General features: G+C 72.3%; 188 protein-coding genes, 2 tRNA genes, 2 pseudogenes and 1 riboswitch. Of the genes and pseudogenes, 88 read left to right on the forward strand and 104 right to left on the reverse strand.

What is annotated here, in order from left to right:
- The coding region (locus ACZ63J_RS29045) for a DMT family transporter (protein WP_465439678.1) at nt 1-922 on the reverse strand (922 nt) is incomplete at its 3' end.
- Between the two features lie 85 nt (nt 923-1,007).
- On the opposite strand from ACZ63J_RS29045, the gene ACZ63J_RS29050 reads away from it, so the two are divergent.
- Both ACZ63J_RS29050 and ACZ63J_RS29055 read left to right on the forward strand, forming a co-directional pair.
- On the forward strand, nt 1,008-1,541 hold the full coding sequence (locus tag ACZ63J_RS29050) for a CGNR zinc finger domain-containing protein (RefSeq protein WP_465401033.1): 534 nt from the start codon (nt 1,008-1,010) through the stop codon (nt 1,539-1,541).
- A gap of 175 nt (nt 1,542-1,716) precedes the next feature.
- A complete protein-coding gene (locus ACZ63J_RS29055) occupies nt 1,717-2,421 on the forward strand; it encodes an ANTAR domain-containing response regulator (protein WP_465336728.1) in 705 nt (234 codons plus the stop codon).
- On the opposite strand, the gene ACZ63J_RS29060 is transcribed toward ACZ63J_RS29055, so the two are convergent.
- The 3 genes from ACZ63J_RS29060 to ACZ63J_RS29070 form a co-directional block, all read right to left on the reverse strand.
- Nucleotides 2,396-3,343: an RNA polymerase subunit sigma-70 gene (locus ACZ63J_RS29060; protein ID WP_465401034.1), complete on the reverse strand. Its 948-nt coding sequence runs from the start codon at nt 3,341-3,343 to the stop codon at nt 2,396-2,398. The two genes, ACZ63J_RS29055 and ACZ63J_RS29060, sit on opposite strands and share 26 nt — an antisense overlap.
- Nucleotides 3,344-3,348: 5 nt before the next feature.
- Nucleotides 3,349-4,071 (reverse strand): SDR family oxidoreductase, encoded by a 723-nt coding sequence (locus ACZ63J_RS29065; protein WP_465401035.1) that lies wholly within the window; start codon nt 4,069-4,071, stop codon nt 3,349-3,351.
- An 82-nt stretch (nt 4,072-4,153) separates the two neighbouring features.
- Nucleotides 4,154-5,032 (reverse strand): MurR/RpiR family transcriptional regulator, encoded by an 879-nt coding sequence (locus ACZ63J_RS29070; RefSeq protein ID WP_465401036.1) that lies wholly within the window; start codon nt 5,030-5,032, stop codon nt 4,154-4,156.
- 134 nt (nt 5,033-5,166) lie between these two features.
- On the opposite strand from ACZ63J_RS29070, the gene ACZ63J_RS29075 reads away from it, so the two are divergent.
- Genes ACZ63J_RS29075 through ACZ63J_RS29085 form a run of 3 tightly spaced genes read left to right on the forward strand, consistent with a single transcriptional unit; the run spans nt 5,167 to nt 8,194 of the window.
- Complete coding sequence (locus ACZ63J_RS29075) at nt 5,167-6,558, forward strand: MFS transporter (RefSeq protein WP_465401037.1); 1,392 nt, start codon at nt 5,167-5,169, stop codon at nt 6,556-6,558.
- Entirely contained in the window at nt 6,555-6,989 is a 435-nt protein-coding gene (locus ACZ63J_RS29080; RefSeq protein ID WP_465401038.1) for a GAF domain-containing protein, read from the forward strand. Before ACZ63J_RS29075 ends, ACZ63J_RS29080 begins: the two co-directional genes overlap by 4 nt.
- Entirely contained in the window at nt 6,986-8,194 is a 1,209-nt protein-coding gene (locus ACZ63J_RS29085; protein WP_465401039.1) for a metal-dependent hydrolase family protein, read from the forward strand. The genes ACZ63J_RS29080 and ACZ63J_RS29085 overlap by 4 nt, the downstream gene beginning before the upstream one ends.
- A gap of 368 nt (nt 8,195-8,562) precedes the next feature.
- Here ACZ63J_RS29085 and ACZ63J_RS29090 read toward each other — a convergent pair whose 3' ends face one another.
- Nucleotides 8,563-11,838, reverse strand: a complete 3,276-nt coding sequence (locus ACZ63J_RS29090) for an AfsR/SARP family transcriptional regulator (RefSeq protein WP_465401040.1) — start codon at nt 11,836-11,838, stop codon at nt 8,563-8,565.
- Between the two features lie 40 nt (nt 11,839-11,878).
- On the opposite strand from ACZ63J_RS29090, the gene ACZ63J_RS29095 reads away from it, so the two are divergent.
- Nucleotides 11,879-13,000 (forward strand): hypothetical protein, encoded by a 1,122-nt coding sequence (locus ACZ63J_RS29095; RefSeq protein WP_465401041.1) that lies wholly within the window; start codon nt 11,879-11,881, stop codon nt 12,998-13,000.
- Between the two features lie 296 nt (nt 13,001-13,296).
- Here ACZ63J_RS29095 and ACZ63J_RS29100 read toward each other — a convergent pair whose 3' ends face one another.
- The 4 genes from ACZ63J_RS29100 to ACZ63J_RS29115 all read right to left on the reverse strand — a co-directional run bounded on the left by ACZ63J_RS29100 (nt 13,297) and on the right by ACZ63J_RS29115 (nt 18,883).
- Nucleotides 13,297-15,369 (reverse strand): tetratricopeptide repeat protein, encoded by a 2,073-nt coding sequence (locus ACZ63J_RS29100; protein WP_465439680.1) that lies wholly within the window; start codon nt 15,367-15,369, stop codon nt 13,297-13,299.
- A 66-nt stretch (nt 15,370-15,435) separates the two neighbouring features.
- Nucleotides 15,436-15,786, reverse strand: a complete 351-nt coding sequence (locus tag ACZ63J_RS29105) for a helix-turn-helix domain-containing protein (protein WP_465401043.1) — start codon at nt 15,784-15,786, stop codon at nt 15,436-15,438.
- Nucleotides 15,787-16,168: 382 nt separating this feature from the next.
- A complete protein-coding gene (locus ACZ63J_RS29110; RefSeq protein WP_465401044.1) occupies nt 16,169-17,239 on the reverse strand; it encodes an aldo/keto reductase in 1,071 nt (356 codons plus the stop codon).
- Between the two features lie 117 nt (nt 17,240-17,356).
- Complete coding sequence (locus ACZ63J_RS29115; RefSeq protein WP_465401045.1) at nt 17,357-18,883, reverse strand: tannase/feruloyl esterase family alpha/beta hydrolase; 1,527 nt, start codon at nt 18,881-18,883, stop codon at nt 17,357-17,359.
- 147 nt (nt 18,884-19,030) lie between these two features.
- Here ACZ63J_RS29115 and ACZ63J_RS29120 point away from each other — a divergent pair, with 147 nt between their 5' ends.
- A complete protein-coding gene (locus ACZ63J_RS29120) occupies nt 19,031-22,144 on the forward strand; it encodes a helix-turn-helix transcriptional regulator (protein ID WP_465401046.1) in 3,114 nt (1,037 codons plus the stop codon).
- A gap of 94 nt (nt 22,145-22,238) precedes the next feature.
- A complete protein-coding gene (locus tag ACZ63J_RS29125; RefSeq protein WP_465401047.1) occupies nt 22,239-23,255 on the forward strand; it encodes an alpha/beta fold hydrolase in 1,017 nt (338 codons plus the stop codon).
- A gap of 95 nt (nt 23,256-23,350) precedes the next feature.
- On the opposite strand, the gene ACZ63J_RS29130 is transcribed toward ACZ63J_RS29125, so the two are convergent.
- The 3 genes from ACZ63J_RS29130 to ACZ63J_RS29140 all read right to left on the reverse strand — a co-directional run bounded on the left by ACZ63J_RS29130 (nt 23,351) and on the right by ACZ63J_RS29140 (nt 27,019).
- Complete coding sequence (locus tag ACZ63J_RS29130; RefSeq protein WP_465401048.1) at nt 23,351-24,949, reverse strand: ABC-F family ATP-binding cassette domain-containing protein; 1,599 nt, start codon at nt 24,947-24,949, stop codon at nt 23,351-23,353.
- Between the two features lie 189 nt (nt 24,950-25,138).
- Nucleotides 25,139-25,402, reverse strand: a complete 264-nt coding sequence (locus ACZ63J_RS29135; RefSeq protein ID WP_465401049.1) for a hypothetical protein — start codon at nt 25,400-25,402, stop codon at nt 25,139-25,141.
- A 657-nt stretch (nt 25,403-26,059) separates the two neighbouring features.
- Complete coding sequence (locus ACZ63J_RS29140) at nt 26,060-27,019, reverse strand: ArsR/SmtB family transcription factor (protein ID WP_465303577.1); 960 nt, start codon at nt 27,017-27,019, stop codon at nt 26,060-26,062.
- A gap of 276 nt (nt 27,020-27,295) precedes the next feature.
- Between ACZ63J_RS29140 and ACZ63J_RS29145 the strand changes: the two genes are divergently transcribed.
- Genes ACZ63J_RS29145 through ACZ63J_RS29165 form a run of 5 tightly spaced genes read left to right on the forward strand, consistent with a single transcriptional unit; the run spans nt 27,296 to nt 31,705 of the window.
- Entirely contained in the window at nt 27,296-29,536 is a 2,241-nt protein-coding gene (locus ACZ63J_RS29145) for a HAMP domain-containing sensor histidine kinase (protein ID WP_465401050.1), read from the forward strand.
- Between the two features lie 23 nt (nt 29,537-29,559).
- Complete coding sequence (locus ACZ63J_RS29150) at nt 29,560-29,970, forward strand: roadblock/LC7 domain-containing protein (RefSeq protein WP_465303581.1); 411 nt, start codon at nt 29,560-29,562, stop codon at nt 29,968-29,970.
- Complete coding sequence (locus ACZ63J_RS29155; RefSeq protein WP_465303583.1) at nt 29,967-30,344, forward strand: DUF742 domain-containing protein; 378 nt, start codon at nt 29,967-29,969, stop codon at nt 30,342-30,344. The genes ACZ63J_RS29150 and ACZ63J_RS29155 overlap by 4 nt, the downstream gene beginning before the upstream one ends.
- The gene (locus ACZ63J_RS29160; RefSeq protein ID WP_465303585.1) at nt 30,325-30,912 is read left to right on the forward strand and encodes a GTP-binding protein; all 588 of its coding nucleotides are present in this window, start codon (nt 30,325-30,327) and stop codon (nt 30,910-30,912) included. Before ACZ63J_RS29155 ends, ACZ63J_RS29160 begins: the two co-directional genes overlap by 20 nt.
- Nucleotides 30,913-30,931: 19 nt before the next feature.
- Nucleotides 30,932-31,705 (forward strand): MHYT domain-containing protein, encoded by a 774-nt coding sequence (locus tag ACZ63J_RS29165; protein ID WP_465304218.1) that lies wholly within the window; start codon nt 30,932-30,934, stop codon nt 31,703-31,705.
- On the opposite strand, the gene ACZ63J_RS29170 is transcribed toward ACZ63J_RS29165, so the two are convergent.
- The 10 genes from ACZ63J_RS29170 to ACZ63J_RS29215 all read right to left on the reverse strand — a co-directional run bounded on the left by ACZ63J_RS29170 (nt 31,674) and on the right by ACZ63J_RS29215 (nt 40,677).
- On the reverse strand, nt 31,674-32,291 hold the full coding sequence (locus tag ACZ63J_RS29170; protein ID WP_465401051.1) for a PaaI family thioesterase: 618 nt from the start codon (nt 32,289-32,291) through the stop codon (nt 31,674-31,676). The genes ACZ63J_RS29165 and ACZ63J_RS29170 overlap by 32 nt on opposite strands.
- A 25-nt stretch (nt 32,292-32,316) precedes the next feature.
- A complete protein-coding gene (locus tag ACZ63J_RS29175; protein WP_465401052.1) occupies nt 32,317-32,580 on the reverse strand; it encodes a hypothetical protein in 264 nt (87 codons plus the stop codon).
- Between the two features lie 11 nt (nt 32,581-32,591).
- Nucleotides 32,592-33,044: a luciferase domain-containing protein gene (locus ACZ63J_RS29180; RefSeq protein WP_465401053.1), complete on the reverse strand. Its 453-nt coding sequence runs from the start codon at nt 33,042-33,044 to the stop codon at nt 32,592-32,594.
- Nucleotides 33,045-33,063: 19 nt separating this feature from the next.
- Nucleotides 33,064-33,546, reverse strand: a complete 483-nt coding sequence (locus tag ACZ63J_RS29185; RefSeq protein ID WP_465401054.1) for a flavin reductase family protein — start codon at nt 33,544-33,546, stop codon at nt 33,064-33,066.
- On the reverse strand, nt 33,543-34,919 hold the full coding sequence (locus ACZ63J_RS29190; protein ID WP_465401055.1) for a dihydroorotase: 1,377 nt from the start codon (nt 34,917-34,919) through the stop codon (nt 33,543-33,545). The genes ACZ63J_RS29185 and ACZ63J_RS29190 overlap by 4 nt, the downstream gene beginning before the upstream one ends.
- Nucleotides 34,916-36,043 carry an acyl-CoA dehydrogenase family protein gene (locus ACZ63J_RS29195; protein WP_465401056.1) on the reverse strand — a complete coding sequence of 376 codons (1,128 nt, stop codon included), beginning with the start codon at nt 36,041-36,043 and terminating at the stop codon, nt 34,916-34,918. Before ACZ63J_RS29195 ends, ACZ63J_RS29190 begins: the two co-directional genes overlap by 4 nt.
- Nucleotides 36,025-37,065, reverse strand: coding sequence for a PrpF domain-containing protein (locus ACZ63J_RS29200; protein ID WP_465401057.1), 1,041 nt, complete (start codon nt 37,063-37,065; stop codon nt 36,025-36,027). Before ACZ63J_RS29200 ends, ACZ63J_RS29195 begins: the two co-directional genes overlap by 19 nt.
- Nucleotides 37,065-38,861 (reverse strand): asparagine synthase (glutamine-hydrolyzing), encoded by a 1,797-nt coding sequence (gene asnB / locus ACZ63J_RS29205; protein ID WP_465401300.1) that lies wholly within the window; start codon nt 38,859-38,861, stop codon nt 37,065-37,067. Before asnB ends, ACZ63J_RS29200 begins: the two co-directional genes overlap by 1 nt.
- 5 nt (nt 38,862-38,866) lie before the next feature.
- Nucleotides 38,867-39,652 carry a cupin domain-containing protein gene (locus tag ACZ63J_RS29210; protein WP_465401058.1) on the reverse strand — a complete coding sequence of 262 codons (786 nt, stop codon included), beginning with the start codon at nt 39,650-39,652 and terminating at the stop codon, nt 38,867-38,869.
- Between the two features lie 440 nt (nt 39,653-40,092).
- Nucleotides 40,093-40,677: a TetR/AcrR family transcriptional regulator gene (locus tag ACZ63J_RS29215; protein ID WP_465401059.1), complete on the reverse strand. Its 585-nt coding sequence runs from the start codon at nt 40,675-40,677 to the stop codon at nt 40,093-40,095.
- 253 nt (nt 40,678-40,930) lie between these two features.
- Here ACZ63J_RS29215 and ACZ63J_RS29220 point away from each other — a divergent pair, with 253 nt between their 5' ends.
- From ACZ63J_RS29220 to ACZ63J_RS29235, 4 genes are read left to right on the forward strand one after another with little or no spacing between them, the layout of a single operon-like run.
- The gene (locus ACZ63J_RS29220; RefSeq protein ID WP_465401060.1) at nt 40,931-41,356 is read left to right on the forward strand and encodes a GlcG/HbpS family heme-binding protein; all 426 of its coding nucleotides are present in this window, start codon (nt 40,931-40,933) and stop codon (nt 41,354-41,356) included.
- A 32-nt stretch (nt 41,357-41,388) separates the two neighbouring features.
- Nucleotides 41,389-42,603 (forward strand): Cmx/CmrA family chloramphenicol efflux MFS transporter, encoded by a 1,215-nt coding sequence (locus ACZ63J_RS29225; protein WP_465401061.1) that lies wholly within the window; start codon nt 41,389-41,391, stop codon nt 42,601-42,603.
- On the forward strand, nt 42,563-42,748 hold the full coding sequence (locus ACZ63J_RS29230; protein ID WP_465401062.1) for a tautomerase family protein: 186 nt from the start codon (nt 42,563-42,565) through the stop codon (nt 42,746-42,748). Before ACZ63J_RS29225 ends, ACZ63J_RS29230 begins: the two co-directional genes overlap by 41 nt.
- A gap of 52 nt (nt 42,749-42,800) precedes the next feature.
- On the forward strand, nt 42,801-44,306 hold the full coding sequence (locus ACZ63J_RS29235; protein WP_465401063.1) for an FAD-binding oxidoreductase: 1,506 nt from the start codon (nt 42,801-42,803) through the stop codon (nt 44,304-44,306).
- Here the strand turns inward: ACZ63J_RS29235 and ACZ63J_RS29240 are convergent.
- Nucleotides 44,281-45,690 carry an FAD-dependent monooxygenase gene (locus ACZ63J_RS29240; RefSeq protein ID WP_465401064.1) on the reverse strand — a complete coding sequence of 470 codons (1,410 nt, stop codon included), beginning with the start codon at nt 45,688-45,690 and terminating at the stop codon, nt 44,281-44,283. The two genes, ACZ63J_RS29235 and ACZ63J_RS29240, sit on opposite strands and share 26 nt — an antisense overlap.
- Before the next feature lie 67 nt (nt 45,691-45,757).
- Between ACZ63J_RS29240 and ACZ63J_RS29245 the strand changes: the two genes are divergently transcribed.
- Nucleotides 45,758-46,258 carry a MarR family winged helix-turn-helix transcriptional regulator gene (locus ACZ63J_RS29245; RefSeq protein WP_465401065.1) on the forward strand — a complete coding sequence of 167 codons (501 nt, stop codon included), beginning with the start codon at nt 45,758-45,760 and terminating at the stop codon, nt 46,256-46,258.
- A gap of 3 nt (nt 46,259-46,261) precedes the next feature.
- Here ACZ63J_RS29245 and ACZ63J_RS29250 read toward each other — a convergent pair whose 3' ends face one another.
- Nucleotides 46,262-47,020, reverse strand: coding sequence for an SDR family NAD(P)-dependent oxidoreductase (locus ACZ63J_RS29250; RefSeq protein WP_465401066.1), 759 nt, complete (start codon nt 47,018-47,020; stop codon nt 46,262-46,264).
- 60 nt (nt 47,021-47,080) lie between these two features.
- Here ACZ63J_RS29250 and ACZ63J_RS29255 point away from each other — a divergent pair, with 60 nt between their 5' ends.
- Complete coding sequence (locus ACZ63J_RS29255) at nt 47,081-47,611, forward strand: ferritin (RefSeq protein ID WP_465401067.1); 531 nt, start codon at nt 47,081-47,083, stop codon at nt 47,609-47,611.
- 207 nt (nt 47,612-47,818) lie between these two features.
- Here ACZ63J_RS29255 and ACZ63J_RS29260 read toward each other — a convergent pair whose 3' ends face one another.
- Genes ACZ63J_RS29260 through ACZ63J_RS29280 form a run of 5 tightly spaced genes read right to left on the reverse strand, consistent with a single transcriptional unit; the run spans nt 47,819 to nt 53,321 of the window.
- Entirely contained in the window at nt 47,819-49,942 is a 2,124-nt protein-coding gene (locus ACZ63J_RS29260) for an alpha/beta hydrolase family protein (protein ID WP_465401068.1), read from the reverse strand.
- Nucleotides 49,939-51,048, reverse strand: a complete 1,110-nt coding sequence (locus ACZ63J_RS29265; protein ID WP_465401069.1) for an alpha/beta hydrolase family protein — start codon at nt 51,046-51,048, stop codon at nt 49,939-49,941. The genes ACZ63J_RS29260 and ACZ63J_RS29265 overlap by 4 nt, the downstream gene beginning before the upstream one ends.
- A 19-nt stretch (nt 51,049-51,067) precedes the next feature.
- Nucleotides 51,068-52,051 carry a transporter gene (locus tag ACZ63J_RS29270; RefSeq protein WP_465401070.1) on the reverse strand — a complete coding sequence of 328 codons (984 nt, stop codon included), beginning with the start codon at nt 52,049-52,051 and terminating at the stop codon, nt 51,068-51,070.
- Nucleotides 52,048-52,929 (reverse strand): ABC transporter ATP-binding protein, encoded by an 882-nt coding sequence (locus tag ACZ63J_RS29275; RefSeq protein WP_465303601.1) that lies wholly within the window; start codon nt 52,927-52,929, stop codon nt 52,048-52,050. The genes ACZ63J_RS29270 and ACZ63J_RS29275 overlap by 4 nt, the downstream gene beginning before the upstream one ends.
- The gene (locus ACZ63J_RS29280; RefSeq protein WP_465401071.1) at nt 52,926-53,321 is read right to left on the reverse strand and encodes a GntR family transcriptional regulator; all 396 of its coding nucleotides are present in this window, start codon (nt 53,319-53,321) and stop codon (nt 52,926-52,928) included. The genes ACZ63J_RS29275 and ACZ63J_RS29280 overlap by 4 nt, the downstream gene beginning before the upstream one ends.
- A 229-nt stretch (nt 53,322-53,550) precedes the next feature.
- Here ACZ63J_RS29280 and ACZ63J_RS29285 point away from each other — a divergent pair, with 229 nt between their 5' ends.
- The gene (locus ACZ63J_RS29285; protein WP_465401072.1) at nt 53,551-55,056 is read left to right on the forward strand and encodes an alpha/beta fold hydrolase; all 1,506 of its coding nucleotides are present in this window, start codon (nt 53,551-53,553) and stop codon (nt 55,054-55,056) included.
- Here ACZ63J_RS29285 and ACZ63J_RS29290 read toward each other — a convergent pair.
- Nucleotides 54,984-56,396: an NAD(P)/FAD-dependent oxidoreductase gene (locus ACZ63J_RS29290; RefSeq protein WP_465401073.1), complete on the reverse strand. Its 1,413-nt coding sequence runs from the start codon at nt 56,394-56,396 to the stop codon at nt 54,984-54,986. The two genes, ACZ63J_RS29285 and ACZ63J_RS29290, sit on opposite strands and share 73 nt — an antisense overlap.
- A gap of 355 nt (nt 56,397-56,751) precedes the next feature.
- On the opposite strand from ACZ63J_RS29290, the gene ACZ63J_RS29295 reads away from it, so the two are divergent.
- Both ACZ63J_RS29295 and ACZ63J_RS29300 read left to right on the forward strand, forming a co-directional pair.
- Nucleotides 56,752-57,441, forward strand: a complete 690-nt coding sequence (locus tag ACZ63J_RS29295; RefSeq protein ID WP_465401074.1) for a hypothetical protein — start codon at nt 56,752-56,754, stop codon at nt 57,439-57,441.
- A 499-nt stretch (nt 57,442-57,940) separates the two neighbouring features.
- A complete protein-coding gene (locus tag ACZ63J_RS29300) occupies nt 57,941-59,485 on the forward strand; it encodes a DNA polymerase Y family protein (RefSeq protein WP_465401075.1) in 1,545 nt (514 codons plus the stop codon).
- Here the strand turns inward: ACZ63J_RS29300 and ACZ63J_RS29305 are convergent.
- Nucleotides 59,476-59,970, reverse strand: a complete 495-nt coding sequence (locus tag ACZ63J_RS29305; RefSeq protein WP_465401076.1) for a DinB family protein — start codon at nt 59,968-59,970, stop codon at nt 59,476-59,478. The two genes, ACZ63J_RS29300 and ACZ63J_RS29305, sit on opposite strands and share 10 nt — an antisense overlap.
- A gap of 238 nt (nt 59,971-60,208) precedes the next feature.
- On the opposite strand from ACZ63J_RS29305, the gene ACZ63J_RS29310 reads away from it, so the two are divergent.
- From ACZ63J_RS29310 to ACZ63J_RS29330, 5 genes are all read left to right on the forward strand, one after another.
- Nucleotides 60,209-61,042: an isocitrate lyase/PEP mutase family protein gene (locus tag ACZ63J_RS29310; protein WP_465401077.1), complete on the forward strand. Its 834-nt coding sequence runs from the start codon at nt 60,209-60,211 to the stop codon at nt 61,040-61,042.
- Between the two features lie 54 nt (nt 61,043-61,096).
- Complete coding sequence (locus tag ACZ63J_RS29315; protein WP_465401078.1) at nt 61,097-61,705, forward strand: CGNR zinc finger domain-containing protein; 609 nt, start codon at nt 61,097-61,099, stop codon at nt 61,703-61,705.
- A gap of 3 nt (nt 61,706-61,708) precedes the next feature.
- Nucleotides 61,709-62,251 (forward strand): G/U mismatch-specific DNA glycosylase, encoded by a 543-nt coding sequence (mug, locus tag ACZ63J_RS29320; protein ID WP_465401079.1) that lies wholly within the window; start codon nt 61,709-61,711, stop codon nt 62,249-62,251.
- Between the two features lie 133 nt (nt 62,252-62,384).
- On the forward strand, nt 62,385-65,693 hold the full coding sequence (locus ACZ63J_RS29325) for an error-prone DNA polymerase (protein WP_465401080.1): 3,309 nt from the start codon (nt 62,385-62,387) through the stop codon (nt 65,691-65,693).
- An 81-nt stretch (nt 65,694-65,774) separates the two neighbouring features.
- Nucleotides 65,775-67,754: a cellulose binding domain-containing protein gene (locus ACZ63J_RS29330; RefSeq protein WP_465401081.1), complete on the forward strand. Its 1,980-nt coding sequence runs from the start codon at nt 65,775-65,777 to the stop codon at nt 67,752-67,754.
- Here the strand turns inward: ACZ63J_RS29330 and ACZ63J_RS29335 are convergent.
- Nucleotides 67,720-68,355 (reverse strand): DUF3159 domain-containing protein, encoded by a 636-nt coding sequence (locus ACZ63J_RS29335; RefSeq protein ID WP_465401082.1) that lies wholly within the window; start codon nt 68,353-68,355, stop codon nt 67,720-67,722. The two genes, ACZ63J_RS29330 and ACZ63J_RS29335, sit on opposite strands and share 35 nt — an antisense overlap.
- Nucleotides 68,352-69,563, reverse strand: coding sequence for an FAD-dependent oxidoreductase (locus ACZ63J_RS29340; protein ID WP_465401083.1), 1,212 nt, complete (start codon nt 69,561-69,563; stop codon nt 68,352-68,354). Before ACZ63J_RS29340 ends, ACZ63J_RS29335 begins: the two co-directional genes overlap by 4 nt.
- 80 nt (nt 69,564-69,643) lie before the next feature.
- Here ACZ63J_RS29340 and ACZ63J_RS29345 point away from each other — a divergent pair, with 80 nt between their 5' ends.
- Nucleotides 69,644-70,237, forward strand: coding sequence for a TetR/AcrR family transcriptional regulator (locus ACZ63J_RS29345; RefSeq protein WP_465340919.1), 594 nt, complete (start codon nt 69,644-69,646; stop codon nt 70,235-70,237).
- A 3-nt stretch (nt 70,238-70,240) separates the two neighbouring features.
- Here the strand turns inward: ACZ63J_RS29345 and ACZ63J_RS29350 are convergent, their stop codons facing one another.
- Nucleotides 70,241-70,657, reverse strand: coding sequence for a MarR family winged helix-turn-helix transcriptional regulator (locus tag ACZ63J_RS29350; RefSeq protein ID WP_465401084.1), 417 nt, complete (start codon nt 70,655-70,657; stop codon nt 70,241-70,243).
- A gap of 53 nt (nt 70,658-70,710) precedes the next feature.
- Here ACZ63J_RS29350 and ACZ63J_RS29355 point away from each other — a divergent pair, with 53 nt between their 5' ends.
- Nucleotides 70,711-71,115, forward strand: a complete 405-nt coding sequence (locus ACZ63J_RS29355) for an SRPBCC family protein (protein WP_465401085.1) — start codon at nt 70,711-70,713, stop codon at nt 71,113-71,115.
- Between the two features lie 159 nt (nt 71,116-71,274).
- On the opposite strand, the gene ACZ63J_RS29360 is transcribed toward ACZ63J_RS29355, so the two are convergent.
- Nucleotides 71,275-73,290, reverse strand: coding sequence for a glycogen debranching N-terminal domain-containing protein (locus ACZ63J_RS29360; RefSeq protein ID WP_465401086.1), 2,016 nt, complete (start codon nt 73,288-73,290; stop codon nt 71,275-71,277).
- A gap of 116 nt (nt 73,291-73,406) precedes the next feature.
- On the opposite strand from ACZ63J_RS29360, the gene ACZ63J_RS29365 reads away from it, so the two are divergent.
- The 4 genes from ACZ63J_RS29365 to ACZ63J_RS29380 are packed head-to-tail and all read left to right on the forward strand — an operon-like array spanning nt 73,407 to nt 77,481.
- Nucleotides 73,407-74,402, forward strand: a complete 996-nt coding sequence (locus ACZ63J_RS29365) for a LacI family DNA-binding transcriptional regulator (protein ID WP_465401087.1) — start codon at nt 73,407-73,409, stop codon at nt 74,400-74,402.
- Nucleotides 74,403-74,427: 25 nt separating this feature from the next.
- A complete protein-coding gene (locus ACZ63J_RS29370) occupies nt 74,428-75,663 on the forward strand; it encodes a sugar ABC transporter substrate-binding protein (RefSeq protein WP_465401088.1) in 1,236 nt (411 codons plus the stop codon).
- A 1-nt stretch (nt 75,664) separates the two neighbouring features.
- A complete protein-coding gene (locus ACZ63J_RS29375; protein ID WP_465340914.1) occupies nt 75,665-76,669 on the forward strand; it encodes a carbohydrate ABC transporter permease in 1,005 nt (334 codons plus the stop codon).
- A complete protein-coding gene (locus ACZ63J_RS29380) occupies nt 76,666-77,481 on the forward strand; it encodes a carbohydrate ABC transporter permease (protein ID WP_465401089.1) in 816 nt (271 codons plus the stop codon). The genes ACZ63J_RS29375 and ACZ63J_RS29380 overlap by 4 nt, the downstream gene beginning before the upstream one ends.
- A 1-nt stretch (nt 77,482) precedes the next feature.
- On the opposite strand, the gene ACZ63J_RS29385 is transcribed toward ACZ63J_RS29380, so the two are convergent.
- A complete protein-coding gene (locus tag ACZ63J_RS29385; protein WP_465401090.1) occupies nt 77,483-78,340 on the reverse strand; it encodes an LLM class flavin-dependent oxidoreductase in 858 nt (285 codons plus the stop codon).
- Nucleotides 78,340-79,359 carry an aldo/keto reductase gene (locus ACZ63J_RS29390; RefSeq protein ID WP_465401091.1) on the reverse strand — a complete coding sequence of 340 codons (1,020 nt, stop codon included), beginning with the start codon at nt 79,357-79,359 and terminating at the stop codon, nt 78,340-78,342. Before ACZ63J_RS29390 ends, ACZ63J_RS29385 begins: the two co-directional genes overlap by 1 nt.
- A 92-nt stretch (nt 79,360-79,451) precedes the next feature.
- Between ACZ63J_RS29390 and ACZ63J_RS29395 the strand changes: the two genes are divergently transcribed.
- The 5 genes from ACZ63J_RS29395 (at nt 79,452) to ACZ63J_RS29415 (ending at nt 83,099) form a co-directional block, all read left to right on the forward strand.
- A complete protein-coding gene (locus ACZ63J_RS29395) occupies nt 79,452-79,994 on the forward strand; it encodes a TetR/AcrR family transcriptional regulator (protein WP_465340909.1) in 543 nt (180 codons plus the stop codon).
- Nucleotides 79,991-81,094, forward strand: coding sequence for a cytochrome P450 (locus ACZ63J_RS29400; protein WP_465401092.1), 1,104 nt, complete (start codon nt 79,991-79,993; stop codon nt 81,092-81,094). The genes ACZ63J_RS29395 and ACZ63J_RS29400 overlap by 4 nt, the downstream gene beginning before the upstream one ends.
- 4 nt (nt 81,095-81,098) lie before the next feature.
- Complete coding sequence (locus ACZ63J_RS29405) at nt 81,099-81,530, forward strand: pyridoxamine 5'-phosphate oxidase family protein (RefSeq protein ID WP_465401093.1); 432 nt, start codon at nt 81,099-81,101, stop codon at nt 81,528-81,530.
- 120 nt (nt 81,531-81,650) lie between these two features.
- Nucleotides 81,651-82,853: a cytochrome P450 gene (locus tag ACZ63J_RS29410; RefSeq protein ID WP_465401094.1), complete on the forward strand. Its 1,203-nt coding sequence runs from the start codon at nt 81,651-81,653 to the stop codon at nt 82,851-82,853.
- Nucleotides 82,854-82,898: 45 nt separating this feature from the next.
- Entirely contained in the window at nt 82,899-83,099 is a 201-nt protein-coding gene (locus ACZ63J_RS29415; protein ID WP_465340905.1) for a ferredoxin, read from the forward strand.
- Nucleotides 83,100-83,106: 7 nt separating this feature from the next.
- Here the strand turns inward: ACZ63J_RS29415 and glmS are convergent, their stop codons facing one another.
- Together glmS and ACZ63J_RS29425 are read right to left on the reverse strand one after the other, a co-directional pair.
- Nucleotides 83,107-84,930 carry a glutamine--fructose-6-phosphate transaminase (isomerizing) gene (gene glmS / locus ACZ63J_RS29420; protein ID WP_465401095.1) on the reverse strand — a complete coding sequence of 608 codons (1,824 nt, stop codon included), beginning with the start codon at nt 84,928-84,930 and terminating at the stop codon, nt 83,107-83,109.
- Between the two features lie 30 nt (nt 84,931-84,960).
- A complete protein-coding gene (locus ACZ63J_RS29425) occupies nt 84,961-85,221 on the reverse strand; it encodes a hypothetical protein (protein WP_465340903.1) in 261 nt (86 codons plus the stop codon).
- A gap of 178 nt (nt 85,222-85,399) precedes the next feature.
- Between ACZ63J_RS29425 and ACZ63J_RS29430 the strand changes: the two genes are divergently transcribed.
- Both ACZ63J_RS29430 and ACZ63J_RS29435 read left to right on the forward strand, forming a co-directional pair.
- Nucleotides 85,400-85,528, forward strand: coding sequence for a hypothetical protein (locus ACZ63J_RS29430; protein ID WP_465401096.1), 129 nt, complete (start codon nt 85,400-85,402; stop codon nt 85,526-85,528).
- The gene (locus tag ACZ63J_RS29435) at nt 85,525-86,016 is read left to right on the forward strand and encodes a hypothetical protein (protein ID WP_465401097.1); all 492 of its coding nucleotides are present in this window, start codon (nt 85,525-85,527) and stop codon (nt 86,014-86,016) included. The genes ACZ63J_RS29430 and ACZ63J_RS29435 overlap by 4 nt, the downstream gene beginning before the upstream one ends.
- Before the next feature lie 343 nt (nt 86,017-86,359).
- On the opposite strand, the gene ACZ63J_RS29440 is transcribed toward ACZ63J_RS29435, so the two are convergent.
- Together ACZ63J_RS29440 and ACZ63J_RS29445 are read right to left on the reverse strand one after the other, a co-directional pair.
- Complete coding sequence (locus ACZ63J_RS29440; RefSeq protein WP_465401098.1) at nt 86,360-87,589, reverse strand: HNH endonuclease signature motif containing protein; 1,230 nt, start codon at nt 87,587-87,589, stop codon at nt 86,360-86,362.
- A gap of 54 nt (nt 87,590-87,643) precedes the next feature.
- On the reverse strand, nt 87,644-90,244 hold the full coding sequence (locus ACZ63J_RS29445) for a CHAT domain-containing protein (RefSeq protein ID WP_465401099.1): 2,601 nt from the start codon (nt 90,242-90,244) through the stop codon (nt 87,644-87,646).
- Between the two features lie 45 nt (nt 90,245-90,289).
- Here ACZ63J_RS29445 and ACZ63J_RS29450 point away from each other — a divergent pair, with 45 nt between their 5' ends.
- Nucleotides 90,290-91,402, forward strand: coding sequence for a S8 family peptidase (locus tag ACZ63J_RS29450; RefSeq protein ID WP_465401100.1), 1,113 nt, complete (start codon nt 90,290-90,292; stop codon nt 91,400-91,402).
- Nucleotides 91,403-91,725: 323 nt separating this feature from the next.
- Here the strand turns inward: ACZ63J_RS29450 and ACZ63J_RS29455 are convergent, their stop codons facing one another.
- The 5 genes from ACZ63J_RS29455 to ACZ63J_RS29475 are packed head-to-tail and all read right to left on the reverse strand — an operon-like array spanning nt 91,726 to nt 95,435.
- Nucleotides 91,726-92,331: a TMEM175 family protein gene (locus ACZ63J_RS29455; RefSeq protein WP_465401101.1), complete on the reverse strand. Its 606-nt coding sequence runs from the start codon at nt 92,329-92,331 to the stop codon at nt 91,726-91,728.
- 22 nt (nt 92,332-92,353) lie between these two features.
- Nucleotides 92,354-92,695: an STAS domain-containing protein gene (locus ACZ63J_RS29460; protein WP_465401102.1), complete on the reverse strand. Its 342-nt coding sequence runs from the start codon at nt 92,693-92,695 to the stop codon at nt 92,354-92,356.
- Nucleotides 92,692-93,909 (reverse strand): PP2C family protein-serine/threonine phosphatase, encoded by a 1,218-nt coding sequence (locus ACZ63J_RS29465; protein WP_465401103.1) that lies wholly within the window; start codon nt 93,907-93,909, stop codon nt 92,692-92,694. Before ACZ63J_RS29465 ends, ACZ63J_RS29460 begins: the two co-directional genes overlap by 4 nt.
- Nucleotides 93,909-94,709, reverse strand: a complete 801-nt coding sequence (locus ACZ63J_RS29470; protein WP_465401104.1) for an alpha/beta fold hydrolase — start codon at nt 94,707-94,709, stop codon at nt 93,909-93,911. The genes ACZ63J_RS29465 and ACZ63J_RS29470 overlap by 1 nt, the downstream gene beginning before the upstream one ends.
- 48 nt (nt 94,710-94,757) lie before the next feature.
- Nucleotides 94,758-95,435 carry a TetR/AcrR family transcriptional regulator gene (locus ACZ63J_RS29475; RefSeq protein ID WP_465401105.1) on the reverse strand — a complete coding sequence of 226 codons (678 nt, stop codon included), beginning with the start codon at nt 95,433-95,435 and terminating at the stop codon, nt 94,758-94,760.
- 52 nt (nt 95,436-95,487) lie between these two features.
- Here ACZ63J_RS29475 and ACZ63J_RS29480 point away from each other — a divergent pair, with 52 nt between their 5' ends.
- A complete protein-coding gene (locus tag ACZ63J_RS29480) occupies nt 95,488-96,504 on the forward strand; it encodes a hypothetical protein (RefSeq protein WP_465401106.1) in 1,017 nt (338 codons plus the stop codon).
- 134 nt (nt 96,505-96,638) lie between these two features.
- Nucleotides 96,639-97,763 carry an MFS transporter gene (locus ACZ63J_RS29485; protein ID WP_465401107.1) on the forward strand — a complete coding sequence of 375 codons (1,125 nt, stop codon included), beginning with the start codon at nt 96,639-96,641 and terminating at the stop codon, nt 97,761-97,763.
- Nucleotides 97,764-97,775: 12 nt separating this feature from the next.
- Here ACZ63J_RS29485 and ACZ63J_RS29490 read toward each other — a convergent pair whose 3' ends face one another.
- Entirely contained in the window at nt 97,776-99,137 is a 1,362-nt protein-coding gene (locus tag ACZ63J_RS29490) for a beta-1,3-glucanase family protein (protein ID WP_465401108.1), read from the reverse strand.
- A 291-nt stretch (nt 99,138-99,428) separates the two neighbouring features.
- Nucleotides 99,429-102,110 (reverse strand): AfsR/SARP family transcriptional regulator, encoded by a 2,682-nt coding sequence (locus ACZ63J_RS29495; protein ID WP_465401109.1) that lies wholly within the window; start codon nt 102,108-102,110, stop codon nt 99,429-99,431.
- A gap of 210 nt (nt 102,111-102,320) precedes the next feature.
- Between ACZ63J_RS29495 and ACZ63J_RS29500 the strand changes: the two genes are divergently transcribed.
- Complete coding sequence (locus ACZ63J_RS29500; protein WP_465401110.1) at nt 102,321-103,121, forward strand: S1 family peptidase; 801 nt, start codon at nt 102,321-102,323, stop codon at nt 103,119-103,121.
- Nucleotides 103,122-103,171: 50 nt separating this feature from the next.
- Here ACZ63J_RS29500 and ACZ63J_RS29505 read toward each other — a convergent pair whose 3' ends face one another.
- Together ACZ63J_RS29505 and ACZ63J_RS29510 are read right to left on the reverse strand one after the other, a co-directional pair.
- On the reverse strand, nt 103,172-103,609 hold the full coding sequence (locus ACZ63J_RS29505; RefSeq protein ID WP_465401111.1) for a DinB family protein: 438 nt from the start codon (nt 103,607-103,609) through the stop codon (nt 103,172-103,174).
- Nucleotides 103,606-104,184 (reverse strand): class I SAM-dependent methyltransferase, encoded by a 579-nt coding sequence (locus ACZ63J_RS29510; RefSeq protein WP_465401112.1) that lies wholly within the window; start codon nt 104,182-104,184, stop codon nt 103,606-103,608. Before ACZ63J_RS29510 ends, ACZ63J_RS29505 begins: the two co-directional genes overlap by 4 nt.
- A 67-nt stretch (nt 104,185-104,251) precedes the next feature.
- On the opposite strand from ACZ63J_RS29510, the gene ACZ63J_RS29515 reads away from it, so the two are divergent.
- Nucleotides 104,252-104,824, forward strand: coding sequence for a helix-turn-helix domain-containing protein (locus tag ACZ63J_RS29515; RefSeq protein ID WP_465401113.1), 573 nt, complete (start codon nt 104,252-104,254; stop codon nt 104,822-104,824).
- A 107-nt stretch (nt 104,825-104,931) separates the two neighbouring features.
- Here ACZ63J_RS29515 and ACZ63J_RS29520 read toward each other — a convergent pair.
- The 3 genes and pseudogenes from ACZ63J_RS29520 to ACZ63J_RS29530 form a co-directional block, all read right to left on the reverse strand.
- A pseudogene (locus ACZ63J_RS29520) lies at nt 104,932-105,408 on the reverse strand (SDR family oxidoreductase); the annotation flags it as partial.
- A gap of 100 nt (nt 105,409-105,508) precedes the next feature.
- Entirely contained in the window at nt 105,509-106,864 is a 1,356-nt protein-coding gene (locus ACZ63J_RS29525) for a dihydrolipoyl dehydrogenase family protein (RefSeq protein ID WP_465401114.1), read from the reverse strand.
- Nucleotides 106,865-107,050: 186 nt separating this feature from the next.
- Complete coding sequence (locus ACZ63J_RS29530; RefSeq protein ID WP_465401115.1) at nt 107,051-107,623, reverse strand: VOC family protein; 573 nt, start codon at nt 107,621-107,623, stop codon at nt 107,051-107,053.
- Between the two features lie 168 nt (nt 107,624-107,791).
- Here ACZ63J_RS29530 and ACZ63J_RS29535 point away from each other — a divergent pair, with 168 nt between their 5' ends.
- Nucleotides 107,792-110,527, forward strand: a complete 2,736-nt coding sequence (locus ACZ63J_RS29535) for an ATP-binding protein (RefSeq protein ID WP_465401116.1) — start codon at nt 107,792-107,794, stop codon at nt 110,525-110,527.
- Nucleotides 110,528-110,530: 3 nt separating this feature from the next.
- Here ACZ63J_RS29535 and ACZ63J_RS29540 read toward each other — a convergent pair whose 3' ends face one another.
- A complete protein-coding gene (locus ACZ63J_RS29540) occupies nt 110,531-111,280 on the reverse strand; it encodes a TetR/AcrR family transcriptional regulator (protein ID WP_465401117.1) in 750 nt (249 codons plus the stop codon).
- A 98-nt stretch (nt 111,281-111,378) separates the two neighbouring features.
- Here ACZ63J_RS29540 and ACZ63J_RS29545 point away from each other — a divergent pair, with 98 nt between their 5' ends.
- The gene (locus ACZ63J_RS29545; RefSeq protein ID WP_465401118.1) at nt 111,379-112,101 is read left to right on the forward strand and encodes a DUF2306 domain-containing protein; all 723 of its coding nucleotides are present in this window, start codon (nt 111,379-111,381) and stop codon (nt 112,099-112,101) included.
- Between the two features lie 746 nt (nt 112,102-112,847).
- Here the strand turns inward: ACZ63J_RS29545 and ACZ63J_RS29550 are convergent.
- Nucleotides 112,848-113,189, reverse strand: coding sequence for a VOC family protein (locus tag ACZ63J_RS29550; protein ID WP_465401119.1), 342 nt, complete (start codon nt 113,187-113,189; stop codon nt 112,848-112,850).
- Between the two features lie 145 nt (nt 113,190-113,334).
- On the opposite strand from ACZ63J_RS29550, the gene ACZ63J_RS29555 reads away from it, so the two are divergent.
- Complete coding sequence (locus ACZ63J_RS29555; protein WP_465401120.1) at nt 113,335-115,725, forward strand: glycoside hydrolase family 32 protein; 2,391 nt, start codon at nt 113,335-113,337, stop codon at nt 115,723-115,725.
- 2 nt (nt 115,726-115,727) lie between these two features.
- Here the strand turns inward: ACZ63J_RS29555 and ACZ63J_RS29560 are convergent, their stop codons facing one another.
- Both ACZ63J_RS29560 and ACZ63J_RS29565 read right to left on the reverse strand, forming a co-directional pair.
- Entirely contained in the window at nt 115,728-116,978 is a 1,251-nt protein-coding gene (locus ACZ63J_RS29560) for a NucA/NucB deoxyribonuclease domain-containing protein (RefSeq protein WP_465401121.1), read from the reverse strand.
- Between the two features lie 49 nt (nt 116,979-117,027).
- Nucleotides 117,028-118,029 carry a hypothetical protein gene (locus ACZ63J_RS29565; RefSeq protein ID WP_465401122.1) on the reverse strand — a complete coding sequence of 334 codons (1,002 nt, stop codon included), beginning with the start codon at nt 118,027-118,029 and terminating at the stop codon, nt 117,028-117,030.
- Nucleotides 118,030-118,212: 183 nt separating this feature from the next.
- Here ACZ63J_RS29565 and ACZ63J_RS29570 point away from each other — a divergent pair, with 183 nt between their 5' ends.
- Nucleotides 118,213-119,070, forward strand: a complete 858-nt coding sequence (locus tag ACZ63J_RS29570) for an oxidoreductase (RefSeq protein WP_465401123.1) — start codon at nt 118,213-118,215, stop codon at nt 119,068-119,070.
- Nucleotides 119,071-119,074: 4 nt separating this feature from the next.
- Nucleotides 119,075-119,695: a TetR/AcrR family transcriptional regulator gene (locus ACZ63J_RS29575; protein WP_465401124.1), complete on the forward strand. Its 621-nt coding sequence runs from the start codon at nt 119,075-119,077 to the stop codon at nt 119,693-119,695.
- A 57-nt stretch (nt 119,696-119,752) separates the two neighbouring features.
- Here the strand turns inward: ACZ63J_RS29575 and ACZ63J_RS29580 are convergent, their stop codons facing one another.
- Genes ACZ63J_RS29580 through ACZ63J_RS29595 form a run of 4 tightly spaced genes read right to left on the reverse strand, consistent with a single transcriptional unit; the run spans nt 119,753 to nt 122,515 of the window.
- On the reverse strand, nt 119,753-120,478 hold the full coding sequence (locus tag ACZ63J_RS29580) for a hypothetical protein (RefSeq protein WP_465401125.1): 726 nt from the start codon (nt 120,476-120,478) through the stop codon (nt 119,753-119,755).
- A 12-nt stretch (nt 120,479-120,490) separates the two neighbouring features.
- A complete protein-coding gene (locus ACZ63J_RS29585) occupies nt 120,491-120,667 on the reverse strand; it encodes a 2Fe-2S iron-sulfur cluster-binding protein (protein ID WP_465401126.1) in 177 nt (58 codons plus the stop codon).
- A 10-nt stretch (nt 120,668-120,677) separates the two neighbouring features.
- Nucleotides 120,678-121,826: a chromate efflux transporter gene (gene chrA / locus ACZ63J_RS29590; RefSeq protein WP_465401127.1), complete on the reverse strand. Its 1,149-nt coding sequence runs from the start codon at nt 121,824-121,826 to the stop codon at nt 120,678-120,680.
- The gene (locus ACZ63J_RS29595; RefSeq protein ID WP_465401128.1) at nt 121,823-122,515 is read right to left on the reverse strand and encodes an arsenate reductase/protein-tyrosine-phosphatase family protein; all 693 of its coding nucleotides are present in this window, start codon (nt 122,513-122,515) and stop codon (nt 121,823-121,825) included. Before ACZ63J_RS29595 ends, chrA begins: the two co-directional genes overlap by 4 nt.
- Nucleotides 122,516-122,674: 159 nt before the next feature.
- Between ACZ63J_RS29595 and ACZ63J_RS29600 the strand changes: the two genes are divergently transcribed.
- Together ACZ63J_RS29600 and ACZ63J_RS29605 are read left to right on the forward strand one after the other, a co-directional pair.
- Complete coding sequence (locus ACZ63J_RS29600; protein WP_465401129.1) at nt 122,675-123,994, forward strand: GH25 family lysozyme; 1,320 nt, start codon at nt 122,675-122,677, stop codon at nt 123,992-123,994.
- Nucleotides 123,995-124,017: 23 nt separating this feature from the next.
- Nucleotides 124,018-124,758 (forward strand): D-Ala-D-Ala carboxypeptidase family metallohydrolase, encoded by a 741-nt coding sequence (locus tag ACZ63J_RS29605; protein ID WP_465340873.1) that lies wholly within the window; start codon nt 124,018-124,020, stop codon nt 124,756-124,758.
- 59 nt (nt 124,759-124,817) lie between these two features.
- On the opposite strand, the gene ACZ63J_RS29610 is transcribed toward ACZ63J_RS29605, so the two are convergent.
- The 3 genes from ACZ63J_RS29610 to ACZ63J_RS29620 all read right to left on the reverse strand — a co-directional run bounded on the left by ACZ63J_RS29610 (nt 124,818) and on the right by ACZ63J_RS29620 (nt 127,127).
- A complete protein-coding gene (locus tag ACZ63J_RS29610; RefSeq protein ID WP_465401130.1) occupies nt 124,818-125,783 on the reverse strand; it encodes a helix-turn-helix domain-containing protein in 966 nt (321 codons plus the stop codon).
- 115 nt (nt 125,784-125,898) lie between these two features.
- A complete protein-coding gene (locus ACZ63J_RS29615; RefSeq protein ID WP_465401301.1) occupies nt 125,899-126,723 on the reverse strand; it encodes a DUF72 domain-containing protein in 825 nt (274 codons plus the stop codon).
- A gap of 236 nt (nt 126,724-126,959) precedes the next feature.
- Complete coding sequence (locus tag ACZ63J_RS29620; RefSeq protein ID WP_465401131.1) at nt 126,960-127,127, reverse strand: hypothetical protein; 168 nt, start codon at nt 127,125-127,127, stop codon at nt 126,960-126,962.
- A gap of 551 nt (nt 127,128-127,678) precedes the next feature.
- Between ACZ63J_RS29620 and ACZ63J_RS29625 the strand changes: the two genes are divergently transcribed.
- Nucleotides 127,679-127,939 carry a hypothetical protein gene (locus ACZ63J_RS29625; protein ID WP_465340870.1) on the forward strand — a complete coding sequence of 87 codons (261 nt, stop codon included), beginning with the start codon at nt 127,679-127,681 and terminating at the stop codon, nt 127,937-127,939.
- 90 nt (nt 127,940-128,029) lie between these two features.
- Here the strand turns inward: ACZ63J_RS29625 and ACZ63J_RS29630 are convergent, their stop codons facing one another.
- Entirely contained in the window at nt 128,030-129,094 is a 1,065-nt protein-coding gene (locus tag ACZ63J_RS29630; protein ID WP_465401132.1) for a phosphotransferase family protein, read from the reverse strand.
- A 27-nt stretch (nt 129,095-129,121) separates the two neighbouring features.
- Here ACZ63J_RS29630 and ACZ63J_RS29635 point away from each other — a divergent pair, with 27 nt between their 5' ends.
- Genes ACZ63J_RS29635 through ACZ63J_RS29645 form a run of 3 tightly spaced genes read left to right on the forward strand, consistent with a single transcriptional unit; the run spans nt 129,122 to nt 132,153 of the window.
- Nucleotides 129,122-130,072 (forward strand): MerR family transcriptional regulator, encoded by a 951-nt coding sequence (locus tag ACZ63J_RS29635; protein ID WP_465401133.1) that lies wholly within the window; start codon nt 129,122-129,124, stop codon nt 130,070-130,072.
- An 18-nt stretch (nt 130,073-130,090) separates the two neighbouring features.
- Nucleotides 130,091-131,002 carry a dihydrodipicolinate synthase family protein gene (locus ACZ63J_RS29640; protein WP_465401134.1) on the forward strand — a complete coding sequence of 304 codons (912 nt, stop codon included), beginning with the start codon at nt 130,091-130,093 and terminating at the stop codon, nt 131,000-131,002.
- Complete coding sequence (locus ACZ63J_RS29645; protein ID WP_465401135.1) at nt 130,999-132,153, forward strand: MalY/PatB family protein; 1,155 nt, start codon at nt 130,999-131,001, stop codon at nt 132,151-132,153. Before ACZ63J_RS29640 ends, ACZ63J_RS29645 begins: the two co-directional genes overlap by 4 nt.
- On the opposite strand, the gene ACZ63J_RS29650 is transcribed toward ACZ63J_RS29645, so the two are convergent.
- A complete protein-coding gene (locus ACZ63J_RS29650; protein WP_465401136.1) occupies nt 132,147-132,914 on the reverse strand; it encodes a tyrosine-protein phosphatase in 768 nt (255 codons plus the stop codon). The two genes, ACZ63J_RS29645 and ACZ63J_RS29650, sit on opposite strands and share 7 nt — an antisense overlap.
- 514 nt (nt 132,915-133,428) lie before the next feature.
- Nucleotides 133,429-133,501: transfer RNA gene (locus ACZ63J_RS29655), tRNA-Lys, on the reverse strand.
- Between the two features lie 166 nt (nt 133,502-133,667).
- On the opposite strand from ACZ63J_RS29655, the gene ACZ63J_RS29660 reads away from it, so the two are divergent.
- Nucleotides 133,668-134,852 (forward strand): L,D-transpeptidase, encoded by a 1,185-nt coding sequence (locus tag ACZ63J_RS29660; protein ID WP_465401137.1) that lies wholly within the window; start codon nt 133,668-133,670, stop codon nt 134,850-134,852.
- Here the strand turns inward: ACZ63J_RS29660 and ACZ63J_RS29665 are convergent.
- On the reverse strand, nt 134,849-135,187 hold the full coding sequence (locus tag ACZ63J_RS29665; protein ID WP_465303810.1) for a winged helix-turn-helix transcriptional regulator: 339 nt from the start codon (nt 135,185-135,187) through the stop codon (nt 134,849-134,851). The two genes, ACZ63J_RS29660 and ACZ63J_RS29665, sit on opposite strands and share 4 nt — an antisense overlap.
- Nucleotides 135,188-135,262: 75 nt before the next feature.
- Between ACZ63J_RS29665 and ACZ63J_RS29670 the strand changes: the two genes are divergently transcribed.
- A complete protein-coding gene (locus ACZ63J_RS29670) occupies nt 135,263-135,937 on the forward strand; it encodes an alpha/beta fold hydrolase (protein ID WP_465401138.1) in 675 nt (224 codons plus the stop codon).
- Here ACZ63J_RS29670 and proP read toward each other — a convergent pair.
- The 3 genes from proP to orn all read right to left on the reverse strand — a co-directional run bounded on the left by proP (nt 135,934) and on the right by orn (nt 138,314).
- Nucleotides 135,934-137,385 carry a glycine betaine/L-proline transporter ProP gene (gene proP, locus ACZ63J_RS29675; protein ID WP_465340863.1) on the reverse strand — a complete coding sequence of 484 codons (1,452 nt, stop codon included), beginning with the start codon at nt 137,383-137,385 and terminating at the stop codon, nt 135,934-135,936. The genes ACZ63J_RS29670 and proP overlap by 4 nt on opposite strands.
- A 167-nt stretch (nt 137,386-137,552) precedes the next feature.
- A tRNA-His gene (locus ACZ63J_RS29680) sits at nt 137,553-137,628 on the reverse strand.
- A gap of 77 nt (nt 137,629-137,705) precedes the next feature.
- Nucleotides 137,706-138,314, reverse strand: a complete 609-nt coding sequence (gene orn, locus ACZ63J_RS29685) for an oligoribonuclease (RefSeq protein WP_465303816.1) — start codon at nt 138,312-138,314, stop codon at nt 137,706-137,708.
- Between the two features lie 103 nt (nt 138,315-138,417).
- Here orn and ACZ63J_RS29690 point away from each other — a divergent pair, with 103 nt between their 5' ends.
- Nucleotides 138,418-139,956 carry a helicase HerA-like domain-containing protein gene (locus ACZ63J_RS29690; protein ID WP_465401139.1) on the forward strand — a complete coding sequence of 513 codons (1,539 nt, stop codon included), beginning with the start codon at nt 138,418-138,420 and terminating at the stop codon, nt 139,954-139,956.
- Nucleotides 139,957-140,023: 67 nt separating this feature from the next.
- The gene (locus tag ACZ63J_RS29695; RefSeq protein ID WP_465401140.1) at nt 140,024-140,401 is read left to right on the forward strand and encodes a DUF3224 domain-containing protein; all 378 of its coding nucleotides are present in this window, start codon (nt 140,024-140,026) and stop codon (nt 140,399-140,401) included.
- A gap of 114 nt (nt 140,402-140,515) precedes the next feature.
- Here the strand turns inward: ACZ63J_RS29695 and ACZ63J_RS29700 are convergent, their stop codons facing one another.
- From ACZ63J_RS29700 to ACZ63J_RS29710, 3 genes are all read right to left on the reverse strand, one after another.
- Nucleotides 140,516-141,538, reverse strand: coding sequence for a S1C family serine protease (locus ACZ63J_RS29700; RefSeq protein WP_465401141.1), 1,023 nt, complete (start codon nt 141,536-141,538; stop codon nt 140,516-140,518).
- Nucleotides 141,539-141,636: 98 nt separating this feature from the next.
- Nucleotides 141,637-142,959 (reverse strand): M20 family metallopeptidase, encoded by a 1,323-nt coding sequence (locus ACZ63J_RS29705; RefSeq protein ID WP_465401142.1) that lies wholly within the window; start codon nt 142,957-142,959, stop codon nt 141,637-141,639.
- A gap of 39 nt (nt 142,960-142,998) precedes the next feature.
- A complete protein-coding gene (locus ACZ63J_RS29710; RefSeq protein ID WP_465401143.1) occupies nt 142,999-143,742 on the reverse strand; it encodes a class I SAM-dependent methyltransferase in 744 nt (247 codons plus the stop codon).
- Between the two features lie 163 nt (nt 143,743-143,905).
- Between ACZ63J_RS29710 and ACZ63J_RS29715 the strand changes: the two genes are divergently transcribed.
- Nucleotides 143,906-144,808 carry a DNA-3-methyladenine glycosylase family protein gene (locus ACZ63J_RS29715; protein WP_465401144.1) on the forward strand — a complete coding sequence of 301 codons (903 nt, stop codon included), beginning with the start codon at nt 143,906-143,908 and terminating at the stop codon, nt 144,806-144,808.
- A 117-nt stretch (nt 144,809-144,925) separates the two neighbouring features.
- Here ACZ63J_RS29715 and ACZ63J_RS29720 read toward each other — a convergent pair.
- Nucleotides 144,926-145,060: pseudogene (locus ACZ63J_RS29720) on the reverse strand (valine dehydrogenase); the annotation flags it as partial.
- 1,393 nt (nt 145,061-146,453) lie between these two features.
- Here ACZ63J_RS29720 and ACZ63J_RS29725 point away from each other — a divergent pair.
- The 8 genes from ACZ63J_RS29725 to ACZ63J_RS29760 all read left to right on the forward strand — a co-directional run bounded on the left by ACZ63J_RS29725 (nt 146,454) and on the right by ACZ63J_RS29760 (nt 157,050).
- Complete coding sequence (locus ACZ63J_RS29725) at nt 146,454-150,407, forward strand: Pls/PosA family non-ribosomal peptide synthetase (protein WP_465401145.1); 3,954 nt, start codon at nt 146,454-146,456, stop codon at nt 150,405-150,407.
- The gene (locus ACZ63J_RS29730) at nt 150,404-151,207 is read left to right on the forward strand and encodes a dimethylarginine dimethylaminohydrolase family protein (protein WP_465401146.1); all 804 of its coding nucleotides are present in this window, start codon (nt 150,404-150,406) and stop codon (nt 151,205-151,207) included. The genes ACZ63J_RS29725 and ACZ63J_RS29730 overlap by 4 nt, the downstream gene beginning before the upstream one ends.
- Entirely contained in the window at nt 151,204-151,866 is a 663-nt protein-coding gene (locus tag ACZ63J_RS29735) for a BPL-N domain-containing protein (protein WP_465303840.1), read from the forward strand. The genes ACZ63J_RS29730 and ACZ63J_RS29735 overlap by 4 nt, the downstream gene beginning before the upstream one ends.
- Nucleotides 151,863-153,074, forward strand: coding sequence for a heparan-alpha-glucosaminide N-acetyltransferase domain-containing protein (locus tag ACZ63J_RS29740; RefSeq protein WP_465401147.1), 1,212 nt, complete (start codon nt 151,863-151,865; stop codon nt 153,072-153,074). Before ACZ63J_RS29735 ends, ACZ63J_RS29740 begins: the two co-directional genes overlap by 4 nt.
- On the forward strand, nt 153,071-153,802 hold the full coding sequence (locus ACZ63J_RS29745) for a BPL-N domain-containing protein (protein ID WP_465401148.1): 732 nt from the start codon (nt 153,071-153,073) through the stop codon (nt 153,800-153,802). The genes ACZ63J_RS29740 and ACZ63J_RS29745 overlap by 4 nt, the downstream gene beginning before the upstream one ends.
- A gap of 162 nt (nt 153,803-153,964) precedes the next feature.
- Complete coding sequence (locus ACZ63J_RS29750; protein WP_465303846.1) at nt 153,965-154,747, forward strand: M50 family metallopeptidase; 783 nt, start codon at nt 153,965-153,967, stop codon at nt 154,745-154,747.
- Nucleotides 154,748-154,791: 44 nt separating this feature from the next.
- The gene (locus ACZ63J_RS29755) at nt 154,792-155,742 is read left to right on the forward strand and encodes an aldo/keto reductase (protein WP_465401149.1); all 951 of its coding nucleotides are present in this window, start codon (nt 154,792-154,794) and stop codon (nt 155,740-155,742) included.
- A gap of 75 nt (nt 155,743-155,817) precedes the next feature.
- A complete protein-coding gene (locus ACZ63J_RS29760; RefSeq protein WP_465303850.1) occupies nt 155,818-157,050 on the forward strand; it encodes an aldehyde dehydrogenase family protein in 1,233 nt (410 codons plus the stop codon).
- A 6-nt stretch (nt 157,051-157,056) separates the two neighbouring features.
- On the opposite strand, the gene ACZ63J_RS29765 is transcribed toward ACZ63J_RS29760, so the two are convergent.
- Nucleotides 157,057-157,308, reverse strand: coding sequence for a hypothetical protein (locus ACZ63J_RS29765; RefSeq protein ID WP_465401150.1), 252 nt, complete (start codon nt 157,306-157,308; stop codon nt 157,057-157,059).
- 54 nt (nt 157,309-157,362) lie between these two features.
- On the opposite strand from ACZ63J_RS29765, the gene ACZ63J_RS29770 reads away from it, so the two are divergent.
- Nucleotides 157,363-158,457 (forward strand): dihydrofolate reductase family protein, encoded by a 1,095-nt coding sequence (locus tag ACZ63J_RS29770; protein ID WP_465401151.1) that lies wholly within the window; start codon nt 157,363-157,365, stop codon nt 158,455-158,457.
- Between the two features lie 35 nt (nt 158,458-158,492).
- Here the strand turns inward: ACZ63J_RS29770 and ACZ63J_RS29775 are convergent, their stop codons facing one another.
- From ACZ63J_RS29775 to cobN, 6 genes are all read right to left on the reverse strand, one after another.
- Nucleotides 158,493-159,701, reverse strand: a complete 1,209-nt coding sequence (locus ACZ63J_RS29775) for a chitinase (RefSeq protein WP_465401152.1) — start codon at nt 159,699-159,701, stop codon at nt 158,493-158,495.
- Between the two features lie 216 nt (nt 159,702-159,917).
- On the reverse strand, nt 159,918-161,000 hold the full coding sequence (locus tag ACZ63J_RS29780) for a sensor histidine kinase (protein ID WP_465401153.1): 1,083 nt from the start codon (nt 160,998-161,000) through the stop codon (nt 159,918-159,920).
- The gene (locus tag ACZ63J_RS29785) at nt 160,997-161,653 is read right to left on the reverse strand and encodes a response regulator transcription factor (protein WP_465401154.1); all 657 of its coding nucleotides are present in this window, start codon (nt 161,651-161,653) and stop codon (nt 160,997-160,999) included. Before ACZ63J_RS29785 ends, ACZ63J_RS29780 begins: the two co-directional genes overlap by 4 nt.
- 35 nt (nt 161,654-161,688) lie before the next feature.
- Nucleotides 161,689-163,500, reverse strand: coding sequence for an ArnT family glycosyltransferase (locus tag ACZ63J_RS29790; protein ID WP_465401155.1), 1,812 nt, complete (start codon nt 163,498-163,500; stop codon nt 161,689-161,691).
- Nucleotides 163,501-163,544: 44 nt separating this feature from the next.
- Nucleotides 163,545-163,970: a hypothetical protein gene (locus ACZ63J_RS29795; RefSeq protein ID WP_465401156.1), complete on the reverse strand. Its 426-nt coding sequence runs from the start codon at nt 163,968-163,970 to the stop codon at nt 163,545-163,547.
- 392 nt (nt 163,971-164,362) lie between these two features.
- On the reverse strand, nt 164,363-167,929 hold the full coding sequence (gene cobN / locus ACZ63J_RS29800) for a cobaltochelatase subunit CobN (RefSeq protein WP_465401157.1): 3,567 nt from the start codon (nt 167,927-167,929) through the stop codon (nt 164,363-164,365).
- Between the two features lie 49 nt (nt 167,930-167,978).
- A riboswitch (cobalamin riboswitch) is annotated at nt 167,979-168,050 on the reverse strand.
- A 92-nt stretch (nt 168,051-168,142) separates the two neighbouring features.
- Here cobN and ACZ63J_RS29805 point away from each other — a divergent pair.
- Nucleotides 168,143-168,871, forward strand: coding sequence for a hypothetical protein (locus tag ACZ63J_RS29805; RefSeq protein ID WP_465401158.1), 729 nt, complete (start codon nt 168,143-168,145; stop codon nt 168,869-168,871).
- A gap of 190 nt (nt 168,872-169,061) precedes the next feature.
- Here ACZ63J_RS29805 and ACZ63J_RS29810 read toward each other — a convergent pair whose 3' ends face one another.
- From ACZ63J_RS29810 to ACZ63J_RS29820, 3 genes are read right to left on the reverse strand one after another with little or no spacing between them, the layout of a single operon-like run.
- A complete protein-coding gene (locus ACZ63J_RS29810; protein WP_348955493.1) occupies nt 169,062-169,301 on the reverse strand; it encodes a helix-turn-helix transcriptional regulator in 240 nt (79 codons plus the stop codon).
- Nucleotides 169,302-169,303: 2 nt separating this feature from the next.
- Nucleotides 169,304-170,155, reverse strand: coding sequence for an ABC transporter permease (locus tag ACZ63J_RS29815; protein WP_465340842.1), 852 nt, complete (start codon nt 170,153-170,155; stop codon nt 169,304-169,306).
- Nucleotides 170,152-171,078, reverse strand: coding sequence for an ABC transporter ATP-binding protein (locus ACZ63J_RS29820; protein WP_465401159.1), 927 nt, complete (start codon nt 171,076-171,078; stop codon nt 170,152-170,154). Before ACZ63J_RS29820 ends, ACZ63J_RS29815 begins: the two co-directional genes overlap by 4 nt.
- Before the next feature lie 107 nt (nt 171,079-171,185).
- Between ACZ63J_RS29820 and ACZ63J_RS29825 the strand changes: the two genes are divergently transcribed.
- The 4 genes from ACZ63J_RS29825 to ACZ63J_RS29840 are packed head-to-tail and all read left to right on the forward strand — an operon-like array spanning nt 171,186 to nt 174,685.
- Complete coding sequence (locus tag ACZ63J_RS29825) at nt 171,186-171,500, forward strand: DUF6191 domain-containing protein (protein ID WP_465401160.1); 315 nt, start codon at nt 171,186-171,188, stop codon at nt 171,498-171,500.
- A gap of 4 nt (nt 171,501-171,504) precedes the next feature.
- Nucleotides 171,505-172,578, forward strand: a complete 1,074-nt coding sequence (locus ACZ63J_RS29830) for a precorrin-3B synthase (RefSeq protein WP_465401161.1) — start codon at nt 171,505-171,507, stop codon at nt 172,576-172,578.
- On the forward strand, nt 172,575-173,198 hold the full coding sequence (locus ACZ63J_RS29835) for a precorrin-8X methylmutase (RefSeq protein ID WP_465401162.1): 624 nt from the start codon (nt 172,575-172,577) through the stop codon (nt 173,196-173,198). The genes ACZ63J_RS29830 and ACZ63J_RS29835 overlap by 4 nt, the downstream gene beginning before the upstream one ends.
- On the forward strand, nt 173,195-174,685 hold the full coding sequence (locus tag ACZ63J_RS29840) for a precorrin-2 C(20)-methyltransferase (protein WP_465401163.1): 1,491 nt from the start codon (nt 173,195-173,197) through the stop codon (nt 174,683-174,685). Before ACZ63J_RS29835 ends, ACZ63J_RS29840 begins: the two co-directional genes overlap by 4 nt.
- Here the strand turns inward: ACZ63J_RS29840 and ACZ63J_RS29845 are convergent.
- Nucleotides 174,679-175,287: a LuxR C-terminal-related transcriptional regulator gene (locus ACZ63J_RS29845; protein WP_465401164.1), complete on the reverse strand. Its 609-nt coding sequence runs from the start codon at nt 175,285-175,287 to the stop codon at nt 174,679-174,681. The two genes, ACZ63J_RS29840 and ACZ63J_RS29845, sit on opposite strands and share 7 nt — an antisense overlap.
- An 89-nt stretch (nt 175,288-175,376) precedes the next feature.
- Here ACZ63J_RS29845 and ACZ63J_RS29850 point away from each other — a divergent pair, with 89 nt between their 5' ends.
- Both ACZ63J_RS29850 and ACZ63J_RS29855 read left to right on the forward strand, forming a co-directional pair.
- The gene (locus ACZ63J_RS29850) at nt 175,377-179,039 is read left to right on the forward strand and encodes an nSTAND1 domain-containing NTPase (protein ID WP_465401165.1); all 3,663 of its coding nucleotides are present in this window, start codon (nt 175,377-175,379) and stop codon (nt 179,037-179,039) included.
- The gene (locus tag ACZ63J_RS29855) at nt 179,036-179,758 is read left to right on the forward strand and encodes a GNAT family N-acetyltransferase (RefSeq protein ID WP_465401166.1); all 723 of its coding nucleotides are present in this window, start codon (nt 179,036-179,038) and stop codon (nt 179,756-179,758) included. Before ACZ63J_RS29850 ends, ACZ63J_RS29855 begins: the two co-directional genes overlap by 4 nt.
- A 1-nt stretch (nt 179,759) precedes the next feature.
- Here the strand turns inward: ACZ63J_RS29855 and ACZ63J_RS29860 are convergent, their stop codons facing one another.
- From ACZ63J_RS29860 to cbiE, 6 genes are read right to left on the reverse strand one after another with little or no spacing between them, the layout of a single operon-like run.
- Complete coding sequence (locus ACZ63J_RS29860) at nt 179,760-182,855, reverse strand: arabinosyltransferase domain-containing protein (RefSeq protein WP_465401167.1); 3,096 nt, start codon at nt 182,853-182,855, stop codon at nt 179,760-179,762.
- An 18-nt stretch (nt 182,856-182,873) separates the two neighbouring features.
- Nucleotides 182,874-183,533 (reverse strand): 5,6-dimethylbenzimidazole synthase, encoded by a 660-nt coding sequence (gene bluB, locus ACZ63J_RS29865; RefSeq protein ID WP_465401168.1) that lies wholly within the window; start codon nt 183,531-183,533, stop codon nt 182,874-182,876.
- Nucleotides 183,530-184,249 carry a cobalt-precorrin-6A reductase gene (locus tag ACZ63J_RS29870; protein ID WP_465401169.1) on the reverse strand — a complete coding sequence of 240 codons (720 nt, stop codon included), beginning with the start codon at nt 184,247-184,249 and terminating at the stop codon, nt 183,530-183,532. The genes bluB and ACZ63J_RS29870 overlap by 4 nt, the downstream gene beginning before the upstream one ends.
- Nucleotides 184,246-185,262, reverse strand: coding sequence for a Gfo/Idh/MocA family protein (locus ACZ63J_RS29875; RefSeq protein WP_465340831.1), 1,017 nt, complete (start codon nt 185,260-185,262; stop codon nt 184,246-184,248). Before ACZ63J_RS29875 ends, ACZ63J_RS29870 begins: the two co-directional genes overlap by 4 nt.
- Nucleotides 185,259-186,020: a precorrin-4 C(11)-methyltransferase gene (gene cobM, locus ACZ63J_RS29880; protein ID WP_465401170.1), complete on the reverse strand. Its 762-nt coding sequence runs from the start codon at nt 186,018-186,020 to the stop codon at nt 185,259-185,261. The genes ACZ63J_RS29875 and cobM overlap by 4 nt, the downstream gene beginning before the upstream one ends.
- Nucleotides 186,017-187,144 carry a precorrin-6y C5,15-methyltransferase (decarboxylating) subunit CbiE gene (gene cbiE / locus ACZ63J_RS29885; protein ID WP_465401171.1) on the reverse strand — a complete coding sequence of 376 codons (1,128 nt, stop codon included), beginning with the start codon at nt 187,142-187,144 and terminating at the stop codon, nt 186,017-186,019. The genes cobM and cbiE overlap by 4 nt, the downstream gene beginning before the upstream one ends.
- Before the next feature lie 149 nt (nt 187,145-187,293).
- Between cbiE and ACZ63J_RS29890 the strand changes: the two genes are divergently transcribed.
- The 6 genes from ACZ63J_RS29890 (at nt 187,294) to ACZ63J_RS29915 (ending at nt 194,052) form a co-directional block, all read left to right on the forward strand.
- Entirely contained in the window at nt 187,294-189,255 is a 1,962-nt protein-coding gene (locus ACZ63J_RS29890; protein ID WP_465401172.1) for a putative cobaltochelatase, read from the forward strand.
- A complete protein-coding gene (gene cobO, locus ACZ63J_RS29895; RefSeq protein WP_465303894.1) occupies nt 189,255-189,869 on the forward strand; it encodes a cob(I)yrinic acid a,c-diamide adenosyltransferase in 615 nt (204 codons plus the stop codon). Before ACZ63J_RS29890 ends, cobO begins: the two co-directional genes overlap by 1 nt.
- The gene (locus ACZ63J_RS29900; RefSeq protein WP_465401173.1) at nt 189,863-191,194 is read left to right on the forward strand and encodes a cobyrinate a,c-diamide synthase; all 1,332 of its coding nucleotides are present in this window, start codon (nt 189,863-189,865) and stop codon (nt 191,192-191,194) included. Before cobO ends, ACZ63J_RS29900 begins: the two co-directional genes overlap by 7 nt.
- Entirely contained in the window at nt 191,187-192,218 is a 1,032-nt protein-coding gene (cobC, locus tag ACZ63J_RS29905) for an Rv2231c family pyridoxal phosphate-dependent protein CobC (protein WP_465439684.1), read from the forward strand. The genes ACZ63J_RS29900 and cobC overlap by 8 nt, the downstream gene beginning before the upstream one ends.
- Before the next feature lie 298 nt (nt 192,219-192,516).
- Entirely contained in the window at nt 192,517-193,590 is a 1,074-nt protein-coding gene (locus tag ACZ63J_RS29910; protein ID WP_465401175.1) for a hypothetical protein, read from the forward strand.
- 105 nt (nt 193,591-193,695) lie between these two features.
- Nucleotides 193,696-194,052: a VOC family protein gene (locus tag ACZ63J_RS29915; protein ID WP_465401176.1), complete on the forward strand. Its 357-nt coding sequence runs from the start codon at nt 193,696-193,698 to the stop codon at nt 194,050-194,052.
- On the opposite strand, the gene ACZ63J_RS29920 is transcribed toward ACZ63J_RS29915, so the two are convergent.
- From ACZ63J_RS29920 to ACZ63J_RS29945, 6 genes are all read right to left on the reverse strand, one after another.
- Entirely contained in the window at nt 194,036-194,737 is a 702-nt protein-coding gene (locus tag ACZ63J_RS29920) for a helix-turn-helix transcriptional regulator (RefSeq protein WP_465401177.1), read from the reverse strand. The genes ACZ63J_RS29915 and ACZ63J_RS29920 overlap by 17 nt on opposite strands.
- Before the next feature lie 37 nt (nt 194,738-194,774).
- Nucleotides 194,775-195,251 (reverse strand): hypothetical protein, encoded by a 477-nt coding sequence (locus tag ACZ63J_RS29925; RefSeq protein ID WP_465401178.1) that lies wholly within the window; start codon nt 195,249-195,251, stop codon nt 194,775-194,777.
- Complete coding sequence (locus ACZ63J_RS29930) at nt 195,248-195,733, reverse strand: SigE family RNA polymerase sigma factor (RefSeq protein ID WP_465401302.1); 486 nt, start codon at nt 195,731-195,733, stop codon at nt 195,248-195,250. The genes ACZ63J_RS29925 and ACZ63J_RS29930 overlap by 4 nt, the downstream gene beginning before the upstream one ends.
- Nucleotides 195,734-195,776: 43 nt before the next feature.
- Nucleotides 195,777-196,499, reverse strand: coding sequence for an adenosylcobinamide-GDP ribazoletransferase (locus ACZ63J_RS29935; protein ID WP_465401303.1), 723 nt, complete (start codon nt 196,497-196,499; stop codon nt 195,777-195,779).
- Between the two features lie 87 nt (nt 196,500-196,586).
- Complete coding sequence (cobT, locus tag ACZ63J_RS29940) at nt 196,587-197,600, reverse strand: nicotinate-nucleotide--dimethylbenzimidazole phosphoribosyltransferase (protein WP_465401179.1); 1,014 nt, start codon at nt 197,598-197,600, stop codon at nt 196,587-196,589.
- A 13-nt stretch (nt 197,601-197,613) separates the two neighbouring features.
- The gene (locus tag ACZ63J_RS29945) at nt 197,614-198,216 is read right to left on the reverse strand and encodes a bifunctional adenosylcobinamide kinase/adenosylcobinamide-phosphate guanylyltransferase (protein WP_465401180.1); all 603 of its coding nucleotides are present in this window, start codon (nt 198,214-198,216) and stop codon (nt 197,614-197,616) included.
- A gap of 36 nt (nt 198,217-198,252) precedes the next feature.
- Here ACZ63J_RS29945 and ACZ63J_RS29950 point away from each other — a divergent pair, with 36 nt between their 5' ends.
- The gene (locus tag ACZ63J_RS29950) at nt 198,253-199,185 is read left to right on the forward strand and encodes a cobalamin biosynthesis protein (RefSeq protein WP_465401181.1); all 933 of its coding nucleotides are present in this window, start codon (nt 198,253-198,255) and stop codon (nt 199,183-199,185) included.
- On the forward strand, nt 199,182-200,663 hold the full coding sequence (locus ACZ63J_RS29955) for a cobyric acid synthase (RefSeq protein WP_465401182.1): 1,482 nt from the start codon (nt 199,182-199,184) through the stop codon (nt 200,661-200,663). Before ACZ63J_RS29950 ends, ACZ63J_RS29955 begins: the two co-directional genes overlap by 4 nt.
- Here the strand turns inward: ACZ63J_RS29955 and ACZ63J_RS29960 are convergent.
- Entirely contained in the window at nt 200,660-201,217 is a 558-nt protein-coding gene (locus ACZ63J_RS29960) for a TetR/AcrR family transcriptional regulator (RefSeq protein ID WP_465401183.1), read from the reverse strand. The genes ACZ63J_RS29955 and ACZ63J_RS29960 overlap by 4 nt on opposite strands.
- An 85-nt stretch (nt 201,218-201,302) precedes the next feature.
- Between ACZ63J_RS29960 and ACZ63J_RS29965 the strand changes: the two genes are divergently transcribed.
- Nucleotides 201,303-202,043, forward strand: coding sequence for an SDR family oxidoreductase (locus tag ACZ63J_RS29965; protein ID WP_465401184.1), 741 nt, complete (start codon nt 201,303-201,305; stop codon nt 202,041-202,043).
- 8 nt (nt 202,044-202,051) lie between these two features.
- On the opposite strand, the gene ACZ63J_RS29970 is transcribed toward ACZ63J_RS29965, so the two are convergent.
- The 3 genes from ACZ63J_RS29970 to ACZ63J_RS29980 form a co-directional block, all read right to left on the reverse strand.
- Nucleotides 202,052-202,567 (reverse strand): DUF4190 domain-containing protein, encoded by a 516-nt coding sequence (locus ACZ63J_RS29970; protein WP_465401185.1) that lies wholly within the window; start codon nt 202,565-202,567, stop codon nt 202,052-202,054.
- Nucleotides 202,568-202,630: 63 nt separating this feature from the next.
- A complete protein-coding gene (locus ACZ63J_RS29975; RefSeq protein ID WP_465303920.1) occupies nt 202,631-203,386 on the reverse strand; it encodes a CbtA family protein in 756 nt (251 codons plus the stop codon).
- Nucleotides 203,387-203,404: 18 nt separating this feature from the next.
- Nucleotides 203,405-203,614, reverse strand: coding sequence for a CbtB domain-containing protein (locus ACZ63J_RS29980; protein ID WP_465303922.1), 210 nt, complete (start codon nt 203,612-203,614; stop codon nt 203,405-203,407).
- A 197-nt stretch (nt 203,615-203,811) separates the two neighbouring features.
- On the opposite strand from ACZ63J_RS29980, the gene ACZ63J_RS29985 reads away from it, so the two are divergent.
- The gene (locus ACZ63J_RS29985) at nt 203,812-204,705 is read left to right on the forward strand and encodes an ROK family protein (protein ID WP_465401304.1); all 894 of its coding nucleotides are present in this window, start codon (nt 203,812-203,814) and stop codon (nt 204,703-204,705) included.
- A 48-nt stretch (nt 204,706-204,753) separates the two neighbouring features.
- On the opposite strand, the gene ACZ63J_RS29990 is transcribed toward ACZ63J_RS29985, so the two are convergent.
- Nucleotides 204,754-206,151 carry a Dyp-type peroxidase gene (locus ACZ63J_RS29990; RefSeq protein ID WP_465401186.1) on the reverse strand — a complete coding sequence of 466 codons (1,398 nt, stop codon included), beginning with the start codon at nt 206,149-206,151 and terminating at the stop codon, nt 204,754-204,756.
- Nucleotides 206,152-206,344: 193 nt separating this feature from the next.
- Nucleotides 206,345-206,974 (reverse strand): RICIN domain-containing protein, encoded by a 630-nt coding sequence (locus ACZ63J_RS29995; protein ID WP_465401187.1) that lies wholly within the window; start codon nt 206,972-206,974, stop codon nt 206,345-206,347.
- Between the two features lie 281 nt (nt 206,975-207,255).
- On the opposite strand from ACZ63J_RS29995, the gene ACZ63J_RS30000 reads away from it, so the two are divergent.
- Entirely contained in the window at nt 207,256-208,242 is a 987-nt protein-coding gene (locus ACZ63J_RS30000) for an ArsR/SmtB family transcription factor (RefSeq protein ID WP_465401188.1), read from the forward strand.
- Nucleotides 208,243-208,384 lie beyond the last annotated feature (142 nt).

Below are 208,384 nucleotides of genomic sequence, written 5' to 3' on the forward strand. Positions count from 1 at the left end.
TTCGCCCCCCCCCCCCCCCCCCCCTCCCCACCCCCCCCCCCCCCCCCCCCCCCCCCCCCCCCCCCCCCCCCCCCACGCCCCCCCCCCCCCCCCCCCCCCCCCCCCCCCCGCCGAGGACCAGGCCGGTGATGGTGACGGCGTCCAGGGTCTGGCCGTTGATCAGCCAGGCCAGCAGCGCCGTGACGGCCGGGGTCAGGAAGAACAGCGTGCCGACGCGGCTGGCGGCCTGCTTGCGCAGCATGAGGTTGAGCAGCAGGAACGTGCCGACCGAGTTGACGAGCACGATCCACGTCAGCGAGAGGCCGAACGCCGTCCAGTTGCCGACGTGCTGCGTCTCGAGCAGCAGCGACCCGAGCCCGACGACCGGCGCGCTGACCAGGAACTGCACCGCCGTGCTGCTGCGGACGTCGGTGCCCGTGGCGAAGCGTTTCTGGTACACCGTCCCGAAACTGAGGCCGAGGAGGCCGACGAAGCACAGGACGATGCCGAACGCCGAGACGTGCAGCTGGTCGGCCACGGCCAGCGCGACCCCGGCGCCGCCGATCGCGAAGCCGAGCCACTGCGCGCGGGTGATGCGCTCGCCGAGCACCCCGCCCGCCAGCAGGGCGATGACCACGGGGTTGAGGCCTTGGACGAGGGCGACGACCCCGCCGGGCAGCCCGTGCGCGATCGCGACGTAGAACGCGCCGAACTGCACGGCCTGCATGAGCAGCCCGGTGACGGCGACGTGCAGCAGCTGCTTCCCGCGCGGCCACGGCGAGCGCGTGACGAGGGCGATCCCGGCGAGCAGCACCCCCGCGAGGGCGAACCGCCAGAAGGTCAGCAGCAGCGGCGGCACCGCGCCCGTCCCGAACACGGCGGCGATGAAGGCGCTGCTCCACAGCACCACGAACAGCGGGCGGACGGCCTGTTCTGCCTTCATCGGACTCCCCCGGTAACCGGTCTGTGTAGTTACCGAGAAGCTAACAGTCTTGGCGGTAACCTGTCCAGGGGGTTACGCTCACGGGGTGGAGCTCAAGTTCGGCACCGGCAACCTCGCCCTGGACCTGGTCGGCACGGTCGGCCACCGCCGCAGCGACGTCCAGGAACTGCTCGCGACCCCGGCCGACCTGGCCCGCTGGGTGGCGGGCGCGGACCTGGTCAGCCGCCCGGTGACGGTGTCGGAGGAGGGGCTGGCAGCGGCCGTGCGGCTGCGCGAAGCGGTGTACCAGCTGGCGTTGGCGTCGATCGGCGGAACCGGCTTCCGGGCGGCCGACCGGAGGGTGCTGAACGAGGTGGCGGCGGGCCCGGTGGTGCGGACGAGCCTGGCGGAGGACGGTTCGGTGCGCCGGAGCGGCGACCTGGAGGCGGTGCTGACGACGGTGGCGCGCGCGGCGGTGGACCTGCTCGGCGGCCCGGCGACGATCAAGGAGTGCGCGGCTCCGGACTGCACTCGGTTGTACGTCGACAACTCCCGGAAGCAGGCCCGGCGGTGGTGTGACATGCGGTCGTGCGGGAACCGGGCGAAGGTGGCGGAGTTCCGGGCGCGGCAGAAGGTCTGACCCGCGCCGCCCCGAGCGGCGGCCTGCGTTCATCCCAGGGCAACGGCCGGTAGAGTCTTCGCGGACCCGTTGAAACGCCAGCGGTGGTCTCGGTTGACGCTGCTGGCGAGCCCCTTCCCGTGCTCGCCGCTTGACGCATGGGGAGAGGTGGGCTGTGCCGAGCACCGGTGACGGCATGGCGGAGCGGGTCGACGAGCTGAACGCCGTGCTCGCCGACCTTGTCGGGGTCCTCGAATCGGCGTCCGGCACTCCGGGCCTGCTCGACGCCGTCTGCGGCGAAGCGGTCCGCGTGGTGCCCGACGCGGACCTGGCCAGCATCCTGGTGGTCCGCGACGGTTCGACGCAGACCGCGGCCTTCACCGACGAACGCGCGCGGCGCATCGACGACGCCCAGTACGCCGCGGGGGACGGGCCCGGCCTGCTCGCCGCGCTGACCGGCGAGGTCGTGCGGGTCGCGGTCGGCGAGACCGGGGCACGGTGGCCCGAGTTCGTCGCCGCCGCGAAGGAGCTCGGGGTCGGCAGCTACCTCGCGGTGCCGCTGCGCGTGGACGACACGCTTGTCGGCGCCGTCACGCTGTTCGGCTTCGGGGCGCACGGTTACCACGAGTTCGACACCAAAGTGCTGCGGCTGTTCACCCTCTGCGTGGAGACGGTCCTGCGCCTGACCCGCCGTTACCGCGAAGCCCGCGGCCTCGCCGACGAGCTCAGCAACGCGATGGAGAGCCGCGCGGTGATCGAGCAGGCCAAGGGCATGCTGATGCTGATCCACCGGGTGAGCGAGGACGCCGCGATGCAGCGGCTGATCGTGGAGTCGCAGCACACGAACACCAAGCTGCGCGACGTCGCGGCGCGGTTCACGAAGCGGATGAGCCGGCAGTAGGTCCCAGGGCGAACGCCGCGACCAGCGTCGCGTCGTTGAACGCCGTGATCCGCGCGATCCGGTCGCCGCGCAGCGTCAGCACCTGGACGCCGTGGGCTTCGAACCGCCCGTCACTCGCGGCCGCGTACTCCAGCAGCGCGGGCTGGCCGTTCGCGCGTGTCGGCGTCAGCCGCCACCTTCCCGGGCGCAGCACCCGATGGCGGAGGAAGCCGACAACCGCGTCGCGGCCGGTGAACCACGTCGGGATCGGGGGCATCTCCAGCTCGACGTCGGCGCGCAGCAGCCGCACCAGCGCATCCGGGTCGGCTCGGGCGAACGCGTCGACGTACCGGTCGAGCACCGCGCTCTGCCCCGCCGGTTCGGCCAGATCCGCTTCCACCGGGTTCGCCTGGGCCAGCCGGTCGCGGGCGCGGCGCAGCGTGCTGTCGACCGCCGCCGACGTCGTGTCGAGCATCTCCGCGACCTCCGCGGTGTGGAACGCCAGCACGTCGCGCAACGTCAGCACCGCCCGCTGCCGGGCCGGCAGCAGCTGCAGCGCCGCGATGAACGCCAGCCGGATCCCGGCGCGGCCGGTCACGACCGCCGCCGGGTCGAAGCGCGCGTCCGGGGCCGGCTGGAGCCACGGGACCGACGGCTCCGCGGCCGCCACCGCCATCCGGTGGTCCTCGGACGGCGCACCCAGCCCCGACGGCAGCGGCCGCCGGGCGCGGGTTTCCAGCGCCGTCAGGCAGGCCGTCGTGGCGATCTTGTACAGCCAGCGCCGCACCGACGAACGTCCCTCGAACCCGGCGAACCCGCGCCACGCGCGCAGGTACGTCTCCTGCACGAGGTCCTCGGCGTCGTGGATCGAGCCGAGCAGGCGGTAGCAGTGCGCGAGCAGCTCCGGCCGGAACGGCTCGGTCTCCGCGGCGAAGTCGGGCATGGCTTTCAGAGCGTACGCAGTCCGGCGCCGCTGACCTGGTACTCCGCGGCGTCGCCGTCGACCACCTCGAGAACGGCCTTGGCGACCTGCTCCGGAGTCAGGATCGAAGGCATCTTCGCGACGAAGGTGTCGCGGTCGACGCCGGTGCGCGCGGCGTACCCGTCGACGCCGGCCGTGCCGAGGCCGGTCGCCGGGGTCAGCTGGGGCAGCAGCGTGGCGAACCGGAGGCCGAGGTCCGCGCGGTCCGACTCCTCCGCGGCGTACGCGCGCAGGTACCGGATCGCGGCCTTCGCGCTCGCGTACCCGCCGCTGAGCGGTGAGCCGCCGATGGCCGCCCCGCTGGACATCGAGACGACCACGCCGCCGGGCGCGAGGGGCTGCCGCAGCGCGGCGCGCGTCCAGGTGAAGACGTGCCGCGTGTCGACGTGCCAGTTGCGGCTGAAGGTCTCCCAGGTCTGCTCGTGCACCGGCGCCAGGTGCGGCACGGCGCCGGCGTTGAGGACGAGCAGGCCGGGCCGGTGCTCGCGGAGCACGTCTTCGGCGAGGTTCTCCTCGGTGACGTCGGCGGTGACCGGGACGAACTTCGCGCCGAGCTCGTCTCGCACGGCTTCGAGGTCGCTTCCGGTGCGCGCGATGCCGACGACGGTGTGTCCGGTGGCAACGAGGGCGGCGGCGATCGCGCGGCCGAAGCCGCGGCCGGCTCCGGTGACAACGGCGGTGGCAGGCATCAGGCTCTCCCGGGTGGTTGACGCGGTGTGGACCGGATCAAGACCTGGGGGAGCGCGGAAAACCGTCGCGAGGTGACTCAGGTCACACGGACCTGGCGGACGGCCGCCGGTGCAGCAGGTCGAACCGCGACCACATCGCCTCGGCCGCCTCGATGGACTCGCTCGTGCGCGCCGGGTCGACCGCCGCCAGCTGGGCGACGATCGCCTGGGCCAGCGCCATGCCCGCGGTCAGCGACGGGAAGAACGTCACGCCCTCCGCGGGCACCATCAGCACGTGCTCCGCGGCGCTCGCCAGCGCCGGACTGGCCGCGTCCGTGATGGCGAAGACCCGCGCGCCGCGGCTCTTCGCCTCGTTCGCGGCCAGGACCGTGCTCTCGTACAGGCGCCAGAAGCTGATCGCCATCAGGACGTCGTCGGCGGTGAGCTTCGCGGTCTGGTTCGCGAGCTCCGCGTCGCCGCCCGTGACGGCGTGGACGTCGTAGCCCGCGAGCCGTGCGTTGTGCGCCAACGCGATCCCGACGGCCGCGTAGCTGCCGTCCGCGATCACCAGCGTGCGGCGCGCCGCGGCGATCGCGCGGGCGACCTCGCGCAGCACGCCTTCGTCGAACCGGCGGTTCAGCAGGGCCAGGCTGTCGAGGTCCCGGCGCAGCGACGCCGAACCCGGCGAGTCGACCCCGCGGTGCTCCTCGGCGACCTGCGGCGCGCTCAGTGACGACATGTACCGGGCCCGCAGTTCCTGCTGCAGCGCCGGCCAGCCGGCGAAGCCCAGCGCCTGGGCCGTGCGGGTCACCGTCGCGACGTTGACGCCGGCGAGCTGCGCCAGCTCGGCCGTCGAACCGAAGGAGGCCCGCCTCGGCTGGGAGACCAGCACTTCCAGCACCGCGGCCGACTTCGGCCGCAGCCCGCGTGCGGGCATCCGGTCCCGCAGCCAGCCCTCGAAACCGTCGTCGGTCTCCGTCACCTCGGCCCCTCCCTCGATCGCGTAGACCGTAACGCAGGGATGTCGTCCTGCAATGAACGTTGCAAAACTGCGAAAACGCAGTATACGTTGTCCGCACTCCCCACCCTCGACGCTGGACACGGAAGGCGTTCCCCATGACGCTGCTGGCTCGACTGGATCGGCTCCCGCTGAGCCGGCCCCACTACAAACTGCTGCTCATCGGCGGCCTCGGGTACACCTTCGACGGCATGGACTCCGCGGTGGTCGCCTTCCTGCTGCCCAGCGCGAAGGCGGCCTGGGGCCTCGACAACGGCCAGCTCGGCCTGATCGGCTCGGCGACGCCGTTCGGCTTCCTCTTCGGCGCCGTCGCCGCCGGGCTGCTCGGCGACCGCATCGGCCGCAAGAAGGTCATGATGTACGCGCTGGCCTTCTACGCGCTGTTCTCCGTCATCGCGTCGTTCTCGCCCAACTACGAGATCTTCCTCGGCGCCCGGGTGCTGGCCGGGGCGGGCGCCGGCGCGGAAAGCGCGATCATCGCGCCGTTCCTCTCGGAGTTCGTCCCGGCCAAGCGGCGCGGCTGGTTCGTCGGCGCGCTCGCCGGGTTCTTCTCCTTCGGTTTTGTCGCGGCCGCGTTGATCGGGCGGTTCGTGGTGCCGTCGTTCGACGAAGGCTGGCGGGTCGCGCAGCTCGTCACCGCGTTGCCGATCGTGATGCTGCTGTGGTGGCGGCGTTCGCTGCCCGAGTCACCGCGGTTCCTGCTCGCCCAAGGCCGGACCGCCGAGGCCGAGAACGTCGTCGCGAAGATGGAGCGAGACGTCGAAAAGGCCACCGGCGCGGCACTCCCGCCGGTGCCGCCCGCCGACGCCCAGCCCACGACCGAAACCCCGAAGGTCAACCTCTTCAGCGCGCTGAAGTTCCTGTGGAGTCCCGCGATGGCGCGCCGGACGGCGGTGATCTGGACCGTCTGGTTCGTGATCACGTTCTCCTACTACGGCTTCTTCTCGTGGATCCCGACGCTGCTCGTCGAACGCGGGATCACGGTGACGAAGAGCTTCGAGTTCTCGATCATCATCTACCTGGCCCAGGTGCCCGGGTATTTCTCCGCCGCGTGGCTGTCGGAGCGGCTCGATCGCAAGCACACGATCGCGCTGTACCTCGCCGGTTCGGCGGTGAGCGCGTTCTGGCTGAGCCAGACGAGCGCGCCGTGGTCGATCACGCTTGCCGGGGCGGTGCTGTCGTTCTTCCTCAACGGCACCTACGCGGGTGTGTACTCCTACACACCCGAGGTGTTCCCGACCTGGATCCGGGCCAGCGGCACCGGCCTGTCCAGCGCGTTCGGCCGGGTCGGCAGCATCCTCGCGCCGACGATCATCGGCCTGTCCTCGGCGAGCCTCGGCTTCGCCGGCGTTTTCGGCCTGACGACGGCGGTCCTGGCGGCCGGGGTGCTCTGCGTGCTCGTGTTCGGCCTGTCCACCGCGGGCCGGTCCCTGGAAGAACTGACCGAACACGGCGCCCCGGTGGCGACCGCGAAGGAGATGACGAAGTGAGTCTGTCCACTGTGGAGGAACGGGTGCGCGACGCCATCGGGGTGCGCCTGTTCACGGTGCTCGCCTGGGTGCCGGAGCGCCGAGCGCTGCGGCGGGTGCACAGCAGCCACCCGGCGGAGTACCCGGTGGGCGGCGAGAAGACCGTCGAAGTCGCCGCGGGCTGGCTCGAGAAGTGCATCAGCGCACAGCAGCCGTACTTCGGGCCGGACCGCGCGGCGGTGCGGGAGATCTTCGCCGACCACGACCTGATCGAGGGGCTCGGCTGCGGCTCGGTCATCAACGTGCCGGTGGTCGCCGACGGCCGGACGCTCGGGGTGCTCAACATCCTCGACGCGGAAGGCAGTTACGACGACGATGCGGTGGTGGTGGCCGAGTCGCTCGCGCCGCTGGCCGTGTCCGCCCTGCTCGACCTGGAGAAGGAGAACCAGTGACCGGATCCCTGCTGGTGCGCAACGCCCGGCTGCTCGACCCGCTGTCCGGCGAATACACCGAAGGCGACCTGCGCGTTTCGGACGGACGCATCGTGGAGGCCGGGCCGGGCCTCGCTCCCGTCGACGTGCCGACGCTGGACGCGCGCGGCGCGGTCGTACTGCCGGGCCTGGTCGACGCGCACGTGCACGTGACGGCGTCGACGGCGGACCTGGGGTCGCTGCCGTCGTCGTCACCGTCCTATGTGGCCGCTCACGCGGCCCACACGATGAGCCGGATGCTCGACCGCGGGTTCACCACGGTCCGCGACGCCTCGGGCGCGGACTTCGGGCTCGCCGACGCGCAGGCGGAAGGGCTGTTCCGCGGGCCGCGGCTGCTGTTCTGCGGGCGCGCGCTGAGCCAGACCGGCGGCCACGGCGACAGCCGCACCCGCGGCGCCCACGCGCGGGACGACCACCCCTGCTGCGCGGGCCTCGGCCGCGTGGCCGACGGTGTCGACGCCGTTCGCGCCGCGGCCCGCGACGAGCTGCGCAAGGGCGCCCACCACATCAAGGTGATGGCGTCCGGCGGGGTCGCGTCCCCGACCGACCGCATCGACTCGACGCAGTATTCGGCCGACGAGCTGCGCGCGATCGTCGAGGAGGCGACGGCCGCGAACCGTTATGTGGCCGCACATGCGTACACGGCCCGGGCGATCAACCGGGCGCTGGAACTGGGCGTCCGGTCGATCGAGCACGGCAACCTGCTGGACGACGAGAGCGTTTCGCTGTTCCTCTCGCAGGACGCGTTCCTGGTGCCGACCCTGGTGACGTACTGGGCGCTGAAGGAGGAAGGCCGCGAGCACGGCCTCCCGGAGTCCAGCTGGCGCAAGGTCGACGACGTCCTCGGCGCGGGCTTGGCGGCCCTGGAGCGCGCGGCCCGCGCCGGCGTGAAGCTGGTGTACGGCACCGACCTGCTGGGCGGCATGCACCGCCACCAGAACCACGAGTTCCGCCTGCGCGCCGAGGTCCAGTCGCCGCTGGAGATCCTCCGCTCGGCGACGTCGACGGCGGCAGACCTGCTCAACCTGACGGGCGAGATCGGCACACTGGCCGTGGGTGCGCACGCGGATCTGCTGGTGGTGGACGGAGATCCGCTGGCCGACATCGGGGTGCTGGCCGAGCCGAAGCACTTCCGCCACGTCATCCAGGGCGGCGATCCGATCTGACAGGTGGGCGAGGGTGGTGTGCCCCGGGATGTGCGACCCGGAGCACCACCGTCGTGGCTGCGTCAGCAGCGCCACCAGTTCTTGACCGCCAGTAGTGCGATGGCGGCGAGGGTGGCATAGGTAGCGGGGTCGTGCACGTGCTTACTCCCTGGGATAGCGATCTTCGGAGCTTGTCATGCTGGACCAGAATGCCAGAACATGAATCAAGTGGTGCCCGAAGGCTAGGGAGCCTTGGTCAGCGGCCGCAAGGGTCGTTAGCGATAACTGGAAACTACTCCCAGTAGTTCTGTGAATGTGTGAGACCGTCTAGCAGCGCAAATTTAGTCACGCTCGGGTGAAAGCCGCTGCGCGGCGAGGCGACAATTCACTCATTGGTGTTGGCGTGTCCGGGCCCGCGGTGGGCTCGGCATGGCGACGGTATCCTCGTCCCCGCGCCGCGCGTCGGGGATGAGCGCCTCGGTGTCGGCGGCCACTTCTCCGATGCGGGCCTGCAGCCGGTCGGCTTTGGCGTCTCGGCCGCGACCACGGTAGAACGCGACGGCCTCGCTCCACGCCTCGATCGCGCCGCCGGGGTTGTGCAGTCTGCGCAGGATGTCGCCGAGTGCTTCGAGCGCGCGCGCCTGCCCGGTGGCGTTGTGGGCCTGCCGCGAGATCTCCACCGCGCCCCAAACCAGCCTTAGTGCTTCGCGCGCGTTGCCGTCGGCGTACGCGAGCCGGGCACGGACGGTGCAGAGTTTCATGGTCGCCGTGAGGTCGTCGCGGCCGTCGAGGTTGGCCAGCGCCTGCCGGCAGTGCATATGGGCGAGTTCCAGCCGGTGCTCGTGCGTGTACAGCGCGGCCAGGGCCGTCTGGGTCGCGATCTGTCCCATCGTGTCGCCGAGGACCGTGCGGAGGTGGAGGGCGCGGTGGTAGTGCGGCAGGGCCTGGGGGTGCTGGTCGAGGTCGGCGAACGTGTCCGCCAGGTAGTGCTCGGCAAGGCCCTCCCTGATCGGGTCGGGCGCCTGCCGAGCCTGGTCGATGCACCGCAGGTAAAGGTCGATCGCCGCGACGTGGTCGCCGCCGTGCCGGTGGAGGCGCGCGAGGTTGATCTTCACGGTGAGGATCCCGACGATCTCCTCGTGCTCAGTGGCCAGTTCCAGCGCTTGGTGAAGGTAGTGGCGGGCCTTCGTGTCGTCGCCGAGGATCAGGTGGAGTTCGCCGAGGTCGTTGAGGGAGGCCGCCTCGGCGATGATGTCCTTCGCTTCCCGGGCTGCCCGGACGGCGACCACGAGCCCGTGTGTCATGGCCGCGTGGCAGCCGTGGCGTTCCCAGCTGTCGTTGAGCAGATGGGGCAGTCCGATGGCGTAGGGAAACAGCTGCCGGCGCTCGGCTTCACCGATCAGGGCCGAGAGGTTGTCCCGCTCCACGAGAGCCCAGTTCGCGGCGGCCGTGGCCGAGTCGAACGTGAGGGGGACGACTCCCGGTTCGGCCGGGATCATCGGGGGCCGGTTGCGGTACGGGTGCGCGGTCAGGTGAGCGCGGAGGGCGGTCTGCAGGTAGTGCGACAGCAAGCGGCGCAGGGGTAGCGGGTCGTCGTCTGCGGTCAGCGTGCGTGAGTAGCGGTGGAAGATGTCTGGAATGCGATAGCGGTCGGGCTCACCGGGCTGGTCGACGAGGTGCCAGGCGACGAGCTTTTCCAGGGCGCGACGGGTGGCTTCCCGGGAGTGACCGCTCGCCGAAAGCAGCGTCTCGGCCTGGATCTCCGCGCCGGGGTGATGGCCGAAGAGCCGGAAGACGTCCTGCGCCGTGGAGTCGAGCGCCTGGTAGGAGCCGGAGAACGTGGTGCGCAGGCCGTTGTCGTCCCCGTCGTCGCCGATGCTCAGCAGCGTCTCGGGGTCCCGTAGCTCTCCGAGCATGGTGTCGAGGCTGACCCCGGGGCGGCTGGCGGCTCGCTGGGCCAGCAAGGTGAGGGCGAGCGGAAGGCCGTCACCGAGCACGGCGAGAGCGCGCGCAGCTTCGGGTTCTTCTTCGGCCCGTCCTCGCATCCGTTTGCTCAGGAGTGCGAACGAGCTCTGCTCGTCGAGGTGCCCGAGTTTGATCGCGGGCATGTCGTGGCGGCGGGCCAGCGCGTGGAGCGAACTTCGCGAGGTGAGCAGCACCGTGCACGATTCGACGATGTCGACGACCTCGTCGATCTGTTCGGAGCTGCCGACGTTGTCGAGGATGACGAGCAGTGGCCGGCCGCGCTCGAGCAAGGAACGCAGCCGCGCGGCCCGGGCCGCGGCGCTGACCAGGTGGTCGATCGGGTAGTCGAGCGCGGTGAGGACGAGGTCGACCACTTCGCCGGTCGTCCGCGCCGGGGCCGGCCCGAAGCCCCGCATGTCGACGCAGATGATGCCGCCGGGGAACCGGTCCGCGGCACGGTGGGCCCAGTGGACGGCGAGGGTGGTCTTCCCGATGCCGGGCGGACCGCACACGATGGCCGCGGGGGCGTGCTCGGCGCCGGGGGCGAGCAGGTCCTCGTCGAGACTGCGCAGCGCGTCGGCCCGGCCGAGGAACCCGCGAAGGTTGCGGGGCAGGCCGACGCGGATCGGGCCGACCGGGGAGGCCGGTGTGGGGCGCGGTGACACTTCCGGCTTCGCTCCGGGCTCAGGGTGTCGCGCCCGCATCCTGGCGTGGTGTGCCTGCAGGTCGGCGGCCGCCTCGGCGTCGCCGTCCCGCTCGTAGGACTTGAGCGCCGTCAGGAAGCAAGCGTGGGCCTCGTGTGACTGCCTCAGCGCGTAGAGGGCGGTGATGCGGAGTTTCACAAAGGTGGGTTCGGCAGCGTACTGGCGGGGAGCACCCGTCAGCTGCCTGAGCGCCTCTTCGGGTCGGCCGGCGGCCAACAATTCGGCCGCGAGGAAACTGTGCGCAGGTGCCCAGTCCGCGGCCGAACTGGCACGCCGCCAATTCCGGGCCGGTTCACTGGTCATTCCGGCGAGCGGTTCGTCCCGCCAGAGCGCCAGCGCGGCACGCGCGACCTCGCACGCGTTTTCATGGTCGCCGGAGGCGCTCAATTGCCGAGCCTTGCGCATTTCGTCGTCGAAGACGTGGATATCCACGAGATCGGGACGGATGTCGAGCTGGTAGCCGCCGTTGACGGTGCGGATGACCGGGGTGTGGTCGGCGGCCTCCAAGGCTTGGCGCAGCCGGGTCATCGCCTTGTAGAGCGCGTCTTTCGGGTTGCCAGGGGGAGCTGACTCGGTCCACGCCCATTCGATCAGGCTGTCTTGGGAGAAACGCTTTCCGGGGCGGGTCAGCAGGGCGGCCAGAAGGTGACGCGCTTGCCGGGACCCCCACTCCTCGGTCATCTTCCCGTGCATCCGCACTGTTGTCTGCCCGAGAATTCCGTACGCGATCTCCATTTCGTGGTTCCTTCCCCTCTCCTGTATCGCCAGCTTCGCATCGTTTTGGTGAAACGACGACGACGGCGCGGTAACGATCGTTTGTGTCCACGAACAGGCCACGAGATGTCCGAGGTTTGTCCGGCCACCGGGAAGGCGCTCGGCAGTCGCGACACGCATGCTCCGTCCGCTGATGTCAGGAACCACGTCGAGGGGACGGAAAATGACGACGGATTTGTGGGTACGAGGTCCGGTCGGCTTCAACGCGGGGACCCGGGTCACGCGGCCACGGTGCCGCGCCGTGCTGGTGGTGGTTCCCACTGTGACCGCGGGGACCCGGTTGCTCGACGTGATTTCCCTCCTGGAAACCGATCTGCGGGTCCAGCTGGTTTTCACGGTGCCGCACACGACGGAACAATGGCACGGTGTCGAGGAGTTCGTGCGTGGCCTGCACGGTCTGGTCATGCCGTGGCGCCAGGCGATCTCGCACCGGTTCGACCTCGTGCTCGCGGCGAGCCACCGCCACCTCGCCGAGGTGCACGGCCCCATCTTCCTCGTCGGGCATGGGGCCGGGCGGGTCAAGCCGCGCCGGCACAGCCGGAAAGCCGGTGGGGCGAGCGAGCGCACCACCGGCGTCGACCGGGAACTGCTGACCTTCCGCGGGCGCGTGCTGCCCACGGTGCTCGGGCTCGCGACGGAAGGCGAGGTGGACCTGCTGCGGGAGCGGTGTCCCGAGGCGATCCCGAACGCTGTGGTGGCCGGCGACGTCTGTCTCGACCGGATGCGGGCGAGCCGGCACCTGCGCGAGGTGTACCGGCAGGCGTTGGGGGTGACGCCGGAGCGGCGGCTGGTCGTGGTCAGCACGACCTGGTTCACCGATTCCGCGTTCGGCCGGCTGCCCGAGCTCCACCGGGCGGTCGTCAACGCTTTGCCCGCCCAGCGCTTTGCCGTCGCGGCCGTGCTGCACCCGAATGTCTGGGCGGTGCACGGACGCCGGCAGGTCACCGCCTGGCTGGCCGGCGCGGTGGCCGACGGCCTGCTGCTCATCCCGCCCGGGTCCGGGTGGCAGGCGACGATGCTGGCCGCGGATTGGGTGATCGGCGACCACGGTTCGACCACCGGCTACGCGGCCGCGGCGGGATGTCCGGTGACGCTCGCAGCCCTGTGCAGGCAGCCGCAGGAGGGGAGTGTCGCCGACGTCGTCCGCGCCCACACGCTGCCGCTCGACTGGACGCGTCCGCTGCCCGGACAGGCCGAAGCGGCATGGAGCCGGGCGGGCCGGCTCGCCGTCGCGGTGACGGAGGCGATCACGTCCCGCCCGGACCGCTCGGCGGAGCTCCTGCGAGCCCAGATGTACCGGTTGCTGGAGCTCTCGGCCCCGGCTGCGCCGGCTGTCCTGCCACCGTTGCCCGTTCCGCGGCCGTTGCCGGGGTGGGTGGCGTGACCGGGCCGGTCGCCACCGAACTGGCCCCGGGTGTGTGGCGGACACGGATCCGGTGCACGCCGGGCAAGGGTGCCACGCTCGTCGTGGTCGATGCGGACCTCGCGGCCGGAACTTGGTCGGAGTGCGGTGACGTCGTCCTGGCGGGCGGTCACGGGACACCGTGCGCCGCGTCGGCCGCGGCTCGCCGGGTGGCCGACGAGCACGCCGGTGCGGTGTCGGTCTTGGCCTGGCACCAGGAGACGGCGTCGGTCTTCGCTTGGCGGAACCGGGGGCGGACGTGCCGGGCGGCCTGCCGGTCAGTCTTCCTGGGCGAGTTCGGCTGCCCGCGGATCTCCGAGTTCGGCGTACAGGCGCCGAGCTTCCGCGCGGTGCTCGTGCGCCTGATCGAGGTCGTCGTGACGGGTCTCGAGGTCGGCCAGGACCGCGAGGATCTCGGCCGTGTAGTACGGCGAGTCGAGTGCCCGGACAACACGCAGCGCATCGGCTAACCGGCTTCTCGCGTGGTCGTACCGGCCATGGCGGTCGTGCAGCCGGGCCAGGGCCGTGACCGCTCGGGCGTGCTGATTGGCGTCGCCGGCCTCGGCCATGGCGTCGGCGGCCGCGGCGAGCTCGACCTCGGCCTCCTGATCCCGGTTCAGCTCGATCAGGAGCTCGCCTCGGCGACGGCGAGCGAGCGCGACACCGCGAGGGCGGTCGATCTCGGCGTGCAGTTCGGCGCTGCGCCGGTACAGCTGAAGCGCCTGCTCGAGGTCGCCGCGCTGGCGGGCTGCTCTGGCCAGCCGGGAGACGGCGGTCGCGAGCGTGGGTCCGTCGTTCTCCCGCTCGCCGATCTCCAACGCGACGGCATGCTGGGCGTCCGCATCCGCGAGCCTGCCCAGCTGGTCCAGCGCAAAACCGAGCTGACTGCGCAACCGCGCCTCGACGAGTGGCAAGCCGCATCGTCGAGCGGAGCCGATGCCGAGGGTGGTGAGGGCGAGGAAGGGTTCGTAGTCACGGTTGTGGAGGAAGAAGCCCCAAGATCCTTCGCACAGCTGCCAAACCTCAGAATCCCAGCTCCGCGCGGCCGCTTCCCGTGTGACGGTTCGGATGACCTGGTGGTCCCGGCGCCACCACCGGATCGCGAGATCCCGGTCGGCGAAGATCCGCGCGGCCGGCTCGCTGAGGGTGGCGAAGCGTGGCCGGAAAGGGTGGATGAGCTCGTCGGCGGCCAGGACGCGGCCGAGATACCAGCGGGTGAACGCCAGGAGGGTCGCCGATTGCTCCTCCGGCGTCATCTTGCGCTCGTACCGGGTCCGGGCATCGTCACGGACCACGTCGTGCCGGCTGACGACGTCTCCGTGATCGCTCAGCAAGTTGGCTTCGACCAGCTCGTCGATCTGGTCGTCGATGCTGTCGAGCGGGGTGGCGAGGAGGTGGGCCAGCACTTCGAGCGCGATGTGGGTCCCGGGCAGCACCCCGCAGAGACGGTAGATCTGCGCCGCGGCCGGGGTAAGTGAGGCGTACGTCGCGTCGAACACCGCCTTGTGCGGTCCTCCGGCGGGTGTTCCGCGGCTGCGGATCTCCCTGACGATGTTCCGCTCGGGACGGGCTCGGAGGCGGGCGCCGATGACCGCGATCGCCAGGGGGAGGCCGCCGCAGGCGCGGAGGAGCCGCCGGGTGGCGGCGGGATCCGCGTCGAGCCGTGCGGCGCCGGCGCGCGAAGCCAGCAGGGTGTGTGCGGCTTTCTCTCCGAGCGGGCCGACCGGAAGGATGTCGGCGCCGTCCAGGCCGAGCCCGCTCAGCTGGGAGCGGCTGGTGACGAGGACGAACGCGGTGGACGCGGCCGGGAGCAGGGTGCGGACCTGAGCGGCGAAGGCGGCGTTGTCGAGCAGCAGCGCGAACGTGTGGCCAGCGGTGTGGGCGCGGAACAACGCGACGCGCTCGGCCGTCCGGGCCGGGATGTCGGCCGCCGGGATGCCGAGCGCGGCGAGGAAGCCGTGGAGTGCGATGCCGGGCGATTCGGGACCGTCGTCGTCGGCTCCCGAAGCGAAGCTCGTGTAGAGCACACCATCGGGGAACGCGTCTCGGCGCGTGGTGAGCCAGTGCACGGCGAGCGCGGTCTTCCCGACCCCTCCGACGCCGGTCAGCACGACGATGCGGGGGTGTTCTCGCTGGTGTTCCCGCAGGGTGTCGAGCTGTTCGAGCTCCGGCTCCCGGCCGACGATTCCGGGTGCCGGCGGTGGCAGCTGAACCGGTCCCGGTCGTGCTGTCCGTGCGGCGTGTTGCCCCGGCTGAGGATGCGTCATGGGGTTCCCCCTCCCGTGGCGACCCCGACCCTCCGGTCTACCGGTTCGTCGTGCGTGGTGGGGCATCAATGTGAAAATCTGCACACCTGCCCGGAATGATCCATTGTGGACTATTACTGTGTGTCGATCGGGATTGACGGAATTGCTGACTCAGCGCGGCTGCCTTCCCCCACGTGGGCGCATGGGAACGCGATGGTGTTGCAGTAAGCGATAGATCTTCCCGTAGGACACTTCATGAGCGTCGGCGATTTCTCGAACTGTGGCGCCGTCGAGGTAGGAATCCACGACTTCCTCGCTGTCGAGGTCTCGTTTGATGCCGCGTCCGATGGTGGGAAGGTCGGCGCCGTTCTGCCGGAGCAAGGAGCCGGTCCAGTTGAGTGACAAGCCGTACTTCTGCGCGATTTGGGTGATGCTCGCACCGTTTTGCCAGTCCTGCACCATGCGGCGATTACGGTCGGTGCGCCGCGCGGCTTCCAGATCAGGGTGTTCCGGCGTGTCCATGCGCGTGCTCCCGAGGCAGTCGCTGGCGTCGTGCTCGGCCGTTGATTGTCTCATCGAGCCGGGTGGACCAGGGGATGCCGGTCAGGTGAAATCGAAGAAGGTGAACTTCGTGTGCATCTGCACGCTCCGAGCGCATGCGTCCCAGCTTTGCTGTCCTTGCCGGACGACAAAATCCCTGGATCGGGTTGTGGTGCGGGATCTCGTTCGGCGAACATGATCCGTATGGTCGGCGTGGTATTCGAGCCAGCGAAGCCGGCTTGACCTCGCCTCGGTTTGGGAATCCCACGCCGTGATTCTTGTCATTCTCTGGACAGCCGGGACTTCGGAAACCCCAACGGGTGAGCGGGTTCGCGGCGAGAGTCGCTCCGCGAACCCGCTCCGGCTACCAGTTCCGCACCGCGGGGGCGTACCCCGCCGGTTTGTCGCCGATCTTCAGGTCCGGGCTGACGATCCAGTTCTGGTACCCCGGCGTGAACATCCGGTACACCGACGCCGGCGGCGCCGCGCTCGCCTCGTCCAGCAGGGTTCGCAGCTCGGCCGGGATTTCGAAGTCCAGCGCGGCCATGCTCTTGCCGAGCTGCTCGGCGCTGCTCGCGCCGACGATCGCCGACGCGATGCCCGGCTGGGTGGCCACCCAGTTGAGCGCCACCTGGGCCATCGTCACGCCCAGCTTGCCCGCCACCTCCTCGAGCGGCTTCAGCAGCTGCCAGTCGCGTTCCGACCACGTCTGGGACTCCGCCGAGCTGAAGCGGCCCGGCGCGCCGTCGCGGTACTTGCCCGTGAGGAAGCCGCCCGCCAGGGGGCTCCACGCCGTGATGCCGAGGCCGAGGCTCTGGCCCATCGGGACGTGCTCGGTCTCGATTTCGCGCTGCACCAGGGAATACGGCAGCTGCAGGTTGATCATCGGCGTGAGCGAGTGCGCCTCGGCGTACGTCTGCGCCCGCGACGCGTACCAGCTCGGGACGTCGGACAGGCCCGCGTAGCGGATCTTGCCCACGCGGACGAGGTCGTCGAGCGTGCGCACGACCTCCTCGACCGGGGTGAGCCGGTCCCACGTGTGCAGCAGGAACAGGTCGACGTAGTCGGTGCCCAGCCGCCGCAGGGACGCCTCGAGCGCGCGGATCATGTGCTTGCGTCCGTTGCCGCCCGCGTTGGGGTCGCCCGGGTCGACGCTGTTGGTGAACTTGGTGGTCAGCACGACGCGCTCGCGCACACCGGCTTCGGCGATCAGCCTGCCGAGGATGGTCTCGCTCTCGCCCGCGGTGTAGAAGTCGGCGGTGTCGACGAAGTTGCCGCCCTCGTCGAGGTACTTGTGGAAGATCGGGCGGACCTCGTCCTCGGTCTTCCCGTACGCGGCGTGGAACCCGCCGGTGCCGAAGTTCATGGTGCCGAGCGCGAGCCGGCTGACGCGCAGGCCGGAGCGGCCGAGCAGGTAGTACTGGTCAAGAGGCATGGAAAGTGCTCCTGGGGCGAAGAAATCCGTGGACCGGTTCAGCGTGCTCCCGGAATTTTGGACCCGCAAGTCCAGTCCGGGTGGGCCGGAACCGGCTCCGGCCCACCCGGGCTCACCTCAGCGGCAGCGGTAGCTCGACGCCACCGCCGGGTCGCCGTGACCGGTGTAGCGCGACACCTTCGGGTATGCGCACAGGTCGCGCGTCGCCTTCCCGTCGAGGGTCGCCGCCGCCAGCGTGGCCGGCGCCTTGCCGTGCTCGACCCAGTCGACCAGCGCGCCCAGCGCGTCGGTCGGCTGCGCGCCCGCGCCACCGCCGCAGTGCTCGACCCCCGGGGCGAGGAACAGCCGGTAGAAGTCGTTCACCCGCTGCGAACCGCCCATCGTGCGCTCCACCCGCTGGCGGTACTGGAGCGTGCCGCCGGGCGGGATCAGCTGGTCGTCCGCGCCCACGAACGTGAGCAGCTTGCCGCCGGCCCGCCGGAACGCCGACAGGTCGGGGTCGGCCGTGCCGATGACGTCGTCGTACTCACGGACCGACTGCCGGAACAGGTCGGTGAACTGGGCGTACGTGAGCTTCGAGGTGTCGAATCCCGGCTGCTTCGCCAGGAACGACTGCACCCAGAGGACGGCCACCTGGAAGCCCGGCGCGGTCAGCTCGCCGGTGACGGGGTCCGGCACGGTCCCGGCCAGGTAGGTGAAGTCCGCGCCCTTCGGGAGGCCGTCCCAGAGCTTGCGGCCGCGCTCGTCGGTGGGGCCGGCCCAGATCTTGCGCATGACCTCGGCGTCCGTCGCCGTGACGGTGACTTCCTTGCCGTCGCAGAGCAGCTTCGTGCCGACCAGGCCGCGCGGGTCGTAGCTGCACTCGTCCGGCCGGTCGACGATGCCGTTGGTGACGCCGTCGCGGGCGTCGCAGGCCTGGATCGCGGCCTGCCGGAACGCCGTGAGCACGCAGGTGCTCAGGATGTCGTGGTCGGAGTTCATCACGATCTGCGGCCAGAGCGTCGCGACCGCGAACTGCGTCCACTGGACGGCGGGCGCGTTGGCGAGGATGCCGTCGAAGTCGCCGGCGAAGCGCTGGGCCTCGGAGTACCCCTGACGGCCGCCGGTCGAGCAGCCGTTCCAGTAGGAGTAGGTGATCGGCCGGTGGTAGTGCCGCTGCGTGACGTCCTTGCCGATCAGGGCTTCTTCGTGCGCCGAGCGGGTGGCGAAGTTGGTCAGGAGCGTTTTGTCGACCTTCCCGCCGGGCGTCACCGCCCACGACGTGTCGAGGCCGTTCGTGGACACGCCGGCGTCGGTCGTCACGCCGCTGTAGCCGTCCTTGACCGCCTGGACGAGCGGGGCGTCGAAGTTGCCCGCGGCGTAGGCGCTGCCGCCGACCGCCTGGAGCCGTCCGGTCCAGCCGGTCTCGGGCAGCGCGACGGCGACCTTGACGTGGTCCTGGCCGGAGTGGGTCAGCGTCACGGTGATCTGGCAGTAGCCGGTCTTGCGCTCCGCGGTCACCGACTCGATCTTCGCGCCGGGCGGCGCGGGCACCGAGACGGCGGCGCAGGCCGGCGTCGCGGCCGCCGCCGGCGGGGCGAGCGGGACCAGGCCGGTCAGCAGGAGCGGCACGGCGGCCGCCAGGAACTGGGGGAAACGTCTCATCGCTTTCCTCTGTGTGGGTTCCGTCCGATGTGGACGTGTGAGCACGCTAGGGCGGCGGCCCGGGCGCCCGCGCCCGTCGGATGACGCTGTCGCCGTACGTCACTCCGCTCTGAGCTGGGGAAACGTGCCTTGGGTAAGGTCGTTTCCATGGTGCTGCACGGGCGGGAAACCGAGCTGAAGGAGCTGACCGAGCTCGTCGACGGCGCGGGAGACCGCAGCGGCGTCCTCATCCGCGGCGAAGCCGGCATCGGGAAGTCCGCACTGGTGGCGGAGACGGCGGCCGCGGCGTCGGTCGCGGGGCTGCGGGTGCTGCGGACGACGGGGGCCGAGGCCGAGCAGCACTTCGCGTACGCCGGGCTGCACCAGCTGCTCCACCCGGTCCGCGCGGGCGTCACGGACCTGCCGGCACCGCAGCGCGACGCCCTGCGCACGGCGCTGGGCCTGGCCGAAGGCGCGGAGCCGAGCGCCTACCTGGTCGGCCTCGCGGCGCTGACGCTCCTGTCCGAGGCGGCGGCGGCCAAGCCGGTGCTGCTGGTGGCCGAGGACGTGCACTGGCTCGACCGCGCGAGCGCGGACGTCTTGGCGTTCGTGGCGCGCCGCATCGAGACCGAGCCGATGGTCCTGGTGGCGACGTTGAGGGACGACGCGGAGACGCCGCTGCGCGACGCGGGTTTGGCGCAGATGCCCCTGGACCGGTTGCCGCCTGACGCGTCGGCTGATCTGTTGGACGCGATCGCGCCCCGGTTGGCTCCGGCGGTTCGCACGCGGTTGCTGACCGAGGCGGCGGGCCATCCGCTGGCGCTGACGGAGCTGCCTTCGGCGGTGGCCGAGTTGGATGGGCTGGATCTGGAGCTGCCGTTGACCGAGCGGCTCGAGCGGACGTTCACGGCCCGGGTCGTGGGGCTTCCGGCAGAGGTCCGGACGGTGTTGTTGGTCGCGGCGTTGAACGAGGCGACTTCGCTGGCGGAGACGCTGGCCGCGGCTGGTGCGCTGCTCGCGGGGCCGGGTTCCGGAGGTGGCGAGACCAGCGGGCTTGGGCTCGCGGCTGGTGCGCTTGTCGCGGGGCCGGGTTCCGGTGCTGGCCGGGATGGCGGGGCTGGGGCTGGAGTGGCTGGCGCGGTGCAGCCAGGCGAGCTTCTCGCGGGGTCAGGTGCCGGCGCTGGCCAGGTCGGCAGGCCGGGGACGGCGGCCGACTCTTTACCGCCCCGGCTTGCGCCAGGCGAGCTTCTTGCGGGGTCAGGTGCCGGCGCTGGCCAGGTCGGCGGGCCGGGGACGGCGGCCGACTCTTTACCGCCCCGGCTTGCGCCAGGCGAGCTTCTTGCGCGGTCGGATTCGAGTGCTGGCCGGGCTGGCGGCCTCGGGCCGGGGCTCCCGCCAGGCGCAGCTCCCGCCGGAACCCCTCTCAGCACCCCCGCCGCGCCGGGGCCCGACATCCTCGCCCCCGCCGTCGAAGCTCGGCTGGTCGATCTCTCCGCCGGGGCCGTCACCTTCCGCCACCCCCTCATGCGCGCCGCCATTCCCGCCGCTGCCTCACCCGCCGAGCGGCGCCGCGCTCACCTCGCGCTCGTCGAAGCCCTTCACGACCAGCCCGACCGCAGGGCCTGGCACCAGGCCGCCGCCACCGCCGGGCCCGACGAAACCGTCGCCGCCGAACTCGAACGGACCGCTGAGCGGGCCCGGTACCGAGGTGGGGCCGCCGCCGCGATCGCTGCTCTCGAACAAGCCGCCCGGCTGAGCTGTGAGCCGGACTGCCGGGCCGATCGGCTGCTGCGGGCCGCCGAGCTCGCCGTGGAATCCGGCCGGCGGGAGACCGCCGAACGGCTGGTCGTCGCCGCCAAGCCGGCCGGGCCGCGGCGGAACGCCACCGCCGCCCGGCTGCTCAGTGAGTTCGAAGACGGTGTCCGGGAAGATCCCGCTCGCGTCGCCGAACTGGCCGTCCTCGCCACGGCCGTCGCGAGGGACGGTGAGACCGACGCCGCCGCCCGGATCCTCTGGAGTGCCGCCATGCGGTGCTTCTGGATCGAGCCCGGCGCGCCCGCCCGGCAGGCCCTCCTCGACGTCGCCGACCGGCTCCCTCTGCCCGGCGACGACCCGCGCATGGTGGCCATCACCGCCTACGTCGCGCCCTTCGAACGGGGTGACGTCGTGCTGGAACGGCTGCGGGAGCTGGTGGGCGCCACCGGCGCCGACCCCGAAGTCGACCGGTACCTGGGCAGCGCCGCCCTGCAGGTCGGCGCCTTCGACCTGGCCGCGCGGTTCTCCGCGGCCGCCGCGCCGGGCCTGCGGGCCCAGGGCCGGCTCGGGCTGCTGCCGCGGGCGCTCGCCGTGCAGGCCTGGAGCCGGGTGCGGCTCGGCGACCTCGCCGGCGCGGTGCCCGCCGCGGCCGAAGCCGCCCGCTTCGCGCAGGAGACCGGGCAGCCCTTCATGTTCGGCCTCGCCGTCGCGGTCCAGGCCGAGATCGCCGCCCTGCGCGGTGACCACAAGCAGGCGAAAACCCTCGCCGACGAGGCCGAACGCGCCGGGCTCGCGGCCGGCGCCCGGCCCGTGCTCGCCACCGTGCAGCTCACGCGCGGGCTCACCCACCTGAGCGAGGGCCGCTTCGAGGACGCGTTTGCCGACCTGCGCCGCCTCCACGACCCGGCCGACCCCGCCTACCAGCTGGCCCTGCGTGCGTACTGCGTCCCGGAGCTGACCGAGGCCGCGGTGCGAGCCGGGCAGACCGAGGCGGTGCGCGACATCCTCGCCGAGCTCGAGCCGCTGGCCGCGCGCACGCCGTCACCCGCGCTGCACATCGGCCTGCGCTACGCACGAGCGGTGCTCGACCCCGGCGACGCGCTGTTCACCGCTGCCCTCGGCGCGGACCTGACCGGCTGGCCCGCCGAACGCGGCCGCGTCCACCTGGCGTTCGGCGAGTGGCTGCGGCGGCAGCGGCGGGTCGTCGAATCCCGGACGCACCTGCGCACCGCCCGCGAGACCTTCGACGCGCTGGGCATGACGGCCTGGGCCGAGCGGGCTCGCCGCGAGCTGCGCAGCGCGGGTGAGTCGAGCCCGAACCGGGGCCCGGACGCGCGCGAGAAGCTGACCCCGCACGAGCTGAGCATCGCCCAGCTCGCCGCGGCGGGGCTGACCAACCGCGAGATCGGCCAGCGGCTGTACCTTTCGCACCGGACCGTCGGCACCCACCTGCACCGGATCTTCCCCAAGCTGGGCGTGAGCTCCCGCGCCGACCTCGCCGGAGTCGTGAAGCCCCTGGACGGGTGACTTACACCGGCTGCGTCGTCCGACGGGCGCGAAGGTCACCTGAAGCTCCTTAACGTCGTGAAAGTCCCACGGTCTTTCGCACAGGAGCTTCCAGATGATCAGCAGGAGAAGGTTCGGGCAGGCGTTCGCGGCGGGACTGGCGGCGACGTCCTTGGCGGCCTGCTCGTCGGCCACACCCGCCACCGCGCCCGACCCTCGCGCCGGTTCGGGTGAGCACACCTCGCTCGGCGAGCTCAAGCACGTCGACGCCGGGGTGCTGACCATGGCCTACGCCGAGGCCGGCCCGGCCACCGGGCAGCCGGTGATCCTGCTGCACGGCTGGCCGTACGACCCGCACAGCTACGTCGACGTCGCGCCGATCCTGGCCGCCGCCGGGTACCGGGTGATCATCCCGTTCCTGCGCGGGTACGGGCCGACGACGTTCAAGTCCGCCGAAACCGTCCGCAATGGACAGCAGGCGGCGGTGGCGCTGGACGTCGTCGCCCTGATGGACGCGCTCAAGATCGACAAGGCCGTGCTCGGCGGCTACGACTGGGGCGCGCGGACCGTCGACATCATCGCCGCGCTGTTCCCGGAGCGCTGCAAGGCGGTCGTCGCGGTGAGCGGGTACATCGTGACGAACCTGGTGGCGAACCAGCAGCCGCTGGCGCCGGTCGCCGAGCTCGGCTGGTGGTACCAGTACTACTTCGCGACCGAGCGCGGCCGCGCCGGCTACACCGCGAACCGCCACGACTTCAACAAGCTCATCTGGCGCAACGCGTCCCCGGCGTGGCACTTCGACGACGCGACGTACAACCGCAGCGCGGCGGCGTTCGACAACCCCGACCACGTCGCCATCGTCGTCCACAACTACCGCTGGCGGCTGAGCCTCGCCCCGGGCGAGCCGCAATACGAGGCGTACGAACGGAAACTGGCCACCGGACCGGCGATCACGGTGCCGGCCATCACGATCGGCAGCGACTTCGACGCCGCGGCGAAGGACGGCAAGCCGTACCGCGCGAAGTTCACCGGCAGGTACGAGCACCGGATCTTCGACGGCATCGGCCACAACGTGCCGCAGGAGGCGCCGCGCCCCTTCGCCCAGGCAGTCGTGGACGCCGACCGGATGTGAGTCTGCCGCGGCCTGTCGTGAGTGGTAATTAGGGTTCTAACCCGAATTACCACTCACGACAACTTGCGCCGAGCGTGGCGCGACGGGTGTGTACGTCACCGCAGCCGCCCGCCTTCCAGGCGGAGCCGGCGTTCGACCCCGATCTCCGCGAGGAAGCGTTCGTCGTGGCTGACCACGACGAACGCGCCGCGGAACGCCGTCAGCGCGCTCTCCAGCTGTCCGGTGCTGACCAGGTCGAGGTTGTTCGTGGGCTCGTCGAGCAGGAGCAGCTGCGGCGCCGGCTCGGCGAACAGGACACACACGAGCGTGGCGCGCAGCCGTTCGCCGCCGGAGAGCACCCCGACCGGCAGGTGCACCCGCGAGCCGCGGAAAAGGAAGCGCGCCAACAGGTTCATCCGCTGCGCCGGGAGCATCGCCGGGGCGGCCGCCGCCAGGTTCTCGGCGACGGTCCGGTCGTCGTCGAGCAGGTCGAGGCGCTGGGACAGGAACGCGATCCGGCCGTCGGCGCGGGACACGGAACCGCTGTCGGGCGTGAGATCGCCGGTCAGGAGCCGCAGCAGGGTGGACTTCCCGGCGCCGTTCGGGCCGGTGAGCGCGATCCGCTCGGGCCCGCGGATCGCGAGGTCGATCCCGTCGGGGAACAGGTCCCGCACCTTCAGCTGCTCGCCGACGAAGAGCGTGCGGCCGGCCGGGACCTCGGTCTGCGGCAGCTCCAGGCTGATCTTCTGCTCCGTGCGCAACGCGCGTTCGGCCTGGTCGAGCTTGGTCTTCGCCGCGCCGACGCGCGCCGCGTGCGTGCCGTCCGCCTTCCCGGCCGACTCCTGCGCGTTGCGCTTCATGGTCCCGGCGAAGATCTTGGGCAGCCCGGCGTTGCCGAGGTTGCGCGACGCCGTGCTTGCGCGGCGGGCGGCGCGTTCGCGGGCCTGCTGCAGCTCCCGCTTCTCGCGCTTGACCTGCTGTTCGGCGCTGCGGATGTTCTTCTCGGCGACCTCGCGCGCGGCCTCGACGGTGTGCTCGTAGTCGGTGAAGTTCCCGCCGTAGAACCGGATTTCGCCGCTTTCGAGCTCGGCGATCCGGTCCATCCGGTCGAGCAGCGCACGGTCGTGGCTGACCACGAGCAGGCAACCGGACCAGTCGTCCAGCACGCCGTAAAGCCGTTCGCGGGCTTCGAGGTCGAGGTTGTTGGTGGGCTCGTCGAGCAGCAGCACGTCCGGTCGCTTGAGCAGCTGCGCGGCGAGGCCCAGCGAGACGATCCGGCCGCCGCTGAGCGTGCTCAACGACCGGTCGAGCCCGACGTCGGCGAGGCCGAGCCGGTCGAGCTGGGCGCGGGTGCGTTCCTCGACGTCCCAGTCGGTTCCGATGGTGGTGAAGTGGTTTTCGTCGACGTCACCGGATTCGACGGCCTCGATCGCGCGCAGGACCGGGGCGACCCCGAGGACTTCGGCGACGGACAGCTCGCCGCTGAGGGGCAGGTCCTGCGGGAGGTAGCCGAGCACGCCGTCGACGGTGACGCTGCCCGCGGACGGGGTCAGCACACCGGCGACGAGCTTCAGCAGCGTCGTCTTGCCGGAGCCGTTGGGCGCGACAAAACCGTTGCGGCCACTGGGAAAGGTGGTGGAGAGGTGGTCGAAGACGGGGGTGTCGTCCGGCCAGGAGAAGGACAGGCCGGACAGGACGACGCAGTTTTCGGGCACGGAGAAGACCTCGGAGGGTGAGGAGGAAAAGGTGGTCGACAAAGGCGGCCACACCGGTGCTTCACCGGGGGCCTGCACACTCCGGAGCTATCCGGAGATGTCGACGTCACCTGCCACGACCGCGCTCCTCCTCGAAAGGATCTTCTCTACGACGATAACACCCGCGCCGTGCCGAACTCCGGCTACGGCTCAGGCGAGTTCGGACGAGACGACGGCGGGCAGCTCGCGCAACCGCTCGAGCAGGGGCTCGATCTCCTCGGTGCTCAGCAGCAGGGCGCAGACGAGGCTGCTTTCCCGGACGCCGTCACGGACGTCGACCGACAGTTCGTGCGCCAGGCGGCCGTCCTGGGCGAGGGCGGTGATGAGGGCCGGAACCGCCTGGGCGCCCCCGACGAAGTACGTCGCGATGCGGCGGCGCAGGAGCATGGGGGCGAAGGAAGCGGGGCTGGACATGGCTGGTCTCCACGGGGAAGTGCGGAAAGGGAGCGGGGCCAGGTCCGCCGAAGAGAGGTGCCGCGAATCCACGGGTCGCCAACGCTGCGCGCCGGCAACCTGGTTCAGCCGGCGCGCCGGGTTACGAGTCGCGAGGACTTGATCAGACGCTGCACTGCGACAGGCTAACACGGGTCCGGGTAGGCGGTGCAAGACGCGGGAACCGGCCTGAGTGGATGGTGCGGCGCGGGGACTCGGCTCGGGCGGGCGGTGCGAGGTGCGGAACTCAGCTCGGCGGGCGCTGCGGAGTGCAGGACTTGGCCTGGGTGGAGGTGCGGGCTCGGGCTCGGTGGGCGGTGCAAGGCGCGGGAATCGGCCTGGGCGGGTGGGGTGGTGCGGGGCGGGGACTCGGCTCCGGCGGCCGGGTGCGAGGTGGGGAACTCAGCTCGGCGGGCGCTGCTGGGTGCGGGACTTGGCCTGGGTGGGGGGTGCGGGCTCGGGCTCGGTGGGCGGTGCAAGGCGCGGGAATCGGCCTGGGCGGGTGGGTGATGCGGGGCGCGGACTCGGCTCCGGCGGGCGGCGCGGGGCGCGGGAGTTGGCCTGGGTGGGAGGTGCGGCTCGGGTGGGCGGCGCAAGCCGCGAACCTCAAGCCCGCCCGGGCCGCGCAACCCACGAACCTCAACCCGCCCGGATGACCGCCAAACCCAACGGCGTGCTCTCGTGGATCTGCGACTTGCCCGCCCGCGTGCTCGTGATCAGCCCGCTCGCCCGCAGGATCGACGCGTGCTGGCTCGCCGTCGCCAGGGAGATTCCGGTCAGTGCCGCCAGCTCGCTCGTGTTGCACGGCGTTGTCGCCAGCGTCACCAGCACCCGGGCCCGCGTGGCGCCCAGCAGCGCGGACAGCGACGCCCCGGGCTCTGCGTCGCGGTCGAAGCGGGGTTGGCTGATCGAATAGACGAGGACCGGGGGCAGGTCCGGGTCCTTGTACGTCGTCGGCATGCCGTGTGCGAAGAACGCCGGGATCAGGCGGAGGCCTCGGCCGTCGAGGTGCAGCTCCTGCTCGACCGGGAAACGCACCCGCAGCACCGGTGGTGACCACGTGATGTCCGGGTGCAGCGTCGACAGCAGCAGCTGCGGGCCGCCGCGGTCCAGGGCCGAGCGCAGCCGGAGCCGGTCGCGGGCGACCGCCGCGCGCACCGCCGGCCAGTCCGGCGCCAGGCAGTTCCGGTAGTAGTCGTGCAGGGACGTGCCGAGCCGCCGCAGCTCTCGCGATTCGCCGCCGGCGAGGCGGCGCAGCCACGGCTGGACACGGGTGCCCTGCGCGACGAGCTCCGCGACGTCCGCGGCCAGCTTCGGCGACGGCGTCCCGAGCACCGCCGACACCCCGTCGGTGATCGTGCGGGCCCCCGCCGGGGTGAGGAAGTCCGGGCAGTAGCCGTACGGCGGGACCGCCGACAGCAGCAGCCGGCCCGAGTCGGGGACCGCGGAGCGTGACCCCCGGCGCCACCGGCCGAAGAACGGCTCGCCCTCCGGTCGCCGGATCCGGTAGCTGCTCATCAGCAGCTCCCACATCGGGTCGGCGTCCTCGGCGATGGTCAGCTTCGCCAGGTCCGCGTCCGTGAAGTGAACTCTCAACATCGCCGCTGTGCCCCTTTCCGCGCCGAGGGTAGCCGGGGGAGGAATTCACCGGATCCCCGGGCGGTTCCGTGCGTTCTTGAGGATTTCTTCACCCTCCGCGAAGGTAAAAAGCCGCGCTGTCGAAGATTACCCTGCGTAGCTGATGCGTACGGGGGAAACGGCTCGCATTCCTTGACAACACCACGGCTCGCAGAGTTACGTCGGCGGCCTGAATTCTGCGAGAAAAGGACCCGGAAATCGTTCTCGGGCACCGGTACGAATCGAGCCAAGCCACCGATGAAAGAAGAAGAACCCGCGTCCCGTCGTGCGGCCGCCCGCTGGAAACCCGGCACCTGGCGGCTGCGCACCAAGATCTCCGTCGTGTTGCTGCTGCCCGTGCTGGTCGCGCTCCTGCTGGCCGGCGGCCGGGTGCAGGCCGAGCTCGCCCGGGCGGGTGACCTGAGCGCCGTCCGGGACCAAATGCCGGTCGTGCAAGGGATCGCCGAGCTCGGCGGGCTGGCCGACGACGAGATGAGCCACGGCGGCGGCGCCGCGCAGACCGCGGCCGTCGACGAGAAAGCCGCCGCCGTCCGGCACGACGCCGCATTTTCGCAGCTCAACCCGGATTTGTCGCGAACGCTGGAAGATCAGCTGGGGAAAATGGCCGGACTGCGTCAGCAGACCGGTTCTTCCACGGCCAGGACCACCGCTTACCACGACTTCGTCGTCGCGCTCAGCGAAGTGATCCCCGGCATCGTCGGGCAGGCCGGGAATACCGATCTCGACGACGCCGCCGACGTCACGAAAGCGTTGGTGCAGCTGAGGACGAGCCTGGCCGGCCGCACCGACGCCTCGGCGGCGGCGGGTGAGGGCGTCGCCGCCGCCGAGGAGACCGTGCTCACCGGGCAGCTTCGCCGCGCCCTGCCCGCCGGTGCGGCGGCCGCCCGGTTCGCCGCGGCGACCAGCCCCGGCGCCGGCGGGCCCGCGGCCCGGCGCGCGTTGCTCGGCACGATCCTGACCGAGCAGGTGAAAGCGCTTTCGGACGCGGTCGGCGTGCAGACCAACGCCGCCCGCTCCGACGCGTTGCGCGACACCGCGCTGGTGCTCGCGTCCCTGCTCGGCGCGCTCGCGATCGCGCTCGGCGTGGCGCGGTCGGTGGTCGCCCCGATCCGGCGGCTGCACACGGCCGCGGTCGACACCGCGCGCCGCCGGCTGCCTGGGACGATCGAGCGGATCCGCGACGGCGAAGAGGTCGACTGGCAGGCGACCCCGCCGCTGCCGGTCGACACCGAGGAGGAGATCGGCCAGCTCGCCCGCGCCTTCGACGACATGCACCGGCAGGCGGTGCGGCTGGCCGTCGGCGAGCAGGCCGAGATGCGCATCCAGGTCAGCGAGATGTTCATGACGCTCTCGCGGCGCAGCCAGTCCCTGGTCGAGCTGCAGCTGTCGGTGATCGAAGACCTCGAAGCCGACGAGCAGGACCCGCAGCGGCTGGCCGAGCTGTTCCAGATCGACCACATCGCCACCCGGCTGCGGCGCAACGGCGAGAACCTGCAGGTCCTGGCGGGCGGACGGCCGGTGCGCCGCGACGTCGGGCCGGTCGCGACGGTCGAGCTGCTGCGGGCCGCGACCTCGGAGGTCAAGGACTACCAGCGGGTCGCGCTCGGCAACGCGCCGCGCGGGTCGGTGCAGTCCGAGGCCGCCGCCGACGTCGTGCACATCCTCGCCGAGCTGCTGGAGAACGCGATCCGGTCGTCGCCGCCGGACGACCAGGTGGTGCTCACCGCCGACCGCGGCTTCGACGGCGGGGTGCTGATCGAGGTCGTCGACGTCGGGCTCGGCATGAGCCGCGAGGACATCGAGGCGGCCAACGCGCGGCTCGCCGCCGGGGCCGCGGTCAGCCCGGAGACCACCCGGCGGATGGGCCTGTTCGTGGTGAGCAGGCTGGCCGCGTCGCACGGGATCACCGTCCGGCTGCGGCCGACGACCACCCGCACCGCGAGCGCCGGCATCACCGCCAGCGTGCACGTCCCCGGGGTGCTGATCCAGGTCGACCTGCCCCCGCGCCCGCCCGCGCTGCTCCCGGCGACCAACGGCGTCAGCGGTGTCAACGGCCTCAACGGCGGCGTCCGGTCCGACCCCGAACCCCGCTGGCCCGCCGAAGACCCCGGTCCGGCCGTCCTCGAGCCCCCGCCGCTGCCGACGCCGATCTTCGACCACATGCTGTCGCACTGGTTCGCCGATCCCCCGGCGGAACCGGCGGCGCCCGGCGCCTGGGCGACCCCGGCCGACGACGTCCGGCAGGCCGCGGAAGCCGCGGTCGGCACGCTCGACGACGTCGAGCTCACCGAGTCGGGACTGCCGACGCGGCAGCCCGGCGCGCAGCTCGCCCCGGGCTCGGTCGCCGAGCGCCGGCCCCAGCAGGCGGACACCTCGTTCCGCGATCCGGCCGCGGTGCGGAGCAACCTTTCACGGCACTACAGCGGTATGCGCGCGGCCCGGCACCGGGTCACGGCCGATCCGAAGGCGGAGCAGTGAGCACGCGGCGGGAAGGAGCGGATATGGCCGAGAGGTCCCGGAACTGGCTGGTGTCGGCGTTCACGCAGGAGGTGCCCGGCGTCGCGCACGCCGCGCTCGTCTCGGCGGACGGCCTGCTCGTGGCGGCGAACGAAACCCTGCCGCGCGACCGGGCCGACCAGCTCTCGGCGATCGCGTCCGGCCTCTCGAGCCTCGCGCTCGGCACGGCCGACCTGTTCACCGCGGGCCGGGTCGTGCAGTCGGTGATCGAGATGGAGCAGGGCTTCCTGCTGCTGATGAACGTCGGCGACGGCTCGAACCTGGTCGTGCTGGCCAACCCCGGCTGCGACATCGGCCTGGTGGGCTACGAGATGACGCTGCTGGTGGACCGGGTCGGGAAGCAGGTCGACACCCCGGCGCGGCCCACGGCGGCGGCGCCGGGAGCGAGCCGGTGACCCCAGGCCGGCGACGTGCGGGCGGCCGGCACGCGGCTTCGCTGGCCCGCCCCTACGCGTGGACCGCCGGGCGCACCCGGCCGACGGTCGACCTGGCGGTGGAAGCCCTCGTGGAGACGACCGCGCAGGGGCGCACCGCCCCGTACAGCCCGACCGACCCCCTGGGCGTGGTGACGCAGCTGTGCCTGCACCAGCGTTCGGTGGCCGAGGTCGGGCTCCACCTGGGCGTGCCGCTCGGCGTGGCCCGGGTGCTCATCGGTGATCTGCTGATCGCCGGCCAGGTGTCGATCCGCGACACGCTCACCGCGGACGCCTCCTTCGACGAACGGAACGACCTGCTCGAAAGGGTCCTCAGTGGACTACGCGCACTCTGAACGACGGATCACCTCGGCCAAGATCGTCGTGGCCGGCGGGTTCGGGGCCGGCAAGACGACCTTCGTCGGCGCCGTCTCGGAAATCAACCCGCTGCGGACCGAAGCCCTGATGACGGCGGCGGCCGTCGGCGTCGACCGGACCGAGGCGGTGCCGGGGAAGTTCGCGACCACCGTCGCGATGGACTTCGGCCGGCTCACCCTGGCCGACGACCTGGTGCTCTACGTGTTCGGCACACCGGGGCAGCACCGGTTCTGGTTCATGTGGGACGACCTGGTCTGCGGCGCGGTCGCGGCGATCGTCCTGGTCGACACGCGTCGGCTGGCGGACTGCTTCGCCTCGATCGACTTCTTCGAGTCGCGCGGCCTGCCGTTCCTCGTGGCCATCAACCAGTTCCAGGACACCCGCCCGCACGCGCCCGACCAGGTGCGCGAAGCCCTCAAGATCCCGGCGGCGGTGCAGGTCGTGACCTGCGACGCGCGGTCGCCGGAGTCGACCAAGCACACGCTCATCGCCGCGGCCGAGCACGCGCTCGCCGAGCTGCACGCGCCGCGTGCGCAGAAAGCCTGACAGGAGCACGGAAATGCACATGGACCACGACGACTTCGCGATGGGGCACTGGCTCGTCGTCCTCGCCTACCTGACCTCGGTGGTGGGCTGCGCGCTCGGTCTCGCCTGCACGCTGCAGGCGCGGTCGACCGACCAGCCGCGGACCCGGCTGATCTGGCTGGCGCTGGCGGCGGTGTCGATCGGCGGTGTCGGCATCTGGGTCATGCACTTCATCGCGATGCTCGGGTTTTCGACGCCCGGGCTGCCCGTGCGTTACGACATCTTCCGCACGGCGCTTTCGGCGGTTCTGTCGGTGGTGGCGGTGTTCTGCGGGCTGCTGGTGTTCGGCGTCCGCAACCGGTTCGCCTGGAAGCGGCTGCTGCTCGGCGGGCTGCTGACCGGGCTGGCGGTCAACGTCATGCACTACACGGGGATGTGGGCGGTCCAGATCAAGGGCACGATCGGCTACGACCCGACGCTGGTGACGCTCTCGGTGGTCATCGCGGTGGTGGCGGCGACGGCGGCGCTGTGGTGCACGGTCGCGCTGGACAAGCTCCTGCCCCGGCTGGCGGCGGGCCTGGTGATGGCCGCGGCGGTCACCGGCATGCACTACACGGGCATGGCGGCGGTCCGGCTGCACCTGGACCCGGCGGCGCCGGACCCGTCGGGCACGGAGGTGTTCTCGTTCCTGTTCCCGGTCTTCGTGCTGGCGGCGCTGGCGATGGCGGTGCCGATCTGCGCGGTGCTGATGGCGTCGGCCGGCTCGGAGTCGCGCCACACCGCTACCGCGGCTTCGGGAAGCGGTCTGCGCTGAAGTGCACGAGGATCGCGGTGGCCGACGCGCACACGACGTCGCCCGCGCGCAGGGTTCCGGTGGCGTGCAGCTTGCGCCCGTCGCGCCGCACGAGCCGCCCTTCCGCGGTGAGCGGCACGGCGTACGGCGTCCCGTGGTGGTAGTCGACCGTGAGGGACGCCGTCATGCCGGGAAAGCCGGCCGCGGCGGTCGCGCGGCCCAGGACGTGGTCCAGGACCGCCGCGACCCAGCCGCCGTGGACCCGCCCCGGCGGCCCCTCGTGCGCGGCGCCGAGGAGGACGTCGGCGCGGACGGACTCCGGGCCGACGTCCACCCAGGACAACGGCGGCGCGAGCGGGTTGCCGGGGCCTTCGAGGGGGTTGTTGACACTGAGGTGACCACCACCCTCGAGGGCGGCGAGCAGCAACGGCGCGGAGCCGCCCGCCGCGCGCAGGGCCGCCGTCACCGCTTCGACCCGGCCGGCCGCGGCGACGAGGTCGGCGGAGTCGCCGACACACACGGACGCCTCGATCAGCTCGCGGATCCGGTCGCCGAGCAGCGCTCGCTCGGCCGGGACACCGTCGACGACCGGGAAAGGGCTGGCCATCACACCCCCAGAACTAGAACACGTTTCAGTGCAGTCTAGCTCCGGGGGAGCGGCTCGCCCAGGAACACCGGGGCCGGGCCGCGGTCACCTTCTTCGGCCGCTTGTGCAGCCACGCGCCGATCCGCGTGGCCCAGGTCCCGGCGGATGTGGCTTTCGTCGGGTCGAGGAGCAGGCTCGAGCCGAGCTGTTCCTGCGGCGCCGAGTAGCAGAGCAGCCGCGCCGGCGCGGCCAAGGCGCCGCTCGACACGCGCGAGCAGACCGGGGGCCACGCCGCCGCGGAGAGCGGCATGGCCCCGGCGCTCACTCGCAGTGGCGGCCGCGGGCGTAGGTGTAGGACTCCAGCAGCACCCGCCACACCAGCTCGATCTCGTCGCGGTCCCTCGGGCCGTAGACGAGCTGGGTGTTCTGGATCGGGTGCGGCACGCCCCAGCCCGCCTCCGTGACGATCTTCTTCACCGTCGCCGGCAGTGTCATGTGGAGGCTGCCGTCCTGCTGGGGGTGCAGGTGGGCGAACTCGCGGCTGCGCTTGATGAACGCGTCCTCCGGGCCGGTGCCGAACTCCGGGGCCAGGTGGATCGCCCTGGCCTCCGGGTACGGCACGTGCGTCGGCGCGAGGTAGACGCCGGCCAGTGCGCGCATCCGCTGCCACAGCTCCTCCTGCAGCGTGCTCGGCGCGATCTGGTTGAGCTGGCCGTGCGGGACCGGGCCGCGGGTGCGCGGCGCCGGGCCGGGACGGTCGGGCATCTCGAACATGAGCTTCCTCCGGAACAGGTCAGAACGGGTGGACGCGCTGGTAGCGGCGGCCGTGGTAGACGAGCGGGTCGCCGGGCCGGGTGCGGACCGCGCACACCTCGCCCAGCAGCAGGCCGTGGTCGCCGGCGTCGACGGTGTCGCGGCGCCGGCATTCGACGCTCGCCAGCGCCTCCGGGTGCAGGGGCGGGCCGTGTTCGGCCGGTGCGAAGCCGGTGCCGCCGAACCGGTCGGCGCCCGGCGTGGCGAACAACGCGGCGAGCTCGGCCTGCTCCGCGGTCAGCACGTTGACACCGAAGTGCGAGCAGCCCGAGAACACGCCGTAGGAGCTCGACGTCTTCGCCTGGCAGACCAGCAGCAGCGGCGGCCGCATCGACACCGACGTCACCGAGGTCGCGGCGAACCCGCGCGGGGCGCCGTCGCCGTCGAGCGCGGTCACCACGCACACGCCGCCGGCCAGCGCCGCCATCGCGTCCTTGAACTCGTCGAGCAGCGCCGCGGTCATCGGAGGGCTCCCACCGCGGACGGCGTCAGCCACTCGCCTTCCGGAGCCCCGAACCCGCCGGCGCGGGAGAACACCGTGCGGCCACGGCGGATCGTGCGCTCGACCCGGCCGGTGAACAGCCAGCCCGCGTACGCCGTCCAGCCGCACTTCGCCTGGACGTCGCCGGGGCCGAACGACCAGTTCTCCGCCGGGTCGAAGAGCACAAGATCGGCGTCCAGGCCGGGCGCGACGGCGCCCTTGCGGTCCGCGACCCCCATCAGCCGCGCGGGTTCGGCGGCCAGCACCCGGGTGACGATCGGCAGCAGCTCGGCCGGTGTCGCGTCCGGCACCCGGCGGCACAGGCCGGTGTAGAGGGCCGCGAACAGCTCCTGCACCCCCGGCAGCCCGGGCGGCGCGTCGGGCGCGTCGAGCACCTTGTCCCCGAACGCGTGCGGCGCGTGGTCACTGCCCACAGTGGACACTTCGCCGCGCAGCACCGCGTCCCACAACCGGTCCTGGTCGGCCTGCTCGCGGATGGCCGGGCTGAGCCGGATCCGCGAGCCGTAGCGGGCGGTGTCCGCCGCGGTGAACGACAGGTGGTGCCCGGTGACCTCCCAGGTGACCGGCAGCCCGGTCGCGCCGGCCGCGGTGAGCAGGTCGGCCTCCTCGCGGCTGGACACGTGCAGCACGTGCACCGCGGTGCCGTGCCGTCGCGCCAGCTCGATCAGCTTGGCCACCGCGACGATCCCGCCCGAGCGCGGCCGGAACCGTTCGTAGTCGCCGTAGGTCGACGGCTTGCCCCGCCACTCGTCCAGCAGCGTGAAGACGTCGTCGTCCTCGGCGTGGAACAGCAGCCGCAGGCCACGGCGTTTCGCGACGGCGAACAGCTCGTCCAGCCGGCCCGGGTCGCGCAGCACGTGCGGCGCGGTGTGGTGCCCGGTCAGGAACGCCTTCGCGGTCAGTGCCTCGGCCGGTTCGAACGCCGCCAGCGTGTCGACGGCGTCCGGGTTGACCCCCGCGTGGAAGCGGTAGTCGACCAGGCTCGTTCCGCGGACCTCGGCGTCCTTGGCCCGCGCGTCGGCGGGGGTGAACGTCGCCGGGCGCGTGTTGGGCATGTCGAACACCGTGGTGACGCCGCCGGCCACCGCGGCGCGCGACGCGTGCGCCCAGTCCTCCTTGGCCGTCAGGCCCGGGGTGCGGAAGTGCACGTGGGAGTCGATCAGGCCGGGCAGCACGAACCGGCCGGCCGCGTCGAGCTCCTCGGCGCCGGACACGGTGCTCCCGGCCGGGAGCACGTCGGCGATCTTCCCGCCGGTGACGGCGATGTCGGCGACCCGGACTCCGTCGGGGCCGGTCACCCGGCCGCCGCGGACGACGAGGTCGCAGGTCTTCACGCGGCCCATGGCAAGCTCACCAGCTCTCGGCTCAGGTCGTTGGTCGGGCCCATCAGCGCGACGGCGCGGGCGTCGCGGGCCATCCGGTTGATCGGGTGCGTCACCACGTACCCCGCGCTGCCGAGCAGCCGCGCGATGCCCGCGACGACCTCCTCGGCCACCTGGGAGGCGTGGATCTTGCTGTGCAGCGTCACCTCGCCCGGGTCGGCGCCTTCGCGTCGCCCGGCCCGTTCGACGAGCGCGCGGGCGGACTCCACCTGCCCGCGCAGGTCCACCAGCCGGTGCCGGACGGCCTGCAGGTCGAGCAGCGACTTCCGTTGCGCCGCCCGGAACCCGAGGTCCCAGGCCGCTTCGGCGATCCCGGCCGACACCGCGCCGAGCGTCGCCCCGGACTGCCGGACGCCGGCGATGATCGTGCTGGCGGCGTCCCGCGGCCCGAGCAGCGCTTCCGCGTCGAGCCGGCAGTCCTTGAGCTCGACGAACCCGGTCGCCGACGCCCGCATGCCGGCCAGGTCCAGGCTCAGGTCGGGCTCGATGCCGGGGTTGGTCGCGGGCACGAGGAAGAAGCTCTGCCCGCCGGAGCCGTACGCCGAGTCGTCCGCTTCGCTCACCGGCGTGCTCTGCGCGAGCACGAGGTAGACGTCGGTGACGCCGGCGCCGGTGGTGAACGCCTTGCCGCCGCTGACCGTCCAGCCGCCGCCGGGCAGCTCGTCGGCGATGGTGGCGAGGTTCTTCTTCGCCGCGCCGGCGCCGGACTCGCTCCACGCCGAGGCGGCCAGCCACCGGCCGGAGGCGAGCTTCGGCAGCAGTTCCTCGCGCTGCGCGTCGCTGCCCCACTCGGCGATCCGGCTGCACACGGCCATGTGCTGGAAGGCGATGATCGACGTCGACGGGTCGTGCCGCGCGATCTTCGCGATCATCCGGTTGGCCGCCAGGGAGTCTTCCCCGGCCCCGCCGTAGCGGCGTGGCACGACCAGCCCGGGCAACGGCGAGTTCCGCAGCGCCTCGAGCACTTCGGGCGCGGGCTTGCCGGCCTCGTCGGCCGCGGCCGCGTGTTTCGCGAGGACGTCGAGCAGCTCGCCGACGTCGAGGCGCGCGGAAGTGGTCAGGTCGAGAGCAGGCACGAGTCCTCCTTCAGGACGTGGGGGCCGAACGAGTCGATGGACACGGCGCCGGTGAACGACACCGCCTTCTCCGGGACGCTCACCCAGGACAGCTCGCTGTCGCGGTCGTGGCCGGACACCGCGGCGGCCGAGGTGGTGCGCCCGCCCGCGGTGCGGATCCGCAGCGGCTCGGCGCGCCGGGTCTCCCCGCCGGCGTGCCGGAACGGGATGGTGCCGCGGATCCGCCGCGCCGCGCCGAGGCAGACGGCGCCGGTGAGCGCGATCGTCGGGTGCCACGACGGCACCGAGATCGCGCGCACCGCCAGGCCGTCCTCGCCGTCCGGCAGCACCGCGGCCACCTTCGGGAACGCGCCGTCGACGGGGTAGCCGTACTGCCGCGCGGCCGAGCGCCGGATCGCGGTCATCGTGCGGAACAGCGGCTGCCCGGCGGAGAACAGCTCCTCCGGGGTGTCGACGCCGAGGTCGTGGCCGGAGAGGAACAGGTACGGGTTCCCGACCGAGACCGCGCTGACCCGGATCGTGCCGTCCTCGTAGGGCAGGTCCGTGGTGGTCTCGCCGAACGGCAGCAGCTCGCCGAGCGGCACCGCGGGGTGGTTGAGGAAGTGCGCGGTGAACGTCGTCCGGTCGCGGACGCACTCGTCGACCTCGCACACCACGTGGTCGTTGTTGTTGAGCACGCGCACCCGGACGCGGTGCTCCGGCGCGAGCCGGCCGATCCAGCCGAGCCGGCTGGCCACGACCACCGACGAGAGCACCGAGTGCCCGCAGCTGCCGCGGAAGTCGAACCGGACCGGATCACCCGGGATGACCTGCACGAACCGGTAGTCGAGGTCGAACAGCGGGTGCTCGGAGACCGAGACGAGCGCGACCTTGGTGACCGCGGCGAGGCCGTGGTCGGCGAGCCAGGCGACGCCGTCGGCCAGTGCGTCGGCCAGCGCCTCCTCGGACTCGGGCAGCCGCTCGGCCGGCAGCACCAGCGTCGAGCTCGGGCTGCCGTGGGCGTGGGCGATGTGGGCGAGCATCAGGCCGCCCTCCTTTCCCCGGCGCCGCCGCGGGAGAGCTGCTCGGCCCAGATCCGGTGGATGAGCAGCGCCCAGATGGCCAGCGCCGATTCGTCGTTCGGCCGGTTGGCCTGGGTGTCGAACAGCCCGGTGACGGCCTTGGGGTCGAGCTGCCCGCCGTGGGCGAGCGACGGCCCGGACAGCACGTCACGGGCGTAGGTGTGCAACGGCTGCCCGGCCGCGAGCATCGCGGTGATCGGCAGCGTGAACGGCTGTTTCGGCCGGTCGAGCACCGAATCCGGGACCAGCCCGCGGGCGGCCGCGTACAGCGCGCGCTTGACCTCGTTGCCGCGCACGCGGTGCTCGACCGGCAGCCGGCGGGCCAGCCGCGTGACCGACCGCTGGCAGAACGGCACCCGCACCTCGACCGAGTGCGCCATGCTCAGGTGGTCGACGCGGCGCAGGTGGTAGGCGGGCAGCCGTTCGTCCACTTCGAACTCGGTGATCGCGGCGAGCCGGTCCGGCCCGGCGCCGCGCAGCCGGCGTTCGATCCGCTCGGCTTCGGTTCCCTTCTGCCGCAACAGGTCTCGATAGTCCTTTGTGTACAGCTGCTGTCGCAGGGCCGCGGGCACCGCCGCCAGCGCTTCGACGTAGCCGTTCGGCCAGTCCTCGGTGCCGAGCAGCGCGTCGCGGATCCGGCTGTACCCGCCGAAGATCTCGTCCGCGGCGTCGCCGGAGAGCGTCACCTTGAACCCGGCGTCGTGCACGCCCTGGAACAGCAGGTACGTGCTGAGCGTGATCGGGTCCGCGTTGGGCTGGCCCAGGTGCCAGACGACCTCGCCGAGCAGGTCCGGGAACGTTGCCGGGTCCGCCTCGATCTGGTGGTAGGTCGCACCGCTGCGCGCGGCGACCTCACGGGCGTACTTCTTTTCGTCGAACGGCCAGTCGCCGGTGTAGGCGATGTTGAACGCGTGCACGTGCGGCACCTTCTCCGCCAGCAACGCCGTCACCAGGCTGGAGTCCAGGCCGCCGCTGGTGATCGTCGAGATCGGCACGTCGGCCAGCGCCAGCCGGTGGGTCTCGGCGCGCAGGGTGTCGCGCACCCGGCTGCCCGCGGCTTCGATGTCACCGTCGTCTTCGACCGGGAAGGCGCTTTCGGCGCGCCGCGAGATCTTCAGCCCGGCCGAGCGCGTGTAGACGGCGGTGGCCGCCCGCGGCAGCACCCGGACGCCGTCGAACATCGTCTGTTCGCCGAACGGCGTTTTGGTGGTGAGGTAGCTGTCGAGGCCTTCGGCCCACTGGTCCCATTCCACGCCGGGAACGCTCAGCAGGGCGGGCAGCTCCGAGGAGAAGTACAGCTCCTCCCGGGCCGGGTTCCAGTGGTAGTACAGCGGTTTCATGCCCGCGTCGTCGGTGGCCAGCACCAGCTTCGGCTCGGCCCGCAGGTCCAGCACCGCCACCGCGTACATCCCGTCGAGGTGGTCGACGAAGTCCAGGCCGTACCGGTGGTACAGCGCCGGGATCACGTTGCCGTCGCAGTGGTCGTGGAAGACGTACCCCGCCGCGTGCAGGTCGCGGCGCAGCTCGGCGTGGTTGTAGATCTCGCCGTTGAAGACGACCTTGAGGTCGCGGCCGAGGCAGTAGGGCTGCTCGCCGCCGTCGAGGTCGATGATGGCGAGCCGGTTGTTGCCCAGCGCCCAGCCTTCGCCGGCTGCGCCGAACCGGGCGTCCGGTCCGCCGTGGCGCTGCAGCGCCGAGACCGCCCGCAGGTGGTGGTCCGCGAGACTGCCGCCGAGGTGTCCATAGATCCGGCACATGACGGTCACTTCACCTCCGCGGAGACGCCCGCGCGGGCGTAGAGGACGGGGTCGAACGGGGTCGGGCCACCGCAGGTCGCGAACCGCGTCGTGGCCGCTTCGGGGTTGCGCGTGCCGTGCGGCACACCGGGGGCGGCGAACAGGACGTCGCCGGGGGAGACGTCGTGCCAGCGGTCGATCAGGTACATCTGGCCGTCGCCCTCGAAGGCGATGAACGCCTCTTCGCTTTCGGGGTGCTGGTGGACGTTGAAGGTCTGGCCGGGCTCCTGGATCCCGCAGTGCAGGCACAGCCGCGCGCTGCCGGTGCCGGGCCAGAAGAGGAAGTTCATCACGGCGGTGTTCTCGTGCGCGGCCACCTCGCCGGTGCCGCTGAAGCCGTGCAGCTGCGTTTCGGTGTTCCCCAGCTCGTTTTCCAGCCGGGGCGCGGAACCGGTGGGCTCGCCGCCCGCCAGGCGGGTCCGCCACACGTACGCGGTCAGGCCGTCGTCGCCGGCTTCGAGCTCGAGCGTGCGCCCGGTCGGGGAGTGCAGGGCGGAGCCGCGTGCCACCTCGGTGCGGTGCCCCGTGACGTCGCCGTGGCCGGAGCCGGAGAAGACGACCGCGACGTTTTCCTCCTCGAGGGCCCAGCCGAGCCGCCACGCCTTGCCGGGTGCGACTTCGACGACGAGCAGGGTCACCTTGTGCGCCCCCATGGCCGGGCCGACCGGCTCGGCGACGCGGCCCCAGTCGAACGGCGCGAAGACGAAATCCGCCGCGCGGACGATCGTTCCCTGAATCTGGTCGATGAGCATCCCCAGGTCCAATCAGTTGCTTGACGATTTGCCGATGGGCGGGAAGCGGAATTGATCACGGTTTCCCGAATCGCTTCCGGTGGCGACCGTACTAGACTCGCCTCGACCGTTGCAAAGTCGTTAACGGGGGTCTCAAATCTGCCCGAATGGAGCAGTAGTCATTGACTGAACCGATTCAGTAAAATTCCGATACCGCCGAATGAGGGAACGCTGATGTCCGCCGGTGCGACGAAAGCCGTCCAAAGGGGCGGCGCGGGGAAAAGATGTGAACGTCGTCACAATCGTTGTGCTGCAACGGAATTGCTGCCGCGATGTCGGGAACGGGTCCGATGGTCAAATCGAAAACGGCCGGAATGTTAACGATCGGCGGCCGGTGCTTCCCGGTGCGCAAAAAAGGCGGCCACCTCGCGGTGGCCGCCGAAGCGGTGCGGAAAAGCGAATTACTGCGGAATGGCCTGCAATGCGGTGTCGACGACCTGTTCCAGCAAAGCCTTGTCGCGGCAGACCGCGCTCATCACGCGCAGCCCCTGAATCATCGTGACGAGGAAATTGGACACGGCCGGGATGTCGGTTCCCGCCGGCAGTTCGCCCATGCTGCGGGCCAGGTGCAGGGTGCCGTAGAAGGAGTCCTGCAGCGCCGCGATGGCGTCGCAGACGATCCGGTTCGCGATGTCGTCGTGCGGCACCCGTTCGGTGATCGCCATGACGAGCAGGCAGCCGGGCCGGCCGGGCTCCTTCAGCGCGTCGTCGATGCGGCCCAGCAACAGGTCGCGCATCACCTGCCGGATCGGCACCCGCTGCATCAGCGACTCACGGGTGGCGTCGGTGGTCTGGCGGACGTAGCGCTGGAGCGCGTGTTCGTAGAGGCCGTGCTTGCTGCCGAACGCGGCGTAGAGCGAGCCGCGTCCGAGCCCGGTCGCCTCCGCGAGGTCCTGGATCGAGGTGGCCTCGTAACCCTGGCGCCAGAAGACCTCCATGGCCTGCTGGACCACCTCGTCGGTGTCGAACTCGCGGACTCGGGGCATGTCCCCAGTCTAGGGAAGCTGGAACGATCGGTCAACAACGGGGCCCTGTATCTGGACCGACTGATCAACAATAACGTCCTGGTTGCCCGAATTTTCCGCGCCGTTACCAGGAAGTTCGTGCCTGAACGTGGTCAGTCGGTCGCTCTGATGTTTACCGATCGATCCAGATTTGCTACGTTCGGGCTGCGGCACCGCCCGCATCCGCAACCAGACTCCGCCAATCAAGCAAGCCAACCAAGCAAGGAGAGATCCCATGCCTCACGTGCAGCGCCGGTCGTCCGTCAGCGACGAGCTGGCCTGGCAGATCGTCCGCGCGGCCGACGAGGCCGCGAAGGCGACCGACAAGCGGTTCGCCGTCGCGGTGGTGGACGAAAGCGGCCACCTGAAGGCGTTCCTGCGGCAGGACGGCGCGAAGCTCAACGCCGTCCAGGTCGCGCAGGACAAGGCCTACACCGCCGCGTCGTCGGCGATGCCGACCCAGAAGTGGTCCGAGGTGCTCGAGGCCGACCCGGTGCTGCGGACCGGCGCGCCCACCGCGATCGACCGCCTGGTCAGCATGGGCGGCGGCCTGCCCATCGTGGTCGACGGCGAGGTCGTCGGCGCGGTCGGCGTCTCGGGCGCGCACTGGACCGACGACGTCAAGATCGCCGAGGCCGGCCTGGCCGCGCTCGGGTCCTGACCGTTCCGGCGAACCGAACCCCGGGAGAAACGATGCCCATCGCCCTGTTCGTGCTCGGGCTGACGGTGTTCAGCCTGGGCACGACCGAGTTCATGATCGCCGGCCTGCTGCCGGAACTGTCCGGCGCCTTCGGCGTCACGCTGCCGCAGGCCGGGCTGCTCATCTCGCTGTTCGCGCTCGGCGTCGTGGTCGGCGCGCCGCTGATCACCGCCGCGACCACCAAGGTGCCGCGGAAGACGGCGCTCGTCGTGCTGCTCGCGGTTTTCGTCGTCGGCGAGGTGATCGCCGCGGCCGCGCCGTCGTTCGGCGTGCTCATGGCCGCCCGCGTGGTCACCGCCGTCGCGCACGGCTCGTTCTTCGGCATCGGCGCGGTGGTCGCGGCCAACCTGGTGGAGCCGGCCAAACGGGCCCGGGCCATCTCGATCATGTTCGGCGGCCTGACCATCGCCACCATCGCCGGTGTCCCGCTCGGCACGTTCGTCGGCCAGCACTTCGGCTGGCGCGCGACCTTCCTGGCCGTCGCGGTGCTCGGCCTGGTCGACCTCGTCGGCGTGGTCGCGCTGGTGCCGCACCAGCCGCGCGCCGGGCACCTGGGCGTGCGCCACGAGCTGGCCGCGTTCCGCAACCCGAAGGTGTGGCTGGCCCTGGGCACCACGATGCTCAGCCAGGCCGCGCTCTACACCGCCTACACCTACATCGCACCGCTGCTGACCGACGTCACCGGCTTCTCCGAGGGCCTGGTGCCGCCGCTGCTGGCGCTGTTCGGCATCGGCACGTTCCTCGGCAGCGTGCTCGGCGGCCGGTTCGCCGACCGCTCGCTGATGGGCACGCTGTGCGCCGGCCTGCTCCTGCTGGCCGTCATGCTCGGCGCGTTTTCCCTGACCGCGCACAGCAAACCGGCCATGATCGCGACGCTGTTCCTGTTCGGGATCGGCAGCTTCCTGATCAACCCGGCGTTGCAGACGCGGGTGATGAACGAGACCGAAGGCGCGCCGACCCTGGCCAGCACGAGCAACATCTCGGCGTTCAACGTCGGCAACGCGCTCGGCCCGTGGCTCGGCGGGGTCGGCATCAGCGCCGGCGCCGGCCTGCTCTCGCCGAGCTGGATCGGGGCCGGGCTGGCCGTGGCGTCGCTGGTCGTCGCGCTGGCCGCGGTGGGCCTCGACCGCCGGGGGGACACGCGCACCGGAGAGGGGGTGGAAACCGATGCCGGTCGTGCACGTGAACTGGTGGAAGGGGGCCGGTGAGCCCGAACGCCGCCAGCTCGTCGAAGAGGTGACAGGCACCGTTTCGCGGCTCGCGAAGTGCCCCGAAGCGGCGGTCACGGTGATCATCACCGACGTCGAAAAGGACCATTGGGGTCTCGGCGGCAAGCTCGCCGGAGATCTCTGAGCGGAGGCCGGGACGCGCGTCGTCCCGGCCTCCCCGTCTTCCTGGAGGAGCCATGCCCGTCATCGGGCCGGACGACCCCCGGTACGCGGACTTCACGGCCGGGATCAACCAGCGCTACACCGCGAAGCCGTCCTCGGTGCATCTGCCGAGGAACACTTCGGAAGTCGCGTCGGCGGTTTCCGCTGCCGGAGGCCGGCTTGCGATCCGCAGCGGCGGCCACTGCTTCGAGGACTTCGTCCACCACGAAGAGGTGGCCGAGATCGTCGACCTCGGCTATCTGTCCGATGTGGACTTTGTGGACGGTGTTTTCTCCGTCGGCGCGGGGGCGCGGCTGCAGGACGTCTACGAAAAGCTGTACCGCGGCTGGGGGGTGACGATCCCCGGCGGCATCTGCTACTCGGTCGGCGCGGGAGGGCACGTCACCGGCGGGGGTTACGGGCTGCTGTCGCGGCGGGACGGCCTGACCGTCGACCACCTGTACGGCGTCGAGGTGGTGCTCGCCGACGGCCGGACGGTGGTCGTCACCCGCGATTCGACCGGCGCCGAGGCCGACCTGTTCTGGGCGCACACCGGCGGCGGGGGCGGCTCGTTCGGCGTGGTGACGCGGTTCCTGTTCGAGGCGCCGCTGGTGCGCCCGCCGGCCGAAGTGCTGGTCACGGCGTTGTCGGTGCCGTGGGCGGACCTCGACGAGCGGCGCTTCGCCCGGCTGCTCGGCGGGTACGCGCGCTGGCACCACGACCACCGCGCGCCGGACTCGCCGGGCGCGCCGCTGTCGAGCCTGCTGATGCTGAACCACCGTTGCAACGGGACGGTCGGCCTGGTGGCGCAGATCGACGCCGCCGCGCCGGCCGCGGCCCGCGTGCTGGACGAGCACCTCTCGGCCGTCCTCGGCGACCTGGTGCCGGCCGAGTTCGCGCGGGCCGGCGAGTTCGGCCCGATGCCGGGACTGGCACGCCCGCGGCGCCTGCCGTGGCTGCGCGCCACGCGGTTCCTCGGCACCAACACCCCGGTGCTGACCGACCCGACCCTGCGCGCCGAGCACAAGTCGGCGTACGTCCGGAGCACATTGCCGGACGCCCAGCTGCGCACGGCGTACGAGTTCCTGACCCGGCCGGACGTGACGAACCCGGAGACGATGCTGGTGGCGTTCTCCTACGGCGGCGCGATCTCGGCGGTCGACCCGGCGGCAACGGCGGTGGCCCAGCGCGACAGCACGTTCAAGCTGCTGTACCAGGCATTCTGGTCCACAGTGGACGCGGATGCGGCGAACATCGGTTGGGTGCGGGACTTCTACCGCACGATGTACGCGGGTACGGGCGGGGTGCCGGTGCCCGGCGAGGTGGTCGACGGCTGTTACGTCAATTATCCGGACGCGGACCTGTCCGACCCGGCTTGGAACACGTCCGGCGTCCCGTGGCACGACCTGTACTTCAAGGGCAATTACCGGCGGCTGCAACGGGCGAAGACGGCGTGGGATCCGGGTGAGGTCTTCCGGCATCGCCAGTCGATCCGCCCGGCGGCCGCGGGCGGCGTCAGCGAGGCCCGAACCAGTCGGTGAGCGCCTCCGGAAGCCCATCCGAGCCCGCCCAGGCGACATACCCGTCCGGCCGCAGCAGGATCGCGGGCGCACCCAGGTCTTCCCGGTGCTCGACCACGTCGACGCCGTCCTTCCACGGTGCCGGGGTGTCCGGAGCCCCAGGCCCGAGCAGCACCACCGGACGACCGGCGTGCAGCACTTCGGCCACCGTCCGCTCACCCAGCGGGAGGTTCCGCAAGAACTCGCCAGCCAAGCCGCGGCCGTCGCCGTAGCGGACGCCCTGGGCGCTGACTCGGTCGCTGATCAGCCGGTTTCCGTCCGAAGTGGACAGGAGGTCGGCGACCAGGTCGCGCAGGGGCTCGAACTCCGGGCCCGGCCGCATCAGCGCCGCCTGGGCCCGGGTGTTCGCGATCACCGCTTCGGCGACCGGGCGCCGCTCGTCGTGGTAAGTGTCGAGCAGCTTCTCCGGCGCCGTGCCCGCGACCACCATCGCGAGCTTCCAGCCGAGGTTGACCGCGTCCTGCAGGCCGAGGTTGAGGCCCTGCCCGCCGAGGGGCGCGTGCACGTGGGCGGCGTCGCCGGCGAGCAGGAGCCGGCCGGTGCGGTAGTGGTCGGCCAGCCGGGTGAAGTCGCTGAACCGGCCGAGGAACGCCGGGTCGGTCATCGGCACGTCGTGGCCGAGGATCCGCGACGCCGCCCCGCGCAGGTCGTCGAGCGTGGCCGGGGCGCCGCGCTCGGGCAGGGGCTCGGTGAACTCGTGCGTGAGGATCCGGCTGTGCCCGGCCGGGTTGACGTTGACCAGCGTCCAGCCGGTCGGCCCCTGCGTCCAGCCGCCGGGCACGCGCGCCGGGTCGCCGAGGCGGGCCAGGCCGAGGAGGCCGGCGAACGTGGCCGGGTGGGTGGTCCCGGTGATCCCGGCGGCCGCCCGGACCGTGCTGCGGGCGCCGTCGCAGCCGACGACGTAGGCCGCGGTCAGCTCGCCCCGGTCGGTGGTGACGGTGACGCTCCCGCCGTCGTCCCGCACCCCGGTGATCGTTCGACCCCGCAGGATTTCGACGCCGAGCGAGCGGGCCTTCGCCTCGAAGAACCGCTCGATGTCGGACTGCGCCTGGCCGATCATCGGCGCGCCTTCGAGTGCGGGTGACTCCAGGGTCAGCACCGGGCGGCCACCGAAGTGGAACGGGACTTCGACCATCGCGTGCGGGTTCCGCGGCGGCTGCGGCGCCGGGAGGTAGCCGCGGCGCAGAAACGTCTGCGCGGTGCGCGCGTGCAGCGTGCCCGCGCGCGGTTCGTCGTGGGTTTCGGTCAGCTTCTCGACGACGGTCGTGCGCACGCCGTGCCGGCCGAGCTCGGTGGCCAGCAGCATGCCGACCGGCCCGCCGCCGGCGACGATCACTCCGGGCATCTTTCCCTCCCTCGTCACGAGGTCGAAAGGTACGAGGTCGTAATGTCCGTCATTGTAGAGTACGGGGATGGAGCGTGACTTCGTCGACGACGTGCTGGACCAGTGGCGCGGCCAGCGCCCGGACCTCGACCCGGCCCCCCTGGCCGTGCTGGCCCGGCTGACCCGGATCGCGCGGCGGGTGACCCGGCGCCTCGACGACACGCTGAAGGACTACGGCCTGCTCCACGCGGACCTGGACATCCTCGGCACGCTGCGGCGCGCGGGGGAGCCGTACGAGCTGTCGCTGGCGGAGATCGCCCGCTGGATGCTGGCCGGCAACAGCACGATGACCAGCCGGCTCGACCGCCTGGTGGCGGCCGGGCTGGTCGACCGGCAGCAGAACCCGGCCAACCGCCGCACCGCGCTCGTGCGCCTCACCCCGGCGGGCCTGACGCTGGCCGACGAGGCGTTCACCGCGGAGCTGGCGACCCAGGAGGAGCTGGTCAGCGGCCTGAGCGGCCCGGACCGCCGGGAGCTGGCCGACCTGCTGCGCCGCCTCTGCCGCTCGATGGGCGAGGTCCCGGACTGAGCGTCACCAGGTCGGGCGCGCCGTGACTCCGCCGTCCACCACGAGGTCGTGGCCGGTGATCCACGACGCCAGCGGTGAAGCGAGGAAGAGACACGCGTTGCCGACGTCTTCGGGGGTGCCCAGCCGCCCGAGCGGCGCCGCGCGGTGCCAGCGTTCGACACCTTCAGGCCAGTCCCGGTCGAGCCCGGGGCGGCCGATCAGCCCGGGGGACACCGTGTTGACGCGGATCCCGCGCGGCCCGTACTCCAGCGCCGCGCCCCGGGCGTGCATCACCAGCGCCGCTTTCGCCGCGCTGTAGTGGACGTGCCCGGCCGCGGGCTGCCGGGCCTCGATCGAGGCGACGTGCGTGACGCTCCCGCCGTCGCGCATCAGCCGGGCCGCCGCCTGGGTGCAGGAGAAAGCGCTCGTCAGCGTCGCGTCGAGCATCGCCCGCCAGCGTTCGGCGGTCAGGTCCGTGAGGGCTTCGACCGGCTGGACGCCGGCGTTGTTGACCAGCGCGTCCAGCCGGCCACCCCACTCCGTGACGGCGTCGAGCAGCGCGTGGCAGGCGCGGTCGTCGGTGAGCTCCGCGGTGAACGCCTTCGCCCGGCCGCCCGCGGCTTCGATCGCCGCGACGACGTCGTCACCGGCCCCGGGACGGCGGTGGTGCACGGCGACGGCGCTCCCGGCCGCGGCGAACCGGAGCGCGATGCCACGGCCGATCGTGCCGGCCGCGCCGGTGACGCAGGTGGTCGTGCCGGACAGGTCGGGCGCGGTCGTCATCCCGGGATCGTTTCACCGCAACGCGTGTCGCGAGCATCCGGCACGTCGTAGGTTGGGGCCATGGCCAAAAAGTTCCCCGGGCTCCTGCAGGAGCAGATCCGGCACGAGTTCACCGCCGCCCAGCAGTACATCGCTCTCGCCGTCTGGTTCGACGCGCGCGACCTGCCGCGACTGGCCAAGCGCTTCTACCGGCAGGCGATCGAAGAGCGCAACCACGCGCTGGCGATGGTGCGGTACCTGCTCGACCGCGACCAGCCGGTGGTGATCCCGGGCAGCGGTGAGGTCCGCAACGACTTCTCGAGCGTGCACGAGGCGATCGAGCTGGCGCTGACCCAGGAGCGCACGGTCACCGCGGACATCGAGGCGATGGCGAAGGCCGCGCGCGCCGAGGAGGACTACCTCGGGGAGCAGTTCGTGGCGTGGTTCCTCACCGAGCAGGTGGAGGAGATCGCGCAGATGTCGACGCTGCTCACCGTGGTCGAGCGCGCCGGGGGCAACCTGTTCGAGGTCGAGAACCACCTGTACCGCGAGGCGGCGACGGCGGTCGAGGACGCGCCCGACATGCCGCCGGTCGCGGGCGGGAAGCTGTAGCGGTCACATCAGCGTGGTGAGCCGGATCGCGAGCCACAGCGTCTGGCTCAGCGGCGGTGACGGCCACGGCGGCGGTGCGGGCGAGGCCGCGCCCGGCGGGCCGTCCGGCGACGGGACGTGGCGAGCAGGGTGAGCGTTCGATCTACGCCTTTTGCCCGGAAACGGCGGAAGCGGCACACCCCCACGAGTGCCGCTTCCGCCGTCTTTTCAGTGGCAGAACGAGACTTCCGGATCACCCGGCCGGTCGAGCACCGGCCGCGGCTTCCCCCGGAGGTGCTGGTCGAAGAACGCGTTCACGTACGTCCGCGTGATCTCCTGCGTCCGGAGCGCCCCGGTCTTCGCCCCGAAGTCGGCGCCGAGCTCGTCACCGGCCAGCCCGACGTCGGTGAACGACGCGTGCTGCGTGCCCGCCACTTCGGCCCAGCGCTTCCAGCCGCTCAGCTGGGCCCAGTCCCGTTCCCACGGCTCGTTCCCCGGCGCGCAGGCCGTGGGCGCCGGCTGGTGGCTCACGAACATGAACGGCCGCGAAAGGGGCGCCGTGAGCCCCACCTCGGTGGTGCCGTCGATGTCCATCCCGGCCTTGATCCGCGGGTCGGCGACCATCGTGGGCAGGGTGCTCGCCCCGCCGACGGAGTGCCCGGCCATGCCGATCCGGGACGCGTCGACCAGCCCGGCCCACGCCGAGTGGGTCAACGAGTCCAGCACGAACGCCACGTCGGCCGCGCGGCCGTGCTCCAGCTTCTGCCAGAACGCGCTGTCGTGCGGCACTTCGCACGACGCGCAGCCGGCGAACCGGCCGTCGGGGAAGCTCGTCCCGGCGTTCTCGTAGGTGTGGCCGACCACCGCGACGGCATACCCGTGGCTGGCCAGGTCCTCGGCCAGCGCGGTGAGCGTCGCGCGGGGTTTGGTGTAGCCGGGCGAAAGCACGACCAGGGGCAGCCCGTGCCCGGCCGGCCGGGCGCCGGCCACGGAGTTCGTCACCATCGTCGTGAGCCAGTCCGGTGGCACGGCCAGGCCGCTGCCGGTCAGCAGGGCCGCGGACTCGGCGGCGGTCAGGTACGGCGTCTTCGGGCCCTTGGCCGACGCCGCCGGGTAGAACAGCGACACCATCAGCTCGCGGTAGGGCACCGACGGCACCCACGGGTCGGGCCGCGAGGTGTCCTTCAGGTACACCGCCGTGCTGCCGACCGGCCGGTCCCCGGTCGGCGCGGGCAGGTACGGCGTCGACGTCCGGGCGAAGCTGACCTCCGGGTACCGCGAAGACGGCTGGTCCAGCAGTGGCTGGGCCCGGCCGCGCAGGTGCTGGTCGAAGAACGCCCCGACGTACGCCGCGGTGATCGCCTGGCCGCGCGCGGCCGGGGTCGTCGCACCGAAGTCGAGGCCGAGCTGCTCACCCACCAAACCGATGTCGGTGAACGACGGGTGCGCCATGCCCGCCACGACGAGCCACCGCTTCCAGCCCGTCAGCTGCGCCCAGTCCCGTTGCCAGGTACCGGATTCCTGGCCGGTCCCGGGCGTGTACGTGTTCGCCCGGCCCAGGAACAGGAACGGCCGGTCGAGGCCCGGTGCGAGCAGCGGGACGTCCGTCGTGCCGTCGATGTCGATCCCCGCCTTGATCCGCGGGTCGGCCACCATCGCGCCGAGCGCGCTCGCCCCGCCGACCGAGTGCCCGGCCATGCCGATCCGGGACGCGTCGATCAGCGACGCCCACTTCGAGTGCGTCAGCGAGTCCAGCACGAACGACACGTCCGTGGCGCGCCCGCGTTGCAGCTTCGTCCAGAACGCGTCGTCGTAGTTGCCGCAGGCCGCGCAGCCGGTGACGTGGCCGTCGGGGAACGTCGTGGCGACGTTCTCGTAGGTGTGGTCGACCACGACGACCGCGGTGCCGTGGCTCGCCAGGTCCTCGGCGAGGGACGTCAGCTCGGCGCGGGGCCGCTTGAACCCGGGCGACAGCACGACCAGCGGCAGGTGGCGCCCGGCCGGCCGGGCGTCGACCACGGCGTCGGTGCGCACCGTCGTCAGCACCGCCGGGGGGATGCCGGTGATCCCGGCCTCCTCGAAGACGGCGGCCGCTTCGGTTTCCGTCATGAACTGCTTCTTCGGCCTCTGCGCCGAAACCGCCGGGTAGAACAGGGACACCATCAGCTCGCGGTAGGGCACGGTCGCGACCCACGGGTCCGGCCGCGAAGTGTCCTTGAGGTACAGGGAGGTCGTGCCCACCGGCTGGTCGCCGGTGGGTTTCGCCAGCGTGAGCGCCGGGGACGCCGAGGCGGTCGGCGCCGGCAGCGTGAAGGCCAGTGCCGTGACGCCCAGGAGGATCGTCTTCTTCATCCGGTGAACGTCACTTCCGGGTAGGCGGGTGAGGGCGCGGCCAGCAGTGGTTGCGGCCGGCCGCGCAGGTTCCGGTCGAAGAAAGCGCTTACGTAGTTCCGTGTGATCGTCAGCGCGCGTTCCCCCTGAATCGACGCGCCGAGGTCGACGCCCAGCTGGTCGGCGAGCACACCGAGGTCGGTGAACGACGCGTGCGCGGTGCCGGACACCATGAGCCAGCGCTTCCACCCGGTGAGGTGCGTCCAGTCGGTTTCCCAGTCGTCGTAGGGACCCGGCTGCCCCGGGGTGTACTCGTCCATGCTGCCCAGGAACAGGAACGGCCGCGCCAGCCCGGACGCCGGGAGCGGGACGTGGATGCTGCCGTCGATGTCGGCCCCGGCCCGGATGCGCGGGTCGGCCAGCATCGCCTGTGTCGTGATCGCGCCGCCCGCGGAGTGCCCGGTCATGCCGATCCGCCGCGGGTCGATCAGGGCGCCCCACTTCTTCGAGCGCAGCAGCGAGTCGAGCACGAACGACGTGTCCTTCGACCGCACCTGCGCGACCTTCTCCCAGATCCCTGGCTGGTCGTCGACCTCGCAGGCGGCGCAGCCGGTGACGTGGCCGTCGGGGAAGGTCGTGGCGCGGTTTTCGTAGGTGTGGTCGATCGCCGCGACGGCGTAGCCGCGGCTGGCGAGGTCTTCGGCCAGCGCGGTGAGCGTGGCCCGCGGCTGGGTCCAGCCCGGCGAGAGGACGACCAGCGGCAGGTCGTGCCACCGCCCGGCCGGTCTCGCGTCGACGACCGCGTTCGTCCGGACGGTGCTCAGGACGTCGAGCGGCAGCCCCGGGATGTTCTCCCGTTCGAGGTTGCGCTCGGACTCGAGCGGGGTCATGTACTGCTTCTTGGGCCCGTTCGCCGAGGTCGCCGGGTAGAAGACGGAGACCATCAGCTCCCGGTAGGGCACCGTCGGCACCCACGGGTCGGGGCGCGAAGTGTCCTTAAGGGACAGTGACGTGACACCGACGGGCTCGTGGCCGGTCGGCCGGGGCAGGTAGGGCGTCGTGGCCGCCGAAGCGGGTGACGCGGAGAGCGTGAGCGTCAAGGCGGTGGCTACCGCGAGAGTGCGCATGATTCCCCCAGGAACCGGGTCAGGACAGGTGACGGATGCGACGGAAGCAGAACCAGGTGAGCAGGGCGGTCATCGCGAGGAAGAGTGCGAGCTCGAGCCACTGCAACGGCCAGAACCGCGAGCCGGGCTGGTAGGTCAGGCGCTGCTGGTAGCCGTGGGTGCCCAGCTGGGCCATGCACTGTTCGAGGGAGCCGCGTTCCGGCGGGCCGCCACCCGGGCGCGGCAGGCAGTTCTGCACGAAGTCCGGCAGCGGCGAGGCCACGTTCCCGCTCGGGTCGACGGTCTCGTTGGCCAGCACCCACGCGCCGGCCGGGTTCCGCACGCCGATCTCCTGCACCCGGCCGGTTTCGTCGCCGGTGATGTTCGTGATGTCCTCGCCGACGATCGCGACCGTCAGCTGCTGCGGCGGCAGCAGGTACGGCCGCACGAAGTTCGGCACCAGGAGCAGCACGGCGGCGAGCACGACGAGCGTCACGGCCATGGCGGCCACCGTCCGCTTCAGCAGCATCCCGACCGCGACGCCGAGCGCGAGGGCGAAGGCCGCGTAGCCGATCGGGACGATGCCACGCGCGCCGAACACCACCGGCATGATGCGCGAGAGCATCCCGCGATCGGTCTGCTGGGCCGCCAGCGCGTCGATCGGGCTCGCCCACCACGACACCGCCCAGCCGAGCAGGCCGGCCGCGACCATCGCGGTCAGCATTCCGACCCCGAGCTTGGTGGTGAGCCACCGCTTGCGCGTGACGGTCTGGTTCCACACCAGGCTGTGCGTGCCACTCTCCAGCTCACGCGTGATCATCGGGACGCCCCAGAAGACGCCGATCACCGCGGGCAGCAGGTAGAGCACGAGGATCGTCCCGGCGAAGAGGGTGTCCTGGTCGGAGAAGCTCGTGCGGCCCACCAGCTCCGGCCCGGTGATCGCGAGCACGACGCCGATCACGACCAGCGCGGCGAACACGGACAACGCGGGCGTGCGGAACTGACGCCAGGTCAGCCAGGTCATCGGAGGACCTCCAGGGCGGGGCGGGCGGCGGCGGGGTTGCTCATGTACTCGAGGACGAGGTCCTCCAGGCCGATCTGCCCGACGGTCCACGCGGGGTCGAGGATCGGCGCCTCGGTGCGGACGAGCACGGTGGTCTGGCGGTCGGTGTGCTTCGCCGAGATGACGTGCTGGTCCGCCGGCAGCGTCTCGACGTCGCGGCGCGCCCCGGTCAGCCGGTGGTGGGTGGCGAGCAGCTCGTCGACGTCGCCGATCACCCGGACCTGGGACGCCACCAGCACCACGAGGTGGTCGCAGACGCGTTCGAGGTCGTTGACCAGGTGCGAGGACATCACCACGGACAGCCCGTGCTCGGCGACCGACTCCATGAGGTCCTGCAGGAACTCCCGGCGCGCCAGCGGGTCCAGCGCCGCGACCGGCTCGTCGAGCAGCAGCAGCTCGGGCCGTTTGGCGATGCCGAGGGTGAGCGCGAGCTGGGCGCGCTGGCCGCCGGACAGCTTCCCGGCGGCCTGCTTCGGGTCCAAGCCCAGCCGCTCGACCCGCTTGGTGGCGAGCGAGTCGTCCCAGCGCGGGTTGAGGTGCGCGCCGAGCCGCAGGTGCTCCTCGATGGTCAGTCCACTGTAGACAGGTGTGCTCTGGGCGACGTAACCGACTTTCGCCAGCTGCTCCGGCCCGCTGCCCGGCACCCCGCCGCACACCTCGATCGTGCCGGTGGTCGGCTCGAGCATGCCGGCGGCGATGTTCAGCAGGGTGGACTTGCCGGCGCCGTTGGGGCCGACGAGCCCGGTGACGTGCCCGGCCTCGATCTCGAGCGTGCAGCCGGTCAGCGCCTGCTTGCGCTTGTACTTCTTGCCCAGTCCCTGGGCGCGCAGGACGGTCACGCTATGTCCTCTCTGGCGGAGTCGCGAAACGTGGACATCAGCAGGGCCTCGATGCTCTCTTCGTCGAGACCGGCCTTGCGGGCCTTCGCCAGCCAGCGGCTCAGGTCCTGCCGCAACGGCCCGAGCGCCGCGAACGAGGCGCCCCCGTTCAGCGTCGCGGTCACGAACGTGCCGACCCCCGGCCGGGCCGACACGAGCCCGTCGTGTTCGAGCTCGCGGTAGGCCTTCAGCACGGTGTTGGGGTTGATCGCCAGGCCGGCGACCACGTCCTTGACCTTCGGGAGCTGGTCTCCCTTGCTCAGCAGGCCCAGCCGCAGCGCGTGCCGCACCTGCTGGACCAGCTGCTGGTACGGCGACAGGCCCGACCGGGCGTCGAGGTGGAACTCGATCATCGGCAACTCCATTTAACTAGGTGACTAGCACTATAGCTAAAGAGGGGAAGTCGGCGCCAGGGGTTCTTCGCGGCCGGAACCCGAACCGGGCTTTCCGCGAAGTACCCAGGGGCGGCCGGCGAGCTTTTCCGGCCGGCCTGCCAACCACACCACCTCCTCGCCCGTCTGGAGGGGTGATCGTTTCCCGACGAAAGGGTTCTTCGTGCGTCGTCTCACTGGGGGAGGTCTGGTGCGCGGCTTGGTCGTCGCGCTCGGGGCCTCATTGGCCGTCGCGGCCGGACCGGCGGTGGCTTCGGCTTCCGTCGACAGCGTTCCCACTCCGAAACTGAGCTGGACCGGCTGCGAAGACGGCTTCGAATGTTCCACGGCGAAGGTGCCGCTGGACTACGACCGGCCGTCCGGCGCGAAGATCGACCTCGCGCTGATCAAGCTGCCCGCCACCGATCCCACCCGCAAGATCGGCACGCTGTTCGTCAACTTCGGCGGCCCGGGCGCGTCCGGCCTGCAGCGGCTGCGCGAGCGCGGGAAGTGGCCGTGGCTGTTCTCCGACCAGCTGCGCGCGCGGTTCGACGTCGTGTCGTGGGACCCGCGCGGGATCGCCACCAGCACCGCCGTGCGCTGCTTCGGCACGCTGGCCGAGCAGGAGTCGTTCTTCGGGGCGTTCCCGGAGATGCCCGGCGACCCGAGTGGCAACGCGGCCTTCTACGCGAAGTCGAAGGAGCTGGCGGACCGCTGCACGGCGAACGCGGGCCCGATCCTCGAGCACGTCTCGACCGCGAACACCGCGCGGGACCTGGAACTGCTGCGCCGCGCGGTCGGCGACCAAAAGCTGACCTACCACGGCATTTCCTACGGGACGCAGCTCGGCGCCACCTACGCCAACCTGTTCCCGAACCGCGTCCGCGCCATGGTGTTCGACGGCACCATGGACTTCATCGGCAACGCCACCGGCCACGACGGCAGCGGTCGCAGTGTTCCGCTCGACACCCGGCAGGACGTCGCCACCGGGATTGCGCAGACGTTCGACCAGTTCCTGCGCCTGTGCACGGAAGCCGGGCCGAAGTGCGCGTTCTCTTCGGGTGACCCGAAGGCGAAGTGGGCGGCTTTGACGGCCCGGGCGAAGCAGGCCCCGATCGTCAGCGACGGCGAAACCTGGACGTACTCCGGGATCATCAACGCGGCGGGCGACCTGTCCGACTCGCGGGGCTGGCCGGACATCGCCTCGCTGCTGCAGCGGCTGTACGACGCACCCAAGACGGCCTCCGCGTTCAAGGCGGGCGAGCCCTACACGGCCAACCGCACCGAAGCCTTCAACGCGATCCAGTGCAGTGACAGCGATGTGCCGACCGACCCGGCGGTCTACAGCCGGTACGCGGAGTCGGAAGACCAGCGGGTGCCGTACTTCGGCCGGATCGCCGTGCTGGACATGATGAGCTGCGCGTTCTGGCAGGCGCACGACGCGGACCGGTACACGGGCCCGTGGAACCGCCCGACGTCGGCGGAGATCCTGGTGCTGAACAACCGCTACGACCCCTCGACGCCGCTGGCCGGCGCCCGGGACGGCGCGGCGGAGCTGGCCCGGGCGCGGGTGTTCGTCACCGAGGGGTACGGGCACTCGTCGATGTACGTGCCGAGCACGTGCACCGAGCAGGTGAAGCGGGACTACCTGATCTCGGGCGCCTTCCCGGCCGCCGGCAAGACCTGCGCGGTCGACGCCAGCCCGTTCGCCGCCTGAGCGGGGCGGTGGGCCGCGCCGGAACCCCCGGTGCGGCCCGCCGCCACGAACGCGTCACGCGGGTGCTGGACCGAAGCCAGCGACAGGATGTCGCGCCCGAAGACGGCCGCCGTCAGCCACACCGCGAGGACGCGGACCTTGCGTTCCCAGCTGGGCACCGCCAGCACGTGGTAACCGCGGTGCAGCAACCAAGCGGGGAAGCCCGTGACCACCAGCCGCCGGTACTGGAAGACGCCGCGGCCGAGGCCGAGCGTCGCGATCGCGCCCAGACTGTGGTGGACGTAGGGCTTCGGCGCGCGGCCGCGCAGGGTTGCGATGATGTTGCGGGCCAGCAGTTTTCCCTGCCGGTACGCGTGCTGGGCGTTGGGCACGGTGCGTGCGCCCGGGACCGGCGAGGCGAGGTCGGGCACCGCGGCGTCGTCCCCGGCCGCCCAGGCGTCCGGCACGGGCTCGGCTTCGGTGCCGACACGCAGGTCCGGCCGCACGACGACCAGGCCGCGCTCGTCGACCGGGAGGTCGGTGTGCCGGCCGACCACCGGGTTGGCGCCGTTGCCCGCGGTCCAGACGATCAGCTCCGAGTCGAACTCCTCCCCGGTCGAGAGCGTCACGTGCCCGTTCGCCGCCGACGTCACCAGTGTGTCCAGGTGGACGTGCGCGCCCCGCCGCTGCAGCTCCCGCACGACCCAGCGGCCCGGGCGGTCGGTGACCTCGGGCAGGATGCGGCCCGACGCCTCGACGAGGTGGAAGCGCAGCTCGTCGCGGTGCAGCTCCGGGTAGCGCTTGAGCAGCGCCGTCGCCAGTGACAGCAGCTCGCCGAAGCCCTCGACCCCCGAGAAGCCGCCGCCGACGAAGGTGACCGTGAGCAGCTTCCGGCGGTGCGCGCCGGCCGGGAGGGTCGCGGCGCGGTCGAACGCGGTGAGCAGCCGGTCCCGGATCGTGACGGCCTCTTCGACGTGCTTGAGGCCGATCGCCTGCTCGGCGATCCCGGGCACGGGCAGCGTCCGAGTGACCGCGCCGGCGGTGACCACGATCAGCTCGTACCCGAGTTCGAACGTCTCGCCGTCGGCGGGCCGCACGGTGACGACGCGGTGCGCGTGGTCGACGGCGGTCACCGTCCCCGCGACGATCCGCGTCCGGCGCAGGTGCCGCCGCAGCGACACCGCGGCGTGCCGGGCTTCGACCGCGCCGGCCACGACCTCGGGCAGGAACGGCTGGTAGGTGAGGTAGGGGCGGGGGTCGACGAGGGTGACCTCGGCCTCGCCGCGCCGCAGCTTCTTCTCGAGCTTCCACGCGGCGTAGAAGCCCGCGTAACCACCACCGACGATCAGGATCCGGCGCATCTTGTCCTCTTTTCTCGCGTCACCCCCTGGACGAGGCGCCCGGCCCGGCCGTGACGAGTGCGCGAGGTTCCCTCCGTCACACCGGGGGAGGCGGCCCGGCCGGCGGTTAGGGGACGCCGACCGGGCCGTTCGTCAGCCGGGCGGCGAGGCCGTCTGCCGGTGACGTCGGCACCACGCGGACGGTCCGTGACCGGTTGAGCCCGGGGCGGAACGACCCCCCGAACGCACCAACGCCCGGTGGGGTGAGCCCGGCTTGACAGCGGGACCTCCCGTCTCGCAGTATGCGAACAAGTGTTCGATGAAATGGTTCGCCGGTGTCTCCGGTACGAGTACGTGGTGCTGGAGGTGGGTGGTGATGGCGGTGCCCGAGGCGGTGGCCGGACTGACGGCGATCCCGGGGGTGAGCACGGCCGCGCAGCTGCGCGGACCGGCCCCGGCCGCCGAGGACGTGCTGGCGGTGTCCCCGGTGCTGGCCCGCCTCCTCCCGGGCGGCGGCCTGCGCCGCGGCACGACGGTGGCGGTCCGCGGCGCGACATCCCTGGTGCTGGCCCTGCTGGCATCGGCGACCCGCGACGGCTCCTGGGCGGCGGTGACCGGGCTGCCGGAGCTCGGCCTGGCCGCGGCGGCGGAGCTGGGGGTGCACCTGGACCGCGTCGCCCTGGTGCCCCACCCCGGCGCGGAGCTGGCCGCCGTGACCTCGGCACTGGTGGACGGCTTCGACCTGGTGGTCCTCGGCCCGGCCCTGGTGGGCGAGGTCCGGCCGCAGCTGGCCCGCCGCCTGGCGGGCCGGGTCCGCAACCGCGGAACGGTCCTGCTGGCGGCGGGAGCGTGGCCGGGCGCGGACGTGGAGCTGAGAGTTTCCGGCCGCCGCTGGCAGGGCCTGACCCCGGACGGCCACGGGCACCTGCGGAGCCGGGAAGTGCTGGCGACCAGCCGAGGCCGGGGAGCGGCGGCTCGTCCGTCGTCGGCACGGCTGCAGCTGCCGGGTCTGGACGGCGGGATCGCGGGTGCCGCGGACCGGCGGCTGGCCGGGGTGGCGGGGTGAGCGTAGGACCTCGGGCGCGTGAGGTGGCCGAGGCGTGTGCGGCTGTAGGTGCCGGGTTCGGAGGGCGGGATCGCGGGTGCTGCGGGCCGGCGGCTGGCCGGGCGCGTGGGGTGGCCGAGGTGTGTGCGGCTGTAGGTGCCGGGTCCGGAGGGTGGGATCGCGGGCGCTGCGGACCGGCGGCTGGCCGGGCGCGTGGGGTGGCCGAGGTGTGTGCGGCCGCAGGTGCCGGGTCCGGAGGGCGGGATCGCGGCCGCTGCGGGCCGGCGGCTGGCCGGGCGCGCGAAGCGACCGAGGCGTGCGCGGCTTTCGCCTCCGCCACCAGGGTTTTCCGGTTGGTCTCGGCGATCGTGTCCATGGCGTCGGCCGTCGCGGTGAGGGTGGTCGCGGTCCACGTGCCCGAGATCGTGACGTTCGCCGTCGTGCCGCTGCGATCGGTCCGCACGCCCGAAGCGCGACCTCGGCGAAGCCCCGCGACGATCCACCGGCGGGCCGAACCGGCATGACCGACGCACCACGGCTGCTGGTGCTGTGGTGTCCCGACTGGCCGGTCGTCGCCGCCGGTGCGGCCGCCGGTACGCCGCCGCTTGCTCCCGCCGCCGTTTTCTCCGCCAACCGGGTTGTCGCCTGCTCCGCCGGCGCCCGCCGCGGTGGGGTCGGGCGGGGGATGCGCCGGCGGGACGCGCAGTCCCGGTGCCCCGAACTCGTTGTGCACCAACACGATCCGGACCGCGACGCCCGGCTGTTCGAGCCCGTCGCCGCCGCCGTCGAGGCTCAGGCCGTCGGGGTCGAGGTGGTGCGGCCCGGGATCGTCGCCGTTCCCGTCGCCGGCGCCGCCCAGTACTTCGGGGGCGAAGCCGCCCTCGCCGAGCTGCTCGTCGACGAAGTCAGCGCGCGGGCCGGTGTCGAGTGCCAGATCGGGATCGCCGACGGGTTGTTCGCCGCGACCCTCGCCGCGCGGCGGTCCGCCCTCGTGCCCGAGGGTGGAACGAGGGACTTCCTCGCGCCCCTCGCCGTCACCGAGCTGGACCAGCCGGGGGAGGACCGCGGTGAACTCGTCGGGCTGCTCCGGCGGCTCGGCCTGCGCACCCTCGGCGCCTTCGCCGCGTTGACCGAACGCGACGTCGCCGGCCGCTTCCCGCGGGACGCCATCGTCGCCCACCGCCTCGCGCGCGGCCTGTCCGAACGGCCGCCCGTGCGCCGCGCCCTGCCGCCGGACCTCACGGTCACCGAAGACTTCGAGGACCCGCTGGCGCGCGTCGACGAAGCCGCGTTCGTCGCCAAAACCCTCGGCGAGCGCTTCTTCGCCGGACTCGCCCGCCACGGCCTCGCGTGCACCCGGCTCGCGATCACCGCCCTCACCGAAGCCGGCGAGGAACGCGTCCGCGTCTGGCGTTGCGCCGAGCCCCTCACCGCCCGCACGACGGCGGACCGCGTGCGCTGGCAGTGCGAAGGCTGGCTCACCGAACGCGACCGGCCCAGCGCCGGCATCGTCCGGCTGCGCCTCGACCCCGAGGAAGTCGTCGGCGGGCAGGCGCTCCAGCTACAGCTCGGCTCGATGGGCCGCGACGCCGACGCCGCCGAACGCGCCGGGCGGGCCCTGGTCCGGATCCAGGGCCTGCTGGGCCCGGACGCGGTGGTGACGCCGTTGCTCGACGGCGGCCGCGGCCCGGCCGAGCGCGTCCGGCTCGTCCCGTGGGGCGAACCGCGCCGCCCCGCCACCGAAGACCGGCCGTGGCCGGGACGGCTGCCCGCGCCGTCACCTTCGCTGGTGCCACCGCGGCCGCCCGCGGCGAAGGTGCTCGACGCCGTCGGTGACGTCGTCCGCTGCACCGCGCGCGGCGAGCTCACCTACCCGCCGGTGACCGTGAGTGTCGACGGCGGCCCGCCGAGACGGGTCCTCGGCGCGGCCGGCCCGTGGATCGTCCACCCGGCGGTCGTGCGGGTCCAGGTGGTGCTGGAGGGTGCGGAAGACGACATCGCCCTGCTGCTCAAAGGAACCGTCGGCGATGCTCCACAGTGGACTGTCGAAGGGGTCTACGACTGACCGGCGGTGAGCTGCTCGCGGAGGATGTCACCGTGGCCCGCGTGCCGCGCGAAGTCCTCGATCGCGAGCAAGTAGATGAACCGCAGGTTGACGTCGCCGAGGTGGGGATGGGTCCGGACGTCGTCGAGGCCGAACCCGGCCGCGAGAGACCGGGAACGCGCACTGGCCCGCTCGAACTCGGCGATCACCTCGGCCAGTGTTTCGCCGTCGCCGACCAGGAAACTGGGGTCACCGCCGGTCGTGCCGCCGTCACACTCGCTCTTGGGCACCCCCGCGAGGATGTGGTGGAACCAGATCCGTTCGGCGACGGCGGCGTGCTTGAGCAGCGCGATCGGCGTGGTCAGGGACGCCACCAGACGACGGCGGGCGTCCACTTCGGACAGACCGCGCACGGTGGCGACCAGCTCGGCGCGGTTGCGGTCGAGGGTGCGTTCGAGCAGGTGGCGTTCGCTTCCGGTGGTGGTCTGCGGGATGGACCAAGGCATGACAGGGCTCGATTCTCGTGAGGAGGGCAGAGTTGCGCGCGGAGTGCGCTGACCGGTGGTGGTTCGCAAGAGCGACGAGGTCCGGGAACTCACGGACCCGCGCAGGCGATGGCCAGACCTTACCGCAGGGCCGATCGTCGTGGCAACGAGTAACCGGTGAAGTTTGCTTTGACAGGTTACGGCGACGCGGCTAACCTGAAAAACAACAGAAGAACGGTTACGGCGAGGGAGTCACGTCATGGGCAGGACCCGGCAGCAGAAGGCCGACGAGCTGCAGAGCCTCAACAAGAGTGGCACCTACGTCCTGCCGAACGCGTGGGACGCGGGAAGCGCCGTGCTGTCGGTGAACGCCGGCGCCCAGGTCGTCGCCACCACCAGTGCCGGGGTTTCGTGGGGCAAGGGCCTGCCCGACGGCCAGCACCTGACCCGCGAACTGGCGCTGAGCGTCGTCCGCGAGATCGCCGCGGCGGTCGACGTGCCGGTCAGCGCCGACATCGAAGGGGGTTACGGACCCGAGCCGGCCGACGTCGCCGAGACCGTCCGCGGGGTGGTCGACGCCGGCGCCGTCGGCGTCAACCTCGAAGACGGCGGCGCCCCCGGCGGCGGCCTGTTCGACGACGAAGCGCAGGCCGCGCGGATCACGGCGGCGCGGGACGCCGCGACGGCGGCCGGGCTCGCGAACCTCGCCATCAACGCGCGGACCGACGTCTACCTGGCCGGGATCGGCGCGCCGGAAGGCCGGTACGACGAGACACTGCGCCGGGCGAAGGCCTACGCGGACGCCGGCGCGGACACGATCTTCGTGCCGGGCCTCACCGATCTCGACGTCATCACCCGGCTCGCCGGGGAGTCCTCGATCCCGGTGAACATCATGGCCGGGCCGGGTGCGCCCCCGGTCGGCGAGCTGGCCGAGGCGGGCGTCCGGCGGGTCAGCCTGGGCGCCTCGGTCGCGTTCGCGGCCTACTCGCTCGTCGTCCGGGCGACCCGCGAGGCGCTCACCGCCGGGACCTACACCGAGGTGGCGAACATCGAGACCTGGGACGTGATCAACGGCGGCTTCACCGCCCGCTGACCGGTGATAACCTCCAAAACGGGCTGAAGAGAGTTACGGGGCAGGTGGACAGGCATGGACGGCACCGAGCTGGCCAACACCGGCGACCACCCCGCGCTGAACTTCCTCAACACGTGCTCCGCGCCGTGGGGCGAGCGGATCGAACTGCTCGCCTCCGGCCGGAGCTTCCTCGACTGGCTCGTGAGCACCGGGCTGCTCGACGGCGCCGAGCGGGCGCGCCTGGCGAGGAAGTTCCCGGCCGGGGACCTCGACGAAGCGGCCGCGCAGGCCCGTGAGCTGCGCGAATGGCTCCGGGACGTCGTCCACGCGTGGGCGGGCCCGGACGGCGGGGTCGCGCCCGCGGCGGAAAAGCGGATCAACCGCGTCCTCGCCACCGACGACCAGCACCTCCAGCTCGTCACCACCGGCGCCGGCGCGCCCGAACTGCGGGCGCGACGCCGCTGGGAGCGAGCCGGTCAGCTGCTGGTGTTGCCGGCCGTGTCCGCCGCCGAGCTGTTCGCGCACGGCGACCGCGGGCTCGTGCACGTCTGCGACGGACCGCAGTGCGCCCTGTGGTTCTACGACCGGACGAAGTCGCACCGACGGCGGTGGTGCTCGATGGCGGTCTGCGGCAACCGGGACAAGGCGAAGAACCACCGCGAACGCGCGCACTCGGGGCGTTGAGCGATGGCACCCGAGGAGGGCCAGGTCCTGCCCGACGTTCTCGCCGAGGGGCTGGACGTGGTGTTCGTCGGCATCAACCCCGGCCTCACGTCCGCGGCGGCCGGCCACAGCTTCCACACCCCCGGCAACCGGTTCTGGCCCGCCCTGCACCGCTCCGGCTTCACGCCCCGGCGGCTGCGCGCCGAAGAAGAGCGGCTCCTGCTGGGCTGGGGCCTGGGCATCACCAGCATCGTGCGCCGCCCCACCGCCCGCGCCGCGCAGCTGTCCCGCGAAGAGCTCGTCGCCGGCGGCCGCGACCTGGCCGAGCGGATCCGCCCGCTGCGGCCGCGGTGGCTGGCGATGCTCGGCGTCACCGGCTACCGCGCGGCGTTCGGGGCGCCGCGCGCCCGGCTCGGTCCGCAGGCCGAGCCGATCGGCGGCGCTCGTGTGTGGATCGTCCCCAACCCCAGTGGTCTCAACGCGCACTACCCACCCGAGGCGCTCGCCGCCGAGTTCGCCCGCCTGCGCGCGGCCACCGGCACCCCGGACCGCTCCGGCCTCGTGTGACGGTGCCGACTACCCGCGGCCCGCGGTTGACAGCGGCCCGCCCGCCGTCGCAAGCTCGACGGTGAAGATCGCACGTGTGTTCGAACCGTAGTCGCTGGCTTCCCCACAGCGAAATGTGTGGCAGGAGCCGGTTTTGGCGTTCAACAACCCGAGTGTGCCGTGGTCCGAAGTGGAGCGGATCGCCTCCGGACGGGCACCCGTGCCCGGCGACGGCAACGACGCCCCGGCGTGGTCGCGCAAGCGGGAGGGCTACGCCGGCGCGCCGGCGGACCTGCTCGGGCGGCGCGCCCGGGACGACGGCGGTGACCGGATCCGGGCGCCCTACGCCGAGCTGCACGTCCACTCCAACTTCAGCTTCCTCGACGGCGCCTCCCACCCCGAGGCGCTCGTCGAGGAGGCCGCGCGGCTCGAGCTCGACGCGCTGGTCCTCACCGACCACGACGGCCTCTACGGCGCGGTCCGGTTCAACGACGCCGCCCGGGAGCTCGGTGTGCGGGTCGGGTTCGGGGCCGAGCTGTCGCTCGATCTGCCCGCTCCGCAGGCCGGCGAGCCCGATCCCGCCGGGTCGCACCTGCTCGTGCTCGCCCGGCAGCAGGCCGGGTACCACCGGCTCTGCCGTGTCATCTCCCACGCCCAGCTCGCCGGCGGGGAGAAGGGCCGGCCCGTCTACGACGTCGAAGAGCTCGTCGACGAGCTGGCCGGGCACGTGGTCGTGCTGACCGGTTGCCGCAAGGGCGCCGTCCGCCGCGCGCTGGCCGAACGCGGTCCCGCGGCCGCGCACGCCGAACTGGCCCGGCTCGTCGACCGGTTCGGCCGGGCGCACGTCGCCGTCGAGCTGATCGACCACCGCCAGCCCCTGGACGACGCCGCCAACGACCACCTCGCCGAGCTGGCCCGCGCCCTGCGGCTGCCGACGATCGTGTCGAACAACGTCCACTACGCGCGCCCGGAAGACGCGGTGGTGGCCGACATGGTGGCCGCGGTCCGGGCCCGCCGGTCGGCCGAGGACCTCGAAGGCTGGCGGCCGCCGTCGGGCCAGGCGTTCCTGCGGTCCGGGATGGAACAGCGCCGCCGGTTCGAGCGCCGGTACCCGGGCGCGGTGGGCCGGGCAGCCGTCCTCGGGGTCGAGGTGGCCTTCGACCTCAAGCTCGTCGCCCCCGACCTGCCGCCGTTCCCCGTGCCGGCCGGGCACGACGAGATGTCGTTCCTGAGCGAGCTGACCCGGCGCGGCGCGGCGAAGCGCTACGGGCCGCGGGCGGAGAACCCCCGGGCCTACGCCCAGCTCGACCACGAGCTCGGGATCATCGAGAAGCTCGGCTTCCCCGGGTACTTCCTGGTGGTGTGGGACATCGTCCGGTTCTGCAAGGAGGCGGACATCCTGTGCCAGGGCCGGGGTTCCGCGGCGAACTCCGCGGTCTGCTACGCGCTGGAGATCTGCCACGCCGACCCGGTGAAGTGGAACCTGCTGTTCGAACGCTTCCTCGCGCCGGAGCGGGACGGGCCGCCGGACATCGACATCGACATCGAGTCCGACCGCCGGGAGGAGGCCATCCAGTACGTCTACGAAAAACACGGCCGCTTCCACGCCGCGCAGGTCGCGAACGTCATCACCTACCGGGCGCCGTCCGCGATCCGGGATGCCGCGAAAGCGCTCGGGCACAGCCCGGGTCAGCAAGACGCCTACGGCAAGCTCGTGGACCGCTGGGGTGGCGCCAAGCAGCAGACGGCCGGCGAGATCCCGGCCGACGTGCTCGAGCTGGCGGCGCGGATCGAGGACTTCCCGCGCCACCTCGGCATCCACTCCGGCGGCATGGTGATCTCGAAGCAGCCGGTGTCCGAAGTGGTCCCCGTCGAGTGGGCGACGATGAAGGACCGCAGTGTGCTGCAGTGGGACAAGGACGACTGCGCGGCCGTCGGGCTGGTCAAGTTCGACCTGCTCGGCCTCGGCATGCTTTCCGCGCTGCACTACATGACCGACCTCGTCGCCGAGCACCACGAATCTACAGTGGACATCGGCAAGCTCGACCTCGCCGACCCGGCGGTCTACGACATGCTGTGCGCCGCCGACGCCGTCGGGGTGTTCCAAGTGGAGTCACGCGCCCAGCTCGCGACGCTGCCCCGCCTGCGGCCGCGCGAGTTCTACGACCTCGTGGTCGAGGTCGCGCTGATCCGGCCCGGCCCGATCCAGGGCGGTTCGGTGCACCCCTACATCCGGCGCCGCCGGAAGGAAGAGCAGTGGCAGCACGCGCATCCGCTGCTGGCGTCCAGTTTGGACAGAACGCTCGGGGTGCCGCTGTTCCAGGAGCAGGTGATGCAGATGGCCGTCGACGTCGCGTCGTTCACCCCGGCCGAAGCCGACCAGCTGCGCCGCGCCATGGGCGCCAAGCGCTCCAGCGCGAAGATGAAGGCGCTGATGGCGCGGTTCTTCGCGGGCTGCGAGGCCAACGGTCTCGACCGCGAGCTGGCGACCCGGATCTTCGAGCAGATCCACGCCTTTTCCGGGTACGGCTTCCCGGAAGCGCACTCGATGTCGTTCGCGCTCCTGGTGTACGCGAGCGCGTGGTTCAAGCGCTACTACCCGGCCGCGTTCTGCGCCGGGCTGCTGCGCGCGCAGCCGATGGGCTTCTACAGCCCGCAGTCCCTGGTCGCGGACGCGCGCCGTCATGGCGTCCGGGTCCGGGAGCCCGACGTCAACACCAGCCTCGCGCACGCCACTCTCGAACCCGACACCGCGAGCACGGGCGGTGTCGCGCTGCGCCTCGGGCTCGCGGGCGTCCGCCACCTGGGTGACGACGTCGCCGAGGAGATCGTCGCCGAACGCCTCGCGCACGGCCCGTACACCGGCGTCGGCGACCTGACCCGGCGCGTCCGGCTGAAGAAGAACGCCGTCGAGGCCCTCGCCACGGCGGGCGCGTTCGGCGGCGACCGGCGGCAGGACCTGTGGGCCGCCGGCGCGGCGGCGACCACCCGCCCGGGGCACCTGCCCGGCCTGGCGCCCGGTCTCGACGCACCCGCGCTGCCGGGCATGACCCGGCTGGAGGTCACCGCCGCGGACCTGTGGGCCACCGGCGTCTCGCCGGACAGCCACCCCGTGGAGTACCTGCGTGAGCTGCTCACCGCGCGCGGCGCGATCACCACGGCCGAGCTGGCGGCGGTCGAAGACGGCACCCGGGTGTGGGTCGGCGGCGCGGTCACCCACCGGCAACGTCCCGCGACCGCGGGCGGGATCACGTTCCTCAACCTCGAGGACGAGACCGGCATGGCGAACGTCCTGGTCTCACCGGGGTTGTGGCACCGGCAGCGGCTGGTCGCCCGGACCAGTTCGGCGTTGCTCGTCCGCGGGCAGGCGCAAGCCGCCGAAGGAGTTGTCACGCTCGTCGCGGACCGCCTCGAAAAGCTCGAACTGCGCGTGGAACCCGGGCCGTCCCGAGACTTTCGTTGACTTCGCGCCGCCACGGTGGTTCCCTGCCTGGGAGCGCTCTCAGCCATCCGTTCGTTTCCCGACGAGTGAGGATGGACCTTCATGACAGTTCGACGTCTGCGCTGGGCGGTGTGGCCGGTGACCGCCGTGCTCGCCGCGGCGCTCCCGGCGGCCGGCCCCGCCGGGGCGGAGCCGCCGCCCGCGGCCACGGTCACCGTGAACGCGCGAGCGGGGCTGGCCACCGTGCCGGACACCGCCTACGGGGTCAACCACGCGGTGTGGGACAGCGAGCTGGGCACCCCCGCGGTGGCCGACCTGCTCGGCGGCGCCGGCGTCCGCACGATGCGGTACCCGGGCGGCTCCTACGGCGACATCTACCACTGGAAGGACAACACCGCGCCGGGCGGTTACGTGGCGCCCGGCACCGACTTCGACACGTTCATGGGCGGGGTCCGGCGCGCCGGCGCGCAGCCGATCGTCATCGCCAACTACGGCACCGGGACGCCGGAGGAAGCCGCCGACTGGGTGCGCTACGCCAACGTGACCCGGGGTTACGGCGTCCGGTACTGGGAAATCGGCAACGAGCTCTACGGCAACGGCCATTACGGCGCGAACTGGGAAGCCGACAACCACGCGGACAAGAGCCCGGCCGCCTACGCGCGCGGAGTCGTGGCGTACGCCGACGCGATGAAGGCCGTCGACCCGACAGTGAAGATCGGCGCGGTGCTGACGACCCCGGCGAACTGGCCGGACGGCGTGGTCGGCGCCGGGGACACCGGCACCTGGAACCAGACGGTGCTGTCGATCGCCGGCCCGCACGTCGACTTCGTGGTGCTGCACTGGTACCCCGGCGGCTCGACGGCCGCGGAGGCGCTCACGAAGACCGAGCAGGTGGACGACATGATCTACCTGGCGCGCGACCAGATCACGCGGTACGCGGGCCGGCCGCTCGGCATCGCGCTGACCGAGACGAACACCCCGGTCGGCATGAACACCCAGCCGGGCGCGCTGTTCGCGGCCGAGGCCTACAGCGCGTTGCTGGAGAACGGCGTCTTCACGGTCGACTGGTGGGACACGCACAACGGCGCGACCGCACTGTCCACTATGGCCGGTCAACCGGACTACGGCGACTTCGGCCTGCTCTCCAGCGCGACCTGCCTCGCCGGCGGCTGCGAGCCCGCGCTCAACACGCCGTTCGCGCCCTACTACGGCTTGAAGCTGGTGAGCGCGTTTGCCCGGCCCGGCGACCAGTTCGTCCGCGCGTCGGCCGACGACCCGCTGATCGGCGCCCACGCCGTCCGCCGTCCTGGGGGTGACGTCGCGGTGCTGCTGGTGAACAAGGACCCCGACCGGGCCCGGACGGTGACCCTGGACTTCGCGGGCTACACCCCGGCGGCGCAGGCGTCGACCTACACCAACGGCGCGACGGCGATCACGAGCACGCCGTGGGATCGGACCCTGCCGCCGTACTCGCTCACGACGCTGGTCCTGCACCCGGTTGCGGCGTTCGCGGGCCCCTCGGCGCCGGGGCAGCCGACCGGCACGGCGACCGACCGGACGGCGACGATCAGCTGGCCGCCCGCGGCGCCCGGCGGGCACCCGATCGCGAAGTACGAGGTGTACTCGCGCGACGACCAGTGGGGTGAGACCGCCGGGACGTCGCTGACGGTCGGGAACCTGGTGCCCGGCCACCGGTACCAGGTGAACGTGCTGGCTCGGGACACGGCCGGGAACGTCTCGTGGGCGTCCCCGCCGCTGACCCTGACGACGGGCGCGCCGGTCGCCAGCAGCTGCGCGGTCCGGCTGACGGACGTCAACGACTGGGCGAGCGGCTTCGTCGGCGGCCTCCACGTCACGGCCACGGCCCCAGTGGGCGACTGGACGCTGACGTTCACCTGGCCGACGGCGCGCCAGCGGATCACCGGCGGCTGGAACGGGACGTGGACCCAGTCGGGCACGACGGTGACGGTCACGTCGTCGGCGCCGCTGGCGGCGGACATCGGGTTCACCGCGGACTACGGCGGCCCGAACATCCTGCCGACGGCGTTCACGCTGAACGGAGCGCTGTGTTCGCTGGGGTGAGCGGGGTTTCGCGCAGGATCCGCCAGCAGACGTAGAGGCAGGCGCCCGCCGCGGGGGCGCCGCCGAGCACGGTGGCGGCGATGCCGAGCGGGATGACCCCGCCGGCCAGGTAGAGCGGCACGAGCACGGCGGTGGCGACGGCGAACTTCGCCAGGAACACCGCCGTGCACGCGTAGTAGCGCCGTCGCCGGGCGCGGTCGTGTCGCCAGGCCTCGCCGCGCAGAGTGCCCAGGATGACGCCGACGAACGGCCACCGCACCAGCACGGAGACCAGGAACACCAGCGCGCAGGCCGCCTGGATCAGGACGGTGCTGAGGTAGAAGTCCGCGGCGTGACCGGTGCTCCCGGCCAGCAGCGCGGACGTCCCGACAACGGCCAGCCCCACCAGCGGCGGCCAGATCCGGCGATCGGTCCACATCCGCACGACGGCGAGCACCAGCACAGCGCCCACGGAGATCAGCGCGGCGGCGGCGACCTGCCCGGTGAGGGGAAAGGCGACGACGAACACGGCCCGCGACGCGACCCCTTCGGCAACGGTGCGCCAGCCACCCACGGCGTCGAACAGGGACAGGGACTTCCGGGTGAGCACCTCGAGGCTCATGCGCGGACCTCGATCGGTGTGTGCAGGGTGTTTTCGTAGGTCTGGATCGCGTCGAGCAGGTCACGTTCACCGCGGTGCGCCTCGGCCAGCGCGGCGCGGAGGCGGCGGGCGTCCTGCATCGCCAGGTTGCCGCCGAACCCCGGGGCGAGGTGGATGGCGTCACCGAGCAGGGTGACGGGGGTTGCGGGCCAGGCGGGTGGGGGAGGGATGGTCCCGATGCGCAGGGAGACGGTGAGGGCAGGCCAGGCTTCGGCGACGATCGAGCGGAGAGCTGGGGGCAGGTCGGCGGCCAGCTCTTGGGCGGTGTGCCAGGCCGAGTCTGGTGGTGTGGGGGCCGGTTGAAGGCTGGTGGCCGGCTTCGGTGGGGTGTGCGTGGCCGGGTCTGGTGGTGTGGGGCCCGGCCGAAGGCTCGCGGCCCGGTCCGAAACGCCCGTGCCGCCATGCTCCCGCGTCACCGGCAGCACCCACATCACGTAGTCCTCGAGCCCGGCGACCGCGTCCCGGCTCAACGTGGGCAGCCACTGCCGCCGCGCGTCTTCCGGGCCTTGCGCGAACCTCAACACCCCCAGTGCCATCCGCATCCCGTCGACCTGAGTGGCCGCGTCGCCGATCAAGGCCGGGAGCCAGGGGGCCGCGCGCAGGGGAGTTGCGCCCATCAGCATGCGCCGTCCCGAATCCACCACCCGCGCCCCGGGCAGGCGCCCGCGCCGCACCGCCGAACCGATTCCGTCCGCGCCGACCAGGACGTCACCGATGTCCGTGCGGCCGTCGGCGAGCCACACCCGGACCCGGCCGTCGGAGCCCACTTCGAACCGCGTCAGCTCCGCCTCGAACCGGACCACGTCCGCCAAACCCGTCAGCAGCACGGCCCGCAGCAACGGCCGGTGGACCTGCCGCCCGGGCCGTGCGCCACCCGGCCGGACGCCCGTCACCGTCAGCTCACCGTCCACATCGGACAGCGTCAGCGTCTCTCCGCGCGGCCCGCCGGTCGTGGCCTCCACCATCGCCGCGTGTGACGGCGGCAGGCACGCACGCAGGGCCGTCGCGCCGCGGTCGTCGACGTGCAGGCTGACCCCCTGTGGCCGCCCCCGCGCGGTTTCGCGCTCGTACACCACGACGTCGATCCCTTCGCGCCGCAAGCCGTGTGCGAGGGTCAGCCCGCCCAGGCCGGCGCCGGCCACGATCACCCGCATCTGGTTCGCCCCCATTCTTCACCGTCCGATGAAGAACACGGTACACGAGAAACTCCACCAGTCGATGAAGAAAGGACTGCTAGGCTTCGGCGACCATGGCGGAACACGACACCCACCGGCGTCCCGGCCGCTGGCGGTCGGGCGCGGAGAGCAAGGACCGGGTCCTGCGGGCCGCTCGCGAGCTGTTCGCCCGGCAGGGCTACGGCGGCACCAGCGTGCGGGCGATCGCGGCCGAGGCCGGCGTCGACCCGGCGATGGTCTTCTACTTCTTCGGCACCAAGCAGGGCCTGTTCACCGCGGCCGTCGACATGTCCGACGCCGTCCCCTCGGCCATCGAGGCGATCTTCGCCGGCGACCTCGCCACCATCGGCGAGCGCATCGTCCGGACGCTCGTGGAGAACCTCGACCGCAGCGACCGCACACCGCTGGTGACGCTGACCCGGTCGGCGCCCACCGACACGGCGTCCGAAGCCCTGCTGCGCGAGTTCATCGACCGGGAGATCACCACCCGGCTCGCGGCGCTGCTCGGCACGCCGGATGCCACGTTGCGGGCGGGCATGGTCAACGTCCAGATCCTGGGGCTCGCGGTGGCCCGCTACATCGTGCGCATCGAGCCGATCGCCTCGGCGCCGGTCGACGAGCTGGTCGCCGCGTTCGGCCCGGTCGTGCAGCGCTGCCTGACCGGCTGAGGCTCAGTCCTGGTTGGCCAGGTGCACCAAGGCCGACCGCAACGCGCGCCGAACTTCCGGGGTCAGCCCCGCGAGCTTCCGGGCCTCCACGACGCGGATCGCGTCACGGATCACCGCGTGCCGCCGGATTCCCGACGGTGTCAGCCGGACGATCCGCGCCCGGCGGTCGGCCGGGTCCGGCTCGCGGGTGACCAGGCCGTCCGCGACCAGGCCGTCCAGCAGGGTGATCAGGCGCGTCTTGTCGTAGCGGATCTGCTGGGCCAGGGCGAGCTGGCTGGCCGCCGAACCGTGGGCCAGCGTCGCCAGCACGACGTACTGCCACATCGAAAGCCCGTGCTCGGCCAGGATCGGCCCCTCCGCCTCGGCCAGGGTCCGGCCCGCGCCGGCGCAGAGGGCCGCCAGGTCGTCGTCCTCCGTCACCCGGGGGATCTTACGCGTGGACAAATGATAAGCATGTGCGTATCGTTCTCGGCATGACATCAATCGAGACAGGGCGCGCCGAGACGCGCACGATCACGGTCGCCACCACACCCGAGCGCGTCGTGGAGTACCTCGCGGACGCGCGCCACATCCCGGAGTGGGCGCCGGACTTCGCCCGCGTCGTCGAGCACGACCACGAGGACATCTGGCGCGTGCACAGTGGCGACGAGCCACGCCGGGTCGCGGTGCGGGTCGCCCGGCAGCACGGCGTGGTGGACTTCGTCGCGGCGGACGCGCCGAACCTGGGCATGTTCACGCGGGTGGTCCCCAACCTGGCCGGCGCGGAGGTGATCTTCAGCCTGTTCTTCCCGGCGGGAGCCGAGACGTCGGCGATCGACGCGCAGATGGCCGTGGTGGACAAGGAGCTCCGTGCGGTGCGGGAGCGTGTCGAAGGATGAGCCGGGAGATCCGCTCGGTCGACGACCTGCTGCGCGGACATCTTCACCGTGGACCTGCCGCACCCCGCCTACGACCTGGTCTACGACTCGGGCTGCTTCCACCACCTCGCGTCCCACCCACCGGGGACGAAAACTCCGGGACCGAGCTGTCCGGCGCGACTAAGCCACGCGCCTGAACCCGGCCGGCAGCCGCAGTTCGGTCACCTCTCCGTCCGCGTTGATCGTGACGTCGAGCGTCCCCCCGGCCAGCGGAAGACCACGCACCCTCACCGCGCCGACCGGGCTCGGCCGAGGTGGCTTCACCGTGACCGTCCCCGCCGGGACGTCCACCGTCAACCCGACAAACGCGCTGAGCAGGCTGACCGCGGCCGCCGCCGCCCAGGCCTGGGGGCGGCACGAGGCCGGGTACGGGAGCGGGGTCGCCGTCTCCGCCGGGCCGTGGCCGGCGAACAGCTCCGGCAACCGGTAGCCGAACGCCGGTGCGGCCGAAAGCAGCTGTCCGGCCAGCGAAGCCGCGCGGGCGCCCTGGCCCGCCAGCTGCAGGCCCCGGACGACGATCGCCGTGTCGTGGGGCCAGATCGAGCCGCAGTGGTAGCTCAGCGGGGAGTAGCCGCCCGCCGACGCGCTCATCGTGCGGAGGCCGAAGCCCGGCGCCAGCTTCGGGTCCAGCAGCAGCTCGCCGACCGACGTGCTTTCGTCCGCCGAGAGCAGGCCGGTGCCCAGCAGGTGCCCGATGTTGCTCGTCAGGGAGTCCACCGGCCGCTTGGCGCCGTCCAGGGCCAGGGCCGGGTAGTGGCCGTCCGAAGTGGACACCCAGAACCGGTCGCGGAACCGGGTCCGCAACGCCGAAGCCCACTCGGTCAGGCCGTCCGCGGGCTCGCCGAGCGCGGTCAGCAGCGCGGCCGCGCTCACCACGGCCTCGTGCTGGTACGCCTGGACCTCGGCCAGCGCGATCGGCGGTTTCGCCTGCTCTCCGCCGAAGAAGCGGACCGCGTCCCCGGAGTCCTTCCAGCCCTGGTTGGCCAGGCCGTGCCCGCTTTCGTCGCGGTACTCGGCAAAACCGTCGCCGTCGGAGTCGGCGGCGCCGGTGATCCACGACAGGGCGAACCGCAGGGTCGGCAGCAGGTCGCGGACGTCGTCCTCGGGCAGGCCCCAGCGCCACGCGTCGTGCAGCAGGCAGACCCACAACGCGGTCGCGTCGACCGTCCCGTAGTACTCGGCGGGCAGGACGGCGCTGGTCGCCTTGAAGGGGTCCCGGCGCCGCTCGTGGAGGATCTTCCCCGGCGCCTCCCCGGTTTCGGGGTCGTGCCGCGTGCCCTGCGCGCGGGCGAGCGTCCGGAGCGTGCCGCCCGCGAGGTCGACCGAGAGCGGCAGCACGAGCCGCGCGGCCCACAGGCTGTCCCGGCCGAACAGTGTGAGGAACCACGGCGCGCCCGCGCCCGCGAACGCGTCGCCGGGGTGGTCGCGGTCGGCCAGCAGGAGGCCGTCGAGGTCGTCGAGGGCGCGGTCGAGCAGCGCGGTGAACCGCCGGTCGTCGGCGTGGACCTCCGGGCGGGCCAGCCGGGGGCCGCCGGGTACGAACAGGGCCCGCTCGTCCGACACCGCCAGTGACCAGCGCACCGTGGTGGTGCCGGGCAGGGAGACGGTCCAGCGCAGCCGGAGCCGGGGCCCGTCGGCGACGATCTCGGCGCCCTCGGCCGTCACTTCGGACACCGCCGCGTCCGTCGCCCACCGGAGGCCGACCGGGGTCACCGGCGAGCGCCGGCCGCCGGCCTTGATCTCGTCGATCGGGGCGAAGTCGGCCGCCAGCACCACTTCCACGACGCACCGGCGGGCCGCAGACGCGGTCGAGACGAGCGAAAGCTCCTCGGTCATGCCGTCGGCGGTGACCCGGCGGTCGCGCCGCAGCCACACCGTCGGGTCCGGGCCGGGGTCGCCGAGCAGGCGGAGCAGCCCGGTGAACCGGGCGCGGCTCGCGGCCGGCTCGTCACCGCCGATCGCCTCCGGCTCGTCGCCGTCCACCGTCACGACGGCTTCGCTGAGCAGCCGAAGGTCACCGTGCAGCACTCCCTGTGTCCCGCCGCCGCGGATCTGCCCGTCCTGGCCGGACAGGGCGACGGTCGGCGCGCGCAGGGCGATCACGAGGTCGTGGAGCAGGGGCTGGAGGTCGGCCATGCCTACGATTGGATCGATCAAACGAAGGAATGTCAACTGAGATCGAGGTCTTGACAGCTCAGCGCCACGGGTTCAGAGTGACCGGAAGTTGAACGTTCAAACCGAAGGCGGGTTTCATGGGACGGCCCACGCTGAACTCGGTGGCGGAAGCGGCCGCGGTGTCGCGCCAGACCGTGTCCAACGTGATCAACTCGCCGGACGTCGTGAGCCCGGAAACCCGCGAACGGGTGCTGGCCGCCATCGAGAAGCTGGGCTACCGGCCGAACACCGCCGCGCGGCAGATGCGGACCACCCGCTCCCAGATCATCGGGCTCTGCATCCCGCCGTCGGGCAACGGCGTCAGCGGTGTGGTGCTGGACCAGTTCCTGCACTCGCTCACCGCCACCGCGGAACGCTTCGACCACCGGATCATGCTGTTCACCGCGGCCGACGACGAGGCCGAGACCCGCGCCTACGCCGACCTGATCGCCTCGGTCGGCGTCGACGGGTTCGTGCTCACCCAGACCCACCACGACGACCTGCGCACCCGCTGGCTGCGCGAGCGCGAGCTGCCGTTCGTCACCTTCGGCCGCCCGTGGGGCGCCGAGGACACCCACCCGTGGGTGGACGTCGACGGCGCCGCGGGCACCCGGCTGGCCACCGACCACCTGGTGCGCCAGGGACACCGGCGCGTCGCGTTCGTGGGCTGGCCGGAGGGCTCCGGCAGTGGTGACGACCGCCGCGCGGGCTGGGCCGCGGGGCTCGTCGCCGCCGGGCTGGGCGAGGGTCCGCAGGTCGCGGTGTACGACGGCGTCGAGGGCGGCCGCTCGGCCGCGGCCCGGCTGCTGGACGCGGGCGCGCCGACCGCGTTCGTCTGCGCCAGCGACTCCCTCGCCCTCGGGGTCACCGCCGAGCTCCGCGACCGCGGCATCCGCCCGGGCGCCGACGCCGCCGTGATCGGCTTCGACGACACGCCGACCGCCGCCGTGCTCGGGCTGAGCAGTGTCGCGCAGCCGATCGCCGACGTCGCCGCCGAATGCGTCCGGCAGCTGCGCGCCATCCTGCGCGCCGATGCCCCATCCGAGCCCGTGACCACGCTCTTCACCCCGCACCTCGTGCTCCGCACCACCTGAGTCCCCGCGCGATCAAGGAGGATCGATGCTTCCCCGCCGAACTGTGGCCGCCTTCGCGGCGGCCGGCCTGCTGCTCCCGCTTTCCGCCTGTGGCAGTGGTTTCGACGACTCGTCCCAGCCCGCCACCCAGCAGGCCGGGCCCGCCACGCTCAAGGTGATGATCGCCGCGAGCGGCGGGGCCGAGCTCAAGGCCATGCAGGACGCCGCCGCGGCCTGGAGCGGCGCGAGCGGTGGCTCGAAGGCCGAGGTCGTGAGCGCCAACGACCTGCCGCAGCAGCTGAGCCAGGGGTTCGCCGCGGGCAGCCCGCCGGACGTCTTCGCCGTCGACGCCACCAAGTTCCAGGGGTACGCCGCCGAAATGCTGCCCTACGGTGACGGACTGTCCTACAAGGACGACATCTACCCGACGCTGCGCACGACGTTCACCCAGGACGGCAAGCTCTACTGCGCCCCCAAGGACTTCTCGACCCTCGCGCTCGCGATCAACACCGACGACTGGGCCGCAGCCGGGCTGACCGACAACGACGTGCCGAAGACGTGGGACCAGCTCAAGAGCGTCGCGCAGAAGCTCACCACCGGCGGCCGCACCGGGCTCGTCTTCAACGACAACCGCGACCGCATCGGGGCCTTCCTGGTCCAGGCGGGCGGCTGGGCGACCGATGCCGACCAGAAGAAGGCCACCGCCGACACCCCTCAGAACCTCCAGGCCCTGACCTACGTCCGCGACCTGCTTTCCTCCGGCGTGGCCAAGTACCCGAAGCAGCTCGGCGCCGGGGACTCCGGTGAGGCGTTCGGCCAGCACAAGGCGTCGATGAGCATCGACGGCAACTGGATGACCGGCGGGATGAAGAAGGACTACCCGGACGTCAAGTACCGCGTCGTCGCGCTGCCCGCGGGCCCGGCCGGGCCCGGCACGCTGTCGTTCACGCAGTGCTGGGGCATCGCCGCCAAGAGCAAGTTCCAGGACCAGGCCAAGCAGCTGGTCGACTCGTTCATGCAGCCGGCGCAGCAGCTCACCTTCGCCGACGCGTTCGGCGTGATCCCGGCACGGCAGTCCGTGCGGGCGCAGTACGAGCAGAAGTTCCCCGGGCAGGAGGCGTTCGTCGCCGGCGCCGACCACGCGCACGGGCCCGTCACGCTGGCCAAGATGGACCCCGTGCTGACCGACTTCGACGCCCAGCTGCAGCAGCTGCCGGGCGCCGACCCGAAGCGGATCCTGCAGCAGCTGCAGCAGAACACCGCGGCCGCGCTCGGGCAGTGACATGAGCGCGTTCCGCCGCGGTGACGCCCGGGCCGGCTGGCTGTTCCTGGCCCCGACGCTGCTCGTGCTCGGCCTCTTCATGGTGCTGCCGATCCTGATGGCGCTGTGGGTGAGCGTCAGCGACTGGACCGGCAACGGCAGCCCGTTCTCCTCGCGGGTGAACTTCGTCGGCGGGGACAACTACGCCGCGCTGCTGGCCGAGCCCGGGCTGGCCCGGCAGAACTTCGCCACGAGCGTCCGCAACAACGGCTACTTCGTGCTGTTCGTCGTGCCGCTGCAGACGGCGCTCGCGTTGTTCCTCGCGCTGACCCTGCACCGGAAGAAGCTGAAGGGCCGCCAGTTCTTCCGCACCGCGTTCTACTTCCCGACCGTGACCAGCTCGGTCGCGATCTCGGTGGTGTTCCTGTTCCTCTTCTCCAGCACCGGCACGGTGAACGCCGCGCTGAACCTGTTCGGCGTGGACGGTCCCAGCTGGTTCGCCGACCCGCGCGGGCTCCTCCACCTCGCACTCGGCGACCCCGCGAACCCGCCGGCCGCGCTGACCGGGCACGGGTTCCTCGGACTGTCCTTCTGGGACTGGCTCTCCGGTCCGAGCGTGGCGATGTGCGCGATCATCGTGCTGGTCGTCTGGACCTCCACCGGGGGTTTCATGCTGATGTTCTACGCGGCGCTGCAGAACCTCCCGCCGTCGGTCGACGAGGCCGCGCTGATCGACGGCGCGACGGCGTCGCAGCGGTTCTGGCGCGTCACGCTGCCCCAGCTGCGCCCGACGCTGTTCCTGGTGCTGACGCTCGGCCTGATCGGCACCTGGCAGGTCTTCGACCAGGTGTACGTGCTCAGCCGCGGCGACCCCGGCAAGACCACGTTGACCCCGGCGTACCTGTCCTACTCGTCGTCGTTCATCGGCCACCAGTGGGGTCAGGGCGCCGCGATCGCGTTCCTCCTGTTCGTGGTGATCGTGGCCTTCACGCTGGTGCAGCGCTGGGCCCTGAGGGAGCGCCGATGAGGAAACGCTGGCTGGGGTACGCGGTGCTGGTGTTCGTCGCGGCGCTGTACATCTACCCCTTCCTCATCCAGCTCGCGACGGCGTTCAAGACCGACGCTGACGCCACCGCGCACCCGCTCCTGCCGTGGCCGCGGGACTGGTCGGCGAGCGTCTTCCGGACGCTCGCCGAGCAGGACTTCCCGCGCTGGGCGCTGAACTCGGTGTTCGTCTCGGTGACGATCACCGTCGGCCGGATCGTGTTCAACTCCCTGGCCGGTTACGCGCTTTCGCGGCTGCGGTTCCGCGGCCGCCGGGCGGTCTTCGGGGCCGTCCTGGCGGTGATCGCGGTTCCGAGCGTGGTGCTGCTGATCCCGAAGTTCCTGGTGCTCAACCAGCTCGGGATGTACGACACCTACGCGGCGATGATCATCCCGTTGCTGGTCGACGGGACCGGTGTGTTCATCATGAAGCAGTTCTTCGACACCGTGCCGGTGAGCGTGGAGGAGGCGGCGCGGATCGACGGCGCCGGCCCGTTCCGCACGTTCTGGTCGGTGGTGCTGCCGATGTCGAAACCGGCGCTGATCACCGTGACCATCCTGTCGTTCCAAGGGTCCTGGAACGAGCTGCCGCACTACATCGTGTCCCGCCAGGACCCGGCGCTGAACACGTTGACCTCCGGGGTGGCGACCCTGGTGTCCGGCCAGCTCGGCCAGGGCAACCAGTTCCCGCTGAAGCTCGCCGCGGCGCTGCTGATGACGCTGCCGGTGGCGATCGTGTACTTCGTGTTCTCCCGCCGGTTCACCCAGGGCACCTACGAGGGAGTCGACAAGTAGCTCAGCGGATCAGGTTGTCCGCGACCCACTCCACAACACCGTCGGGATAAGGGTTCCCGAGGCCGAGGACGACGTGCCCGAACCCGGCGTCGACCGCTTCGGCGATCTTCTCCTTGGTGGCGGCGGGTTTGTCGTAGTCGACGGGCAGGAAGATCGAGCGGGTGATCGACGCCGGGTCGCGGCCGATCTCGGCGCAGTAGCGGTCGAGCAGCCGGCTGCGGCCGGCGAGGTCGTCGATGTCGCCGCCGCCCGGGATGTTCCACTGGTCGGCGTGCTCGGCGACCACCCGCAGGGTCGCGCTCGCGCGGCCGCCGATCATGATCGGCGGGTGCGGGCGCTGCACCGGCTTGGGGTTGCCGAAGGCGCCCGTCAGCTTCACGTACTCGCCGTCGAAGTCGAACGGCCGCTCCTCCGTCCACAAGCGACGGATGACCGTGCAGGCCTCGGCGAGCGCGGCGACGGCGTCGTCCTGGGTGTGGTAGGGCAGGCCGTGGCCGTCGTACTCGCGGCGGGCCAGCGGATGGCTGGGGCGGGAGCCGGCGCCGATGCCGAAGTCGAGCCGCCCGCCGGACACGACGTCCACCGTGGTCGCGATCTTCGCCAGCACCGCCGGTGGGCGGAAGCGGTTGCTGGTGACCATCAGGCCGAGCCGCAGGCGTGACGTCTGCGCGGCCAGCGCCGAAAGCAGCGTCCAGCCTTCGAAGATCGGGCCGTCCGGGTCACCGCCGATCGGCATGAGGTGGTCGAACAGCCACGCGTGCTCGATCTCGGGCACGGTGTCGGCTTCGCGCCAGACGCGCAGGATCTCGTCGTAGCCGACGTTCATGGGCGCGGTCAGGATGCCGAAACGGGGGGTCATCAACGCCTCCGGAGGGACGGGTCGAGCAGGGCGGGCGGGGTGTCGAACTTCTCGTGGGCGGCCAGGTCGACGCCGGGCGCGACGATCGTGTCGATCTCGTCGAGCACGTCGCGGGGGAGCACGGTGTCGGCGGCCGCGAGCTGCGCCTTCAGGTGGTCGACGGTGCGCGGCCCGATGAGCGCGCTGGTCACGCCCGGGTGCGCCGTCACGAACCCGAGCGCCAGCTGGATCAGGGAAAGCTGGGCCTGGTCGGCGAGCTTGGCCAGCTTCTCGACGGCGTCGAGCCGGGCCTGGTTCGCCGGGAGGGTGAGGTCGAAGCGCTGCGGCACGACCTGCGCGCGGCTGGTCGTGATCTCCTGCCCGGCGCGGACGGCGCCGGAGAGCCAGCCGGACGCCAGCGGGCTCCACGCGAGCACGCCGAGGCCGTACTCCTGCGTCACGGGCAGCACGTGGGCTTCGATCCCGCGCTGCAGGATCGAGTAGCTGGGCTGCTCGGTGACGTAGCGGCCGAGGTGGTGCTCGCGGGCGGCCCACTGCGCCTGGACGATCCGGTACGCCGGGAACGTCGACGACCCGAAGTAGCGGATCTTGCCCGCGCGCTGCAGGTCGGTCAGCGCGGAAAGCGTTTCCTCGTCGCTCGTGCGCGGGTCCCAGCGGTGCACCTGGTACAGGTCGACGTGGTCGACGCCGAGGCGGCGCAGGCTGTCTTCGAGCGCGGTGACCAGCCAGCGGCGCGAGCTGCCCTGGTGGTTGCGCTCGTCGCCCATCGGCATGAACGCCTTCGTGGCCAGCACGAGGTCGTCGCGGCGGCCGGCGACGGCCCGGCCGACCATCACCTCGGACTCGCCCTGGCCGTACATGTCGGCGGTGTCGACGACGTTGACCCCGCCTTCGAGCGCGGCGTCGACGATGGCGGTGGCCTCGTCCTGGGTCGTGCGCCCGATCGCGCCGAAGTTCATCGCGCCGAGCGCGAGGGTGCTGACCTGCACTCCGGTGCGGCCGAGCGTGCGGTACTGCATGGTGGGGTCCTTCCATGGTTTCATGGGAAACGGAACGTTGCTCCGCTAACGATACGGAGCATTGTTCCGGTTAGCAACCTCGGGAGGTGCCGGTGACCGAAAGCAGGCCGAAACGCGCCGACGCGCGGCGCAACGAGAAGACGTTGCTCGACGCGGCGGCCGCGGTCTTCGTCGCGTCCGGGGTCGACGCGCCGGTGCGCGACATCGCGGCGAAGGCCGGCGTCGGGATGGGGACGATCTACCGCCACTTCCCGACCCGCGCGGACCTGATCATCGCCGTCTACCGGCACCAGGTGGAGGCGTGCGCCGCGGCCGGGCCGGAGCTGCTGGCGGCGTCGGACTCCCCGCACGCCGCGCTGGCGCAGTGGATCGACCTGTTCGTCGACTTCCTGGTGACCAAGCACGGCCTGGCCGGCGTCCTGCAGGGCGACGGCTTCGACACCCTGCACGCGTACTTCCTCGAGCGGCTCGTCCCGGTGTGCGCGCAGCTGCTCGAAGCGGCCGGGCTGACCGCGCGGGTGCGGCCGCTGGAGCTGATGCGGGGGGTCGGCAACCTGTGCGTCGGCGCGGAGGACAACCCCGAGTACGACGCGCGCCGCCTGGTCCGGCTCCTGATCGCGGGGCTGCGGGCGTGATCGAGGAGCTCACCGGAGAGCCGTACCCGCTGCTGGCCCGGCTTCGCGCGACCGAGCCGGTGGCCTGGCTGCCGGCGTTGAACGGCTGGCTCGTCACCCGGCACGACCTGGCGTCGGAGGTGATGCGCGACGCGGCGACGTTCACCGTGGACGATCCCCGCTTCTCGACGGCGCGGGTGGTCGGCCCGTCGATGCTTTCGCTGGACGCGGCCGAGCACACCCGGCACCGGACGCCGTTCTCCCGGCACTTCCGGCCGCGGGAGATCGAAGACCGGTTCGCCGGGTTCGTGCGTGCCGAATGCGCCCGGCTGGTCGACGGGTTCGCCGCGGCCGGGCACGCCGAGCTGCGACGGGCGCTGGCCGGCCCGCTGTCCGTCGCGGTGGTCGCCGACGCGCTGGGCCTGGCCGACACCGACACGGCCCGGGTGCTGGCCTGGTACGACGCCATCGTGTCCACAGTGGACGACATCTCGGCCGGTCGCGCGCCGGGATCCCGCGGCGGGGAGGCGTTCGGCGAGCTGCGCGCCCACCTCGAAGGCTCGGTCGGCCGGCGCTCGCTGCTGACCGACGCGGCGGCGGCGCTGGAGCTGCCGGAGGTCGTGTCGAACGCGGCGGTGCTGATGTTCGGCGGCATCGAGACGACCGAGGGCATGATCACCAACCTCCTGCTGCACCTGCTGCGCGACCCGGCGCCCTGGGACCGCGCGCTCCTCCCGGCGGCCATCGAGGAGTCGCTGCGGCTCGAACCCGCGGCGGCGGTCGTCGACCGGTACGCGACGCGCGACGTCTCGCTCGCGGGGGCGTCGATCGCCCGCGGTGACCTCGTGACGGTGTCGCTCACCGCCGCCAACCGCGATCCCGCGGTGTTCCCGGACCCGGACGTCTTCGACCCGCACCGCCCGAACCTGCGCAAGCACCTGGCCTTCGCCGTCGGGCCGCACTTCTGCCTCGGCGCCGACCTCGCCCGGCTCGAAACGCGGATCGCCGTGGAGACCGTGCTCGACCGGCTGCCGGGGCTCACCCTGGCGGAGCCGGCCGCGGCGTCGGGGCTGGTGTTCCGCAAACCCGCGGCGCTCCACGCCCGGTGGCTGCCATCATGACCGCATGACGACGTGGCGTGAGGTCGAAGCGGCGGAACCGGAGTTCGCACGGCGCGTGCAGGGGCTGTTCGACGCCCATCGGCACAAGACGCTCGCCACCCTGCGGGCCGACGGGTCCCCGCGGATCTCCGGCATCGAGACGAAGTTCACCGACGGCGAGCTGACCTTCGGTTCGATGCCCGACGCTCGCAAAGGCGCCGACCTCAAGCGCGACCCGCGGCTGGCGCTGCACAGCGCGACGGTCGACCCGATCGACGGCGAAGAGGCGAAGTGGCCGGGGGAGGCGAAGATCTCCGGCCGGGCCGTCGAAGCGGGTGACGGCTTCCGCGTGGACGTCACCGAGGTCGTCCACACGCACCTGAACCCCGAGGCGACCCTGCTGGTCGTCGAGTGGTGGACGCCGGCGCGGGGGCTGCGCAAGGTCGAGCGGGAGTAACCGCACCCGATCCCGGTTTCGGGGTCTTTGTCGGTCTCGTAGTTAAATCAACTGCTTGACTTAGTGTGGGTTGGTGGCCAAGCTGCAGGGCAGGGGACATTCACCACCGAGGAGCCCGTGATGACACAAAGCCACGCCGGCCCGTTGCCGCGCTTCCCGTTCCGCTCCGCCGCCCCGCTGGAGCCGCCGGCCGAGTGGGCCGAGCTCCGGGCGGAGTGCCCGGTCGCGCGGGTCGCGCTGGCCAGCGGGGACGAGGCGGCGCTGGTCACGCGCTACGCCGACGTCAAGAGTGTGCTGTCCGATCCGCGGTGGACCCGGCCGACCCCGGCGGACAACGCCGCGCGGGTCGCCGACACCGAGTCGGGCGGGGTCTTCAACAGCGAGATGGCCACCGTGCTCCCGCAGCACGGCGAGGGCCACCTGACCTGGCGCCGGACCCTCGGCAAGTGGTTCACGGCGAAGCGGATGAACGCGCTGCGGCCCGGCATGGCCGCGATGGCCGAGCAGCTCGTCGACGACATGATCGCGAAGGGCGCACCCGGTGACCTCAAGGCCGGCGTCGCCTTCCCGCTGCCGGTCTGGGTCATCTGCGACATGCTCGGTGTGCCCGACGCCGACCGCGACCGGTTCGCGCACTGGTCGGACGTCATGCTCAGCATGACGCGTCACACGCAGGCCGAGTTCGACGCCGCGCAGCGGGAGTTCGGCCGGTACATGGGCGGGCTCATCGCCGCGAAGCGCGCCGAACCCGGCGAAGACATCCTCAGCGCGTTGCTCCCCGAAGACTGGTCCGACGCGATGCTGATCGCCACCGGCATCGGCCTGCTGATCGCCGGGCACGAGACCACCGCGAACATGATCGCCAAGATGGTGGCGATGCTGCTGGCGGACCGGAGCCGGTGGGAACGCCTGCTGGCCGACCCGGCGCTGGTGCGGACCGCGGTCGAGGAGACGCTGCGCCTCGACGCCAACGCCGGGCTGGGCATGCTGCGTTACCTCGCCGACGACTTCGAGGTCGCCGGCGAGGTGCTGCCCGGCGGAACCACGGCGATGTGCAGCATGGCCGCGGCTAACCGCGACGAGCGCGCATTCGAGAACGCGTCCGAAATGGACCTGGGCCGCAGCCCCAACCCGCACCTGGCCTTCGGCGCCGGTGCGCACGCCTGCCTCGGGCAGCCGCTGGCGCGCACCGAGCTGCAGGTGGTGCTGGAAGTGCTGCTGCGCAAGCTGCCGTCGCTCGAGCTCGCCGTCCCGCCCGCCGAGCTGCGCCGGGTCGAGGGACTCGCCGTCGGCGGCCTGCGGGAACTGCCCGTGCGCTGGTGACCACTGTGGACCACGCGCACGCGACGCGGGAGGAAAGGAACTCTGATGAAGGTCACCGTGGACAAAGGCAAGTGCTGCGGCGCCGGGACTTGTGTGATGCTCGCACCGGACGTGTTCGACCAGGGCGACGACGACGGCATCGTGATCCTGCTCGACGCGACCCCGGGCGAGGAGCTGCACCCGATCGTCCGGGAGGCGGCGACCGTGTGCCCGGGTGTCGCGATTTCGGTGAGCGAGGACGCGTAACCCGGGTTCACTCCACGGTGACGGACTTGGCCAGGTTGCGCGGCTTGTCGATGTCGTAACCCAGCGTCAGCGCCGCGTGGTAGGCGAGCAGCTGCAGCGGGATCGTCAGCAGGATCGGGTCGAGCTCCGGCGCGGTCCGGGGCACCACGATCCGCGGGACGTCGAGCTCGCCGAAGTCGACGTCTTCGTGCGTCACAGCGAGCACGGTGCCCCCGCGGGCCTTGATCTGCTGCACGGCGGCCAGGTTGCGCTCGGTCAGCTCGTCCGAGGGCACCACGGCGACGGTCGGGAGCGACTCGTCGATCAGCGCGAGCGGGCCGTGCTTGAGCTCGGACGTCTGGTAGGCCTCGGCGTGGCGGTAGGAGATCTCCTTGAACTTCTGCGCGCCTTCGCGGGCCACCGGGAAGCCGCGGACGCGGCCGATGAAGAACAGGCTGTTCGCGGCCGCCGCCGTCTTCGCGTGCTCGGCGATCTCCGCTTCCGCGGCCAGCACCGTCCGGATCTGGTCCGGCAGCGCGCGGATCGCCTCGATGATCCGCTGACCGTCCGCATTGGACAGATCGCGGACGCGTCCGAGCGACAGCGCGATCAGCGCGAACCCGACGGCCATGTTGGTGAGCGCCTTGGTCGAGGCGACGGCGATTTCGGGGCCGGCGTGCAGGTAGACACCACCGTCGCAGGCGCGGGCGATGGTCGAGCCGACGACGTTGACCAGCCCGGCGACCCGGCCGCCCTTGCGCTTGATCTCCTCGACGGCGAACGCGGTGTCGATCGTCTCACCGGACTGGCTGACCGCGATGTAGAGCGTGTCCGCCTCGATGATCGGGTTGCGGTAACGGAATTCCGACGCGGCTTCGGCGTCGGCCGGGATCCGGGCCAGCTCCTCGATCATCGTGGCGCCGATCTGGCCGACGTAGTAGGCCGAGCCGCAGCCGAGGATCTTGACGCGGCTGAACCCGCGCAGCTCCCGGGGGGTGAGGTTGAGGCCGTCCAGGCGGGCGACGCCGAACCGGTCGTCGAGCCGGCCGCGGATCATCCGCTCGACGGACTCGGGCTGCTCCTGGATCTCCTTGGCCATGTAGTGCGGGAAGCCGCCCAGGTCGAGGTCTTCGGCGGCGATGTCGATCTCGGTGGCCGGCTTGGTGGTGTCGCTCTCGTCGACGGTGAAGGTGCGGTAGCCGGTGGCGAAGACGGTCGCGAACTCCCCGTCGTCGAGGTGCGCGACCTGCGAGGTGTGCCGCACGAGCGCGGCGAGGTCACTGGCGACGAACATCTCCCGTTCGCCGACCCCGATGATCAGCGGCGACCCGTTGCGCGCGATGACCAGCCGATCCGGGTGCCCGGAGTCGGTGACGGCGATCGCGTAGGTCCCGGTGATCCGGGAGACCGCCTCGACGACGGCGTCTTCGAGCGTGTCGGCGCCCGAGCGGGCGATGAGGTGGGCGAGCACCTCGGTGTCGGTCTCGGAGGTGAGGGTGACCCCGGCGTCGGCGAGCTGGGCGCGCAGGCTGTCGGCGTTGTCGATGATGCCGTTGTGCACCACGGTGATCCGGCCGTCTTCGGAGGTGTGCGGGTGCGCGTTGGCCTCGGAGGCGGGGCCGTGCGTGGCCCACCGCGTGTGCCCGATGCCGATTTTGCCGCCGAGCCGCTTGGGCAGCGCGGCGGCGAGGTTGCGAACCCGCCCGACGACCCGGTGCACCTGCACGCCGCCTTTGGCGCCGAGCACGGCGATGCCCGCGGAGTCGTACCCGCGGTACTCGAGCCGGGTCAGGCCTTCGAGCAGGATGGGGGCGGCGTTCTGGCCGCCGATGTAACCGACGATTCCGCACATGGCGAACCTCTCTGTTCGGGCTCGGCTTGCTCAGCCGTAGACGATGCGGCGAAGCTGCCGTTCGGACAGCACCGGCGCGGCCACGAGCCGGCCGCGAAGCTCGGTGGCGATCAGGGGGAAGATCTCGGGGTTCTTCCGGCCTTCGGCCTGCAGTTCGGCATGCCGCCGCCGCACGTACTGCTCGGCGGGGGTCCGGTAGAAGGCCAGGACATCATCAACAACCCGGGCGGCAACCCCCGGCGCCAAACCGGTGGACGCGGCTACTCGGTCGACGATGTCTGTGTCCTCCACGGGGCCATCATGCACTGTGGGGGTGGCTGGGGGCAAAAACTTGCCCGAAATCGGGCAAGTTCGATGGTCTGGGGTGCCGCGGGGTGGGCTGCGGCGGTGCGGGTGAGCCTGCGGGGTGCGGCAGATTGGCGCCCGCGGCTGGGGGCGGCCGTGGATTGCCTCGCTGAGGTGGCTGAGAGTGGCGGCGCTTGGGTTCGCCGCCGCCGCCGCCGCCACTGCCGCCGCCGCTCTGCCGCCGCTGCCGCCGCTGCTGCTGCCGCTGCTGGCGCCGCCGGTGCTGCGGCTCGCGCGGCCGCCGCAACCATGACCGCCGCGACTGTGGCCGCCGCCGCGACCGCCGCCGCTCCGCCCACGACCTCCCGCGACTGCGACCGACGCTCCTGCTGGAGCCGCTGCCACCGCGGCCGCTGGCGCTGCTGCTGGCGCGATCGCTGCGACTACGATCGCCGCCGCTGCGACGGCGGCCGCCGCCCGCCGCTGCTGGCACCCCGGCTGCTGCTGCCGCCATCGCCGCGACCGCTGCTGCTGGCGCCGCGACCGCTGCTGCCGCTACGGCTGGTGGGGCTGGCATTGCCGCTGCCGCTGCCGCTGCCGCTGCTGCTGGCGCTGCCGCTGCTGGCGCTGCCGCTGCCGCTGGCGCTGGCGCTGCCGCGACCGCCGCCGCTGCGACTGCGCCGCCGCCGCTGTCGCCGCCGCAGGCGGCGGGGCGGGCCTGGTCGCGGAGTGTTCCGTTTCCGCCCGTCGTGCCGTGCCGGTTGGTGCTCGACTGGCCGTGCGAAAGGTGATCTCGCTTAGTTACCTGAACGCGCGGGTTGCGGTTGGTCCGCGGCGCTCTATCTAGCCGACGAGAGCTGGGCTTGATGAGGCGGCTGTCCGGGATTGCTGGAGCCCGGTGCGGATTGCTCCGACAGTGAGTTCAGGGCTGGGCAGTGTTGCATCAGGCTTGCGGCTGGTCGTTGAAGCTTGGCGCGGGGACTGAGTCGCGGTCCCACCTTTCCGTCTGCCGGGTGCTGCGGCTGGCCGGGTTTGCGTTGGAGTCTTGGCACCGGGGCGTGTCGTCTGTTTATCGCGGACCGATCTCGGGCGTGGGTGTAGGCCCGTAGCCGGTGGCTGCGGGCCTTTCCCCTTATTCAATTCCTCAAGCCGCGAACGGCAAGGGTTGATGCAGGTTGTTGCGCCTGGGTTTTCGGCGCCTGTCCAAGAACACCGGCGGCAAGAACTCCGGGAGACCATCGGCGGCGATGCGGACCTCCCAGCCGGAACGGTGCAGCAACCGGTGGTGATGCGCGCACAACAACACCAGATTGCCCAGATCCGTCGGGCCACCTTCGGCCCAATGGCGGATGTGATGACCCTGACAGTGCCGTGGCGGGCGGGGACAGCCCGGGAACGCGCACCCCCGGTCCCGTAGGAACAACGCCCGCCGCAGTCCCGCCGAGATCAGCCGGCGTAGGCGGCCCAGGTTCAGCGGTTCGTTCTTCTCCCCGAGCACCGCGGGGATGAGCATGCTGTCGCAGGCATGCACCCGGGCTTCGGCTGCGGTCATCGTGGCGGTGTCGCCGAGGGTGGCCGCACCGATACCCGATCTGAGCGCGTCGAGGTGGACGGCGACCAGGACGTGGGCGCGTTCCCCCGCCTGCAGCGGCAGGTCGGGGGAGTTCAACGCGAGGTCGAGCGCGTCGGAGAACGCGTCGCCGTGGCGTTGCTGCGGGGACCGGATGTCCGCGCCTTCCTCGGGGGTGCGGCGCTGGGCCAACGAGTCGAGCAGGGCGCTGGCGCGGGTGCCGGTTTCGTCGTCGAGACGCCCCGTCAGCTCCCAGATCCCGGTTCTTTTCCGACGCAGCGAGAGTTCGCGGTTGGGGATGGGGGGTTCGGTGGTGTCGGGTGGGGTGCCGTCGGGGTCGAGGTGGGCCAGGATCCGGGTGCCGAGCGCGGCGACTTGTCGGTGGCCGGCTTCGGCGGTGTAGGACAGCAGGCTTTGTTCCGCTTCGTCGCGATGCTCAACGGGGATCTGGGTGAGGACCTCGACGATGGTGTCGATCATCGGCGCGCTCAACGACCCGTCGGCGGCGGCCACACCGGTGGCGGGGGCGAGCGCGGGGAGTGGGGTGCCGTCCAGGGCGCGGGAGGGGTTGAGGGCGCGGGCGCGTTTCACGACACGGTCAGCGGCAGCCCGGGGGATGTCGGCGAGGTGCTCGAACAACCGCGTGACAGAGCGGTATCCGAAGAGCTCGAGAACACCCCGTGACTCGATTTCCATGAGCAGCGAACCGATTTCAGCCTCGGCGGACCGCACCACAGCAAGCAGCGTACTGACACGGTCGGCCAAGGCCGTCGCGTCTGCTTGCCACACCGTTTCGCTGTCCACGTACCAAGATTACCGGCGGTTCGAACACGTGGTCATCACTCAATGGGATGAACGTCAACTACCCAGGCACGTGAACCCGGCCGCGGCGGCCAGCGACCCCGGATCACCCTCCCGCAGTTCCAGCTGCGCCGCCGCCAGCGCCGGGGCCGCCGCTTCTCCCGCTGCCAAGCGGCGGTGCAGGGACACCATCAGCGGCACCGTCTCGGCGTCCGGGATCGGGATCACCGACGCCACCAGCTGGGCCGTTCCATGCGCGATGAACGTCGCGCTGAGGCCGAGCAGCTCGTCTCCCGTGTGGACGACCGAGCGGCCGCTGTCGCACGATGCCAGCACCACCGTGTGCGGCACCCGCGGCAGACGGTCGAGGTCGTGGACCATCAGGGGACCGTCGTGCAGGCGCAGGCGGGAAAACAGCGGGTTGTCCGTCGACAGCTTCCCGTGCGCCGCCAGGTGTGCCGTGCCCGCTGTGCCCAGCGCCGCGAGCACCGCCTCGACCGTTCCGGGCAGCGGTGCGCACCCGTGGATCTCCGCCACCGCGCGGGCTTCCTCCGTCGCGCCGGCCAGGCCCGGCCCCGCGGCCACCGCCACCGGGCCCGGCCGGGGCGGGGTCCGCACAGCCGACAGCCACAGCGCCGCCGACGGGGTCACGCTCACCGCGCGGCCCGCGCACGAGGGCAGGACCGACCACGGGACGCCGTGCAGGGCCCCGGTCGGTGCGATCACCAGGGGCCTGCCGCCGGTTTCGCGCAACGGCTCGAGCAGCGCCGCGTCCAGCCGGTGTGCGCTCGCGGTCAGCAGCTGGGCCAGTGCCGGCCCGCGGCGGTCCAGGCGGGCCAGGCGATGCAGGGCGAAGCGCAGCCGGTCGACGAGGTCCGCGATCGGGGCCGCCGGGCCCAGCTCGTGGCGGCGCAACCGGCCGCCGGCCAGGGTCAGTGCGTGGAGCTCGCCGTCCAGTTGGAGGAACTCGACGAGCGCGCGGTCGCCCAGCGCGGCTCCGAGAGCGCCCGCTGACGCCGGGGCGGGCGGTGGGCCGGCGGCCGCGCCGGGGTGGCGACGGCTGTGGTCGCGGATCCGCCGCTCCAGCGTGATCCGGCGGTGCGCGGGCACCGCCGTGCCGCGGTCGATGTCCGCGACGACCGCTCGCAGCCGGCCCAGCAGGTCCGCCAGCACCGGGTCGTCGGCCGGCCGGACCGGCCGGTGCAGCAGCCGGCTGGCCCGGCCGCGTTCGGCCCACTCCAGCACCGCCGCCGGCCGGCCTTCGCGCAGGGCCGACCGCAGCCCCAGCTCGGTCAGCTCCCGGCGGTGGGCCGCCGAGTGCACCCAGAGGTCGGTCGCGCCCAGCGCCGCCGCGTGCTCGTCGAGGATCCGCAGGCCGTTGCGGGCCGCCCGCCGGGCCCCGGGAATGTCCTTTTCGGACTGTCGCAGCACGGCTTCGGCGTACCACCCGCGGGCCCGCAGGGTCGCCGGGCCGTGCTTGCGGACGTCGCTCGCCCGCCGCAGGTGCTCGCGTGCGTCCGTGTCCTTCCGGCGGCGCAGCAACACCTGCGCGGCGATCAACCGCGCTTCGACGGCGGCCGCGGGCCAGCCCGCCTCGGCGAGGGTGCCGGCCATCCGCTCCACGGCGTCGAGCGGGATCCGTGGCGCCCGCCCGGCCGCCGATCCGGCCCGCAGCACGGCCAGCCGGGCCAGCGCGGCCCACTCGTCCCGGCCCTGGTGGGCGAACTCGCGGCTCGCCCGCCGGGCGTGTATGACGGCGGTTTCCCAGTCCCCGCCCAGAAAAGCCGCCTGGGCGAGCAGCAGCCGGGCCTCGGGGACGTTGAGCAGCCGGCGCTCACGGCGGTAGGTCGCGACGGCGCGTTCGGCCGACTCCCGCGCCTCCGCGGCAACACCCGCCGACAGCAGCAGCTCGGCCCGGTGCCGGTGCATCCAGCCGCGCTGGGCGCCGTGCTCGGAGATGATCCGCTCGGCCCGGTCGAGGTGGCCGAGCGCGGCGGGGACGTCACCGCGGTAGGTCTCGACGCGGCCCAGGTTCTCGGCGATGATCCCGACGGTCAGCTCGCGGCCCAGCTTGCGCGCGAGCTGCTCGGCCTCCAGGAGATCGGCCTTCGCGGCGCTGAAGGCGTACCGGTCGGACTGCAGGAACGCCCGGTTGATCAGCATGCGCTGCACCCCGAGCAGGTCGCCGGAGCGCCGCAGCGCCGCCAGCGCCGTGCGGAAGTCCGCCAGGGCCTCGTCGAGCCGGCCGGCCTGGTTCAGGACGATGGCCCGCTGGGCGAGCGCACGGGCGCCGGACGAGCCGGTGAGGTCGGGCAGCGCCAGGTCGACCTCGCGCAGCGCCGCCGCCGGCCGTCCCTGCTGCGCGAGCGCGTAGGCCAGCTTCATCCGGGCCTCCGCCACCAGCGCCGCCGACTCGGCCGCGCGCCCGGCCGCCATCGAGCGGCGGAAGTGGTGGACCGCGTCGCCCATCTCACCGCAATGCAGGAGTGCGTGGCCCCAGGCCCGCTCGGCGACGGCCAGCGCGGCCGGGTCCCGGTCCCGCCGGGCCCGGACGACGGCCGGGCCGGTGAGCGGGAGGGCCCGGCGCGGGTCGAGGTCGGCCATCCGCATCGCCTCGTCGGCGGCGTCTCGCGCCGTGTGATGCATCAGGACGGCCATCAGCGACTCCGAAAGGTAGACGCCATCAATCGAAAGGTACCCACCATGGCTACTCCGGACGAACCGTTTCCCGCTGTCGTACCGGGTGAGATCGTCGTTGATTCCGAACACCTCGAGGTGGTCGAAGCGGAGCTGGCCCGGCTCGGCGCCGGCCACGCGGAGACCGCGCGCGACGAGCGGCTCGGACTGGTGCTGCTCTCGGGGTTCAGCCCGGCCGTGGGAGCCGTGGACGACGTCCTGTACGAGCTGCGACGCCGGTTCAGCGGCCGGTACGGCGGCTGGTTCCCGCCGATGGGCAAACACCGGGTCGCCGACCTGATCCGGCCGGCGGGGCCGAAACCGATGTCCGAAAGTCTGCCCGTACCGACAGAAGCGAAACCCATCACCGGCCTGACGACGAGCGCCCCGATCCGGGTCGGGGTCATCGACACCCCGATCCACCACCACGTCGCCCTGCCCGAGCAGTGGGTGGAGACCGACGACTGGCGCACCGAGGCCCCGGGCGTCCTCCGGGGCGGCCACGGCACGTTCGTGACGAGCGTGGTCCGGGCGGCCGCGCCGGCCGCGCACATCGAGGTGAAGGGGGTGCTGAACGGGCCCGGGTACACCGCGACCGGCTGGGCCGTCGCGGTCGCGATCACCGAGCTGGCCCAGCGGGTCGACGTGCTCAACCTGTCGTTCGCCTGCTTCACCGAGGACGGCGAGCCGCCGCTGGTGATCCGCCGCGCGATCGAGCGGGTGCCCGCCGGGGTCACCGTCGTCGCGGCGGCGGGCAACCAGGGTGACGTGATCGGCATGGTCCGCGGGCGGACTTCGCAGTCGCCGAGCTTCCCGGCGGCGCAGCCGTGGGTGCGCGCGATCGGGTCGTCCGGGCTGCCGGACGCTCCGGACGACCCGGCGATCTCGGCGTTCACCCCGAAGGCGCCCTGGGTCGACTACGCGGTCCGCGGCATCGACATCAAGGGCGCGTTCCCGGCCGCCCCGCGCGACGACGACGGCGTCTTCACGGGCTGGGTCACGTGGAGCGGGACGTCGTTCGCCGCGGCCTCGGTCACCGGCCTGCTCGCGAAGGAGCTGACGGCCGGGGTGAGCGCGTCCGTGGCCTTCGAGCGGCTGGAGCACGACAAGCTCGTGCAGAGGTTCGAGCTGCCGCACTGACGGCCACGCGGCCGGACCACCGTGGGGGTGGCCCGGCCGCCTAGGCGGTGCGCCGTTCCATCCAGCGGGCGGCCGGGTTGATCACTACGACCGTGACGCCCGACTGACCCTGAACGGCCGGCGACTGCTGATCAACCGCGTCAACACCGGACGACCGGTCGCACATGTCAGCGCCGGGGATCTCCGCTGCTACGACCCGTCCGGCCCGGCGAACTGCTCCTCCTCGATGTGAAGAACCTCGGCCGGCTGCGCGACGGCGGCGGCTGGCTCGCAGCAGCGAGCCGACCCAGCACCCGAGTCGGCAACCTCGCAGGGCACCAGGCCTAGGCGGTGCGCCGTTCCATCCAGCGGGCGACGTTGGACGGGAGGGCCAGCAACAGCAGCACGTAGTACGCGAGGCCGGGCTCGATGAAGGCGACCACGACGGCGAGGGCGAACACCCCCGTGTTCAGCAAGAAGCTGCGCACCCACTGGTCCGTCACGGGTTCGGCGTCCCCGTGGACGGCCGGGTCGCGGCGGACGATCAGGACCAGCGCCGTGTGGCACAGGCTGCTGGCCAGGAGCGTGGCGAGGTAGAACACGACGGTGAACCGGTCGGTCCGGTACGCGCCGATGAGCTCGGTCGGGAACGGCAGGACCGCGATCGTGAGCAGCCAGCCGAAGTTGGCCAGCAGCAGCGGCCCGCTGTAGGCCCGCACGTGCTCGAAGACGCGGTGGTGGACGAGCCAGAACCGGCCGATCACGGCGAAGCTGAGCAGGAAGCTGAAGATCTTCGGCCAGTTCCCGGTCACGGCTTCGGACGCGGGCGCGTGTTCGGCCACCAGCTCCGGCACGAGGTCCGTCAGCGGCAGCACCAGCAACGTCAGCGCGATGGCGACCACGGCGTCGGTGAAGAACACGAGCCGCTCGGGTGACTTCTTCCGTTCCACGCCGTCATCCAACCAGGGCCCGTCAGGCCTGCGCGGCGAAGGCGTCCTCGGCACTCGGGTAGCTGGGGAAGAACCCCGCGAGGCCGATCAGGCTGAACGTCCGCAGGATCCGCTGCGGGACGGCGGCCAGCGCCACCCCGGCGCCGGCGGCCTCGGCGGTGTTGCGGGCCGCGATCAGCGCCGAAATGCCGCTGGAGTCGCAGAACGTCACGCCCGCCAGGTCGACCACCAGCAGCTGGCCGCGGCTGAGGCCGACCTCGCCGATCTGCGCCCGCAGCCGGGGCGAGGTGGCCACGTCGAGCTCGCCGGCGACCGTGACCACGGTTCCGAGGTCGGCGGTCCGGGCGGCGACGGAGAAAGTCACGGCTGATCACTCCCCGGGAGCGGGATGCTCAACGCCAGCAGGGCGGTGTCGTCGTCGACGCCGTCGCCGAAACCGGCGAGCAGATCCGTCACCGCCTCGATCACCGCGGGTGCGGTGGTCGGCGCCAAGCCCGTCAGGTCTTCTTGCAGTTGTTCTTCGCTGTAGCGGGCGCGCCCGCGCGTGCGGGCTTCGGTGAGCCCGTCGGTGTAGAGCAGCACGGTGTCCCCGGGCCCGAGGCGGACGTCCATCGCGGTGAAGCGCGCGTCGGGCAGTGCGCCGACCAGCTGGCCGCCCGGCAGGTGCAGGAACGCCGAGGTGCCGTCGGCGCGGATCAGCAGGGCCGGCGGGTGGCCGCCGGCGGCGAGGGTGATCGTGGCGTGGCCGTCACCGGGCCGCAGCCGGCCGTGGACCACCGTGCAGTAGCGCGGGTCGGCGCCGTGGAACTGCTGCTGCAGCACGGTGTTCAGGGTGGTGAGCGCGGCGGCCGGGTCGGCGTCGTGGGCCGCGCCCGCCCGCAGCGTGTAGCGCGCCAGCGACGTCACCACGGCCGCGGCGGCGCCCTTCCCGGACACGTCGCCGAGGAAGAACCCCCACGTGTCGCCGTTCAGCGGGAACAGGTCGTAGTCGCCGCCGACCTCGTCCGCCGACGCGGGGTGGTAGTACGCCGCGACCTGCATGCCCGGCACCTCGGCCAGCGCCGGCGGCAGCAGGGTCTGCTGGAGCGTCCTGACCAGCCGTTGCACGCGGTCGCGTTCACGCTCGGCTTCGTCACGCGCCCGCAGCAGCTCGCGCTCGTACGCGCGCCGGTCGCTCGCGTCGAAGACGGTGGTGCGGATCAGCTGGGCTTCCCCGTCGGAGCCGGTCTTCAGCGTCGAGGTCACCAGCACCGGCAACCGGTCCCCGGCCGCCGTCTTCATCTCGAACGCGACCCCGCCGAGCTCGCCCTGCATGCGCAGCAGCGGCGCGAAGTGCGTCTCGTGGTACAGCCGCCCGCCGACGGTGAGCAGGTCGGAGAACCGGCGGCGGCCGACGACCTCGTCGCGGCCGTAGCCGAGCCAGCCGAGCAGCGTCCCGTTGATCTTCGCGATCGTGCCGTCCAGCAACGTCGAGAGGTACCCGCAGGGCGCGTTCTCGTAGAGGTCCTCCGCACTGTCCTCCAGCAGCGCCGAAAAGCCCGCGTCTTCGGTGCCGGGCTGGTCACCGGCTTCGCACATCACGGGCGGCCCACGAACGCCGTGATCGCGCCCGCGGTGGCTTCCGGTGCGCTGAGCTGCGGGCAGTGCCCGATCGCGTCCAGCGTCACCAGCTCGCTGCCCCGGATCCGCTCGTGGGTGTACTGCCCGACCTCCGGCGGCGCGATGGCGTCCTGGGCGCACTGGATCACCAGCGTCGGCACGGTGACGCGGTCGAGGTCCGCGCGGTTGTCGGAGAGGAACGTCGCGCGGGCGAACACCCGCGCGATCGCGGGATCGGTCCGGCAGAAGCTGTTCGTCAGCTCCTCGCCCAGCTCCGGGCGGTCCGGGGTGCCCATGATCACCGGCGCCATCGCCGCGGACCAGCCGAGGTAGTTCGACTCCAGCGCTTCGAGCAGCTCGGTGATGTCCTCGCGGCTGAACCCGCCCCGGTAACCGTCGTCGTCGATGTAACACGGCGACGGCGTGAGCAGCACCAACTTCGCGAAGCGGTCCGGCTCGCGGTTGGCGGCCAGGACGGCGATCATCGCGCTGACCGAGTGCCCGACCAGCACGACGTCCCGCAGGTCCAGCTCGTGGCACAGCTCGAGGACGTCGTCGGCGTACCCGTCGAGGGTGGCGTAGCGCTCGGGGGTCCAGGCCGAGAGGTCCGAGCGGCCGGCGCCGGTGTGGTCGAACAGCACCACCCGGTACCGCTCGGCGAGCTCGGGGACCACGAGGCGCCACAGGTTCTGGTCGCAGCCGAAGCCGTGCGCGAGCAGCAACGCCGGCCCGGTGTCACGCCCGGTGACGACCACGTTGTTCCTGCTGCGCGCGCTCACCGCCACATCCTGTCACCCGGCACGCGGACGTGTCGGGTGGCTCGCGCTTCAGCGCCGCCGGGCGGCAAAACCGTCGAGCAGGCAGTCGAGGCCGAGCTCGAACCGGGAGTCCGCGGTCAGGTCGGGCATGTCCCGCAGCCACGAGCCGAGCGAGTCGTCGGCCATCTCGCCGGCGTAGGACTGCAGGTCGCCGGTCGAGCCGATGCCGAACCGGCCGAGCATCTCGATCTCGCGGCTGACGCTCATCGCGGTGCCCGTCACGTAGTTGTCCAGGAGCGAGGCGTACGCGACGGCGGGGACGAGTCCCGCGCCGTCGAGGACGGTGAGCTGGAAGGCCGCGCGGCGCAGGGTGTGCGGGCCGAACGGCGGCCGGCTGTCGACGAGCTCGGCGTACCAGCGGTGCCGGCCGATCATCAGCCAGAGGCGGGCGGCGAGGTCCCGCAGGTCGCCCCGCCAGTCGCCGCCCGGCTCGGCCGGGACCTCGACCTCGGCCGACACCGCGTCGAGCATCAGGTCGACCAGGCCGTCCTTGTTGAGCACGTAGCGGTACAGCGACATCGGCGTCGACACCCCAAGCGCGTCGGCCACGGCGCGCATCGTCAGCGCGGTGACCCCGCCGGTGTCGGCGACGTCGATCGCCGTGCGCACGATCGCCGCGCGGGTGAGCGCGTTCTTCCGGCCCGGGGGCTCGGGGTGGTGCCAGATCAGCCGTTCCGCGGTTGGCATGCGTGGAGTGTACAGCGTACAGTGAGTGTACAACGTACATTCCGGAGGGGCGATGCAGCTGAGGGGCATCAACTACGACACGGGTTTCGGGGGCGCGGTCGGCGACCGGTCGCGGGTCGCGTTCGACCCCGCGGTGGTGCGGCGGGAACTGGCGATCATCGCGGCCGACCTGCACTGCGACGCGGTCCGGATCAGCGGCGACGACCCGGAGCGGCTCGCCGTGGCCGCGCACGCCGCGCTCGACGCCGGGCTGCGGGTGTGGTTCGCGCCGTTCCCGATGGACCTGACGCCGCCGCGGCTGCGGCCGTACTTCGCGGAGTGCGCCCGGCGGGCGGAGGAGATCCGCGCGCGGGACCCGGAGACCGTGCTCGTGCTGGGCTGCGAGATGTCGTTGTTCTGCACCGGGTTCGTGCCCGGCGCGTACCTGATGGAGCGGCTCCGCAACGCCATGGACCCGGCGGCCTGGGCGAACTTCGAGCCCGAGTGGGACTTCACCGAGGTGCTGCGCGACATCGTCGAAACCGCGCGGGAGCACTTCGGCGGCAAGATCACCTACGCCGCCGGGGACTGGGAGGACATCGACTGGTCGGGATTCGACTTCGCCTCGGTCGACCTGTACCGCTCGGCGGGCAACGCGGCCGACTTCGCCCAGCACGTCCGCAACCACCGCGGCCACGGCAAGCCCCTGGTGATCACCGAGTTCGGGTGCTGCACGTACCGCGGCGCGGCGGACGCGGGCGGCACCGGCTGGACGATCGTCGACCTCGGGTCCGATCCGCGGGTGCTGAGCGGCGACCACGTCCGCGACGAAGCCGGCCAGGCGGCGTACTTCACCGAGCTGATGGACGTCTTCGAGGCCGAGGGTGTGCACGGGGCGTTCTGGTTCACCTTCGCCGGGTACGAGTACGCGACCGATCCCGATCCGAAGCGCGACCTGGACCTGGCCAGTTACGGTGTCGTGAAGGTCCTCAAAGGACAGAAGGGGGTCGCGTACCCGGACCTGGGCTGGGAGCCGAAGGAGGTCTTCCACACGATCGCGGCGCGGTTCGGCGAGAAGTCTGGATTTTGACGCCGGCTCGGCCAAGGTGAACAGCAGGAAAACTTCGCACCTCCGTCAGGTGACGGATGTCTGACGCGCACATTGCGCGGAGCATCGCTCCCCGGAGCTCGTGACGCTCCGGACCTCGAACCCGAGGAGGAGCGATGTCCCGCGGTGCCGCCCTTTCCACGCTGGTCGTGTTCGCCCTGGCCCTCAACCTGCGGCCGGCGGTGACGAGCCTGGGCGCCGCCCTGCCGGACATCACGGTCGCCGGTGGCCTGGTCGCCGCCGTGCTCGTCGCCCTGCCGCTCTGGGCGATCGGCCTCGGCGGCTGGGCCACCCCCTGGCTGTGCGGCCGGGTGGGGTCGCACCGGACGGTCACCGTCTCCCTGCTCGGGCTGGCGTCGTCGCTGGTCGGGCGGGTGCTCGGCGGCTCGGTGCCGCTGCTGGTCGGGACGGCGCTGGCGTGCCTGTCCATCGCCGTGCTGGGGACCATGCTGCCGCTGCTGGCCAGGGGGTCCGCCGCCTTCCCGCTCGGGCTCGGCCTGGGCAGCACGGCCGGCGCGCTGGTGACCCCGGCCGCGGTGACGTCGTCGTCGTGGCGGATCGGGCTGGGGCTGTGGGCGCTCGGCGCGGTCCTGGCGCAGCGGGTGTGGCGGCGCACGCCCGCCGAGTTCCTGGTGCCGCACGCGTCCGCCCGGTCGGTGCGCACCGGCACCCTGATCGTCCACTTCGGACTGATCTCGACGGTGACGTTCCTGGTCATGGGCTGGCTCCCCGGCATCCTGCGTGACGCGGGGGTGCCGCCGGCGACCGCGGGCGCGTGCCTGGCGCTGTCGATGGCCATGGGACTGCCGATGATGTGGCTGGTCCCCGGCTGGACGCGGCGGTGGGAGAACCAGACGCTGCTCGTGGTCGCCCTGGCCGTGCCCAACGTCATCGGCGTGGGCGGGCTGCTCCTCGCCCCGGCGGCCGCGCCCTGGCTGTGGGCGGCGGCCACCGGGACGGGCATGGGGTCACTCGCGTTCGCCCTGACGACCATCTCGCTGCGCAGCACGGACAACTCACCCGCGCTGTCGGCCGCGGTCCAGGGCGCCGGTTACCTGATCGCCGGCTTCGGCGTGCTGGCGTGCGGCTGGCTGCACGCCTACACCGGGGGCTGGCGGACACCGCTGCTGCTGGTCCTGCTGATCCTGCTCGGCCAGGTGGTCAGCGGGCACAGCACGGTTTCGGACCACCAGACGCCGATCCGGTGGCTGCCCCGTCACGCGCCCGAACCGAGCGCGTGACGGGGGCGCCGGTCACCAGCCGACGGCGACCGCCAGCCACTGCGGGTCGCCGTGGGAGACGAACGACGACTGGCCGGCCACGTCGTCGTACGGGAAGCCGTACGCCAGGCGGTTGATGCCGTGGTCGTGCCAGTACTTCGCGTAGTAGTTCGCCGGGGCGGCCTTGTAGTAGTTCGCCGGGTCCTGCTGCTGCGACGCCGGCAGCTGCGCGGTGTGGCGGTTCAGCGCCGCGCACATGTTCGGGTTGCCGGCCAGCGAACCGGCGCAGCCGGTGATGTTCGACGTCGGCTCGTTGACACCCACCGATTGCGCGTAGGCGGTGAAGTAGTTCGCGTACCGGCCGCCGGCGCGGAAGTCCGGCGCGCTGCCCGGCGCGGGGATCCGGTACGGCGCGTTCACCGTCGCCAGGCCCTTGAACTCGGTCGGCACCTCCGCCTGGAACTTCGCGAACGTGGCCGCGCGGTCTTCCTGGAAGGTCCCGTAGTCGTCGCCGACCTGCACGTCGTACCCGTCGTGCGCGTGCAGCCGCATGGCCAGCTTCAGCGCGAACGCGTCCACCCGCGTGGTGTTGCCGTTGAACACGTCCGGGCCGACGGTGAACTCGATGAAGTCGGCGTACTGGCCGTTCGGGGTGCCGAGGTAGAAGTACATCCGCCCGGCCGAGTTGGCCGGCATGTCGATGTAGGGCTGTTCGGCGATCGAGTGCGTCTGGCCGCCGAAGTTCCAGAACACCTGGCTGTCCGGGTACTTGCCGTTGGTCCGGTTGAGCACCTTCACCATGAGCACGTTCCGCGCGGCCGGGATGCTGCCGGTGTCACCCCAGAACGAGTCGGGCGGGGTGCCCGCGCCGGGCTGGGTGGTGCCGCCGCCGGTGCCGTAGACCTGGAACTCCCACAGCGAGACGCCGTAGGGCGTGGCGCGCGCGGTGGTGTACACCCGCACGTACCGGCCGGCGCCGGACACGTTCAGCGTCTGCGTGCCGCCGGTTCCGGTGGTGGTCTGGTACACAGTGGACCAGCTGGATCCGTTGTCGGACAGCTGGATCTGGTACGCCGTGGCGTAGGCGGCCTCCCAGTTGAGCACGACCCGGCTGACCGTCGCCGCGCCGCCGAGGTCGACCTGGATCCACTGTGGATCGCTGAACTGCGACGACCAGCGGGTGCCGGTGTTGCCGTCCACGGCGGCGTTCGCCGGCGTGCCGGCGTTCTCCACCGAGGACGCGGTGACGGCTTTCCCTTGGGAAATCAGGGAATCGGCCGCTTGGGCGGACGGGGTGGCGAAGCCGAGCGTGGCGGCCACGAGGGCCACCGCCAGCGTCGCCAGGCGGGTACCGGGGCCGCGGCGCCGTCGCCGCGGCAGAGCGTTCGTGGGCATGGTTCCTCCCTGGCCGGGAAAGTGGGGCGGACCCCGCCGCCGGTCAGGGGACGGCGTCGTCCGGTGCGTCCCGCGGCCGCCGGGCAGGAGCAACCGAGACCGGCCGAGGACTCGGTGAAAGGTTCATACCACCGGGCCCAGCCTGTCAAGGCTTGACAACCTCGGTCCGGAGGGCGATATTCGGAACCGGTTCCAGCTCACCCTCTGCGTGGCGCCGCCACCCGCTCAGGGGCCGACTTCACCAGGAGTCCGCCATGTCCTGCAGCGCGGTTCGATCGTCCATTGTGGACGTCAAAGCGAGTCGAGGTGCGTGCGCAGCCGGTCGACGTCGGCGTCACGGCCGAGTCGGATGTACAGCTCCATCGCCTCCTGCCAGGCTTTCCGGGCCTCCGCGTCCCGGCCGAGCGCGGCGTGGGGATGTCCGACCCCCTCCAGCGCCAGGGCGACCTCGATCGTGAACTCGAGTGACCGGTACAGGTCGAGGGCCTGTTCGTAGTCCCGGACGGCCTCGTCGTGGCGGCCGGTGTGGAACCCGAGGAAGCCCAGGTTGGCCAGCGCGTACGCCTCGCCGTCGGGGTTGTGGTGCTCCCGGTTCCGGACGAGCGCGGCCCGGCTGTACTCGAACGCCGTCTCGTACTCGCCGACCCGTGCCAGGCACCAGCCCATCAGGTTGAGTGCCCGCCCTTCACCCAGTGAGTCGCCGAGCTCGCGGAAGCGGCTCAAGGCCTGACGCGCGTGCTCCAGCGCCCGCCGGCCGTCCCCCGACTCCTCCCAGGCCCAGGCGAGGGCGCGGTGGAGGTGCGCCGCCTGCGAGGGATCGTGCTGTTCGGCGAGCGCCAGCCCCTGCCGGAACTGGCTGATCGCCTCTTCCCGCCGGTCCAGCCGGCCGTAGGAATAGCCGAGGTTGCGGTGCGCGCGGATGCGGAACCCGGGATCGTCGAGCCGGCGCGCCGAGGCCAGCGCCCGCCGGCACACTTCCAGATCGGCTTCGCGCAGGCCGCGCCGGTCGTTGAAGACGACCAGGCCGGACGCCAGCTGGCACACGACGTCGTGCCGGTTCTGCTCGGCGGCGGTGAGCTGGGCGGCCAGCACGCTCGGGTGCTCGGTGTCCAGCCACGCCAGCGCATCCGCGGCGCCGGTCAGCGGCTCGGTCGCCACGCCGGGCGCGGCCACCGGGAGGTCGAGCGGCGGGATGATCCGGGGGAGCAGGAGGTGCTGCGCGGTGTGGGTGGTGTGCAGGAAGAAGTCGACCACCCGGCGCAGGGCCTCGCCGCGGACACCGGCCGGCAGGTCCGCGGCGGTCGTGGCCGCGTACCCGCGGATCAGATCGTGCATCCCGTACCGGCCCTGGCTGTCGCGCTGCAGCAGGGACGCTTCCTGCAACGCCTGCAGCACCTGTTCGGTGTCGGCGGGGGACCGGCCGGCGAGGCTCGCCGCCGCGGACAGCCCGATGTCGGGGCCCGGCGCGATGCCGAGCAGGCCGAACACCGTCCGCTGCTCGTCGGTCAGCGCCCGGCGCGACGTCGCGAGCACGGCGGGCAGGCTCGCGGTCGTGTCGTCGTCGTCCAGCGCGTCGACGCCGGACTCGCGCACCTCCGCGGCCAGCTCGGCGAGGGGGAGGTGGGGGTGCGTCTGGGCGCGGCCGGCGAGGATGCCCAGCGCCAGCGGGAACCCGCGGCACCAGTCCAGCAGCGCGGTCACGGCGCCCGGGTCGGCGGCCGGGCGCGCCGCGCCGAGCCGGTGCTCCAGCAGCGAGCGGCCGTCGGTGGTGTCGAGCACGTCGAGGCGCACGTGCCGGGCGGTCAGACCGGTGAGCAGGCGGCGGCTGGTGACCAGCACGGTGCACGCCCGGCCACCGGGCAGCAGCGGGGCGACCTGCTCGGCGGTGGCCGCGTTGTCCAGCACGACCAGCATCCGCCGGTCCGCGACGAGGGTGCGGAAGAGCGCCGACATCGCGGGCAGACCCGCCGGGACCCGGCCGGCGTCGACCCCCAGCGCCTCGATGAACCCCCGCAGCGCCGCGGCCGGGTCGAGCGGTGTGCTGTCGACGCTGAACCCGCGCAGGTCGACGAACAGCTGCCCGCCCGGAAAACGGCCGGCGTGCCGGTGGGCCCAGTGCAGCACCAGCCACGTCTTGCCGATGCCGCCGGCGCCGGTCACCGCGCCGGTGTCGCCGTCGGTCATCGCGGCGTCGAGCCGGCTCAGCTCCGCGCGGCGTCCGACGAACGGCGCCGGCGCGGCCGGCAGCTGGCGCGGGACGGGCCCCGCGCCGGTGTCTTCGCCGAGGAGCCGCTGGTGCAGGTCCCGCAGCGGCGCGCCGGGGTCCGCGCCGAGCGCTTCCACCAGCCGGGTCCGGACCTGCCGGTAGTGCGCGAGCGCGTCGGCCGTCCGCCCGGCCTGGTGCAGCGCCAGCATGTATTGCGCCGCAACACGTTCGTCCAAGGGACGCTCGGTGCTGCGCGCGGCCAGTTCGGCCGTCACCCGCTCACCCTCGCCGGCGCCGAGCCGCGCGTCGACCAGGTCGTGCCGGGCGGCCAGCCGTTCGCTCTCGAGCCGGTCACGCTCGGCCGCGGCCCACTCGCCGGGCAGGCCGGCCAGCGGTTCCCCGAGCCACAGCTCGAGCGCCTCGGTCAGCAGCCGCGCGGCTCCCGAAGGATCTTCGGCGCGTGCCCGGGCACACAGCTCCCGGAACCGGTGCAGGTCCACCTCGGCCGCCTCCAGGACGTACCCGCCGGACCTTCGCACGATCTCGACGTCGGGGCGGCCGGAAAGCGCTTGCCGTAGGCGGGACACATAACTGTGCAGGGTCGCCCGTCCGCGGCGCGGGAGGTCGGCGCCCCAGACGCGTTCGAGCAGCCGGTCCGCCGGCACCACCCGGCCGGCGTCGACCGCCAGTGCGGCCAGCAGGCACCGCTGCTTGGCGTGGCCCAGGTCCACGGCGTCCACGGCCACCTCGCCGAGCAGGCGCACCACGGCTGTCCCCTCCTCCGGCCGACACCGATCCCCGGGAGACCGTAGCGCGTGCCCGGTTACCGCCCGGGCGGGCGTTCCGCCACTCAAGTCAGACAAAAACCAACCATCGTTGCATTGTTTTCAGATAACTACTTTCGTAGCTAACCGGCACCCGAGGCCGTCTGGTCTGCTCGTGACAACCACCTTCCAGGTCCCCGAAGGGAGATGTTCATGCAGGTAGACGGACGTTCCGTGGTGCGCAAGGCCGCCGTGGTCCTCGCCGCGGCCGCCACCGCCGGAGCCCTCGCGCTGGTCGCCGCGCCGGGCGCGTCGGCCGGTGACCCGCGGATCGTGGGCGGCTCGCCGACCACCATCGACGAGTTCCCGGCCACCGTCATCTTCAACGTCAACGGCGCGCAGCACTGCGCGGGCACGCTGGTCGCGAAGAACAAGGTGCTGACCGCCGCGCACTGCACGGACGGCGTCCAGGCCTCGCAGATGGAGATCATCGGGGGCCAGACCAAGTTCAGCGACACATCCGGCGAGAAGGCGGGCGTCAGCGACGTCTGGCAGAACCCGGACTTCGACATGAACGGCATGCAGCACGACAACTCCGTGCTGACGCTGGACAAGGACCTGCCGTACGAGCCGGCCACGCTGGTGCAGTCGGCGGACGACGCCGCGTACAAGGCGGGCGCCGACGTGACGGTGGTCGGCTGGGGCGCGACGTCCGAAGGCGGCGACGTCTCCGACACGCTGCTGAAGGTCTCGGTGCCGGTCGTGGACAACGCCACCTGCGCGGAGAAGTACAGCGCGAGCGGCTCGAACTACGACAAGGCGTCGATGTTCTGCGCCGGGGTGCCCGAAGGCGGCAAGGACTCCTGCCAGGGCGACTCGGGCGGGCCCGCCTACGTCGACGGCAAGCTCGCCGGCATCGTCTCGTGGGGCCAGGGGTGCGCGCGCAAGGACTTCCCGGGCGTGTACACCAACGTGGGCAACGACTATTCGGTGCTCAGCTCGCACATCGGCTGACCAGGCCCGCAAAAGCCCCGCACCGGAAGCGGTGCGGGGCTTTTGTGTGCTCAGCGTCCGGTGGCGCCGTCGATGAGCTCACGCAGGATGTCGGCGTGGCCCGCGTGCCGGGCGGTCTCCTCGATCAGGTGGGTCAGCGTCCAGCGCTGGGACGGCGTCAGGCCGGGCCAGGACGCGATCTCGTCGTTCGTTTCGGCGGTGGTCTTCCGGTAGCCGGCGAGGATCGTCTCGGCCGTCTCCCGCGGACCCGCGTGGAACGTCGCCTTCCAGCGGGTGACCTTCTCGCCGAGCAGCCAGTGCCGTTCGACGTGGGTGAGGTGCTTGACCAGGCCGAGCAGGTTGGTTCCCGAGGGAACCCCGGCGGCGCGGGCCTGTTCTTCCGGCACCCCTTCGGCCTTGGCGGCGACGGAGGTGCGCAGGTAGTCGAGGAAGCCGGTGAGCACGTCCTTCTCACCGGGGCCCGTCGACGGTGGCCGCTTGTCGCTCATCGCCGCACGACCAGGACGTGGTCGACGACCGTCGCGGTGCGGCTCCCGGGCCCGGTGGCCTGCCGCGGCAGCCGTTCCGCGCGTTCGACCGTCCATTCCGCGGGGTCGAGGTCCAGCTCGGCGGCCACTTCCTCCGGCGTGGGGTACCGGAGACCGGGGTCCTGGTTCCACGACCACGGCGTGGTGGAGCCGTGGTCGACGACAATCAGCCGGCCACCCGGGTTCAGCGCCTTCGCCGCGGTCCGCAGCACCGCGGCGCGGTCGAGGGCGAACGGCGTGTGGAAGTACTGCGCCGAAACCAGGTCGAAGGTGCCGGCGGGGAACTCCTCGGCGAGGTCGACGCGCAGCGCCGTGACCTGCCCGGCCAGCGCGCGCACGGCGGTGGCGGAGATGTCGACGGCGGTCACCGCCCAGCCGCGGCCGGCCAGCCACCGCGCGTCACCGCCGGCGCCGCAGCCGAGGTCGAGTGCGGTGCCCGGCGGCAGCGGTCCGGCGATCTCGGCCAGTCTCGGGTTCACCTTCGAGGTGGTGATCCGGGTGTAGTGGTCGTCCCAGAAGCGGGCTTCAACGCTCATGCCCCCACCCTCGCGCCGGGCCGCCGGGGAACGCACGAAAACTTGCCGGCCTGGCAAGATCGGCGGCATGGCGGACGAGACGGAGCAGGTGCTGGACGCGGTCGGCCCCCGGCTGCGGGCCCTGCGCAGGCAGCGTGGGCTGACCCTCGCCGAGCTCTCGGCGGCGACCGGGACGTCGGAAAGCACGTTGTCCCGCCTGGAAAGCGGCGGGCGGCGGCCCACCCTGGAGCTGCTGCTGCCGCTCGCGCGGGTGCACGGGGTGCCGCTCGACGACCTCGTCGGCGCCCCGCCCACCGGCGACCCGCGTGTGCACCTGCGGCCGATCCGCCGCCACGGGATGACCTACCTCCCGCTCACCCGCCGCGCGGGCGGCGTGCAGGCGTTCAAGCTGCTGATCCCGGGCCGCCCGGCCGAACCCACACCGCAGACGCACGGCGGTTACGAGTGGGTGTACGTCCTCAATGGACACCTGCGGCTGCTCACCGGCGACCGCGACCTGGTGCTGCCGCCCGGTGAGGCGGCCGAGTTCGACACCGCGCTGCCGCACTGGCTCGGCTCGGCCGACGGACGGCCGGTCGAGACGCTCGTCCTGTTCGGACCGCAGGGCGAGCGCGCGCACGTGCGGCCGCGCGGCGCCTGACCGTCACCGGGCGACGACCTGCCGGCCGCCGTCGACGTCGTAGGTCGCCCGGTGAGCGCCGTGTTCGCCATGAGGTGGATCGCGAGCGCCGCGACGTCCTCGGGCCGGACGACCCGCCGGATCGGCAGTGTCGCGCGCAGCTCCGCCCGGCGTTCGTCGAGCCGGTCGCCCAGCAGGGACGCCGAAAGCGGCGTGTCGACGAACCCCGCGGCGATGAGGTTGACGCGGATCGGCGCGATCTCCAGGGCCAGGTTGGCGGTCAGCGCGGGCAGGGCCGCGGTGAGCGCCGCCGTCAGGGCGAGGCCGGGGGCCGGGCGGCGGCCGCCGGTGCCGCTCAGGAACAGCAGCGAGCCCCCGGGCCGCACCCGGCCGCCGGCGAGCCGGGCGAGGGTGCAGCGGCAGCCAGAGGTGGCCGTCGAGGTGGGTGCGCGCGGTGGTGAAGTCCATCTCGGCCAAGGGTGCGTAGTACGGGGCGCCCGCGGTGACCAGGACGTGGTCGACCGGGCCCGGCCGCTCCCGGAAGAACCGTTCGAGCCGCGGGAAGTCCGTGGCGTCGAAGGCTTCCGCCGTCGCGTCGATCTCACGGGCGGCCGCCTCGAGCCGGTCGGGGGTGCGGCCGGTGACCACGACCTCCGCCCCTTCGGCCCGCGCCTGGCGGGCCGCCGCGAGGCCGTTGCCCGCCGGTCATGACGCCGCCCGGACCTGGGTGTCGAGGTCGCGCAGCACGTGCAGGAACGCCTCGGAGAAGGTCGGGAACGGCTGGATGACGTCGAGCAGGACGGCCAGCGGCACCCGGGCGCGGATCGCGAGAGTGGCCTGCTGCAGCCATTCACCGGCTTCGGGGCCGGCCGCGTAGGCGCCGGTGAGCCGTTCGCCGTCGGAGACGACGGTGAGGAAACCGGGCCGGGTGTCGTAGGCGCGGGTGTAGGTGGCTGTGCGCGCGACACCGGAAAGCCGCACGGTCGCGGTGAAGGCGTCTTCGGCCGCGCCGACCGCGGCCGCTTGCGGGTCGGTGAAGACGACCCGCGGGACGGCGTCGTAGTTCACGGTCGTGGGCCGGCCGAGGATGTTGGCGGCCACGACCCGGCCCTGGTACTCGCCGACGTGCGTCAGGTTCCACTGCCCGGTGACGTCGCCGACGGCCCAGAGGCCTTCGGCGACCGCCATGCGGTCGTCCGTGGGGACACCGTGCGGGTCCGCTTCGACGCCGACGGTCTCGAGACCGACACCGTCCACCCGCGGCCGCCGTCCGGTGGCCACGAGCAGCCGGTCGGCGCGCAGCTCGGAGCCGTCCGGGAACTCGAGCACGTACTCGCCGCCGTCGAGCCGCGCGGCGCTCGCGTGCTGCCCGAGCCGCAGGTCGACACCGTCGGCGCGCAGGGCCTCGCCGACGGCTTCCCCGAGCGGCCGGGGTTCGCGGGCGAGCACGTGGCCGGCGCCGTCCACCAGGGTGACCGCGGCGCCGAGCCGCGTGAACGCCTGGGACAGCTCGACCCCGGTCGGCCCGGCGCCGAGGACGAGCAGCCGGCGGGGGACTTCGGTCGCGCCGGTGGCTTCGCGGTTGGTCCACAGCCCGGGCAGCTCCCGCAGCCCGGGAACGGGCGGGACGACGGGGTCGGCGCCGGTGGCGAGGACAACGTGGTCCGCGGTGTGGCGCTTCCCGCCGACCACGACGGTGTGCGGGCCGTCGAGACGGCCTTCGCCGCGCAGGACCTCGATGCCCGCGTCGGCGGCCCACGCCTCCTGGCCCTTGTCGCTGTACGACGAGACCATGAAGTCGCGCCAGGCGAACGCCGCGGCGGCGTCGGCCGGGCCGGCGACCGCTTCGCGGGCGCCGGGGACGTCACGGGCGGCGGCGACCGCTTCGCCCGGCCGCAGCAGGGTCTTGGACGGGATGCACGCCCAGTAGGAGCATTCGCCGCCGAGCAGCTCGCGCTCGACGACGGCGACCCGCAGGCCGCCCGCGGCGAGCGCGGCGGCGGTGTGTTCACCGGGGGCGCCACCGCCGAGGACGATGGCGTCGAAATCGCGTTCGGTCATGACTTCCTTCTCTCGATGACGCCGGGGGAGGGGGGGGGGGGGGGGGGGGGGGGGGGGGTGTGGCGGGGGGGGGGGGGGGGGCGGTGGGGGAACCTGGTTTGTGGCACTCTTTCCTTCTTCGCGGGCTCGTGGGGGGGGTGGGTTCTGGCTTCCCCCCCCCCCGCGCTCGCCGCCGGGGAAAGGGACTCAGGCGTCCTGGTGGTCGGCCATGTACCGGGCGTACCAGGCCGGCCATTCTTCGTCGTACTGACCGGTTTCCTTCTCGTGCTCACCGTGCGCGGCCGCGGCCGCCCGCAGGCCCTGCTCCAGGGCGTCCGTGGAGCCGTACGTCACGCCCGCCACCCGGCCCGGGAGCCGGCTGGTGATCTCCTGGAGCAGCCAGGTGTTGCCGTCCGGGTCGCCGAACGAGACGAACGAAGAGTACGTGCCGCGGTCGGGGTGCACCCCCGGCGCGAACGCCCCGGTGTTGTCGCGGTGGAAGATCTCGCTGACCGCGACGCCCTGCCCGGCGAGCTCCTTGCGGGCGGCTTCGATGTCGTCGACGACCAGGTAGGTGCCGCGGACCGAGCCGGGGGTGGCGTCGGTGATGCCGGTGCCGAAGTGGACCGACGCCGCCGATCCCGGCGGGGTCAGCTGGACGATCCGGGAACCGCCGAAGACGAGGTCGGCGTCTTCGCGCCAGCCGAGGGCCTGGTAGAAGTGCTTCGTCCGGTCGACGTCGCTGACGGGCAGGACCACGACTTCGAGTTTCATGTCCATGATCGGGACTCCTTCGGGGTGTCGCGGCGGGTTTCGCCGCTCGGCCTTCAGCGTGGTCCTCCTCTGGGGCCCTTCGCCCCGGTGAGACACCCTGGTCGGTCCCGGGCCCGGGCCCCGGGGGCGCGGTAGGGTGCCCGGGCAGGCAGCCAGGCAGCGGGGGCGGTGCTCATGGCGGGTGGTGGTCCCGAGCTCCTCGACCGGGCCGACGAACGCGCGGTGCTCGACCGGCTGCTCGCCGACGCGCGGGGCGGCAAGGGGCGCGTGCTCGTCCTGCGGGGCGAGGCGGGCATCGGCAAGACGGCGTTGCTGGACCACTTCGCGGCGCGGGCGTCGGGATACCGGATCGCCCGCGTGATGGGCGTCGAATCCGAGCGGGAGCTGCCGTACGCCGGGCTGCAACAGCTGTGCGCGCCGTTCCTCGACCGGCTCGACCACCTCCCCGGCCCGCAGCGCACGGCCGTCGGCACGGCGTTCGGCCTCACCGCGGGGGAGCCGCCGGACCGGTTCCTGGTCGGGCTGGCCGTGCTGACCCTGCTGGCCGAGGCGGCCGAAGAGCGGCCGCTGGCCTGCGTCGTCGACGACGCGCAGTGGCTCGACAGCGTTTCCGCGCAGACCCTCGCGTTTGTCGGGCGACGGCTGCTGGCCGAGCCGATCGCGCTGCTCATCGCCGTGCGCGAACCCGCCGATGAGCTCGACCTGGCCGGCCTGCCGGACCTCACCGTCCGCGGGCTGGGCGAGGCCGCGGCCCGCGTGCTCCTCGCGTCCGTGCTCAAGGGCCCGGTGGACACCCGCGTCCGCGACCGGATCGTCGCCGAGACCCACGGCAACCCGCTCGCCCTGGTCGAGCTGCCCCGGTTCTGGACGACGGCCGAGCTGGCCGACGGGTTCGGGCCGCCCGGCGCCGTCCCGCTGGCCGGCCGGATCGAGGACTGCTTCGCCCGGCAGCTGGCGCCGTTGCCCGCCGACACCCGGCAGCTGCTGCTGACCGCGGCCGCCGAGCCGCTCGGGGACGCCACCCTGCTCTGGCGCGCGGCCGGCGAGCTCGGGCTGGGCGCCGACCCGGCGGCCGCGGCCGAAGCGACCGGGCTGATCGAGTTCGGCCCGCGCATCCGCTTCCGGCACCCGCTGGTGCGCTCGGCGGTCTACCGGTCCGCCACGGCCCGAGAGCGGCAGGAAGTGCACCGCGTGCTGGCGGCGGTGACCGACCCGGGCGTCGACCCGGACCGGCGTGCCTGGCACCGCGCCCAGGCCGCGCTCACCCCCGACGAAGACGTCGCGGCCGAACTGGAGCGGTCGGCGGGCCGGGCCCAGGCACGCGGTGGGCTGGTCGCCGCGTCCGCGTTCCTCGAACACGCCGCGGCGCTGACGCCCGACCCGGCCCGACGCGCCCGCCGTGAACTCGCGGCGGCCCGCGCGAAACGCGGCTGTGGGGCGCTCGAAGCGGCGCTCGGGCTGCTGAGCGCGGCCGACGCCGGTCCGCCCGACGCCGTCCGCGCCGCCGAAGGGGAACGCCTGCGCGGCCAGGTCGCGTTCGACCAGCGGCGGGCCCGCGAGGCGGCGCGGCTGCTGCTGCGGGCGGCCGCGCGGCTCGCGCCGGTCGACGCCGGCGCGGCGCGCGAGACGTACCTGGAGGCGCTCGGCGCGGCGATCTGGGCCGGCACCGGGCTCACCGAGGCGGCCGAAGCCGCGCGGGCCGCACCACCGGCGCCCGGGCCCCCGACCGCCGCCGACCTCGTGCTGGACGCGCTCACGGCCCGGCTCACCGACGGGTACGTGGCCGCGGCGCCGTTGCTGCACCGGGCGCTCGACGCCGTCAGCGCCCTCGACGTCACGACCGGGGACGCCGGGCGGGTGCTCTGGCTGCTGGGCAACCGGGCCGGCGGCACGATCGCGACCGAAGTGCTGGACTTCGCGGCCGGACGGGCGCTGGCCGTGCGGCAGGTCCGGCTCGCCCGCGACACCGGCGCGCACGTCCAGCTGCAGTTCGCGCTCAACTTCCTGGCCAACCACGAGCTGCTGGCCGGCGAGCTGGCCGTCGCCGAGACGATGGTCGAGGAGGACCGGCTGCTCGCCGACGTGACCGGCGGGCCGCCGGTCGGGTACAGCGCGGTCCTGCTCGCCGCGCTGCGCGGCCGGGAAGCGGCGGCGACCGAGCTGATCACGGCCACCGCCGAGGCCGCGGCGGCGCGGGGCCAGGAACGGGTCGTGACGTTCGCCGACTACGCGAAAGCCGTGCTGGGCAACGGACTCGGCCGGCACGACGCGGCCCGGGAGGCCGCCTGCCGCGTGTTCGAGCGGGACGCCGTCGGCCATCAGACCCTGGTGACGGCGGAGCTGGCCGAGGCGGCGTCGCGGACCGGGCACGACTCGCTGGTGACGGCCGCGCTGGAGCGGGTCGCCGCGCGGGCGCGGGTGACCCCGAACGCGTGGACTCGCGGTCTCGAAGCCCGCCTGCGTGCGTTGGCCGGCGAAGAGCCGGAGCGGCACCACCGCGCGTCGATCGACCTGCTGGCCGGCACACCCCTGCGGGTCGAACTGGCCCGCGGACACCTGCTGTTCGGGGAATGGCTGCGCCGCGAAGGCCACCGCGTCGACGCCCGGGAGCACCTGCGCACCGCCCACGACGCGCTGACGTCGATGGGTCTCGAGGCGTTCGCCGACCGCGCCCGGCGCGAGCTGCTCGCGACGGGCGAGACGGCCCGCAAGCGCACGGCCGAGCCGACCGGCGAGCTGACCCCGCAGGAGCTGCAGATCGCGCGGCTGGCCCGGGAAGGGTTGTCCAACCCCGAAATCGGCACCCGGCTGTTCCTCAGCCCGCGCACGGTGGAGTGGCACCTGCGCAAGATCTTCGGGAAGCTCGGGATCACCTCGCGGCGGCAGCTGCGCGACTCGGCGTTCGCCTGAGGGTCAGCGGCCGGTCCAGGCTTCGATGCCGTCCAGGAAGCGGTCCACCCCGTAGCTGAGCTCGGCCGGCAGGGTGTCGCCGAAGGTGATGTCGAGCGGGGTTTCGGCCGCGTGGACGGCCGCCAGCGCGGGGTAGTCGTCCGGGTCGAGCAGGTCGGTGAGGGCCTGGACCAGCTCGGCTTCGGTGCGCGGGCGGCCGCCGCCGGTCTTGTGGGTACCGGCGATGTCGTTGCTGATCTGCGCCGTCCCGCGCACGACGGCGGTCAGGTGCAGCGCGGCGGCCCGCGCCTCGGCGGCGGGCAGCCCGGCCTCGAGCAGGGGGCGCAGCAGCCGGTCGAGCCAGGCGAGCTGGTTGGGGCCGATCGGCGTGTGGTCGAGCGGCACCCGCAGGATCCACGGACGCAGCCGGAAGCCGGCCCACAGCGCGCCGACCCACTGCCGGACGTCGTCCCGGAAGCCACCCCCGTCCAGCTCGGGCGGCTTCCCGGCCGCGACGTCGGCGATCACCTCCAGCAGCAGGTCCTTGCTCGGGATGTGGTTGTAGATCGACATCGTCGAGAAGCCGAGATCGGTGGCGATGCGCTGCATGGACAGCGCCTCGATGCCGTCGGCGTCCGCGATCCGGATCGCGGCCTCCGCGATGCGTTCCGGGGTGAGCTGGGCCCGGGGCCCGCGCCGGCCCCGTGAGCGGCCCGCCCAGAGCAGCGTGAGGCTGCGCTCCAGGTCCGGGGTCTTGCTGTCTCGTGTCGGCATCCGCCATCCCGTCCGTGTCCGTCGGGACCATCCTAAAACTCTGTATGGTCTACGTTCATATGTATGGTATACATAGTTATCGACCCCGAGGAGGGACCATGACGGATTCGGCAGGAGCCCCCTGGTGGCGCCGGCCCTGGATCGTGCCGCTGATGCTGGTGGCGGGCGCTTTCCTGGCCTTTTCGGTGCCGCCGTACTTGACTTTCGATCCCGCGGACTCACGCTTGGCGGCGCCGCCGGGCAACGGTTTGTACTACCCACTGCTGGTCGCGCACGTCCTGTTCGGCACGGTCGCGATGGTGACGGCGTGTTTCCAGATCTGGCCGGCGTTCCGCACCCGCTACCGCCGCGGCCACCGGATCACGGGCCGCGTGTACGTCTTCGCGGGAGCCCTCCCGGCGGGCGTGCTGGGTCTGTACATCGGTTGGCACACGGCGGCGGGCCCGTCGGTGAGAGTGGCCAACCTGGTGGGCTCGGCCCTCTGGCTCACGGTGACGATCGTGGGTTTGCGGATGGCCCGCCAGCGCCGGTTCGGCGACCACCGCCGGTGGATGTCCCGGAGTTTCGCGCTCGCGATGTCGATCGTCTTGAGCCGGGTGATCAACGTAGTGGCGACGATCGTGCTGACTCCTCAGGTGGAGTCGACGTTCGGCGGAAGCCGCGAGCTGATGCAGTTCAGTGCGGCGAGTATTGGGGTTTGGCTCAGTCCGCTGGTTTTGTTGCTGGTGACGGATTGGGTGTTGGAACGGCGGAGGCCGGGGGCGGGGAGGTCTCGGAGGCCGGAGGCGGTTGGTCGGGCGGGGGTGACTGTGGCGGGTTGAGGTCCCGGTCCGGCCGGTTGTCTAAGGCTGCCAGGTTGGCCTGGCGGCTTCCACGCCCGCAGTGGTCAGTTCCGCTGCCACCTTCGCGGTTCCCGGATGGTCGGGGCGGTCGGCCTGGCGTGCCTGACCGGGCTCGCGCCGCGGTCGCCCGCCCTGGTTGCGACCGTCGCCGCGGCAGGTCCCGGATCCGGGAAGGCTGGCAGCCAGGTGTATCCCTGGCTGAGCTTCAGGTCGCAGACTTTGCCGTCGTGGCGGCGGAAGTGTTGCCAGGCTGGGCTCGCCCAACGGTTCCGCGGCCGCACCATCCGGGACGCGGAAGTGTTGTCAGGCGGGCTCGCTCAGCGGGTCCGCGCCCGCGGCGCGCGGTTCCGCCATCGCCTTCGAGGCTTCCGAACGGCCGGGTCGGTCGGCCGGAGTAGCTGACCGGGCTCGCGCCGCGGTCGCCCGCCCCCCGGTTCGCGACTGCCGCCCCGGCAGGTTCCGGATCCGCGAAGGGTTGCCGCTCGGTGTATCCCTGGCTGGCTGAGCTTCCGGTCGTAGACCTTGCCGTCGTGGCCGCGGAAATGTTGCCGGCCTGGGCTCGCTCAGCGGTCCAGGCCCGCGGCGGAGTTCCACCCTCGTCCCGGCAGTTCCCGGATCGCGGCGGTCGGCCGCCCCGGCATGTCGACCGGTCCCGCCCAGCGATTCCTCGCCCGCCGACGGCAGGTCGGGGCGGGAACGTCCAGCCAGCCGAGAACCTCCCGCCGTCACGCAGCCACAAGTTCGTAGACAAACCCATCCGGACCGCGGAAATGCTGCCAGCTCGGCCCAGCCTCACCCACCAACTCCACACCCGCCGCCCGCAGCTCGGCGACCGCCCCCGGCAGATCCTTGACCGCGAACCCGGCCACCGGACCCGTGTCGAAGTGCTCCTTACCCGCATGCTCCGGGCCGAACACCTCAACGTTTCGCCCGTCAGGGAGCGTGAACACCCAAAACCCCGGTTCCTCATGAGCCAACGGAAGCCCAAGCACCTCAAGATAAAACCGCGCCAACGCGGCCGCCTCCGAAGTGCGGGTGCCGAGCCAGCCCAAGCCGATGATCTCCATAGAAACCATCCGACACCCTCGATCTCACTGGAGGTCAAGAGACCAACGGAATTGTCCGGACAAGATCCGGCGCGACGGTTGACAGCCCCACCCCCGCGCAGGACGGTGAAAACGGCTGCCCGCACGGGCGGAAGGGATGGGGTCCGTGGTCCGCCTCGCGCGCGCGTCGCTCGTTGTCCTCCTGGTCACCCTCGCCGCGCTGGTGCCCGCCGCCCCGGCGAACGCCGGAACCCCCTGGGAATACCCGGAGTTCCCCTACCCGGCCACCACCTACCAGGAGCCGTTCCGGGGGCAGTTCCACTTCAGCTCGCAGTCCGGATGGATGAACGACCCCAACGGGCTCGTCTACGCCAACGGCCTCTACCACTTCTTCTACCAGCACAACCCCCACGGCCTCGAGTGGGACACCATGCACTGGGGCCACGCCACGAGCCCGGACCTGGTGCACTGGACCCAGAAACCGATCGCGCTGGAGCCGGACGTGCACCCCGGCATCCTGTTCTCCGGTGGCGGTGTCGTCGACCGGGACAACACGTCCGGGCTCAAGACCGGCTCGCTTGACCCGATTGTGGTGTTCAGCAACACGAACGGCGTAAGCATCTTCTACAGCAACGACAACGGCCGCACCTTCCAGGCGTACGACAAGGGGCGCAAGCAGATCGAAATCCCGGAGGAGAGCCGGGACCCGAAGGTCGTCTGGGACGCCGCGCGCCACCAATGGGCCATGGTCGTCTGGTCGAACCGGGGCGGGAACGGCGTTGACCTCTACACCTCGCCCGACCTCCTCCACTGGACCTTCGCCAGCCGGTACGCCGCGGACTGGCTCTTCGAATGCCCCGACCTGTTCCCCCTCGGCGGCCAGTGGGTGCTCACGTCGGCGACCGGCGAATACGTCGTCGGCGCGTTCGACGGCCGGACCTTCCGGACCGGCCAGCCGCAGCCGAAGAAGATGAACCTCGGCACCACCTACGCCGGCGGCACGTTCTACGCCGCCGAGACCTTCACCGGCACACCGGACGGCCGGGTCGTCCAGATGGCCTGGCAGGGCGGCAACCGCGGCAGCACCTGGACCGGCAACGCGACCTTCCCCGTCACGCTCGGCCTGGTCGACTCGCCCGATGGCCCGCGGGTGACGCGCACCCCGGTCACCGAGCTGGACTCGCTGCGGGCCGACAGCCGGACCTGGCGCGACGAGACCGTGAGTGACGGCGGGCGCAACCCCTTCGCCGGGATCCTCGCCGACACCTACGAGATCACCGCCACGTTCGACGTCGCCGGTGCGACCGCCGGGCAGTTCGGCTTCGCGCTGCACAGCCGGTCCGACGGCAGCGCCGACCGCACCGTCGTCTACGACCGCGCGGCGGGCACCCTGGACGGCAAGCCGTCGCCGCCCACCGGTGGTGAGGTCAGCGTGCGGCTGCTCGTCGACCGTGGCCAGCTGGAGGTCTTCAGCGGTGACGGGCTGTTTTCCTTGGCGGACAACGTGAACTTCGACTCCGCCGCGGTCAGCCAGGGCATCCGGCTCTTCGCGACCGGCGGCGCCGTCCGGCTGAAGAGCGCGAAGTTCACCCGGCTCAGCACCAGCTGGGGCACCGCCCAGTCGACGCTGGAGAGCACCCTCCAGGGCCCGTGGCACGCGGCCGGCGGCTCGTGGACCGACACCGCCGGGGGCAAGCAGGCGCAGGCGTCCGGTGACGCCTTCTACCTCAGCGCGAGCACCGCGGCGGACGCCGTCTACCAGGGTGACGTCCGGCTGGACACCGCCCAGGCGGCCGGTTTGACCTTCCGGGCCACGGCCGACGGCGCCGGGTACACCGTGAACGTCGACCGGAGCGGCGTGGTCAAGCTCTGGCGGCCCGGCCGGGACATCGCCACCTACGCGACGCCCATCGAGCCGGGGATCACCCATCACCTCAAGGTCCAGACGACCGGCTCGCGCGTCCAGGTCTGGCTCGACCACGGCACCACACCGGTCATCGACGCCACCGACACCGCCTACCCGTCCGGGCGCTTCGGCGCGAACGCCTACCACGGTTCGGCGACCGTGCAGAACCTAAACACCGGTCCGAACGGCTTCACCGCGTTCACGTCCGGGCCGTGGACAACCCGGGGCGGCGCCTGGACGACCACGCCGGCCGGGCTACACGGAACCGCGTCCGGAAACGGCTTCTTCCTCAGCGACCGCACCGGAACCGACTTCACCTACGACGGCGACGTGTCCGTCACGAACGGCACCGCGGCCGGCCTGACCTTCCGCGCCACGGCCGACGGCGCCGGGTACACCGCGAACGTCGACACGAACGGCCTGGTGAAGCTCTGGCGACCCGGCCGCGACATCGCGACGTACCCGGCGGCGGTGATCGAAGGCCGCACCTACCACCTCACGGTGCGGACGACGGGCGCGCGCATCCAGGTCTGGCTGGACCACGGCGCGGCGCCCGTCATCGACACCACCGACCCGACCTACGCCTCCGGGAGGTTCGGCGTCAACGGCTACGCCGGCAACACCACCGCCCAGAACCTCACGATCACCTGACCCTAACGGACTTCGACGTAGAAGCCGTCGGAGTCGAGGATGTGGTCGCGGATCAGGAACTGCCCGTAGATCGCGCCGGCGCTGCGGTTGTGCGACGCGTTCAGCGCCTTCACCGCAAAGCTCCACGGCGAGTTCTCGTCGACCTTGGCGGTGTTCTCGTAGGTCGTCGCGAACGGGTATTCGTCGCAGTCGTACGGCGTGTTGTTCGCCCCCTTGGTGTAGCTGACCCCGAAGTAGAACCGGCAGGCGCTGCGGACCTTCCGGCGTGACCCCGCGATCTTGTTGCCCGTGTCGTACCCCTTCCACAACCGGTGCAGCGGCTCCGCCTTGTCCTTGCGGCCGGCGACCCGCTTGCCGGGCACCCCCGGTTTGGTGACCTGGAGGTTGTTCTGGGCGTCGCGGATGAACTCGGCCGAATCCCGGTACTGCGGGCTCGCGGCGTCCAGGACCAGCGACGAGACCACCCGGTTGAACACGCAGTGGCTGCCGGTGACGTACCCGGTGTCGGTCACGACGTCGCACCGGAACTGCTCGTCCGGGGTCTGGCTCGACCGGCTTTCCCCGGCGGGGCTCTTCGACGTGAACTTCAGGTTGAACGCGAAGAAGCCCCGGTTCTCGGGTTGGTACTTGTCGGCGGGCACGCTGGTCGTCGTCGCGGTCGCGGTGAAGAAGACCGGGTCCGAGGCACCCTCGTCTTCCCACTGCTGCACGGTTTTCTCCACCGCGTTGGCCGGAAGGGTGCAGGTGCTCTTCCGGGCGGTGTCGGCGTTCCCGCAGCCGAGCGTGATCTCCAGCCGGTTGGTGTCCTTGTGGGTCTCGCCGGTGTCTTCCAGGTGGACGAGCCGCACGCCGAACTGGACCTCGTTGAGCTGGTCGCGGCCGGTGGCGATGAAGTCGGCCCGGAAGATGCTCCGCCCGACCTCGATTTCGAAGCCGCCGACGATTTCGTAGTAGATGTACTCGATGTTGCCGGAGAAACAGGCGTTGAACCGGTCCTTGAACCAGTACGGCGCCGCGGGTGTGGAGGTGAAGTCCTTGCACTCGTCGAACGTGACGGGGGTGACGGCCGCGTCGACGTCTTCGGCGCGGGTCTCGGTCACGTAGTCCTGGTGCGAAGGCTGGTAGTCCTGGCTGAGCGCCACCCCGCTGGTGGGCCCGGCCAGCTCGTGTCCGGTGGCCGCCGGGGTCTCGGCCACCAGCGAGGTCATCAGCAGCAGCGTGACGACGGCGGAAAAAACGGTTCTCTTCTGCACGGGGATCACCTGTCCGGCCGAGGGGAAGGGGGAAACGGGAGCGAGCCGGTCACGTGATCAGATCCATGATCTGCCACCCGCTGCCGACCTGCACGCCGGCTCCGAAAGCCGGCGACTTCCCCCACCCGAGGAACGGGTAGGCCAGCAGCTTGCCGTCCGGAAGGCGCTTGAGGAAGTCGTCGGTGCCGTTGCCGTTGATGTCCAGCAGCGAAAGCGAAGTGGTGGTCTTCCAGTCGAAGACCGTGCCGGGCAGCACGACTTCGTCGGCGAAGGTGGCCGTGCCGGCGAACTTCTGGGTGTGGTGACCGTCGAGCACTTCGCCGCTGCCGTTCACCGTGATGATCCGGTCGGGGTTCTCCCGGAACCACGGCGTGGCGAGCACCCAGCCGATCCACTCCAGGCTGTCGTGCCCGACCGACACGCGCGGGAGGTAGGTCTGCAAGCCCTTGAACGTGCCGCTGTGCGGGTAGACCCACCAGTTCCCGTCGGCGTCGAAGGAGAGGATGTCGTCGAACCCGTCGGCGGTGACGTCCGCGATGACGATCTTCGTCTGGCTGTTCCACCCCGAGCCGACCTGGACCGGTTTCCCGAACGTGACCACGCCGTTGACGACGCCCCGGTTGGGGTAGACCAGGAGGGCGCCGTCGGTCGCCCGCCGCGCGATGATGTCGGCCGGCGCTTCCGCGGCGGCCTCGGTCTCGTCGCCGGTGACTTCGGCGTCGGCGATCCAGTTGTAGACGTTCCAGCCGGTGCCGATCTTCGTCTTGGCCGAAAAGGTGCTCGTGCCCTGGAACTTGCCGGAGTGCGTGTACGCCCAGAGCGTCCCGTTGCCGACGCCGGGCTCCCGGGCGAGGATGTCCGGCCACCCGTCGCCGGTGAGGTCGTGGGCGCGGCCGCTGCTTCGCTGGACGCCGTCGTTGGCGGTGGCCGGCTGGGCCGGTGACGCGCTGCTCCCGGCCGGTGCGGCGGATCCGGCCACGGCGACCGGTGCGCTCAGCGTCGCACCGGCCGTCAGCAGGACGGCGGCGAGAATACTCGAACGTCGGTGCATGGAACCCCCTGGTCTCGAGCGATCGGGCGGAACACTCCGGGCCGGGGGGAAGGGTTGGGGCGCGTGGGCGGACGCCACCCGATCGGCGCAACGGCGACGACACTCCACAGTGGACAAACGATCGGAGGGACGTCAGAATCGACACATTGTCGATTTTTTTGGACGAGGTGTAGAGTCGAGCTCATGACCCCACGAACCTTCCTCATCACCGGCGTCGGCAGCGGTCTCGGCCGTGCCTTCGCGCAGGGCGCGCTCGACGCCGGGCACACCGTGGCCGGCACCGTGCGCCGCCCGGAGGACCTGGCCGCGTTCGAGGCGCTCGCGCCCGGGCGGGCCCATGCCCGCCGGCTCGACGTCACCGACGACGACGCCGTGTTCGCCGTGGTCGCCGACGTCGAGGCGACCGTCGGCCCGGTCGACGTCCTCATCGCCAACGCCGGCTACGGCTACGAAGGCGTCTTCGAGGAGTCGCCGCTCGCCGAGCTGCGGGCGCAGTTCGCCGCCAACGTGTTCGGGGTGGCGGCCACCGTGCAGGCCGTGCTGCCGGGCATGCGGGCCCGGCGGTCGGGGCACGTCTTCGCCGTCAGCTCGATGGGCGGGCTGATGACCGTGCCGGGGCTGGCCTACTACTGCGGCAGCAAGTACGCCGTCGAAGGCATCCTGGAAACCGTCGCCAAGGAGGTCGCCGGCTTCGGGGTGCACGTCACGATCCTCGAACCCGGCTCCTTCCGCACCGACTGGGCCGGCCGGTCGATGGTCCGCGGTGACCGCTCGATCCCGGACTACGACGAGCTGTTCGAGCCGGTCCGCGCCGCCCGGCAGGCGGCCAGCGGGCATCAGCTGGGCGACCCGGCCCAGGCTGCGCAGGCCGTCCTGGCGGTGCTCGACGCCGAAAAGCCGCCGGTGCACCTGGTACTCGGGTCCGACGCCCTGCGGCTGGTGGGCGCCGGCCGGGCCGCGGTCGCGGCGGACCTCGAAGCGTGGGAGGAGCTGTCCCGGTCCACGGACTTCCCGGACGGCCACCGGATCGCGGCGAGCTGACGGCGTGGGCGAAATCGCGAAGGCGGGGCGGCGGCGGTCCGCGGCACCGTCCAAAGGGGACAAACGAGAGCGAAAGATCCTCGACGTCCTCGAAGAACTCTTGTCCCACAAGGGCTTCGAGGCCCTCACGATGACCGACCTCGCCGACGGCGCCGGGCTGTCCCGCGCGTCGCTGTACTTCTACTTCGCTTCCAAACAGGACGCGCTGGTCGCCCTGTTCGCCGAGCAGGTGGAAGGGCTGCGCGAGAAGTCCCGCGCGGCGGCGGAGGACCCGGCCGCGCCCCGCGAAGCGATCACGACGGCGGTGGCGCGCACCCGCGACCGGTGGCTCGAGCACGGCGTGATCATGCGGGTCGCCATCGACCAGTCCGCGGCGATCCCGCAGCTCGACGCGCTCTGGATGGAGACGGCGGAGATCTTCGTCCAGGCGATCACCGTCCTCCTGACCCGCGCCGGAGCGGCGGACGGCGACGGCCCGGACGGCGCGCCGGCCCTCGCCCGGGCGCTGTGCTGGATGATCGAGCGGACGTTCTACCGCGCCTCCGCGGTCTCGGCCGCCGAGCTGCACCGGGCCGCCGACACCTGCCTCGAGGTCTGGCTCCGCGTGGCCGGGCTGGCGGAGTAGGTCACTCAGGCAGCGGAAGCACGCCCCGACGCCGACGCGGACTCGTGTGCCCGGGTTTCAGTCGACCAGGTCGGGGAAGTTCTCGGTGTACCCGAGGAAAAGCAGCCGCCGCTGTGGCAGCAAGGCGGCGAGCTCCGCCCAGCCGGCAGCGCCGGGCGCGCCGAAGAGATGCTTCAGATCGGCGACGACGGCCGCCCCTTCCTCGGCGGAAGGAGCGTCGGCGCGGTCGAACCCGAGCAGCGACGCGCCGATCCCGATGTGGCGGTAGCCGTGCGCGGCGAGCCGCCGGATGATCGTGTGGTTCTGGAAGACGTCCCAGTCGGCGCTGAAGTAGCCGTTCGGGAGGCCCGCGACGGCGAGGTCGTCACGGGCCACGGGAACCCGCTGGACGAGGACAACGTCGTCGAGGAAGCGGTCCGGCTCCCGGTTCACCGCGACGAGGGCCGCGACGTCGGCTTCCCCGCCGAGCCGCTCGCCCGGCAGCTCGTCCCAGGCGACCCGGTGCCGGGGATCGTCGAGGGCGGCGGCGATGTGGGCGGCCCGGCCGTCGGCGTCGTCGCCGTCGAACCACAGCCGGTCGTCTTCGGTGGCGTGCCCGCTGGTGTAGGCGCACTGGCCGACGTCGTCGAGCGTGCAGAGGACGGGCCCGTGCTCTGCCCGGAGTTCGGCGAGGACGTCGAGCAGTTCGGCAAAGGTGGCGACGTCCTCGAGGCGGGCGACGGTGTTCGTGTCCAGCCGCTTCCGCCCGACGTCATCGGACGGTTCGAGGCGCATCACCCGCATGGGCGCATCCTGTCACGGGCGCGGTCGAGCCGGATCGGGAGCACCCGCTGACGGCCCTACCGATCTCGGGGAACAGAGCTGCCCGGAAGTGCAGACGCCGCACTGGAACCCGTCCAGGCGCACGAACGCCTCCTGAAGTGGCTGCAGCGCACCGCCGGCGGCAACCGCGAGCGTCAGGCAGGAAACCACCCGGCGGCCGTCACGACGAGACGGGCACGCCCATCAGCGCGAGCAGCGAGCCGGCGGCCGCGGCGGCCAGCAGCGTCGTGACGACGCCGCGTTTCCAAGCCAGCAGGAGGATCGCCGCGCCGGCCAGGACGGCGAACTGCCAGGCGTGATCGAGGCTGAGGGCCAGCGGGATCGCCGAGCCCAGGATCGCCCCGACCGCGGCCGGGCCCGCGCCGTCGAGGAAGGCGCGCGCCGACGGGTTGTCGCGCAGGCGGTCGAAGTGGCGGGCGCCGACGAGGACGAACAGGAACGACGGCGTGAACGCGACCACGGACGCCAGCACACCCCCGGCGAGGCCGGCGGCGGCGTACCCGACCACGGCGACGGTCTGCACCACCGGGCCGGGGGTGATCTGGCCGAGCGCGACCGCGTTGAGGAACTGGCCGCCGGTCATCCAGTGGTAGTGGTCGACGGCGTCGGCGCGCATGAGCGGGATGATCACGAACCCGCCGCCGTAGGAGAGGGTCCCGACCTTGAGCGCCACCCAGGCCACGGAGAGGAAGACCCCGGCCCCGGCCGCCGCCCCGACGAGGGACTTGGCCGGGACGAACAGCAGGCTCGGGGTCCGCGCCCGGCGCACCACCAGCTCGACAACCCCGCAGCCGAGCAGGACCAGCACCAGCCACGGCCCCACGGTGGCCGCCGCCAGGGCGCCGAGGCCGAGGTAGGCGGCCCAGCGCACCCGGCCGGTGTCCGCCGCGCGCCGCCAGCCGGCCGGGACCAGGCCGGCGCCCGCGTGCACGGCGACCGCCGCGACAGCGGCGCCCGCGCCCGCCCCGGCGCCGCGGATCCACAGGGGCGGGGTGCCGGTGAGGAACAGGGCAGCCAGGGCGAGGATGACGATCAGGCCGGGCACGATGAACGCGGCCCCGCCGACGAGCGCCCCGGCCCGCCCGCGGACGCGCCAGGCGCAGAAGATCGCGAGCTGGGTGGAGGCCGGCCCGGGCAGCAGGTTGCACGCGGCGATGGCGTCTTCGAACTCGCGAGCCGAAAGCCACTGGCGGCGTTCGACGCAGAGCGCGCGCAGCAGGGCGATGTGCGTCGGCGGGCCGCCGAAGCCGATGCACCCGATGCGTCCCCACTCGCGCAGCACGGTGCCGAGACCCGGTTTCGCCGTCATCGGACGAGGAACCGGATCCGGTCGTCCAGCTCGGCCGCCGTGCGCCGGAACGCGGGGAGCGAGTCGGCCTCACGGGCGGGGTCGTGGATGCTCCAGTGGATCGTCTCCGGGTGCCCGGGGAACTCCGGGCAGATCTCCCGGACGCGGTCGCACAGGCTGACCACCAGGTCGAACCGGCGGCGCCGGAAGGTGTCGAGGTGGGTGGGCTCGTGCACCAGCGGGACACCCAGCTCGGCCGCGGCGCGCACGGCGTCGGGGTGCAACGGCTTCGGGTGACTGCCGGCGCTGGCCACCTCGGCCCGGCCCCCGGCGCGGTGCCGCAGCAGCGCCTCGGCCAGCGGCGAGCGGCCGCTGTTGCCGGTGCAGAGGAACAGGACCCGGCCGACGGGCGCCTCGGAACCGGCCGTGAGACCCGGATGCAGCGACGCGCCCGCCTCCGTCCACGATCGCGCGCAGCGGGCCAGGTCCAGGTGGTAGTAGGTGTCCCGGCCGTCGAAGCTGCTGCGCCGTGACGTCACGAGCCCGGCGGCCCGCAGCTGCCGCAGGTGGTAGGAGACGAGGTTCTGCGGCTGCCCGACCGCCGAGACCAGCTCACGCACCCGCCGGTCGCTCGTGGCCAGCTCACGCGCCAGCTGCCACCGCAAGGGCTCACTCAACAGCCGCACGAACGGCGGCGGGGCAGCGGTCACGAGCAGACGATACATCAATCTGGATTGATGCACCCGGCGTCCCAGCGGTGTCCCACCGGGGTCGCATTCCCGCTGGTCCGGCGGGGTGGGACTGTCCCGCCATCCCGACTTGGCCGCGGACCGGCGACCGGCGCGGCGCCCGCTGCCAGCCTCCTGGCCATGCAAAGACTCGCTCTGGCCGTCGCGGTGCTGCTGGTGCTCCCCGCCGCGGCCGCCACCACCGCCGCGGCCGCACCCGTCGCGGTGTGCGGGCACACCAGCGCCCAACCCACCCTGAAACAAGGGGCGACCGGCACCGAGGTCGCCGAGGCCCAGTGCCAGCTGAACCTGGCGACCAAGGCCGGCAAATACACACCGATCGGCGCGGACGGCTCCTTCGGTCCGGCCACCGACGCGCGCGTGCGCGTGTTCCAGCGCTGCGCCGCGCTGAGCGTGGACGGCCAGATCGGGCCGAACACCTGGGCCGCGCTGAACACGTGGTCCGCGCACCCCCGCAAATGCGCCACCCAAGGCACTTCGGACACCGCGCAAAGCGTGGTGTGCGGCCATTCCACCGCCCGCCCGACCCTGCAGAGCGGCTCCAGCGGCGTGGAGGTCAAGGAGCTCCAGTGCCGGCTGAACCTCGCCATGGAACCCGGCCACTACCCGCCTTTGACAATCGACGGCAACTTCGGCGACGGCACCCGCAACCGGGTGATCCAGTTCCAGCACTGCGTCAACGCCAGTGCCGACGGCGTCGCCGGGCCCACCACCTGGGCGAAGGTCACCGACTGGTCCGGCCGCAACGCCTACTGCGTGCCGCCGAAGCCCGCCGGGCGCCCGATCGACGGCGTCGACACCGCGAAGTACCAGCACCCCGGCGGCGCGGCGATCAACTGGGCCGCGGTGAAGGCGTCCGGCGTCGAGTTCGCGACGGTCAAGGCGACCCGCGGCCTCAACGTCACCGACGAGTACCTGGCCACGGACCTGCCCGCCGCCCGCAACGCCGGCCTGGCCGTGGGTCCGTACCACTTCTACACGGGCACGGCGGCCAACACCGGCGGTGCGCAGGCCGACCGGTTCATCGCGGCGGTGAAGGCCACCGGGTACACCGGCAAGCGCGCCGGTGACCTGCCGCCCGTGTTCGACCTGGAGTGGAAGGACGACGGCTCCGGCGGCTGCCCGCCCTACGTCACCGTCGCCGACGCCAAGGCGTGGCTGGACAAGGTGGCCGCGGCGTTCGGCCGGACGCCGATCATCTACACCCAGAAGTCGTTCCTGGACTCATGCCTGGGCGGCACCACGGCGTTCGCCGCCTATCCGATGCAGCTCGCGGACTACCGCCAGTCCGTCACGCAGCCGGCGCTGCCCGCCGGGTCGAGCACCTGGCTGATGTGGCAGTACACCGACGCGGCCATCCCCGACGGCATCCCGGCGCCCGCGACCGGGGACGTCTTCAACGGCACCCAGGCCGCCCTCGACCAGCTCGCCAACCGCTGAATCCCCGCTACGAAAGGACAAGAATGAGTCTCCCCATGAGCCGCCGCACGGTGCTGCGCAGCGCCGCGGTGATCGGCACCGCCGCCGTGGTCAGCCCGCTGTGGCTGCCCGGCGTCGCCCAGGCGTACCCGTGGTCCCGCACCCTGACGCAGGGCAGCACGGGCGCCGACGTCACCGAGCTCCAGATCCGGGTCGCGGGCTGGGCGGCCGACTCGCCCAGCCACAGCCGGGTCTCGGTCGACGGCGAGTTCGGCCCCGGCACGGCCGCGGCGGTCCGCCGGTTCCAGTCGGCCTACGGCCTCGGCGCGGACGGCCAGGTCGGCCCGGCCACCCAGGCCGCGCTCAACGCGCTGGAGCAGAGCGACGGGTCCACTGCGCACTTCAACTTCAGCGAGTTCACCGACCGGGTGAGCGGCACCTTCAACGGCGGCAAGGTCAGCGCGGCCACCGCCAAGGAGAACGCCCGCCGCTGCATGTACAAGCTGGAGGCGGTCCGCAAGAAGCTGGGGAACAAGCCGATCACGGTGAACTCCGGGTTCCGCAGCATCGCGCACAACGCCGAGATCGGCGGCGCCAGCGACAGCATGCACATGTACGGCACGGCGGCCGACCTGGACGTGCCGGGCGTGGCCAACAAGACCGTCTACCAGAAGGCCGAGACCAGCGGGTTCTCCGGCCTGGAGACGTACAACACCGACCACCAGCACGTGGACAGCCGGGCCGACCTCGGCCGCGCGTGGTGGTGGGAGAACGGCACGGTCTGACCGCGCCGCCCGGGGGTCCGGCGCCGGAAGCCGCATCGGGTTTCCGGCGTCGGCGGGCGTCAGTGCGGCGGGTTCTGCAGCGCCGCCGAGCAGGACGGCCAGTCGTGGAAGTCGTGACGCGCGCTCCACAGGCGGTGCGCCGCGTCGATGTTCCAGACCGGGTCGAACGCCTGCTGCGGGGTGCCGCCCAGGTCGAGCAGGCGGGCGTCGGAGATCTGGAAGACGCCCCAGTTGCGGCTGCCGTTCGTGTTCGGCAGCACCCACAGCGGGTCGAGGAACGACGCGCAGCGCGCGATCGCGACGGCGGTGTCCGGCGTCTCGGTGAACACGGCCCGGATCTGTTGCTCCACCCGGGTGGCCGGCCAGGTCGCCATGCTGGTCCGGTGGTCGTACAGGGCGTTCTTGGTGGCCTCGTCGACAACTCCGCGCGCGGGCACGCCGGCGAGCACCTGGAACGCGGTGACCCGGCGCAGCGTCTCGGGGCCGAAGGAGCCGTCGACCGAGAGCCGCCCCTGGGCCGAGACGAGCAGGTTCTGCACCTCGGTGACACATTCGTCGTGCTGCCCCATGCTCACCGGCGGCCGGCAGGCCGCGGAGAAGAGCATCCGGTCGCCGTAGCGCCCGGCGTCCGGCCCGGACCGGTCGGCGGTGACCCAGACGAGGCCACCGGCCAGCAGCGCCACGATCGCAACGGCCACGGCGAGGTACCCGCGTCTTCGCGGCGCCCGCACGTCCTCGGCCGCGGGCTCGACGGGCTCCGCGGGCAGTTCGTCGACCCGCCCGGCGTCGGCGAGGGCCCACAGCTGGTGCAGTTCGCGCAGCTCGTCGGCGGAGGCCCCGCAGACCTTGGCGAACGAGTGGACGACGCGGTAGTCGGCGGGCACGCTCTTGCCCGAGCAGTACCGGTGCAGGCTGGAGCCGCTGACCCCGGCCTGCCGGCCGAGCCGCTCGTAGCCCTGCCCGCTGCGGTCCTTCAACCTGCGGAGATAGGCGGCGAACCTGTCCGCGTGCAAAGTCACGGTCACTGTTACACCTCGCTGGGAGCGAATGACCGACGGAAGTTAACACCGTCCGGCGCCACACCGGGCGGAAACCGACGGATTGCGCCACACGGCTGATCACCTGCCTCCCCGGCCGGCTTCAGAACAGGGTCGCGGGCTCGATCGGCGCCGGTTCCGGCAGTGCTTCGACGCCGGGCACCAGCGCCCGCACGTCGTCGTGGAAGCGGCGGGCCAGCGCCGGCGCGTCATTGTTGTCGGGGGTGTGCAGGAAGACCGTCGGTGTCCGGCCCTCCCGCAGCCAGCCGGCGACCACCGCGGTCCACGGCCGCCAGCCCTCGACCGTCTCCTCGACCGAGTCCCGGCCCAGGTAACGGACGATCGGCTGGTCGGTCAGCGCCCGGGTCCGCCGCGGCAGCCGAGGTTTCTTGCCCCAGGCGTCCTGCTCAGCCTCACTCACGGGTGGCTTCCCGAAGAACACGGTGGTGTCGAACGGCACCCACTCGGCGTCCGCGGCGGCCAGGATCCGCTCCAGCGCCGACGTCGCGCCGGCGTCGGTGAAGAAGGAAGGGTGCCGCACCTCCACGGCGCGCCGCCGACTGGCGGGGAGCCGGCGCAGGAAGCGGCCGAGCGCGTCGACGTCCGAGGGGCCGAACGAGCCGGGCAGCTGGGTCCACAGGACGGCCCGGTCCCCGAGCGGTTCGATCGCGTCCAGGAACGCCCGCATCTCGGCCTCGACCCCGGCGAACCGCCGTTCGTGCGTGACGACCTTGGGCACCTTGACGACGAACCGGAACCCGTCGCCGGTCTGCGCCGCCCAGGTGGCGACGGTGGTCCGGGCGGGCGTCGCGTAGAAGGTGGTGTTCCCCTCGACGGCGGTGCACCAGCCGGCATAGGCCCGCAGCCGTTCCCCGGCCGGCAGCGACGGCGGCAGGAACCGCCCGGACCATGCCTTGTGGGTCCACATCGCGCAGCCGACGTGAAGACGTGCCATTCTTCGCCCTTCAGCCGTCCGCGTAATGAACATTTGGTCCGTGGAGCGCGACCCTTGCCGCTCCAGCAGTTCCTCGAGGCTGCCGACCGGCGCGGCGACGCCGTCCGAACTCCACGAACACCTCGCCCCGGGTCACCATGCTGACCAAGGATTCAAGCCCGGCGAAACCGCGTTTCGGCTGTACGGAACCGGTGGCGCCGCGATACTCGTCACCGGCCACCTCGCAGCGGTAGACCGGCCTCGAAGGCACGCTTGCCGCCGTCGTAGAAGGCAGCGCTGGAATCGAAGCCGGGGGCGGACGCCCAGTGCCAGGCGTCGGGCAGGCCGCCGAGCGCGACCACGCCGGGCATCGCCGGGTACGTTTCGCGTGGGTCCACTGTCCGCCTTCCGCTCTTGCCCTTTCAGTGCAAGGTACACGGGGGTCGCGGTCCCGGCTCCGTGTCCGCGTAGCGCTCGGTGAGGCGCCTTCGGAACGTGTTCGCAGGTCAGGTTCCGGTTGCCGTTCGCGTCGTAGTACGGAATCGGACGGCGCTGCGCGTCTACCCAGCGCCCGGCCCTCCAGGGGCCACTTCGTCGCCATCTCGTCGTGGATGGACTGCCAGTAGCCGCCGGGGAAGCGGAGCGGGCAGCCGGTTCCGTCCGAAGTGGACCAGTTCGGTCGGCGACGGTGGCGCGGAAGCGGGTGCGGTGAACCACCCGGCCGGACGCGTCGTAGGAGTAGGACGCGAGGCCGATATCTCGTCTCAGTGCCGGTCGGACTCTCATCGTGCCACCTCTCGGCGTTGCTCAGCTGTCACCCACAGGCGTGATCCGCGCGGAACCGCCTGTCTTCCCTGGGGTCCTGGCTCGAACAACCCGTGATCCAGCCGGGCAATCCAGCCCGGCGGTGATCGAGTTCATTGTCCGTACGAGGAGAAGGAGATCCACCGTGAGCACACTCCGCCGTCGCGTCCTGGTCACCGCCGCGCTGCCCGCCGCGGCACTCGGCTTCCTGCTGGCCGCCCCCGGCGCGGCCTCCGCCTCCACCGCGACCACGCCGGTGACCGTGTCGGCCACCAGCCACGATCCCGGCCACCACCATCACCACGGCCTGGGGCTGAACCTCAGCATCGTGCTCGGCCTGCACATCACCGGCTCCAACTGGCACGACAACGACTGTGACTGGGACGGCGGCTTGCTCGGCCTCTGACCCCACAGCTGAAATCTCTCCGCGTCCCCACCGGGCTTCCGCGATTCTCAAGGACAGAGCTGCCCGACAGCGTCGACAGCAGTGCCGTCGTCATAGCCTGCTGGTGAGTTCGCGGATCTCGCCGTAGGTCTTGGCGAGTTCCTCGTTCCAGCCGAACCGGTGGAATTCGAGCAGCAGGGCGGTGGCGTGCTTGGCCTCGTAAACCAGCGCGCGCCAACGGGCGTTCTCGGTCTGCCGGACCTGGCCGTAGCTCGACCAGAACTCGTCTCGCTCGCTGCCCGGCTTGCGCAGGGCCAGGTAGATCGGCCAGTCCGCTTCCGGATCTCCCCACCAGGTGCGGTCGCAGTCGAACACGCCCGTGATTGACGGCTCCGGGGTCCCCGCGGCGAGCATTGTGTTGCCCACCCACAGATCGCCGTGCAACAGCCTCGGTTCCGCGACCTCGTCGAGCACCGCGCGGTTGCGGTCGGCGACCTTGACCAGTTCGGTGATGTCCGTCGCCTCGAGCCCGTTGTCGGTGAGGTCGGCGGCGGCGCGGTCGAACCAGCCGAACAGCGCGTCGCTCCACCGTTCGTGCACCGGACCGGCGACCCGGCCGAACCCGGGTCCCCGCACGCCATGGATCGCCCGGGTGATCCGACCGAGGTCGCGGTAGTAGGCACCCCGGGACGGCTGCGGGTAGGCGTCCAACGCCGACGACGCGGGGACCCCGTCGAGCAGTGTCTGGAACAGGTAGTCCCGGCCGATCACCTGGTGCGTGAAGTCGGCGGCGAGGGTGCGCGGCAGCAGATGGGCCACCGGCGCCAGGTACGGCACGGCGTTGTATTCGTTGCGCATGAGTTCCGGATCCGCGCGGGCCTGCCGCCCGGGTTCGGGAGCGATGCGCAGGATGACCGGCCGGTCTTGTCCGAGGTCGACTTCGAAGGTGTTGTTGTAGAAGCCGTCACCGAGTTCCACCGCCGACACCACCTCGGTGCCTTTGCCGAACGCAGCGCGGCTGACGGCACAAACCTCCTCGGCGCTCACCGGCCGCTGGAAGTCACCCGCATTCCGCTCAATGGGCCGGTAGTCCATGGTTTCCCGAGCACCTCGGCTGTCGATCGGTCCGGTGATCTGCGGCTGCCCTCCCCGATTTGACCTTACCCTCGGGGGCAAGGTTTAACGTCCGTCGAGGTGAGAGACATGCAGATCGGTGAGCTGGCCCGACGGGCGGGCGTGACGACCAAAGCGGTGCGCTACTACGAATCGCTGGGACTGCTCACGCCCGAACGGCTGTCCAACGGCTACCGGGACTACGGCGAGCACGATGTGAGGATCGCCCGGGAGATCCGGGCCCTCAGTGATCTCGGGCTTGCCGTGGAGCGGACCCGGCCCTTCCTGGACTGTCTCGCCGTCGGCCACCAGCACGCCGACGACTGCCCGGCTTCGCTGGCCGAGTACCGGGAGGCGATCGACGACCTTTCCCAGCGCATCGAGAAGCTGGACGCTCGCCGGACGGCGCTGACCGCGCTGCTGCACCAAGCCGCTCACCGCCACGTCCCGCCGACCCGCGAAGGAGCGGACCTGATGACCGACTACGCGACCCTGCCGCCCGGCCTTCCCGTGCCCGAGGACGACGGCGCGGCCGACCACCTGCCCGGAAAGCCGACGCCGCCGCTGAAACTGCGTAGCACCGGTGATGCGACGGTCCGCCTCGACGCGTTCGGACCGGGACGGACGGTGCTCTACATCTATCCCCTCACCGGCCGCCCCGGCGTCGACCTGCCCGAAGGCTGGGACTCGATCCCCGGGGCACGCGGCTGCACCCCCGAGGCCTGCGGGTTCCGCGACCACCACCAGAACCTGCTCGACACCGGCGCGGCCCGGGTGTTCGGCCTGTCCAGCCAGGAGACCGCGTATCAGCGCGAAGTCGTCGAACGGCTGAACCTGCCGTTCGAGATGCTCTCCGACCCCACCTGGAGCCTGGCCGACGCACTCGGTCTGCCCACGTTCGAAGCGAACGGGCTGAGGCTCTACGCACGGCTGACGCTGATCATCCGCGACGGCGTGGTCGAGCACGTCTTCTACCCGATCTTCCCGCCCAACGAGCACGCCCACCAGGTGCTGGCCTGGCTGCGCGCGAACCCGCGTTAACCCGTCCGAGAGGGTGCCATGTTCACCGGTCTGAGCGCCTTTCCGCTCACCCCGATCACCGAGTCCGGCATCAACGAAAAGGCGTTCGCCGCCCTGGTCGGGCGGCTCGCCGCGGCCGGCGTCGACTCCATCGGCGCGCTGGGCTCCACCGGGTCGTATGCCTACCTGACCCGCGAGGAGCGGGCCCGAGCCGCCCGCATCGCCGTCGAACACGCCGAAGGGATCCCGGTCATCGTGGGCATCGGCGCGCTGAGCACCAGGCAGGTGCTGGAGGCAGCCGAAGACGCCCAGAACGCGGGGGCTTCCGGCGTGCTGCTGGCGCCCATGACGTACCAGCGCCTGACCGACGACGAGGTGTTCGGGCTCTTCGAGGACGTCACCGCGGTCCTCTCGGTGCCGCTCGTGGTCTACGACAACCCGGGCACCACCCACTTCACCTTCACCGACGAGCTGTACGCGCGGGTGGCCGAACTGCCGCACGTCGCGTCCGTCAAGATCCCGGGCGTCCCCACGGACCCTTCGGCCGCGCGGGCCCGGGTCCAGCGGTTGCGGCAGATCTTGCCCGCGTCGGTCACGGTCGGCGTCAGCGGCGACGCCGTTGCGGCAATCGGGCTGACCGCTGGATGCGACGCCTGGTACTCGGTGGTCGGCGGCACGTTCCCCGAGCCGGCCTTGGCCATCACCAGGGCCGTGCAGTCCGGCGACACCGCACTGGCCCGGCAGGAGTCGCAGCGGCTCCAGCCGCTGTGGGATCTCTTCACCGAGCACGGGTCCCTGCGCGTGATCGCCGCGGCCGCCGCGCACGTCGGTCTCACTCCGTCCGACAGCCTCCCGCGACCGCTATGCGGCCTCGAAGCGGACGATCGAGCCAGGGTCATCGACGTGCTCGAACAATTGCGGCTGTCGCACGGAACTGAGGACTGGTCATGACCGACCTGCTGGCCGATGAGCCGCTGAGTCGTCTGAGGGCCCGCCGCAGCACCAAGTGGCGGGCTCACGGCCCCGATGTGCTGCCCCTGTCGATCGCCGAGATGGACTTCGCCCTGCCTGAGACCGTGCGGGAAGCGCTGGCCGACGCGGTCGAGCGCTCCGACACCGGCTACGCGCTGCCCACCGACGGCCTCGGCACGGCGTTGGCCGGCTTCGCCGAGCGCCGCTGGGGCTGGCGGATCGACCCGGCCGCGGTCACCGCGGTCACCGACGTCAGCGCCGGTGTTGTCGAGATGGTGCGGCTGTTCACGAACATCGGCGACCGAGTCGTCATCAATCCGCCGGTGTACTCACCCTTCTTCGACTGGCTGGCGGAGGCCCGCACCGAGCTGCAGGCGGCGCCACTGCGTGACGGCAGGCTCGACCTGCCAGCCCTGGAGCGTGCCTTCGCAACCAGGCCGGCCGCCTACGTGTTGTGCAACCCGCACAACCCGGTCGGCCGGGTGCACACGCTCGACGAGCTTTCCGCCGTCGTCGAACTGGCCACCAGGCACGAAGTGACGGTGATCAGCGACGAGATCCACGCGCCGCTGACGTTGCCCGGCGCGAGCTACACGCCGTTCCTGACGGTGCCCGGCGCCGGCGAGGTCGGCGTCTCGGTGGTTTCGCCCAGCAAGGCCTTCAACCTCGCGGGGCTCAAGTGCGCCACGGTCGTCACGGCGTCGTCGCGGATGCGGGACGTGGTGGCGACGCTGCCGCGCGACCTCCGCTGGCGCAGCGGGCACTTCGGCGTCCTCGCGTCGATCGCGGCCTACAACGAGGGCGAGGAGTGGCTGGACCGGCTGCTGGCCACCCTCGACGACCGCCGCACGCTGCTGGCAGCGCTCATCCGCGACCGGCTGCCCGCGGTGCGCTGGCGACCGCCGGAGGCGACGTATCTCGCCTGGCTCGACTGCCACCACCTGGGCGCGGGAACCGAGCCGAATGATCGGTTTCTGGCCGCTGGAGTGGCATTGGAGGACGGAGTGCGCTTCGGTGAGTCTCGTGGCTACGTGCGGTTGAACTTCGGCACCAGCGTCGAGGTGCTGGAGCTGGCGGTGGACAGGATGGCGAACGCCTTCTCGGTTCACGAAGTCCGCGAGCCTCAGTGAAGGTCGAGACCCAAGAGCCTGCTGCGGAGACTGCGGAGCTCGCTGCTGGTCACGCCGGCGTCGAGTAAGTACGGCTCGACATCGAAGCCGTCGAGGGTTTTGATGACGGCCTCCTCGGTGGTGGTGCCCCGGTCCGCGAGGACACGCTGGATGAACGGTTGCTGGTCGGCGGTTCCCATCGCGGCGTACAGAGCCTTGAGGGCTTCGGCGGACAGGGCGTAGTCCGCGGCGATCGCCCAGGGTTCGACGTCGGCCAGCGCGAGCAACAGAAGCGCGACCAGCCCGGTTCGGTCTCGCCCGCCGCCGCAGTGGAACAGGACACCGCCGGGATCGCTGCGGGCCATCGCCTTGACGACGGCGGCGCACCGTTCGGCCTTCCGCCGGAGGAAGAGGGGGTAGTAGAGCGGGGTGCCGTTGAGCCGCTGACGGTTGACGTGCTGCCAGAACTCGATGTCGTCGATGTCGTCGAGCGGGACTTCGAGCCGGTCGAGGGAAGCCGGTGTGGTGGGACCTTCTGGAGACGCAGCGAATTGCGCAGAGCCTGCCTGCGCCGTCGACGGAGTTTCCGCAGGCCGGATCTCGTCCGCGTTGCGGAGGTCGATGACTGTTCGGACGCCGGACTTGCGCGCTTGAGCCCAACCTGTCTCGGTGACAAAACGAAGGTCCGCTGCCCTGAAGAAGGCTCCGTCGCTGGTCGTGCCGCCGGACTTGGTGGGCAGCCCGCCGAGGTCCCTGGTGTTGAAGAAGCCTTCCCAGGTCACTGCTCTGCTTGTGTTCATCGTTGTCCCCGAGTCGCTGTTGGTGCCGTTTCTGCTGACGACTGAACCGGCGTCCGTCGCTGATCACCTTGGATACTGCCGCAGTAGCTTGCCTGTGGTCTCCGCCCTGTGCTTGTCGGCGATCACCGCGCGGGAGCGTCCCCGACCGGTTGCCCAGCGGCGGACCACTTTGCGTCAGGAGATCGCCGAGGGATTGCGATGAGTCTCGCGGGACCGATATCTGCGACCGCTGGCATTGTTCGGCGCTGTCGCCAATGTCCTCTTGCCACCGCCGGCCCGGGCTTGGTCATGCCTGCCCTCGGCGGGATCGCTCGCTGGCCGGACCACGCGGAGCTGTGTGGTTGCTCATGGGCGTACTCGTCGCCGGGAGCCCGATCCGGACCGGCCGAGACTTCCCGGCCACGGCGACCACAGTGGACGGTGCGCAAGCGGACGATCAGTATCCGGAAACCACAAAACCCCAGGTTGAAGAGATCTTCAACCTGGGGAGTGGAGGTGCGCCATCAGGGACTCGAACCCCGAACCCGCTGGTTAAGAGCCAGCTGCTCTGCCAATTGAGCTAATGGCGCCGGTGTCTGCCAGAGGTTTCCCTCGGCGACGTGGAAAAGATTAGCACCCCGTTCAGAGCCCGTTTCAGGGGGGTCCCCTTGTCCGGGTTGGGACGTTCCCGCCCCGGCGTCCCGGCTGGTCGGGCACACTGTAGTCGGACATCGACGGCGAAACAGGCGGGTGAGCATGCGGGGTACGAAGGCGCGGCTGCTGGTGGTCGCGGGGGTGATCGGCCTCACGGTGGCCGGGTGCAGCAGTAGTCCTTCGAGTGAACCGCCGAAGGAACCGGCCTCCTCGAGTGCTCCCAAGCCGGTGCTGAAGCCCGCCGTGGTCACCGTGAGTCCCGCGAAGGATGCCAAGGACGTCGCCCCCGGGGAGCCGGTCACCGTCTCCGTGGCCGACGGGAAGGTCGGCGAGGTGAAGCTGACCGGGACCGACGGGAAGGTCGTTGCCGGGAAGGCGCGGGCCGACGGCTCCGGGTGGGACTCCGCCGAGCCGCTCGGCTACAACAAGTCCTACACGCTGACAGCCACCGCGACCGGCGCCGACGGCAAGCCCGTCACCGCCGAGTCGGCCTTCAGCACCGCCAAGCCCGCCCGGCAGCTCGGGGTCTCGGTGAACCTCGTCGAGGGGGAGACCGTCGGGGTCGGGTTGCCGCTGATCTTCACCTTCACCGGCAACGTCGCCGACAAGGCTGCCGCCGAGAAGGCGCTGAAGATCACCGCGGAGCCGGCCACCGAAGGCGCCTTCCGCTGGTCCGGCGATAAGCAGGTCACCTGGCGGCCGAAGGACTACTGGAAGAGCGGCACCAAGATCAAGGTCGAGGCCGCCGTCTACGGCAAGCCGCTCGGCAACGGCAGCTACGGCCGCGAGGACAAGACCTTCACCGCGGCCGTCGGCGACAAGCTCGTCGCCGTCGCCGACGGCGGCACCCACCAGATGACCGTCTCGGTCAACGACCAGGTCGTCAAGACCATGCCGACGTCCATGGGCAAGCCCGGCCACAACACGCCCGCCGGCACCTACACCGTGATGAGCGAGCACAACGGCTACACGATGAACTCCGCCACCTACGGCGTCCCCGAGGACTCGCCCGGCGGGTACAGCACCTTCGTCCAGTACGCCGTGCGCCTGTCCTACAGCGGCATCTTCTACCACTCCGCGCCCTGGTCGGTGCGGCAGCAGGGCCACAGCAACGTCAGCCACGGCTGCCTCAACCTCTCCACCGACAACACGAAGTGGCTGATGGACACGTCCAAGAAGGGTGACGTCGTCACGGTCCAGAACAGCGGCGGCCCGAAGCTCGAGCCGACCGACGGCTGGAGCGTCTGGCAGCTGTCTTGGGACGAATGGCGGACCGCCGCGAACTAGCGGTTGTCGTACGCCGTGCGCGCGGCGTCGATGTGCGGCAGGTGCTCGATGCTCCACGCCAGCAGCGGCGCCGTGGCCTCGCGCAGGGTCCGGCCCATCGGCGTCAGCTCGTAGCTGACGTGCGGGGGCATGACGGCGAAGACCGTGCGCGTCAGGATCCCGTCGCGCTCGAGGTCGCGCAGGGTCACCGTGAGCATGCGCTGGCTGATGCCGTCGATGGACCGCTTGAGCTCGGTGAAGCGCCGCGGCCCGTCCTTGAGCATGCGCACGACCAGCAGCGCCCACTTGTCCCCGACGATCCCGAGGACCTCACGGGCCTTGCACGGGTCCTCCATGGTTACCTCCTGAGAACCGGGGCACCGGAAAGTGCCGTATTGCCGGGGGCGCGCCGAGTCGATCACGATGCTGTCATGTCCACTTTCCTGCTGGTACACGGCGCTTGGCACAGCGGACGCTGCTGGGACCGCGTGGTCCCGCTGCTCGAGTCCGCCGGCCACCGGGTGCTCGCGCCGTCCTTGACCGGCTACGGCGACAAGGCCCACCTGCTGAGCCCCGAAGTCGGGCTCGGCACCCACCTCGACGACGTCGCCGCCCTGCTCGAAGCCGAGCACGACGTCGTCCTCGTCGGGCACAGCTACGCCGGGATGGTCATCTCCGGCGTCGCCGACCGGCTCCCGGAGCGGATCGCGCGCCTGGTGTTCCTCGACGCCATGGTCCCCGAAGACGGCGAGACCGCGGCCGACGTCATCCCCGTCACGAAACAGCTGGTCGACAACGCCGTCGACGGCTGGCGGGTGCCGCCGTTGGCCGGCAACTTCGGCGTCACCGATCCCGACGACGTCGCGTGGCTGCGCACGATGCTGTCCGACCAGCCGGTCCGGTGCCTCACGGAGCCGGTCCGGCTGGTCAACCCGGCGGCGAAGGCGATCCCGCGCACGCACATCCACTGCGTCGTCGGCCGGCCGGACGGCATCACCCGGCGTCCCGTGCCGCCGGGCGAGCCGGTGTACGAGCTGCCGACCGGCCACGACTGCATGATCACCATGCCCGCCGAGCTGGCCGGGCTCCTGCTCGAGGCGGCTTAGGACTTCGACTCGCGCACGAGCTCCCGGGCCTCCTCTTCGGTCGACACCGCGGGCCCCGAGCCCCAGAGCGGCTTGTTCGCCGTTTCGCGGCTGAAGAAGACCGCGACGGCGCCGATCGCGGCGGCCGCCATCATGTACCAGGCAGGCCAGTAGTCGTGGCCGGTCGACGAGATCAACGCCTGCATGACCAGCGGGGTCGTGCCGCCGAAGAGCGACACCGAGATGTTGAACGCGATCGACAGCGCGCCGTAGCGAATGGCGGTCGGGAACAACGCGGGCAGCGCCGCGGGCATCGACACCTCGAAGCAGAGCAGCAGCAGGCCCAGGCCCATCAACCCGAGGAAGGTGAGGACGAGGCCGCCGTCGTGCACCAGCAGCATCAGCGGCCACGACAGCACGAGGTACCCGATGCAGCCGGCCATCATGACCGGCTTGCGCCCGACCTTGTCGGTGATCCGCCCGCCGACCAGGATGATCAGCATCATCACGACCATCACGACGATGATCAGCAGCAGCCCGTGCGTGGCGTCGAGGTGCAGCTGCTCCGACAGGTACGTCGGCATGTACGACAGCAGCATGTAGTCGGTGACGTTGAACACGAGCACCAGGCCGACGCAGATCAGCAGCGCGGGCCAGTACTCGGTGAACATCTTCCAGAACGGCTCGCCGGAGCGGCCGCGCTTCTCGGCCTCTTCGGCGTGCTTCTGGAACGCCGGGGTCTCTTCGAGCTTGAGCCGCATGTAGAGGCCGATGATGCCGAGCGGGCCGGCGACCAGGAACGGCACCCGCCAGCCCCAGTCGAGCAGCGTCTCGTGGGGGACCCAGGCCTTCATGCCGGTGACGACGGACGCGCCGAGCACGTACCCCGAGAGCGTCCCGAACTCGAGCCAGGAGCCCATGAAGCCACGGCGTTTGTCAGGGGAGTACTCGGCGATGAACGTGGTCGCGCCGCCGTACTCGCCGCCGGTGGAGAAGCCCTGCACCATCCGCGCGAGCACGAGCAGGATCGGCGACCAGACGCCGATCGAGGAGTAGGACGGGATCAGCCCGATGCACAGGGTCCCGATGGCCATCATGATCATGGTGACGGCGAGGACCTTCTGCCGCCCGATCCGGTCGCCGAGCGGCCCGAAGACGAGCCCGCCGAGCGGCCGCATCAGGAAGGCGGCGGTGAAGGCGCCGAAGGTCCCGATCAGCCGCACGCCGGGCGACACGGTGGGCGGGAAGAACACCTCGGCGATGGTGTCGGCGATGTAGGCGTAAACGCCGAAGTCGAACCACTCCATGGCGTTGCCGAGGGCCGCGGCCCCGACCGCGCGCTTGAGCAGCGATTGGTCGACGACGGTGATGTCCTCGTACCGCAGTTTCTTCTTCCGCCTGATCTTCGGTGCTGAACGTGCCACCTGACCACCGTGCACCGGCGATCGGACGTTCGCACGCTGAGCCATCCGGTCGTGAGGGTTACCACCACTGGCTCATGACCACGCAACGCGCCCACACGGGATGGGGGTCCGGGGGTTCACCCCCGGCGGGGGTGTGGGGGTTCGACCCCCACAAAAAGGCGAAACCCCAGGCCAAGGGAAGGTTGCGAAGCAACCGACCAGCCTGGGGCAATTGGGGTGAGCGACGGGTTTCGAACCCGCGACCTCCTGGACCACAACCAGGTGCTCTACCAGCTGAGCTACGCCCACCATCGCCGAGAGGATCCGCTTGCGATCACCTCGCTGGAAGTAATCGTAGCGGGTGCCCTCTTACGATTTTCAGGGGGCTACCCCTGGTGCTGTTCCTGCACTTCAGCGGCGACGGCCTTGGCTTCGTCACTGGTCGGCCCGGGCTGCGGGACGAACGCGACCCGCCGGTAGTAGTCCAGCTCGCCGATGGACTCCTTGATGTCCGCGAGCGCGCGGTGGGCGAGGCCCTTTTCCGGCTTGGCGTAGTAGATCCGCGGGTACCAGCGGCGCACGAGCTCCTTGACCGACGAGACGTCGACCATGCGGTAGTGCAGGTGGGCGTCGAGGGCCGGCATGTCGCGGGCGATGAAACCGCGGTCGGTCGCGATGGAGTTGCCGGCGAGCGGCGCGGTGCCGGATTCCGGGACGTGCTCGCGGATGTACTCGAGCACGCGGCGTTCGGCTTCTTCGAGGCTCACGGTGGAGCGCCGGACCTCTTCGGTGAGGCCGGAGTGGGCGTGCATCTCGCGGACGACGTCCGGCATCCCGGCGAGTTTGTCCTCGTCGGCGTGGATGACGATGTCGACTCCGTCGCCGAGCACGTTCAGCTCCGCGTCGGTGACGAGGGCGGCGATTTCGATCAACGCTTCCTTGCCGAGGTCGAGCCCCGTCATTTCGCAGTCGATCCAGACTAGGCGGTCGGTCACCTGGTGACCCTAACCCGACACGGGGACAAGAGGGGCGTTACCTGCGCGTACGGCGCGTTACGCTCGCCGCTGTGGTCCGGGACACAAGATCGGGGAGCTGAGAGTGACCGAGCAGGGGTCGCCGGCGAGCGAGATCGCCGCTGGTTATGCGAGTGAGGGTGCCGCGCTGGAGCTGGGCGCGGTGGTGATCGACGGCCAGGCCGACGCCGCCGCCGCGGTACGGCTGCCGTTGGCGACGCTGAACCGGCACGGGCTCGTCGCGGGGGCGACCGGCACGGGCAAGACGAAGACGTTGCAGCTGGTCGCGGAGCAGCTGTCGGCCGCCGGGGTGCCGGTGGTGCTCGCGGACGTCAAGGGTGACCTGTCCGGGCTCGCGGCGGCCGGCGAGGCGAACGACAAGGTGTCGAAGCGCTCGCAGGAGCTGGGTGACGACTGGGCGGGCACGGCGTTCCCGGTGCAGTTCCTGTCGCTGGGGACCGGCGGGAAGGGCTCGCCGATCCGCGCGACGATCACGAGCTTCGGGCCGGTGCTGCTGTCGAAGGTGCTGGGCCTGAACGAGACGCAGGAGTCGACGCTCGGGCTGATCTTCCACTGGGCCGACCAGCGTGGCCTGGCGCTGCTGGACACGAAGGACCTCCGGTCGGTGATCACGCACCTGACCAGCGACGAAGGCAAGGCGGACCTCAAGGGCATCGGCGGCGTCTCGGCGGCGACGGCCGGGGTGATCCTGCGCGCGCTGTCCAACCTGGAGGCCCAGGGCGGCGAGGACTTCTTCGGCGAGCCGGAGCTGGACGTCCACGACCTGATGCGGCAGGCCGACGGCAAGGGCGTCGTCACGCTGCTCGAGCTGGACAACCTCCAGTCGAAGCCGGCGCTGTTCTCGACGTTCCTGATGTGGCTGCTGGCCGAGCTGTTCGAGGAGCTGCCCGAGGAGGGCGACCTCGACAAACCGAAGCTCGTCTTCTTCTTCGACGAGGCGCACCTGCTCTTCAACGACGCGTCGAAGGCGTTCCTGGAGCGCATCGAGCAGACCGTGAAGCTGATCCGGTCGAAGGGCGTCGGCGTGTTCTTCTGCACGCAGCTGCCCACGGACATCCCGAACAACGTGCTTTCGCAGCTCGGCGCGCGGATCCAGCACGCGCTGCGGGCGTTCACGCCGGACGACCAGGCGGCGCTGGCCAAGACGGTGAAGACCTACCCGAAGACGAAGTTCTACGAGCTCGACACGGCGTTGACGTCGCTGGGGATCGGCGAGGCGATCGTCACGGTGCTGTCGGAACGCGGTGCGCCGACGCCGGTCGCGTGGACGCGGCTGCGGGCGCCGCGGTCGAAGATGGGCTCGATCGGCGCAGAGGCCGTCGCCGCTTCGGTTGCTTCGTCGGACCTGCACGCGAAGTACGCCGAGACGATCGACCGGGAGTCGGCTTACGAGAAGCTCGCCGCGAAGGTGGCTCCCGCTCCCGAAGCGGCTCCCGAGGCGCCGCCCGCTGAGGTTCCTGCGCCGGCTCCGCCTCAGAAGGACGACCCGGGGTTCATCGAGTCGGCGATGAAGAACCCCGCCGTGAAGTCGTTCATGCGGTCCGCGGCGAGCGCGCTGGGCCGGGAGATCACGCGCGGGCTGTTCGGCAACCGGAAGCGCTGAGAAAACCTGACGCATCCTGTCAGGTATCGCTGCGAAGCTGGTGTCCACAGCGAAGAGAGGGACTGCCATGACCAGCACCGCGACCGCGTCGTTCGTCCTCGACCAGTGGGAGCCGCAGGCGACCGACGAGGCCGCCGGCACCGAGTTCGCCCGGGTGGCGATCGCCAAGACGTTCACCGGGGCGGTCGAGGGGACCAGCACCGTCGAGATGCTGACGGCGTCCAACGCGACTTCGCGCGCGTACGTCGGCTTCGAGCGTCTCGCCGTCTCGGTCGACGGCCGCAAGGGCGCGTTCGTCCTGCACCACTCGGCCGACGACACCGGGCTGACGCTGAAGATCCTCACCGGCTCGGGTTCGGGTGAGCTGACCGGGATCTCCGGCTCCGCGAGCATCGAGCTGGACGCGGAGCAGAACCACACCTTCACGCTCACCTACGAGCTGTAGACGGCGCGAAGGCCGTTTCGAGAGCCCCCGATTGACTCTCGAAACGGCCTTCGCCGGTTCCCCGCTCCCCGAAGCGGGTGGGACGGGCCGCCCCGACCACGACCCGTCCGCGTCCTAGTTGTTCACGATCTGGTCGACGATCTTCTTGGCGTCGTTGATCGGGATGGCGAAGCCGATCCCGACGCTGCCCGCGGAGCCGTTGGCCGAGGCCGTCGGGCTGTAGAGCGCCGAGTTGATGCCGATCACGTTGCCGTTCGCGTCGACCAGCGCGCCGCCGGAGTTGCCCTGGTTGATCGAGGCGTCCGTCTGGATCGCGGTGTAGCTGGGCGAGTCCGCGGTCTGGTTCGACGTCCGGTTGAACGGCGACTGCTGCTGCTGCTGGCCCTGCCCGATGTCCGACAGGTTGCGGTTCAGCGCGCTGACGATGCCGGTGGTGACGGTGTTCTGCAGCCCGCCCGGCGAGCCGATCGCGACCACTTCCTGGCCGACGGCGAGCTTGCTCGAGTCGCCGAGGGAGGCGGCGGTCAAGCCGCTGGCGCCCTGGGCCTGCACCACCGCGATGTCCGCCTTGGTATCGGCGCCAACCACGCTGGCCTGGTACTTCTTGCCGTCCGACGTCGTGATGACGACGTTCTGGGCGCCGTCCACGACGTGCGCGTTGGTCAGGATCCGGCCGTCCGAGGTGAGGATGACCCCGGAGCCGATGGCCTCGCCCTGGTCGGTCGTCACGTTGATCTGGACGACGCTCGGCGTCACCTTCGCCGCGACGGCGCTGACATCGCCGGACGTGGAGTTCGAGACCGTCTGGCCGTTGGCCGCCGGCGTGCTCACCGACGTCGTCGTGCCGTCCGCCGAGGACGTCGTGAGCCCGACGATCGCGGCGCCGCCGACCCCGCCGACCAGCGCGGCGCCGAGCGCGGTCGCGCTGACGATCAGCGCGACCCGGCTTCCCTTGCGCGGCTTGGTCTTCAGCGCGGTCGGGGCCTGCGGCGGCTGCGGCGTGAAGAGCGGATTCGGCGCGGCCTGCTGCTGCGGGTAGCCGTACTGCGGAGCGTACGGCCCGTACTGCGGAGTGCTCTGGTGCGGCTGGTGCCCACCGGGTGAGGCGGGGCCGGGCCGACTCTCGTTCTCGGTCATGACACCAGGTTCGCGCCCGCGCTTGTGAGCAACCTGTGGAAACACCTCAGGCTTTGCTGAGAAGAATCAGCTGAGAAAACTCAGCTGGTTCTCAGGCGTCAGGCGAAGAACGACGGGACGTCCAGCGCACCTCCCGCCGCCTCGAACTCGTCGTGCACCGCCTTCCGCAGCTCGGCGTCGCCGAGGTAGTCCGCGGCGGTCAGGGCCAGGCCCAGCGCGCCGTCGCGGACCGCCGCGTCCCCGGTGGGCGAGCCGGCCGCGGCCGCGAACTCCTTGGTGTGCAACGCGACCGTCGGACCCGAGACGGCCAGCATCGGGTGCAGCGCGGGCATCCGGTAGGAGAGGTTGCCGAGGTCGGTCGACCCGGTCAGGGACTCCGGCACGATGCCCGGCGGCAGCGGTTTGCGGCCGGTGCCCGCCTCGTTGACCGACCAGCGCCCGGCGAGCGCGGTGTTGAACCGGATCGGCAGGTAGGCGGCCTGGGCGTCCCAGATCAGCTCGACCCCGCAGCCGGTCATCGCCGCCGCGCCCTCCGCGATCGACGTCATGCGCGCGGCGAGGTCGCGCAGGGTGTCCGGGCTCTGGGAGCGGAGGTAGAACAGCAGTGCGGCGCGGGCCGGGACGACGTTCGGCCGGGCGCCGCCGTCGGTGAAGATCCCGTGGACGCGGTCGCTCTGCGGGAGCTGCTGGCGCAGCGCCGAGACGCCCTGGTACGCGGCGACGGCGGCATCGAGCGCGTTGCGGCCCATGAACGGCTGCGCGCTCGCGTGCGCGCCGACGCCGTGGAAGACCATCTCCAGCTGACGGCGGCCGAGGAACGGGTGCAGCGCGATGTCGTGGCTGAACGGGTGCAGCATGATCACGGCGTCGACGTCGTCGAACACCCCGGCGCGGGCCAGGATCTCCTTGCCGCCACCGCCTTCTTCGGCCGGCGTGCCGATCAGGCTCACGCGGCCGCCGAGCCGCTCGGCGACGGTGGCGGCGCCGAGGAAGCCGCCCGCGGCGGTGGTGCAGATGATGTTGTGGCCGCACGCGTGGCCGAGGCCGGGCAGCGCGTCGTACTCGGCGAGGACGGCGATGTGCGGGCCGTCTCGTTCGGGCGTGCCGACCCGCAGCGCGGTGTCCAGGCCACCGACGCCGACGGTGGCTTCGTGGCCGTGGCGCTGCAGGAGGTCGGCAAGCGCTTGCACCGAGCGGTGCTCGGCGAACCCTTCCTCCGGATTGGCGTGCAGATCTTGGCTCAACGCCACCAGATCGGGCGAACTCCGCTCGACCGCGGCGGTCACCTCGGCCCGCGTCGCCTCGTCCGCGCCGGGGTAGGGCGAGGACAGCGGTTCGGCGGCCGCGACGGCGTCGGCGGTGGCCTCGACCAGGGAACGCAGGTAGCTGTCATCGGGCGGGACGGGCTCGTGGTGGGTCATGGGGCGATGCTAACCGGCGGGCCCGACAATCCGCGGCGCTCAGGTCAGCCGGCCCGCCACGATCTGGGTGACACCCGCGTACCGCTCGGTGATGTCGGTGAACCCGCGGGCGCGCAGGCTCGCCGCCACTTCGCCGCGGTCGAACATCCGCTGCCCGCTCAGGATCCCGCCGACGGACTCCGCGACTCGCGCGGGTTGCCAGCCTCGACGGGCGCTCGTGAGCAGCACGACCCGGCCGCCCGGCTTGAGCACGCGCGCGAAGGAGTCCAACGCGGTTTCCGGCTCGGCGAACATGTGGAGCGCGGCGAAGCAGCAGACGCCGTCCACAGTGGACTCCCGCAGCGGGAGGCGCACGGCGTCCGCGCGCAGGTAGGCGACGTCGGCGCTGCTCTCGGCGACGGCCTTGGTGAGCATCGTGCGCGCGCCGTCGAGGCCGATCGCGAGCCCGTCCGGCCCCACGGCCGCCCCGAACGCGCGGGTGAACCGGCCGGTGCCGCACGCGACGTCGAGCACGGTCCGGCCGGGTTCGAGGCGGAGGAGCTCGGTGGCGAGCCGGACCTCGCCCGCCATGCTCGGGCCGAGCGGCCCCTTGAGCGCGCGGCCGAGGGCGGGGCGCCAGTACCGCTCGTAGACCTGGGGGAGCAGGGTCGTGCGCATCAGGCGCTGCGTGAGCCCGGTCGGCGGACCGGCCTGGTTCGCGGCGCCGAGCAGGTCGAGGAAGCCTTCGCCGCGCTCGGCTGGTTCGTCCAGCAGCTTCTCGAGGCGTTCGAGTGCGGTGGTCACAGGCCCTCCCGGAGTTCGGATACCGGCAGTATGCCAAACCGGGGCGGGGTGCGCGCCGTTCGCTCGATCGAGTGAAGAAAGCCGGGCTCAGACGTTCGAGGCCGGAAATTGTCGGTGCCGGTTCCTAACGTCGTCGGCGAGGTTCCCGATCCGAGGAGGAGAGATGACGGTTTCCATGGTGGACAACACAATCGCGGTGCGCGGCGAGTTCGACCTGGCCGCGGCGGCCCGGTTCCTGACCGGGTTCGCCCCGGCCGGCCAACCGGAAGCCCGGCCGGGCGCACTCCGGGTGGCCTTCCCACTCGACGGCGAGTGGACCCCGGTCGGAGCGGTGCTGCGGCAGAGATCGCCCGGCGAGGTGACGGTGGAGGTCCACGCGCCGCCCGCGCAGACCGACGCCGTGGTGGAGCAGGTGAGGAGGATCTGCTCACTGGACGTCGACGGCACGGCGTTCCCGGAGGTCGGCCACCGCGACCCGGTGGTGTCCCTGCTGCGGGATCTGCAGCCGGGGCTGCGTCCGGTCCTGTTCGCGTCCCCGTACGAGGCGGCGTGCTGGGCAGTGCTGAGCCATCGGGTCTGGATGACCCAGGCGGTCCGGCTGCGCCGCCGCTTGACGGAACGCCACGGCACGGAAGTCGACGTCGGCGGAGTGACCCTGACGTCGTTCCCGGCGCCGGAGGTGCTGGCGGAGCTGGAGTACCTGCCGGGCCTGTCCGGCCGGAAGGTCCAACGCCTGCGCGGAATCGCTTCGGCGGCCGTCGCGGGCGCGCTCGACGCGACCGCGTTGCGGGCGATGCCGCCCGAGGAGGCGCTGAAGGGGCTGCAGCTGCTCCCGGGGATCGGCCGTTTCAGTGCGGAGCTGATCCTGATCCGCGGAGCGGGCCACCCGGACGTCTTTCCCCGCGGGGAGAGCCGTCTTCACGAGATCATGCGGGAGGCGTACCACCTGCCGGAAGCGGAGGTCGCAGAGCTGACGGAGATCGCGGAGGCCTGGGCGCCGTTCCGAAGCTGGGTGTCGTTCCTGTTCCGCGTCGAGGGCGAAGCGCGGATGAGGGAGTCGCGATGACCTGACCCGGCAGGCGGGATGTCGGGGTTCGCGCGAGCTTGATCACCTCGCCGAAGCCACGCCCGCGGCGGCCGTGTGGACTCTCGCCTGACAAGGGTGCACGGCACCCCGCCCGGCCATGATGGACCGCAGCCGCCGGACCTCCGCCATCCGGCGCTCGGCAAGCCGGTCGGCCGCCGTCGCCGGGGGCACGCCGTCGGCGACGGCCAGCTCGAACACGGTCTTCGTCGTGTCGAAGATGGCCGTGGTCCGCACACGGCGAGGTGCAACCGACCGGCCGCCGGCGGCAGTCCGCGCTCGGCGACCAGCTGCACGGCCTGGGTGATCTCGCGTCCGTCAAGAAGCCGCATCGCCGCCGAGCCTGCAACGGCCGCGCCGGCGTCCGCGGCCGAGCGAGCGGAGCCAATGCGGGCTGGCGTCGGGCTTCGCATACGAACTCCGGGTCACGCCATCGGGGAGTTCCGGCCTACCCAGTCTCGGCTTCCGCGGCGGTCGCACACCTCGCCTGTCGAGACCGCCGGCAGGACGGTGACCCTGGGCACCGGTTTCAGCCGCCAGCAGCCGCGTGAGCTCGGCTTCGAGCTGGGCGCGACCGGGTAGCCCGGTCACCTGGTCGAGGGAGGCGGAGCTTTCGGGTACCCGCGAGCCACCTCCTGGTTCTCAGATCCCGCTCCCGCTGGAGTCTGCATACCGGCCCGGCGCAATCGACGGGCTCGGTCGGAGCGCCTGCCGCTCGTCGCTCGGCGGGGAACCGGAACGGGGCGAGGCGACTGTGTCCGGCGTGCGCGCCGCGGCGGGCACGCCGGCGGAAAGCGTGGTGCAGCCGGATGCCGGCACAAACCTGCACATACCGGCAGGGAGTTCCGCCGGCTCCGCGAGGAGCGCGGCCTGACGCGCCGCGACCTCAACCGCCGGCTGCACAGCGACCTCTCGCTGCAACCCTCGCCACCTGCGAGCTCAGCACCCGGCGGTGCTCGGTCGCCCGCCTGGTCGAGCTGTACCTGGCACTGGAAGTGGCCCCCGAAACGCTGCCCGCCCACGTCGGGCAACGCTGTTCCGGCACCTTCGAAGCCACGGAGTCCAACGGGTCCGAGTCGGGCCCGCGCCGCGTCGTCCGCGCGCAGCACCGGGACCGGCCCCGTTCCGCCGCTGAGCCGAAGGCAAGCTCGCCGAGTGCGGCACCGACGACGCCCGCAGGAGGCGCGCCTGGACCCCGGCTGCCCGGGAGTGGCTCGCCGAGCTCCGCGGGACCAGGACCACCGTCCTGTTCGCCCCCATCCGGGCCGCTGCCCGACCACACGGGCTGACCCGCTCAGGCGAACTCCGGACCGCGAGGCGCCTTTCCGCGACACCTTTTCGCTCGTCGCGAGTGAACGTAAGACTTCCGCAATCTTTCCCGTGGCCCCGAGCGCCGGATTCACATGAATTTCACCCGCGCTTCCCCTGATTCCGCGCTTGTAGGCATTTTTCCGGACACCGGAATGCTCATTCACGAATGGTTTGATCACCCGCGTGGGGAAGATCACCGTTTGTTACTTGCCAACTACGGTCAACTCTGTCGAGGATGGAGATGCATACCAACGGGTGAACCGGGATACACCGAATGGAGTCCTGAAGGCAGCCGTTCGAGTGGAAAGGGAGCTGCGTGGGGTTCACGGACTTTTCGTCCGATTCCGTCGTCGCCACGGCGGCCCGGCCGTCGGACGCCGAGCCGGTCCGGCGGTTGCACCACGTCTTCGAACGAACCGCCGACCGTGTTCCGGACGCCGTCGCGCTCGAGGTCGGCGGCGATTCCTTCAGCTACGAAGAATTGGACAGGCGGGCCAACCGGCTCGCCCACCGGTTGCGCGCCGCCGGGGTCCGGCGCGGGGCCCGGGTCGCGATTCTCGTCGAACGCAGCCTGCACACCTACACCTGCCTGCTCGCCGTCGGGAAGGCCGGCGGGGTGTTCGTGCCCATCGACCCCGCGTCCCCCGCCGACCGGGTCGCCTACATCACCGAAGACGCGGGCGTCGACCTGCTGCTGACGACGCCGGACCGCGTCGCCGCCGCCCCCTGCCCCACGCTCGACCCCGGCGACCTCGCCGGCCGCGACGACCGGCCGGACCTCACCGAGGACGACCTGCTCGACGCCGGCCCGAGCGCGTACGTCATCTACACCTCCGGGTCCAGCGGCCGCCCCAAGGGCGTCGAGGTCGCGCACCACAGCATCCGCAACTTCCTCGACGTCGTCCCCGAGCTGTACGACGTGCGCCCGGACGACCGCGTCTACCAAGGGATGACGATCTCCTTCGACTTCTCGATCGAGGAGATCTGGCCGACGTGGGCGGTCGGCGCGACGCTCGTCGCGGGCCCGACCGACTCCCGCCGGCTGGGCGCCGAGCTGGCCGAATTCCTCGAGGAAGCGCGGATCAGTGTCCTCTACTGCGTCCCGACGCTGCTGGCGACGATCCCGCACGACCTACCCCTGCTGCGCAACCTCCTCGTCGGCGGTGAAGCGTGCCCGCGCCAGCTGGTCGACCGCTGGGCGCGCCCCGGCCGCCGGATCCTCAACACCTACGGCCCGACCGAGGCCACCGTCACCGCGACCTGGTGCGAGCTGCGGCCGGGCCGGCCGGTCACCATCGGCGTGCCCGTGCCGACGTATTCGGTGGTGCTGCTCGACGACGACCGCGTGCCGGTGCCCGCCGGCGAGGTCGGCGAGATCTGCATCGGCGGCCCGGGCGTCGCCAAGGGCTACGTCGGGCGGCCGGAGCTGACCGCGGACAAGTTCGTCAACCACGACGGCGAGCGGGTGTACCGCACCGGCGACCTCGGCCGGCTCGTCGACGGCGGGGAAATCGAATACCTGGGCCGCGCCGACGCCGAAGTGAAGATCCGTGGCCACCGCGTCGACCTCGGCGAGATCGAGAGCGTCCTGCTCGCCGACGCGGACGTCTCGGCGGCCGCCGCGGCGATGGTCGAGGTGACCCCGGGCAGCCCCGAGCTCGTCGGCTACGTGGTGTCCACAGCGGACGAGACCGCGCTTTTCCCGCGCCTGCGGGAAAAGCTGCGCGACCAGGTGCCCGCGTACATGGTGCCCGGGTTCTTCGTCACGCTCCCGGTGCTGCCGATGATGCCCAGCGGCAAGGTGGACCGCCGCGAGCTGCCGGTGCCCGAAGGCCGGAAGAGAACCCTGGACGGCCCGCTCGTCGCCCCGGCCACCGAAACCGAAGAGACCGTCGCGCGAGTGTGGGCGGAAGCGTTCGGCATGGCGCCCGAGGACTTCTCGGTGACCGCGGACTTCTTCGCCGACCTGGGCGGCCATTCGCTGCTGGCCGCGACCGTCGTGTCCCGGCTGCGCGAGCACGACCTCGCCGCCGGGATCGCCGTGCGTGACCTCTACGCCCACCCCGACGTCCGGTCCCTGGCCGCGCACCTGGACGCGCACGAGCCCGCGGCGGCCACCGAAGCCGAGCCGCGCCACGCGCCGATCCGCCATCGGACGCGCCGGATCGCGGTCGCCGGCGGCGCGCAGGCCGTGGTCGTCTACCTGCTGCTGCTGGTGATCACGCTGCCGGTCGCCTACGTCTACACGTGGAACGACGGTGACGTCTCGGTTTCCGTCCTTGCGCAGCTGCTGGTCGCGATCCTGGTCAGCTACCTCGGCGTCCGCTGGCTGGTGCCACTGCTGCTGGTGTGGCCGCTTTCGGCGGGCATCCGGCCGGGCCGCTACCGCCTGTGGGGGCCGACCTACCTGCGACTCTGGACGCTCGACCTGCTGCTGAGCGTCGGCCCGCTGCCGGTGGTCAGCGGGTCCGGGCTGATGCCGCTGTACCTGCGCCTGCTCGGCGCGCGGGTCGGCAAGCGCGCGGTGATCGCCACCAGCTCGATCTCCCTGCCCGCGCTGGTGCGCGTCGAGGACGACGCCGCGATCGGCTACGGCGCGGTGCTGCGGCCGTGGCGGGTCGAGGACGGCTGGGTGACCGTCGGGGAGATCACCGTCGGCGCGGGTGCGTTCGTCGGCGCGAACTCCGTGCTGGAGCCGGGCACCTCGGTCGGGCCGGGCGCCGCGCTCGCCGAGCAGTCGCTGCTCGGCCGCGGGGAGTCCGTGCCCGCGGGCGAGCGGCGGGCCGGGTCGCCGTCGGCCCGGGTGGACGCGCTGTCTCCGGTCGTCGAAGACCTGCTGGCGCCGGCCGAACCCGGCCGCGGGTGGCGGTTGCACCACGTGCTGCTGACCCTGCTGGGCCTCGGCGCCCTGGAGGTCGGCGCGATCTGCCTGATCCTGCCCAGCGTCGCGTTCGTGTGGTGGGCACTGCTGGGCTGGGGCGTGCTGGCCGGGGTGGTCGCGACCGTGCTCGCCGGGCCGATCTTCGTGGTGACCGTCTGCCTGGTCGTCGCGCTCGGCCGCAAGCTCGTGCTACCGGACACGCCCGTCGGGATCCACCCGGTGCGCTCCGGGCTCGGCGTCCGCAAGTGGGTCGCCGACAAGCTCCTCGAGTTCAGCCTGACCTTCACGAACTCGCTCTACGCAACGCTGTACACGGTCCCGTGGCTGCGGCTGCTCGGCGCCCGGGTCGGGCGCGGCGCCGAGGTGTCCACGGCCGGGCACCTCGACCCGGACCTGCTCACCCTCGGCCCGGAAAGCTTCGTCGCCGACATGGCCACGGTCGGCGCGGCGACGTTCGCCCGCGGCCGGGTCGCCTTCCTCACCACCGACGTCGGGCGGCGCGCGTTCGTCGGCAACGCCTCGGTCGTGCCGGCCGGGACGGCGCTGGGCGAAGGGTCCCTGGTCGGCGTCGGCACGGTCCCGCCCGGGACGCAGGTGCCCGGGGACTCCTCGTGGCTCGGCTCGCCCGCGATGCACCTGCCGCGGCGCCAGGACAGCGGCGACTTCCCCGAGGAGCAGACGTTCCGTCCGCCACGGCGGCTGGTCCGGCAGCGCCTGGCCGTCGAGTTCGCCCGCGCGACGCTCCCGGCGTCCCTGCTGGGCCTGAGCTTCTACCTCTTCCTGCTGGCGCTGTCCGGGCTCGCGGCCGGCCGCGACCTGCCGGTGCCGGCGCTGGTCTCGCCGCTGGTCGCGATCGCGTCCGGGCTCGGAGTGATCGGGTTCTGCGCGGCGACCAAGCGCAACGTCGTCGGCGAGTACACCCCGCGCGTCGAGCCGCTGTGGAGCCCGTTCGTGCGCCGCAGCGAGTTCGTCACCGGGCTCTACGAGTCGGCGGCGGTCCCGGCCGGGCTCGGCATGCTCGTGGGGACACCGTTGCTGCCGCCGCTGCTGCGCTGGTTCGGCGCCCGGATCGGGCGGCGCACGTGGATCGGCACGACGTACCTGACCGAGTTCGATCTGGTGCAGGTCGGCGACGACGCCACGGTCGGCACCGAGGTCTCGCTGCAGACTCACCTGTTCGAGGACCGCGTCATGAAGATGTCGGTGGTCACGGTCGGGGACGGCGCGACCGTCGGCACCCGCGCGATCGTGCTCTACGACGCCGTGGTCGGCGACGGTGTCTCCCTCGGCTCGCTGTCGCTGCTGATGAAGGGCGAACACCTCGCCTCGCACACCTCCTGGCGCGGCATTCCCGCGCAAACCCTGCTCGTGAAAGGACTTCCGGCGTGAACACCGCCCTGCTGACGTCCGGCGCCCACCACTTCCGGGTCGACTACGAGATCAACCCGTACATGGACACCGCGGTGCAGCCGGACCCGGCGGCCGCGATCGCCGAACACGACGCGCTCGTGGCCGCGCACCTCGCGGCGGGGCGCAAGGTCGAGTTCCTCGACCCGGCGCCGGAGTGCCCGGACATGGTCTACACGGCCAACGCGGCCGTGGTGCGCGCCGGCCGGGCCGTTCTCGCGAACCTGCCGCCCGAGCGGCGCGCCGAGACGCCGTACCACCGGGACTGGTTCACCGCCAACGGGTTCGAGGTCACCGAGTCGCCGTACGCGTTCAGCGGCCAGGGCGACGCGCTCGCCCACGGCGACCTCCTCCTGGCCGGGTACGGGCAGCGGACCGACCGGCGCGCCCACGACGTCGTCGCCGAGGTGCTCGGGTACGAGATCGTGCCGCTGCGGACGACCGGGCCGCGCTGGTACGACCTGGACCTCGCGGTCGCCGTGGTGGCGCCCGGTGTCCTCGCGTACTGCCCGGCCGCGCTCGACGAACCCAGCCGCGGCCGGCTGCGCGACCTCGGCGGCACGCTGATCGAAGTTTCCGAAGCCGAAGCCGAGGCGTTCGCGCTCAACCTGGTGAGCGACGGCGTCACCGTGACGATGACCGCGGGCGTCCCGGTGCTGGCGGCGGAGCTGCGGGAGCTCGGCCTGGACGTCGTCGAACTCGAAACGACGCAGCTGCGCAAGGGTGGCGGCGGGGTTCGCTGCACCGCGCTGACCCTCGACAACCCCGGGCGGGCCGCGTGAAGCTCGCGCTCGTCTACCGCGGTCCGGCGACCACCCCCGGCTGCCCCGAGGCCGTCGCCGGGCTGCTGCAGTCGACCCGGCACGGCTTCGACGTCCGGTTCACCGGTCCGCGCGAAGAGATCCCGCTCGGTTCGGCGGCGCTGTCGGAAGCGGCGCTGTACGCGCAGCCGGGTGGCGGGACGCTCGGGCGCGCGTACCGGAAGCTGCGCGGCCACCGTGACGACATCCGCGCCTTCGTCGACGGCGGCGGCCGCTACCTCGGTTTCTGCCTCGGCGGTTACCTGGCCGGCGCGACGCCGGGGTTCGGGTTGCTGCCCGGCGACACCGACCGCTACATCGACACCGGCAACGCGACCATCGACCACGACGAGGACGCCATCGTCAAGGTCCGCTGGCGCGGTCGCCGCCGCAAGCTGTACTTCCAGGACGGCCCGGTGTTCGTGCTCGACGACCCGGCGGCCGCGGACGTGCTCGCCACCTACCCGAACGGGACGGCCGCCGCGCTGGTCGCCCCCTTCGGCGCGGGCCGGGTGGGCGTCGTCGGCCCGCACCCGGAAGCCACCCGCGACTGGTACACCGACGGCGGTCTGCGCGCGCCATGGCTCCGCTTCGGGCACGACCTCGGCCGTGACCTCGTGAACACGGTGATGGCCGCATGACGGACACCGCGCGCGAAACACGCCCGGGCACGACCGAAACCCCGCGCGACCGCGCGCCCCGGGTCCGCCTGACCGCCGTCGACGCCACGCGGGGAATCGCGCTGCTCGGCATGATGGCCGTGCACTCCCTGCCGGAGGAGAGCACGCCGGGCCACCCGTCCCTGTCGTTCGCGATCTTCGGCGGCCGCGCGGCGGCGACGTTCGCCGTCCTGGCCGGGGTCGGCGTCGCCTTCATGACCGGACGACGGCGAGTGCGCGGCGCCGGTTTCCGCGCCACCGCGGCGATGCTGGCCGTCCGCGCGCTCGCCATCGGCCTGATCGGGCTGGCCCTGGGCTACACCGACGCCGAACTGGCCGTCGTGATCCTGCCGTACTACGCGATCCTGTTCCTGTTCGCGATCCCGCTGGTCCTGCTGCCGACATGGGCGGTCGCGGCCGTGGGCGTCGCGGTCGCGGCCGGCGTCCCGCCGCTGACGCACCTGCTGCAGCCGCACCTGCCCGAACCGACGTTGCTGAACAACGGGTTCGCCTACGCCGTGACGCATCCCGTGCGGCTGCTGACCGAGCTGACGCTGACCGGCGAGTACCCGGCTCTGTCGTGGACGGTGTACCTCTGCGCGGGCATCGTCGTCGGCCGGCTTTCGTTGCGCCGCGTGAAGACCGCGGTCGCGCTGCTGGGAACCGGGGTGGCGCTGGCCGTCGGCGCGGTGGCGGCGTCGTGGGTGCTGCTGCACCGCTTCGGCGGCCTGACCGAGATCTGGTCCGCGCAGCCGTTCAGCGTCCTGACCGTGCCGGAGACGACGGAGCTGCTCAACCTCGGCGGCGACGGCACAACGCCGACGTCGACGCCGTGGTGGCTGGCCATCGCGGCCCCGCACACCGGGACCGCGCCGGACCTGGTCGGCACGACCGGCTCCGCGATCGCCCTGCTGGGGCTGATGCTCCTGCTCGGCCGGGTCGTGCGTCCCGCCGTGCTCGCTCCCCTGGCCGCGGCGGGCAGCATGACGCTGACCTTCTACACCGCGCACATCATGTTCCTGAACTCCGATTACGACGTGTACAGCCCCGGCGTCGGGTACGCGCTTCAGGTTGCCGCGGTACTGGTCGTCGGCCTGGCCTGGCGGGCGACAGCCGGGAAGGGACCCCTGGAGTCGCTCGTCACGGCGTTGGCGAAACGGGCGCGAGAACCGTTCCTGGAGCGGGCGTGACCGGGTTGTCCCGCCGGGGTCTCCTGGCGGGCGTCGCGGCGGTGGGCCTGCTCGCCGCGTGCGGTGGGCCCGAACCGGGCCCGCTCGCCCTCGTCTACCGCGGCGACGGCGCGACCGACCCGTGTTCGGACGCGGTGGCTGCCTTGCTTCGCGCGCACCCGCGTGGTTTCCGTGTCGAGTACTGCGGCCCCGGCGAAAAGATTCCCTTGACGACCGAGGCATTGTCGGCCGCGGTGCTGTACGCGCAGCCGGGCGGCGGAGGCCTGTCGGACGCGTGGCGGGTGATGCGCCGCCACCGCGACGTCATCACGGCGTACGTCCGCGGCGGCGGCCGCTATCTGGGCTTCTGCCTGGGCGGCTACCTGGCGGGCGCAACCCCGGGCTTCGGCCTGCTCCCCGGCGACACGCAGCAGTACACCACGTCGCGCGGGGCGGAGGTTCGGTCCGCGAAGGACACGATCGTCGAGGTGGACTGGGAAGGCAGCCGCCGCGAGATGTACTTCCAGGACGGCCCGCAGTTCGTCCTGAACGCACCGGCAACGGTGCTGGCGCGCTACACGAACGGAACGATCGCGGCGGCGGTCGCGGGGTACGGCCGCGGCCGGGTCGCGGTGGTCGGCCCGCACCCCGAGGCCCCGGCGTCGTGGTACCGCGACGCCGGCGTGGCGGACCCCGGCGACGGACGGCTCGACCTGGGGTTCGCCTTCGTCGACCGCGCCCTGGCTTGACTCCGGCCGGAGACTCCTGGCCCGACCTGGTCCGGCATCACTCGACACCATCCGACACAGCCTTGATCCAGGCACTGTCCACGTCGCCGATACCGGAAGCCGCAAACCGGCCAGCAGCGGGGACTCACCGTAGCCAGATATTGCCTGTGGTGAGGTGTTCGGGTGAGCTCGCCCGTTCAACTCGCGCTCGGTGGCCCGGCCGGTCACGCCCTGTCAGCCTTTCGCGCGGTCGCCGCCGCCCCTTCGTCGGCCGGTGACCTGCTCGAGCAGGCCCAGACTCCCGCCGTGATCACCCTGGTCGCCGGTGGGGTGGCGTTGCTGGTCGTGCTGGTCGGTGGGTCGCCTTGGCGGCTGGTGCGCAACGTCGTCACCATCGTGCACGAGGCCGGGCACGCCCTGGCCGCGGTGCTCGTCGGGCGGCGGCTGCAGGGCATCAAGCTGCACTCGGACACCTCGGGCGTCACCGTGTCGCGCGGGAAGCCCGAAGGGCCGGGCATGGCGTTCACCGCGATGGCCGGGTACCTCGCGCCGTCGGTGCTGGGGCTGCTGTTCGCCAGCCTGCTGGGGAACGACCTGGTCGGGACCGTTCTCGTCCTGATCGCGCTGCTGCTGCTCGGCGTGCTGGTGATGGTGCGCAACGCCTACGGGGTGTTCACCGTCGTCGCCAGTGCCCTGGTGCTCGCGCTGGTCGCGTTTGTCGCGCCGGTCGAGGTGCAGGCTCCGTTCAGCTACCTCGTGACGTGGTTCCTGCTGTTCGGCGGGGTGCGGCCGGTGGCCGAGCTGCAGGTCAAGCGGCGGCGCGGGCAGGCCCGCGACTCCGACGCCGACCAGCTGGGCCGGCTGACCGCGGTGCCGCCGGTGCTGTGGGTGCTGGTGTTCGCCGTGGCGACCGTCAGCTGCCTGATCGCGGGCGGGCTGTGGCTGCTGGAACCCGCCGCCGCCTGAGCGCTGGTGGCGGGAATTCACCGACCGCGAGTTGAATGGGTGCCATGAATGATCTCCGCACCCTGGGCCGGACCGAACTCGCCGTTTCGCCGTTGTGCCTGGGCGGGAACGTCTTCGGCTGGACGGCCGACGAAGCGCAGTCGTTCGCCGTGCTCGACGCCTACCGGGCGGCCGGTGGCAACTTCGTCGACACCGCGGACTCGTACATGTACCACTTCCCCGGCAACGAGCCCGGGCAATCCGAGGTGATCATCGGCCGGTGGCTCGCCGCGCGCGGGAACCGGGACGACGTCGTCGTCGCGACGAAGGTCGGTGACCACCCGCAGTACAAGGGCCTGGCGCCGGCCACCATCAAGGCTGCCGCCGAGGAGTCCCTGCGACGGCTGGGGATCGACCACATCGACCTGTACTACGCGCACTTCGACGACGAGTCCGTCCCGGTGGAAGACATCGTGGCCGCGCTCGACGAGCTGGTGCGGGCGGGCAAGGTGCGGGCGCTCGGCGCGTCGAACGTCAGCCCCGAGCGGCTCTCCGCCTCGCTGGAGTTCGCCGCCCGGGAAGGGCTGACCGGGTACAGCGTGCTCCAGCCGCAGTACAACCTCGTCTCGCGGGACACCTACGAGGGCGCGCGCCGGGACGTCGTCCAGCGGGCGGGGCTGGCGTGTGTTCCCTACTTCGCGCTCGCGTCGGGGTTCCTGACCGGGAAGTACCGTCCGGGGCAGGCGGTCGACAGCGTGCGTGACCTGCCCGGCTTGGCCGGGGGCTACGCGGACAGCGAGCGCGGGGTCAAGGTGCTCGCCGCCCTGGAGACGGTCGCCGCGGCACGGGGTGCGCAGCCGGCGACGGTCGCGCTGGCCTGGCTCGCGCAGCAGCCGACCGTGGTCGCGCCGATCGCCTCGGCGCGCACGGTCGAGCAGGTGCCGGCGCTGGTCGCGATGGCGGACCTGCGCCTGTCGGACGGCGAACTGACCGCGCTCGGCGACGCGTCCGCCTGAGGGGGCGGCGGAGCCCCTGGTCACGCCCATGCGGCAAACTGGTCTCTCGCTGGTCCGCGCGGAGGGAGACGAACGATGGACGAGGTCGCCAAGGCCGTCGAGGAGTGCGCACGGGCGGCGAAGCTGGCCGCGCCGTCGCTCGCCGCCGCGAGCGCCGAGACCATCGATGCCGCGCTGAGCGGGATGGCCGAGCGGCTGGTCACGCACCGGGAGGAGATCCTGGAGGCGAACCAGGCCGACGTCGAGCGGGCGAAGGCCGAGGGCATGAGCGCCGGTCTGCTCGACCGGCTCACCATCACCCCGGAGCGGCTCACCGGCATGGCCGAGCAGCTGCGGCTGCTCGCCGGCGCCCCCCACCAGGAGCGGTCGGTCGAGGTGTCCACGCTGGACGGCGGCCTCAAGCTGGTCGAGCGACGACGCCCGGTCGGCGTGATCGGCGCGAACTACGAGGCGCGGCCGAACGTGACCGTCGACGTGGCGTCGCAGCTGGTCAAGTCGCGCAACGGCGGGGTGCTGCGCACCGGCTCGGCCGCGCTCGGCTCGGCCCAGCGGCTGCGGGAGGTCGTCATCGCGCCGGCGCTGACGGAGGCGGGCATCAACGCCGACTGCGTCCAGCTGGTGCCGCGCGTCGAGCGCGAGGCCGCGTCCGCGCTGGTGCGGCTGCCCGACCTGGTGCCGCTGGTGATCCTGCGCGGCAGCGGGGACAGCACGCGGGCCCTCGCGACCGAGGCGGCCGTCCACGGCGTGCGGACGCTCGCCCACGCCGACGGCGGCGGTGTGCTGTACGTCGACCGCGGCGCGGACGTCACCAAGGCGCGCGACCTGGTCTACGCCAGCCTCGACCGGCTGGGCGTCTGCAACCGGCTGAACCTGCTGCTCATCCACGAGGGCATCCACGACGAGGTCTGGCCCGGGATCGCCGAAGCGCTGGCCGAGCGGGGTGTCACGCCTTCGCTGGCGCCGCACGAGCACGCCATCGGCTACGAGTGGGCGCTGGACTCCGACCGGGAGGCGACCGTCACCGTCGCGAAGGTCGGGGCGCTGGCCGACGCCGTCGAGATCGCCAACGAGCGGACGTCGGGCCTGGCCGCGGGCATCTCCACCGAGGACGAGTCGGCCGCCGACGCCTTCTTCGACGGTTACACCGGCACCGGCGTCTTCTGGAACGCGCCGACCCGGCTCCTCGACGGCTTCAAGCTGCTCGCCGTGCCGGAAACCGGCATCAACCTGGACAAGGTCCCCGGCCCGCGCGGACCGGTGACGTACACGGACCTCTACGTCCGCCAGTACGCCGTCCTGCCGGCCTGAGCCCGGTCAGATCCGCGGCGGCACGCTCGCGAGCCGCCGCAGGTCCTGCACCGTCTGCTCGGTGTTGTCCAGCAGTTCGGTCCGGTCGAGGGTGTCGGCGGCGTGGCGGAAGATCGCGGTCGGGCCGTCGCCGATCGCGATCGCCGCGACCAGGCGGCCTTCCGGGTCGCGGGTGAGCCCGGTCGACACCCGTACCTCACGGCCGACGGTGTCGACCGTGGTGAGGGTCCGTTCGTGGTACCAGCCGCGCGTGCCCATGCCGGATAGACGCCGCGATCGCCGGGCGCGTTACGGAACGGCATACTGGGCCGGGTGATCACCCGGCCGCACGTCCTGCTGTCCGCCGCGCAGTCGCTCGACGGCTTCCTCGACGACACCTCACCCGAGCGGCTCGTACTGTCCACAAAGGACGACTTCGGCGTCGTGGACCGGCTGCGGGCCGAGGCCGACGCCATCTTCGTCGGGGCGGGAACGGTCCGCGCCGACAACCCGCGGCTGCTCGTCCGGTCGCCGGAGCTGCGGCAACAGCGGCTGGCGCAGGGGAAGCCGGAACAGCCCGTCAAGGTCACCGTGACCACCCGTGGCCTCGACCCGGACGCGCAGTTCTTCACCGTCGGGGACACCGAGAAGATCGTCTACGCGCCGCTCGGGGCGGCCGACGCGCTGAAGAGCGTCGCCACCGTCGTCGACGCCGGGAACCCGCCGGATTTCGGGCGCGTCCTCGACGACCTCGGCGCGCGCGGCATCAAGAACCTGCTGGTCGAGGGCGGTGGCGGGATCCACACGCGGTTCCTCACGGAAGGCCTCGCCGACGAGCTGCGGCTCGCGATCGCACCGTTCTTCGTCGGGCAGCCGGACGCGCCGCGGTTCGTCGGGCCCGGGCTCTACCCGCGGCCGCTGGTGCTCACCAGTGCGCGTGAGCTCACCGGAATGGCGATCCTCGAGTACCGCGCGGCCGCCGAACCGACCGGCCGGGACGTCGGCCGGCTGAAGGAAGCCATCGCGCTGGCCGCCGAATGCCCGCCGAGCCACACCTTCCGGGTCGGGGCCGTGATCACCGACGCCGACGGCGAGGTCGTCGCGACCGGGCATTCCGGCGAAGGTGATCCGGCCAACCACGCCGAGGAAGCCGCGCTCGCCAAGTGCGAAGGCGATCCGCGGCTGGCCGGGGCGACCATGTACAGCTCGCTGGAGCCGTGCAGCCACCGGAGCTCCCACCCGCGCAGCTGCACCCAGCTGATCCTCGACGCCGGGATCCCGCGGGTCGTGTTCGCCTGGCGCGAGCCGCCCGTGTTCGTCGACGCCCGGGGCACCGAGCTGCTCCGGCGAGCCGGGCGGCACGTCGTCGAGGTGCCCGCGCTGACGCGAGAGGTCCAGCGCGAGAACACCCACCTCGACTGGAAGTAGCCCGTGCGGGCGCGAACCCGCACGGGCCGGACGGCTCAGCAGGCGCCGTTGTCGGTCCAGACACCCCATTCGCCGGTGGTGCCGGGCTCTTCGCCCTGCGTCCACCACTTCGCGGTGAACTTGTGGCTGTTGTGCTTGACCACGTCGTCCTTCACGTAGACCTTGGTGCGATCCCACTCCGCCGCGGTGCAGGAGCCGCCGCCCGGGGTGGTCGGCGTCGTGGTCGGGTTGGTCGGCGTCGTCTGCGGCGGGGTCGCGCCGGCGAAGCGGACGCTGAACTTCGTGAAGTCCCAGTCGTTCTGCGGGACGTTGCTGCAGACGCCGTTGTCGGTCGTGCCGACGCAGGCGCGGTCGCGGTTGACCGACCAGAACGTGAAGCGGCCGAGGCCGTGGCTGGTCGCGTAGTCGTACACCGTCTGGAAGTCCGCGGTGTAGAACATCTCCGAAGCGTCCGACTTGCCGTTCATGCCGGAGAAGCCTTCGTGCGAGTACGCCGTCGCGCTGTCCCAGCCCATGTGCGACATCAGCAGGCCGTGCAGGGCCTCGAGCGCGGACACCTGCGACGAGCCGCCGTTGAAGCCTCCGTCGAAGGGCATGATCGAGAAGTTGTTGGGGGAGAAGCCGATCGACTTCGCCTGGTCGAGCAGCTGCGTGCCGAACCAGCCGGTGCCGGCCGCGGTGCCCGGCATGGTCACCGACACGAAGAGGCCGGGGTTGTTGGCCTGCAACGTCTTCGCCGCGCCGAGCTCGTTCGCGATGGCCGCGGTGTTTTCGTACTCGGGCTCTTCGAGGTCGAAGTCGATCGCCTTGAGCGAGTACTTCGAGATGACCTGCTGGTAGGCGGCGGCCGTCGCGGCGACGTTCCCGCAGGTCTGGCCGAGCTTCGTGCCGCCGTACCCGCCGACGGACACCGAGACGTCGCCGCCGTTGGCGCGGATCCGCGAGATCACGTTCGCGACGGTGGTGTCGGACGAGACCGCGTTGGTGCCGTCCCAGGTGGGGCTGCAGCCGCCGCCGTTGGGCGCGAGGATGAAGGCCAGCTGGAAGGCCTTGAGCCCGGTCGCGTTCATCACCGTGATGGGATCGGGCGGGTTGTTGCTCACGGGCATCAGGTACGGGGCCGCGGCGTACCAGTTGTTGCTCAACGCGGCCGTCGCCGACGGCGCGCCGAGCACGAGGCTCACGGCGGTGGCGGCGAAAGTGGCGGCGGCGAGCCCGACGGCGGCCAGTCTGCTCCTGCGCATGACTTGTCCTCCCGGTGGGGATCGAGGGTGGACAAACTATTGGACTAGACCATTGATGAAGTCAAGACTCGAAGGTCGGGCGCCGCGGATCGGCGGGCGAAAAGCGCCGTAATATCCGATATTTGTCCGGACAACACGAACGCGCGGGTGAGCTGACGACGGTCGTGTGCGCCGAGGGGCGCAGCAGAATAAGGGAAGTGCCGGACCCGCGCGCGCTCAACCCGGCGGCAGGGTCACCGTGACAACGAGCCCACCCTCCGGCCGGGCCGTCGCCGTCACCTCGCCGCCGTGGGCGTGCGCGACCGACCGGACGATCGACAACCCCAGCCCGGCGCCCTCCGCGGCCACCCTGGCCCGCCGGTGGAACGGGTCGAACAGGGCCGGCACCTCCGCCGCAGGGATCACCGGGCCGCTGTTGGTCACCGTCAGCTCGACGCGGCCCGGGTGCGTCCGCGTGGTCACCCGGACCCAGCCGTCCTCGACGTTGTGGCGGAGGCCGTTCTCCACCAGGTTGTGCACCAGCCGCTCCAGCAGCAGCGCGTCACCCAGCGCCGTCGCTTCGCCCAGATCCTCCTGCACACCCGGCGGCAGCACGTGCGCGACGACTGCCGCCAGGTCGACCGGGCGGCGCTCGGTCAACGCGCTCTCGGAGCGGGCCAGCAGCAGCAACCCGCTGATCAGCTTTTCGTGCCTCGAATTGATCTGCAGCAGCTTCGCGCCGAGCTCCTGGACGTCGTCGGACGCGGTGCGGCGGTGCATCGCCACCTCGACCAGGGACCGGTTCAGCGTCAGCGGGGTCCGCAGCTCGTGGGACGCGTTCGCGACGAACCGGCGTTGCGCGTCGAACGACCGGTCGAGCCGTTCGACCATGACGTCGAACGCGTCGGCGAGGTTCTTCACCTCGTCGTCCGGGCCGCGCAACGCGATCCGCGAATGCCCGGCCGGGTCGGCCGCGGCGGCGATGCGGCGCGCCGTGTCCGTCACCTGCCGCAACGGCGCCAGCGCGCGGCCCGCCACCAGCCAGCCCAGCCCGGCCGCCAGCACCGCCACCGCGCCGAGCGCGATCGCGCCCTGGGTCAGCAGCGACGTCGCCGCCGCTTCGCGCACTTGCCGCGCCTGCTCGTCGAGGGACTCCGGTGACGGCAACGAAGGCAGCCCGGCCGGCGCCGTGCCCGCGATGAACGTCACCCGCCGGCCGACCTGCTGGGTGAACAACAGGTACGTGACGCCCAGCAGCGCCCCGCCCGCCAGCAGGAACAGGCCGCCGTAGAGCACGGTCAGCCGCAGCCGGAGGCTCACCGGAGCCGGTAGCCGACGCCGGTGACCGTCTCCACCAGCGGCGGGTCGCCGAGCTTGCGGCGCAGCTTGAGGATGGTGAGCCGGACCGCGCCGGTGAACGGGTCCGCGTGCTCGTCCCACGCCTTCTCCAGCAGGTGCTCCGCGGACACGGTCGCGCCGTCGGCGCGCAGCAGCTCGGCGAGCACGGCGAACTCCTTTTTGGACAGAGGGAGGTAACGCCCGTCGCGGAACACCTCGTGCCGGGCCGGGTCGAGCGTGACGCCGGAGCGCCGCAGCACCGGCGGCGCGGCCGGACGGCAGCGCCGCCCCAGCGACTGGATCCGCGCCGCCAGCTCCGGGAACGCGAACGGCTTGGTGAGGTAGTCGTCGGCGCCGAGGGACAGCCCGTCGACGCGGTCGGTGACCTCGACGGCCGCGGTGAGCATCAGCACCCGGGTCGCGGCTTCGGACGCCACCACCTGCCGGCAGACGTCGTCGCCGTGCACGACCGGCAGGTCGCGGTCGAGAACGACGACGTCGTAGTCGTGCACGGCGATCCGGTCGAGCGCCGCCGCGCCGTCGTGGGCGATGTCGACCGCGTGCGCCTCGTCGCGCAGCCACTCCGCGATCGCGTCCGCGAGCATCGGCTCGTCCTCCACCACCAGGACCCGCATGCCGCCATGATCGCCGCGGCGGTGTTTCCTCCTCGTTAGCGGCACTGGTGGAGCGTCGGGCCGGAGCCGCCGCCGTACGCGGCGGGGTCGACCACCGCGCAGTGCCGCTCGATCCAGCGACGGCGTTCCTCCTGAACGGGACTCCGCGGCGGCATCCCCGGGACGGCGCCCGCGCTCAGCACGAACTTCAGCTTGCCTTCGGCGAGCCAGCGGTCGAGCTGCGTCACCGACGGCGCGTTGTCCCGCCCGCCGAAGCCGCCCATGCCGATCACGTTCGCGTCGGAGTCGATGAGGTAGGGCGCGACTGCGCTCGCTTCGGCGTTCACGGCCAGCGTGATCTCGGTGCCGTGCTCGCGGGCGTAGCCGAGGATGCGCCGTTGCTCGTCCGACAGCGTGGCGGTGCCGTCGCCGCCGCCGACGAGCATCAGCCGGGGCTGCGGTCCACCGGGGGACGGCGGCGGCGCACCGGGACCGCTCGCCGGCCCGGCGGCGGGCAGTGTCCCGGCGGACGTGCTCTGCGCGGCGGCGTACGACCACACGGCGGGCGTGAGCAGCACAGGCACGAGCGCGGCGGCCAACGCGCGTCGCCGGGGCGCCACCGCCAGCCAGGCGACCGCGAGCAGCGCCGTGCCGAGCACCGCCCAGCGCGTCCAGCCGTAGAACGTCGTGTCTCGCGAAGTCAGGACGAACGCCCAGGCCGCGGTGCCGACGACGGCGAGAGGGAGCAGGGTCCGGCGGTGCTGCCGCCACAGCAGCGCGAGCCCGGCGGCGGCGACCGCGGCGATCGCAGGCGCCATCGCCGTGGTGTAGTACGGGTGCCAGATGCCGCCGGCGAAGCTGAAGACGACAGCGGTCACCAGCAGCCAGCCGCCCCAGAGCAGCCAGCCCGCGTCGCGCCACCGGCGGCCGATGACGACCAGGACGAGCAGGCAGAGCGGCAGCAGCCAGGAGATCTGGCCGCCGACGACGTCGTTGAACATCCGGCCCGGCCCCGGATCACCGCCGAAGGACGACTGGGTCTGCACGCCGTTGCGCATGATCATCATGCCGCCGCCCTCACCGTCGCCGGAGAGGCGGCCGAAGCCGTTGTAGCCGAAGACGAGGTCCCACGCCGAGCCGTCCGCGCTGCCGCCCATGAACGGCTTGGCGCCCGGCCACCAGTCGTAGAGGGCGATCCACCAGAACGACGAGACGACGAGCACCCCGCTCGCGACGAGCACGTCGAGCAGGCGGCGTTTGAGCGGCCCGCTCGTCCCGGCGAGGTACGCGGCGACCAGCGCGGGGACGATGATCCACGCCTGCAGCATCTTGGTCAGGAACCCGCAGCCGACGAAGAAAGCGCAACACCACAACCATTTCCGGCCGCTTTCGAGCGCGCGGGTGAGCGCGTAGGCGGCGGCGACCAGGAACAGGACGAGCAGGGTGTCGGGGTTGTTGTCGCGGTTGATGATCACGGTGACCGGCGTGAGCGCGAGGATCACCGCGGCCAGCAGGGCGACGTTCTCGCCGGCCCACCTCCGGACCGTGCGGTGGAGCAGGAAGACCGCGGCGACGCCTTCGAGGACCTGGGGCAGCAGCAGCGCCCAGCCGTGGAAGCCGAAGACCAGCACGGAGATCGCCTGCGGCCACAACGCGAAGGGCGGTTTGTCGACCGTCACGACGCCGTACGGGTCGAAGGAGCCGAAGAGGAAGTTCGTGAAGCCCCCGGTCATCGACTTGACGGCGGCGGCGTAGTAGGTGTTGCCGAGCTGGCCGTTCCCGATCTTCCAGGCGTAGAGCACGGCGGCGCCGAGGCAGACGAGCGGAAGCGCCCAGGAGCGGGTCTTCGGGAGAGTGGCGGTGATCATGGCGGCCACTCAACCGGGACCCGCGTTTCCCGGGCGTTTCCGCGTCAGCTGTTGTCGTTCAGGAAGTCGTAGTCCTTGCACTCGCCGGCGTGGTACCGGTCGTCCTCTTTCCAGTACCGGCAGAACTTGAAGCCGACACGGGTTTCGGGGAGGTCGTAGACTCCGCCGTTGGCCGCGCTCTTGGTGACGCAGTTGCCGTTGCCGCCGACGTTGATGCTGTAGAGCTGGGTGCCACTGGCGGGCGTGCCCTTGTAGACGTAGACGATGACGCCCCGGCCGTCGGCGTCGGTGTCGCAGATGTGGACGCGGTCGCCTTCCTCGGTGAACACGCCTTCGCCGCTCCAGCCGGAGACGCTCCCGAAGGCGTCACCGGTGTGAATGTGCTTCGTGTGCTCGGCGGCCGAAGCCGGCGACGCGAGGCTCAGCCCGGCGATCAGGGCTGCGGCGGCTACGGCTAGAACCTTCTTCAAGTTGTTTCCTTCCAGGGGCGGGAAGGAGACCGTAGCCGCCGCGGCCTGCAATCGGCTTGCAGTCACTCCGCCTCGAGGTCACCGTTCGCCGGAGCCGGCCTGGGTGCCTGCCGCCACGGCCGTTGCGGTTCGCGCCAGGATAATCATGGCTCTCACGCTTCGACAACCACGCGATCAGCATCGGGTGCCGTGCCAGCGGGCAACAACCCGCCGGAGCCGAGCCCCGCCCTCCACCGGGGGACGGGCCCTGCTCCAGTCTATCGGTGCGGTGTGACCGAAACCCGGAATCCGGGCGCGGGCCCGGAAGTTGTCCACATCACGGCCGCGCTGTGGACAGCTAGGCGATCGGCTGCCCACAGCGGCGACGAGGTGCGTCGCCCGGCTGCGAATCGTCACTCCGCCTCGAGGTCGCCCTCCAGCGACAGATACACATCACGCATGCGAGCCAGCAGCTCCGGGTCCGGCTCTTCCCACAGCCCGCGGTCCGCCGCCTCGTTCAGGCGCTCCACGATGCCCCTCAGCGCCCACGGGTTGGCTTGTCGCAGGAACTCCTGGTTCACCTCGTCCAGCACGTACGACTCGGTCAGCTTCTCGTACATCCAGTCGCCGACCACGCCGGCCGTCGCGTCGAAGCCGAACAAGTAGTCCACCGTCGCCGCCAGCTCGAACGCGCCCTTGTAGCCGTGGCGTCGCATTGCCGCCAGCCAACGGGGGTTCACCACCCGCGCGCGGAACACCCGCGCCGTCTCCTCGCCCAATGTCCGCGTGCGGACCGCGTCCGGCGAGGTGCTGTCGCCCACATAGGACGCCGGGGCCGTGCCCGTCAGCGCGCGGACCGTCGCGATCATGCCGCCGTGGTACTGGAAGTAGTCGTCCGAGTCGGCGATGTCGTGCTCGCGCGTGTCGGTGTTCTTCGCCGCCACCACGATCCGCTTGTACGAGCTCTCCATGTCCTCGCGCGCCGGGCGGCCGTCCAGGTCGCGGCCGTACGCGAAGCCGCCCCATACCGCGTACACCTCGGCCAGGTCCTTGTCGTCGCGCCAGTTTCCGCTGTCCATCAACGGCAGGAGGCCTGCGCCGTACGCGCCCGGCTTCGAACCGAAGATCCGCGTCGTCGCGCGGCGCGCGTCCCCGTGCGAAGCCAGGTCGGCGGAAACGTGCGCCCGGACGAAGTTCTCCGACGACGGTTCGTCCAACTCGGCCACCAGGCGCACCGCGTCGTCGAGCATCGTGATCACGTGCGGGAACGCGTCGCGGAAGAACCCGCTGATCCGGATCGTGACGTCGATCCGCGGGCGGCCGAGCTCGGCCAGCGGGATGGCTTCGATGCCCGTGACGCGCCGGGAAGCCTCGTCCCACACCGGCTGGACCCCCAGCAGCGCCAGGACCTCCGCCGCGTCGTCGCCGGACGTCCGCATCGCCGACGTCCCCCACACCGACAGCCCCACCGAGCGCGGCCAGTCGCCGGTGTCCTCGCGGTACCGCTTCACCAGCGAGTCCGCCAGCGCCTGCCCGGTTTCCCAGGCCAGCCGGCTGGGGATCGCCTTCGGGTCGACCGTGTAGAAGTTCCGTCCGGTCGGCAGCACGTTGATCAGCCCGCGCAACGGCGACCCGCTCGGCCCCGCCGGGATGTACCCGCCGTCCAGCGCGTGCAGCACCGCGTCCAGCTCGCCGGACGTCCCGGCCAGCCGTGGCACGATTTCGTTGGCCGCGAACGAAAGGACCTGCGCGACGGCGTCGTCCGGCGCCACCGAAGCGACCGCCGTGGCGTCCCAGCCGCGCATCTCCATCGTCTGGACGAGCTCCCGCGCCGTCTTCTCGACCGCGTCCACTTCGGACATCGGCGCGTCTTCCTTGAGCCCCAGTACGGACCGCAGGCCCGGCACCGCGCCCTGCTTGCCGCCCCACATCTGCGACGCGCGCAGCATCGCCAGCACCAGGTTGACCCGCGCTTCGCCGGTCGGCGCCTCGCCCAGGATGTGGAGGCCGTCGCGGATCTGCGCGTCCTTGACCTCGCACAGCCAGCCGTCGATGTGCAGCAGGAAGTCGTCGAACTCCGCGTCGTGCGGACGTTCCTCGACGCCGAGGTCGTGGTCCAGCTTCGCGGCCTGGATCAGCGTCCAGATCTGCGCGCGGATCGCGGGCAGCTTCGCCGGGTCCATCGCCGCGATGTTCGCGTGCTCGTCCAGCAGCTGCTCGAGGCGCGCCATGTCGCCGTACGACTCCGCGCGTGCCATCGGCGGGATCAGGTGGTCGACGATCGTCGCGTGCGCCCGCCGCTTCGCCTGCGCGCCCTCGCCCGGGTCGTTGATGAGGAACGGGTAGACCAGCGGCAGGTTCCCGAGCACGGCGTCGGGCGCGCACGACGCCGAGAGCCCGGCCGTCTTGCCCGGCAGCCACTCCAGCGACCCGTGCTTGCCCAGGTGGACCACGGCGTGCGCGCCGTATTCCTCCTCCAGCCACCGGTACGCGGCCAGGTAGTGGTGGCTCGGCGGCAGGTCCGGGTTGTGGTAGATCGCGACGGGGTTCTCGCCGAACCCGCGCGGCGGCTGGATCATGATGATCACGTTGCCGCTCTGCAGCGACGCCAGCACGATGTCGCCGTTGTCGACGTACAGCTCGCCGGGCGCCGGACCCCAGTGCTCCTCGACGCCTTCGCGCAGCTCCGCGGGCAGCGCGTCGAACCATTCCTGGTAGCGCGCCGCGGGCACCCGGATCGGGTTTCCGGCCAGCTGCTCCTCGGTCAGCCACTCCGGGTCCTGACCGCCCGCCGCGATCAGCGCGTGAATGAGTGCGTCGCCGTCGGGCTGGTCGGTGCCGGTCGGGTTGACGCCCGGGAACGCGTCCGCGCCCAGGTCGTAGCCCTGCGCGCGCATCCGCCGCAGCAGCTCGATCGCCGACGCGGGCGTGTCCAGGCCGACCGCGTTGCCCACGCGAGAGTGCTTCGTCGGGTACGCGGACAGCATCAACGCGATGCGCCGCTCAGCAGGTGGCGTGTGCCGCAGCCGCGCGTGCGCCAGCGCGATCTTCGCGACGCGGCTCGCGCGCTCGGGGTCCGGGACGTACCGGGGGAGGCCGTCGGCGTCCAGCTCCTTGAACGAGAACGGCACCGTGATCAGCCGGCCGTCGAACTCCGGGACGGCCATCTGGTTCCCGGCGTCCAGCGGCGACAGGCCGTCGTCGCTGGCCGACCACGTCTCGCGGTCGCTGGTCAGGCACAGCGCCTGCAGGATCGGGACGTCGAGGGCGGCCATCTCGGCGACGTCCCAGGCCTCGTCGTCCCCGCCGGCGCCGACCTCGGACGGCCGGGTGCCGCCGGCCGCCAGCACGGTGACCAGCAGCGCGTCGACCCGGCCCAGCGCGGCCATCATCTCCGGCTCGCGCGTCCGCAGCGACGCCGTGTAGATCGGCAACGCGCGGCCGCCCGCGGCTTCGATCCGGTCGGCGAGCGTGTGCACGAAGTTCGTGTTCCCGGACAGGTGGTGGGCGCGGTAGTAGAGGATCCCGACCAGCGGGCCGTCGTGCTCCGCGTCGGGCCGCTCCAGGACACCCCACGAGGGCTGCTCCGCGGGCGGCTCGAAGCCGTCGCCGGTGAGCAGGAGCGTGTCGGAGAGGAACCGGTGCAGCTGGGTGAGGTTCGCCGGGCCGCCCTGCGCGAGGTAGGCGTGGGCCTCGGCGGCGATGCCCGCGGGCACGGTCGAGAGCTTCATCAGCTCGGCGTCCGGCGTCTGCTCCCCGCCCAGGACGACGACGTGCGCGCCCGACGCCAGCAGCGTGTCCAGGCCCTCCTGCCAGGTCCGCGGGGTGCCGAGGATGCGGACGACCACGATCCGGACGCCGTCGAGCAGGGCCGGCAGCTCCGCGGCGCCGAGCCGCGCGGGGTTGCCGAGGCGGTACTCGCCTTCGGCGGAGCGCGCGCTGAGCAGGTCTGTGTCCGAAGTGGACAGAAGCAGGATCACGAGGTTCCTCCTCGGGGTCCGCGCCCCGGGTAGACGGGCGCGCCGGCCGGAGTTCCTGGCTCCCGGAGATCGCTCTCCGGTGACAGTGGCGGGACCGCCCCGGACTCTCACCGGGTTCCTCCACCTGACGGCGCGTGGGTATCGGAGTCACTCTCCGGTGCCGGGACGAGGTGCGTCAAGGTGACGTTGCCCGGTGCTCGGTAACCTGGCGGCTTGGAATCCTTCCTCCGCGCCTTCACGGCCGCGCAGTCGACGCGCCAGCCGTACCGCGCCCCGACCCCGGCCGAGCTCGAAACGGCCGCGGACGCGTTCGCGGCCTTCCTCGACGGACACCCGCATCACCTCGGTGACCTGGGGTTTTCCGTCGAGGACGACACGCTCGTCGTCCAGGAACCCGGCACCGAACGGGCCTGGGGGCTCTACGCGATCGACCGCTCGGCGCCGCCGTCGCTCGTGGTCGAGGTGCCGCACGCCTCCTCCGACCTGCGGACCGAGCTGATCGGGCTGGCCCTCCACGAGCGCACGCCCGGGGCGGTCCTCGTCGTCGGGGGAGCGCACCGGCGCCGGGAGGACCCCGCGCACGACACCGGGACCGTCTTCCACGTCGTGGCGACGCTGCTCGCCCGCCGCGGCCTGCCGCAGGTCCAGCTGCACGGCTTCACCGACACGACGCTGGTCTCGGCGGACGTCGTCGTCTCCGGCGGCGCCACCGAAGCCGGCGACGCGGCGCGACGGGCCGCCGACCGGCTCGAAACCGCCGGGTTCCGCGTCTGCCGCGCCTGGGCCGAGCCGTGCCGGGGACTGGCGGGGACGACGAACGTCCAGGGCCGGGCCGCCGGCCCCGCGCCGTTCCTGCACGTCGAGCTGAGCCGGACGTCCCGCGAGGCGCGGCGCGACGACGTCGTCCGCGCGCTCGCCGAGGCCGACCTGCGCAAGCCCTAGGTGCCGTCCTCCGGGCGGGTGCTCTCCGAGTGGTTACGGCTCCGACGAGGCCGACGACGAAGCTGCCGACCCGGCGACCTTCGCGGGGGTTCCGCTCGACAAGTCCGTTCTCGACGTCCCGGGCGGAGGGCGGCTCATGCGGGATGATCACCGTTGTCGTTGCCGAGGACCGCGGTTCCGAAGTTGTGACTCAGGCGGAGCGCTCCGAATCACCCAATCGCGGGAAGGGCTTGGTGGAGAACAAGACCTCCACCGAGACCTCGAAGAACTCCGCGATCCGCAGCGCCAGGTACAAGCTCGGGCTGTACTCGCCGCGTTCCAGATAACCGATCGTCTGGTAGTGGACCCCCAGGGCCTCCGCCAGCTGGCGGCGCGAGATCGACCGCTCCGCGCGCAGCATCGCGATCCGGTTGTAGACGACCTCACTCATCACTACCCCACACGCTGCATGGCCTTCTCCCGGCGTTCGGCCAGTGACGAGCCCGCTTCCCGCCTCGCCATCCGGCGCAGCAGCACCGGGGCCAGTGCCAATCCGATCACGGCCCACGCCACGAGCACGCCGAGGGTCGGCCAGGTGCGCCACGACTGGCCGATCTCGACGACCACCGTGTCGGCCGGGAGCAGGGCCGAACGCATCCCGAGGCCCAGCCAGTACATCGGGAAGACCTGTGCGATCCCCTGCACCCACGCCGGCAGCGCGGTGACCGGGTAGAAGATCCCCGAGATCGCGCCCAGGCCCATGATCGGCAGCGTGATCAGCGCGATGGACCGCGGGCTGCTGGTCAGTGACCCCAGCGCGGCTCCCAGCGGCAACGTCGCGAGCAGCCCGATCGCCAGCACCCACAGCAGGTGCAGGTACGACCAGACGCCGTCGGGCGCGAGGGAGTCGAACAGGAACAGGCACGGGACCAGCACCAGCAGGATCCCGGTGACCTGCGCCATGGACACCGCAGTCGTCTTCCCGACCAGGTAGCCGAGCATGCCGTTCGGCGTCGCCTTGGCGCGCAGCAGCGTGCCGTCCTCGCGGTCGACGGCGAGGTAGCCCGCCGCGCTGTTCAGGCCGTTGAACACGATCCCGGCGCCGAGCACGCCGGGCACGGTGGCCGCGCCGAGGGAGAACCCGGTGCCGGGCAGGGTCGCGTTCCGCATGAAGAACAGCGTGCCGAGGAAGAGCACGACGAAGACGAACTGGCCGAACAGGTCGTCTCGGTTGGTCCAGGTCTGCTTGAACTCGATCCAGCCGCGCTCGAGCCCGGCGCGCAGCGCCGCCCCCTGAGCGTTCATCGCGCACCCGCTTCCTGGAGACCGAGCTCCGTCTCGCCGCCGGCTTCGGCGCGGTGGACCAGCGTCATGTAGGTGTCTTCCAGCGACGCCCGCCGGACTTCGAGGTCCGCGACGGCCTCGCCGTGCTGCTTGAACAGGTCGTACACGTACTTCGTGGCTTCGGTCGTCGAGTGGACGAAGCGCTGGCCGTCGAGCGTCCAGCGGACCTCGGCCTCACCGGCGATCTGCCGGGACAGCGCGTCGGCCGAGCCGTCGGCGATGATGCGCCCGCCGTTGAGGATGAGGATCCGGTCGGCGAGCTTCTCGGCCTCGTCGAGGTCGTGCGTGGTGAGCAGGATCGTGGTGTCGAGCTCGTCGGAGAGGCGGTGCACCAGGTCGTGGAACTCGCGGCGCGCCTCCGGGTCGAAGCCCGCGGTCGGCTCGTCGAGAAACAGCAGCTCGGGCCGCCCGACGATGCCGATCGCGACGTCGAGCCGCCGCCGCTGGCCGCCGGAGAGGGTCCGGATCTTCTTCTGCGCGTGCTCGGTGAGCCCCACCGCCGCGATCAGCTCGTCGGCCGGCCACGGCCGCGGGCTCGACGGCGTCGAGTACGGCTCGTAGTACCGGCCGAGGTGCGCGAGCAGCTCGTGGACGCGCCACTTGCCGTGGTCCCGCCAGGACTGGAGCACGACCCCCAGCCGCGCCCGCCAGTCCTCGCCGCCCTGCGCCGGGTCGGTGCCCAGCACGCTCACCTCGCCGGCCGACCGCATGCGGAAGCCCTCGAGGATCTCGATCGTCGTCGTCTTGCCCGCGCCGTTCGGCCCGAGCAGGCACACCACCTCGCCGCGGTGGGCCTCGAACTCCACGCCGTGGAGCACGTCGTTCGTGCCGTAGCGCATCCGCAGCCCGCTGACGCGGACGACGGGTTCCGCCGGATCTCTCATCGCCTGACCCCCATCTGACTGATGCGATCGAATGTAGCACACCTGCTACATATGACGTGAGTTCTGCTGTCCGGGAAACCTGACCGGCGGTCAACCGTTCACCGGGCATGGGAACCTGGCTGGGGCTGGCTCTTCCGGGCGGCGTCGTGATCCTGCTGGTCATGGCCGCGATCGAGCTGCGCCCGCGCAAGAACGGCTCGCGCTTCAAGGCGCGGCTGTCCGCGACCTACATCGAGGAGACGACCGCCTTCCTCTACGGCACCAAACGGCGTGAGCTGGACCACCGGGAGACGACGTCGATGCTCGTCGAGCAGGACGCCGAAGGCGCGCCTCCCTGGCGTGACGTGGACCTGGACGCGGGAACGGCCCGGATCCGGCCGCGTTCGGCCCCGGAAGGGCCGGAAAGCCGCGAGTTACAGTGACCCCATGCCGAACCCCGCACGCGTGCGAGCCGACGCGTGCCCCGGTGTTTTCGCCCCGCACGACGCCGCGGACGGCCCGTTGGCGCGGGTCCGGCTGCCCGGCGGTGCGGTTTCCGCGGCGCAGCTGCGCGCGCTGGCCGACTGCGCCGAAGCCTGCGGGGACGGCGACCTCCACCTGACCTCACGCGGCAACGTCCAGCTGCGCGGCGTGACCCGGCCCGACCTCGCGGGCCGGCTGACCGACGCCGGCCTGCTGCCGTCGCCGTCGCACGAGCGGGTCCGGAACGTCCTCGCGTCGCCGTTGAGCGGCCTCCGTGGCGGCCTCGCCGACGTCCGCGGGCTGGCCGCGTCGCTGGACCGGCGGCTGTGCTCGATCCCCGAGCTGGCGTCGCTGCCCGGGCGCTTCCTCTTCGCCTTCGACGACGGCCGCGGTGACGTCGCCGGGGAAGGCGCCGACGTCTGCTGGCGCGCGCTCGACGCGGACGAAGGAACCCTGCTGCTCGCCGGTGGTGACACCGGACGGCCGGTGGCCCGCGCCGACGCCGTCGCGGCGCTGGCCGAGATCGCGCTCGACTTCCTCCGCGTGCGCGGCTCGGCTTGGCGGGTCGCGGAGCTCGACGACCCGGCCTGGCGGGGAACGCCGGTGCCGCGGCTCCCGGCCGAAGTCCCGGCTGGGCTCGTCAAGCGCGACCGCGGTCTCGCGGCGGCCGTCGTGCCGCGGTTCGGACAGCTCTCGGCCACGCAGGCGCGAGCCCTGGCCGGCTTCGGCCCGGCGCTGGTCACGCCGTGGAAGTCCGTGGTCCTGCCGGACGTGCCCGCCGACGTCTTCGAGCGGCTGGGCTTCGGCGGCGAGGCCTTGGGCACCAGCGCCTGCATCGGGCGCCCCGGCTGCGCGAAGTCGCGGGCCGACGTGCGGGCCGACGCCGTGTTCCGGCCCGGCCTGCGCGCGCACTTCTCGGGTTGTGAACGGCGGTGCGGGAAGCCGTCACAGTCCCATGTGGACGTGGTCGCCGAGGACGGCGGTTACCGGGTCGACGGCCGGTGGATGCCGCTCGACGAGCTGAAGGGAACTCTGTGATCGACTACCTGCGGGACGGTGCCGAGATCTACCGGCACTCGTTCGCCACGATCCGCGAGGAGGCGGACCTGGCGATCCTGCCCGACGACGTGGCGGGCCTCGCGGTCCGGATGATCCACGCCTGCGGCATGGTCGATCTGGTCGACGACCTGCGCTACTCGCTCGACGTCGTCGAGGCGGGCCGCGCCGCGCTCGAGGCGGGCGCGCCGATCCTGTGCGACGCGCAGATGATCGCCAGCGGTGTGACGCGCCGCCGCCTGCCCGCGGCCAACGACGTCGTCTGCACGCTGTCCGACCCCAAGGTCCCGTCGCTCGCCGAGCGGATGGGCACCACGCGTTCGGCGGCGGCGCTGGAGCTGTGGCGCGACCGGCTGCCCGGCTCGGTCGTGGCGATCGGCAACGCGCCGACCGCGCTCTTCCGCCTGCTGGAGATCCTCGACGAAGGGGTCGGCGCGCCCGCGGCGATCATCGGCGTGCCGGTCGGGTTCGTCGGCGCGGTCGAGTCGAAGGTCGAGCTCGCCAAGCAGGCCCCGGCGCCCTACCTGGTGGTGCACGGGCGGCGCGGCGGCAGCGCCATGGCCGTCGCGGCCGTCAACGCCCTCGCGAGCGTCGAAGAATGACCGGCACGCTCTACGGCGTCGGGCTCGGCCCCGGCGACCCGGAACTGATGACGGTCAAGGCCGCGCGCCTGATCTCCGAAGCGTCCGTGATCGCCTACCACTCCGCGCGCCACGGCCGGAGCATCGCGCGGTCGGTCGCCGAGCCGTACCTGCGTGAGGGGCAGATCGAGGAGAAGCTCGTCTACCCGGTCACGACCGAGACCACCGACCACCCCGGCGGCTACGAAGGCGCGATCGCCGACTTCTACGAGCTGAGCGCGAAACGCCTCGCCGAACACCTCGACGCGGGCCGCGACGTCGTGGTGCTCTGCGAAGGCGACCCGTTCTTCTACGGCTCCTACATGTACATGCACGAGCGGCTGTCCGGCCGGTTCCCCGCCGTGGTCGTGCCCGGGGTGACGTCGGTGAGTGCGGCGTCGTCCGTGCTCGGCCGCCCGCTGGTCCAGCGCGACGAGGTGCTGACCGTGCTCCCCGGCACGCTCCCGGCGCCCGAGCTGGCGCGGCGGCTCGCCGACACCGACGCGGCGGCCGTCCTCAAGCTGGGCCGCACCTTCGGCTCGGTGCGGGAGGCCCTCGAAGAGGCCGGGAAGCTCGACGACGCCGTGTACGTCGAGCGCGCGACCTGGGACCGGCAGCGGATCGAGCCGCTGGCCGAGGTGGATCCCGAGTCCGTGCCGTACTTCTCGCTGGCCTTGCTGCCGTCGCCGGCTTACGCGTCCCGTCAGGCTCCCGCCGCGGCGCCGGCTCCTGCGGCCGCCACGGGTGGTGAGGTCGTCGTGGTCGGCCTCGGCCCGGCGGGCCCGGAGTGGCTGACCCCGGAGGCCGTGGCGGAGCTTGCGGCCGCCGAGCACGTTGTCGGGTACGGCCCGTACGTCGCGCGGGTGCCGCAGAAGGCCGGCCAGCAGCGCCACGCGTCGGGCAACCGCGTCGAGGCGGACCGGGCTCGGGAGGCGCTCGAGCTGGCCGCGTCGGGGGCGCGGGTCGCCGTCGTCTCCTCGGGTGACCCCGGGGTCTTCGCGATGGCGTCGGCGGTGCTGGAGCAGGTGTCGCTCGGCCACGGCGCCGGGGTGCGCGTCCGGATCGTGCCGGGGGTGACGGCGGCGCAGGCGGCCGCGTCCCGCGTCGGCGCGCCGCTCGGGCACGACTACTGCGTGCTCTCGCTGTCCGACCGGCTCAAGCCGTGGGAGGTCATCGAGCGCCGGCTGGACGCGGCGGGCGCCGCCGACCTGGTGCTGGCGCTGTACAACCCGGCTTCCAGGTCCCGCACGACGCAGCTGGCTTCGGCGCGTGAGGTGCTGCTCCGGCACCGCGACCCGGCGACCCCGGTCGTGGTGGCGCGGGACGTCGGCGGCCCGGAGGAGGACGTCCGGATCACCACGCTCGGCGACCTCGATCCGTCCACAGTGGACATGCGCTGCCTGCTGATCGTCGGCTCGTCGCGGACCCGCGCGGAGCACGGCGTCGTCTGGACCCCGCGCAGCTACTGACCCAGCCCGGCGTCGCGGGCCCGGGCGACGACGGCCGCCCGGTCGGCCGTGCCGAACTTGGCCAGGACGGCGCAGACGACGTTGCGGACCGTCTTCGGCGCGAGGTTCAGCCGGGCGGCGATCGCCAGGTTGCCCAGGTCGTCGGCGAGCAGGCCGAGGACCTCGCGCTCGCGGGCGGTCAGCTCGGGCAGGCCCGGCGCGAGCCCGGTCAGCCGCGCGTACAGCCGGTCGGCGGCGTCCTCGCCGAACACCGCGGCGCCGCCCGCGACGACCCGGATCGCGCGGGCCAGGTCGGCCGGGCCGACGTCGTCGTGCAGGAGCCCGCGGGCGCCCGCGCGCATCGCCGCGACCACCAGCTCGCCGTCGTCCGGCGCGGTCAGCACCAGCACCGGGGTGCGGCCGGCGTGCCGGATCACCGCGAGCCCGGCGCGGCCGGCGGGCCGGAGCAGGAGGACGTCCGGACGGGCGGCCGAAAGGGCGCCGAGAACCGCGCCCGGGTCCGGCGACACGGACCCGACCACCTCGATACCGTCGGCGGGTGCGGGCACCACCGGCACACCGGCGGCGACGACCTTGAGCAGTTTCCCCAGGCTGCGCGTCATCACACCGTCGTGTCTAACGCAGAAATCCTGTCCAGTGTCGGGCCGGTTCCGGTGAACAATGACCAGAACGCGAAAACGGGGGGACGCCGGTGGCGCGACGTGAGGGGCCGCTCGGGCCGGGCGAGGACGCCGTTGTCGGGTTCGCCGCCGGGCTGCGGCGGCTGCGGGAGGAGGCGGGCGGGCCGACCTACCGGACGCTCGCCGCGCGCGCCGGCTACTCGGCGGCCGCGCTGTCCGACGCCGCGGGCGGCCGCAAGCTGCCCGGGCTCGCGCTCACCACGGCGTACGTCACCGCGTGCGGCGGCGACACCGGGGAGTGGGAGACGCGCTGGCGGGAGGTCTCCGCGGGCCTGACGGCCGGCAGCACACCGGGCCCCGAGACGGAGACCCCGTACCTCGGGCTGGCCGCGTTCCAGCGCACCGACGCCGGCCGGTTCTTCGGGCGCGAGAAGCTGATCGGCGAGCTGACCGCGAAGCTGCGCGAACGCCGGTTCGTCGGGGTGTTCGGCGCGTCGGGCTCCGGGAAGTCGTCGCTGCTGCGGGCCGGGCTGGCCGGCGCCGGGCCGGCGCGGGTCTGCACGCCCGGCGAGCACCCGCTGAGCCAGTGCGCGGACGCCCTCGCCGAGCCCGGCGGCCTGCTGGTCGTCGACCAGTTCGAGGAGGTCTTCACCCTCTGCCCCGACGACGCCGAGCGCGCCGGGTTCGTCGCCGCGCTGCTCGAGCGGGCCGGCGACGAGCACGGCAGCCAGGTCGTCATCGGGGTCCGTGCCGACTTCTACGGCCACTGCGGGCGGCACGCCGAGCTCGTCGACGCCTTGCGCGACGCGCAGGTCCTGGTCGGCCCGATGACCGCGGACGAGCTGCGGACCGCGATCGTCGAGCCGGCCGTCCGGCAGGGGTGCCAGGTGGAGTCCGCGCTGGTCACGACGCTGGTGGCGGACGCGGCCGGCCGTCCCGCCGTGCTGCCGCTGGTCTCGCACGCGCTGCTCGAAACCTGGCGACGGCGGCAGGGCATCACCCTCACCCTCGCCGGGTACGAGGCCACGGGTGGCATCCGCAACGCCGTCGCGCACACCGCCGAAGCCGTCTACGGCGAGCTCGAACCCCGGCAGCAGGCGAAGGTCCGGCAGATCTTCCTGCGGCTGACCGCGCTCGGCGACGGCACCGAAGACACCAAACGACGGCTGCGGCGCCGCGAGCTCGACGACGACCCGGCGACGGCCGAGGTCCTCGAGCGGCTCGCGGCCGCCCGCCTGCTCGCCCTGGACCGCGACGGCGCCGAGATCGCGCACGAAGCCCTGATCCGCAGCTGGCCACGGCTGCAGGACTGGCTCGCCGAAGACCGTGAGGGCCACCGCCTGCACCGCCAGCTCGCCGAAGCCACCGACCTCTGGGAGTCCCTGGACCGCGACGCGGGCAGCCTCTACCGCGGCACCCGGCTCGGCCTCGCGACCGAGTGGGCCGCCCGCTCGCCGGGCGCGCTCACCGCGCGTGAACAGGCTTTCCTCGACGCCGGCCGCGCGCAGGCCACGGCCGAGGCGGACGCGGTCCGGCGGCGCACCCGGCGGCTGCGTCAGCTAGCGGCGCTGCTGGGCGTGTTGCTGATCCTGGCGGGCGTCGCGACGGGCTTCGCGATCGACGCCTCCCGAACGGCGACCGACCAGCGGAACGTCGCGCTGGCGCGGAAAGCCGTCGGCGACGCGGCGGACCTGCGGCAGACCAACCCCGCGCTGTCGGTCCAGCTCAGCCTGGCCGCCTACCGGCTGGCGCCGCTGCCGGAGACGCGGGACAGCCTGCTGGGCGCGTTGAGCACCCCGTTCGCCACCCGGGTCGGTCTCCCCGAACCGCTGGGGCACGACAGCGCGGTCGCCCTCGCCGGGCACCTCATGGTCGTCGCGGGCGCGACCCGGACCGTGCAGGTCTGGGACATCGCCGACCCGCGGCACCCGGCGCTGCTGTCGACCCTGCCGGAGGTCGGCAAACCGCACTACCCCGTGGCGCTCGCCGGGGACGGCCGGATCCTCGCGACTGCGACCGACGACCACGCGTTCCGGCTCTGGGACCTGCGCGACCCGCGGCGGCCGGTGTCCCGCGGACTGGCGCGCGGGCACACCGACACCGTCTACAACGCGCAGATCAGCCGCGACGGCCGCACGCTCGTGACCGCGGGCCGGGACGACACGACCCGGATCACCGACATCTCCGACCCGGACGACCCGAGACAGCTCGTCATGCTCCCCGGTTCCGGGCCGCTGCAGTACGAAAAGGCCGTGCTCAGCCCGGACAGCGCCACCCTCGCGGTGAGCAACGACCGGACCACGCAGCTGTGGGACGTCCGGGACCCCGCGCACCCGGCCTGGCTCTCGACGTTCACCAGCCACACGGACCTGGTGAACCTGGACGCGTTCGGCCCCGACGGGCGGACGCTGGCCACGACCGGCTGGGACGGCCGGACGCGCCTGTGGGACATCGCGGACCCGCGCGCCCCGAAGCCGGTGCGAGACCTGCCCGGCAACGGCATCGTCTGGATGGCGGCGTTCAGCCCGGACGGCCGCACGCTCGCCACGGTCGGCGACGACCAGCTGGTGCGCGTCTGGGACGTCGCGACGGGCCGGCAGCTGACGCAGCTCGCCGGGCACACGAACGCCGCCGTCTGGGTCGGGTACTCGGCCGACGGGCGGACCCTGGTCAGCGGCGCCGCCGACCAGACCGTCCGGCTCTACGACGTCCCGGCCGTGGAGCTGACCCGCGTCTCGGCTCCGATCGGGTTTTCCCCGGACGGACGCGTCCTCGCCGCGTCGGGGCCCGACGACCTCCAGCTGTGGTCGTTCGCCGAGCCGGGCGCGCCGCGCCTGGCCGGCCGGATCAGCGGCCTGCCCGGCCCGGTCACGGCCACGGTCCTGAGCCCGGACGGCCGCACGGTCGTCGTCGCCGTGCTCACCGGGGCCTCGACCGCGGTGGCGCGGGGACTGCTGACGCGGTGGGACGTCTCGGATCCCGCGCACCCCCGGCAGGTCGCGTCGGCGGACGCGCCGAAGACGTACTCGCTGGCCTTCAGCCCGGACGGCCGCCGGCTGGCGACGGGGTACGACAACGGGCCGCTGGCGCTGTGGGACGTGAGCGACCCGCGCCGCTTCGAAGCGCCGGTCGCGCTGCCGAGCCCGTACGCGGGGACGGTGTGGTCGTCCGCGTTCTCGCCGGACGGCCGGATCCTGGCCTACAGCCAGAAGTCGCAGCCCTCGGCGGTGTTCCTCTGGGACGTGGGCCGCGACCCCGCGCGGATCGCCACGCTGGACGTCGGCCTGGGGGCCGCGGGCGCGCTCGCGTTCCGGCCGGACGGGCGGGTGCTGGCCGCGGGCAGCTCCGACCGGACGGTGCACCGCTGGAGCGTCGCCGGCTGGGCGCCGCTGCCCCCGCTGGTGGGGCACACCGACGAGCTCGGCACGGTCGCGTACGACCCGGCGGGCACCCGGATGGTCACGACGGGCTCCGACCGCACGGCCCGGCTGTGGGACGTGGCCGACCCGGCGCACCCGGCCCGGATCGCCGAGTTCGAGCCGGGCGTCACCGGCGGCGCGGTGCTGAGCCCCGACGGCCACACGGTCGTTCTCTCCGGCGGCCAGCTGTGGGAGACGAGCTCCGACCTGGCCGCGGCGGCGATCTGCCGGACGGCGTACCCGGAGATCACAGCGGCGGAGTGGGCGCAGTACCTGCCGGAGCTGCCCTACGAACCACCGTGCGGACAGCGGTGACGACGGACGTGAGCCGGGCCGAGCGGGCGGTGCACCGCCGGATGGCCTTGGCCTGCGAAGCGGCGGTGGCCGCGGGGGTGCCTGGGCGGTTCCGGGCGTGGGAGGAGGCGGGGTTGCTCGCCGTGCTGGCGACCGACCCGGAGCTGGATTTCCTCGCGACGGTGACCGGCGTGACTTCCGAGACGCTGCTTGCGGTGCCCGGCTTCGTGGCCGGGCCCGCCTGGGCGGGAGTCCGGCCGACGGTGGTGTCCGAAGGTCCGCTCGAGGGGTTCGTGCGGGCGCCGGACCGCCTGCTGGCCACCCGGCCGCTGGAGCCGCGTCCCGCGTCCGGCCCGCCTTCGGACGACGTCGATGGCGGCGTCTTCTCGCGGGTTCTGCTGGCCGGGTTCGAGACCCGCGGACGCGTCGCCGAGTTCATGGCCGCGGAACACCGGCACCCGGCGGTCCGGCGGTTCCTGGTGCTGGAACGGGAAACGCCGATCGCGGCGGCGGCCCTGACGATCCACGACGACGTCGCCGTGCTCGGGGCCGCGTCGACCCTGCCCGGGCACCGCGGCCGCGGCGCGCAGGCCGAGCTGCTGCGGCGCCGCCTTCAGGTGGCGGGCGAAGCGGGGTGCACGCTGGCCGTGGCGACGGCCCGGCCCGGGTCGGTCAGCGCGGCCAACCTCGGGCGGGCCGGGTTCCGGCTCCACCGCCGTCCGGCGTGGACCCGGCCCTGACCTAGCGCGTCGGGTCCTTGCCGTTCGGCTGCCGCGGTCCCGGACCCGGTGACCACCATCCCGGCACCGTCTTCTCCCCGTGCACCACCGTGGGCGCTATCCCCTCGGTGAACGGCTCGATCTGCAGCAGCTGGCCCCACGACTGGCTCGGCTGGCCGATCAGGTAGCTCGGCACTTCCGGCTCCTCGGCCAGCTCCTCGAGCCAGCCGATCGGGCCGCCGTTCGTCGAGGACGCCCACTCCGCCTCGTCCGCCAGGCCGCCCGCCGTGATGCGGTACTCCGGGACCTGGGAAATCCCGTCGTGGGACGTCACCGGCTGGGCGCACGGGTACACGAACGACGCCGGCCAGTCGATGTACACCGGCTTCGTGCCGATCTTGTCCGTCAGCGTCGTGAACGTCGGGACGCGCGGGGCCGACGCCGCGATCCAGCCGTCCTCCGTCAGGTCGTTGTCGACGATGTTGATGCGGACCGCGTTCGTCTCCGGGGGGAGGTCGCGCAGGTTGATGCGGGTGTCGTTCCAGCCACCGGTGCCCGAGCCCGGCGGGAGCATGAACTGGCTGCGGAGGATCTTCACGCCCTCCGGGGTGTTGACGCCGTAGTCGAGGCTGACCGACGTCGGGCGGCGGGCGGCGCCGGCCGTCGCCACCACGACCTGGCCGTCCGCGGGCTTCTCCGTCAGCGCGTACCAGTCGCTGCGCAGGCGGCCCGCGCGCGTCTCCGGGTCGAGGAAGCTCGACCACATCGGCACGGTCTCCGGGGTGAACCCGTGCGGCGGCTCGGCGAGCGGGTCCTTGTCGTCGACCGGGCGGGTGTGGAAGCCGGTCTGGACGCGGCCGTTGTCGCGGTCCGGGTTCGGCAGCGGCGAGTTCTCCGGCGGCTTGGTCTCCTCGGCGACCGTCCGCTGCTCGGCCTGCGGGTGCAGGATGGACGTCGCCGCGTCGCGCTCGACCATCACGTGGTCGGAGAGGTTGCAGCTCTTGCCGAAGACGTGCCCGACGTTCGCCGCGCCCAGGCTGTAGCTGCCGGCCTGGTTGTGGATCGCCCACGCCATCGTGACGAACTCGCCCGCCGCCACCAGGCCGCAGACCACCACCAGCGACAGCGACCCGAGCCGCAGCGCGCGCAACCGGCCTTCTTGCGGCTGTGCGGTCAAGCCGGGCCGGTGCGCGCGGACGTTCTCCACGAACGCGTAGATCCCCGCGATCGCCGCCGCCACCAGCAGGATCGTGGACAGGCCGATGCCGCCGATCGACGGCGCCACGTTCGTCCACTGGACACCGAGGCGCGAGACGAACCAGTAGGTGTTGGGCCCGGTCGCGGCCAGCGCGGCGACCACCAGCAGCCCGGCGAGGAACGCGGCGCGGTTGCGTTTGGACCGCAGCACCGTCGAGCTGGTCGCGAGCGCGGTCAGCGCCGCCATCGACGCCCCGACCGCGGCGAACGCGCCGAAGTGGTGCGTCCACTTCGTCGGCGTCAGGGCCAGCAGCAGGAAGAACAACGCCGTGGTGCTGATCAACCGGCGCGCGGGCCCGAGGGCCGCGCCCTGGATGCGGCCCCGGCGCAGCAGCATCACCAGGCAGGTCGCCGTGCAGAGCCCGACCAGCAGCACCGGGAACCGGCGGGGCGCCGAGCCGTCCGGCAGGTCGGCGAAGAGCAGCTGGTACCGCGCCAGCTCCTGGAACCACGACAGGTTCGGGCCGACCTGGGTGCGGATCCGGGTGGCCTCCTGCACAGTCGCGAACGTCTGGTCGGCGAACACCACGACGAGCACCAGCAGCCCGGCCGCGGCGACCGGGGCCAGCACCGGCAGCCAGCCGCTGTCGTTCGCGCGCTGGCGGACCAGCTTGAACAGCGGGCGCGCGGCGACCAGGAACGGCGCCACGGCGATCAGCCCGGTCGGCGTCGCGGCGAGGGTGAACCCGGCCGCGGTCAGGCCGAGGCACAGCGGCAGCAGCCGCCGCGTGACCAGCGTGCGTTCCACCGCGCAGATCGCCAGCAGCGAGCCGAGCGCGGCGACCGGTTCCGGGCGGACGCCGTTGTTGTAGGGCATCCACCAGATCAGGAACACCGTCGCCGCGGCCCAGCTGGCCGGGCGGCTGGTGCGGATCTGGGTGCCGAGGCGCGGCATCACCTCGCGGCTGATCAGCAGCCAGCTCAGCACGCCGAGCAGGAACGACGGCAGCCGGATCCACGGCGGCACCACGCTGACGTGCGCCATCAGCTCGAACACGTGGTAGAACCAGCCGAACGGCGCTTCGGCGACGCCGAACCAGCGGTGGTAGTTCGTCAGGAACCCGGTCTGCTCGGTGACCCGGGCCATCGTGAGGATGTACCCGTCGTCCGAGGTCACCGGGCCGATGAAGACCCACGCGCCGAGCGCGACGATCACCGTGGTGTCCCGCAGCGTCAGCCGCCACCAGCCGACCGGCGCCCAGCGCGGGGCGCGGCGGGCGAAGCCGGAGTCGCGGCGCCAGACCGCGATCATGCAGCCGATCAGCGAGAGGATCGCGAGCACTCCCACAGCGATCTTCAGCGCGGTCGGCGACGTCTGGTAGCGCGTGTCCGGCACGACCGAGACGTGCAGGCCGGCGATCGGGTCCTTGCTGGAGTTGATCGAGGAGTAGATGCCGACCACGCGGGGCCGGACGTCGCCGTCGGCGTGGAAGATCGGCGTCCCGGCCACGGCCAGGGTCATCTGCGACGCGTCGACGTCCAGCTCGACGTCGCACTTCTCGGCGGGCAGCGGCTGCTGGGCGATCTGCTGGCCCTGGCTGGAGGCGAACAGCACGCCGTTGTCGACCCGCAGCTGCAGGCCGACGCCCTTGCCGGCGTTCGGGTCGGTGCGGCCGTCCGGCACGGTGGCGAACAGCAGGCCCGGGCCGCCGGTGCGGGCGTCGACCGAGCGGATGGCCGCGCACGGCAGTTCGGCGCGCAGGTCCTGGGCCCAGTACCCGGTCAAGGGCGCGTTGACGGAGCGGGTGTCGCTGCCGGTCGGCCAGACGACCTCCGCCGTGTCCTGCACCACCGGCAGGAAGGGGAAAGCCAGCGCGCACAAGGCCGAGAGCAACCCCAGCGCTACGGCAATCAGACGCATCGGCGCAACGCTAACGGGTCAGAGGTCGGCCGCTGACGCAGCCCCCGGGTCACGCGGGGTGAACCGTCCGTGGTGTACCGCCGCGGCCAGGGGACGGCGGGTGCGCCATCCGTGGCGCTCGAGGTCGGGCACGGTTTCCAGGCGGCTGACGGGACCCACGCACAGCCACGCGACCGGCCGGACGCCGTCGGGGATGCCGAGCAGTTCGCGCAGGAACGGCTCGCGGTAGAAGCTGACCCAGCCGACGCCGAGGCCCTCGGCGGTGGCGGCGAGCCAGAGGTTCTGGATGGCCAGGCACACCGAATAGAGGCCGGCGTCGGCGATCGCGTGCCGGCCGAGCACCGCGGGCGCGCCGCGCGCCGGGTCGTAGGTGACGACGATGCCGAGGCTCGCCTCGAGAATGCCCTCGATCTTGATGTTCGCGAAGGTGCCCGCGCGCTCTTCGTCGAGCTGTGCGGCGAAGACTTCACGCTCTTCGTGGACGTGCTTCGCGAACTTCTCGCGCGTCGCCTGGTCGTCGACGAGCACGAAGTCCCACGGCTGCGTGAGCCCGACGCTCGGCGCGGCGTGCGCGGCTTCGAGGATCCGCGTCAGCGCGGCGTCCGGGATCGGCTCGCCGGTGAACTCGCCGCGGACGTCCCGGCGTTTGCGCAGGACCTCGTAGAACTCTTCGATCATCGGTTCAGGACCCATTCGACGGCTTCGGGCACGGTCGTGGCGCTCTCGGTGGCGGGCCGGGGCGGCCGCCGGACGAGCAGGACGGGCCGGCCCAGCTCCCGCGCGGCGGTCAGCTTGGCGCTGGTCAGCGTGCCGCCGGAGTCCTTGGTGACCAGGACGTCGACCTTCTCGAGCAGTTCGCGTTCCGCGGCCACCTCGTACGGCCCGCGCGCGAGGATCAGCTCGTGGTGGCGGGGCAGCGGCGGCTCCGGCGGGTCGACGCAGCGGATCAGGAACCACAGGTCGTCGAGATGTGCGAAGGCAGGCAGGCCCTGGCGGCCGCTGGTCAGGAAGACACGGCGGCCCAGGTCGGGGAGCCGGTGGGCGGCGTCGGCGAGGTCGTCGGCCCAGTGCCAGACGTCTCCGGGCCCGGGCGTCCAGCCGGGCCGGGCGAGCCGGAGGAGGGGGACGCCGGTGCGTTCGGCGGCCTGCGCCGCGTTCGCGCCGATGCGTTCCGCGAAGGGGTGCGTCGCGTCGACAACGGCGTCTATGTCGTTGTCGCGGATCCACGCCGCGAGGCCGTCGACACCGCCGAAGCCGCCTACGCGTACTTCGCCGACCGGCAGCCGTGGTCGCGCGACGCGTCCCGCGAGCGAAGAGACAACGCGGACTTCGCGCGTCACAAGCGCTTCGGCCAGTTTTCGTGCTTCGCCGGTTCCGCCGAGAACGAGGATCACGAAGAGCGTCCGTAACCGACCGCTTCGCGCCACCGGTCCAGCGTCCGCAGGTTGGCCAGCGTCTCCGCCCAAGGCAGGTCGGGGGACTGCCGGTCTTCGACGTGCGTAGCAACGTGGTCGGCTTCGCGCGCGAAGACGCCCTGGGTCGCTTCGACTTCGATGACGTCTTGCTCACCGACCGCCGAAGTCAAGATGATCTGCGACGTCCCCGGGGTCCGCAGCGGGTGGATCCACGCCGGTTGCGGCACATAGAGCTGACCTTGGGTGCCGAACACGCGGATGCTGTCCTCCCGCGCCAGCCGGATGCCGCACGAGATCGTCGCCAGGATGTCGCCGGGCAGCCGCAGCAGGCCGGTGGCGTACTCGTCGACGCCGTCCTTCGACAACAGCGCCATCCCGCTGACCTCACTGGGCTCGACGACGTCGAGCCCAGTCGCGGCCTGCGCGACCAGCCGGGCCAGCGACGTGCAGTAACACCCGACGTCGAGGATCCCGCCGCCGCCCAGCGCGGGGTCGGTGAGCCGCGCGGCGTCCCCCGGTTCGGCGGCGAAGGAGAACGTCGTGTCGACCGCCCGCACCTCGCCGATCGCGCCGGACGCGATCAGCTGCACCAGCCGCCGCGTCTGCGGGTGCAGCCGGTACATGAACGCCTCCATCAGGAAGACGTCGTGCTTGCGCGCCGCGTCGACCACTTCTTCGGCGTCGGCGGCGGTCACCGTCAGCGGCTTCTCGCACAGCACGTGCTTGCCCGCTTCGGCCGCCGCGATCGCCCATTCCTTGTGCATCGGGTGCGGGGTCGAGACGTACACGGCGTCGACCTCGGGATCGGCGAGGAGGTCTTCGTAACTTCCGTAGGCCTTCGGGATCTCGAAGCGCGCCGCGAAGTCCCTTGCCCGGTCGGCGTTCCGCGCCGCGACGGCGGTCAGCCGGCCGTGCTTGCTTTCGTCGACGCCCGCGGCGAAGTGGGCGGCGATGGTCCCGGCGGCCAGCAGGCCCCAGCGCAGTTCCGTCACAACGACTCCGGTTGGTCCGCCCGGTCACGGGCACGGGAATAGAGGAAACTGTCGGGAAAGCCCGCCGCGGCGAGCACCCGGCCGACGAAGATGGTGGCCGCGCGGGTCATCCCGGCTTCGCGCACGAGCGCGGGAAGTTCGCCCAGCACCCCGCGCACGACGGTCTCGCCGGGCTGGCTCGCGAGCGCGACGACGGCGACCGGGCAGTCGGCGCCGTAGTGCGGCGAGAGTTCCTCGGTGACGCGCTCGACGTGGTTGATCGCGAGGTGCAGCGCCAGCGTCGCCTGGGTGGCGGCGAAGGCGGCGAGGGTTTCCGTCGGCGGCATCTTGGTGGACCGCGCTTGCACGCGGGTGATCACCAGGCTCTGGCCGATCTCCGGCACGGTGAGCTCCCGGCCGAGAACGGCGGCCGACGCGGCGAAGGCGGGCACACCGGGAACGACCTCGTACGGCACTTCGGCGGCGTCGAGACGTCGCATCTGCTCGGCGACGGCGCTGTAGAGCGACGGGTCACCGGAGCACAGCCGCACGACGTCATGGCCGTTGCGGTGAGCGTCGACCAGGTGCTCGACGATCCGGTCGAGGCTGAGGTTCGCGGTGTCGATCAGCTGCGCGCCGGGCGGGCAGTAGGCGAGCAGGGCGGTCGGGGTCATGCTGCCGGGATAGAGGCAGACCCCGCAGCGGCCGAGAAGATCCCGGCCCCGCACGGTGATCAGGTCCGCGGCCCCGGGCCCGGCCCCGACGAAGTGGACGGTCATCGGCTGCTCCACTGCGTCACGACGCGGGCCGGGGTCCACCCGGTGAACGCCCCCAGCGGCGCCGCCCGCTCGACGCCGATCCGCAGCAGCTCGCCACCCAGCCGCGCGTACGTCTGGGCGAGGATCGTCTCGGCCTCCAGCGTCACGCCGTGCGCGACGATCCGGGCGCCGGTCTCCAGGCACACCTCCAGCAAGCCTGGCGTGGTCAGGCCGCCGCCGATGAAGATCGCGTCCGGCGCGGGCAGCGCGCTCAGCGACTCCGGCGCCGGTCCGGTGACCACCTGGAGCTCGGGCACGCCCAGGTCGAGCGCGTTGCGGCCGATCCGCTCGGCGCGCTCGGGGTCCTGTTCGACCGCGATGGCGCGGTTGAGCTCGTGCAGCCGTGACCACTCGATCCCGACACTGCCGGCGCCCGCGCCGACGTCCCACAGCAGCTCGCCGGGACTCGGCGCGAGCCGCGCCAGGGCGGAAACGCGCAGGTCGCGCTTGGTGAGCTGGCCGTCGTGGGCGTAGACGTCGTCGGGCACGCCGATCAGCGGCAGCGCGGGCCCGACGCACTCGAGCGCGTGCACGGTCAGCGGGCCGGAGTCGTGCTCCCAGCCGTCGGCGATCCGCTCGTCCGGGCCGCCGAGGCCCTCCAGCGCGATCAGCTCGCTCTCGCCGTAGCCGCGCACGGTGAGCAGCGAACGCAGCGAAGCCACTTCGGCGCCCAGGACGAGCACGCGACGTCCGGGCGCGAGCACCCGCGCCACCCGCGCGACACCGCGGCCGACCACGCTGACCACGGCCGTCTCCTCCGCCGACCAGCCGAGCCGGGCCCGGGCGAGCGTCACGGAAGACAACGCGGGCAGGACGTCCAGCTCGTACCCGTGCGCGACCAGGGTGGTGCCGATGCCGGAGAGGAAGGGGTCACCGCTGGCCAGCACGCAGACGCGTTCGCCGTCGTGTTCGGCGAGCAGCGCGTCGAGACCGGGCAGCAGCGGGCTGGGCCACGGGCGGGTTTCCACCTCGCCCGGCAGGTACTCCAGCTGGCGGGGCGCGCCGAGGACGACGTCGGCGCCGAGGACCAGGGCCTGGGCGTGTTCGGAGAGCCCGGCCCACCCGTCGGCCCCGATCCCCACCACCGTCAGGCGTGGTCGGCCTTCCCCCGGACCCCACTCCGGGACCGGGTGTCCCGGGGCCGGTCGACGTGATTCTTCGCGCACGATTTCCCACCCTAAGCGAGCCGGGCGCTGTGCGATGATCGGCCGGTCGCCGAGCTGGAGGAGTGCTGTTGAAGCCGTACCCGTTCACCGCCGTCGTCGGGCTGCCGGACCTGCGTCTCGCGCTGGTCCTCTCCTCGATCTCCCCCGCCGTCGGCGGGGTGCTGGTGCGCGGCGAAAAGGGCACCGCGAAGTCGACCATGGTCCGGGCCCTGGCCGGTCTGCTGCCGAGTGTCGACGTCGTGGACGGCTGCCGGTTCTCCTGTGACCCCACGGCTCCCGACCCGCTCTGCCCGGACGGCCCGCACGAAGGCGCGTCGAGCCGGTCGAGCCACCGCCGGCCGGCCAAGCTGGTCGAGCTGCCGGTCGGTGCGGCCGAGGACCGCGTCATCGGCTCGCTGCACCTGGAGCGCGCGCTCGCCGAAGGGGTCACGGACTTCCAGCCCGGCCTGCTGGCCGCCGCGCACCGCGGGCTGCTCTACGTCGACGAGGTCAACCTGCTGCACGACCACCTCGTCGACACGCTGCTCGACGCCGCCGCGATGGGCCGCGCGACCGTCGAGCGCGAGGGCGTCTCGGTGTCGCACGCCGCGCGGTTCGTGTTGATCGGCACGATGAACCCCGAGGAAGGCGAGCTGCGGCCGCAGCTGCTGGACCGGTTCGGGCTGACCGTCGAGGTCGCCTCCAGCCGCGACCCGGAACAGCGCGTCGAGGTCGTCCGGCGTCGTCTCGCCTACGAAGCCGACCCCGACGGTTTTGCCGCGCAGTACGCCGATGAAGACGCGCGGCTGGCCGAGGAGATCGAGTCGGCGCAGAAGCTGCTGCCCGCGGTCAAGCTGCCCGACGACGCGCTGCGCCAGATCGCCGAGATCTGCGCGTCGTTCGAAGTCGACGGCATGCGCGCGGACATCGTCACCGCGCGCGCCGCGGTCGCGCATGCGGCCTGGGCCGGTCGTGACGAGGTGACCACCGACGACGTCCGCGTCGCCGCGCGGCTCGCGTTGCCGCACCGGCGCCGCCGGAACCCGTTCGACGCGCCCGGAATCTCCGAAGAGCAGCTGGAGCAGGCCCTTCAGGACGCGCAGCCTCCGGAGCCGGGCCCCGAAGACGACGGTCCCGGATCGGGGTCGACGCCCGAAGAGGCGCCGCAGGACGTCCCGCAGGGAGACGCGCCGCAGGGCGAGCCGCAGCAGAAGCAGAACGGCGGGCAGCAGAAGACCGTCGGCGCCGGCGAGACGTTCAAGGCCCGCGTGTTCCGCGTCAAGGGCATGGGCGAGGGGGAGCGCGGACGCCGGTCGCGCGCGATCACCGACAGCGGGCGGACCATCGGCGTCCAGCCCCCGAGCGTCCGGGACGGGCGGCCGCACCTGGTCGCGACCGTCAAAGCCGCGGCCCCGCACCAGAAAGCCCGCGGCCGCGACGGCGCCGGCCTGAAGCTGCGGCCGGAGGACCTGCGGTTCGCGCTGCGCGAAGGCCGTGAGGGCAACCTGGTCCTCTTCTGCGTCGACGCGTCCGGCTCGATGGGTGCGAAGGCCCGGATGCGTGAGGTCAAGTCCGCGGTCCTGTCGCTGCTGCTCGACGCCTACCAGCGCCGGGACAAGGTCGGGCTGGTCACCTTCCGCGGCAACACCGCCGAGCTCGCGCTGCCGCCGACGATCAGCGTCGACGCGGCCGCGTCCCGTCTCGAAGGCCTGCCCACCGGCGGCCGGACGCCGCTGGCCGAAGGGCTTCTGGAGGCCGCGCGCGTGTTGCGCGTCGAAGAGATCCGCGACCCGCGACGCCGTCCGCTGCTGGTCGTCGTCACCGATGGCCGGGCCACCAGTGGACCGGACGCCGTCGCGCGCGCCCAGGCCGCGGCCGGGCTGCTGAGCGGGGTGACTTCGGTTGTGATGGACTGCGAGAGCGGCAAGATGCGGCTCGGGCTGGCCGCCGACCTCGCCGCCCACCTCGGCGGCGAGCACGTGGCCTTAGCCGACGTCGCCGCGGAGTCGCTGGCCGACGCCGTCCGCGCGCGGACGGGACGGGCCGCCTGATGCCGCAGGGAAAGCCTTCGGCGGTGCCGGAAGACGGGCTGACCACGCGCCAGCGTCGCAACCGGCCGCTGCTCGCCGTGCACACCGGCGAGATGAAGGGCAAGTCGACGGCCGCGTTCGGGATGGCGCTGCGCGCCTGGAACCAGGGCTGGTCGATCGGCGTGTTCCAGTTCGTCAAGTCGGCGAAGTGGCGCGTCGGCGAGGAAGCCGCGTTCCGTGCCTTGGGGAAGCTGCACGAAGACACCGGCGAGGGCGGGCCGGTCGAGTGGCACAAGATGGGCGAGGGCTGGAGCTGGGCGCGCAAGTCCGGCACCGAAGAGGACCACGCGACGAACGCGCGGGAGGGCTGGGCGGAGATCAAGCGCCGCCTCGCCGCCGAGACACACGGCTTCTACGTCCTCGACGAGTTCTCCTACCTGCTCAAGTGGGGCTGGCTCGAAGTCGACGACGTCGTGTCCACTTTGGTCTCGCGCCCCGGGCACCAGCACGTGGTCATCACCGGCCGGTACGCGCCGCCGGAGCTGGTCGAGGCCGCCGACCTCGTCGCCGAGATGACCAAGGTCAAGCACCCGATGGACGCCGGCCAGAAGGGCCAGCGGGGGATCGAGTGGTAGCGCGTGTGGTCGTCGCCGCGCCCGGTTCGGGGCACGGCAAGACCACGATCGCCGCCGGGCTGATGGCGGCGCTGCGCGAGGCCGGGCACCGCGTGTCCGGGCACAAGGTCGGGCCGGACTTCATCGACCCGAGCTACCACGCGCTCGCGACCGGACGCCCGGCGCGCAACCTCGACCCGTTCCTGCAGGGCGAGGATCTGCTGATTCCGTTGCTGCGCCACGGTTCCGCCGGTGCCGACATCGCCGTGATCGAGGGCGTGATGGGCCTGTTCGACGGCGCGTTGGGCACCGAGGGGTACGCCTCGACCGCGCACGTGGCCCGGCTGCTGGACGCGCCCGTGGTGCTGGTCGTCGACGCGTCGGCGGCCTCGCGCAGTGTCGCGGCGACCGTGCTCGGGTTTGCGTCCTACGACACGCGGGTGCGGCTGGCCGGGGTCATCCTCAACAAGCTCGGCTCGCAGCGGCACCTCGACGAGATCGCGGCCGCGCTCGAAGCCACTGGCGTCCCGCTGCTGGGAGCGTTGTACCGCAACGAAGAGATCCACGCGCCGAGCCGCCACCTCGGGCTGGTCCCGGCGGCGGAACGCGCGTCGGAGGCCGAGCGGGTGCTGCCGTCGCTGGCCGCGTGGGTGCGGGACGGCGTCGACCTCGAAGCGATCGTCCGGATCGCTTCGGCGGCGTCTCCGCTTTCCTCGCCGCCGTGGGAACCGTCCGGTGTGGACGGTCCGCGCGTGACGGTCGCGGCCGCGGGCGGGCCCGCGTTCACCTTCCGCTACACCGAGAACATCGAGCTGCTCGCCGCCTGCGGTGTTGACGTAGTCGACGTCGATCCGTTGCGGGACAAGGCGTTGCCGGACGGTTGTGCCGGGCTGTACTTCGGCGGTGGGTTCCCCGAGGTGCACGCGGCGGAGCTGTCGGCGAACACCGCGTTGCGCGCCGAGGTGGCTTCGGCGATCTCCCAGGGTATGCCGGTGAGCGCGGAATGCGCGGGGCTGCTGTACCTGTGCCAGTCGCTGGACGGCGTGCCGATGGTCGGCGCGCTGCCCGCGGACGCCAAGATGACCGCCCGCGGCAAGCTCGGGTACCGGCGTGCGGTCGCCGTTGAGGACAATGTCCTGGCCACGGCCGGTCAGCGCGTCACCGGGCACGAGTTCCACCGCACGGAGGTGACACCGTCGCACGGCGCGTCGGCGGCCTGGGGCTGGGACCGGCAGCTGGACGGCTTCGCGTCGCCGACGCTGCACGCGTCCTACCTGCACGTCCACTGGGCCGGCTATCCCGAGCTGGCGCAGCGGTTCGCGGCGCGGGTCCGGGCCCATGCCTGACTACGACCTGCACCACCACGGCGACCGCGAGGTCGGGCCGGGGCTGGTCGACCTCGCGGTGAACGTCCGGCTGCCGCGCCCGCCGGCGTGGCTGCGGGCCGAGCTGGCGTCCGCTTTGGACTCCCTCGCGGCTTATCCGTCCACTGTGGATTCGACACGGGCGGTGGCTGCGCGGCACGGACGTCTTCCGGACGAGGTCCTGGTCACCGCGGGGGCCGCGGAGGCGTTCACGCTGCTGGCGTCGGCGTTCCGGCCGCGCCGCGCGGTGGTGGTGGTGCACCCGCAGTTCACCGAGCCGGAGGCCGCGCTGCGGGCCGCGGGACACACGGTGTCGCGCGTGATCCTGTCCGAAGAGGACGGTTTTGTGCTCGACCCGGCGTCGGTGCCCGCCGACGCGGACCTGGTGTTCGTGGGCAACCCGACGAACCCGACGTCGGTGCTGCACCCGGCGGCGTCCCTGCTCGCCCTGACCCGCCCCGGCCGGACGCTGGTGGTCGACGAGGCGTTCCTGGACGCCGTTCCCGGCGAGGCCGAAAGCCTGGCCCACGGTGTGCCGGGCGTCGTGGTGCTGCGGAGCCTGACGAAGACGTGGGGTCTGGCCGGGCTGCGCGCGGGTTACGTGCTCGCCGAGCCGTCGGTGATCACGCGGCTGCGCGCGGTCCAGGTGCCGTGGTCGGTGTCCACTTTGGCCGGAGTCGCGACGGTGGCGTGCTGCCGTCCGTCCGCGCTGGAGGAGGCCGAAAAGCTGGCCGTCGCAGCGGAAGCCGACCGCGACTACCTGGTGTCGCGCTTGACGGAAGCCGGCGTCGCGGTGCTGGGTGATCCGCGAGGCCCGTTTGTGCTGGTGAGGGTTCCCGGCGGCGCTTCGCTGCGGGCGCGGCTGCGGGAGGCGGGGTACGCAGTCCGCCGCGGGGACACGTTCCCGGGCCTCGGCCCGGACCACCTGCGGCTGGCCGTCCGGGACCGGGTGACTACCGATGGGTTCCTGACCGCGTTGCGGGAAGTCCGGAACACCGCGCTGTAACAAGGCGCGGCGGGGCCGCGGAATGAGCAGTCGCACACCACCTCTCGCAGCGGCCGCCGTGGCGGTGCTGCTGTGCACTGTCGGGTGCGGCTCGGCGCCATCGCCATCGCCATCGCCGTCGCCCGCCGGTCAAGCCGTCCCGGGAACCGCCTCTTCCCCGCCCGCGCCGAGCTCGGCTCCGACGACGGCCGTCGCGCCCGCTCCCGGCACGGTGCTCCAGCACCTGAGCGGGCCGGGGCGGCTGAACGTGATCACCAACGGCACGGGGTTCACGTTCGTGGACAGCTTCCGTCCCGGGATGAGCGACGACACGCCGGACAAGTCGGTCATCACCACCTACGACGCCGCCGGGACCCGGCTGGCACAGATCGACAGCGGGCCCTTCACCGGCGAATGCGGCGCCGCCGACGTGGTGGTCGGCGGGCGGCGCACCCTGCTGACCGAGCTGATCACGAAGAAGCCCGCCCAAGGGGTCAACCCGGCGATGTCATCGCTGGTCCTCGACGCGTGGGACGCGGGAACGGGAACGCACCTGTGGCAGAAGGAACTGGTTCCCGAGCAGAAGACGGACCTGTCGTGCGGCGCCTACGACGGGGCGCTGCAGGGGTTCGCCGCGACGCAGGACGGGAAATGGGGGCTCTACTCCACCCAGTTCGCGAATGTCGAAGTGCACGAGGTGCTCGATCTCGCGACCGGCAAGTCGCACAGCGTCGCGAACGCGACCAGCGTCGTGGGGAACTACCTGGCCCACTACGTGCCGGGGACGGCGCCGGTGAAAACGGATCTCTTCGAGCCGCGCGACGGCTCACCCGTCACCCACGTCGAAGACCGGTTCTTCGACGACGGGATGAAACTGGCCCGGACCGGCGTCTTCCCCATCCACAGCGCGGGAAGCTCACCCCTGGTCGGGCTCACCGCCGACGGGACCAAGCTCGTGTCGATCGACGGGGCATCGTCCTCCGATGACCAGGTCGTGGTCGCCGAGCTGCCGTCGCTGCGCAAACTCTGGTCGGTTCCGGCGCCGGACAGCACCTACCGCATCCTGGGTGACCACGGCGGCGCGTTGCTCGTGGACCATCTCGCGGCGCAGCCCGACGAGCGTCTGCTGATCGCCTACGCCGACGACACCGGGAAGGAGCGTTGGCGGTCTCCCGGCGGCGAGCTGTGCGGAGTGACCGCCGCCCAGCTGCTGCTGGCGGTGAACGGTCAGCTCGCGACTCTCGACATGACATCCGGCAAACAGCTGTCCTACCGGGAGATCCAGGGCGGCAGCACGGACAACAGCCGCAACTGCCCGACGGTCCTGGCCGGCGGGATCGTGGTGGCCGCCTCGTCCGACGGGCTGGAAGTGACGCAGATGCTGCAGCCGTAGGACTCCCCAGGTTCGTGATAAACACCGACAGGGGGCTGTCGCCACCACCGTCGAGAGTGGTCTTCGCCGCCGGGAAATGCCCGGCGGGGCAGCGAAAGGACCACCATGCCCGGATTCAACGACGTCGCCTGGTTCGAGATCGGCTCCGACGACCCGGCGGCCGTCGAACGGTTCTACGGGGACGTCTTCGGCTGGACCGTCGCGCAGGACGACACCGCCAGCACCGACGTCGCCTACCGGGTCGTCGACACCGGTGGTTCGCGCGGTGGGCTGTTCACCGGCACGGAGAACTACGCGATCTTCAGCGTGCTGGTCGAGGACGTCGAAGCCGCGTGCCGGCGGGTCGAGGCCGCCGGGGGGAAGATCCAGCGGCCGCCCGCGGTGAACCCCGTCGGGGTGACCTTCGCGCACGTGCTCGACCCGGCCGGCAACCACTTCTCGGTGTTCAGCCGGCCAAGCTGAGCTGCTCGACCACGCCGTACGGGATGTCGAGGTCCTCGCGCCGCAGCGGGCGGTGCGGGGGCACCTCGGCGGTCACCGCCACCGCCGTGATCCGGTCGGTGCGGAAGGCCCGGACACCGGCGCGCAGCCGGCACCACGCCACCAGGTACCAGTGCCCGGGCTTGCCGACGTACCCCAGCGGCTCGATCTCCCGCCGCGTCACGGCGCCTTCACGGTCGCCGTAGCCGATGCGCAGGACGCGGCGGGTGAGCAGCGCGTCGGCGATCTCGCGCGGCATCGGTGGGACGTCGCCCGCGTCGTCGAGCAGGTGGACGCGGCCGGCCAGGTCGTGGGCCGCCGCGGCGTCGTCCGCCTGCATCACCGAGACGAGCTTGCGCAGCGCCGAGCCCGCTTCCGCGCGGAAGGGCGTGCCTTCCAGCCGCTTCAGCGCGAGCGCCAGCGCGACGGCCTCACCCGGCGTCAGGTTGACCGGCGGCAGCGTGCGCGCCTTGTCGAGGCAGTAGCCGCCGGTGCGCCCCGCCTCGGCGTAGATCGGCACGCCCGACTGCTGCAACGCGCTGATGTCCCGCTCGACGGTGCGCGCGCTCACCTCGAACCGCCCGGCCAGCCACCGGGCGCTCCGCGGCCGCGGCGAGACGGCCCGGAGCTCTTCGACAAGCGCGTAAAGACGATCGGTCCGGTTCACGAGCGGCACTCTAGGCCGGGGGTACGACAGTTTTCGGCTAGTCGCAGAGCTGCTTGAACTCGGTCGCGCCGGGCCGGAACCGGAACCGGACCTCGTGCCCGTGGTAGTCCCGGAAGACGGCGGAGTTCGGCGCGTCGAGCGTCATGGTGCCCTCCTGGTACGGGGTGTCCCAGCCGGCGGGCGCGGTGTGCGCGGGGCCGACCAGCGGCGTCACGGCCTCGTAGTAGCGGAGGCCGATCCGCATCTCGTCGACACCACAATGCGTCAACAGCGCGAAGTTCGGCAGGGAAACGACGGTGGGCGCGGGCAGCGGCCGGACGGCGGGCGGCACGGGCGCCGGCTCGGGATGCGCCGACAGGACGACGATCACCCCGGCGGCAACCACCGTCGCGGCCGCGGCCACCAGCGGCGCGACCAGCCGCCGCCGGGGCGCCGGGAGCGGCGCGGGCTCGACGTCCACGGTGTCGGCGAGGGCGTGGAAGGCCCGTTCCAGGCGGTCTTCGACGTCGGTCATCGGAGTTCTCCTTCCAGCTTCGCGAGCGCGCGGGACGCGCAGGTCTTGACGGTGCCGCGCGAGACCCCGAGCGTCTCGGCGATCTCGGCTTCGGACAGGCCGGACCAGTACCGGAGCACGAGGACCTCCCGCTGCCGCCGCGGCAGCCGTCGCACGGCGGCCAGCACCTCGCGGTGCTCCTCGCCGAGCAGGGTTTCGGTGTCGGCGGGCGGGCCGTCGTCCCGTTCGGTCCGGTGGTGCCTTCGCCGCAGGGCCGCGCGCCGCTGCGCGGACCGGGCGCCGTTGACCACCGAGACGCGCAGGTACCCACCCGCGCCGTCGGGATCGTCGAGCGGCCAGCGCCGGAAGAGCGCGACGAAGGCGTCCTGCACGACGTCCTCGGCGAGCGCGCGGTCGCCGAGCAGCAGCACGGCCAGCCGCACCAGGCCCGGGCGGTGGGCGTGGAAGAGTGCCGTCAGGTCGACGGCGGGATCGGCGCTCAGGGTCCCTCCTCGGCGTTTACCTGGTACACGCCGGGCCGGGGGCCTAGGTTGACAAGACCACCAGCGCGGCCGCGACCCCGGCTTCGACGCCCGCGCCGAGGACGTCGCCGGTCACCCCGCCGAGGCGTTTTGTGCAGCGCCAGAGGAGGGCTGCGGCGACGGCGTAGGCGAGCAGCACGGCAAGAGGGCCGCGCCACCACGGCAGCCCGGGGACGAGCGTGCTCAGCCCGGCGGCCGCGAGGGCCACGGCCGCGGTGGCGGTCCGGGGGACCGAGCCCGCGACGGTGGCGCCGAGCCCCTCCGGTCGCGCCGAGGGAACGCCGCGTGCGCACGCCATCGAGAGGGTGCAGCGTCCGGCGAGGATCGCCGTGACGACCACCGCGACGGGGTGCTCGGCGCCGGCGAGGGCGCCGACCTGGACGAGCAGGACGAAGACGAGCGTCGCGACCCCGGTCGGCCCGGAGTCGCCGCGGCGCATGACGTCGAGGGCCTTGGCCCGGTCGTAGGACGCGCCGAGGCCGTCGGCGGTGTCCGCGAGCCCGTCGAGGTGCAGGCCGCGGCTGCCGAGGGCGACCGCGCCGAGAGCCAGGGCGGCGGTGGCGAGGCCGGGCAGGTGAACGGCCTGCCCGGCGGCCACGACCAGCCCGGCCACGGCGGCGAGGGGGAGGGCGGCGAGCGGAGCGAGCAGCATGGCGCGACCGGCGACGTGCCGGTCGATGACGCGCGGAGGCGGGACGGGCACGGTGGTCAGCGTGCCGACGGCCATCCGCGCCGCATCCGTCCAGCGGCTCACTCGCGGCTCGAGATCATGGGCGACACCCGCCGAGGGGCCGCTCGAGACCCGCCCCGCCACTCACGCGAGATCCGCCAGCAGGCCCATCTCCGCCAGAATCGCCCGCGCCGCGCGCAACGTCGGGACCGCCTGAACCGCGCCACTTCCCTCGCCCAGCCGCAAACCGAAGTCCAGGATCGGCTCCAGGCCGAGGGCCTTCAACGCGTACGCCTGCGACGGCTCCGTCGAGCGGTGCCCGGCCAGCCACCACCGCTCGGCCCCCGGTGCGATGTCGCGCGCCACCAGGGCGGCCGCGCCGGAGAACACGCCGTCCAGCAGGACCGGGGTGCTGCTGAGCGCCGCCTGGACCAGAAAGCCCGCCGTGGCCGCGACGCAGGCGCTGCCCAACGCCGTCAGGCGCTCGAACGGGTCCGACACCCGGCCCGAAGTCCGCGCCAGCGCCGCCGCGACCGCGGACGTCTTGCGAGCCAGGCCGGCCGCGTCCACGCCCGTGCCCGTGCCGACCACCTCCGCCGCCGGCAGGCCCAGCGAAGCCGCGACCAGCGCCGCGCACATCGCCGTGTTGCCGATCCCCATGTCGCCTGGGATCAGCACGTCCGCGCCGGCTTCCTCCCGCGCGATCGCCCGGCCCGCCTCGAACGCCGCCTCGGCCTCGCCCGGCTCCAACGCGTCCTCGACGTCGATCGAGCCCGAACCGCGGCGGATCTTGTGCGCCGTCACCGCGGCGGGCACGTCGGCGCCGTCCCAGTCGACGCCGAGGTCGGCCACCCGGACCTGCGCGCCGACCTGCGCGGCCAGCACGTTCACGCCGCTCTTCCCGGCCAGGAACACCCGCACCATCGCCGCGGTCACCTCGCGCGGGTACGCCGACAGCGCCGAGACGCCGTGGTCGCCCGCGAAGACGACCACCCGGACGTCGTCGAGTAGGCGCGGCGGCACGCTCCCGTGCGCCGCGGCCAGCCAGGCGGCGATCTCCTCCAGCCTGCCGAGCGAGCCGAGGGGCTTGACCAGCCCGTCGAGCCGCTCCAGCGCGGCGGCGCGAGCGGCGGGGTCGGGCACGGGAACGTCGAACACGAGCGCCTCCTGGCTACAGGTCGAGCGCCCGGCCCGCGACGACCAGCACGACCCGGTCGGCGTCGGCGGACACCCGGTTGTTCAGTGCGCCCAGCACATCACGGAACAGCCGTCCGGACGACGTCGCGGGCACCACACCGCTGCCGACCTCGTTGCTGACCGCGACCACCGGCACCCGCGCCGCGGCCCACGCGGCGAGGAAGTCCTCGAGCCGGTCGTCGAGGCGGTGCTCCCAGCCGCGCTTCTGCTGCCACGCGCCGACGTCGTCGAGCACCCGCGAGAGCCACGTGCCGAGGCAGTCGATCAGCAGGGGTTCGGTCGCGGCGCGCAGGGTCCCGGCCAGGTCGGTGGTCTCGACGGTCTTCCAGTGCGCCGGCCGCCGCGCCTGGTGCGCGGCCACCCGGGCGGCCCAGTCGGGATCGTCGTCGCTCGCCGGGAGGCCGGGCGCGACGTAGACGAGGTGCGGGTGGCGGGCGACGAGCCGCTCGGCGTGCCGCGACTTCCCCGAGCGGACGCCACCGAGGACGAGCACCTTTCCTTCGTCGCGTCCGTACCGGCGGAGCGCTTTGGCCAGGTTCTCTAGGTACCCGGCTAGCCGGTGCGTCAGCTTGGTCATACCGGGCATTGTGGTGCACGCGCTAACGTGCGCGACGTGCCACTCCGTCTAGGGACAACCGCGGCCGGACTCGTGACCGGATATGTCGCCGACACCCTGTTCGGCGACCCCCGTCGGGGGCATCCGGTCGCCGTCTTCGGGACCGCCGCGGGCCGCCTCGAACGCCGCATGTGGGCGGATTCGAAGCCGCGCGGAGCGGCGTACGCGGGGTTGTGCGCCTTCAGCGCTGTCGGCCTCGGCGTCGCGCTTCAGGCCGCTACTCGGCGAAGTCCCTTCGCGCGTTTCGCGGCAACAGCGGTCTGTACGTGGGTAGTGCTCGGCGGACGCGGTCTCGCGGCCGAAGGAAGCGAAATGGCCAGGCTGCTCGAAGCCGGCGAAGTCCCCGAAGCGCGTCAGAGGCTTTCGCACCTCTGCGCACGCGACGCGACAACACTCGACTCCGCCGAGCTCACCCGCGCGGCCACCGAGTCGATCGCGGAGAACACTTCGGACGCCGTGGTCGCGCCGCTGTTCTGGGGCGCGGTCGCCGGGCTGCCGGGCCTGCTCGGCTACCGCGCGCTGAACACGCTCGACGCGATGGTCGGCTACCGCTCCCCGCGCTACCGCCGCTTCGGCTGGGCCGCGGCACGCGCCGACGACGTGGTGAACCTGGCGCCGTCCCGGATCGGGGGAGTGCTCACGGCGATGTGCGCGCCCCTGGCGGGCGGCCGCACCCGCGGCGCCTGGCGGGTCTGGCGCCGCGACGGCGGCCGGCACCCGAGTCCGAACGCGGGCCAGGTCGAGGCGGCGTTCGCGGGCGCGCTGGACATCCGGCTCGGCGGGACGAACAGCTACGCCGGCGAGGCCGAGACCCGCGCCCGGCTGGGGGAGGGCCGCGACCCGGAGCCGGTGGACCTCCGCCGGGCGGTGCGCCTGTCCCGGCTGGTCGGCGTGGCGGCGGTCGTGGTGGCCGCGGGGGCGGCCCGATGACCGGCCTGCTCGTCGCCGGGACGACGTCGGACGCCGGAAAAAGCCTGGTCACCGCCGGGATCTGCCGGTGGCTGGTCCGGCAGGGCGTCCGTGTCGCCCCCTTCAAGGCGCAGAACATGTCCAACAACTCCATGGTCTGCGGCGACGGCGCCGAGATCGGCCGGGCGCAGTGGCTGCAGGCCCGCGCCGCGCGGGTCGAGCCCGAAGCCGCCATGAACCCCGTGCTGCTCAAGCCCGGCAGCGACCGGCGCAGCCACGTCGTCGCGCTCGGGAAGCCCTTCGGCACCCTCGAAGCCGGTGAGTACGCCACCGGGCGGGCCGGCCTGGCCGAGATCGCCTTCGCCGCCTTCGAGGACCTCAGCGCCCGCTACGACGTCGTCGTCTGTGAAGGCGCCGGCAGCCCCGCCGAGATCAACCTCCGCGGCGGTGACTACGTCAACCTGGGCCTCGCGCGGCGCTTCGGCCTGCCGGTGCTGGTCGTCGGCGACATCGACCGCGGTGGGGTGCTGGCCGCGATGTTCGGCACACTCGCCCTGCTCTCGGCCGAAGACCAGGCGCTCGTCGCGGGCTGGGTGGTCAACAAGTTCCGCGGGGACGTCGGGCTGCTGCGCCCCGGCCTGGACAGCCTCGAGAAGGTCACCGGCCGGCCCGTGCTGGGGGTGCTGCCGTGGCTCGACCGCGTGTGGATCGACTCCGAGGACGCGCTCGCCGCGGCGGGCTGGCGGCGGGAGGTCCACGGCGGTGGCCTGCACGTCGCCGTGGTGCGTTTTCCGCGGGCCTCCAACGCCACCGACGTCGACGCCCTCGCCGCCGAACCCGGCGTCAGCGTGACGCTCACCGCGGACCCGGACACCGTCGCCGCGGCGGACGTCGTGGTGCTGCCCGGGTCCCGGGCCACCGTGAACGACCTCGCCTGGCTGCGCGAGCGCGGCCTCGACAGTGCGCTCGCGGCCCGGACCGCGGCCGGGAAGCCGGTGCTCGGCATCTGCGGCGGGTACCAGATGCTGGCCGAGTCCATTGTGGACGACGTCGAGTCCGGCGCGGGCGAGGTGCCGGGCCTCGGCCTGCTGCCCGCGCGGGTGACGTTCGCGGCGGAGAAGGTGCTGGCCCGGCCGAACGGCAGCTGGCGCGGCCACCCGGTGGACGCGTACGAAATCCACCACGGCTCGGTGACGTCCGACGGGACGAGCGAGTCCTTTTTGGACGGCCTGACCGCCGGCCCGGTCTGGGGCACGATGTGGCACGGCGCGTTCGAGAACGACGCGTTCCGCCGCGCGTGGCTCACCGAAGCGGCGACCCAGGCGGGTGTGGGCTGGACGCCGTCGCCGGGCGCCCCGGGCTTTGCCGACCTGCGCGAGGAGATGCTGGACAAGCTCGCCGACGCTGTCGGCGAGCACCTGGACACGGCGGCGCTGCTGACCCTGCTGGAGCAGGGCGCGCCGCGTGACCTGCCGTTCGTCCCGCCGGGCGCGCCCTAGCGGCGGATCCCGTCGACGATGACCGTCACGACTGTGGGCGCGCGGGTCTCCCACTCGGCTTCCGGGATCCGCGACAACGCGCCCAGGAGCAGGATGACGTCGGCGGCGTCGACGCCGTCCCGGACCTCGCCGGCGGCCTTTCCCTGGTCCAGCAGCATTTCGAGCGCTTCGTCGAGCCGGTGGTGGTGGTCGGCGTAGAGGTCGTGCCACGCCGACGCCTCGATCGCCGCCATGACCCCGCGCTTGACCCGCGCGTACTCGACGAGCCGCTGCATCCAGCGAGTCAGGGCCGCCAGCGGCGGGTGTTCGGCCAGCAGCGGCGCCACGGCGTCGACGAGCTGGGTCAGCTCGTGCCGGTAGACCTCGGCCAGCAGGTGCTCGCGGGTGGGGAAGTGCCGGTAGAGGGTGCCCTGGCCGACGCCCGCGGCCTTGGCGACCCGATGCAGCTTCAGGTCGGCGGCCGCGCCGTTGGACTCGCTCAGTTCGGCGCGCGCGGCCTCGACGACCCGGTCGCGGTTGGCGACCGCGTCGGAGCGGCGCTCACGACCCGTCACGGAACCCTCCTCGCTAAATGGACAAGTGTCCGGTACGGTGGACGCCGTAAGCGGACAAGTGTCAGTTTAGCGGAAGGAACGTCCGATGAGCGGACTGGACAACAAGGTCGTGGCCATCACCGGGGCCAGCAGCGGGATCGGCGCGGCCACCGCCCGGGAGCTGGCCGCCCGGGGCGCGGCGGTCGTGCTGGGCGCCCGGCGCACCGACCGGCTCGACGAGCTGGCCCGGGAGATCCGGAGCGACGGCGGCCGCGCGGAGACCCTGGCCGTCGACGTCACCGAGCGCGCCGACCTCGAGCGGCTGGTGGCCCTGGCCGTCGAGCGGTTCGGCCGCCTCGACGTCCTGGTGGCCAACGCCGGGGTCGCCCGGACGGCGCCGGTCGGCGACCTCGACGTCGACGACTGGGACCACATGATCGACGTCAACCTGCGCGGAGTCCTGCACGGCATCGCCGCCGCGCTCCCGGTGTTCCGCGGCCAGGGCCGCGGGCACTTCGTCACGACGGTGTCGACTTCCGGCCTGAAGATCGTGCCGACGCAGGCCGTCTACGCGGGCACCAAGAACGCCGTGCGCACCCTGCTGGAGGCGCTGCGCCAGGAGTCCACCGACGGCGCCCTGCGCACCACCTCGGTCTCGCCGGGCTACGTGCGCACCGAGCTCCTCGACCACATCGACGACCCCGGGCAGCACGCGGAGGCCCAGCAGGCCATGGCGATGCTGGGCATCGGCCCCGACGCCGTCGCGCGTGCCATCGCGTTCGCGATCGAGCAGCCCGACGACGTCGAAATCGGCGACATCACCATCCGGCCGACCCGGCAGGGCTGACCGGTGGCTCAGCGGCGCGTGCGCTGCTGGAACCCGCACACGGCCGTGCGGTTGCCGGCGGCCCAGGCGTCCTCGTCCGGCACGTAGCCGATGAGCACCAGCTCCGGCGGGATCGTGGCCATCTCGTCGAACGTGCTGCGCAGCCGGTCCTGGCAGCTGGTGAGCGCCGCGCTTTCGGCCTTCCGCGTCCCCGGGAACGTCACGGCGTCACGACCGGGACGCGCGGTGTTGTAGCAGCCCCGAGCTGCAACGCGAGGAGCGACGTGTTCGACGTGCTCAGCCAGCCGGTGACCAGCAGGACCGCCGCCACCGGTGGCACGATCGCCCAGGCCGCGCCCGCGACGATCCCACCGATCGCGAAGCCGCGGCCGCTCGCCGGTCCGGCGGACGCGGACCAGCGCGACAACGCCGAGGACCACGCCCAGCAGCGCCGTGATCCCGAGGAAGCCGATCATCCCGGTGACCAGCGACGCGACCGCGAAGCCGTTCCGCTTGACGGGCACGGCAGGTTCAGGCTCGGTCATGATTCCCCCTCGGATCCCCTGCAGGCGATCCTAAAGGGACAAAAGCGCCCGGAACCTAACGATTCAGGCGGCGACCGTCGCCTTCTTCGTCAGCGCCTTCTCGGCGAAGGCGCCGAAGGTCAGGCCCAGCACCAGCCACAACGTCACCTGGGTGCCGATCGACGCCGTCCGGAAGCTCCAGAGCGTCGACGCCGGGAATTCCGCCGGGACCTCGTCAACGATCGGCATCAGCCAGGCCACCACGCCGATCACGACGAGGTAGCCCGCCGCGGCGAGGAGGAAGCCGTTCCAGGCGCCGAAGCGGTCCGCGAGCTTGCGCCCGAACACCGTCGCCAGGATGCCGGCGAGCAGCGAGACGGCGACGAACCCGAAGTACAGCTCGGTGCGTGAGCCGATGGTGCCCGGCTGGCCCACCGCGGGCGGGTTGGCCGGGTACTTCAGGAACGGCACCAGGAACACCACGGCGAACGCGCCCGTGGTGAGCAGCAACGCCGTCACGCGGGGACGCAGCGCGCCGAGCCGGCCCTGGGCGAACGCGAAGGCGAGCGAGAGCAGGCCGCCGATCGCGACGCCGTAGACGAGGACGCCGGTGAGCAGCCCGACGGTGCTCTGGATGTCCCGGGGGACGAGCTCCTCTTCGGGTTCCTCGGCGGGCGCGGGCGCCGCGCCGGCGTCGTGGGAATGCGCGTGGCCGCCGGACTCTTCGAGCCCGATGGCGGTGTTCACCGACGGCTCACCGAAGGCGTAGGCGAACCCGAACGCGAGCACACCGGCGATCAGGCCCGCGAGCATGCCGCGGACCAGCAAGGTCTTCATCATGGGAGTACGTGCCGCCGATCAGTGGCAGGGGAAGGCCAGCAGGTGCCGGCCGTCGTGCACGAACTCGTGGACGTACATGTTCGCGAAGACCGAGGTCGCGCCCTGTTCGGCGCTCACGAAGTACAGCGCGATCAGGGCGAGGAGCACGACAAACACCGCCCACGGAACGATCTCCCGGACGGGGATGCGGATCGGGAGCGGAACGGCGGTGGTAGCCGTCTGCGACATGGGCGGGGCCTCCTCGGGCTTTCGCGGCCTCATCGGGGTCTCCACGAGGGGATCCGGGTCTGGCTTCCCCCTTGCGGGGGTCACAGTGGCGCGACCGCGCGGACTTGCACCGCGTTCCGGAATCTCCTCGTCTGGGCCGGTTGAGCGTAGGTCCGCCGTTCGGGGCGCGTCAATGTGACAATGCCGCGGTGACTCGAATGGTGGCGGCCCTCGATGTGGGCGGTACGACGATCAAGGCGGCGCTGCTCGACGAGCAGCTGCAGCCGAAGGCGGCGCTGCGGGCGGAGACGGCGCGCAGCGCGGACGGGACGGCGCTGGCCGCGCAGGTCTCGGACATCGTGGCGGCGCTGTCGGAGCAGGCGGGCACCGGGCTGCCCGCCGCCGTCGGCGTGGTGGTGCCCGGGATCGTGGACGAAGAGACCCGCGTCTGCCACTTCTCGGCCAACCTCGACTGGCGCGAAGTCCCCTTCGGCGAGCTGCTCGAGGGTCGGCTGGGGCTGCCGGTGGCGTTCGGGCACGACGTCACCGCGGGCGGCATCGCCGAGTTCCGCGTCGGCGCCGGGCAGGGCGCGACCAACGCGGCGTTCATTCCGGTCGGCACCGGCATCGCGGCCGCGCTGCTGCTCGACGGCCGGATCCACCGCGCTCACGGCCAGGCCGGTGAGGTCGGGCACATCGACGTCGGCCACCCGGGCAAGTGCGGCTGCGGCGCGATCGGCTGCCTGGAGGCGATCTCGTCGGCGGCCGCGATCGCCCGCCGCTACACCGAGCGCACCGGCCGCGCGGCCGACGGCGCCCGCGAGGTCGTGGACCTGGCCCGGCACGGCGACGAGGTCGCGGTGGCGGTGGTCCAGGATGCCCTCGACGGCCTCGGCCACGGCATCCGCACCCTGCTGACCCTGCTCGGCCCGGAGGTCGTCATCCTCGGCGGCGGCCTCTTCACGGCGGCCGACTACGTGCTCGAGCCGGTGCGCGAGTGGCTGGCGTCGCACCTGACGTTCCAGCGGATGCCGGAGCTGCGCATCGCGAAGCTCGGCGACGAGGCCGGCCGGCTCGGCGCCGGGCTGCTGGCCTTCGACCTCCTCGATTGAGCATCGTGAAGGCCACCGCGAGGACCTCACGGTGGCCTTCACGAAGCGTCAGAGGGCTCGCAGGAAGGCCAGCGACGGCATGAAGAAGTACTCGCCGCCGCGCACGGTCACCGACTGCGGCACCGGCTCGGCCGTGCGCTGCGCCGAACCGCCCCATTCGAGGGAGTAGTCCGACGTGCCGCGCTCGCCCTGGCCGATCACCGGGTCGAGGCCCGGCGTGACACCCTCGACGAACGGGAAGCCCGGGTTGTTCGCCCACGCCGCCTGCGTGAACTCGAACTGGTTGCCCAGCACCGAGTTGAACGCCATGAACAGCAGCCCGACCCCGCCGCTGGGCCGCGCCGACGGCGGCACGTCGGCGTTCGGGTCGTCCGGGCGTTCGCCGTAGGTGACACCGCGGCGGGCCATCAGGTGCAGGCGCTCCTCGGGCAGCTGCTCGCGGCCACCGGAGCCGCGCGGGTTCGTCTTGCGGATGTGCGCCTGGTACGGGCACTTCAGCGCGCCGAGGTCGCTGTCGTAGGTGAAGTTGTTCGACACCGGGCTTTCCGCGCCGTCCTCGCGTTGCGTCGTCAGCGGGGTGCCGTCCTCGAACCGGCCGATGATCATCGCCCCGGCGCGCTCCCGGTCGTCGCCGGTCAGGCCGAGAGTGTCGGCCAAATCCGCTTCCGCCTGCTTGAACCGCCGCACGTTCTGTTCGAGCTTCCGGAAAACGAAGTAACTGCCGAAATGGACGCCCGGATCCGGCGCCGCGGTGTCCGGTACCAGCACCTGGGAAAGGGGCGCCGACGGGTTCCACACGTTGATGCCGTCGGTGTTGTTCTTTTCCGCGTCGACGTCTTCGGCGAGGAACAACGGCTGGCTGCGGCCGTCGACGTACCCGAAGTGCTCGATTCCCTCACCCCGCGCGTTGACCCGGCCGAGGCCGGTTTCCTCGGCCAGCACGGTGACGGAGTCCGGCAGCAGCCCGAGGATTTCGTTGCGCCGCGCGGTCATCGCCTTGTCGGTGGCGTCCCCGACCAGCACGACGGCGTGGATTTCGGTGCGGTAGCCCGGATCGAACGTCGAGCGCGGCGGGTCGCCGAGCCGCTGCCGCGTCACCGGGTTCGCCATCCCGCGCAGGAACGCCTCGTCCTGCGGGAAGTTCTCGACCCCGAGGGCGCGGTAGCCGGCCGCGGTGAGCCCGGCCCCGACGTACGGCGTGCCCGCGGCGCCGCCGGTCTTGAACGCGCCGACCTCGGCGAGGTGGTCCTGGGCGGACTTCATCTTCCCGGTGAGCGAGACGAGGAAGGCCCGCGCCTCGGCGGCGTCGCCGAAAGCGAGGAACAGCGCGGAAAGGTGGTCGCGGACGTGGGCCTTGAGGATGTTCGGCTGCAGTTCGCCGAGCATCGTCGCGGCGTCACCGGTCGCGGTGGTCCAGTTCAGCGTGGTGGACAGATCAACACTCATTTTCGGGTCCCCTCCCGTGTAAAACCCGCCTTGCGGCGCCCCTGGTCCCAGAATGCAGGCGCGCGAGGAGCGCGTGCCACCCTGCCGGCCGATTCACACGAAAGATTAAGTTGAATGCTGAATTGCCCCGGAAAACGGAACGGGCCCCGCCCGGCAGTCGCCGGACGGGGCCCACGCCCCCGCGTCTAACGGATCAGAACCACCACTGGGACTTGCCGCCCGCGATGAAGTCCCACAGCTGCAGCCGGGTGCCGTTGGCGCCGACCGAGCCCTCCGCGGTCAGGTGCCGCGGGCTGGCCGGGGTCTGGATCCGCAGGTAGCCCTCGGGGATCTCGGTGAGGGTCCACCACTGGTTCTTGCCACCGGCCAGGAAGTCCCACAGCTGGACCTTGGTGCCGTTCTTGCCGATCGAGTTCAGGTCGGCGTCGAGGTACCGGCCGCTCTGGTAGTTCTGGAACCGGAAGTAGCCCTCCGGGTTCTTGGTGAGCCAGAACGCCTGGTTCGGCGCGGTGTCGTTGCAGTCCCACAGCTGCATCTTCGTGCCGTTGGCGTTGATCGTGTTCAGGTCGGCGTCCCAGCAGCGGCCGAAGGCGGCCGACTCCAGGATGTAGGGACCCGGGTCGATCGGGTCGGCGGCGGCGGTCCGGTTGGTGGAGCGCTGCTTCACCTCCCCGGCGACCTTCGACGGGCGCAGCTTGAGCTGGCCGATCGACGTGATCTTCACGTCCCCCTTGCCGTCGGCCGGCGCCGCACCGGCCTGCGGCACGGCGACCAGGCCCAGCAGGCCCGCCGCCGCGGCGACCGTCACCATCAGTCGCTTCATCTTCGTCATCGTTCCCCTTTTCGGCATCAACGGTGTACCTGAAGACGAAGGAAAAGGGCAGGCCGCAGCCGGCCCCGGGCCCGGACGGACCCGGCGCTCGGTGGTGCCGGCGAATCCCCCTCGTCGAGACCGCGAACCCCCGAAAGCGGTCTCTGAAGCCATCATTCAGTGCCGGTCCGTCCCCGTCGAGAAGATTTCCCGGAGGGGCAAAAACGCAGGTCAGACGTGTAACGGAACGTGATCTCGGGCCGATGGAGGGGCAGGAGACCCGGGGGGCCCGCGTGCGCATCGAGCTGACGTTGCAGGACCTCGTCCGCGTCGGGCTCGCGGCCGCCGCCGACCCGATGGCGGAGCTCGCCGCGAGCCTGCAGGTCCTGCAGCGCCGCGACGGCGGCCGGAACGCGGCTTCGTCGGCGTTCAACCGCTGGCGGTACCGCGTGTGGCAGGGCCTGCCGGAGTCGGCGTCGGTGCTGATGTGGCTCTGCCGCCCGGAGGCGCCGGTCCCGGAGTTCCTGCTGCCCGCCGCGGGGCGCTACGACCTGGAGTCCGGGCTCGCGGCCGTGCTGAAGACGGAACCGGTGAGCCTCAAGACGGCGTTGCGCACCGCGCCGGCCGACCGCGACCTGCCGGCGTGGGCGGCCGCCCTCGCCGACGGCGACCCCGCGGGCCTCCCGCGACTGGTCCAGGCCATGCAGGACTACCACGACCTCGCGCTCGCCCCGGGCTGGGACGTGGTGTGCGCCCAGGTGGACGCCGACCTCGGCATGCGCACGCAGCTGCTGCTCCACGGCGGCGTCGACGCGCTCCTGACCGGCCTGCGCCCGAAGGTCCGCTGGGCGGCGCCGGTCCTGGAGACCGACGACCGGGTGGCCGAGACGCTCCCTTCGGAGGGCACGGGCCTGCTGCTGGTGCCGACGTACTTCTCGGTGTGCCCGGCACTGGTCCCGGCCGCGCCGGGCGGCACACCGCGGTTGCACTACCCGTGCGTCCGCCAGGCCGCGCACTCGGCGGGGATCGACCGCGCGACCCGCAGGTCACCGGGCAACGCGCTGGCGGACCTCCTGGGCCCGACCCGCGCGGCGGCGCTGACGATCCTGGCGGTGGGCTGTTCGACGTCCGAGCTGGCGGCCCGGCTGGGGGTGACGCCGTCGGCGGTCAGCAAGCACACGACGGTGCTGCGGCGCGCGGGGCTGATCATCACGCACCGGGAGCGGAACACGGTGCTGCACTCGCTGACGCCGCTGGGAAGCGCTCTCTTGGACAGCTGAGGTGGAGCAGCGGGGGGGGGGGGGGGGGGGGGGGGGGGGGGGGGGGGGGGGGGGGGGGGGGGGGGGGAGGGGGGGGGGGGGGGAGGGGGGGGGGGGGGGGGGGGGGGGGAGGGGGGGGGAGGGGGGGGGGGGGGTTGGGGTG

The sequence above is a fragment of the Amycolatopsis sp. NPDC104863 genome, assembly GCF_055582965.1.

Bases quoted from the DNA above. Each gene is read 5' to 3' on its own strand.
- ACZ63J_RS29055 (WP_465336728.1), top strand. From the start codon at position 1,717: ATGGCGGAGCGGGTCGACGAGCTGAACGCCGTGCTCGCCGACCTTGTC.
- ACZ63J_RS29060 (WP_465401034.1), bottom strand. From the start codon at position 3,343: ATGCCCGACTTCGCCGCGGAGACCGAGCCGTTCCGGCCGGAGCTGCTC.
- ACZ63J_RS29065 (WP_465401035.1), bottom strand. From the start codon at position 4,071: ATGCCTGCCACCGCCGTTGTCACCGGAGCCGGCCGCGGCTTCGGCCGC.
- ACZ63J_RS29075 (WP_465401037.1), top strand. From the start codon at position 5,167: ATGACGCTGCTGGCTCGACTGGATCGGCTCCCGCTGAGCCGGCCCCAC.
- ACZ63J_RS29105 (WP_465401043.1), bottom strand. From the start codon at position 15,786: ATGGACACGCCGGAACACCCTGATCTGGAAGCCGCGCGGCGCACCGAC.
- ACZ63J_RS29110 (WP_465401044.1), bottom strand. From the start codon at position 17,239: ATGCCTCTTGACCAGTACTACCTGCTCGGCCGCTCCGGCCTGCGCGTC.
- ACZ63J_RS29115 (WP_465401045.1), bottom strand. From the start codon at position 18,883: ATGAGACGTTTCCCCCAGTTCCTGGCGGCCGCCGTGCCGCTCCTGCTG.
- ACZ63J_RS29120 (WP_465401046.1), top strand. From the start codon at position 19,031: ATGGTGCTGCACGGGCGGGAAACCGAGCTGAAGGAGCTGACCGAGCTC.
- ACZ63J_RS29125 (WP_465401047.1), top strand. From the start codon at position 22,239: ATGATCAGCAGGAGAAGGTTCGGGCAGGCGTTCGCGGCGGGACTGGCG.
- ACZ63J_RS29135 (WP_465401049.1), bottom strand. From the start codon at position 25,402: ATGTCCAGCCCCGCTTCCTTCGCCCCCATGCTCCTGCGCCGCCGCATC.
- ACZ63J_RS29140 (WP_465303577.1), bottom strand. From the start codon at position 27,019: ATGTTGAGAGTTCACTTCACGGACGCGGACCTGGCGAAGCTGACCATC.
- ACZ63J_RS29145 (WP_465401050.1), top strand. From the start codon at position 27,296: ATGAAAGAAGAAGAACCCGCGTCCCGTCGTGCGGCCGCCCGCTGGAAA.
- ACZ63J_RS29150 (WP_465303581.1), top strand. From the start codon at position 29,560: ATGGCCGAGAGGTCCCGGAACTGGCTGGTGTCGGCGTTCACGCAGGAG.
- ACZ63J_RS29165 (WP_465304218.1), top strand. From the start codon at position 30,932: ATGGACCACGACGACTTCGCGATGGGGCACTGGCTCGTCGTCCTCGCC.
- ACZ63J_RS29170 (WP_465401051.1), bottom strand. From the start codon at position 32,291: ATGGCCAGCCCTTTCCCGGTCGTCGACGGTGTCCCGGCCGAGCGAGCG.
- ACZ63J_RS29175 (WP_465401052.1), bottom strand. From the start codon at position 32,580: ATGCCGCTCTCCGCGGCGGCGTGGCCCCCGGTCTGCTCGCGCGTGTCG.
- ACZ63J_RS29180 (WP_465401053.1), bottom strand. From the start codon at position 33,044: ATGTTCGAGATGCCCGACCGTCCCGGCCCGGCGCCGCGCACCCGCGGC.
- ACZ63J_RS29185 (WP_465401054.1), bottom strand. From the start codon at position 33,546: ATGACCGCGGCGCTGCTCGACGAGTTCAAGGACGCGATGGCGGCGCTG.
- ACZ63J_RS29200 (WP_465401057.1), bottom strand. From the start codon at position 37,065: ATGCTCGCCCACATCGCCCACGCCCACGGCAGCCCGAGCTCGACGCTG.
- asnB (WP_465401300.1), bottom strand. From the start codon at position 38,861: ATGTGCCGGATCTATGGACACCTCGGCGGCAGTCTCGCGGACCACCAC.
- ACZ63J_RS29210 (WP_465401058.1), bottom strand. From the start codon at position 39,652: ATGCTCATCGACCAGATTCAGGGAACGATCGTCCGCGCGGCGGATTTC.
- ACZ63J_RS29215 (WP_465401059.1), bottom strand. From the start codon at position 40,677: ATGCCCCGAGTCCGCGAGTTCGACACCGACGAGGTGGTCCAGCAGGCC.
- ACZ63J_RS29220 (WP_465401060.1), top strand. From the start codon at position 40,931: ATGCCTCACGTGCAGCGCCGGTCGTCCGTCAGCGACGAGCTGGCCTGG.
- ACZ63J_RS29225 (WP_465401061.1), top strand. From the start codon at position 41,389: ATGCCCATCGCCCTGTTCGTGCTCGGGCTGACGGTGTTCAGCCTGGGC.
- ACZ63J_RS29230 (WP_465401062.1), top strand. From the start codon at position 42,563: ATGCCGGTCGTGCACGTGAACTGGTGGAAGGGGGCCGGTGAGCCCGAA.
- ACZ63J_RS29235 (WP_465401063.1), top strand. From the start codon at position 42,801: ATGCCCGTCATCGGGCCGGACGACCCCCGGTACGCGGACTTCACGGCC.
- ACZ63J_RS29240 (WP_465401064.1), bottom strand. From the start codon at position 45,690: ATGCCCGGAGTGATCGTCGCCGGCGGCGGGCCGGTCGGCATGCTGCTG.
- ACZ63J_RS29245 (WP_465401065.1), top strand. From the start codon at position 45,758: ATGGAGCGTGACTTCGTCGACGACGTGCTGGACCAGTGGCGCGGCCAG.
- ACZ63J_RS29250 (WP_465401066.1), bottom strand. From the start codon at position 47,020: ATGACGACCGCGCCCGACCTGTCCGGCACGACCACCTGCGTCACCGGC.
- ACZ63J_RS29255 (WP_465401067.1), top strand. From the start codon at position 47,081: ATGGCCAAAAAGTTCCCCGGGCTCCTGCAGGAGCAGATCCGGCACGAG.
- ACZ63J_RS29260 (WP_465401068.1), bottom strand. From the start codon at position 49,942: ATGAAGAAGACGATCCTCCTGGGCGTCACGGCACTGGCCTTCACGCTG.
- ACZ63J_RS29265 (WP_465401069.1), bottom strand. From the start codon at position 51,048: ATGCGCACTCTCGCGGTAGCCACCGCCTTGACGCTCACGCTCTCCGCG.
- ACZ63J_RS29270 (WP_465401070.1), bottom strand. From the start codon at position 52,051: ATGACCTGGCTGACCTGGCGTCAGTTCCGCACGCCCGCGTTGTCCGTG.
- ACZ63J_RS29280 (WP_465401071.1), bottom strand. From the start codon at position 53,321: ATGATCGAGTTCCACCTCGACGCCCGGTCGGGCCTGTCGCCGTACCAG.
- ACZ63J_RS29290 (WP_465401073.1), bottom strand. From the start codon at position 56,396: ATGCGCCGGATCCTGATCGTCGGTGGTGGTTACGCGGGCTTCTACGCC.
- ACZ63J_RS29295 (WP_465401074.1), top strand. From the start codon at position 56,752: ATGGCGGTGCCCGAGGCGGTGGCCGGACTGACGGCGATCCCGGGGGTG.
- ACZ63J_RS29300 (WP_465401075.1), top strand. From the start codon at position 57,941: ATGACCGACGCACCACGGCTGCTGGTGCTGTGGTGTCCCGACTGGCCG.
- ACZ63J_RS29305 (WP_465401076.1), bottom strand. From the start codon at position 59,970: ATGCCTTGGTCCATCCCGCAGACCACCACCGGAAGCGAACGCCACCTG.
- ACZ63J_RS29310 (WP_465401077.1), top strand. From the start codon at position 60,209: ATGGGCAGGACCCGGCAGCAGAAGGCCGACGAGCTGCAGAGCCTCAAC.
- ACZ63J_RS29315 (WP_465401078.1), top strand. From the start codon at position 61,097: ATGGACGGCACCGAGCTGGCCAACACCGGCGACCACCCCGCGCTGAAC.
- mug (WP_465401079.1), top strand. From the start codon at position 61,709: ATGGCACCCGAGGAGGGCCAGGTCCTGCCCGACGTTCTCGCCGAGGGG.
- ACZ63J_RS29330 (WP_465401081.1), top strand. From the start codon at position 65,775: ATGACAGTTCGACGTCTGCGCTGGGCGGTGTGGCCGGTGACCGCCGTG.
- ACZ63J_RS29335 (WP_465401082.1), bottom strand. From the start codon at position 68,355: ATGAGCCTCGAGGTGCTCACCCGGAAGTCCCTGTCCCTGTTCGACGCC.
- ACZ63J_RS29340 (WP_465401083.1), bottom strand. From the start codon at position 69,563: ATGGGGGCGAACCAGATGCGGGTGATCGTGGCCGGCGCCGGCCTGGGC.
- ACZ63J_RS29345 (WP_465340919.1), top strand. From the start codon at position 69,644: ATGGCGGAACACGACACCCACCGGCGTCCCGGCCGCTGGCGGTCGGGC.
- ACZ63J_RS29355 (WP_465401085.1), top strand. From the start codon at position 70,711: ATGACATCAATCGAGACAGGGCGCGCCGAGACGCGCACGATCACGGTC.
- ACZ63J_RS29360 (WP_465401086.1), bottom strand. From the start codon at position 73,290: ATGGCCGACCTCCAGCCCCTGCTCCACGACCTCGTGATCGCCCTGCGC.
- ACZ63J_RS29365 (WP_465401087.1), top strand. From the start codon at position 73,407: ATGGGACGGCCCACGCTGAACTCGGTGGCGGAAGCGGCCGCGGTGTCG.
- ACZ63J_RS29370 (WP_465401088.1), top strand. From the start codon at position 74,428: ATGCTTCCCCGCCGAACTGTGGCCGCCTTCGCGGCGGCCGGCCTGCTG.
- ACZ63J_RS29375 (WP_465340914.1), top strand. From the start codon at position 75,665: ATGAGCGCGTTCCGCCGCGGTGACGCCCGGGCCGGCTGGCTGTTCCTG.
- ACZ63J_RS29380 (WP_465401089.1), top strand. From the start codon at position 76,666: ATGAGGAAACGCTGGCTGGGGTACGCGGTGCTGGTGTTCGTCGCGGCG.
- ACZ63J_RS29385 (WP_465401090.1), bottom strand. From the start codon at position 78,340: ATGACCCCCCGTTTCGGCATCCTGACCGCGCCCATGAACGTCGGCTAC.
- ACZ63J_RS29390 (WP_465401091.1), bottom strand. From the start codon at position 79,359: ATGCAGTACCGCACGCTCGGCCGCACCGGAGTGCAGGTCAGCACCCTC.
- ACZ63J_RS29405 (WP_465401093.1), top strand. From the start codon at position 81,099: ATGACGACGTGGCGTGAGGTCGAAGCGGCGGAACCGGAGTTCGCACGG.
- ACZ63J_RS29410 (WP_465401094.1), top strand. From the start codon at position 81,651: ATGACACAAAGCCACGCCGGCCCGTTGCCGCGCTTCCCGTTCCGCTCC.
- ACZ63J_RS29415 (WP_465340905.1), top strand. From the start codon at position 82,899: ATGAAGGTCACCGTGGACAAAGGCAAGTGCTGCGGCGCCGGGACTTGT.
- glmS (WP_465401095.1), bottom strand. From the start codon at position 84,930: ATGTGCGGAATCGTCGGTTACATCGGCGGCCAGAACGCCGCCCCCATC.
- ACZ63J_RS29435 (WP_465401097.1), top strand. From the start codon at position 85,525: ATGACCGCCGCGACTGTGGCCGCCGCCGCGACCGCCGCCGCTCCGCCC.
- ACZ63J_RS29445 (WP_465401099.1), bottom strand. From the start codon at position 90,244: ATGGCCGTCCTGATGCATCACACGGCGCGAGACGCCGCCGACGAGGCG.
- ACZ63J_RS29450 (WP_465401100.1), top strand. From the start codon at position 90,290: ATGGCTACTCCGGACGAACCGTTTCCCGCTGTCGTACCGGGTGAGATC.
- ACZ63J_RS29465 (WP_465401103.1), bottom strand. From the start codon at position 93,909: ATGTGCGAAGCCGGTGACCAGCCCGGCACCGAAGACGCGGGCTTTTCG.
- ACZ63J_RS29475 (WP_465401105.1), bottom strand. From the start codon at position 95,435: ATGCCAACCGCGGAACGGCTGATCTGGCACCACCCCGAGCCCCCGGGC.
- ACZ63J_RS29480 (WP_465401106.1), top strand. From the start codon at position 95,488: ATGCAGCTGAGGGGCATCAACTACGACACGGGTTTCGGGGGCGCGGTC.
- ACZ63J_RS29485 (WP_465401107.1), top strand. From the start codon at position 96,639: ATGTCCCGCGGTGCCGCCCTTTCCACGCTGGTCGTGTTCGCCCTGGCC.
- ACZ63J_RS29490 (WP_465401108.1), bottom strand. From the start codon at position 99,137: ATGCCCACGAACGCTCTGCCGCGGCGACGGCGCCGCGGCCCCGGTACC.
- ACZ63J_RS29500 (WP_465401110.1), top strand. From the start codon at position 102,321: ATGCAGGTAGACGGACGTTCCGTGGTGCGCAAGGCCGCCGTGGTCCTC.
- ACZ63J_RS29505 (WP_465401111.1), bottom strand. From the start codon at position 103,609: ATGAGCGACAAGCGGCCACCGTCGACGGGCCCCGGTGAGAAGGACGTG.
- ACZ63J_RS29510 (WP_465401112.1), bottom strand. From the start codon at position 104,184: ATGAGCGTTGAAGCCCGCTTCTGGGACGACCACTACACCCGGATCACC.
- ACZ63J_RS29515 (WP_465401113.1), top strand. From the start codon at position 104,252: ATGGCGGACGAGACGGAGCAGGTGCTGGACGCGGTCGGCCCCCGGCTG.
- ACZ63J_RS29525 (WP_465401114.1), bottom strand. From the start codon at position 106,864: ATGACCGAACGCGATTTCGACGCCATCGTCCTCGGCGGTGGCGCCCCC.
- ACZ63J_RS29530 (WP_465401115.1), bottom strand. From the start codon at position 107,623: ATGGACATGAAACTCGAAGTCGTGGTCCTGCCCGTCAGCGACGTCGAC.
- ACZ63J_RS29535 (WP_465401116.1), top strand. From the start codon at position 107,792: ATGGCGGGTGGTGGTCCCGAGCTCCTCGACCGGGCCGACGAACGCGCG.
- ACZ63J_RS29540 (WP_465401117.1), bottom strand. From the start codon at position 111,280: ATGCCGACACGAGACAGCAAGACCCCGGACCTGGAGCGCAGCCTCACG.
- ACZ63J_RS29545 (WP_465401118.1), top strand. From the start codon at position 111,379: ATGACGGATTCGGCAGGAGCCCCCTGGTGGCGCCGGCCCTGGATCGTG.
- ACZ63J_RS29550 (WP_465401119.1), bottom strand. From the start codon at position 113,189: ATGGAGATCATCGGCTTGGGCTGGCTCGGCACCCGCACTTCGGAGGCG.
- ACZ63J_RS29565 (WP_465401122.1), bottom strand. From the start codon at position 118,029: ATGCACCGACGTTCGAGTATTCTCGCCGCCGTCCTGCTGACGGCCGGT.
- ACZ63J_RS29570 (WP_465401123.1), top strand. From the start codon at position 118,213: ATGACCCCACGAACCTTCCTCATCACCGGCGTCGGCAGCGGTCTCGGC.
- ACZ63J_RS29580 (WP_465401125.1), bottom strand. From the start codon at position 120,478: ATGCGGGTGATGCGCCTCGAACCGTCCGATGACGTCGGGCGGAAGCGG.
- chrA (WP_465401127.1), bottom strand. From the start codon at position 121,826: ATGACGGCGAAACCGGGTCTCGGCACCGTGCTGCGCGAGTGGGGACGC.
- ACZ63J_RS29600 (WP_465401129.1), top strand. From the start codon at position 122,675: ATGCAAAGACTCGCTCTGGCCGTCGCGGTGCTGCTGGTGCTCCCCGCC.
- ACZ63J_RS29605 (WP_465340873.1), top strand. From the start codon at position 124,018: ATGAGTCTCCCCATGAGCCGCCGCACGGTGCTGCGCAGCGCCGCGGTG.
- ACZ63J_RS29615 (WP_465401301.1), bottom strand. From the start codon at position 126,723: ATGTGGACCCACAAGGCATGGTCCGGGCGGTTCCTGCCGCCGTCGCTG.
- ACZ63J_RS29635 (WP_465401133.1), top strand. From the start codon at position 129,122: ATGCAGATCGGTGAGCTGGCCCGACGGGCGGGCGTGACGACCAAAGCG.
- ACZ63J_RS29640 (WP_465401134.1), top strand. From the start codon at position 130,091: ATGTTCACCGGTCTGAGCGCCTTTCCGCTCACCCCGATCACCGAGTCC.
- ACZ63J_RS29645 (WP_465401135.1), top strand. From the start codon at position 130,999: ATGACCGACCTGCTGGCCGATGAGCCGCTGAGTCGTCTGAGGGCCCGC.
- ACZ63J_RS29660 (WP_465401137.1), top strand. From the start codon at position 133,668: ATGCGGGGTACGAAGGCGCGGCTGCTGGTGGTCGCGGGGGTGATCGGC.
- ACZ63J_RS29665 (WP_465303810.1), bottom strand. From the start codon at position 135,187: ATGGAGGACCCGTGCAAGGCCCGTGAGGTCCTCGGGATCGTCGGGGAC.
- ACZ63J_RS29670 (WP_465401138.1), top strand. From the start codon at position 135,263: ATGTCCACTTTCCTGCTGGTACACGGCGCTTGGCACAGCGGACGCTGC.
- proP (WP_465340863.1), bottom strand. From the start codon at position 137,385: ATGGCTCAGCGTGCGAACGTCCGATCGCCGGTGCACGGTGGTCAGGTG.
- ACZ63J_RS29695 (WP_465401140.1), top strand. From the start codon at position 140,024: ATGACCAGCACCGCGACCGCGTCGTTCGTCCTCGACCAGTGGGAGCCG.
- ACZ63J_RS29700 (WP_465401141.1), bottom strand. From the start codon at position 141,538: ATGACCGAGAACGAGAGTCGGCCCGGCCCCGCCTCACCCGGTGGGCAC.
- ACZ63J_RS29705 (WP_465401142.1), bottom strand. From the start codon at position 142,959: ATGACCCACCACGAGCCCGTCCCGCCCGATGACAGCTACCTGCGTTCC.
- ACZ63J_RS29715 (WP_465401144.1), top strand. From the start codon at position 143,906: ATGACGGTTTCCATGGTGGACAACACAATCGCGGTGCGCGGCGAGTTC.
- ACZ63J_RS29740 (WP_465401147.1), top strand. From the start codon at position 151,863: ATGACGGACACCGCGCGCGAAACACGCCCGGGCACGACCGAAACCCCG.
- ACZ63J_RS29755 (WP_465401149.1), top strand. From the start codon at position 154,792: ATGAATGATCTCCGCACCCTGGGCCGGACCGAACTCGCCGTTTCGCCG.
- ACZ63J_RS29760 (WP_465303850.1), top strand. From the start codon at position 155,818: ATGGACGAGGTCGCCAAGGCCGTCGAGGAGTGCGCACGGGCGGCGAAG.
- ACZ63J_RS29765 (WP_465401150.1), bottom strand. From the start codon at position 157,308: ATGGGCACGCGCGGCTGGTACCACGAACGGACCCTCACCACGGTCGAC.
- ACZ63J_RS29775 (WP_465401152.1), bottom strand. From the start codon at position 159,701: ATGCGCAGGAGCAGACTGGCCGCCGTCGGGCTCGCCGCCGCCACTTTC.
- ACZ63J_RS29785 (WP_465401154.1), bottom strand. From the start codon at position 161,653: ATGCGGGTCCTGGTGGTGGAGGACGAGCCGATGCTCGCGGACGCGATC.
- ACZ63J_RS29790 (WP_465401155.1), bottom strand. From the start codon at position 163,500: ATGATCACCGCCACTCTCCCGAAGACCCGCTCCTGGGCGCTTCCGCTC.
- ACZ63J_RS29810 (WP_348955493.1), bottom strand. From the start codon at position 169,301: ATGAGTGAGGTCGTCTACAACCGGATCGCGATGCTGCGCGCGGAGCGG.
- ACZ63J_RS29815 (WP_465340842.1), bottom strand. From the start codon at position 170,155: ATGAACGCTCAGGGGGCGGCGCTGCGCGCCGGGCTCGAGCGCGGCTGG.
- ACZ63J_RS29820 (WP_465401159.1), bottom strand. From the start codon at position 171,078: ATGAGAGATCCGGCGGAACCCGTCGTCCGCGTCAGCGGGCTGCGGATG.
- ACZ63J_RS29825 (WP_465401160.1), top strand. From the start codon at position 171,186: ATGGGAACCTGGCTGGGGCTGGCTCTTCCGGGCGGCGTCGTGATCCTG.
- ACZ63J_RS29830 (WP_465401161.1), top strand. From the start codon at position 171,505: ATGCCGAACCCCGCACGCGTGCGAGCCGACGCGTGCCCCGGTGTTTTC.
- ACZ63J_RS29840 (WP_465401163.1), top strand. From the start codon at position 173,195: ATGACCGGCACGCTCTACGGCGTCGGGCTCGGCCCCGGCGACCCGGAA.
- ACZ63J_RS29845 (WP_465401164.1), bottom strand. From the start codon at position 175,287: ATGACGCGCAGCCTGGGGAAACTGCTCAAGGTCGTCGCCGCCGGTGTG.
- ACZ63J_RS29860 (WP_465401167.1), bottom strand. From the start codon at position 182,855: ATGCGTCTGATTGCCGTAGCGCTGGGGTTGCTCTCGGCCTTGTGCGCG.
- bluB (WP_465401168.1), bottom strand. From the start codon at position 183,533: ATGATCGAAGAGTTCTACGAGGTCCTGCGCAAACGCCGGGACGTCCGC.
- cobM (WP_465401170.1), bottom strand. From the start codon at position 186,020: ATGACCGTCCACTTCGTCGGGGCCGGGCCCGGGGCCGCGGACCTGATC.
- cobO (WP_465303894.1), top strand. From the start codon at position 189,255: ATGCCGCAGGGAAAGCCTTCGGCGGTGCCGGAAGACGGGCTGACCACG.
- cobC (WP_465439684.1), top strand. From the start codon at position 191,187: ATGCCTGACTACGACCTGCACCACCACGGCGACCGCGAGGTCGGGCCG.
- ACZ63J_RS29910 (WP_465401175.1), top strand. From the start codon at position 192,517: ATGAGCGACGACACGCCGGACAAGTCGGTCATCACCACCTACGACGCC.
- ACZ63J_RS29915 (WP_465401176.1), top strand. From the start codon at position 193,696: ATGCCCGGATTCAACGACGTCGCCTGGTTCGAGATCGGCTCCGACGAC.
- ACZ63J_RS29925 (WP_465401178.1), bottom strand. From the start codon at position 195,251: ATGACCGACGTCGAAGACCGCCTGGAACGGGCCTTCCACGCCCTCGCC.
- ACZ63J_RS29935 (WP_465401303.1), bottom strand. From the start codon at position 196,499: ATGGCCGTCGGCACGCTGACCACCGTGCCCGTCCCGCCTCCGCGCGTC.
- ACZ63J_RS29945 (WP_465401180.1), bottom strand. From the start codon at position 198,216: ATGACCAAGCTGACGCACCGGCTAGCCGGGTACCTAGAGAACCTGGCC.
- ACZ63J_RS29955 (WP_465401182.1), top strand. From the start codon at position 199,182: ATGACCGGCCTGCTCGTCGCCGGGACGACGTCGGACGCCGGAAAAAGC.
- ACZ63J_RS29965 (WP_465401184.1), top strand. From the start codon at position 201,303: ATGAGCGGACTGGACAACAAGGTCGTGGCCATCACCGGGGCCAGCAGC.
- ACZ63J_RS29970 (WP_465401185.1), bottom strand. From the start codon at position 202,567: ATGACCGAGCCTGAACCTGCCGTGCCCGTCAAGCGGAACGGCTTCGCG.
- ACZ63J_RS29975 (WP_465303920.1), bottom strand. From the start codon at position 203,386: ATGATGAAGACCTTGCTGGTCCGCGGCATGCTCGCGGGCCTGATCGCC.
- ACZ63J_RS29980 (WP_465303922.1), bottom strand. From the start codon at position 203,614: ATGTCGCAGACGGCTACCACCGCCGTTCCGCTCCCGATCCGCATCCCC.
- ACZ63J_RS29985 (WP_465401304.1), top strand. From the start codon at position 203,812: ATGGTGGCGGCCCTCGATGTGGGCGGTACGACGATCAAGGCGGCGCTG.
- ACZ63J_RS29990 (WP_465401186.1), bottom strand. From the start codon at position 206,151: ATGAGTGTTGATCTGTCCACCACGCTGAACTGGACCACCGCGACCGGT.
- ACZ63J_RS29995 (WP_465401187.1), bottom strand. From the start codon at position 206,974: ATGAAGCGACTGATGGTGACGGTCGCCGCGGCGGCGGGCCTGCTGGGC.